Genomic DNA, 230,686 nt, shown 5'->3' on the forward strand with positions numbered 1-230,686 from the left:
AAAAGCAGTTCCTACGGTTTTTGTGTAATCTTGGTGCGCCATTGAGACACCCGCGTATGGAATGAAAACAACCTGCTTATTTTCAAAATGCTGCTTTAGCCAGTCTAAACCATGTTCAAGGTACGTTGGATGGGCGTGATTGCGAGAACTGCTCATAAGCAATAAAGACTTCATAAAAACTCCTTGAAAATCTGATACAAAGTTTTATTTTACACGAGAACATTAGGGTAAACAGGCTCAAGCAAATTTAGTTTTAATGAATGCAAACCAGAACGGAATATAACCATGCTCATCGATTTTTCAGAATACAGTTCTAGTCAGCGATACCACATCATGACACAAACCATTATTCCTCGGCCTATTGCATGGGTGCTCACTCAGCATGAGCAAGGCCATTACAACATTGCCCCGTTTTCTTATTTTACCGCTGTGTCTAGCGATCCTGCGCTTATTGCGTTTTCGGTTGGCAACAAAGACGGTGATGCACCCAAAGATACCAAGGCAAACCTAGTTGAGGGCTCTTTACTTGTGGTTCACATTCCAAATGTTGAGCAGGCGCAGAGTGTTACAGACACAGCAAAGACATTACCCGCAGAACAGTCTGAGCTAGACGTTGCTGAAATAGAGTTAGTCGATTTTGAGGATTTTGCTTTACCTCGCATTGATAAAGCTCCTGTAGCGCTCGCGTGTCGCGTGCATCAAAAAATTCAGATTAAGGGCGCACCGCAAACGTTAATCATGGCTGAAATAGTTAAAGTTTATGTAGACGATGCCGCGTGTAACGTGACGGAGGTTAGTAGAGGCGGAGAAACCAAGGAAAGATTAGAAATCGATGCTCAAGTTATTAACCCTCTAGCTCGATTAGGGGCGGCAAATTACGCTGGGTTAACTGCACCTTTTAAGATAAAAAGACCCGATTAAAACCCTTATCCTGATTGAATTTTATGCTGTTTTCAGTATAATTAGCGCTTTATTACTCAGGGGCAAACAGCTGTTTAAAAGCGTTGTTTAATTCTGATGTGGTCACCATTTTAAATTGCAGCAAACTTGTAGGTAAAGATGTCGAGTTGGTCCCCAAGTAGTTGGCGAAATTTCCCGGTAAAACAACAGCCAGAGTATCCAGATATGGGTGCTCTCGCGAGCGTGGAAAGTCAGTTAAAGTCTTTTCCTCCATTAGTGTTTGCAGAAGAAATTAGACAGCTTCAATCTCACTTAGGACAGGTTTCCCAAGGGAAAGCATTTTTGCTGCAAGGCGGAGACTGTGCGGAATCGTTTTTAGATTTCACCGCACCTAAGATTCGAGATACGTTCAAAGTCATGCTGCAAATGGCTATCGTGCTCACTTTTAGTGGCTCTATGCCAGTAGTTAAAGTAGCTCGAATGGCAGGGCAATACGCGAAGCCTCGTTCGTCTGCTGAAGAGACGTTGAATGGTGAAACATTGCCTATTTACCGTGGTGACATAATTAACGGTGCTGAGTTCGACAGCGAGTTGCGGGTACCAGACCCACAGCGCATGGTTACGGCATATCACCACGCAGCGGCATGTTTGAATTTATTGCGAGCTTTTGCGCAAGGTGGTTTCGCAGACTTACACAAGGTTCATAAGTGGAATATGAGCTTTGTGGAAAGTAATCCACTAAAGGAAAGATACCTCGAGCTTGCGAACAAGATCGAAGACTCTTTGCGGTTTATGGAAGTGCTAGGCATAAACGCTAAAACGCATTCAGCCATCCATGAAACAGAGCTGTTTACTTCCCATGAGGCACTATTATTGCCTTATGAAGAGGCGTTGACTCGATTCGATAGCCTTACCGGACTTCCTTACGATTGCTCTGCTCATATGGTGTGGATTGGCGAAAGAACTCGTCAACTTGACCACGCTCATGTTGAGTTCTTCAAGGGAATTAATAACCCGATTGGCGTTAAGTTAGGGCCAACGTCAACAGCAGAAGACGCTATTCGTTTACTCGATGCGTTGAATCCAGAGAATATTCCGGGTCGTATGACCTTCATTACTCGCATGGGTGCCGACCAACTGGCGGACAATCTGCCTAAGCTCATTCGTGGTGTACAGGCAGAAGGTCGTCATGTGGTGTGGTCTAGTGACCCCATGCATGGCAACACCGTGAAAGCTGAGAATGGCTTAAAAACGCGTAATTTCAACGCCATTGTTCGTGAGCTGCAACAGTTTTTTGCTATTCACCAAGCGGAAGGGTCATATGCTGGTGGTATTCATCTAGAAATGACGGGTGAAGATGTCACTGAATGTACAGGCGGCGCTTACGATATTTCTGAGTCAGATTTAGAGCAACGGTATAAAACACAGTGCGATCCGCGTTTGAATGCAGATCAGGTATTGGAATTAGCATTCCAAGTTTCAGAGTCTTTGTCGGCGGCTAGAGCGGGCAAAGCGTAGGTTTAGGTGTTAATAGGAGTCACCTTTATGAGTCAATTAGTTGAAAATTTCTTTTCGTCCTTGTGGAACGACTATGTAAGTCGTACGCCTTCAGCGGCTAAAGTTCATGAAGTGCTAGGCAAGGGTGCTGAGCTCGTGAACGATCACGTAGCGTTTAGAACATTTAATTTAGAACCGGTTCGTTTAGAAACGTTGGCAAAGCATTTCGAAGATATGGGTTACTTCGCGAATGGCGATTACCATTTCGAGCAAAAGAAGTTGCGTGCGAAACATTACGAGCATGCAGATCCAAATCTGCCTAAGATTTTCATTAGTGAGCTTCTGGTTGAAGAGTTCTCTCCAGAGCTTCAAGCCATGGTTAAAGACATGGTTGCGCAAATTCCCGCAGATCAGGTCGGTAAACCTGAATTTATGTATTCTGGTACACACTGGAATATTGATTATAAAAACTACGAGCAGTTACTTGCGGAAAGTGAGTATGCGGCTTGGATGAGTGCATTTGGCTTTTGTGCGAACCATTTCACTGTATCTGTGAACGCTTTAAACGACTTTGACACGCTAGAGCATGTGAACCAGCAACTTAAAGACGCTGGTTTTACACTTAATACTTCAGGTGGCGAAATTAAAGGTTCTCCAGAAGTTTTATTAGAACAGTCTTCAACCATGGCAGATGAAGTTGACGTGAACTTCAACGGTGAAACAGTACGTATTCCGAGCTGTTTTTACGAGTTTGCTCGCCGTTATAAAAACAACGACGGTGATTACTACACAGGATTTGTAGCAGCGTCTGCTGATAAAATTTTTGAAAGCACCAATAAAAATAGATAACAAAAACGGGCTTAGTGCCCGTTTTTTTATGTCTAAATTTTACGGTTAGCGGTTAGTAACGATGACGTTCCAGTTTTGCGATAGTCATTATTTTCGCCGCTATTTCCTCAACTGAAGCATGGGTTGAGTTTAAAAACGGTATAGCTTCGCGACGGTAGAGTTGCTCAATGTGTTCAATTTCTTTCACACATTGCTCCATAGAAGCATATCTGCTGTTTGCTCTGCGGTTATCTCTTATTTGCTGCAGTCGCTCAGGGTCGATGGTTAAACCGAACAACTTGTGACGATGCATTTTTAAGTCATAAGGCAGCGACAGATCTGTCATGTCCTCTTCTGTAAGAGGGTAGTTAGCCGCTTTAATACCGTATTGAAGGGCCAAGTAGAGGCATGTTGGTGTTTTTCCGGTTCGAGAAGCACCAATTAAGATTATATCCGCTTCGTCGTAATTACGAGTGGTTACGCCGTCGTCGTTGGCAAGTGTGTAATTCACTGCCTCGATTCGGAAAATATAGTCTTGGTGTATACCGTGTGTTCGGTTAGTTCTTGGTTCGGGTGCAACATTAAGTTCTTTTTGTACCGGAGCCGTATAGTGGTCGAGAAAGTCGTAGGAAACGCCTTCGCTTTCAACAATAAGTTTCTTAATTCGACTGTCTATAAAAGTGTGGAAAATTAAAGGTCGTTCACCGTTTTCTTTGAACGCCTGATTAATTTCTTCAACGGTTTGTTGTGCTTTAGTTTCATCGTCAATGAAAGGCAAGGTTCTGTGTCTAAACTTGACAGGAAACAACGACAAAATGGCATGCCCAAAAGTTTCTGAGGTTAATGCTGTGCCGTCTGAAATATAGAATGCTGTGCGCATGAATGTCTCTTTTAGTGATGTTGATTCGCCGAAAATATTAACTTGTTAGGCTCGAATGTGTAAAATGATTGCATACTTTCAGCCTCCAATACTTTAGCTCTGAAAACAAGGAAATTATTGTGCAAGAATACGTGCTTTGGTACCAACACTTAGGAATGAATGACGTTAATCGCGTTGGCGGTAAAAACGCTTCACTCGGCGAAATGATCAGTAATTTAGCGGGTGCTGGTGTAACTGTTCCAGGTGGTTTCGCCACAACCTCAGACGCATTTAACGACTTTTTAGAGCAAAGTGGGCTGAACGCAAAAATTTATGCGCTACTCGACACATTAGACGTTGACGACGTAAAAGCGTTAGCGAATGCAGGTAAAGATATCCGTCAATGGATTATCGACACACCATTTCAGCCTGAATTAGAGCAAGCTATTAAAGAAGCTTATGAAACGCTTTGTGAAGGCAATGAAGAAGCTAGTTTCGCTGTACGTAGTTCAGCCACAGCAGAAGATATGCCAGACGCTTCTTTTGCAGGCCAACAAGAAACCTTTTTAAACGTACGCGGCATCGACTCCGTGATGGAAGCGATTAAACACGTGTTTGCTTCGTTATTTAATGACCGTGCTATTAGTTACCGTGTACACCAGGGCTACGACCACCGTGGTGTTGCATTATCAGCGGGTATTCAGCGCATGGTGCGCAGTGACTTGGCTGCTTCTGGTGTAATGTTCTCTATCGATACAGAGTCTGGATTCGACCAGGTGGTCTTTATTACCTCGTCTTATGGTCTGGGCGAAATGGTTGTTCAAGGGGCGGTGAACCCCGATGAGTTCTTTGTTCACAAACCCACACTTGCTGCAAACCGCCCATCGGTGATACGTCGTAACATGGGTAGTAAGAAAATTGAGATGATCTACTCAAACAGCACCGAGCATGGTAAGCAAGTTCAAGTTCAAGACGTAGATACGGGCAGACAACGCCGTTTCTCGATTACAGACGAAGAAATCCAAGAATTGGCGCGTCAAGCAGTCACGATCGAAAAACACTACGGTCGTCCAATGGATATCGAGTGGGCGAAAGACGGCCATGACGGCAAGTTGTATATTGTTCAAGCGCGTCCTGAAACGGTTCGCTCAAATGAGAAGGGCACTTCAATAGAACGTTTTGCGCTTAAAGAGAAATCTGATGTGCTAGCAACAGGTCGTGCGATTGGTCAGAGAATTGGTCGCGGTGTAGCTCGCGTATTAGACTCGATTGATGACATGGATCAAGTACAGCCTGGTGACGTTCTTGTAACGGACATGACCGACCCTGATTGGGAGCCGATCATGAAACGCGCGTCTGCAATTGTGACAAACCGCGGTGGCCGTACTTGTCACGCTGCTATTATTGCTCGTGAATTAGGCATTCCTGCCGTTGTTGGATGTACCGACGCTACAGACACAGTAGCAGATGGCACTCACGTTACTGTTTCATGTGCAGAAGGTGATACAGGCCTTATTTACCGTGGTTTATTGGACTTCGAAGTTTCTGAGTCTGAAGTGGGTAATATGCCTTCATTACCCCTTAAAATAATGCAAAACGTGGGTAACCCAGACCGTGCATTCGACTTCGCTACCTTACCTCATGAAGGCGTAGGCTTAGCTCGCTTAGAATTTATTATTAACCGTATGATTGGCATTCACCCCAAAGCACTTCTAGAGTTTGATCAACAATCAGAAGAAATGCGTGAAGCGATCAAAGAGCAAATCGTAGGTTACCCAGATCCGGTAGAGTTCTATATTCGTAGACTAGTTGAAGGTATTTCTACCATTGCAGCATCATTCGCACCAGAGCGGGTGATTGTTCGTATGTCTGACTTTAAGTCTAACGAATACGCGAATTTATTAGGTGGAAATCAGTACGAGCCAGACGAGGAAAACCCGATGCTAGGTTTCCGTGGTGCTTCTCGTTACCTTTCACCTGACTTTGAAGCATGCTTTGCTTTAGAGTGCGAAGCGATAAAGCGCGTACGTAATGAAATGGGTCTTACTAACGTTGAGATTATGATTCCTTTCGTGCGTACGTTAGAAGAAGGTCGTGGCGTTATTGAGGTACTGGCTCGCCATGGTTTACGTCAAGGAGAAAACGGATTACGTGTCATTATGATGTGTGAGCTGCCTTCAAATGCGTTACTTGCAGACAAGTTCCTTGATATTTTTGATGGTTTCTCTATCGGTTCGAACGACTTAACTCAACTTAGTTTAGGTTTAGACCGAGACTCGGGGCTTATTGCTCATTTGTTTGATGAGCGAGATGAAGCTGTTAAAGCATTGCTTTCAATGGCGATTAAGACAGCTAAAGCGCGCGGCAAGTACGTGGGTATTTGTGGTCAAGGTCCATCAGATCATCCAGACTTTGCACAATGGTTAGTTGAGCAAGGTATTGACTCTGTATCACTTAACCCAGATACCGTAGTCGACACTTGGTTGTATTTGAACAAGTCATTGAAAGACTAAAGTTAATTAAAAAGGGAAAGTTTTTGCTTTGTTACCCTTATTAAAGAACACTCAGCAGAACAATAGAGCACCGCAATCTGACATTGCGGTGTTTTCTTCTGCATTGAAAGCTGCGGGCTTCATCGGAGACGTAGATATTACCTATAGCGGCCGTCTCATTGCCGCTACGGACAACAGTATTTATCAACAGATACCTCAAGCTGTTATTTATCCCAAAAGCCAGAATGACGTTGCGTGTTTGTTACGTGTAGCAAATCGTGATGAATTCCAACATCTAAAGTTTGCGCCGCGAGGTGGAGGTACTGGCACCAATGGTCAGTCGTTAACACCCAACATTGTTATCGATTTAAGCCGACACTTAACTCGTGTTCTTGAACTTAACGAGAAAGAAGGGTGGGTAAAAGTTGAGTCAGGTATAGTTAAAGACGCTTTAAATGAATTCTTGGCACCTTACGGCTACTTCTTCGCACCTGATACTTCTACAAGTAATCGCTGTACGATTGGCGGAATGATTGCAACCGATGCTTCGGGGCAAGGCTCTATCGTTTATGGCAAGACCAGTGACCATGTCTTAGGGTTAAGAAGTTTCTTGGTGTCTGGAAATGAACTAAATACGCATCCAATTCCTCTCGAGGATGCGAAGAAATTAGCAGAAGACGACTCAGTAGAAGGGCTCATATACCGTCAAGCAATCGCTTCTTGCGTAGATATGAGAGAAGAAGTTGAGGCTAAGTTTCCTCCCTTAAATAGGTTTCTTACCGGCTACGACTTGAAACACACTTGGGATCCAGAAAGTGAAACGATCGACTTATCAAGAGTGATCGCGGGCGCTGAAGGAACCTTGTCTATTGTTACTGAAGCTAAACTAAATATTACGCCAATTCCTAAGCATAAGGTGTTGGTAAACATTCAATACTCAAACTTCGAGTCTGCTTTGCGGCACGCGCCGGAGCTCATGAAAGCAGAAGCAACCTCTGTTGAAACTATCGACTCCAATGTTCTTGAACTTGCACGCAACGACATTATTTGGAACGACGTTGCGGATCTGGTGGATTCAGACACACCAATGAACGGTATAAACATGGTGGAATATACCGCGTTAACTGCCGAAGAGATTGATCATAAATTAGATTGGCTTAAAGCCCATTTGTCGTCAGATAGTTCTGAAAAATTCAATGTATGCGGTTTTAAAGTGTGTAGCGATATAGCTTCCATACAGCGTGTTTATGCTATGCGTAAAAAGGCTGTGGGTTTGTTGGGGGCTATGCCTGGCAAGAAAAAGCCTATCGCCTTTGTTGAAGACACCGCTGTACCCCCTGAGAAGTTAGCGGATTACATATTAGAGTTTAGAGCCTTACTCGATGAAAAGCAGCTTCAGTACGGGATGTTCGGGCATGTTGACGCAGGTGTATTGCACGTAAGACCAGCGTTAGATATGACCGACACTGTACAGGAGAAGTTAGTTCGGGAAATAAGCGATAAAGTGATGGCGCTAACGGCTAAGTATGGCGGGTTAATGTGGGGTGAGCATGGTAAGGGCTACCGCTCCGAATACGGACCGGAATTCTTTGGCGAGAAGCTATTCTTAGAGTTACGAAAAATAAAATCATCTTTTGACCCCAATAATCGATTAAACCCCGGCAAGATTTGTACTCCGGTGGATAGCGACGCAAGCTTAGTGAGTGTTGACGGTCAGAAGCGGGGCGTATTTGACAAAGAAATCCCTGTTGAGGTTCGTGAATCGTATCAGGGTGCTATGGACTGTAACGGTAATGGTCTTTGTTTTAGTTTCGATGTGAATACTCCAATGTGTCCTTCGTATAGAGCTTATGGCAACCGTAAAGAGTCACCGAAAGGCCGGGCTACGCTGATTAAAGAGTGGTTAAGAGTAACCAGTTTAGAAGGATATAAAGCCGACGAGCTTCCGAAACAAAAAGCTTGGCCTATACGCGCAATAAATAGCGTTAACAAGCCCGATGATTTTAATACGGAAATAAAGGAAGCAATGGATAGCTGCCTCGCCTGCAAGGCCTGTTCTACTCAGTGTCCTGTAAAAGTAGATATTCCAACGCAAAGAACGAAGTTCTACAGGCACTATTACAGTCGTTATTTGCGTCCGATGAAAGACATTCTGGTGAAGAATTCTGAAAAGTTATTACCTCGTTTGTCGAAGTTTCCACGGTTAGCAAACGTATTGATGCACAACCCTATAAGTCATTGGGTGCAGCGACATTGGTTAGGCTACATAGATACACCACGATTTGCTTTTCCAACCGCACAGCAACTGCTTGCCACTAGCAAGACTATCTCATGGAATGAGCTTCAAAAGCGCTCGCAAGCTTCTGGCTTCGATGCAACCAAGTATGTTGCTGTTGTACCCGACGTGTTTACTTTGTGTTTTGAACCTGAAGTAATGAAGGCTCTTGTAGATACAGCGACTAAGCTGGGGAAAACACCCGTTTTTCTTCCATTTCAAGAAAACGGTAAAGGCCTGCACGTAAAAGGTTATGTTGAGGAGTTTTATCAAACTGCATTAACGCAAAGCCAATTACTAAATAGCGTAGCTAAGTTGAATGTTGAAATGGTGGGCTTAGACGCAGCAACTACTCTGTGTTACCGCGACGAATATACGGCTGAGTTAGGTAGCGAGCGCGGTGACTTTCAAGTGCAACTTATTCAGGAGTGGCTGGTTCAACAAGACCTTACTGTTTTTAGTTCAGTTTCAAAAGGTGAGGAAGCCTATACGTTGCTCACGCATTGTACCGAACAAACGAAAAGTCCAACGGCGAGTAAAACGTGGCAACAAATTTTTACCGGGGCAGGTATATCGCTCAACACCGCGAACAATGGTTGCTGTGGTATGGCGGGAAGCTATGGGCATGAGTCTGATCGGGTTGAAGCGAGTCGCCGAATATTTGATTTAAGCTGGAAACCTATTCTTGAACAAAATAATGGAAGGGTAGTGGCGACTGGGTTTTCTTGTCGTTGTCAGTCGAGTCGTTTTGGAGCGGCTTCAGTCAAACACCCACTTGTTCTATTCGCAGAGCATTTTAGTTCTTAAGCATTTAAATTTGTATTGTGCAGATACAAAAAAGCTCCGCATTGTGCGGAGCTTTTTTTATAGCGTTAGAAAACTTAACGATTCGCTTTTTCAGCAGCTTTAGCCGCTAAAATTTCACGAGCCATTTCGTCGGCAATCTCACCCGTTGGGCGATCTTCCTCTTTTGCACGCGCGAATATCTTGTCCAAAGTATTGTAGATATTTCTAACACGAGCTGCAGTTTCTTCAGTAGTGAAGCTTGCCGCTTCTGAACAAACGTGAATAACGCCACCAGCATTAATTACATAGTCTGGTGCGTAAAGGATGCCCATGTCTTTAACGATACGATCATGCTCTGGCGTTGCTAACTGGTTGTTAGCACTACCCGCAATTACCTTAGCTTTAATACGCTTGAGGGTTTCATCGTTAATGGTCGCACCAAGAGCACAAGGCGCGTAAATATCTGCGTCTACATCGTAGATTTCATCAATGCTAACCGCTTTTGCGCCAAGCTTGCTTACAGCTTTGTCTACGCTTTCTTGATTAACGTCACAAACAATAAGCTCTGCGCCGTCTTCCGCACAATGCTTAGCGAAGTCGTAGCCAACCGCTCCTAAGCCTTGAACGGCTATTTTAAGGCCTTTCAAGCTTTCATTACCAAAAGCGTGCTTTGCTGCAGCTTTTAGTCCTAGGTAACCACCAAGTGCTGTGTGCGGTGAAGGATCGCCTGCTTTTCCTTCAGTACCGGCTACATAACGGGTTTGTGTAGCAACAATCTCGATATCAGAAGTACGGATGTTTACGTCTTCTGCGGTGATATATTTACCACCAAGAGAGTCTACAAAGCGACCGTAAGCTTTAAATAAAGCATCGCTTTTTTGCGTTTTAGCATCACCGATAATAACGGCTTTACCACCGCCCAAAGGCAGGCCTGCTAATGCACTTTTATATGTCATACCGCGTGAAAGACGCAGTACGTCTGTTAATGCTTCACCTGAAGACGCATAGTTCCACATACGCGTACCACCAAGCGATGGACCCATAGTTGTGTCATGCACTGCAATGATAGCTTTTAGGCCAGTTTCTTTGTCGTTACAAAAAACCACTTCTTCGTGGTTGTCGAACTCTGTGTGCTCAAACAGGGACATGTAAATTACCCTTTTATAGTTGTCAAAAATCGTGGCGTAAACTACCACTTTTAAGGCGCGAAAGCTAGAAATTACAACTTATTTACCCCTGAAAAACGGTAACATTGTGTAAACCTTTAATACCGCCACAGGTCAAACCAGTCTTAGGCTGCAAGCGTATGAAGGGTTCCCGAGGGAAAACATTCTCTAATAGAATTCAACGTGGTAATATTGGGGCATATTAAAACAGTAAATAGCAGTAAAGAAGAAGCTCAAATGACTCAAGAATTAAAGCAACTCACCCAAGAAGAACACGATAACTGGGTAAGAGAACAGTTTCAAAATGCAAACGCTCATTTAGCGGAGCATGGCCTTATTAGCGACCGTGTACTCACACAAGAAAGTCGTTATTTAGCTCCTTTGGTCGCGTTGTGGAAGTTTACGCTTCAAGGTATGGATGAAACGGTGTGGGCAATCTCCGGTGACTTACCTCTTGACCATATTGACTGTGAAAGCGCAAAAACACCTCAGGACGCACTGCGTTACTTCAGTTATCGCTGGCAGATGAAAGCAGACAAGTTACTAGAGGGTGGGGCAGCAGCAAAAAATAATGAAGATTACGAGCATGCCCAAGAGTTAATCAAAGGCGCGGAAAACCTATTTCCACTGACCGAAATGGAAGAGTTATGGAAAGAAGAGGTTTAATCCTCTTCTTCTTCCAAATCATCTTCACAAACGATAAGGCCTTCGTTGTACATCCAAGTCAGGATTGAACTTAATTGTTCTGACGATTCTGCGAGGGCAAAAATCCATTGTGATTCCACGCCTTCTTCCTTCGAAATTCGTTCGAAGAAACTGTGCACTGCTAAATCCGCAGCAAAGCGAGAGCCTTGAATATAAATGTATTCAGGATCATTGTTTTGATCTTGAGGGTCTGTATAAAGCCAGCGCAAACCAGGAGCTGCAAGCCAGCGGGAATCATTGTTCAAAACGCTCAATAGTTGGTCTGACTGAATGCTTTGTTCAGGCCAAAATTGAAGGGGTGGGCGAGGGTTAGTCGACAATAACTTTGAAGCTACCTTTTGTATCAAAGTCTTGTCTTCCAATGCGCTCCGTAAAAGCTCTTGAATTTGATCGACTGCCTGTTGAGGCAATACGTCAGGCTTATTTTTTTGAGCGGCTAGTGACTCTTTTGTATCGGTGTAGCGCTGCTGTAACTGGTCAAACTCAAGCGCATAGTCGGCTAAAGCAGACAAAAACTCGCCTTGGCTGGGGGCACGAAAACCTATCGAGTAATTGAATGAGTCTGTTAAAGACACACCTTTATGAGGAAACCCCGCTGGAATATAAATAACGTCACCTGACTTTAGCACTTCATCTAAAATAGGCTCGAAGCCGGATATTTGCTTTAGGTCAGGGTGGGGCGTCTGCACTGCGTATTCGCCACGAGGCCCTACTGACCAGCGGCGCTCCCCTTTACCTTGAATAATAAATACATCGTACTGGTCGATATGCGCACCTACGCCACCTTCGGGTGTAGAGAAGCTAACCATCAGGTCATCTAAGCGCCATGAAGGCATCCAGCTAAAAGCATTGAGTATTTTTTGTGCTGGTGGGAAATGCTCGTTTACAGCTTGAACGAGTAAGCTCCAGTGGCTATCGCCGAGCGTGTCATAAGCTTCGAACGGACCGTGTATAAGGTTCCATTTACCGTGATCTGATTGCACGATACGAGAGTCTACTCCTGGCTCCAAAGCGAGCCCAGCTAACTCATCGGCACTTAGCGGATCAACAAAGTTTGGAAACATGCCGCGAAATACGGCAGGTTTCTTTTGCCAAATAGACGACTTAAACTCGTCCGAATCGAAGCTTTTGCTTAACACGTTATAGGTTCTCTAAATACTTGTTTACGTCTTTAGCTAAACGTATTGCGTCACCTATGTAATTCGCTGGACTCATCGCTTTTAAGTCTGCTTTTACCTGATCTGGAAGTTCAAGTGTATCGATAAAGTTAGCCATACCTTCAGCAGTTAAACGCTTACCGCGTGTTAAAGCTTTAAGCTTTTCGTAGGGCTTCTCAATGTGATAACGGCGCATTACGGTTTGCACTGGCTCTGCTAGCAGTTCCCAGTTTTGATCGAGTTCATTGCTTAAGTTAGTTGGGTTAATCTCAAGTTTGTTTAACCCCTTAATAGTTGCTTGCCAGCCAATCATGCTGTAGCCAATGCCAACTCCTAGGTTACGCAATACTGTTGAGTCTGTTAGATCACGTTGCCAACGGCTTACTGGTAATTTATTTGCTAAATGGTTAAACACCGCGTTCGCTAGCCCTAAGTTACCTTCAGAATTTTCAAAGTCGATAGGGTTTACTTTATGAGGCATCGTTGAAGAGCCAACTTCGCCTTCTACTGTTTTCTGTTTAAAGTGATTAAGTGCAATGTAACCCCAGATATCACGATCAAGGTCAATAATAATGGTGTTTGCACGTGCAACTGCGTCGAGCCATTCTGCGATATAGTCGTGTGGTTCGATTTGTGTTGTGTATGGGTTCCATTGAAGCCCCAGTGACGTTACGAATTCTTCTGAAACTTTATGCCAGTCAATATTAGGATATGCAGAAAGGTGAGCGTTGTAGTTACCCACAGCACCATTAATTTTCCCTAAAAATTCGATGTCTTTAATTTGTGACAGTTGACGGTCGAGTCGCATGGCAACGTTAGCAAACTCTTTACCGAATGTAGTCGGGGACGCTGGCTGCCCGTGAGTGCGCGCCATCATTGGGATTTCTGCAAACTCTTCAGCGAACGCCGCCAATTGCTTAAGTATGTCTGAAAGGAAAGGCACAACCACTTGCTCTCGGGCATTTTGTAGCATCAAAGCGTGTGAGAGGTTGTTGATGTCTTCTGATGTACAAGCAAAATGAATGAACTCACTTGCCGCGGCAAGTTCAGGAATATCTGCAACCTTTTCTTTAAGGAAGTATTCAACGGCTTTAACGTCGTGATTAGTCGTGCGTTCTATCTCTTTAACGCGCTCTGCGTCTTCTTCAGAAAAGTCGCGAATAATATTGTTTAAAAATTCGTTGGTTTCAGCTGAAAAAGCAGGAACTTCTGCAATTTCTTCGATTGAAGAAAGCTTCTGCAACCATTTTATCTCTACCACAACACGTTGGTGCGTTTGTCCGAATTCACTTGTAAGCGCTCGTAGGTCTTCGGTTTTACTACCATAGCGGCCGTCAATCGGACTGATAGCGGTTAAAGCTGAAAGTTGCATGTTAAAGCTCCAAAAGAAGTTAAAAGTCGAGTTAATCTGTACATTGTTGCAGCAATGAGTTTGCTGCCTTTAAAAGCTGTTGACGCTTAAATATTAAGTGTCTGCGTTTGCCACCAAGTTGGCGCCACAGCACACTGCTTCGCACGCCGCCAAGAAGTAATGCTCTAATATGATGCTGAACGCTCGTATTTCTTAAAATTGCTGGCGAACCCTGTATCTGAATCTTTGGACCCAAAGGACTGATAATGTCTGTATAAACACTCGCCAAAGATTCGTTTAATTTTGCTTGCTCGAACTGTAATTGATCGCGCTGTCTTTGAACTTGGGTTAGCCGTTTACCTAATTCGTTTTGTATAGCGCTCTTCTTGTTTAATAACCGTTCCAAGTGAAGCATGCGCACAACATATTGCGTTTGCTCTACGTCTTTAGGCCGACCGCCAGAAAGTTGATCTATTAAAACCTGTAAACCAACCTTTAAATTGTTCAAACCACCATAAATAGACTCTGCATTTGGGGCGTCGAGGACTAATGAACTATTCACTATGGTTAAACTGGCTTCTTCTGGAACTACCGAGCCGCGCCGAGCGAGTTGTTGCGTACATGCGGCTGCTTGGCAAATAGCGGCAAATGCTAAAACCTGCTTCTCAACATCGGTCACAGACTAACCTCAAAGTCAGTAATTCGTGACTCAATAATTCCGCCACCTAAACATACGTCATCTTGGTAAAACACGGCTGATTGCCCCGGGGTAACTGCAGCCACAGGTTCGTCGAACTCTACCTTAACAGTATTGTTATCTATCGGCGTTACCAAACAAGAAATATCCTGTTGGCGGTATCTAGTTTTAACTACACAGCGGAACGGAGCTGAAACATCTTCTCTGTTTACCCAGTGCAATTGCCCGGCAATTAAACCTGTAGAAAATAGCCTTGGGTGTTTTTTACCTTGCGCAATAATCAATTCGTTTTTGCTGACATTTTTGTCTACCACATACCAAGGTTCGTCGCTTGCATCGGCTAGGCCTCCGATAAGAAGACCTTTGCGTTGACCAATGGTGTGGTACATAAGGCCTTCGTGTTCGCCGAGAACATCACCGTCAACTGTCACAATTGGGCCTGGTTGGGCAGGTAAGTATTGCTGTAGAAAGTCCTTAAACTTTCGTTCGCCGATAAAACAAATACCCGTTGAATCTTTTTTGTCAGCAGTAACCAAGCCTTGCTCTTCGGCAATTTTGCGAACTTCCGGCTTTTCGAGTTCGCCAACAGGGAACAAGGTTTGCGCCACATGTTCATGGCTCAAAGTGTATAAGAAGTAACTTTGGTCTTTATTGTTGTCTAAACCGCGAAGGAGCTGGAATTTACCGTCTTGCTCTGTACGACGGCAGTAGTGCCCAGTTGCAATGTAGTCTGCACCGAGCACTTCGGCTGCGAACTCAAGAAACGCCTTAAACTTAATTTCTTTATTGCACATGATATCTGGGTTTGGAGTACGACCGGCACGGTACTCTTCAAGGAAGTGCTCGAATACACGGTCCCAATATTCTGCTGCAAAATTTACCGTGTGAAGCTCAATACCGAGTTTTTCACATACAGCTTCTGCGTCTTTTAGGTCATCAGCAGCAGCACAATACTCGTCTGTGTCGTCTTCTTCCCAGTTCTTCATGAATAGACCTTCAACTTGGTAACCTTGCTGCATGAGAAGCCAAGCGGAAACAGACGAATCAACACCGCCTGACATGCCTACGATTACGCGTTTTTTGTCTACTGCCATAATGCTCTAAAAATCCTATCGAGAACGGGTTTTGCTGCAATTTTGATGGTGGCGGATTATATCATTTCTTTAGCGCGCTTAGAAGCTTGGGCGGCAGTTCGTCCAAGCTTACGTACCGCCACTCACTAGGACCTAAATTATTGAGGTTAATTGAACCGATACTTGCCCTTATCAACCTTAATGTTGGAAAGCCGATATGCGCAGTCATTCTGCGTACTTGCCTGTTCTTACCTTCGTTAATGGTAAGTTCTAACCAAGTGTCCTGAATAGACTTCCGAATTCTTACTGGCGGATTGCGTGGCCAGAGGTTTTCAGGTTCGTCTATAACCTTTACAAGTGCTGGCTTAGTGCGCCCGTCTTTTAACTCTACGCCAATACGCAACTGAGCAAGCGCGTCAGGTGTGGGCTCGCCTTCAACCAGAACCCAATAGGTTTTAGGTAGCTTAAATTTGGGCTCAGCAATGCGAGCTTGCAGTGGACCATGATTGGTGAGCAGTAATAATCCTTCACTGTCTTTATCTAACCTGCCGGCAGGGTATACATTTGGTATATCGATGTACTCTGCTAAAGTCGTTAGGTGGGGTTCGCCGGTAAATTGGCTTAACACATTGAAGGGCTTATTGAATGCCAATAGAATAGGGGGCGCGTTGTTCTTTTGAACGTTAGGCTTTTTAGAGCGCCTGACTCGTGATGAATTTAGCGGAGCAGATCTATTTTGTGCCGACATAACAACGAGCCTTGCATAATATCTGGGGTGATTTCAGGATATTATAACAAAGTGCGGGATTAAACTTTAACAGGCAATGCAAAGCGCCTGTTTGCAAATGTAACTTCGGATAATGAGAAAATAAGAAAAAGCTATGATGAAACGTATAGGCGGTAGCCCAGAAAAAGCATTGAACAACGACTTCAAATTAGACACTAATGCTTTGTTGCAGCAAGCTTGGAATTTAACCAAGTCGACTATTTTACCTCTACTTGGAGCTTTATTGCTTATTTGGGCGATTAGTCAAGCCGGTGGATATTTGCTGCAGTCATTTTTCGACTTTCAAATGCCCGAAACACCAGAAGAGTTTGAAAGTATGGTGCTGCCGACGGGTTTCGTTTTATCCATGTTAGTGCTTTATTTCTTCCTATTGCTACCGATGCAAGCGGCAATGTATAAAATGGGTATTCGAAACGCAGCAGCCGTGGAAGCGGAATACCCTGAAACCTATAAAAATAAACCGCTAATGGTATTTAACTATTTGTCTAATCCATTTCGTTATGGGGGCGTGGAGTTACTTCGAGGGATCATTCCAGTGGTTGCGCTTGTTATTGGAATAATGATTCATCCTTTCGTTGGCTTTGCGCTGGCTGGGTTTGTCGCTATTTCACTTCAGTTATCTACGCCTTTGGTGGTTCAAGATGGCCTTAATCCTTTTAAAGCGATCGGGGTTTCTTTCCGAGTGATCGCTAAAAACTTTGTACCCTTTCTAGTTATAACTTTCGTAATGATCGTATTGGTATTCTTGAGTGCGTTGTTACTCTTTATTCCTTTATTATGGTTTGTTCCGATGTACTACAACTTAATCGGCTTGGTATACAAGGACGTGTTCGGCATTGAAGTGGAAATCAGCGATCAAGCCGATATAAATACTGTTGTCTAATGCGAGGTATTTTTATGGATTCTCGATTTAAATGGGGTGCTCTTTGCGTGTTAGGTATCGTTGCCTTCATCGCTGTATTCCAAATGAACAAAGAGCAGTCTTCTGAGATAGCTCCTGGCGAGCAAACTCAGAACGATGGGGCACCTCAAAGTCTTGAAGAGCAACCAGCGGAGACCATGGCAACATCACCTGCTGGGGTGCTGCCCGATGTTCGTCGCCCACCGGCAACAGCAACAACTGAGGTTCCGGAATTTGGCGAGATCTTTAATATCAGGGAGAGAAAAGAAGCCTTCTTTTCTTATTTGTTACCTGCAATTAGAGATGAAAACGAACGTATTCGTAGACAGCGACGCGCCTTATTAAGGCTGCAAGCAAAATACCATACAGCAGGTTTGTCTATGCAAGAACAGCGGTGGGTAAGCCAACTTGCGGAATATTACGACTTAGACACCGAAGTAAACGAAGAAACTTTGCCAGAAGTTTTAACAGTGTTGGAGCGGAGAGTTGACGTTATTCCAGAAACGTTAGTTTTAGTACAAGCTGCCAACGAGAGTGGGTGGGGGCGTTCTAGATTCGCTCAATCTGCACGAAACTTTTTTGGCCAATGGTGCTGGAGCCAAGGCTGCGGCATAGTACCAAGCCAGCGTCCGGACGGACAGGTTTATGAAGTAAGGTTATTCGACTCTATGGAAGCCTCTATACGAAGCTATATGCGAAATCTAAATACTCATTATGCGTATCAAGATTTGCGTGGAATTCGTGAGCAAATGAGAGCTGCTGAAGAGCCGATAACGGCAACACCACTTACAGAAGGGCTTACTAGCTATTCTGAAAGAGGCGAAGAATATGTTGAAGAGCTTCAACAAATGATTCGGGTGAACCAGCCTATTATCGAAAATGTTGGCGAAACCCTTTCCGCTGAAGGTTCGTAGTTTCCGCTGAAGGCTCTTCGTCCTCGCTGACGGCTTCTAATCCACCATTTTCACGGCGATGTTCACTATTGGTGTTACATCGCCGCTATTTACATCACCGTCAGTGTTTTCGGTATCTTCAAAGCGCCAAGGCAACGGTTCTTGATCGAATGCTGTGTCGCCGCTTTCGATTTGTTCACCGGTCTTCACGTCTTTAAAGTTATATAAATCTCGATCGGGAAGATGTGAGGGCACCACTTGGGTCATCGCCTTGAACATGCTCTCAATACGTCCGGGATACTGCTTATCCCACGTTTGTAGCATTTCTTTGATCACTTTGCGTTGCAGGTTTTCCTGAGAGCCACACAAGTTGCATGGAATAATAGGATAGTTCATTGCTCTGGCGTATCGCTCAATATCTTTCTCTTTAACATAGGCCAGCGGTCGAATAACGATGTGTTCGCCATTATCACTCACTAACTTCGGTGGCATCGATTTCATCGTGCCTCCGTAAAACATATTCAGCATAAGAGTTTCAATCATGTCATCACGATGGTGACCCAGCGCTATCTTTGTGCAGCCTAAACGTTTCGCTGTTTTATACAAAATACCACGGCGTAACCTAGAACAAAGAGAGCAGGTTGTTTTGCCCTCCGGAATCTTATCTTTAACTATGCTGTACGTGTCTTCTTCAACAATCTCGTAAGGTACGTTCAATTGTTGCAAGTATTCTGGTAACACGTGCTCAGGGAAGCCGGGTTGTTTTTGGTCAAGGTTCACCGCAATGATTTCAAAATGAATAGGTGCGACTTTCTGCAAATACTGCAAACATGACAACAAGGTGTAGCTGTCCTTACCGCCAGACAAACACACCATGATGCGGTCGCCGTCTTCAATCATATTGAAGTCGCCAATTGCTTGCCCAACCACACGGCGTATGCGTTTTTCTAACTTATTTACGTTAGAGCTTTGCTTCGACTTGAGTTCGCCTTCCGGCTGTTCGGGTAAGTTTACGCGCGCGTTGTTCATAAGCAGTGACACTTTTCCTGAGCTATAAGATTAAAATGTTCTCTGTTTTACTGGCGAAGAGAACAGGGCGCGCATTATACGTTGTGTCTGGTAATAGGAGCAAATTAAACTAAGCTAGGGGGCTTTTAAATCCGTCTGGTTTTATCGCCAGTAGGTCACAGTCTAACTGTTCGATGACATGCTCCGCAGTGTTACCCAACAAAGCAGCAGAAATACCTGTTCTACCAATGGTTCCAAGTACAACCAACTCTGCGTCTAATTCTTTAGCGATGGCTGGAATACCGTCGTCGGGAATACCGTCACGGGTGTGGGTACGTTCAATAACAGGCTCAAAATCCGAGATGAGCTCCTGCATTGCCTGCTTATGATGGGCTTCAACATTTTGTTGATATTGAGCTGTGTTAAAGTCAGGTATTTCAACGGCAATAGCGGTTGGAGTGCCAGGGTAGAAGTTGACTAAATGTAACTTTGCTTTGATATTTTTTGCAACAAAAGAGCTGTGAGTAATTAACTTTCTATTGAGGGCTTGGTGTACTTCGGAATCAGAGGCCGCATGCACAGCAGTAAGTATGGTTCCGTTGTCTTGCCAAAGGTGGTCTTTAACAAGTAGCACGGGACAGGGGGCTTTTCTCAGCAGGCTCCAATCGGTTGGTGTGAAGATAACACTCTGAAGTCCTTTGTGTTGGTGGGTACCTTTAATAATGAGATCGTACTTCTGTTCAATCGCATGATGAATAATCGACTCAAAAGGACGGTGATGCCAGACAATATGCATGTCATAAGTGATTCCTGTTAGGTCATAATCTTCCAACAGGTCGCTCACCCATTGTCGCCGATCTTCTATTAAAGAATGACGCATTTGCTCGCGTTCTTCGCCAGAGAGCATTGTAGTCATTTCGTAAGCGAAGTCGTAAATAGAAAGAAAAAGGCTTAAAGAAGCACCTTGTACTTTAGCAAGATGAATCGCTCGAGAAAGTGCTTTTTGCTCTGTGGATTCACCGTCTAATACAACTAGTATATTTTGATACACAACGCATACCTCTGTGTAAGAAACTAATTTAATCTTAGTTCAAGCGGCGCTTTTGTACTAAATATTTTCGTTATTGGGTGTTAGTAGTTGACTGTTTTTAAAGGACAGTTGACCGCTTGCACGCCTGAAATTCGTTTAAGTGAATGTTCATCGAGGATATGTATAAACCGACCTTCAACTTTTAACCATTTCTCTTTTTGAAAGCGGCTAAGAATTCTACTCACGGTCTCAACGGTAATGCCTAAATAATTGCCTATCTCATTGCGTGTCATGCTTAGTCTGAACTCACTTGGACTCAACCCTCGTATCATAAAACGAGACGAAAGCTCGAGAAAGAAGGTTGCTAGTCGCGATTCAGCGCTTTTAGAGTTAACCGCCGACAAGAGATGTTGGTCTTGCTTAATTTCTTCACTCATAAGCTTTAATATTTGCTTGTGAAGTGCAGGTAGTTGGCGACTCAATGACTCTAAGTGATTAAAAGGTATTTCACATACCATGCTGGTTTCTAGCGCTTCCGAATACCCTTGGTATGTTTCATTCGCTATCGACGTGAAACCAATGAGGTCGCCAGGCAAGTGAAAGCTAGTGATCTGTTCATTGCCATTGTTGTCGACATTGAACGTTTTAAATGAACCCGATCTAACAGCAAATAGAGAGTGTAAAGGTTCGCCGTTACTAAATAGCGTGTCGCCTTTTTGATAAGGGCGCTTTCTTTCAATTATAGCGTCAAGACGATTAAGAGAGTTCGTATCAAGTGTGTAGGGTAAGCACAGTTGGCTAATCCCACAATTTTGACAACTAATATGTATAGAACCCGGCTTCTGCGTCATTTCGCTCTCGTAAATTGGTAAGCATTAATGGAGTTGCATAACTCCAACGTAAATTGTTTGTACGCCATATACTGCCAAAACAAACGAGAATGTCCAACGAAAGGTACCGCTTTTCATGAATTGTTGAAGTTTACTGGAGAACACACCCACGGAAATCATGCTAGGTAGTGTGCCCAAGCCAAATAGCAGCATGAATAAAGCGCTATCAATAATAGTTGAGCCGGCAGCAGACCAAGTTAGAGCGCTATAAACTAGACCGCATGGTAGCCATCCCCAAATCATGCCAGACGCAAAAATTGCTAAACCTCCGGGTAAGTTCTTGGTGTGTTTACTCAGGGGCTGAATATAACGCCAAAGGTAACTTCCCATTTTTTCAACCCATAGTAATACTCGAGTAACGCGTAGCAAGTACACTGCAAGCAGCAACATCATGATACCTGCTAATACTCGAAAATATATCAGGGTTTGCTGGTGTACGAGCTCTAAACCAAACGTTAGGGTTCCAACGATAACTCCAGCAAGCATATACGAAATAATGCGACCGAAATTGTAAATGAATAGCTGTTTCAATGATCTTTGAAAACCAACTGCGCCTGCTAAACCGCCGCACATGGCTAAACAATGACCGCTACCAGCAATCCCCATAACAAAAGCAGCTAGAAAGTCGAGAGACATGGTCATTCTTGTTCTGGGCTTTTAGTTTTTTTATCTTTTTTAGGCTTGTCGTCATCCAATAGGAGATTCATACCTTGACGCTCAAGATCGTCAAATTGCCCATTTTTAATAGCCCAAAAGAAAATGATAATGGCGATCACAACCAAGATAATGGCGATAGGAACCATAATATGTAGTGCTTCCATAAACTCCTCAGGTTTCGACTACTTTCGAATGAGACGGAGCGAATTCGTAATGACAATAAGTGAGCTCGCTGACATACCTAGCATAGCAATTAATGGGTCGACAAATCCGAATGCCGCTAACGGTAGAATAATGCCATTGTAACCGAACGCCCAAATGAAGTTTTGGAAAATTACGCGCGCGAGTCTTTTTGAGTATTGAATAAAATAGACTAAAGACGATAGCTTTTGATTTAAAATAACTACATCAGAACTTGCCTGAGCCAACTCACTACCCGCAGAGAATGTCACTGAAACATTTGCGCCTGCCAGCACCGGTCCATCATTAATGCCGTCTCCAACCATTAAAACTGGGGTCGAACGCTGCATTTCTTGAAGCTTCGAAAGTTTGTCTTGTGGGGTTAAACCGGCATGAACCTCTTTTATACCAACTTTATCTGCTATCTCTTGGGCTCTACCGTCATTATCTCCAGTCAGCATTACACAATGATAACCCTGCTGAGATAGTGCGCTGATGGTTGATTTCGCGTCGTTTCGCAATTGATCGTCAACACGCCATGCGGCAACCAGCTCGCCGTTGTATGCCATATATACGTTAGCGCTTGGAAGTGTGCAGGCCATAGGTATTTTGTGTTGTGCGAGAAAAGCATGGCTACCGATAAGGATTTGCTTGGCTTGGTACTCTGCGTACAGACCTTTACCTGGAATATTCTCTACGTTTTGAAGATATGTTTCGGAATCTCGTGCAGTGAATGCTTTAGATATCGGGTGCTCAGACCAAGACTCAAGTTCACATGCTAACGTTAGCCACTTATTTTGATGTTCAGATTCAGCAAACCAACTATCGGTAATTTTAAAGTGACCTTCGGTTAAAGTCCCAGTTTTGTCGAAGCATATTGTTTTTATGGCGTTTACATTGGTACTCGCGTCTGCATTTTTCAAAAGTACGCCTAAACGATTTAATCGACTAACAGCACTACTCACGGCAGTTGGTGATGCCAATGCTAGGGCACAAGGGCAAGTTGCAACGAGTACGGACAACAAAATCCAAAAGGCTCGGTCGGCATCTACCCAAAGCCAAGTGATATAGGTTATCAGGGCAATAATAAGCGTACCCAATACAAGGTTTCGGCCAATTCTGTCTGCAACATCGATGGCTTTAGGCTTTAGGGCTAACGCGTCGTCCTGTAGCTGTATTATTTTTGCCAGTAACGAATCTTGGTAGGGCTTAGTTACAATAAGTTGTAACGGCGTGTCTAGGTTAAGACTACCTGCATACACATTCTCGCCCTTAGCTTTGGGAATTGGATGGCTTTCTCCGGTTAATTGCGCTTCATTTACATAGACTTTTTGTGTTTCGATTTCACCGTCTATGGGAATAACAGAGCCAGGTTTAACACGAACTTTGTCGCCAGCGCTAAGTTGATGAACCGGCTTTGTTTGCCATTGTTCTTCGTGCCAAACTTCAGCAAAGCTTGGCGTCAACTTCATTAAGTTTGCAGCGTCTGTAATTGCCTTATGCTTAGCGAGTAATTCTAGATATCTTCCCGTTAACAGAAAGAACGCAAACATGGTTACACACTCGAAATAAACTTCACCTTGATTAGTAATGGTGGCGTACATACTGGCGAAGAATGCGAAGATAATGGCGATGCTAACAGGTACGTCCATGTTAAGCGTTCGAGTTCGAAGAGCTTTGATTGCATTTGCATAGAATGGCTGGCAGCTGTATACAAATACCGGAGCGGAAAAGAGTAGGGAGACCCACCAAAAATAGAGCCGGGTAGTACTGTCGATATCGTCATAATACAAACCGAATGCAACCATCATGGTTTGCATAGAAGCAATACCGGCTACCCCTAAACGACGAATTAAGCCCTTTCTTCGTTTCTGAAATTGTTCCTCAAGTTCACCTTCTTTAAAGGGACGAGCCCGATAACCGATGTTCTCAATTTCATTCAGAATCGTACTTAATAATAGCTTCTCTTTATTCCACGTAACCCTTAGACGATCGGTGCTGCTATTTACGAAAACTTTCTGAATTCCAGGCTGTTGTTGCAAGTGTTTCTCGATAAGCCAGGCACAGGCTGCGCAGGTCATACCTTCAATCGCTAACCATGCTTCTTGACCATTCGCACTGGAAAAAGAAAACTCAGCTTGTACCTCAGGCTCATCGTAAATTGATAGGTCATCTTTTTGCAGTTCATCGGGAACTAAAGGAAGGATGTTATTGTTTTCTGTTTGCCGAAACTTATAAAAACTTTCTAGATCTTGTTCAACAATAGTCTGTGCCACGGCTTGGCAACCGTAACAACACATAGGCTGACTTTGCCCCATAATATCTACATGAAGGTTCAAGCCCTCTGGCACTGGCTGATGGCAATGAAAACATGCTCTAGTCATGTCGCTGGTCTATACACCATAGTCGAGCGGTCGCAGCTCAATAACACCTGGAGCCGGTAAATGAATGTTTTGGCGTACTTCCCATGCTTGGTCGAATGGTGTTACATCAACCCGCCAATGTCCGCTAATTTCGCGTGGTAGCATTCCACGGTATGCACCGTCTGCTGCTCGAGTTAAACGCATCTGAAAATCTCGTCGCGAAAGTGTAGGGTGGTAGAAGTTGAGTCTAATAGCCGAACCATCATCGACATTGCCACTAATAAAGCGAACCACAACTTGGTCTTCAGAAAACTCTGCAGTTAATACAATGTCTAGTTCTATGGCGCGCTCAACCTTTTCAAGCCGCAAATTTATAGCTCTGCCTTCTTCATAATAATCATCGACAACCATGGAAGTAGGATTGTTGTATATGATCACGCCGGTAACAATACAGGCAATAATTACTGAGGACTTAAGCCCAATTAAAAACCACACCCAGAAAAACTTATACCACGGGCGAGGTTCTTGGTCTGATGTTTGGTTCACTGCCATATTACTTCTCACTGCTAGAAAAAAGCCCCTGAATTAGGGGCTTTCCATGCTCACTTAATTTTCAGTTATTCAGAGGGTTGGTTAAGGCTGTAGATATAGCCAGACAAAATTTTCACTTTGTCTTCACCCAGAATGGATTCCCACTGTGGCATAACGCCGTTACGGCCGTAACGCAAAGTTTCTTCTACCGCACGTTGAGAACCACCATACAACCAAACACTGTCGGTTAGGTTAGGTGCGCCCATCGCTGTGTTGCCTTTACCGTCTTGCCCGTGACAAGCAGCACAAACTACAAAGCGTTGCTCGCCTGCGCGGGCTAAGTCTCTGTCTACTGTACGTCCGCTAAGGCTTAATACGTAGGTTGCAACCTCAGTAATGCCTTGTTCACCGAATTGCTCTAAAAATGCAGGCATTTGAGCTTGGCGACCATCCATAATGGTGGTGTAAATTTGCTCTGGCTCTCCGCCCCAGCTGAATACACCATCAGTAAGGTTAGGGAAGCCTACTGAGCCACGAGCATCTGAACCGTGACACTGTGAACAGTTTTGCAAGAACAAACGCTGACCGACTCTAAGCGCATCTTCGTTGTGCGCAATTTCTTCGATGCTAAGCTGCGCATACTGTTGGAAGATAGGTCCGAACTCGTCTTCTGCACGACGGATTTCACGGTCGTATTGAACGTTTAAACCTTGCTCTCTCGCACGCTCTGTAGCTTCTCTAGACTCTTCTAGCGAGAGTACGTGTTGGTTTGAGCTCTTCCAGCCTAGTAAACCTTGGAAATTACCTAAGCCAGGGTAAAACGCCAAATATAAGAAGCCCCAAACAAAGCAGGCCCAGAACAAAATAGTCCACCATTTTGGTAGTGGGTTATTGAGCTCTTCAATGCCGTCAAATGAATGGCCCATGGACTCACCTTCTTCAACGTCGGTGTAGTTCTTCATGTTCCATCTTAATAAAATCATTAGGGCGATTAACGTACCTAGGGTAAGTACAATAATCCAACCACTCCAGAAGCTACTCATCTTTTTTAGACTCCCGTTTTGGGCTCTTTGAATCTTCTTCAGAAGAGCCCGATTTTTCGTCTTCAATCACAGATTTGGCAATATCATCAAACTTAGATTTATTTCTAGGTAAAAAGGCCCAGACACATACTAATATAATGATGCCGAATACAACGAGTGTGTACCAAGCATTAAACGATGCTCCACTCATTACGACTCCTTACTTCAGCGCTGTGCCAAGTGTTTGCAGATAAGCAATCAATGCTTCCATTTCTGTTTTACCTGCAACTTCGCTACCAGCACCTTCGATATCTTCATCTGTGTATGGCACACCCAAACGTTGGAATGCTCTCATTTTGCGTTCCGTTAGCTCGCCGGTAAGTTCACGCTCTGCCAACCAAGGGAAGCCAGGCATGTTTGACTCAGGAACTACCGCTCTAGGGTCCATTAAATGTACATAATGCCACTCATCTGAATAACGTTCGCCGACACGAGCTAGATCAGGTCCTGTGCGCTTTGAGCCCCAAAGGAATGGAAACTCCCATACAGACTCACCAGCTACCGAGTAGTGACCATAACGCTCTGTTTCATGACGCAGTGGACGAATCATTTGACTGTGGCAACCTACACAACCTTCGCGAATATAAATGTCGCGACCTTCAAGTTGCAGCGGTGTGTAAGGCGTTAGGTTTTGCACTGGCTCGTTAACCTGACGTTGGAATAGTAGGGGAGTAATCTCTACTAAACCACCGATAGAAATTGCCACGATTGCAAATACCGCAAGCCAACCTACGTGCTTTTCAACGAATTCATGTTTGTTCTTACTCATGATTCTATGACTCCTTAAGCTGTTTCTGCTTGCGGCATTGCTTCACCTTTGCGAAGCGCCGTACCACGGCATGTTTTCCATACGTTGTACGCCATGATCAGCATACCCGTAACGATAAACACGCCACCAACAAAACGAATGAAATAGAATGGTTTAGAAGCAACCAAACTTTCGACGAAGCTGTAAGTTAGCGTACCGTCAGTATTTGTTGCATTCCACATCAAGCCTTGAGTTACCCCAGAAATCCACATTGCTACGATGTACAGAACTACACCAATAGTGTGCAACCAGAAGTGGGTATTAATCAGTTTGATGCTGTACATACGTTCGCGATCGAAAAGTACCGGTACAAGGTGGTACATCGCGCCGATGGTAATCATGGCAACCCAACCCAACGCTCCCGAGTGAACGTGGCCGATGGTCCAGTCAGTGTAGTGAGACAACGCGTTCACTGACTTAATTGCCATCATAGGTCCTTCGAAAGTCGACATTCCGTAGAATGACAATGACACGATAAGGAAACGTAGTATTGGGTCGGTACGAAGCTTATGCCATGCACCTGATAGCGTCATAATACCGTTAATCATTCCACCCCATGAAGGAACGAAAAGAATAACTGACATCACCATACCCACGTTTTGCGCCCAGTCTGGTAACGCTGTGTAATGAAGGTGGTGAGGGCCTGCCCATATATAAATGGTAATCAATGCCCAGAAGTGAACAATAGATAAACGGTAAGAGTAAACTGGCCGTTCAGCTTGCTTAGGAACGAAGTAATACATCATACCCAAGAAGCCCGCAGTAAGCAGGAAGCCTACAGCGTTGTGCCCGTACCACCACTGAATCATGGCATCCACTGCACCTGAATAGATAGAGTACGACTTAGTAAAGCTTACTGGAATCGCTAAGTTGTTTGCGATGTGAAGCATAGCAACAGCGAGTATAAAGCCACCGTAGAACCAGTTAGCTACATAAATATGTGAAGTTCGGCGAATAGCGAGTGTACCGAAGAACACAATAATGAACGCAACCCAAACGAGTAGAATGAGTATGGATATTGGCCACTCTAGTTCTGCGTATTCTTTGGTTGTTGTAATCCCCATAGGTAGAGTAATTACCGCAGCAACAATTACTGCTTGCCACCCCCAGAACGTGAACGCCGCCAACTTATCGGAAAATAACCGCGTTTGGCAGGTTTTCTGTGAGATGTAATAGGCCGTCGCAAACAAAGCACTTGAACCAAACGCAAAAATAACCGCATTGGTGTGCAATGGACGTAGCCTTGAATAGGTTAACCACGGCAGGTCGAAGTTTAATGCTGGCCATACGAGTTGGGCGGCTAGAAGCACACCAACGCTCATGCCAATGATGCCCCAGAAAATCGTTGCAATAGTAAATTGCTTCACGACTTTAAGGTTGTAATCAATAGGTTGTGAAATAGTTTGACTCATTACTATTTATATCCGCTTGAGGTTGCGAGACTAGTTTAATCGTTTTCATCGTCAGCGTATCTGCTAACTTGAACGAGTGTATTCTACGAAGTTTAGGTATAAATTGCACGTTTGCAAAACGCATTTTTATGACTTTGATCAACCTTTTGAGTAGTATATTACCTGTTAGCTTAATTAGTAGGCAGATTTCACGCCCTTTAGGAATACCAGAATGAAGCATTTATGGTTGTACGCTGTTTTAATCTCTTGTTCCTTTATTGTTGGATGCAGCCGTACATCAGACATATTACCTTCCCCGTTTTGCGACCTGAATAGTCAACTTCCCGAGTGTACGTACGCTTTAAGTGGCTCTACCGTTACACTGCATGCCTCAGATGTAACTATGCCCGAAGAGCAACCGATTGTTATACAGATCAAGAGTGAACAATTGGTGGGCGTAAAGAATGCCTATTTAGAAGGTATAAATATGTATATGGGTAAAGTCCCAGTCATGTTTAGCCAATCGAGTCCCGACACGCTAGAAGCACATCTTCGCCTGGGGGCATGCGCTGAACCTCAAATGCAGTGGGAGCTCAATATTGAGTTCGACAATCCCGAGCTTTCGACACTGCAAGTGGAATTTAGTGCAAGAGCAAGAAGCAACTAAAACATAGCTGCTCGGAGCAGAATAAAATAATTTAATGAAATGCCTGAGATTTGTTAATCTATCGTTATCGATGTGTTAGATTGCTAGCAAAGAATTATAAGGAGAATGCTGCATGAGCATGGATTTGTCGCAGCAACGAAGTTCCATGAATTCATTACCTGAACTCCCGCTTATGTTGGTTAAAGCGTTACCTACTATTTCGCGTAAGGGCGCCCAGCAAGACGAGATTGAGGACTTGGAACGCACTTATTCTTGTGCGCCTATAAAGCCATCCCATTTAGAAGAATATAAATCAATGTTCCCGGGTTTTGTGAGTGAAGTTCCACTGACTTATTTTTATCTAGTGGCACAGCGTGCTCATTTGGCTCTTATGCTAGACGACAAATTCCCTTGGCCCATCCTGGGCATGGTGCACGTGGCGAATGAAATGGAACTTCATGAGACCGTGCAGGTACATAAACCTTTCGTACTCCATGTATGTATTGAATTCCCGCCAAGAGCTGGTGCGCGAAAAAGAGTTCGGCCGCAATATATCGTTAAATTTTACCAAGACGAAAAATGCGTTGTAACGTGTAAGAGCAGTTATCAAGTAGGTGGCGGCCAGAAAAGCAAGTCTCGCACGAGAGCAGAGAAAGTAGAGCAGGACGGCTGGAGTGTTATTTCTGAATGGCACCTTAAAAGTGACCTTGGTAGAAAGTACGCTAGACTCTCGGGGGACTATAACCCAATTCACCTGCATAGATGGCTATCAAGGTGGTTTGGGTTTGCAAGACCGATTATTCACGGTATGTATTCGGTAGCAAGAATGCAGGCAAGCATCGAAAGCTCTTTGCAGCAAGAAGTAACGCAATTGCAAATAGGCTTTAAACGGCCGGTTATCTTACCGATGGAGTTAAAATGCAGTGCGCATAGCGCAAACGTGCGGGTTACAGACGCAAAACAGGAAAAAGTTTTCGTGGAAGGTGTATACGCAACAGGAGACAGCGAATGACCACCGGTATTATTTGGATTGTAATTGGCATTATTCTGATTATTTCTGAGCTTCTGGCAACAAGTATTGTTGCGGTGTTCCTAGGCGTTGGTGCGCTTGTCACTGGTATCCTTTTTCAACTGGGTGTAATCAGCGCTTTCTCTAGTCAGCTTATTGTTTTTAGTGTGGTAAGTATTGCCACTCTATTGCTCGCAAGAAACAAATTAAAAACTTGGTTTATTGGCTTTACTAAAGACCAAACAGATGCTCAATCAAAGTTCCAAGAAGAGCTGGGTGAGCGTGTTACGGTACATAAAACGTTTGAAGGCGGTGCTGGGCGTGTCGTCTTAAACGGTGTTCAGTGGGACGCACGCTCAGAAGATGAGTTAGAGAAAGGTGATGTTGCTTGGGTAGTTAGCCACGACGGCATTCATTTAACTGTTTCAAAACAAAAAATAAAGTAACTAGGAATCGATAATGGATATTCAATTCGGCTCAGTATTAGCTATAGGCCTCGCACTAGCAGTTATTGTTGTTATTTTAAAAACTGCGCGCATTGTGCCCCAACGTACCAATTTTGTCATTGAACGATTAGGTAAATACCATCGAACTCTTGATTCAGGCTTTCATCTACTCATTCCGTTTATCGACAAAGTTGCTTACGTTCATACGCTGAAAGAAGAAGTTATCGATGTAACGCGTCAAGCCTGTGTAACGAAAGACAATATTCAAGTTGGTATCGACGGTATTCTTTATTTGCAGGTGATAGACGCTCACAGAGCGAGTTACGGTATTAATGACTATCGCTATGCAGCATCTCAGTTAGCGCAAACGACAATGCGTTCTGTTATCGGCCAAACCGACTTGGATAAAACGTTTGAAGAGCGTGCGAAAATTAATGAGGCTGTAGTACAGGCTTTAGACGAAGCCGCATCGCCTTGGGGTGTGAAAGTACTACGTTATGAAATCTCGGATATTGAGCTGCCTGCCAGTATTAAAGACGCCTTAGAGCAGCAAATGAGAGCCGAGCGCGAACGACGCGCGGCAATTGCTAAATCTGAGGGTGAACGTCAAGCAATGATTAATGTTTCAGAAGGTCAAAAACAAGAAGTTATTAACCTTTCAGAAGCAGAAAAACAGAAACAGATTAACGAGGCTGAAGGCCGCGCACAAGAAATCCAACTGGTTGCAGAAGCAACGGCTGAGGGGTTGAAGAAAATTGCTTTGGCAATTAACGAACCAGGCGGAAAAGACGCGGTTAACTTGCGCGTTGCAGAGCAATATGTAAAAGAATTTGGAAATCTAGCCAAAGAAAATAACAGTATGATTATTCCGGCAGAATTAGCTAATGTAGGTGGAGCAGTTGCGGGGATAACCGACATCTTGAGAAGTGTGCAGAAAAAATAAAATTAGACGCATTTAGGGTGTAAATATATGGCGATTGAGCAAAGAAAAGACGCTCTACAAGCTGGGGTAACGCTACATTCGTATCGAATTATCGAGGTTCTCGGGTCCGGAGCCTTCGGTATTACTTATTTAGCAGAACACAACCTATTAAACACCCGTCATGTTATTAAGGAATACCTTCCTGACAGCGCGTTACGAGAACACGAAAGCGCCACAGTTACACCTAAAAGTTCTTCCGATACAGAGCTTTTTAGGTGGGGCTTAGACAGCTTTTTCCAAGAAGCCCGCTTTGTTCATGAGCTCAGTCACCCAAACATTGTAAAAGTTAGTGACTTATTTGAAGCAAATGGCACGGCTTACTTTGTTATGCCTTTTCTAGATGGCATTACACTGCATGAATGGATTAAACAGAACCCTCAGCCTTCGCAAAGTTCGCTATTGGAAATCTTTGTACCAATATTAGAAGGGTTGAAATATATCCATCAGAAGGGCTTATTACACCGCGATATCAAGCCCGAAAACATCTACATTACTGATAACGGCAACCCGGTTCTTATTGACTTTGGCGCAGCACGTCTTGCTATCGGAGAAAAAAGCAGGGCATTAACTCAAGTTCTAACCCCGCATTTTGCTCCTTGGGAACAATATCGCTCTAAGGGTGACTTCACTCCCGCATTAGACTTTTACAGCCTTGCAGCATGTATGTTTCAGGCGATTACAGGTGACATGCCTGAAGAAGCACCAAACCGACTTGAGCACGATCCGGTAGAGCCACTAGCACAACGCGAACATTTAACACAGATATATTCTGTGGCGTTTTTGCAAGCGGTAGATAAGGCATTGTCGGTAAAAGCTCCGGACCGATTCCAAGATGCTTTTTCTTATCAACTAGCGTTAATGGAACACGACGCGCCAAGACCAGAGTCGGCACCTAAAACCATTGCGGCAACACGTGATGAGGCGGATCCTGTAACTCCTGATGGTATCGTTCCAGACGCACCACTTACGTCTCGAGTGTCTTCCAGTAGCGTCGAAAAAGACTCTTCTAAATCTAGTCCGAAGAGGAAGTCTAAACTTCCCGCTTTGTTTTCTATCATTATTCTGTTGGCATTAGCGGGTGGTGGTTATTGGTATTGGGATAGCTATTTAAAAGAGTCTGACACTGAAGTTAGCCTTACCTCAGGTGAAACATCTAATGCTGATGAACAAACGGCAAGCACAGCACAAGATGGCGGTGATGAAGGCACAGAACAAGATACACAGGTGGTTGCGGACATTGAAGCCAATGTAAACAACGAGCGCGAACAACCTGAAGAGCGAGCTGAACAGAGTAATGAAAATACATCTTCAGATTCTGTTGATGATGAAGAAGCTACAACATTAGAAACGGAAACTCAGACCGCACAAGAGTCGGCGCAGCAACAACAGGAAGAAATACAACGCAGACAAAGAGCACAAGACGAAAGCCTTTGGACTACTGCAGTTGAGCAAAACAGTATTAGTGCTTTTAACGACTATGTAGATAACTGCCAACTCTGTGAGCAACAAGAACAAGCCTTACAAAATATCGAAGATCTCCAGGAAGCTGCTGAGCGATCAGCTGCACTCGCAGCTGATCAACGCTTGTGGAACGTGGCAGGTGCGCAGGGAACCATACAAAGTTACCAACAATATATCGATGAGTGCCAAATTTGCGAGCAGCGTGAGGCAGCAAATGCTCAAATTAATCAAATAGAAGCCCAGAGGCTTGCAGAAGCTGATACAGCTTTATGGCGTTCGGCTAACCGCCAGGGCTCAGAAGAGAGTTATGCCCGCTATCTTGAACAATGTGAAGCCTGTAATTACCAACCCGAAGCTCAACGCGAATACAACCGGTTACGTGACCAACGTGTTGCTATGGAGCAAGCATTAGAGCAGGAGATGCGAGAGCAGACTGCGTGGGACTATGCGGCGGGTACAAATACCATAGCGGCTTACGAAGACTACCTAGAAAGCTGCGTAAATTGCGCCAATAAAGAACAAGCAAATCAAGCGATAGATCTACTTTCTCGCCTTGGAGACCGCGTTACCGTTGGTCTAGGGCAAGACTTTGCTTCTATTCAAGAAGCGATAGATGCGGCAGAGCCTGGTGCTACAATTGAAATTTATCCAGGAGAGTATACTGAGTCGGTAAGGCTTTATAAGGACGTGAGTTTAACCGGCGTAACCTCAGGCGAAGACGTAACTATTGTAGGGCAAAGCTCCTACGCGCTACACGTTAGAGCGGATAACGCGAATGTTTCGAACCTAATGATTCGCCAATTAGAAGGACCGAACTCTATTTTTGCTGTTTTAATAGACAACGGCGAACCTGTATTGGATGGATTAGATATCCGTTCTACTTCAGGCGCCGCAGTCGCTATTCGAAGTGGAGCAAACCCAACAATACAGAACAGCGAAGTTCATTCAGGAACGCAGACCGGTATTTTCGTATTCGACGGTGGTAGAGGTGTTATTCGCAATAACAGAATTCATGGTCATGAACTGGCGAATATAGAAATTAGGGATGCGAATTCCGCACCTGTTATTCAAAATAACGAGATCTTTCAGTCGCAGTATAGCGGTGTATACGTGCACAACGGTGCAGGCGGAGAGATCGTAGAGAATGACATCCGCAACAACCGCATGGCGGGCATATATTTAACACGAAGTGAAAATGTTTTGGTTCGCGACAACGCGATTTTTGACAACCAAGAAGAGGGCGTTGTATTCACAGAGAGTGCACAAGGTGAATTACGTTCTAATCGCATATATCAAAATGAAAGAGCCGGAGTCTCTGTGTCCGACGAAGCTAACCCCGTTGTCGCAAATAACGAAATTTATGAGGGTAACTCAAGTGGAGTTTTTGTTTACGACAATGCCACAGGATCTTTCCGTGACAATGTGATTTACGGGCATAGGTTGTCAAACGTAGTCGTAACAACACAAGCGAACCCAACCTTTAGAAACAATCAAATTCATAGTAGTCAACAAGTTGGCGTGTTTGTTTATGAAAATGGTCGTGGTACTTTCATCGGTAACGAAGTTTATGAAAACTCCATTGCCAACAGTGAAATTAAGGGCTCTAGCTCCGTTAACTATAGAAATAATACGTTTAGAGACTCTGAGGTAGGAATTTATTTACACGAAGGTGGCACCGGCGAGTTTTCAGATAATCAGATAATGAACAACACGGTTGTCGGAATAGCTCTAGCAAGTGACGGTAATCCCACTTTCCAGAATAATGAAGTTACGAATAATTTAGACGGTGTTGCTGCGTATCCTCGCTCTCGTGGGGTATTCCGAGGTAACGATGTGCGTCGGAATCAGGGCCGCGATTGGGCTATCGCTCAAGGGGCTAATATTAATCGAAGATAGCTGTTGTATAGAACCGATAAGAAGAAAAGGAAACAGCATGCAAGCAAACTTTTATGACGGTGCAATCGTCGGACAACGAGAAGAGCAACAGGACGATAGAACAAACCTGATTCTAGAGAACGGGTATCGTCTTTATGTATTAGCTGACGGTATGGGAGGCCATAACGCAGGTAACGTTGCCAGTAAATTGGTTTGCTCAGCTTTCCGCGACTTTTTCAGTAATTTAACGACCATTGATGATCGTGAACAGACATTGAAAACAGCTCTCAATCACGCCAATGTAGTTATGCAAGAAAAGCTCACCGAACAGAATGAATTGGTGGGCATGGGCACTACAGTCATAGCTTTGTTATTGCATGAACCAACTGGTGAATACAGCTTTATCAGTGTAGGCGACAGTCCACTATACAAACACTCTAACGGTAAACTTCAACGCATCAATGCCAACCATGCTTTTTTCGAAGACCTTAAAAAATTGGTCGAAGCAGGTGAAATGACACTCGAAGAAGCTAACGCGCATCCAGATCGCCATGCAATAACTTCTGCAGTTATGGGTAAAAGCATTGAAAAGTATGACGTTCAGAGTGGTCAATTCGGGGAAGGCGAGCTTATTGTTTTAGCTAGTGATGGTATTCAAACCTTGTCTGAAGAGGAAGATGGGGAAATAGCCTCAGTTATCAATGAGAACGACGGTGACCCAGAGTTAGCTGTAAAGGGATTATTGCAAGCTGTTGAAAAGAAAGGTTTGAGTCATCAAGACAATACGACCGTCATTATTGTTCGCTCTGAAAGCGAAAACTCAATGTCTCGCCAGAAACCTCAAGAACAAAGCACTCCTAGCACTCCCGAAACACCAGCAACCCAGGTTGAACTTCCTAGTTCTAGGGATAAGTCGGACTCACTTAAACAAGAACCACAAAAGAAGAAAGGAACAAGCAAATTGTTGCTCGGCATTGCCGTGGTAGCAGCGGCTGCAATCATTTTGTGGTTTATTTCACCTGAATTTAAAAGTGCAATTGAAGGGCTTTTAAACCATGCTGAGTAATACCGTAATAAGTAATAAGGAACTCCTGTCGTGTTGATTCGCTCGAGACACGAAGAAACTGCAGACCAACGTGCCGAGTATAACGACACGTTAAGTAATTTAGGTTCGCTATCCGTGATTACCGATCGCGGAGGTAGAAGCGAGAATCAAGATGCATGGGGAGTTTGCACCACAGCGAGCGGTGGTTATTTCTTTATTGTTGCTGACGGTTTAGGCGGTCATAAAGGTGGGCGTATAGCGGCGCAGGCTGCGATAGAAGGCGTTCAACAATATGCTCAGGGAATCGAAGGCTCGATTATCTCAGAGTCGGTTATTCGTGACGCATTCCAACATGCTCAAAACAGTATAAGGCAGCAACAACAAGAGCTGCCTGATCTCGACTCAATGCGGTCGACACTAGTGATACTTGCAATAGAAGACGGTCATGCGATGTGGGGTCATATAGGCGATGTTCGTCTTTACCTTTTTAATCAACAAGGTGTTGAGTTTCAAACTAAAGACCAGAGTGTACCGCAACTTATGGTGGACACCGGGGAAATTCAACTGGAAGAAATTAGAAACCATCCTGATCGCAGCCGGTTATTACAAGCGTTAGGCCGTCCTGATGACTCTTATAAGATTCGAGTAAGCGACGAAATTAAACAACTTAACTCTGAGTGTAGTTTTTTGTTATGTACAGACGGCTTTTGGGAATGGGTGGTCGAGTCGCAAATGCATGAAGCTATTGATAGTGACAATGTGCTGGGAACTATGAATACCTTAGAGCATTTTTTGCGAGAAAAAGCGGAAAAACACGAAGAAGACTTCGATAACTACACATTTTTGTTATTAAAATGTAGTAATTTAGATGCACAAGGCTCAAAATGGTCTGCAACGAGGCTTGTCTCGTCTTTTTTTAAACCAAAAGCAAAGCGTTAACGATGTTGAGTAGAGAGATTTAACATGCCAATGATTATGTGTGCTGCAGGTAAGCACTTTTACAACCCCGACATTCATAGCGAATGCCCATCATGTAAGGAAGACGGGCTAGGCGCTGAAGACTTCTCTGGGCGGCAAGAACCTTCTGTTAAAACTAACGTTCTCGACAACTCATTAGCGGGTACAGACGCAACGCCAAAAACAACGGCATTGCAGGATGAGACAACGGCCAAGACAACTGTTAAGAAAGACGAGGATGAGTTCACGCCGAAAACTACAGTGAAAAGCTTCGACACACCAAAACAAGAAGAAACTCCTGAAGCTCCTGTTGCGCCTGAACCTAATCAACAAGACGATGCCTCATCGCCGTCCCCATCCCAATCGCCTGATAGTGGTGCAAGCTTAAAAACTCGGGTGTTCATGGGCAACGATAACAACTCGAGTAGTGAACACTTCCCGGTAGTAGGCTGGCTTGTGGTGACGAAAGGTAAAGGTTTAGGACATGACTTCCGCCTAATTCAGGGTGAGAATCGGATTGGTCGTGGGGAAGATATGGAAGTGTGCTTAGACTTTGGATTAGACAGTGACGACACGGTCAGTCGCGACGCTCACGCCATTGTCGTTTACGATAGCAATGCACACGAATTCTTTGTTGAACGTGGTAATAGTAGAAACTTACCTATGTTGAATGGAAGTACGATTCGCCGAGACCAAAATTTGTCGTCGGGAGATATTATTCGTTTAGGCGACACAGAACTGCAATTCGTTGCTTTTTGTGGTGAAAATTTTAACTGGTAATGTGAAGTCTGTGTTGAACAAACGGGACAAATATAGAATGGAATTGAAAGGTTATTATGCAGTCTAGTCGTATAGATGCTTTGTCAGAAGGCACAATATTACACGCGTACCGAATCAAAAGTGAATTGGGTTCTGGTGCGTTTGGTATTACCTATTTAGCAGAGCACACACTGCTCAATACACTTCACGTTATAAAAGAATATCTTCCCGAGAGTGCACTAAGAGACCGTGCCACGAGTACGGTAACGCCAAAGAGCCATCAAGAAGAAGATTTGTTTAATTGGGGAATGACGAGCTTTTTCAACGAAGCGCGGATACTCAACCAGTTAAGCCATCCAAACATCGTAAAAGTAAGCGACTTGTTTGAAGCTAATGGTACCGCTTATTTTGTAATGCCTTACCTGAAAGGGATTACTTTGCATGAGTGGATAAAGAGTAATAAGAATCCCAACCAGCAACAGTTAGAGCAACTGTTTGTACCTATTCTTGAGGGTTTAAAATACATTCACGAGCGTAATTTACTGCATCGCGATATTAAGCCAGAAAATATATACATTACCGACAACGGTAATCCTGTGCTTATCGACTTTGGTGCCGCACGTTTAGCGATAGGTAATAAGAGTAAAGCGCTAACTCAAGTGCTAACGCCTCACTTTGCACCATGGGAGCAATATCGATCGAAAGGCGACTTTACTCCAGCTCTCGATCTCTACAGCCTTGCTGGTTGTATGTACCAAGCCATTGCTCAGAAACTTCCAGAAGAAGCGCCCAATCGTTTAGAGGACGACCCACAACCTAAACTTTCGGGTAGCGAGCACGAAGGGCGCTTTGATCATGAATTTCTTACTGCAATAGACACGGCGCTAAGCGTTTGGGCAAAAGATCGTTATCAAAACGCATTCGACTTCCAAAAAGGTTTACTTGGACAAGTTGCCTCAGAAGCACCGGCAGCAGCGCCGTCTGCACAACAGGAAGCTCCTGTCGTCCCGGAGCCAAAAGAAAATAAACCTGAGTCATCTGCAGAGAGCAAAAGCAAAACCCCAGCAATTATTGGTGGTGGTTTAGCGGCTGTAATTGCAGTGGGCGCTGTTCTTTGGTTTACCGTGTTATCGCCGTCTGACGAAGAGCCGGATCAAGGCGATCAAGTCGTGCAAACAAGCGACACTTCAGAATCTGAAACTTCCGACATAGAAACAGCACAAGTTGAAGAAGAGGAAACCGTTGATGAGGCTTGGTTAACCGCACAAGAAGCAGACACCATTGCCGGTTATGAGAACTATTTAAGCGAATGTGCGGAATGCGCACATCAAGGCGACGCAGAGTCACGTTTAGCAGAGTTACGCCAAATAGAAGCTGACCGCATTGCACAAGAACAAGCTGATGCAGCAGAGCGAGAGCGCAGACAACGCGAGCAGCGACAGCGCGACAGCGACGCTCAATTATTCACAACTGCTCGTCAAACAGACAGCATTGAATCTTATCGTGACTATTTAAGTGAATGTCAGCTTTGTGAAGATCGCCGTAATGCGCAAAATCGCATTGGTGAAATAGAGCGTGCTCAACAAACCGCTGAACAACAAGCTGCGGCTGAAGAGGCTGCAAGGCAGGGGCGTCAGCGCGACGCGGTATTATGGTCTTCGTTAGACGGCAGTATAACTGGCTACCAACGGTATCTGAATAGTTGTGAAGTCTGTGAGCAGGAGGATCAGGCAGAGCAGGCAATTGCAGAAATTGAAGCCGAAAGGGCGGCCATGGAGCGAGAAGATGCGCTTTACGCAGCAGTGAATGAAGAAGGTACTGTGGAAGCCATGCAAGCGTATTTAGATAACTGCGTTCGTTGTGTAGCCAAAGAAGATGTAGAAGTTGCACTGCAAATGCGATTAGCGCAGCAAGCTCAGCTTGAAGGTGAGCAAGCGTTGTGGGACGCAGCAATTGCCGCTGACGATGTTTCTAGTTATCAGGAATACCTTACCAATTGCGAGGTTTGTGAGAACCAAGAAACAGCTGAAAGACGTTTGTTAAGACTGAACTCGAGTTCAGATGGTTTAACCGTTGCTCCAAGCGGAGCAGATTTTAGCAACTTGCAAGAAGCAGTAGACTTTGCGTTACCGGGCACCGTTATCCGTGTAATGCCTGGTCAATACGCAGGACCGGTTCGAATAGAAAAAGATGTGTCGCTTGTGGGTCAGGGCGAACGCAGTGAAGTTCAGCTTATTGCTGATGAGCAAGACGCTTTGTACCTTATTGAAACTAACGCACGCATTGAAAACCTTACGGTTCGCACTAATTCTAGACAGCAACTGAGTTACGCAGTGTTTATAGACGGCGGATCGCCCCAACTAATAAATAATGAAATAATCTCAGACTCGGCTTCTGTAATCGCTGTAAACAACAGTGCAACGCCGCGCATTGACGGCAACAATATTCACGGCAGTCGTCAAAGCGGTATCGTCATTTACAACAACAGTGTTGGTGAATACGTGAACAATCTTATTCATGACAACACAGAGTTCGGTCTTCGTTTAGAAACCGCCACTAACCCAACCATTCAGAGCAATCGTATTTACAGCAACCGTCAAGGCGGTGTCATTATTATTGACGGCGGCACAGGCAACTTTGCTGACAATGAGATTTATGACAATGAAATTGCAAATGTTATTGTAACCGCAGACGCACGCCCAACTTTTACTGAGAACTTGATTCGTGGCAGTAACAGTAACGGTATCTTCATTTTCTCTGGGGGCAGCGGTACTTTTAACGATAATGTCATTTCTGGTAACACCGACTTCGGTATTCGTATTGAAAACGACGTGAACCCAACATTTAGCGGTAACACCGTTACCGGAAACCAACGCGGTGGTGTTTTGGTACTAGACAACGCTCGAGGAGAGTTCGAAAACAACACCATCACTCAGAACTTAAGTGCAGGTGTTTTGGTTACAGCATCTGGGAACCCAACATTCTCAGGTAATGTTATTTCAGAAAACGAGCAACACGGCGTTCATATTTTTGACCAAGGCCGCGGCCAGTTTACAAATAATGAAATTTCAAACAATCCGCTTTATGGCGTAGTGATTCGTAACGGTGGCTCCCCTGTCTTTGAGAATAACCGTATTGAGAACAACCGTGAAGGTATTGGCTTCTTAAGCTCTGCAGGCGGTACTGTGAACGACAATGATATTCGCGACAACGAGGTTTACGGTGTGGTTGTAAGAGGAGACTCTGCACCAGAGATCACCAATAACCGTATTCGCAGTAACCAACAGGGCGGTGTAGCGGTTCTTGATAACGGTCGTGGAACATTCAGCAACAATACAATAGCTTCGAACGGCTTTGCTGGATTCTTAGTTACCACTGGTGGTTCGCCAAGCGTAGTCAATAATGAAATAAGCCAGAGTTCAGAAAGTGGCTTGTTTATTCGTGACAATGCAACTGGTGAATACCGAGATAATGATATTCACGATAATGGATTCTCGGGTATTGCCGTGCGAAGTGGGGCAAACCCAACCGTAGTTGGTAATTCAATCTATATGAATCGAGAAGGAATTCGAGTTTACGATTCTGGTCGTGGTACTTATCAGAATAACGAGATCTCTGGAAATATGAACCAGGCATGGGACATCAGTGATGACTCCTCGCCGGTGAGACAATAAAACAAGAGAGGATGTGGCTGTGCTATTAAAAACTCAAAATAATTGGGCCAAAGACATTCACGTACCCGCCGGAACAAGTTTAGTGGGCCGAGCAGGGCGTAACGACATTGTATTGTCGGCAGACTTCGTTTCAGGTACTCATGCAAAAATAGTCAACGAAGGTGGGGTCTTAACGGTTGAAGACATGGGCTCAACCAACGGCACCTATATTAATGGCCAGCGCATTCCTGAAAGTGAGCCTATTCATTTACAACAAGGCATGCACTTATCATTCGGTGACAAAGAAGCTGGGTTTCTCGTTGAAATACCACAACCTCAGTCACAGCCTCAGTCTTCACCACAAGGCTCAGCCAAAACCCAAGTTGCATCCGCTAGCAACGCAGTGGACAGCAACAAAACTCAAGTAGCATCTCCTTCAGCAAAAGCTTCCGCAAGCGCTTCTCCAGCACCAAGCCAAGCGAGTACAGGTGCTCAAGGCACAAAGGTATTTAAGTCGAAGGGAACTTTTACTATCGGTCGTGGCCTTTCTAACGACATAGCAGTGGACTCACCGGTTGTATCGTCTACCCACCTCAAAATTGAAAAAAGTGCAGACGGTAGTTGGATTGCGGTAGATAACGACAGTACCAACGGAACATATTTAAACTCTCCCCATAACCGAATGAATGAGTTCAGAATTGAGCCTGGGCAAACCATTTATTTGGGAAGCTATAAGTTACTTTCAGACCGTATTTTGTCGGTATTAAACGAAGATAGCGTTGAGAAAGTAGGGCGAATAAAGGTTTCTCAAGACAGCGTCGTTGTGGGTCGTAACCCAGAATCTGACGTTTATATTTCTCACCCAAGTGTGTCTTGGCGCCATGCGAAGTTTACTAAGTCTGGTGACCATTATGTGATTGAAGACTTAGGTTCGACAAATGGTACCTATGTAAATGGCGTGCTTATTAAGAACCCGACACAATTACGTAAAAACGACGAGATACTTCTGGGTATATACGCCTTCTCGTTCGACTTCGATAGCGAAGAGAAAATCACCTCGTTGGTGAAGAAAACCACGTTAGATGGACTTACGCTAGAAGCCAAGAATATCACCAAGGTAGTTGGCAAAGACGTTCGTTTATTAGACGACATTAGCCTAACTGTAAACCCTGGTGAGTTTGTCGGTTTAATGGGCCTTTCTGGGGCGGGTAAAACCACATTCCTTAAAGCTTTGAACGGCTACGATAAGCCAACTAAAGGTTCTTCGTACATAAACGGCATGGACATTTATGAGCACTATAACTTGTTCAAAACCATGATTGGTTATGTACCGCAAGACGACATCGTTCACCCAGAACTTACGGTGTATGAAGCATTGGCGTACTATGCAAAATTGCGCCTGCCTTCAGACATGAAGAAAGACGAAGTAAAAACGCTAATCAAAGACACACTCGCGAAACTTGGCCTTTCAGGTGTTGAAAACACTTTAATTGGCTCCCCAGAGACAGAAAAAGGCATTAGTGGTGGTCAGCGTAAACGTGTAAACCTAGCCATGGAATTACTTGCAGATCCTAAGATCATCTTCTTAGACGAGCCAACGTCGGGCTTATCTGCCGTAGATACGAAGATGGTTATGGAACTTCTGCGAAAGCTTGCTGATGAAGGTAAAACGATCATTATTACCATTCACCAACCGAGTTTCGACAACTATAAGATCATGGATAGCCAGATTATTCTAAGCTACGGTAAGCTTGCTTACTATGGTCCCACGTATCCGAACTCTATTAAGTTCTTTAATCCAGGTAACGATGACCCAGGACTGTTGAACAATCCAGACAACGCGTTAATTGGCTTAAATAATGGGGAAACTCAGGCCGGGGAAGATAAGCTGGATCCTAGAAAAGATCGAAACAGTAAAGGTATTTTCTGGAAACAAAAATACTTACAGAGCCCTGAGCATCAAGACTATGTAACGAAACGCCAAGGCCAGGCGAAAAACCTTGAAGGCAACAAGAAGGAGTCTGCTTCAAGTATTAAGCAACTCTTTATACTGGCAGGGCGGTTCTTACGCATTAAGCTTAAAGACCGTGTAAACACCACCATTTTACTTGCACAGGCGCCTCTGATTGCGGTTATGGTAAGCCTACTATTCTCTGAAGAAGCATATATGGGTGACGTGAATCGACCGGGTATGGCGTTTACGCTTATGTTTGTATTGGCAATCGCCGCTGTGTGGTTCGGTAATACCAACGCTTCTAGGGAAATTGTAGCGGAAAAGGCTATTTATGAGCGAGAACGCATGGTGGGTATAAAAATACTGCCTTATGTGTTCTCTAAATTCGTCATACTAGCTCCGCTTTGTGCTATTCAAACCGGTTTGCTGGTGGGTATTACTTATTTCGCGACGCCGTTTGAACTAGGCTTTGAAAACGAAATTTGGTGGATGACTTTACTGGTATTCCTCACCTCTATGGCCGGATTGAGTATCGGTTTATTGGTTTCGGCATTTTCGAAGTCCCAGTCGCAAGCACTAGCGCTTATACCTATAGTATTGCTGCCGATGATCATTTTTGGTGGCGGTATGATGACGGTTAAACAAATGCATGAAAGCGACGGCAAAGTGGCTTATTACATAGCACAAGCCATACCGACACGCTGGTCATTGGAAGAGATGACAGCAATTTACGATGCAGAAACCGATCACGACGCCTTCTGTAAGGAGCGTATTGAAGAGCCTCTGCATGAGTCTGACGTAATGACTCAATGTTTAGAGCTTAGAAACCTTACAGAACGTAACTACGGCGAAGCAAAAACTGACCGTACAACAGTACTTAGTGTGCTAGGTGGGTTCATTGTTATACCGTTATTGTTTGTCATCTTTATATTGAGAAGAAGAGATAATGCGTAAATTCAGCAAACTCGTTATCGCAACCTGTAGCGCTCTTATTCTGAGCGCTACGATTGGCTGCTCAGCGATAAAAGAGAATATAAAAGAGCAGGTTACATATAAGATTCGCAGTGTGGATGCGCAAATAACCACACGAGAGGGCGCTTTTGGCATTCCAGCTCCAGCAATGGACATAGAAATTGCCGTAGAAATACTCAATGACAGTCCCATAAATATCACACTAAACCAAATCGACTACACGGTTTACCTACAAGACAACCAGGTAACTACAGGCAGCAGCAATGAAACCATTGAAATACCGGCAGACGGCGGTACTAATGTGATTCGGTTTACGTCGCACCTAAGTACCTCGGACTTAATAAACTCCGGTCTAAGCGTCGCACGTAACCGTGGATTACCGCCAGTTCGTGTAGAAGGCATAGGTATTATCGAAACACGTTTTGGCACACACGAAGTGCCGTTCACGTTGAATTATAACGAGCAAGATGAATCGGCATAATTCGACTTGGTCTTAAGTTAATTATTAAAAGGGAGCTTCGGCTCCTTTTTTGTAGGGCGATACCTAAAACAATTAAGAGCGAAATAGAGATATGACCTTTACAAAAATAATAATTCCATTTGTGTTGATATTAAGCTTCAGTACCACGGCGGTTTTCGCGAATGCGTCATTAGAAAATGCTGTCGAAAATCGGCAAAACATCCAACCAATAATACATGTCGGCCCGATTTACCCAGAAGAAGCTGTTAATGATCAAATCGAAGGTTATTGTCGTGTTTCTTACGACATTATGTTTGGTACCTTAAGCAGCCCACAGAATATTGAAGTATTGGAATGCTCTCCGGAAGGAGTATTTGAAACGAGTTGCACAGAGTCTATTTCATATTGGGTGTTTTCGATAAACAACTCTGAAGAATCTGAAAAAGGTTTAATCTCAACTTGTCAGTATTCTTTATAGATTACTAAGCGAGGTTAGTGCGAACTCTTGAGGATATCTTCTATAATACTTAATTTAACATAATATATATTATGCGCAGTTATATGTTATGTGCCGCGAAATACAGGCTTGAATTCAATTACATACAATGGTCTTATGTTTCCTTGGTCCTGTGGAAAACCTAAACGGTGATTTCATGTCGAATTGCAATAACGTGCCTCCGTTTCTAAGTTCGTATTCAAACGTAGATATTCGAACTTGGAAACGTCGCGAACACTTTTTGTTTTTTCGTGAATTTGAAGAACCATATTTTGGTCTAACCGTTAATGTCGACTGCAGTAAAACTTATGACGAGTCGAAAGCTACCGGTAAGTCATTCTATTACCTGTACTTACATCGTATTCTTCAGGCTTGTAACGATATACCGGCTTTAAAGCTTCGTATGCCAACAGACAACGAAGTTTGGAGTTTCGACAACATTCATGCGTCCACTACGCAAATGCGCGAAGATCAAACGTTTGCGTACTCTCTCATTCCATACCAAGAATCATTTGAGACATTTATGGCTGCTGCTCAGCGGGAAAATGATTCTGTACAACGCTCTAACGCTTTATTTTCTGAATCTCTAGGCTCTGAACCTAGGTTGGACGTTATCCATTTCTCTGCGCTGCCATGGATTAAATTTACAGGCCTATCTCACGCGCGTTATTTCTCCCGCTTGGACAGCGTGCCTAAGGTTTCGGTCGGGAAATGCGAAAAGTCAGCCAACGGTGCTTACGAAATGCCTATTTCACTGCATTTACACCACGCATTAGCCGACGGTTCAGACGCTGCATTGTTCTTTAATAAGCTAGAAAGCCTAATTTAGAACGAATATGTAACGAAGATAAACGCGCTTTGGTTGGTACTATCGCTCACTAATGGGCTGTTTTTAATGTCCTGGCTCAAGTGCTCTAACTTTATATTAGCAGCTAGCGTCCAGTGTCGATTCACTCGGAAATAACCAGAAAGACCATATTCTACGGTATATGTAGAACCTAACTGGTAAGTGTTTAGGCCCGATATTTCAGTATCTTGCGTGTCTACGCCATATGTATAGTTGGCGTAATCCTTACTTAAATAATTCACGCCAATATACGGTGATAGTTGGAATATGTATGGCTTGTCGCTTAATGGATAAGCATTTTGAAGCGAAACTCGTGCGCCAGTATCAAAGTCCCTTAAGTTTATGGCTGTTTCTGCAGAGAACTTGCCGAGCATCCAATCTTGCTCGTACCTTAGTCCTGAATCAATGCGAAACGGTCGTTCATCTAATGCTCGAAGTTGCGCGTTGCTATTGTCGTCCGGGTCAAAGCTTGCGTTAGAGTATGTAGCGAAGACAACCAAGCCATTTTCTCTTAGTATTTCCGGCCGATACCCGAGCTCAATCCCCCTAAAATACCAATTTTCTGTTTCGTAACTGATAGCAGGAACAACCAAAGTATCTGTTTCCTGACCTAAATATGCTTCAGTTGAACTTATCACCGCAACACCAACCGAAAATCTTGTTTGACTGCGTTCATGAGTGCCTTGCTGCTCTTGGGCAAACGCTGGATTGGAACTAAAAGCTGCGAGCGCAACTAAACTCAATTTAAAATTACATTTTGTAATAGTGCTTTGCATTTATTATTCCCCAAAATATGCGCATATCCATAATATTAAACAGTGCAATCGTTTGTAACTACAGTATCATACGCAAATCAATGAAATTTGGAGCACAGGAAACGCGATGACCAAAATGGTACATGCTGATAACTTAGTAAAGTTACCTACCCATCTACTTACAGCCGACTCTAGCCACTGGCTAAAGGCTATCCTGGATAAAGAGCATCAGCCTAGTGCTTTAGTGGGGCAAAAGCGTGCATTACAAGCTCTACAACAGGCTTTACGTTCAAGGTCGCAATATAGTCATGCCTATATTGCTTTAACACCTGGCCTTATTGCTGAAGATATCCTTAATGAAACGTCTAAGGCATTACCCTTCCCTGATAAAATCCGTTACGACTGGGTATACGTTGCCAACCCAGAAACCGCATATCAGCCCATTTGTATTTGGTTACCCCATGGAAGCGCTGTGGTTTTTGTGGAAAAGCTTTATTACTTCTTAGAGCTAGAGCTCGATAAACGTACTCAAGCGAAAGAAGATTTGATGACTGAATTCCCCTCTTCTGCGCTTAGTGCGTATTTAGAGCTTGTTTTCGACAAAACATTTGATGATCTTCCAGGCAATGAATTAGCGTCAGTACTCGTATCTAATGAAAATGCACGCCCTTTTGAGTATTGTCGCCGAGTCACAGCCGCTAGCCTGTTCGGCTCAATTAAAAGCCAAAGTCTTAATGGCACCATTTCAAGTGAATTACATTTAATTCGAGCAGGTGCAATACATCGCGCCAACGGCGGAACTTTAATTATTGACGCTGCTGAACTTCTTTCAGAACCGCAACTATGGTCTCGCTTAAAACACGCCTTACGAACCGGTGAGGTAGACTGGCCTGATACGCTGGAACAGTCTGCTGCTTTGTTTTACGAACCAGAACCTATGCCATTGGATATCAAAGTACTATTAGCCGGCCCTGCGGAGCTGTTTCATCAACTAGAAGAGTTAGATCCTGATTTCAGTAATTTCTTCCCCTTTATCGCAGACTTTTCCACGGCTTTTCATACCGAGCATGAAAATATTGAAGCGTATGGCAACTACATGGCGTACCTGCAACAGAAAACACGCCACCGCCCTTTTACTGAACAAGGCGTTGCGAGCTTCTTAGAATGGTCTACGGCGCTCTGTGAACACCAAAAGGAACTCAGTCTAGACGCGATTCGGTTAATTCAATTGTTAGAGGAAGTAGACGAGATAGCCGATCAGCATGAAAGCCAGGTGATTGAGCGAGAGCACGTGGAGAAAGCGGCACAACTGCAAAGATATCGTGGTAGCCGTGTTGCCGAAATGAATTGGCGTCAGATTACGGAAAACCAGATTCAAATCGAAACACACGGCCGAGTTGTTGGGCAAATTAACGGGCTTACCGTCGTGACCATGACGGGTATCGAATATGGCGAGCCTTCTCGTATTACTGCCACAGTTCATTATGGTGATGGTGATATTATCGATATCGAACGGAAATCTGAGTTAAGTGGTAGCATTCATACCAAAGGTGTAATGATTCTTACCGCATTTCTAGCCAATCTGTTTGCTCGAAAAGAGCCTATGCCATTATCAGCCACTTTGGTCTTTGAACAGTCTTACCATGAGGTTGACGGCGACTCCGCGTCTCTTGCAGAGCTATGCGCCCTTCTATCCGCATTAAGTGATATACCGGTCATCCAGTCGATCGCAGTTACCGGAGCTATCGATCAATTTGGTAATGTTCAGGCTGTTGGTGGTATCAACGAAAAAATCAGTGGTTATTACGAAATTTGTAAATCACGGGGGTTAGACGGAAACCATGGCGTTATTATCCCTGCCTCAAATCAATGGAACCTGCATTTAAGTGCCGAAATACGCTCAGCTGTAGAACAAGGTTTATTTCACGTCTATACCGCGAGCCACGTGTTTCAAGCGTTAGAGAAGCTTTTAGATACGCCGTTTGGCTCTGATAACGAAGAGCTTGAAAACTCTATATCGAGTCGCGTTAAGTATCGTTTACGCCAGGCGAATCATGAGCATGAAGTTGAAAATAGCCTATGGAGTCGTTTATTTAGTCGAAAATAAACTGTTCGGACTTGTTCAGCGTACACCTGTTCGCTAGTCTATGCGCTTACATTTAACAACAAGGTATTTTTATGCAGTCATCTTATAGCCGTGAAGAGCTTCTCGCATGTGGTCGCGGTGAGTTATTTGGTCCTGAAAACAGCCGTTTACCAGCACCAAACATGTTGATGATGGATCGAGTAACTAAAATGGACCCTGAAGGTGGTACGAAAGGTCTGGGTTATATTGAAGCGGAGCTCGACATTAAACCCGATCTTTGGTTCTTTGACTGTCACTTTAAAGGTGATCCTGTAATGCCAGGTTGTTTAGGCCTTGACGCTATGTGGCAACTACTTGGCTTTTACCTTGCCTGCTCTGGCGGACCTGGCAAAGGTAGAGCTCTAGGTGTGGGTGAAGTGAAGTTCACCGGACAAATATTACCTACCGCTAAAAAGGTAACCTATCGCATAAATATGACACGTTTAATTAAAAGACGTTTATTTATGGGGATTGGTGACGGAGAAGTTGAAGTTGATGGCCGCGTTATTTACACCGCGAAAGATTTAAAAGTTGGTTTGTTTACCGACACTTCGACGTTCTAAGTACGTTCATTCACAAAAAAGCCCAGCTTTTGCTGGGCTTTTTTGTATTGATAGGGTTCTAAAAATCAGGTTATTACCGTTGGTAGAGTCCGTCGTTTCTGGCTTCCATTGCGTCTCGCCAACCTCCTAACCACTCTGAGCGAATATCTCCATTCTGATAAGGGCAATTTTCTTTTGAGCGGCCTCCTACTCCAGCCTTAAACCCTTGTGAATGTGCTCTTTCAAGACGATCTCTTTTTTGTCTTTTCATATTTCGCTTCCTCATAAATGTCTTGCTATCAATGTACATTTTTTAATGTGTACTCTTATTTGATAGTTACAATTTGAAGAAAGTTCAATGACAAAAAAGCGCGAAATCAACTCAATATTTTTAACAAGTTGAGATCACGCTAGTTTTTTATTTAGAACAAAAAGTACTATTTAATTTTTAATTTCTTACGACGTGTAATAAAGGCAAATACACTTACCAACGCTAAAAACCCTAATTGAATTGGCGAAGCAGAGGCGCCTTCACGTTTCTGTAAATCATCACCATCATCACACGGTGTTGCGGTATCACTAGGTCGCAATACTAACGCTTGCACAGAATCACCTTCAAAGTCACGTCCGTCAACAGTGGTCTCATGGTTTGTCATGGCGATAACCAAAATTTCACCCTGTTCGTTAATCGCTTTTGCTTCAATAATTCGATAACCACTGTCACAAGGAAGTACATCGTTCAGGTCAGTAACTACGTCTAACTCGATGTCGTATAGGAAACCACTAGTGCGGCCTTGTGAAGTTTGCTCTTCTGTTTCAGCGCGACCCACAATTTGGTTTTGGTTGTTAATGTCACGTGGAACCCATTCTGAATCTGCGAAGAATCCGTCTGGATAAACAACACCGTCAGCTTGTCCTGCTTCGTCTACTGTCGTGATAAACATTCTAGACGCATAGCCTGTGCCAACAATCAATGAAGACAAACCAGCAATATAACCGTTGTCATTAATTAACAATGCCTGACTTTGACCATAGCCGTCTGCGTCTTCAGGAAAGATTTGCTGTGCCCCGTCTGCAGTATAAATATCTGCGAAATTGCTCAGGTTGTCTCCTTCACGGAAGTCAGTATAACCAACGGCAACGCCATTGTTGTTTATATCTAACGCATGGCTACGCACAAAACCTGTTGAGTCTTCAGGAACTTCAAAAGTAACACCTAACGCCTGCTTTGATAGCACGTTGCCGTTTGCATCTACTTGCCACATGTAGGCTTGTTCGTTATATAGAGGAACACGGTACGAGCCATTATATTCAGCCGCTGCCCAAACACGATAGATACATGCACCTAGTGGAATCTGATCGTTGGGAACAAGATCACCGTTGTTGTTCTCAACTTCCTCAGCAATACAGTCTTCGTAAGCGAGTTGCAATGACGTACGATTGGTTAAACCTGCAAAACCCACAATTTGACCTGAGTCGTTCATTGCAGAAGCTCTAGACACGCCACCAAAAATCAAATCGTCTGCACCAGTTAAATAGGTAATCGATGCACCATTGCTCCAATAACCAGACATTAAACGAGCGGGTGTAAAGTATTCTACTTCGTCACCTTGTGCTGTTTGGCCCAACTGCTGTATGAAAGGAGCTTGAGTTGTTCCAATGGTATTCCCTGAATTATCAATGTTCTGAGGATAGAATGAGTTACTGTAAGACAATGTACCTGTATTTGGCTCAATTTCATCGAAGACATCATTTAACGACATAAAGTTGCCGTCAAAGGTAAAACCCTCAGCAATTCTTATTTTTTGGAATGTAGGGTTATTAATCGCGCCGCCGGTGGTCAACAAATAGTTTCTTAGGAATCTGTACTCACCAGCGGTTAGGTTATTGAAATCTTCGATACCCGCAAAAATGTCTGCCTCGGTATCTAACAAGTCAACGCGTATAGGTTGATTTAGAATATCGTAGCCATAGCCTGTGACTACACCTGAATCGTTAATATCCGTTCCTACGCTTGAGAATGCGGTAGGTAGGGTTCCAACTTCAACTATCTCGTAACCTTGATTTGCATGTGCACTGGCGCTGACCCCAGAAAGAATTGCCGCGATAGCAATGGCTGCAGACTTCTTATTAAATTGCATTATTAACCCTGTAATTGTTCAAGTTCATCCCAACGCTCTATAGCCTCATCGAGTTTTTTCTCAATCTCTGTAATCGAGTCGAGTATAGGCTGCGTTTCACTTGGTTCCTGATTAAAAAAATTCGGTTTACTTACCTGCTCATGGCGTTGTGAAAGCTCTGTTTCCAACTGCTCTATAATCCCAGGTAATTGCTCTAACTCCCGTTGCAGCTTGTATGATAGCTTTTTCCGCGGTTGAGCTAAAGTATCGGTTTTGTCAGACTTTGTATTGTCTGTATTAGTTCCCTTAGCAGGAGTTTCTTTTTCCGTATTCTTGTTATTTTTTGACTTGTGCTCAAGGTACTGTCTAACTTCATGAAAGCCACCCACTATTTCAGTGAGAACTCCGTCACCCTCAAAGAGCACAACTGTCGACACTGTATTATCTATAAACTCTCGGTCGTGGCTTACCACCAGCACGGTACCGTCATAAGACACAACTAGAGACTCTAATAATTCAAGAGTTTCAACATCGAGGTCGTTGGTCGGTTCATCCAATATCAATAGATTGCTGTCAGAGAGCAAGATTTTTGCTAATAAGACCCTATTCCGCTCTCCTCCACTAAACGACTTTAACGGGGCGCGTGCTTGTAGTGGCGTAAATAGGAAGTCTTGTAAGTAGCTATAAATATGACGAGTTCGTCCTTGATGAACAACCTCCTGCTTACCCTCACTGACATTGTCAGCAACCGACATTTCCGGGTCTAACGCCGCTCTATGCTGATCATAGTAAGCAACTTTTATTTTAGTCCCTTGCTCACACTTGCCCTCTGTGGGCTTAATGTTCCCAAGTATTAATTGCAATAAGGTACTTTTCCCAATTCCGTTTGGACCCACTAGAGCAATTTTATCTCCGCGTTGTATGTTCAGTGTTAAGTCATTAATTAAGCGTTTATCTTCAATTTGATAGCCTAAATGTTCGCATTTCCAAACAATTTTGCCTGACTTTTCAGAAGAGCCCGCGCTGAACGCTACCTGCCCTTGTTTACTTCTTCGCTCAGCTCTTTCTTGGCGGAGTTTCTTAAGTGCTCTTACACGGCCTTCGTTTCGTGTACGGCGAGCTTTAATACCTTGGCGCACCCAAGCTTCTTCCTGAGCCAGTTTTTTATCAAACTCAGCGTTTTGGGCTTCTTCTACCTCTAGCTCGTGCTCTTTAGTCGCTAGGTAGGTATCGTAACTACCAGGATAAGAGCGCAATACTCCCCTATCGACATCAATGATTCTGGTGGCTAAAGAGCGAATAAAAGCACGGTCGTGACTGATAAATACAATTGCGCCTTTGAAGTTCTTAATGACCTTTTCTAGCCATTGAACAGTTTCAATATCTAAATGGTTGGTTGGCTCGTCCAATAGCAGCACATCAGGATCGGTAACAAATGCACGAGCCATTGCAACGCGTCTTAACCACCCACCAGAAAGCGCGCTCAATTGCGTATGAGGGTCCAGTTGCAGTTGAGTTAATGTGCTCTCTATTCTCTGTTGTAATTCCCATCCGCCAACAGCATCTAACTTCTCTTGTACGCGAGACAGTTGCTCTAAGAGTTTGGCGTTGTCACTCTCGTTGATGAGACGCTGAGAAAGCTCTTCATACTGTTCTAACAAGGTATAAGCATCAGTAAATGACTCTGCTACATAGGTAAATACAGTCTTATCTGACCTAGCTGGTGGATCTTGGGGCAACATTGCTACTCGGGTGTCGTTTTCCCAATGCAATTGTCCGTCGTCGAGCTGAACTTCTTTATAAATTACTTTGAGCAGAGTCGATTTACCTGCACCGTTTCTACCCACGATACAAAGCCGTTCACCCGACTCTATAACCAATTCAGCATGGTCAAGCAACGGGGCATGACCGAATGCTAATTGAGCGTTTTGCATGCGTACCAAAGCACTCATAAACTTAAAAATTCCTTCAATTCAGTTGGTTCAAATGGCCATTTCATTTCTTGGTCGTCTTTTTCTCGAACCAACACAGGCACAAGCGCACCATATTCCTTAACTAACTCCGGATCGCTATGAATATCGACCATATGCAACGCGATAGGCTCTTCTAGCTCTTGACTATGAATTTGCTGTATCGCTAGCTTGCATAGAGGGCAGTTGTCGCTAATCAGCAGGTAAAAATCATTCATTGAACAAGTACCAACAGTAATGAATAGCGCGCTGTTTCTTAAAGTCGAATGGAATCGAAGCGTCAGTTTTATTCTCTATACGAAAGCCGAGCTCTGAAACGGCCGACTCGTCGAACTTAAACTTTCTCATATTAGTCGAAAAAATAACTATACCTTCAGGGCTTAAGCAGCGTTTCGCAAGCGAAAGCAGGTTGAGGTAATCCGCCTGAACATCGAAATGCCCTTCCATCCGTTTAGAGTTCGAAAACGTCGGCGGGTCTAAAAAAATCAAATCCCAAGTCTCGTCAGACTCTGCGGCCTCTTCTAACCATGCGTTACAGTCTGCATGAATAAAGTCATGCTTATCAATCGTGACATGGTTCAGCCTGAAGTTATCTTTTGCCCAGTTTAAATAGGTTTTAGACAAATCGACCGTAGTGACTTTTTGCGCGCCTCCTAGTGCTGCATGCACAGAAGCAGCGCCAGTATAAGCAAATAAATTTAAAACGCGCTTACCTTCGGCACGCTTCTGAATATCACGCCGCACAACCCGGTGATCGAGGAATAGTCCGGTGTCTAAGTATTGCGTTAAATTCACCCAAAATTGAGCATTATATTCATGACTTACAAAACGAACCGCTTCTTCATCCGTAGATGAAGTATATTGCGCAATACCCTTTTGTCGCTTCCTTTGCTTTAAATAGATCTTCTCAGGATCAACCGGAAGCACATCTAAAACAGTGTCAACCAGGTCCCACCAACGCCCTTCTGCTTTGCCTTCAGGAACAGACTTCGGTGCTTGGTACTCTTGAATAACCCAGTGGTCAGCATAAAAATCGATAGCGGCGTTGTAATCGGGTAAGTCTGCGTCATAGACTCTGAACGCATCTACGCCCTCTTTACCCGCCCACTTTTTCTTAGTCTGCCAGTTCTTTAAAAGGCGGTTAGCTATGTCGCTGTTGCTACGCGACGAAAACTGCTTTTGCCCGGCTAATAAATAAAGACCCAATTTTATGTCGATTGGACCATTCTTAAGGGAGTATTTTTTATGACTAGTGAGCTTAAGCGCCTTAAGTGTCGTGTCGTCTGGCGCTAATATTCCTGCTTTCCAACCTTCAGGAAGTTTTGCTATCTGTGCTCCGAGTCCTGTGAATATCTGTCTCGCTGCGAGAGGCGACTCTAACCGTTCACCATAGGGAGGGTTACAAATTAAAACCCCATTTTCACACTGAGAAACATTCTCATACGTAGAGTCTTTGTTTGCATCTCCAGCGTTGAATTCGAACAAAGACTCTAGACCTAGAGCGTGGATAGCTTGGTCTGCATACCCAAGGACTCTTGGATCAATGTCGTTACCCACGAATCGTGTCTTGCAGTTCGCTAACCCATCGTTAAAACGATTCTGTGCCGCAACCACAACCTCTTGCCACGCAGATTCGTCGTGCGCTAACCAGCCATTCCAACCGTAACTGTCACGAATTATACCGGGTGCACACTGAGTAGCGATCATGGCGCTTTCAATCAGTAGAGTTCCACTGCCGCAAAACGGGTCAAACACAACGTCTAGTTCTGCTAGGTTTACCTGATTCAGTACACGCATGGAAATAGCTGCGGCAAGGTTTTCACGAATTGGAGCAGGCCCTGTGGCAGTTCTATAACCACGCTCATGCATTCCACGGCCGCTTAAGTCGATATAAAAATCCGCTTGAGATTTAGAAAGCGTTACATAAAGCGTTAGTTCAGGGTTGTCTTTGGATACATTCGGTCGAGCTCCGTATTCGCGCCAATAATCTATATATCCGTCTTTAATAATTTGAGCGGAAAATCCTGAATGTCGAAGTTGTTTGCTCGTGCCTTGAAAGCGAACAACAAAGTCAGCGTCCGGCGAAACATACTTTTTCCAATCAACCGACTGCGCGGCTTTTAATAATGAGTTCCGATCATGTACTTCAAATTGTTCTAAGTAGAGATAAATGCGGCTAGCTGTTCTAAGGTGCATCATCATTTGATACATCGCATTGCGCTCAGCTTTTAAATAAACACCACCATGAGTTCTTTTTAAGTCAGAGAAGCTATGTTCGGCAAGCTCCTCGACTAAGAGTTCTTCGAGGCCGTGAGCACAGGATATGTACAAAGAGAGCATAAAAAGCGTTTCCTTAAAAGTTTCGACAAATTATACGCAGAAACACTTTAGCTGTCTGCAAATCGTCTGATTCTTATTGGGTTTGAACAAAAAAACAGCGAACGATACGTTTTTTTGAATCAATGCTTGCCTTATCGATGCCACTCACCTATAGTTCGCATCCTCGGACGCGGGGTGGAGCAGTCTGGTAGCTCGTCGGGCTCATAACCCGAAGGTCGTAGGTTCAAATCCTGCCCCCGCAACCATTTTCCTAAAGTCCGATTCTTTCCCCTTTCTTTATTGCCGAATATCCTAGTAGTCGTTATATTAATTCAAACACTTTACTCTAGGAAAATTTTTGGCTTTCAGCGATTTCGGGCTCTATTTATACTGGCTGTTCATTGCCTCAGTACTGTTACGCGTAGTCTTTAGAAAGCGCTCTAGCGTTAGTTCTTCGTTAGCTTGGATTCTCATTATTGTTCTTGTGCCTCTATTTGGCGTTCTTTTGTATTTGTTTTTTGGTGAAATACAGCTTGGAGCCCGTCGGGCAGAGCGGGCATTAAAAATAAGAGAGCCGTTTTTATCAAACCTTACTTCCCAACTTAAAGGTCACAGCCCTTCGCGCCCTACTTTACCCATCGCCCAAGCGGTATACGACATCATGAGTCGGCACTTGGGCACCGGTGGATTCTGTTACCACGACTTGAAAGTGCTAAGTGAGCCCGAAGAGATTTTTAATATTTGGATTCATGAAATAAACAACGCACAACACAGTATTCGTGCTGCGTTTTATATTTGGTATGCCAAAGGTCGTGTAGTAGAGGTTGCAGACGCACTAATAGCAGCACGAGAGAGAGGCGTAAAAGTCGAACTCTTAATTGACCATGCAGGAAGCTGGCGTTTTTTTATGTGGCATAAAGATTTAAAACGCATGGAAGAAGCTGGGGTTGAGATTATTTCAGCTCTTCCAGTGTCTTTATGGCGGAACATATTTCGTCGAGTCGATTTAAGAATGCATCGGAAGTTACTTATCATCGACAACCATACCGCGTTTAGTGGCTCAATGAATATGGCTGATCCCAAATACTTCAATATAGGCAGACAAGTCGGTCCATGGATTGACATGGTTATTCAGTTTAATGGGGCTGCTGCATTCGGTGTATCAAAAGTATTCTCTTGGGATTGGGAAATAGAAACAGGTGAACGCCGTTTTCCGGTTTTATCTAAAGCGTTAGAGCATACTGACGACTATTTAACGATCGTTCCATCAGGACCTGATATCGGCCGAGATGTGATTAGCCAGGTGTTGCTTGTCACTATCTATCGCGCTAAACAAAATGTCATATTAAGTACGCCCTACTTTGTTCCTTCAGAAGCTATATTCGATGCGCTTTGTCATGCACTTCAACGAGGTGTCAAAGTTACACTCGTTGTGCCGCAAAAGTGTGACTCGCGCTTAGCAGGCTGGGCGAGTCGTTCCTTTTATGAGGAGTTTCTAAAAAATGGTGGGGAAATTCACTTATTCAAAACAGGTTTACTGCATACCAAAGCCATTTTAATCGACGGTGATTTCGCGCTTGTGGGCAGCGTAAACTTGGACGCGAGAAGTTTTCAACTCAACTTTGAGCTCACGTTTGCACTTCATGACGACAAGAGCTGTGCGCAAATAGAATCGTTGTTAAACAACTACCTAGAACAAAGTGAACGTGTTGTTCCTGATCATTGGTACAAACGAAACAAGCTGAACAAAATAGTAGAAAGGCTGTGCTATTTCTTAAGCCCACTGCTTTAAAAGGTAGCGTGAAAATTAAGGGAGTGAATTCTTTAAAGGTAGCGTAAAACGAGCTTATGCAAATTGCTGCCAATGATCGCTTGGCTTTTCTACCGCGTGGTATTCATGGCTTAACAACCGATCTTTTAAGACACGAATAACTTCATAGCGGCGCATTACTTTAGTACTTGCAACTTCAAAACTTGAGTCTACAAGCATACATAATGCTGTGCGGTCGTCCTGGTCGATAATTAGAAAACAACCTTTAGCGAAACCAGAGTTTAACGCACAAAATAAGTGGTCTTCCGGCCAAGGCTCAATCACACCCGTTTGAAAATGCCAACTTTGCGGCATAAGCGCTTTGCCCGCACGTTTTATAGCGGCGCCATGAAGCGCAATTAAAAATTGTTCTGAGGCCGCTAACGGGCTGTGGTCTTCTTGATAGTTTTGAAGCTTAGAGAAAAGTTCCGCATCTTCCATTGAGAAACTTGCTGATTCAGGCATGTCTGGGCGCAAATGCTTACGGCGATATTCTAGGGCTTGTGTAACCCCACCGTCCATTTCTATAGAAAGCTCTTCCTGCTCTTTGTTATAGCGCCAGTGCCAAGACTGCATGAAAACATCTCTTATTGTTGTTTACCAATACTTTACTTGTTTCTGAATCTACAGGCAATCATTTCCCTAAAGAATTGATAATTCTAGGAATCAATGAAGGTCCCTGATATATAAACCCAGTATATAGCTGGATTAGGTTTGCGCCTGCATTGAACTTATCGGCAGCTGTTACTGGATCTTCAATCCCACCCACGCCAATAATCGGAAAATCTTTCCCACAATGTTCGCGCAACCAAGAGATCACATTAACACTTTGCTCTTGCAATGGACGTCCGCTCAAACCACCCGCTTCTTGTGCATGATTCAAGTGTGCGACGGCTGATCGCTCAAGAGTTGTATTGGTTGCTATCACACCATCAATTTTTTCTTCTAAAAGTACGTCAGCTAATGAAAATACCGCTTCTTTTGAAAGATCTGGCGCGATCTTAACAACAACAGGTACGTACTTCTGATGGATATCAGCCTGCTTTGCCTGTTCTGCTTTAACCGTTTTCAGCAAATGAACCAGCTGTTCACCATGCTGCATGTCGCGAAGGCCAGGAGTATTAGGCGAAGAGACATTTACGGTAATGTAACTTGCTTTGCTGTATACACGTTCTAAACAAAGTCGAAAATCTTCCGCACCTTTATTTTCTGGTGTGTCTTTATTCTTACCAATATTAATGCCGAGTACGCCCTTATACTTAGTGCGCTCAAGGTTTGCCATCATGAGATCTAAACCGCCATTGTTAAAGCCCATGCGATTAATAATGGCATGAGCTTCAGGCAGCCTAAACATACGGGGTTTCGGATTACCAAGCTGTGGCCTTGGAGTAACCGTGCCGACTTCTACAAAGCCAAACCCCATTTTTCCAAAGGCATCAACAGCGTTCGCGTTTTTGTCTAAGCCAGCGGCCAAACCTACTGGGTTGGGGAACTTAATTCCCATAAGTTCAACCGGCTTTTGTTCGACGTTTTGCTTCAACATCCATGCGGCATGGGACTGCCCTAACTTGCTCAACCATTTCAATGCGAAATCGTGAGACTCTTCCGCGTCGCGAGTAAATAACCAGCGACGCAAAAGAGGATAAGTAGAACCCAGCATCAGTTATGAACCACAATTATGGCTAAGTAACATGAGTTCGCGAAGTGCCACAGAGAACTTCGCAAATTCATGACTTTTAGTGGTTTTAAAGTCAGCTAGCATCGTTTTCCAACGATCAACATACTGGTCGTTCTTCTCGTACCAAAGTTCAAGCATTTTACTCGGATCTTTAGTCTCGTCAGAAAGCTTCAACACCGTTGTAGCAAGTGAACGTTGTTGCCAATCAAGTTCCTCACGGAATGCAGCTCGTGCAAGCGCCTGCCAGTGGTTAGCTACAGGTTGCCCATTCACTTGTTGCAAGAACCAATGCAGTTGGATGTCTGCACCTAAGCGGAAGTAAATCTCTGAAACAGTTGAGATTTTCTGTGAAGTACTCTCTGCTATTTCCGCTATGTCCATTGCCGAGAAAATAGTACTCAAAAGACCAATCTGCTCTGCGAGCTTTTTCGGAACACCTTTCTCTGTATATCCGTCGATCTCTTTTTGAATCTCTTGCGCTTCTTTGTCGTTTAAGTAAGAAAGTGCGTTCTTTCTTAAGTCATCAAACGCCTTCTTATAAAAATCGATATTTTCCTGAATCGTAGTAAACGCAGGGTTTTTATGACGCAAGAACCAGCGCGTAGTACGACGAACCATTCTTCGTACTTGGAACAGAATTCTGTTCTGCACGTCTGCCGACACTTTATTATCCAAAGCCACTACCTGATCACGTAACTTGTGCGCGTCAAAGACTTCTCTAGAGATAATATAAGCCGCTGCAACTTCCGCTACTGTAGCTCCTGTAGCTTCTTGTTTACGTTGAACAAAGTTAGGACCCATATCGTTCACGATATTATTCGCTAACTTGGTTGCGATTATTTCAGTACGTAGCGGGTGTTCTTCCATGTCTGCCAAGAATTTCTCTCTTAGCTTCTCTGGGAACGCCATCGCTAACTCTTTCGCGTGGAACGGGTCTTTCGCAATATCGTCTATCGCTAATGATTCTTTCAAAACCATTTTGCCATAAGCCGAAATAACAGACAGTTCTGGACGAGTTAAGCCTTTACCTGAAGCAACGCGATCTGCAAGCTCATCATCATCAGGCAAGAACTCTAGAGCTCTGTCGAGTTGACCTTCGCGTTCTAAATGATGAATAAACCGCTGCATTTCCTTCACTTGGTCGGCACCACGCAGCTGCGTCACAGATAGTGAGAGTGTTTGTCTTGCACAGTCTTCTAAAACAATGCGTGAAACATCGTCGGTCATGTCGTACAACAACTGGTCGCGTTGTTTGCGCGTGAGTTTACCTTGGTTAACTAAACCATTAAGTAAAATCTTAATGTTTACTTCATTATCCGAGCAGTCTACGCCACCCACATTATCGATAAAGTCCGTATTCACCCGGCCACCGCGTGAAGCATATTCAATACGACCAAGTTGCGTGAAACCTAAGTTTCCGCCTTCACCAATAATCTTGGTGCGCAGATCTTTACCGTTTACACGAAGCATATCGTTTGCTCTGTCGCCGACTTCAATATCCGTTTCTTTAGTCGACTTCACATAGGTACCGATACCACCGTTCCAAATGAGGTCTACTTCAGCCAGCAGCAATGCACGAATTAACTCGTTAGGCGTCATACTGCGCTTCTGTGTACCCAACAGCTTTTTCATTTCAGTGGTCAATTCAATCGATTTCGCACTGCGATTGAAAATGCCGCCACCTTCACTAATCAAACTTGTGTCGTAATCTGTCCATGAAGAACGCGGCAAGTTAAATAATCTTTCACGTTCTTTATATGACTTCGCCGGATCAGGGTCTGGGTCAATGAAAATATGCATATGGTTGAATGCGCCCACCAATTTGGTGTGCTTCGACGCTAACATACCGTTACCGAACACATCCCCTGCCATGTCACCGATTGCGACACAGGTGAAGTCTGTAGTTTGGCAGTCTATGTCCATTTCTCTAAAGTGGCGTTTAACAGATTCCCACGCACCTTTTGCGGTAATACCCATCTTCTTGTGGTCGTAGCCTACAGAACCACCAGAAGCAAACGCATCACCTAGCCAGAAGTTATATTCTTCCGAGATACCATTGGCGATGTCTGAGAACGTCGCTGTACCTTTATCTGCCGCTACCACAAGGTAATAATCGACTTCGTCATGAGCTACGACGTCGCGAGCAGGAATAACCTCACCTTCAAGAATGTTGTCCGTTATATCCAGTAATCCGCGAATAAAGGTTTTGTAGCAAGCTTGTCCTTCAGCAAACATCTCGTCGCGTTCTTCAGGAAGCTGCTTACAGACAAAACCACCTTTTGCCCCAACAGGAACAATCACGGTATTTTTAACCTGCTGTGCTTTTACCAAGCCTAAAACTTCGGTACGGAAATCTTCACGGCGGTCGGACCAACGCAAACCACCACGCGCAACCTTACCGCCACGCAAGTGAACACCCTCTACGCGCGGCGAATAAACGAAGATCTCGTATTTTGGCAACGGTAACGGCATTTCAGGAATATTCTCTGGTGCAAATTTCACAGAGATATAGTTTTTCTCTATACCTTCTTCCGTTTTCTGGAAGAAGTTAGTGCGCAGCGCGGCCTTAATCAGGTCTACATAACGACCCATAATACGGTCGTCATCTAGGCTCACTACGTTGTCTAATTCAGTTTGAATACGCTGTAAAATAGCGTCGATTTTCTTCTCTACGCCTTTTACACCTGGCTCGAACTTGGTGTAGAACAATTTCACCAAAAGCTTGCCGATTTTAGGGTAACGGGTAAACGCACTTTCAATATAACTTTGGCTGAAGGTAACCCCGATTTGACGCATGTATTTAGCGAACATACGCAAAATAATTACGTGACGCCCTGTCATTCCAGCGCCTAAAACTAAACGGTTAAAGCCATCGTCTTCGTAGTCACCGGTCCAGACACGACCAAAAGCGTCTTGGAAATTATCTCTAGTTTTCTCTAAATCCAGTGGCCCAGACGTATGCACCATAAAGAAGTCGAGGATCCAGAAAACATTACCTTCATGGGTTTTAATTTGGTACGGGCTTTCATTGATAACTCGTAAACCAAAGTTTTCTAGCATCGGCAGTACATCAGACAAGTGAATCGGCTCGTCTTTATGGAAAAGCTTCAACTTCACACGATTCGAATCGTCTTGAACTTCTTGAGCGCGGTAAAATAGCATGCCCAATTTATGTTCGTCGTTTAATGCCTCTAGCTGTGCGATATCCGCTAATGCCACCGAAGGTAAAACATCTTCTTTATATGCGCGTGGAAAACCATGCGCGTAACGCTTCACTATAGAGCGCGCCTTCGCTTCACCGTGAGCTGCAACTAATTGACTCTCTAAGTTGTCTTCCCACGATCGCGATGCTTCAGTTAAATTTTGTTCTAATTCTTTCACGTTAATGTCCTGTCCACTGTCGGTTACGCGAACTGAATACTGCGTGCGCGCCAAAGCTGATTCAGAGAAGTAAGTGGTAAAGTCTACGTCTCCGGTTGCGCCAAGCGTTCTCGCTAAAATTTGTTGTGTTTGTTGTCTTAATGCTGTGTTGTATCGTTCTTTCGGCACGTACACCATTGCCGTAATGAATCGCCCAAAAATATCTCTACGCAAGAATACGCGCGTAATGTCGCGTTCTTGAATTTGTAAAATACCTAGCGCGATGTCGAGCAATTCACTTTCTTTCGACTGAACAATTTCGTCTCTTGGGTAGGTTTGAAGAATATTCAGAAGCGCCTTACTGGCGTGAGACGTAGGCCCATATTTAGACTTATCGAGAATAGACTTAATCTTTTCTCGTACCATTGGAATATCCATGGCGCTGTCGTTATAGAAGCTCGCTGAATAAAGTCCAATAAAACGGTCTTCACCAATTACGTTACCATTCTTGTCGAAACGCTTAATACCGATGTAGTCGGTATATGCCGGACGATGAACCCGCGACTTGGTATTCGTTTTGGTGAGCAATAGAATTTCGTCACTACTTAATGCCGCATGGCGCGCAAGCTTCGGAAGATCGGCTAAGCGTCGAGGTTTATCGGTAACTGTATTACGCATTAAACCTAGACTAGTACCCTCTACTTGGCGTACTTCATAGTCACCCTCTACTGCGTCTACTACATAGCTTCGATAACCCATAAGCGTGAAGTTGTCGTTAGCAAGCCACGTCAAAAATGCTTTCGACTGCTCTAATTCGGTTTTAGAGCCTGGGAAGTTCCGCTCATCTAAACTCTGAGAGATTTCTTTCAGCTTTTTCTTCATGGGCTGCCAGTCAGTAACTGCAGCATACACTTCGCTCATAACCGACGTTAGTTCATCTTTGAGTGCCTTAAGATCTTCGGTCGAAGACTGACGATCGATCTCAATAAGAAAAACTGTGTCAGTTTGCGCGTTTTTATCCGTTTTACCTTCTTCGACAATCGACTCGATATTGCCCTCTTTGTCGCGTTTATGCGCCAGTGGAGCATTCAAGAATAAGTGCGCTTGAATACCGAATCGATTCAATGCCATACGCACAGAATCAACCATGAATGGCATGTCTGTTTGGATAACTTCGATAACTGTGTTGGGCGACTCCCAGCCGTGCTTCGTAACCTCCGGGTTATAAACACGAATTTGAGCTTTCTTGTCTGCGTGGTAGTCGTTAAAGCTATGCCATAAAGATACAACCGCCCCATAAATATTGCTGTGGTCACGACCAATAATCTCGTCGTTTGCAACATTGCGATAAAGTCTTTTTGTAAACTCTTCCACAAGTTCCGCCGTTGTTTTCGGCAACTTGTTTCGAACAACTTCAAAAACTTTCTCAAGGAGGACTGGGGGCTGACTGTTCACCGATGCCATGGTTTGATCCTTGTGTATAAGAAGAAGTGCAAAGTCCTTTTATTCTCGGACTTTATAACGAGAAATGCAACGTAAGAACCGCTGGTGTGACAAGTTATTTTAATTGTCTAATTAAGGATGGAATGAACATTCACTTAATTGCCATTTTTATCGGTAAAAACGACTTAGCCATGAATATAAATGAATTTAAAAATCTCTAATTTTTTCTAGGGAAACAAACTTATGGTTCTGGTCGGTGCAGAGCTTGAAACGACCTCGAATACCGTTACGGGAAATAAACGGAACCATGTGTCGTATAGCAAGTTGTAGGCGTAAACCATTTTCGGCGGTAATCACCACTGAATTACCGCCTTGGCCATAGTAATAATGCTCTACATCTAACGCAGACATAACGATAGAAAAGTAATATTCATGCATGATGAAATTTTCACATATTAAGCGACTATGCGTCCGCTAGGCTCTTCTCTACTTTTTCAAACAAGTCTTTCGACAAATTCTGGTGCTCTTTTAACCGTTCAAGAACGCCTCGCAACTGCTTTGAACGCCCTTCTTCTAATCTACGCCACTTTAACAGCGGTGAAATAAGCCTAGAGGCCACTTGAGGGTTAGAATCGTTCAACCTTGTAATAGCAGCCTCCATTAAGCGATAACCGGCACCATCCGCGCGATGCAATTGGCTTAGGTTATGCGAAAAGGTAGATAGCAACGCATACACTCTATTCGGTTTATTCCAATCAAATAATTCATCGTTCAACAGGCGCTCTACATTTTCAACTGTAGAATCGTGCCCTGTTAACGCCTGCACGGAGAACCACTTGTCCATAACTAGCGTGTTACTTGCCCACTTCGCTCTAAATTCTCGCAGCATTACTTCGGCGTGTGAATGGTTCGCTTGCACTGCGGCACTCAAAGCACCAAACGACAATGTCATGTTTTCTTGCAACGCGAATTGGTGTTGTATTGCGTGTGTGGTTTGTTGCGTATCTAAAAGCGCTAAATATTGCACTAGTACATTGCCGAGCATACGGTGACTAATCGCCAAGCTATCGAAACTTTCTACATCAAACGACAGTTGCGTCCACACCTTTTCCATCTGTTGGCCAAATGTATTACAAATATAAGCTTTCAGTGTTGTTAATGCCTGTTGAATCGACTCTACTGGAATAATGTCAAAGTCGCTTGCGACAGCCTCTTCAGAGGGCAATTGAAGCAACAATGAAGAAATGGACGGGTCTTCAACAGCATGGTTCAAAATACTTTGCATTAAGCTATCAAATTCAGAAAGTTCACCAAAATCTTCAGCTTCGATGTAACGATGAATTAAAGTCAGATAGATTTGCTGCACAGCATCCCAGCGTAAAAATGGATCTTTTGCTAACGCAGCAACGGCAAACGACTGGTTGTCAGAGCTGTCGTATTTTACTTTGATCGGTGCCGAAAAATTCGCGAGTGGAGCGAAGATAAAGCCTTCTGGTACATTTTTAAGTGTCCAAATTTGCTCTTCTGCTTTCAACTCAAACACACCTTCTTCCGGCCAACCTTCGGCATTCAAAGGTGTTCCGTCGTTGCTGAAAATTTCAGATTTTATCGGAATGTGGAAAGGCTGCTTTTCGTTCTGCCCTGGAGTCGCCGGCGTTGTTTGTTTAGCCGTAACCGTCAAGGTTTCGCTGTCTTTGTCATAGTCGGTAGCAATTGAAACTACCGGCGTACCCGCTTGACTATACCAGTGCCTAAACTGCTTTAGATCAATCTTATTTGCATCTTCCATGGCAGATACGAAGTCTTCACAAGTGACAGCTTGCCCATCGTGACGTTCCACGTATAAGCGCATACCTTGTTGAAAACCCTCTTCGCCTAATAAAGTATGCAGCATACGAATAACTTCAGCACCCTTGTTATATACCGTAACCGTGTAGAAATTATTCATTTCCATCACTTGGTCAGGGCGAATAGGATGCGCCATCGGGCTTGCGTCTTCGTCAAACTGATGGGTTCGCATAATACGCGCGTCTTGAATACGATTAACGTCACGCATACCGCGATCAGAGCTAAACTCTTGATCTCTAAATACAGTTAATCCTTCTTTTAAACTAAGCTGGAACCAATCGCGACAGGTAATTCTATTGCCAGTCCAATTATGAAAGTACTCGTGTCCAATTACAGATTCTACGTTGAGGAAGTCTTGGTCTGTGGCGGTGGCTTTGTCAGCTAACACGTATTTCGAATTGAAAATATTTAAGCCTTTATTTTCCATGGCTCCCATGTTGAAAAAGTCCACTGCTACAATCATATAAATGTCTAAGTCGTAAGCTAATCCAAACCTTTTTTCGTCCCATATCATCGCGTTTTTTAGCGACTCCATGGCGAAAGCTGCCCTAGAAAGATTACCTTTATCAACGTACAGCTCTAATTCGACGTCACGACCTTCCATAGTGCGATAGTTGTCACGCAAGCAGTCAAAGTTCCCAGCAACTAAAGCAAACAAGTAACACGGTTTGGGATGCGGATCATGCCACTTCACCCAATGTTTGCCCTCTTCGCTCTCACCTTTATCGATTAAGTTTCCATTTGCCAACAATTGCGGAAACTCATTCTTATCAGCCACAATGGTTGTGGTATACAACGACAGTACATCTGGGCGGTCTAAGAAGTAAGTGATTCGACGGAAACCTTCCGCTTCACACTGTGTGCAATAAGCGTCACCACTTTTGTATAAACCTTCAAAAGCCGTATTTGCCGCTGGGTTGAGAAGCGTAGTAACACGCAGTTCGCCCTGTTGCGGAAAATCAAAAATAGTCAGCTGACCTTCGATAACTTCATAGTCCGTGCCTTCCGCTAACAACTGCCCGTCTAGCTCGACCTTTACTAGCGTTAGGTGTTCCCCATCAAGTTGAAGTTTAGAGTCCTCTCTAAGGCGAAGAATTTGCATAGTGTTAACGACTTGCGTACGCGTTTCATGCAAATTTACCACTAGGTCAACCGCCTCAATAGAAAAGACAGGCGCTTTATAATCTTTTCTATAGCGGGCAACTGGACTTCCTAACTTCATACTGCAAAGCTCCTATTGATGTTCAGGCTCTAAACGTAAAATTTTAAAATTGGTGTAACCATATATGATGGCTAGAAGTGGAACGATCACCAAGAAGAATGCATACGGAGCATAAGCTAACGGATAAACTCCTAGCACTGAGAACATGTACGCTCCGCATGTGTTCCAAGGTATTAATGCTGAAGTAACTGTGCCGCTAGACTCCAATGAACGCGACAGAACACGTGGGTCTAAACCTTGTTTTTTATAAGCGTTTCTAAACATACGCCCTGGCAATACAATCGCCATGTACTGGTCAGCGGTAAGCAAGTTGGTACCAAAACCGGTCAAAATAGTACTTAAAATAAGGTTTCCAGTAGTTTTTACTGACTTCAAAATACCCTCAATAAGCTTTTGTAGCAGGCCTGTAGTTTCCATCACCGCACCAAACGTCATGGCGCTGATAATCAACCAAACGGTATTCACCATGCTTCCCATGCCGCCGCCACTGATCAGTGACGTTAAGTCGTCGTTTGAGGCATTAATTTCAACCCCGGTTGCGAGAGCAAGCCATACAACTTCAAAGCCACCGACTATGCTACTTGAGCCAGACCTAGCCAGTGTTTGAATGAGATCGGGTTGGAAAATAACCGCCCATACGGCACCCACTAAAGCACCAATGAAAATAGTAGGTAAAGCCGGCTTTTTCATAATTGCGAGGGCAAATAATATAAGCAGTGGGAACAGAATAATGGGTGAAATATTAAATATGGTAGCCAGCTCGGTTTGCATAGATTCTAGCTTAGACAAGTCGGCAGCTGACTCTGCGCCGAAACCTAAAATAGTGAAGAGTATGACGGACAAAATAATGGCTGGGAAAGAAGTCCAGCTCATATAACGTATATGAGCAAATAGCTCTGTACCACTTACTGCTGGAGCCAAGTTTGTTGTGTCTGACAACGGTGACATTTTATCACCAAAATACGCCCCTGAAATGATCGCACCTGCAGTAATTTCAACGCTCATACCCATACCCATGGCAACGCCGATAAGAGCTACACCAATTGTTGCTGCTGTAGTCCAAGAACTACCTATAGCAAGAGCAATAATGGCACAGATTACGCAGGAAGCAGCGTAAAACCATGAGGGGTCAAGAATCTCTAACCCATAATAAATCATGGCAGGAACGATACCCGACAAGAGCCATGTACCTATTAACGAACCTACCATAAGAATAATGAGCACGGCACCTAACGCCACAGAAATACCGTCAACAATACCCTGCTCTACTTCTTGCCAGGTATATCCGTTTCTGAAACTAATTAATGCAGCAATGGCAGCAGAACACAGCAATGCAATTTGGTTTCCTCCATAAGAGGAGTCTTCACCAAATAGGTAAACCGAGCTACCCAGCATTAAAATTAATCCGATAAGAGGAATGAGCGCTTGCAAATAATTCGGCGCCTTCTTGTTTTCAGTCATATCTAAAGTCCAGTTTTTCGCGCAAACCTAATGTTTTACGCTGGTTTTCAAAGTTTATAATTATAGAAATGAAAGCAAAATGCCATTCACAAGGGTGAATGGCATTGTTTAAACACTCTAGCTGGCTTTTCAGCTATTCGCTTCTAGTAACCGAATATAATCCCTAACAATAGACACCGTCTCTTGTAGGTATGGGTCGGTTTCGAAATACTGCTCAGGCACGTCATCGATGTCATCAACAGGTTCTAGACCGTCTCTTTGCATGCGCTCATTTGCCCGAGCTAAGCGTCTTTCTTTATTCTCTTCAGTTTCCGCCTGGCGTTCTTCAAGAACAAGGCTGACATAGTTTTGTTCTTCAGCTTCTTTATAACGTTCAATGTCTTCCAGTACGTACACGAATTCAGGATCTTCGTTAATACGACTCTCATGGGCCGACGCTAATTGATTCAAAATTTCCGAGTTAAAGAAATTAAGACGTTGGTATTCTGTAGAGTCAATTTGGTCCCATGGTAACGCGTTGTCAGCTTGGCTTTCACCAAACTCTTCAGGATCTACCGGTGTAGGGAAGGCAATATCAGGAACTACGCCTTTGTGTTGTGTGCTGCCACCATTTACGCGGTAAAACTTAGCAATGGTGTATTGCACGCTCCCCATAGGCTCAGAGTAAAAGTCGAATCGGCGCTGCAGACCACGATGCTGTTGTACTGTGCCCTTACCAAACGTCTGCTCACCAACAATAACTCCACGCCCGTAGTCTTGAATTGCCGCGGCAAATATCTCTGATGCTGACGCACTATAACGGTCTACCATAACTACTAACGGACCGTCGTAAACAATACTAGGATCGGGATCTTCACTTACATCTACCCGGCCCGCGCTGTCTCGAACCTGAACCACAGGTCCAGAGTCAATGAACAAACCGGTAAGGTAAATGGCTTCATTAAGCGCACCACCACCGTTGCCGCGTAGGTCAATAACCAATCCCTCAACGTTGCTTTCGTTAGCTTCGGCAATCAGCTCGCGAACATCACCACTTAAGTTGTTGTAAAAAGCCGGTATTTCGATAACACCTACAGTCGACTGGTTATCATCAGTCTTAATTTCAAGCTTCGCTTCGCGGTCTTCTAGTCGAATTTCTTCGCGTGTTATTTCGACTGTTTTGGGCGTCGCTGCACTACCCTGGCTACCCGACAAAATTTGTAAACGAACTACGCTGCCTTTCGGGCCAGTAATAAGTTCAACTACGTCGTCTAAACGCCAACCGATAACATCGACAAACTCTTGGTCGCCTTGTGCTACCGCAATAATCTTGTCTTCAGGGCTTATTTCGCCAGAACGGTCAGCGGGACCACCCGGAACCAAGCTACGAATAACGGTGTAATCATATTCGGCTTGTAATACGGCACCGATTCCCTCTAATGAGAGATTCATATTTTGCTGGAAGCGCTCAGCGTTGCGCGGTGATAGATAGCTCGTATGGGCGTCTACACTACGTGCAAAAGCATTCATTACCGTTTGAAAAGCATCTTCGCTTTCAGCTTGAACGATACGCTGTAATGCTGTTTGGTAGCGGCGAGTTAAGTTGTCTTTAATCTCTTCTTCACTGCGACCGGCTAACGCAAGGTTAATCGCATCGCTGCGAACACGCTTATCCCAGATTTCATTGAGCTCTTCTTCACTAGTCGCCCAGCTTGCATCTTCACGGTCGTAGTAAAAACGTTCGTCTTCCTGATCAAAACTAAACGTTTCATCTAATAAAGACAACGCGTATTCATAACGCTGCATACGGCGCTCTAAATGCAATTGGTACATTTCAAACGCAACAGCTAACTCACCTTTTTCGACGAATCGGTTAAATTGACTGCGTTGGTCAGAGAATTGCTCTATATCGGTTTGCAAGAGGAACATCTTGTTATAGTCAAGTTGCTCCACATAGCGGTCAAAAATTTGCTCACCCATTTCTTGGGTGAGTTCTGCACGGCCATAGTGATATCGGGTGAAGTACGATGAAATACGCTTGCTTGCTACTTCGTGTTGTGACTCAGGTGCTAACTGAGGAATATCCTCAACACTGTAGTTTGCATCAACGGCATACACGCTTAGCGAAAGCGCGCTAAGACCAATACCTAAAAAGCGAACTAAATTCTTCACCATCACTACTCCTATTTAACTTCGTATAGGTCGCTCACTGAAACCTTTAACGTCATACCCGAGTCTAGTTGAACTTGAGCTTCAGTTTTATCAATTGTCGTTACAGTGGCAAAAACTTGCGACTTACCGAATTTCACTTGAACCTTCTGACCTTGAGTTAATTGACTCAAATCTTTCACGGCTTCAGTTTGGACAACAACTTTTTCCGATGGTTTCGAGCTAAGCTTACGTTTATGTACGTTTGGCTTATTCTTCGGCTTAGGTTTGCGAGTGCCTGGCTTGGCCGCTTTACCTTGGTCTTTTTGTTGTTCTTTGCGCTTGGCGTTCGCCTTTGCCTTCGACGCTTCTAACGTTTCTTTAGCGTGCTCTTCATGGTCGGTTTCTACGGTTCCCGCATTCCCACCGTCTAAGTCCACACGTTCAACGCCTTGTTTCACACAACGAAGGTAGCGCCATGAGTTTGTATACTGACGCAAAGCTACACGCAGTCTGGTTTTACTTACTTTTTCATCTTCCGCAAGACGGCTCGCCAAGTCTTCAAATATACCTATTTTCAGAGGCTTTGCTTCCCCTTCTAGCGTAAAGCACTTAGGGAATTGCTCTGCTAAATAGGCAATAACTTCCTTACTATTTGGAAGCTTTGCCGAGTTTTCTTCTTGTTTTACTTCTTCTTTATTCGTCACCGTCTTGCTCCTGCTCTATGCGGCGTATAACTTGACGTACATAGTCATCGAGTTCATCACTGTCACTTTCAATAAGTGACGGCTCTTGTAACCATGCAGACACTAGCTCAGAAATAAATTCCTCAGCGTTGTCTGCATTCCAAAATTCGCTTTGCGACATCTCATCAGAAGCCGAGAATAACATGCCATTGAGTTGATCGGCAGCGTATTCCGCATCTTCTTCAAAACTTTCCATTTCTCCGGTGGTCACTAAAAACCCCCGAATATCGAACATTTCTATCGCCATACTAGGTTCTCAAGTATAGGTTTCAATAGTTCTAAACCTTGCACATCCACATCAGAGAAACGAGAAAGCTTAGGACTATCGATATCAAGAACAGCAACTACCTGCCCTTCAACCATAATAGGAATAACCACTTCACTCTCGCTCGCTGAGTCACACGCAATGTGACCAGGAAACGCATGAACATCGTCGATATGCTGTGTTTCGTTCTTAGCTGCAGCCGTACCACATACTCCTTTACCCCATGGAATACGAACACACGCTACCTTACCTTGGAATGGACCTAGTACTAGCTCGTTTTGGTCTTTTTCCTTAAGGTAAAAACCAACCCAATTCACGTCGCTCAGGGCGTCGAAAAGAACTGCGCTAATATTTGCTAGGTTAGCTATAAGATTGGGTTCGTCTTGAGTTAGGTATTTGAGTTGCGAGGCTAGCGAACTGTAGTCGTCTAGCGTAGATAGTGAAATGCTGGAGTTCTGTTCAAACACTTAATAACCTACTTCTTTGAAGATTGATTAAATTTTGCAATGGAAAGTTCTTCAGACTGTGCTTTAGCAAGCACTTTATCACGAAGTTCTTGGCGCATGTCGCGTTTCGACTTCACTACAAGCTCTCCGTCTTTATTGATCTGAAAATGGTCTTTTTGGTCGAGGTAATGCTTCTGATACATCATTACAAGCTGCATTGAATTCTCGCGCTGCGCATCTGTAAGCTTCTGCCCGTCAGGCCAACGCCCAGTTTCAACTGCGCTTAACATTCTTTCGTAGATTTCAGGCGTCATCGCCTTTAAAGCTGTTTCATATTGCATGGTTTTAATTACCGCGCTTTATCCAAAATATGCGACCTCTAACTAACAGGTAACATGCCAACGCGGCGCTACCTACTACGAGAGAGATAATACGCATGTGTTGTTGCCAGCCCGTCTGTTGCCACTCTATAGCAACGCCTGCAATACCAGCAATAAAAAACAACATGGCTAGCATTTGATAGCTTACAAGCTTATTTAACCGTTCGTTACGTTGAAAAACCTGTTTTCTTGCCAACGAATCGGCGTCGTGCTCTCCAATGGGAAAACCGCATGAAGCACAAGTTGCAGCTTTATCCGATGTTTTCTTGCTACATCCGGGGCACTTAATAATGGCCATTCAACTTTACCCTAACTTCTCCATATAAGTCGCATGATACCAGTCCAACAGCTATGGATCATCCATTAAAAGCACCATTTAAACATAGAATTTATGCCAGTTAACGCGTGCAACAACACAATAATGCGTAGAGCTTTTAAACTATATATGGCAAAGTTATTGCCTACAAAACAACAAAATCAATCCTTCGGGGGAAATTCATGGAATCTATCGTCAGCTTTATCAATGGAGTTGTCTGGAGCCCAGCACTTATTTTCTTGTGCCTCGGCGCAGGTCTGTTTTATTCAATTTTAACGCGTTTTGCGCAGGTTCGGCACTTCAAAGAAATGATCAAAATTCTTTTCAGTGCCAATAGCTCTAAGCAAGGTATATCTTCTTTCCAAGCACTCGCAGTAACCCTTTCTGGCCGTGTAGGTGTCGGTAATATTGCAGGTGTTGCAGCAGCCATCGGATTCGGTGGACCAGGCGCTGTATTCTGGATGTGGGTTGTAGCCTTTTTGGGAGCCAGCACAGCATACGCCGAATCAACCTTAGGCCAAATTTACAAAGTTGAAGAAGACGGCCAATACCGCGGCGGCCCTGCTTATTACTTCGAAAAAGCACTAGGTCAAAAATGGTTAGGTATCTTATTCGCTATTTCAGCAATTATTGCCTGCGGTATCTTCTTACCGGGCGTACAAGCAAATGCGGTAGGTAACGCGGTTACCCATGTATTTGGCGATGGCAATATGGTGGAAACAGCGTTCGGCGAAGTTGCTCGAACTAAGCTTATCTCACTTGCAATCATTCTTATTGTTTTAGGGTTCATCATTTTTGGTGGTATTAAACGTATCGCAAGCTTCACACAGCTTGTTGTTCCGTTTATGGCACTAGCGTATATCATTATGGCGCTTGTCATTGTGTTCCTAAACCTAAACCTAGTGCCTGGCATTTTAGGTCACATCGTATCAGACGCATTTACTGCACAAGCAGGCTTCGGTGCAGCAATTGGCTGGGGGGTGAAGCGTGGTATCTACTCTAATGAAGCAGGGCAAGGTACTGGTCCTCACGCATCTTCAGCGGCTGAAGTAGACCACCCTGCTCAACAAGGCTTAGTACAAGCATTCTCGGTGTACGTGGATACGCTATTTGTATGTACAGCTACTGCATTGATGATTCTAATTACTATGCAGTACAACATTCAAACTGAAGACTTCAACGCGCTAACCGGCGCAGGCACAATGATTGTTCAAAACGTAGATCCAACCACTGAAGTAGCGTCTCCAGCGTTTACGCAGTTGGCCTTGGAAAACGTATTTGGCGGTTTTGGTGAAGCATTTGTAAGTATCGCGATTTTCTTCTTCGCGTTCACAACTATTCTTGCTTATTACTACATCGCTGAAACCAACGTAGCCTACCTCGCAAAATACTTTAAAGGCGAATCTCCACTATTTTTAGTTAAGGTCGTCATTATGGCTATGGTGGCTTACGGTACGGTAAACAGTTCGGGTTACATCTGGAATTTAGGTGATGTTGGCGTAGGTCTAATGGCATGGATTAACATCGTAGGTATTTTGGCTATTTTCTTTGTAGCTAAGCCTGCAATGATGTGTCTAAGAGATTACGAAGACCAGCTAAAAGCTGGCGGTCCAATTACTTTTGATCCGAAAAAACTAGGCATTAATAACGCCGAGTTTTGGGAAAAGCGTATTGAAAAACAAAGACAGGAAAGCTCTGACTCTTAGTTTTTTCACGCATAAAAAAAGCGCTTGCGAAGTATCTTTGCAAGCGCTTTTCTTTTATCTAGCTAACACTATTTTTAGCGGAGTACATCTACTACGTCGTAAACCGCTTTTAATGCGTCACGGCCAAATTGTTTCGAGCGAATGTCGTTCCAACCCGTATGCAGGTTAGGTACGCCATCGTTGTCCTTAAATGGCATTTCAATAGTATAGGACAAGCATTTAAATAACTCGCCAACCGCTGCACAAGCTACAGTCATATTAGCTTCACCCGGCGCGTCTTTGTCATAACCGACTTCATCTTGGAATTCAGGTGTCGCGGCAGCAAAAGCAGCTTTAAACAACTCTTCCAATGAAGCGTGGCGCTCATCGTACGACGGAATACCTTCACAGCCCGCTACGAAGTTATGAGGTATCGCTTCGTCGCCGTGAACGTCCAAATACATATCCACGCCTACTTCTTTCATTTTGTTTAGTACATGGAAAACTTCAGGGCTTTTCTCTAATGAAGGCGTTGCCCATTCACGGTTAAGGTTAGTACCCACGGCATTAGTTCTTAAGTGTCCTCTTACACTGCCGTCTGGGTTCATGTTCGGAACCACGTAGAACACCGCTTTGTCTAAAATATTTCTGCTAATCGGCTCTTCGTCGTCTAGCAAATGCTCTAACATCCCTTCTACGAACCATTCAGCCATAGACTCGCCCGGATGCTGACGCGCAGTAACCCAAATTTTCTTTTTCTCCGGCGTCGGCTCACCCACAACCAGCATCGTCATGTCGCGGTTGTCTATAGTCGTGCCTAGATGAACTTGCTCAACCCATGCAGACTGTTGTGACCATTGCAGCAAATCTAGGTGGCGCTCCCAACTAAATGGAACGAAATAAGCAAAATACGTGGTTTCTTGTTCTGGAGTGAACTCAATTGTTAATGCTTTACCGTCGTATGACGTAGGAACACGGAACCAATATTCGCGATCGTAACTGGCGAGAGCTTGATACCCTTCCCAACCATCGGGATACGCTGCAGAAGAAGCATTCTCAATGACCATACGGTGTGCTTCCCAAGCCTTAGAGTGGAGCTTGAAGTGAAACCATTGATAAAAGTCTGATTGATGATCTTTGCGAATATTTAAACGAATATTGTCGATTGCTGAATCGTCTACAACTTCAATGTTTCCGCTGTCGAAACTAGAGCTGATGTACATGCGATACTCCTTGAAAAATAAAGGCGCCCGAGGGCGCCTCAAAAATATTCATACGAATGAATAATGCTTACGCTGGTAATGAAGGAACGACCAAGCCTGCCATGTCTTGAACACAACGAAGTACCTGGCAGCTATAACCAAACTCGTTGTCGTACCATACGTAAAGCACAGCACGGTCACCGTCTACGATAGTTGCTTGGCTATCAACAATACCTGCATAGCGGCTACCCACTAAATCAGAAGACACAATTTCAGTAGAAGCTGTGTAGTCGATTTGGTTTTGCAAATCAGAGAACAAAGCTGCTTCACGAAGGAAGTCATTTACACCTTCTTTAGTTGAAGCTTCGTTCATATTTAAGTTCATTATTGCCATTGAGACATTAGGCGTAGGAACTCGAATTGCGTTACCTGTTAGCTTACCCGCAAGCTCTGGAAGCGCTTTAGCTACTGCTTTAGCGGCACCTGTTTCAGTAAGAACCATGTTCAATGGAGCAGAACGACCACGGCGGTCTGCTTTATGGTAATTATCGATCAAGTTTTGATCGTTAGTGTATGCATGAACTGTTTCCACATGACCATTTTTAATACCAAAACGGTCATTCATCGCTTTCAACACTGGAGTAATTGCGTTAGTGGTACAGCTTGCTGCAGACAAAATCTTGTCTTCAGGAAGAATGTCGTCGTGGTTAACACCATGCACAATATTTTTGATGCTGCCTTTCGCTGGCGCAGTGAGAAGTACTTTGCTCGTGCCCTTAGACTTCAAGTGTAAGCCTAGGCCATCTTCGTCTTTCCAGATACCTGTGTTATCAACAATAATTGCGTTGTTAATACCGTAAGCCGTGTAATCCACTTCATCTGGGCTATTCGCGTAAATCACCTGAATGTGCGTACCATTCGCTTTAATCGCTTTAGCTTCGTGATCTACCGTGATAGAGCCATTGAATGGACCATGAACAGAGTCACGGCGCAGCAAGCTAGCACGCTTTTCTAGGTCACCTTCACGGCCACCACGTACTACAATTGCACGCAAGCGCAATTTGTTGTTCCGTCCATTACGCTCAATCAACAAGCGCGCAAGCAAACGTCCGATACGACCAAAACCGTAAAGTACAACGTCTTGAGGTTCTTGGCTGTCAGCACGGCCGACAGCTGAGTCTAGTTTACGTTCTAAATAAGCTTCAACAGACTCTTCGCCTTGGCGCTCACCTTTATGAATATAACCGTACGCTAACTTACCTAAGTCAATACGTGCGCTGCTGATATCCATTTTCGCCATAGCTTCTAAAAATGGGAAGCTCTCTCTCAAGCGAAGCTTTTCACCTTCGTGCTGACGCACTAAACGATGCGCTTTAATAATATCGATTGTAGAACCTTCGATTAAGCTGCGGCCGTAAACTAGTGTTTCTACACCTTTGGTACGGTATAAGCGGCCAATAAGCGGTTGCATAAGCTCAGCAAACTCTTGGCGCTCTTCCCAGCTATGTAATGTGCGATCGCTCTGAACGTCAGACATAAGAAAACCTTTTCAATCAGTAATCAAATATTTCGGCAGTGAATACTACCGGCGGAAAAATCGCCGAGTATTGTACTTAAAAACGGTGCTTTCGGCTAGCAAGAAGCCGATGAAAGTTGTTTTTATAAGTTTTATCACTTGGGTTTAAAGGTCAATGACAACGAGTTCACGCAATATCGTTGCCCCGTAGGCTCGGGTCCGTCTGGAAAAACGTGGCCTAAATGCCCACCACAATGCTTACACACAATTTCTGTGCGCGTCATGCCATGGCTATAGTCTTCTACGTATTCAATATTGTTACCCGCGGCTTCCGCGTAAAAGCTGGGCCAACCGCAACCCGCATCAAACTTCGTATCACTATCGAACAAGTGACTGTCACAGCCTGCACAATGATAGGCTCCTTTGCGGCTTTCATTGAGCAACTCGCCTGTAAAAGGCCTTTCGGTGCCCTTCTCACGGAGAACTTTGAACTGTTCGGGCTGCAGAATCTTACGCCACTCTTCATTCGTTTTATTATGGTTTGTCATAGATTTACCTTCATAAACCTGTCATCGAGTATATTTTAGTATGTTAAACTTATAGCTATACGCAAAATAGTTCTAATCAGAGCTTAATGAGGAATCACATGGCACTTCGTCGTACTAAAATCGTTACAACACTAGGTCCTGCTACCGACAAACCAGAGGTTTTGCGTAAGCTTATCGCCGCTGGTGCGAACGTGATGCGATTAAATTTCTCTCATGGAGAAAAGGAAGACCATTTGAAACGTGCCGAGTCTGCCCGAGCGATAGCAAAAGAACTAGGCGTGTACATTGGTATTCTTGGAGATCTACAAGGCCCAAAAATTCGAATTTCGCGTTTTGCCGAAGGTAAAGTCGTATTGAACGAAGGTGATACATTCGTTTTAGACAGTAATCACCCCGTCGATCAAGGCGATCAAAACGTAGTTGGTTTGGATTATCCAGATCTTCCGAAAGACATTTCCGTTGGCGACACGTTATTACTGGACGATGGCAGACTTCGTTTAGAAGCTACGCAAGTTTCAGAAACTGCGGTAACGACCAAAGTAATCATTGGCGGTAAGCTATCCAATAATAAAGGTATCAACCGCATGGGCGGCGGTTTGAGTGCCAACGCGTTAACCGACAAAGATTTACGCGACATTAAAACAGCTGCAGAAATTGAAGTTGATTATTTAGCTGTTTCTTTCCCTCGCAGTAGTAGCGATCTTCACCAGGCCAGGCAGTTACTTCGCGAAGCAGGTTGCGACGGCGCTATCTGTGCCAAAATAGAACGTGCCGAGACTGTAGCTACCGACGAAGCACTTGACGACATCATTATTGCTTCAGACGCTGTCATGGTTGCGCGCGGCGACCTTGGAGTGGAGATTGGTGACGCCCAACTCGTCGGTAAGCAAAAACGTATTATCGAGCGCGCCCGTGAACTTCAAAAAGCTGTCATTACCGCAACACAGATGATGGAGTCGATGATAGACGCTTCTATGCCGACTCGTGCCGAGGTAATGGATGTGGCAAACGCGGTGTTAGACGGAACCGACGCAGTTATGCTTTCGGCAGAAACAGCTGCGGGTAGCTTCCCAGTAGAAACTGTCGCGGCAATGAGCTCTATTTGTTTAGGCGCTGAAGAATATCCGCAGCAGAAACCAATGCGCAGAGCCAACGTCGACGAAATTGTTTCTGTTTCCGAAGCGAACGCCATGGCTGCAATGTATACAGCAAATAATTTGTCTGGTGTAAAAGCGATAATTGCACTTACAGAGTCTGGGCAAACCGCACGCTTAATGTCTAGAGTAGACACGACGTTACCTATTTTTGCCCTTTCAAGACATCCTAGAACGCTTGCTCGTTCGGCATTACATAGAGGTGTCTATCCGGTCTTTTACGACTCGACCCAGGCACCTACCCATGAAGTGCTAAGAAGAGCTATAGAGATTGTACAAAGCATGGGTTACATCCAACCTGGTGATTACGTCATTGTGACTCATGGCGATATTATGGAAACGGTAGGAGCAAGCAATACCACGAAGATACTTATGGTTTAACTCCATTACTCGCCATAAACCTCTACGAAGTGGTGAAGCTGCTCTTCCCACTTCGTAAGTTGGCGATTGAAAAAAGACGTTTGTCGTTCGGTCATCTCAGTACGAATATCCATAGAAGTCGCAATTCCTTGTGCCCTGCTCTGGTCGACTAAAGCTTGCAATGACTCGGGTTGCAGTGACTCCGGATTGGTCACCAACACCTCTAATTGGCTCGAAAAATCTTCTGAGTGGCGTACAATCAGTGCACTCTCAAAAGCGTCTATCCAGTCTTGTTGATAACGAAACCACTGTTCTTCAAAGTTCGGCGACGTTGCCATTAAGCGGCGCACGATGCGCTGTTGAGAGCGCGTAAGCGGACCGATAAACTTTTCTGCGGCTTCTTCAAATCGGTCACTACGTTCTATTATATTCTCCTGTTCACCGCGTTCCTGCCATTCGCCTTTTTCTTCGTCTAACTCTTCTTGTAATGAAGCTATTAATGCTTCAACTTGCTCATCAGAAAGCGTGGGTAAAATTCGATTTAAAGTAGGGAAAATAACTACACGAATGTGCCTTAAACGCAGTTCTATGCGTTGCGATTGCTGCAACATCCATTCTCGGTCAATATTATTTTGACTGTGTGCGGTTCGGGTGTGAGCTATTTCTTCAAGTAGCGGCGCAGTATCATGTGTAGCGAGGTGATAAAGGAAGTTATCGATTTCTTGTTTAACCGTATCCTTTTGAGAAGGTTCTAAGTCAACGTAGCTCTCAACTTTCCACAAAATAAGCGTATCTAAAAACGGTATAGCGAAACGCTGTGAACAGCTTGCGATAAGTAAACAAGAAAACACCACAATAAAGAGTCGTTTCGCCATGGTCACACCTATTTCGTTAACTCTTTCGTCGGTTTGCTACCGCTAAACTCAACTTTATCGGTTTTTCATCATGAACAGGTGTTGTTAGTTTCCTAACACCAGCTGTTTAATTCGGTCCTTATAAGACCTACTTACTTTCAATTCTTTACCGTTTGACAACACAACATGATATTCACCGTTTTGTCGGCTACATAGCTTCTCAACCTGATCGACATTCACAATTGCAGAGCGGTGAATACGTTGAAAAAGCTTAGGATTTAGCTCTTGCTCGAGCTCTTTCATGGTTTTGCGCAGTATGTGGGTGTCACTACCGGCATGAATACACATATAGTCACCTGCGGCATCAATCCAAGCTATGGAATTCACTGCTACGCGAGTAATTTCGCCGCTGTCTTTAATGGCGATGTGTTCAGGGTAGTCATCGTTTAGCAGAGGTTGCCCTTCAGCTAACTTTTGCAAAATATCTTCGCAGTCTTCACCGGTAATTTCTGAAACCAGCTGCAGTAACTTAGACTGCTGCTCACCTTTCAATTCTACTTGTGAGGCTTCAGTGTCGAAACTGTCTTGAATTCGCGCCAAGGTAGCCATTAACCGATCTTCATCGACAGGTTTGAGTAGGTAGTCAAGTGCTCTGACTTCGAAAGCTTTGATAGCGTATTGGTCATACGCCGTTACGAAAACAACCTTGGGCATCGGAAGTTCGCGCTCTTTGATTTGTTTCAATACATCAAAGCCGTTCCAACCGGGCATCTGAATATCGAGAAATACCAAGTCTGGATGTAGCTCTTCTACCTTAGCCACAGCTTCTTTTCCGCTGCTAGCTTCTGCTACAACATCTATATTGGCGAATTCGTTTAAGCGAACTTGCAGACCTCTTCTTGCCAATGTTTCATCATCGACAATCACTGCTCTGATTGTTTTACTCATGCTTTCTCAGTTGGCTGCCATGGTATTGAAATTGTCACAATACAACCCGACGGTTGATTAGCCTCAAGAGTAAATGAGTATTGTTTTCCATACAAGGCTCGCAAGCGCTCTTCTGTGTTTTTTAAACCTACGCCTTCACGCTTTTTACGTTTTTGATCTGCTGCAGAAAATGGTTCTGGTCCATTGTCTTCGATCTTTATGTTCAACATGCCCGCCTCTACGTAAGCCGAGATATCAATGTTTCCGCCGTCTTCAAGCTTAGCCACAGCATATTTAATCGAGTTTTCAATGAGCGGCTGTAGTAAAAGGCTCGGCACTAAACCTTTTCTAGCTTCTTCGGTGATATCGAGTTGTACGTTAAGGCGGTCAGTAAACCGTGCTTTCTCAATGTCTAAATACAGCATTAAAGCGTCTATTTCTTTGTCTAACGTAATGCGTTTAATCGGTTCGTTATCCAATGAAAACCGCAGAAACTCACTGAGTTTCGACACCATTTGGTTAGCCGATTTATTCTCATTGACCAAAATAAGAGTAGAAATAGCGTTTAGCGTGTTAAATAGGAAATGTGGATTTAACTGGTACCGCAACATTTTTAGTTGCGACTGGTGCGCCATCGACGTTGCAGTTAACGCTTTTTGTTTTTCGTCTTGCAGAAGCTGGTAGTACTTAATCACGAAGTATAAACCGCTCCAGCACAGAATAATGTAGAACTTGGCTACCGAGTGCTGGAAATAAAACAGCCAGTTTCTCGGGCGGTAACCAAACTTATAGATTTCCCAGTGCGTGGCGTTATCTATAACCGCCCACAACGCAGCCGCAGCATAGGAGCCGACAAGAACAACCGCGATAAGAATAATAGGTGACGAGTTCCAAATACGTTGGTAAACGTAACGCAGAGGAATAGTTAACAAGAACCCAGCATAAGCACCGAGAAGAATGATAACTACGAAAATGCTACGCATTTCTTGCACTAAAGAGCCAATGTATTGCACCACTGCAAAACCAGACCACCCGGCTATTTGCAGTGCCCAAAACATTTTATTTCTTTGCTCTAAAAGCGCTCGCCAATTCACAATACTTACCTAAAACAATTTTTTAACAATTTTAACGGATAATTCCGTTCTCACCTAGACCATTAATCTAGCCAGCAGAACATTCTGTCGCAGCTGCTATCGGTAAATGGTCTGTGGTAACCTGCTTACTCTATAAACTTACTCACTCGAGCCTTCTAAAGTGACACGTATGACTGCAACACCTATACATTATAAAGTTGAATTAGCCTCACCTGAGCATCATTATTTTAAGGTTACCCTGCGTATCAACCGCCCTAACCCATCGGGCCAAGCACTTCGCTTGCCTGCATGGATTCCAGGAAGCTATATGATACGAGACTTCGCGAAAAACATAGTCACCTTTGAGGCGAATAGCGACACAAAGACGCTCGGCTACACACGCTCCGATAAAAGTACCTGGCTAATCGAACCATGTGCAGATCCAATAGAGGTTACGTATCTTGTATATGCCTTCGACGCTTCTATTCGGGCAGCCTATTTAGACTTTACCTACGGTTTTGCTAACGGCACCAGCCTGTGTATGGAAGTTCTGGGGCAGTCAAACGAGAATGTTTCACTAGAGGTAACAACGCCTGCAAGTAGCCGACTCGGTAGCTGGGAGGTTGCTACAACTTTACCAACGGTTAATGTTGATCACCGAGGTTTCGGTTTATTCGAAGCTGAAAATTATGACGCGTTAATTGACCACCCTATGTTGTTTGGCGAGCTTACCAAGATTCCTTTTCAAGTGAATGATATCCCACACAGGCTGGTTTTAGTGGGTAAACATTACGCCAATCAAGAAGCATTAGCCAAAGACTTAACAACGATATGCAGCGCACAACATAAATTGTGGGGAGAAAGCCCAGACTTCAGTCGTTATGACTTTCTTACCATTGTTACTGAAAATGGCTTTGGTGGCTTAGAGCACCGTAGTAGCACCGCATTAATGTGCCCTCGCGAAACTCTAGAGTGTGGCAATAAAGATACTCCCAAAGAAAGCTATTTAGATTTTCTAAGCCTTTGTAGCCACGAATACTTTCATAACTGGAATATTAAACGCTTGAAGCCAGAAAGCTTTATTCCTTACCAGCTTGATTCAGAGAGCTACACAAACGAGTTATGGTGGTTTGAGGGCGTTACCTCTTATTTCGACGATTTAATGCTGTACCGTTCTGGCGTTATCGACGTAAATCAATACTTAAAGCTATTAGCGAAAACCCTAAGCCGTGGATTAAAAGGCGTCGGCCATACTCGTCAGTCACTTGAAGAGTCCAGCTTAATGGCTTGGACGACGTTTTATCAGCAGAATGAAAACGCCCCGAATGCCATTAGCAGTTACTATGCTAAAGGCGCTGTTCTTGCGTGCTACCTCGACTTGAAGCTCATGGAAATAGGATTTTCCATTGATCAACTCCTGCAAAACTTATGGGAACAGCACGGTAGAACGGCGAAAGGAACCACTTTCGACAAGATCCTCAACGCTATTGCAGAGCTTGGCTCGAGGGAGCTAGCGGATGAAATTAAATTGTTGGTCACTCAACCAACAACACCGCCAATTCAAGAGTTACTCGAAAAGCATGGCGTTCAGGTTTCGCAAGTAGCTAGTCACCCGCTAACACTGCTACCTACTGCTGAGATGGATAGTGCAACAACCTATTTTGGTGCGGCGCTAAAAGAAACTTCTGCGGGGTTAGAAGTGGTTAGAGTATTAGAAGACAGTCCGGCAGCCAAAGCTGGGGTCAGCGCGAAAGACGTAGTGATTGCCATAGATGGACTGAAAGCCACAGCGAAGCAATGGCAATTAGCGTTACAAAGATTTAGCCCAGGACAGAGCACGCGCATTCATTATTTTCGCGATCACACGTTGCTCAATGCAGAGGTTGAATGGGAAGCACCGCCACAAGACACTTATGTATTGTCGTGTGCGCTCGAGTCAGCCCTTCCTTGGAAAAAACTATAACTTTAGTGGATTAACGGCGTGCAGGCACAAGAAACTCAGGGTCTAAACGCTCATTGCCCCAGTTAATTCGCCAATCTAGATGCGGGCCAGTCGCGCGGCCCGTTTCCCCTATTTCACCTACTTGCGCGCCTTGCTCAACGTAGTCACCGACTTCCACATGAATGTCGTTTAAGTGCAAGAACGAAGAGAAAACACCATGTCCATGGTCAATAATTAAAGTTCCACCGGAAAGCACCATGGTTTTATGCGCTAAAGTTACAACACCATTAGCCGGTGCAACTACAGGCGTACCAGTAGGCGCAGCAACATCAACACCATAATGCGGAGTTCGTGGTTCACCATTGAGCACGCGCTGACTGCCGTAAACGCCTGAAATGGGTCCTTCTGCTGGCCAAATAAAGTTACTGGCAAAATAGGTAAAGTCAGTTCTAGGTTGTCTTGCTTCCCATACTTCAGCACTGTTTTGGCGAATTTCAGCGACAACTTCTGGATCTGGCGTGACGACACGAGAAGGCAATCCATCGATGCGTTGAATATCGAACTCGCGCTCGCTAATCGAGAAAGTTTCTTCCCAACTGTCTCCATTCGCGTAAGTTACAGAAAGCGTTGCTGAGCCGGTTACGTCGCGGCCAAAGCCAAACACAAAGTCGCCATTTCTGCTTACTTTCAAAGGCTCTCCGTCTAGGGTTACCTGAGCCCCTTCCGTGGTTTTCCCTACAATTATCCCACCCTGAGTAAACTCACCCCGCAAAGACGGCTCTGGCACTTCCGCTAAAGCACTTGTACTTACCCATGTGCAGCTCAATAAAGACAACGCAATAAGCAATTTACGCATAACCTATAGCTCCTTTGCCCACGCCTTCAAATGCAACTACCTTAATGTCGGCATTGGGATCCTGTGATTTCAATTCTTTAGCAATATACTCAGCAATGCACTCTACAGTAGAGTCTGTTGGAATAATTTCATTGTGCTTAGTAGGTACAACAAGTTCAAATTTACCTTGCTCTGCAATGTAGCTATAACAAACGTGTACATCAGAAACCTGTTTTTTTGCGGTTTCAGACAATTGCATTTGCTCCGGAGAAACCACATCTTCTTGCGAACCTACGTAAATGTCTTCCCAACGTTTGGCCCACTCATGCTCAAGCCGCGGAGAACGCATACCGTCTACAAAAATTTGAATCGTAGAGCGATGTCCGTGGGCTATTCTCTGGCAATTGCCGTCATGCTTCTTTAATCCATGGGTGTAGTGGTAAAACACACCAGAGATATCCTCATCACGGAGATTGAGAGAAATGGCTTCAACGTTGTTGGGCAGCTCTTTTTTAATCACAGCACGTAAATAATCAATAGCAGACTCTTTCGTTATGGTTTCGTCGTCTACAAACGCGAACGCGTCGGGTGGGCAATACAAATGAATACTGCCCTGTTCTCTTTTGAAGTCTACCCAGTAATGCTCGGAATTCTGATCTGCCGTTACTTCAACCTTATTATTGGCAGCTGGCACAAGTAGTTTGTGGTCGAGTGCGTCATCGACAATACGTTTGATTTGCTTTTTCACGCGCCCAAAATCTAACACCATAGACTGGTCGTTCAAAGAGCCGTCCAAAACGATATCAACAATCCAACTTTCACCAACAATACCGCGCTCCTCACATAAATAAGAGAAGTCCATTACGGTAAGATCATTCACAAATAACTGCATGTGCTATCCCAATTCTAAATTACGGCTAGATTATAACAGCGAATTAAGGTTTTTCGGTGTCGAATTTACAACAATTCTTTGCTTACACCCAAAGCTCGAACAAAAACTTAAGACCTAATAACCCAAGCAATAGCCCCATCAAACGGTCGAACCAATAACCATGTTTTAATAGCCAGAACCTTAACCGTGTTCGCCCAAGTAATACTGAAAGCAAGGCAAACCATGCGAAAGTCGCTAACGCTAAATACATTCCGTAACCCACTTTTACCTGTGTAGGTGTGGTCACAGCAATCACCGAAGTAAATAAAGCTAAGAAAAACATTGTGGCTTTTACATTCAAGCCATTGGTTAAAAACCCAGTCCATAATGCCTTGCGGCGCTTAATCGTTTGGGTAGGTATTTGTGGCTGGGCGCTGTCCTGTGCTGCAACTGGCTCAGGTTTCGACTGCAGTAAATGATAAGCAAGCCACAAGAAATAACCTGCCGCCGCTACATTCAGCAGTTTATATAACCACGGAGTTTCATGAATAATTAAAGACAATCCCAGAATTGAATAAGTGACGTGAACTAAAATGCCAAGTCCTACGCCTAAGCTTACCCAAAATCCAATTCCCGCACCGTAGCGAACTGCATAGCGCGACACCACAGCGAAGTCTGGTCCAGGGCTTGCTACCGCAAGAAAGTGAAGTACCGCAATCGTTAAAAACTCTTGAAAATAAGGCGATTCCCAAAACATTAATTATCTCTACTGTGCTAAGTTTTATACTTGTTTTTATGCAAAAACGAACCTAGTATTAACTTTACAAAAAGTAAACCTAGAATCACTTTTTATAAAATATGGTTTCAGGTCAAAATAAAGGTTAAGCATGAAAAAGAACTTTCCGTCACTGAACGCCCTACGCGTATTTGAAACCGTTTCTCGCACTAAAAGCCTAAAGCGCGCCGCCGCGATATTAGGCGTAACGCAATCGGCAGTAAGCCGACAACTCACCACTCTAGAAGAGCAAGTGGGTGTGAAACTTATTCATCGAGACAATAAAGTTCATGCCCTAACGCCATCAGGTGAAGCCTTAGCACCAGAGCTTAGCCGTATATTCAGACAACTAGAGCGTATTGTCACACATGCTATGCGAGAAGGCGAACAGTCCGAGCGGCAAATTACCGTAGGTATAAGCCACGAACTTTACACCCACTGGTTAGCGCCCCTACTTCCGGAGTTTCAGCAGCTGTTTCCCCACATTACCCTTGCTTTTGCACAGGTGCCTGAATACATGGACAGACAAAACGAAGAGTTCTTCGCACAAAAACTGTTACACAACGAAGTTGACGTAATCCTAGCGTTCGGACAAAGCAGCTTAAAAAGCTTAATCTGCACCACTATCCAAAATGGTCAATTCAACCTAGTACAGCATAACCATGCAGCAACAGACGACACGGAAAGCGATACCGATAACGAGTTGGTACATATAAGCCACCAAACTCTACCCACCGGCCTATATCGCAGCACAGGAGTAACCACAGGCAAACAGAACGTGGCACAAACTACACAAATGGCACAAGCTATTGCCGCACAACAAAACCAGTGCGTGCTTGTTCCTCACGTTTATCAGCTACAGAACAATCAAGAATGCACACAAATACCAATGGAACAGCCATTAGCCGCAATTATACGAAAAGAAGACGAACGAGAGTTCAGCATGGTTGCTGTCATGCAATGGTTGGAGCATAGAGGGAGAAAGGTTAAATAAGTCTGCCTCTGCCTAGTCATTTGTTTATTATTTAACCTATTGACCATTATAAGATGCTTCTATACGGTAAGTTTATTATCAATTAATAGTAAACATGGAGTTGTTATGAAGCTTGGCGGAATTTTAGGGTTAGTCAATCAGGTAGAAAAATCTAAATTTATTAATGTAATTGACAGAATGTGCACTGATGTGATGGCTGATGATAAGGCATTGGCCAGTCGCGTTAACAAGATCGATGGGCAAATTAAGAACGCGTCGAGTGTCGAAATTACACAACTCTTTAATCTTGTCTCGTCTAATTTTGAGAGAGAAATAAAAGAGCAATTAGCCCTTCTTGGAACTCAAGCAACGCTGTTAACAAACATTCTCAGTAGAGATGGAAACTGCATAGCAAGACTTTCATGGATAGAAACCTTATATGATAGAGAGTGGAAGCTCATCAACAAGCACGCCAAAGAATTGGGAACGTCATTAAAAAGTATTGACCAAACCTCTGACATAGACCCACGAGTTAAAGAATATGACATCTATTACTCTTGTGTTAGAGAAGCCTACTTAAACGATCAGCGAAATAATCGCGACGCAAAAATAACAGATGATGAACGCGGCATCTTGAATTTATTAGCCAAAAAGCTCGATATCGGGAGCGATGAACAGGCTGCAATAGAACATCTAATAAACCCAATCCCAAAAAATGGTGTTCAAGATGCACTTAATAATCTTCGTGAGCTTGGCATACTTTTTCTCAGTAGAAAAACTCAAATAGTCTTCGTTCCCGATGAATTAGTACAAATTCTCAATAACATTCAAGGCAAAGACGTATCTACAAAACACTTCCAACGCATTCTCAGGACGTTTTCAGACCCAGAACTTTCTAACATACTTAAGGCCCATGACCGCAAAATTCGAGGTGTAGAGCGTAAAGATAAGATAGATAACATACTCGGAATGGGAGTTTCTCTAAAGCAAATATTATCGGAAGACTTACATGGCGATGACAGTAATTTAACCAATAAAAAAGAAAGACTTAAAACACTAATCGAAGATCTGAATATCGATTTAGACAAAATAGGAACAACTTTGGACGATCGAATTCAATTGATAGTTGACTCTCTTAACAATTCAACAGATCGAGAGTTTAGCGCTCTGAGTGCGTCTGGATACAAAGAAATGTACGCACAACTAGAAACACACTTCAAAGATCTTCCTAAACTTGTTAGAAGTAATTTTGAAGTTGAAGACAATCAAGAAATTGACGTTGAAACATTAAGAGCTCTAAGCATTACTCCTCATGATATCTTGTATATGTTAACTAACGATGAAGTGAAAACTATTATCGAAAGTATGGGAGCGAAAAAACGAGGCAATCTGCGTCAGAATATTTTAGAAGCGTTTGCAAACGCGAATGACAAGCTCATCGACAATTATGAAGCTTTGGCACAACGAGATGTGAACCTCCTTCGAGAACAAAATATTAGTATTACCGAGTCAGAAATCGGTTTGAAATTTGAGGAGGTTACTAAAAGTATCTTTGAACAACTCGGTTTAGACATCGATGAAGATGTAAGACGAAGTATAAATACAGCGAAAGATAAAGCAGACATAATTATTTCACTTAGCGAGGACGACGTAATAATTGGAGAGGCTAAAACCTGCAAAAATGGCGATTTTGCTAAGTACTCAACAACATCGAGACAAGTTAAAGCATATGTTAACCGGTGTGAAAGCTTAGGCAAAAGGGTTGCTCAGGTGCTTATTGTGGCTCCATCTTTCTCTCAGGATTTTGTGGAAGCAGCGGAAATGGATACTGAAGTCAACATATCCCTATTAGAAGCTGGTGGTTTGAAAAAAATCCTAGATGCGTACAAAGCTAGAAGGAATCCTAAATTCTCCGCTAAGTTATTTACTAAAGGTGGTCTATTGAAAGCAAATCTTATAGCCAAAAACATCTAGATGTTGAATTCGTTTTTCCAGAGAGCTAATCACTTCAAATATCTGGTTGGTCAATTAGCAAATTAACTTGATCAACCACCCGCCCTTTAATTAAGCATCTTTTATGAGGAGACCTGTGACACTCTCTGTCGCAGGCCTCTGTTAACGTATTTAAGAGCTTAATAATCTAGAGAAATAAAACAACGCCACAACAACTACAAATAACCGTTACCCCGGAAGCCACGATGAAGTACTTAGAGCAATGTAGGCTTAAATTCGAGGAGGATTGGGAAGAAACGGTAGAACTGACTCAACCCACCCTGCAAATAGAAATGAGCTTGTTTGAACATGAAGTATCATTTGAAGTTGGCTCTAACAACTGGGTGTCTTTGGGAGAAACAAAAATCGAGATGATTGGTACAGACGACGATAACGATAGTGACTGACGCAAGAAGAAATCAGGAGCTTCGTAGAGATTTAGACTTTCAAGTAAATGGTGCCCGGGGCCGGACTTGAACCGGCACGCTGTTACCAGCGAGGGATTTTAAATCCCTTGTGTCTACCAATTCCACCACCCGGGCAAACACAATTTTTTAAGTCTGGAGGCGGGTCCCGGAGTCGAACCGAGATCCACGGATTTGCAATCCGCTGCATAGCCATTCTGCCAACCCGCCAGACTTGAAATGTTGGAGCGAGTAACGAGGTTCGAACTCGTGACCTCAACCTTGGCAAGGTTGCGCTCTACCAGCTGAGCTATACTCGCAACATTTTCAGTTTCTGCGTTGGCGAGTGCCAAACGCGGTGCCATTCTACCTACGGAATAGAATCAGTCAACTATAAATTGCGATTTTGTGACTGTTTGGCTAAAAATTGGCTCAAAGGTATATAATTTAACCTTTATTTGGCGCCAGTAAGGGCTTTCCACGCCTGAACCATGTATTGAACCATAGACCAAAACGTAAAGATAGCGGCTACATATAACGCCACAACGCCAATAAATTTAATAATTTGTACATCCCACAACACGAGCGGCGCGTCCCACAACAAAGCGGTTAACGCAATCATTTGAGCTGTCGTTTTAATTTTACCCAAAGAAGACACCGCAACTATGTCGCGCTTCCCTATTTCAGCCATCCACTCGCGTAGTGCTGAAATAGCAAGTTCGCGGCTAATAATAATCAAAGACGGTATCGTGACCCACAGGGAGTTGTGATACTCAACCACGACGACAAGCGCCGCAGCAACCATAATTTTGTCGGCGACAGGATCAAGAAAAGCGCCAAACTGCGTGTGTTGATCAAGTTTACGTGCAATATAGCCGTCTAGCCCGTCAGTAATCGCCGCTAATACAAAAATAACCGCTGCCCAAAACGTGGCATACGGAATTGGCATATAAAAGACCGCAAGAAATACGGGTATAAGTACAATTCGGAAGCTTGTCAGTATATTTGGCACGTTCCACTGCATGAATGTCTTGTCCTGTAGTAATCGTTTGCGAAACAATTCGTTTATTCGTCGCGCAATGCGTAATAAATGGTTTCAGCTAGTTCCCTGCTAATGCCTGGTACCTTTGCTAACTGCTCTATACTAGCGTTTTTCACTTGCTGAATGCCACCAAGATATTTCAATAAATTTTGTCTGCGTTTAGGGCCTACCGCAGGAATCTCTTCTAAACGCGAGGTTTTCTTCACCTTAGCGCGGCGTTGTCGGTGTCCTGTAATCGCAAAGCGGTGAGACTCGTCTCGAATATATTGGATTAAATGCAGCGCAGGATGGTCTGCCGGCAAATGATGTGTTTCCCGGCTAAATCCAAATATTAAGGTTTCCAACCCAGGTTTACGGCTCTCGCCCTTTGCTATACCAATCAGCAAGGGCGGTTTTGGCCATTCTTCAAAGTATGTTTCAGCCTGAGTTAACTGCCCTTTACCGCCGTCTATGAATACAATATCGGGCACGTTCTCTTGTTCAATGGCATTACGGTAGCGGCGCGTGAGCACTTGCAACATGGCAGCATAATCGTCGCCGGGCGTTATGTCTTTAATGTTGTATCGTCGGTAGTCAGACTTGGCTGGGCCTTCACGATTAAACACGACACAAGACGCAACCGTTTCCTCCCCCATGGTATGGGATATGTCGAAGCACTCCATTCGCTGCACATCAGCTTTGTCGCCCACAAGCTTCTGTAAGGCCTCTACGCGCGTTTGCATAACCGAGGCTTCGCCTAGCTTACTTTGTACCGCATTCATGGCGTTCTTGTTCGCTAAAGCGGCGTATTGCGCTCTGTCACCTCTGCTTTGGGTGCTAAACACAACCTTTTGCTGTAACGCTTCGCTCAATTGTTGTGAAAGTGCTTTCGCATTTTCCTTTGGTAAGTCGATGACCACTTCACTAGGTGCGGTTCTACCCTGCTGCTGGTTCAAATAGAACTGTAGAACAAATGACTCGAGTACTTCGTCTAGCGGCGTGTTTGCAGGCACTTTCGGGAAGTAACTGCGACTTCCTTGCACACCGTTACCACGAATGAACAGCAAATGGATACAAGTAGTTCCACTTTCACGCCAAACCCCTATAACGTCGAGTTCGCTTTGGCCACCACTCACAGCGTTCTTTTCTTGCACAGCACGGAGCGCAATTATTTGATCACGAAGGCTCGCCGCTTTCTCAAAGTTAAGTTCTTCACTGGCACCTTCCATAGACTTCACCAGCTCGTCGATAACCTCTTGGTTCTTACCCCGTAAGAACATACGCGCTAAGTTCACTTGCTCTTGATATTCGTCATCAGTACAAATATTTACACAGGGTGCTAAGCATCGTTTTAACTGATGCTGCAGGCACGGTCTGCTGCGCGCGCGGTAGTAACTATCGTCACATTGGCGCACCGGGAAAATTTTTTGAATCAGTTTTAAGCTTTCTCTAACCGCATGGCCATTAGGAAACGGGCCAAAGTAGTCGCCCTTTTCTCTTCGCGCACCACGATGAAATGCAATACGAGGATGCTGGTGAGCTGAAACAAAAATATAGGGATAAGACTTATCGTCACGTAGTAACACGTTGTACTTCGGGCGATATTTCTTAATAAAACTATTCTCGAGAATAAGCGCTTCAGACTCGGTGTTTGTAACCGTAACGTCCATGGCGCATATATTCTTCACTAATGCTTGGGTTTTAACAGAATCGACCTGCTTTCTAAAATAGCTAGACACCCTTTTCTTCAGACTTTTTGCCTTACCTACATAAATTACTTCTTGGTTGGCATCATACATCCGGTACACGCCCGGTTGATGCGTTAAAGAGGCAAGAAACTTTTGAGAATCAAAGTTCTCTGACATGAAAAGCGACACTCAATCTTTGTTAAAACTGAGCTATAGCTTACCAAAAGCAAGAAAGAGTGTCGTGGTTTTATGCGGTTAATATTGGGGCTCAATTAGCCCCTGTTTTATGGCTAAGTGCGCTAATTGAACGTCGCTTTTTAAATTAAGCTTCTCAAATAATCGATAACGGAATGTATTGACCGTTTTCCGAGAAATCACGAGACGTTCCGCTATTTCTGCGACTGTAATACCCCCGGTAATCATTTGAAAGATTTGAATTTCACGAATGCTTAAGCCTGCGTATATTTGTGAGTCGTCTTTGTAGTTTCGGTAACGCTTAAAAGCTTTGGTTAAATACGGTGAGGCAAAACGTTGCCCTAGCGCCACAATTTGGCAGCCGCGCAATAGCTCCTGAGTTTCTACCGTTCGGTAGTAATAACCGACAATTGCGGGGTGGCGATATTTGAAGTCTAACGCAGAGGCTAAAGAAAACGTCCACAAAATAAGATTCGCTCTAGGATGTAGGCGATAAATTGTTCTCATTAAGCTATGTAACGTAGCGTTTTCGAATCGCTCACTTAAAATGACAACAGCTTTAGGCGCTGTTTTAAGCGCGTCGAGCAATTGCTGTCGGCAGGAAGCCACACATAGAATATTCCAACGGTGCTCTGTTAACTGCGCCACAACGCCAGAGCTATTCACACCTTTGGGTAAGGCTAAAATTATATCTCGCATATTACGTCCTTGTAGTTAGTTAGATAGCGGTTTAAACAACAACCGTTTAAATAGTAACAACTCCTTAACAATATATTACAGTTTTATGAAATTCAAATAGACGTCATGTCTAGTTCACATTTCTTTCATTACAGTGTGCAAGCTTTCTTGAAACTTAGTTCGCCAAGCATTGTATTTATCACGCACTAACCGCAACTCAAGGTCTTCCTTTGACCAGTTCAAGTTGCGCTTTAATGTACGATAACTGCCGCTAAGCGGGGACAGATCCAGCTGTTGATCAAACTCGATCTCTACGGATTGTTGCGCCGCTAATCCACGCTTCTGCAGTGCATTTATTAGCAACATTGCGCGTGTTGTAATAATTTCCAGAACGGCTTTATCTACCGTAAACAGCTGTTTTCCAGCTATTTTTGCCTTGACTCTCTCACCAAATGCCCCAGCACTCTCGTACGCTACACCTAGCGCACCACCAATAAGTGTACCCAGACCTAAGCTTAAGCCGCCCGTCATTACGTCTATGCTTAGTCCGACTGCACCACCGGTTGCTGTCGTGGCAGCTACGCTTTTACCAAACTTGCTCCATGTACTTGGGTCAAATACATTGTCGTCCCAGTGACCTTTCATCATGGGTAATGCAGCTAGCCGTGCGTCACTCGCCGTAAAGCCAAAGATGTCTAAGATTTTAAGCGTATATTTAGATTCGAAAGATTGAACCTGCTTTTCAAGTTCAGTTTGAATCGATGACTGCTTATTTTTTTCAGCGATTTCGTACAACGTTCCTACTTCAGCGATTAAGTCAGCAACATGTAGCAAAGACTCGGAAACACGACTCACTTGCGCCTGCCTTCGGTATTCAAGGTGAGCTTTGAAATCTTCTTTAAACTTAGGTAACACACTTGCCAATTGTTCAAACAATTCCTCTTCAGCCGACGGAGGCGTGCGAACAGTATCGAAGACGACAAAGTTATGAATACTCATCTTCCGTAAAGCCTCTTCCCAACGCTTAACGTCATCTTTTATCGTTGAGAAATTCAATACAGGTATAAGCGGAATACCACTGAGTTTTAAAATGGATAGTTCGTCTAGTAGCTTTTCCAACACGGATGAACGTGTGTCGATAACCACGAGAGCAGCGTGGCTTTGCATTAACTGTTTCAGTACCTTACTTTCCTGAGAGAAACGTGTGACGAGCTTTTCTTGTTGTAAAAAATAGTTCACCTGCCCTGGCCCGTCATGCTTTAAATCCTCAGGTGTTCCATTACGCATGACATCGTACAATTCTCTACTTTCTTCCAAGCCCGGAGTGTCGTGCCATTTCAGCGTCTTAGCACTGGGTGCCTTAGTTTCAGTACCTACAACGTCTCTTGTCGTGCTTGGCATAGCGGCCACAACACCAAAGTCTTTTTGCCGAAGTAGCGTTCGCAGCAAACTCGTTTTACCTGCGTTTGTATGACCAACGACACAAATATCCACGGTGTTAAATTCCATGAGTTTGTTCCTTTAAACCCGCAAGCGATTCGCGGTTTTCAATGCAGCTGCGCCAAACTTCTGCATAATGCTCTTGCTGCGGTACAAGTTGAAATTCTACCGATTTAGCATGACCGCAGACTTCTTCCAAAATCGCTAAATTGCCGCGATCAGGAGAAAGCTGGCTAGGTATGAAAACCAAGACATCCGCCCAAGGAGCATTATGTTCATCTGCAACCTGTTGAAGTTGAGATCGTGAGCTAATCACCCCGAGGTCTTGCATATCATCAGGAGCCAAACTTGATACTTTATCTTCTAAAGCAAAACAAACACTGCCCTCGCCTACTTTTGAAAACTGGCTAACTTTATGTTGGGTAGCTAACTCAGTATCTAAGTCGGTTACTCTGCTGTTCTGCAGATGATACTGGTTAAACAAAACATAACTTGGTTTGTCTGAACTCCAAAGGAACTTCGCTGATAATTTCATTTTCCGAACGACAAAGACCAAAGACAGCGCAATAACCCGAGGCAACAGCCCATAAAACATAATCGCGCTGAGCAGCCAAACCGCGGCAAACTGGTGCTCCATGCGGTTACCACCTACTTCTAACGCCGTTAAATCTGTATGTTGAAACCAGAACATTCCAGCTCCCACGATATGCTGTAGTGTTTGTAGTTGTTGTTGGTTCAGCAGTGTGGTTTCCCAAACAAACCAGTATTCGCCAAATAACATGTGAAAGAATATGGCCAGTAAAATGCCGACAAGGTAAGCACTCCATAAGGTATGCGTAATGACGGCAAAAGTGAGCTTCGCAAGCTTAAGTTCCGTTAACGTAGATAAATACTGACTACCCACCCCCGCTAACAATTGCGACTTTTTACCGAACTTACTCACTAGGAAGGGTATTTTGGCCATAAGCCAGCCACCTAGTCCTCGGCCTCTACTCGCGGACATAAAGTAACTGACTAGCCAAACTACACATAAGATTGTGTTCACGCCAATGGTGGTGACCAACAGCGCCGGAACATTCAATACGTCTTGCGAGCCTGAAAGAACACTGTTTACCAATGCAATTCCCGAAATAAAGAATAAGACCGCAAATACAAGAATTATAGACTTAGCAAACTTCTCGACCTGATGCTGTGCGTTTCTAATGTCTTGAAGAGCCGTATTGTGCTCTAACCAATATTCACAGTGCGCAGCCTGATTGTCTTGAGTCGTAGTTTCGCTCTCGCGCGACGGTATTTGGAATGGCTTTTTAATGGCATCTTTTCTCAATGCGTAAACGGCATTAAGTAGCCAGTGATGTGAAAATGAGAGGTTTTGCTTCGGCATGCGTGCTTAAGGTTGTTTGTTTGCTTTAAAGCTAACACACAGGGGATTGGAGAGCTATATCACCAAGTCCCTTTCTCGAACGCCAATAAAGAAAAAGCCCCGAGTAAACCTTTAGCTATACGGGAGGGATTCATTCGCGCCGTCCTGGCGGGAACCCTTCGGGCGTTAATTCCTTCGGAAATTAACGTGCAAAACGGCTGTCCTGCTCCGCTGTAGAGTTAACCATACGGGAGGGATTCATTCACGCCGTCCTGGCGCGAACCCTTCGGGCGTTATTTCCTTCGGAAATTAACGTGCAAAACGGCTGTCCTGCCGTTTTGTCGAACCGTGGTTAGAACCAAGTCCCTTTCTTTTTCCTACAAATACAAAAAGACCGCCATATAGGCGGTCTCTTTTGTATTTGGCGGAGAGGGAGGGATTCGAACCCCCGGTAGGGATGAACCTACGCCTGATTTCAAGTCAGGTGCATTAAACCGAGCTCTGCCACCTCTCCGAATTGTTGTCTTCGTGTTGTTCGTTGAAGACGGCGTGAATAATAATGAGCCACAGAGGGCTTGTAAAGGAAAAATTGAAGAAAAATGACTATTTGCTTACAAATTATACGAAGAATCCGTTTTTGAACAATCATTAAGCAAATTTTAACGTGTTCTTTTGATTCTCAGCCGGTTCTGACTTTGTTCCTCCCAATACCTTTAAAAGTAGAAGTATTGCCCCCACTTTATTTACACAAAATAATTTTTAGTCCATACCCAAGATTCGGGAACTTCTGATACTATGAAGTCTCTAATTTTGAGTAATAGAAGTAAATAACACTTTAAGGAGTGCGACTCATGAACAATCCAACAGTGCAAACGGCAGGCCGCGAATCTACCCTGGCCGTCAATAAAGTACTGCGGAACACATATACCCTGCTAGCGCTGTCATTGGCTTTCAGTGCTGTTGTAGCCGGTATTAGCGGCATGATGAACCTACCGTATCCTGGGTTCCTTATTACGATTGTTGGCTTTTATGGCTTGCTATTTGCCATTCATAAAACAGCCAATAGTGGCGCAGGTATTGCGTTTGTATTCGCACTCACAGGCTTCATGGGTTACACCATTGGACCAATATTGAACATGGTTGTAGCTAATGGTGGTGCCGACATCGTTATGGTTGCTATGGGTGGTACTGCACTTATATTCTTTGCGCTTTCAGGCTACATTCTTACTACTAAGAAAGATATGAGTTTTCTTGGCGGTATGATGGTTGCCGGCTTCTTTGTACTACTGATCGGTATTGTAGCGAATATATTTCTGCAGCTTCCAGCACTTAGCTTGGCACTGAGCTGCCTATTTATACTGTTCTCGTCTGGTGCAATTTTAATGCAAACCAGCGAAATAGTTCGCGGTGGTGAAAGAAACTACATTCTCGCAACCACGACGTTGTTCGTATCTATTTATAACATCTTCGTGAGTTTGCTGAGCTTACTGTCAGCATTCGGCGGCGACGATTAAACGCTAGATTAAGTCCTTTAAAAACGCCCTTCGGGGCGTTTTTTTATGCCTTCGAAAGCAGTAAACTAAGTTCATTATTTATTTAAGAGCGTGTTATGGCATCTTATATTTTATTGGTGAAGTCGGCTCCAAGTGAGCAAGAGCAAATGCAACAGGCACTTAAGCGCGTGCACGAAATCACATCGAATCAAGACTCGCTAGTTCAGGTGTTTTTTTATGGTCCAAGTACAGTTATTGCTCGAAACGATCACATCGATGGAGCAATTCAGGCACTTCAACAACAATGGTTAAACTTGAAAGCTCCCCTTGTTGCCTGTGCAACAGTGGGCGCTCATTATGGTTTGGTAGCTCCACCAGAGCTTAACGCAAACCTAGCACAAGGCTTTGAAGCCGGTGGATTAACAGAGTTTATGAGCCGTTTAGTGGAGGCTGATCATGTCGAACAATTTTAAATACACCGTATTGTTCACGATTCGCTCTGGCGCTGATACATCGAGTGCTAGAGAAGCCGTCGACATGATCATTGCTGCGTTGAGTATGGACATTGCTGTGGCTGTAGTATTTGAACCGTCAGCTGTAAAAATTCTCGATCTAAAGTCCGAGTACAGCGATCGTTATAAGAAATTACCAATGCTTGAGGACATCTTTGATTTAGATACGGCGTTCCTTTTGAATCTGCAGCCACCGGAAGAAACTGCCCTCGAGGATATTAAAACCATTACAGATCACGAACTAGACCAGTTACACTCTAATTCTAAGCATCACATTTGTTTTTAACTGAGCATTAAATTGGGCATTGTTTTTAACTGGGAAAGAAAAGGAAAGCAGCAAAGTGTTTGAAGTCAATGGCAGCACCTATGAAACCGACAAACATGAATACCTACTTCATTTTGAGCAGTGGAATGAAACGCTTGCTGAACACATCGCTACTTTAGAAAACATTGAGCTTTCACCAGAGCACTGGGAAGTGGTTAACTTTGTCCGTGAATTTTACCAAGAATACGATACTAGCCCGGCTATGCGGGTGCTTGTTAAAGCCGTAGCGAAGAAGCTAGGCGAAGATAAAGGGAACAGCCGCTATTTATACAGTTTGTTCCCTAAAGGTCCAGCAAAGCAAGCCACACGAATTGCGGGTTTACCCAAACCCGCAAAGTGTATTTAAGGCTACTTTTATAACTATTCTGGTTTTATTTGTTCAATGCCACCCATGTAAGGCCTTAATACCTCAGGAATAACAACCGAACCGTCGGCTTGCTGGTAGTTTTCAAGTACTGCAACCAGTGTACGCCCTACTGCTAAGCCAGAACCATTCAAGGTGTGTAAAAGTTCTGGTTTCTTTGCGCCTTTACGTCTAAAACGAGCCTGCATACGACGAGCTTGGAAATCACCCATGTTAGAACACGAACTTATCTCACGGTACGCATTCTGTGCGGGTAACCATACCTCAAGGTCATATGTTTTTGTTGCGCCAAAGCCCATATCGCCTGTACATAACAGTACTTTACGATAAGGTAAGTTTAGCGCCTGCAAAATACCTTCAGCATGCGACGTTAAAGCCTCTAAAGCATCCATAGACTCTTCTGGCTTAACTACTTGCACTAGCTCTACTTTGTCAAACTGGTGCTGACGAATTAAACCACGCGTGTCGCGACCATGAGAACCAGCTTCACTACGGAAACATGGTGTATGCGCTGTAAACCTCAAAGGTAATTGCTCTTCGTCAACAATTTCGTCGCGTACGAAGTTGGTTAGCGGCACTTCAGCAGTAGGAATAAGTGACATTGCAACACGATCTTGGCTTTCACCGTCTACATGAAACAAGTCTTCACCGAACTTAGGAAGCTGCCCTGTACCCATTAATGAGTCGTGATTCACAATATAAGGCACGTAGGCTTCTGTATAACCATTGTCTTCGGTATGAGTGTTGAGCATGAACTGAGCTAAAGCACGGTGTAAACGGGCTACTGCGCCGCGCATAACAACAAATCGAGCACCTGTAAGCTTAGTTGCGGTTTCAAAGTCTAAACCGTTTGCAAGCTTAGCCGCCACGTCTACATGGTCTGCCACTTCAAAATCAAATGATGGAACTTCACCGAAAGTCGCAATTTCTTTATTTTCACTTTCGTCTGCACCATCGGGCACGCTCTCGTCCGGAAGGTTTGGCACACCCGCTATAATGTCTTGTATCGCAGCTTGTACTTCACTGAGTTGAGCTTTGGCTGCGTCTAATTGGTCGCCAAGGTCGCCTACTTCTGCCAGCAAAGGTGCAATGTCTTCCCCTTGCGCTTTCGCCTTACCAATCATTTTAGAGCGGCTATTACGCTCACTTTGCAGGGTTTCGGTTTTAACCTGTATGGACTTACGTTCTGCTTCTAAGCCTTTCAGTTTTTCCACGTCGAGAGTGAATCCTCGGCGCGCTAATTTTTTCGCAGTTTCTTCTATTCCTTCACGGAAATGACTGGCGTCCAACATATAAGAGTTCCTAACTTTACTACTTCAATTATTCCAAGCGTTTGCCTACGTGCAAACCTAACAAAAAGCCCGCTGTGCATAATAACAGCGTGGCTGCTAACCAAAACCCAATATAAACGTATTCCTGTTGCTGCCCATAAACCATAAGTTCATAGACAAAACCCGCGAATGTAGTCGTTCCGCCAGCAATACCTGCAACATGGAATTGAAACCAATGCGAGGACAATTTATTTGTGCGGCAAAACTGCACTATTGTTCCTGCGTAGCCACAACCCAATATGTTAACGAGGAGCAGCATAAAAGGGAAATATTCTGTCTCAAAAGTAAGAAAAAGAATACGTAGCAAGCTTCCGATTATAGCTCCAGCAAATACAAAACCGAGAGACTTCATGTACGTCGTCATTGCATAGCTCCTACTGTAAGCCTGTATGAAGCCATGAAAACCCGTAAAACCCTGCTGAATATGCAACTAAACCAGTAGCAACAGACACAAAGATAAAGCGAAATATTGCACTACGACCTTGTACCAAGAGCTTTTGCCCATCGATAAACAAGCCCGACAGCGTTGTTAAACCCGCGATAGCCCCCAACCAGAAAAACTGTGCAGCAGTGAGGTTATTAAGATCAAAATCTAAAAAATTAAGGAACAGCCCCAAAGAAAAACAACCGAGTATATTTGCAGCGAGATTCCCCAACCAAAAAAGCCGAGAGAGCCGAGAGAAGCTATAAACGCTGGTATAGCGGCACAAAGCGCCTAGCCCGCCACCAAGCGTTCCCCATAGTAGTAACGTTCCATTAATCGTCATCATGCAAAGGCCTATGCCATTCGCTTTGTTGATCTAGCCCTTTCAACCACTCCAATTTTTCTTTTATTTTCGCCTCGAGACCGCGGTCAGAAGGCTGGTAGAACGCCTGTTCAGCCATCGCGCCTGGCAAATACCGCTCACCTGGAACGTACGCATGCTGTTCATTATGCGCATAGCGGTAAGACTGCCCGTAACCTTCAGCTTCATGTACTTTCGTTGGAGCATTCCGCAAATGTGGTGGTACCGGGTAGTCAGGCCCTTCCTTCACTTTTGCCATCATGGTGTTAAATGCCTGGTACACAGCATTGCTTTTTGCTGCAACTGCGCAATAAATTGTTGCCTGAGCAATTGCCCTCTCGCCTTCAGCAGGCCCCACTCGATGAAACGTATCCCAAGCATTCATGGCGAGCTGCATCGCTCTTGGGTCCGCATTACCTATATCTTCTGAGACGATAGCGAGTAACCTTCTTGCTATGACTAGTGGCTCACCACCGGCAGCTAAAAATCGACAATACCAATATAAAGCGCCGTCTGGAGAAGAGCCGCGAACCGACTTATGAAAGGCGGAAAGAAGGTCGTAATAAGCGTCGCCACCATTGTCAAAAGCAATAGCACGCTCGCCACTCACTTCTTCAATAAGCGCCTTAGTTATTACACCCGCATCGCCTTCAATAAAGTCTGAAGCTATTTCTAGGTAATTCAGCGACTTTCGCGCATCGCCCGCTGTAATACGCAGAAGGAATTCAACCGCATCGTTATCAATCGATAAATTTTTGTCGCCAAGGCCGCGCTCTGTGTCAGTTAAAGCTCGGCGAATAAGGTTTTCGATGTCTGTTTCATCAAGAGCTTTTAAACGATACACACGCGCCCGTGAAAGGAGTGCGTTATTTAATGCAAAACCAGGGTTTTCGGTGGTAGCCCCGACAAAAACGACCGTTCCGTCTTCGATGTGCGGTAAGAAGGCATCTTGTTGGCTTTTATTAAACCTGTGAACTTCATCTACAAACAGCATGGTTTGATATTGTCCACGAACACTTTTAGCTTGCTCAATCGCAGCACGAATATCTTTGACACCGGAAGTAACCGCAGAAATTTTTACAACGTGCGCATCTGCTTGGCTAGCCATCATTTCAGCTAACGTGGTTTTCCCGGTTCCTGGCGGGCCCCAAAATATCATGGAGTGGAGTTTGCCGGAGGCAATCGCTTTGTGAAGCGGTTTGCCCTCACCGACTAAATGCCGTTGCCCTACGTAGTCATTTAAACTCGTTGGGCGCATACGTGCGGCTAGCGGTTGGTAGGCATCCTGGCTGTCGTCTGCGAAAGACATCTGTTTAACCATCGCACTAACCTTTGGTTTATCTTTGGTCGTCTACCATAACCCCTTCCGGGATTTGAAACTCGAAAATGTTGGAATCTACGCTGTCATTCACTTGAAGGTTAGTGAAGGTGATGACACTAAATTGATTCATTCCTGTCTGAATATGCAGTCCCTGCAAGACACCATCAGGTGAAAAGTTCATGCGTAAAGACTGAGATTCATCTTCACCTTGAATACTCCACTCTAAGTTATCTCGCGTAACCCTCATTCCCTCAAGTTCTGCACTTGTTTCAAGGAGTACGAGCAATGCATTAGACTCGGTCATTTGTTGTTGGTCAAACAAAGACACTTGCTCTATAAAGGGGTCGTAGTACCACAAAGTTTCACCATCAGCGACCAATGTGGAAGGTTCCGGTGACAGGGTTTCCCAACGTAACAGTGAGTCTCTAGCCAACACGAAGTTGCCCGACAAGCTTTGCAGTACTTCGTTATTTTCGTAAACCGTTTGCTCGAAATCTCCCGCAAGCGTTTCAATTTGGTCTAAATTCGCTTTTAAACTTGTCAGAGCTTCACTCTGTTCTTGTTGCGCTTGCACTGAAAGCACCGTGAGTGCGCAACCTACTGTAATAAGGATTACAAACCTTTTGAAGTACTGCATATGTAGCCTCTACATCCGTTAAAAGTCACGCGGAGCACGAGGGGCTAATACTTCCCGCGCACCGCCTGGGCCTGCTGATGATACGACACCACTAACTTCCATTTGTTCAACAATGCGCGCCGCCCGATTGTAACCAATTCTAAATTGGCGCTGCACCGATGACACCGAAACCCGTCCTTTTTCCGTTACAAAAGCGACAGCTTCGTCGTATAACGGATCAGACTCTGCGTCTTCGTCACTGCTTTCACCAGGTAGTAACGTATCTTCATTCGCATCACCGCTAAGAATTTCTTCTAGGTAATTCGGTTTACCTCGTGCTTTCCAGTCACCTACTACGGCATGTACTTCATGATCGTCAACAAATGCCCCATGAACACGAGTAGGAACACCAGAACCTGGCGGTAAGTAAAGCATGTCACCCTGCCCCAACAATTGTTCTGCGCCCGGTTGGTCGAGTATCGTTCTCGAGTCTACTTTTGACGACACTTGGAAAGCCATACGGGTAGGTATATTGGCCTTAATTAAGCCCGTAATAACGTCTACTGAAGGTCTTTGCGTAGCCAACACTAAGTGAATACCCGCAGCTCGCGCTTTTTGAGCGATACGCGCGATGAGCTCTTCAACTTTCTTCCCTACAATCATCATCATGTCAGCGAACTCGTCTACAACCACGACAATGTAAGGCAGTTTTTCTAGCTCTGGCGCTTCAACGTCCATAGAGTCTGTAGGCTTCCAGAGTGGATCTTTTATAGGTTGACCTTGCTCTTTGGCGTCCAAAACTTTGGCGTTATAGCCTTTGAGGTTTCGAACACCCAGCGCCGACATTAACTTATAACGACGCTCCATTTCTCCAACACACCAACGCAGCGCATTAGCTGCATCTTTCATGTCGGTAACCACTTCAGCAAGTAAGTGTGGAATACCTTCGTATACAGACAACTCAAGCATTTTAGGGTCGATCATAATAAGGCGCACGTCTTCTGGCTGTGACTTATACAGCAAGCTAAGAATCATGACGTTAACACCAACCGACTTACCTGAGCCGGTTGTACCCGCAACGAGTAAATGTGGCATTTTGGCAAGATCAACCACAACCGGTTTCCCGGAGATATCCTTACCTAATACCATGGTGAGTGGCGAGGCTGAGTTTTGGAATGCGTCACATGACAAAACTTCGTGTAGCTGCACAATCTCTCGGTGTTTGTTCGGCAATTCCAACCCTACATAGGACTTACCAGGAATTACCTCAACTACACGCACAGCGATAGCCGACAAACTGCGAGCTATATCTTTTGCAAGATTAGATATTTTGGAAACTTTTACCCCTGGCGCCAAGTCGAGCTCAAATCGAGTTATAACAGGCCCAGGTTGAACACCTGCAACGTGAACGTCTACACCAAAGTCTTTCAATACCGACTCTACAGTACGACTTATTTGATCTAGCTCTTCTTGTGAAAGTGGATTTTCCTGTTGGTTTGGTCTGTCTAGTAAGGCAAGTGACGGTAATGGATCAACATATCGGCTTGGCTCTTCAGTAGCCTCTTCTTGGTCAGCTTCATCGCTTTCATCGTCATTCTGTTCAGGCGCTACCGTATCGTCTTCGAAGTCGCAGCTATCCCCGGTATCGACGTCAGCTTCTTCGTAGTCTTCATCAAAATCATCGGTGTCATTTTCATGGTGCGCAATGTTGCCAACGCGACGCTCGAGTTCATCATCATCGATCTCTGGTGCTGACGTAGTGATCGACGGAATATCTTCATCAATGGCAGGCTCTACGCGTCCATCGTTCCATGGTACGTCGTCGCTTTCCTCTTGTACGCTTTCTACCTTATCTTGCTTTTCACCCTTACGATTCCAAAACGCGAGTTTACTTGCCAACGCTTGTATTCTTAATAACCAAACAGAGGGTTCTTTTGGAGCTTTTTGCGGTGCAGGCTCTGCCGAGCTTTGGCTAAAGCGGTTATAAATCCACAAACCTGCAGTAATGGTTCCTTGTCCGATGGCATCGACAACTTTCAGCCAAGAAAGTCCGGTCATCAGCGTAATTCCAGTGAGCACAAAAGTAAGCAGCAATAATAACGTGCCTGGCACATTGAAGTACGGCACCATGGCGCTTACCAGTACATCACCAAATATGCCACCTGCAGAAAACGAGAACACGGGTCCCACATGAATGCTAAATATGCCAGTGGCACCTGCAACCACAAGAACCACACCAATTAAACGGAGGCCGAGTGTTAAAAAATCGATTTCAGTCACTTCACGGGGACGGTAAAAAATAAAATAACCGGCAAGCATAAGCAGGAATGGCATGGCGTAAGCCATAATTCCGAATACGAATAACAAAACATCAGCAAACCAAGCGCCTATTGGCCCGGCAGCATTCTGTATTTCTTGGGTATAACCTGCCTGTGTCCAACCGGGATCAGCGGGGTGAAACGTAAGTAACGAAGTGAGAAGAAAGATACTTAATGCGCTAACAAGTATTAAACCGGCTTCTAATAGTCTTTGTATGCCTGTCATGTAGTTTTTATTCCTTTAGAACACAACCTACTTTATAATTTTTATATGCTGCAATCACTATACAGCATAAGAATAGCGAGGTGGATGCCTCATAAAAATTAATTACGAATCACCACTTTGTTACCCTGCTTCACCGCCTCCATAACCACGTAGGTTCGCGACTCATTTACACCTGGCATATTCAAAATGGTTTCCCCAAGTAACTTTCTGTACGCAGCCATATCGGCAACACGAGCTTTGAGTAAAAAGTCGAAATCACCAGACACTAAATGACACTCTAACACCTCATCTGTTTTTTGTGCGGCTTCGCTGAAGTCAGCGAAAGAGTCGGTCGAGGTTCTACTTAAGGTTATTTCTACAAAAACCAATAAAGGTGAGCCTAGCTTGTCAGGATTTATTTTGGCGGTATAACCTTCAATAACACCAAGCTTTTCAAGCTTTTTAACCCTTTCAAGACAAGGCGTAGGACTTAATCCCACCGCTTTCGCTAAAGCCGTATTGGTGATTCTTCCGTCATCTTGCAGAATGCGCAATATTTTACGGTCTATGCGATCGATGGTTATTTTATCTTCAAATTCAGACACAGTTGGTTATTTCCACTATTTTTAAAATAATTAACAGCATTTTAGTCTTTTTAGAGCATAAACAAAAGTGAGTCACACTACACATGGCTAGGCTATACTTTGCGCAAATTTTTCTTGGCCTTTTACTAGCCCTAATTAAAGAAGGACTACCTCATGTTAGTTGGTGTACCTAAAGAGATAAAAAACCACGAATACCGTATTGGCTTGTCTCCTGCTGCTGTGCGCGAATATGTAGCTCACGGTCACGAAGTTATCGTAGAGCGCGACGGTGGTCTTGCGATTGGTTTTACCAATGAAGACTATGAGCAAGCTGGTGCAAAAATTATTGACACGCCAGAGGAAATTTTCGCGACTGCAGAAATGATCGTGAAAGTTAAAGAGCCACAGCCAAACGAATGTAAACAACTACGTGAAGGCCAAATTCTTTACACCTACCTACATTTAGCACCAGACCCAGAGCAAACACGTTTGTTGGCAGAAGCTGGTGTAACAGCGATTGCTTACGAAACAGTAACCGACAGCCGTGGTGGCTTGCCTCTATTGGCGCCAATGAGCGAAGTTGCTGGTCGCATGTCTATTCAAGCTGGTGCACACCACTTGGAAAAAGCACAAGGTGGTAGCGGTACATTGCTTGGTGGTGTTCCTGGTGTAGCACCTGCGCAAGTGCTTATCATTGGTGGCGGTGTTGTAGGTACGAACGCTGCGAAAATGGCCATTGGTATGGGCGCAGACGTAACTATATTAGATCGTTCACTAACCCGTATGCGTGAACTAGACGACATCTTTGATGGCCGTGTGAAAACCATCTTCTCTACTGTTGACGCTATCGACCACTTCTCTCGTCAAGCAGACCTTGTTGTAGGTGCAGTACTTATTCCAGGTGCGGCAGCTCCAAAATTGCTTACTCGTGAGCACATTAAACAAATGAAGCCTGGTTCTGTATTGGTTGACGTTGCTATAGACCAAGGCGGTTGCTTTGAAACTTCTAAAGCAACAACGCACCAAGACCCAACTTATATTGTTGATGACGTTGTACATTACTGCGTGGCTAACATGCCAGGTGGCGTAGCAAGAACTTCAACTATTGCGTTGAACAATGCGACATTGCCACATGGTATTGCTATCGCAAACGACGGCTTGGTTGCCCTTGAGCGTGATAAAAATCTTCTAAACGGCTTGAATATGCACCGTGGTGACATTACCTATAAAGCAGTGCATGACGATTTAGGTGAAGAACTTGGTTTAAACTACAAAGATCCGCTAGAAGCAATTCGCGAATCGTAAAGTTTACACCCTACAAAGCACTCGGTTACTCCGGGTGCTTTACCTCTTCCCTGCTCTTGCCTAGAATACCGAATCATTTTATTTAACAGAACGCCCTACGGAGCATCTGAATGTCTGAAGTAAAGCATTGTAAACTATTAATTTTAGGGTCTGGACCTGCTGGTTATACAGCTGCTGTTTATGCAGCTCGCGCGAACTTAAACCCGGTACTCGTAACGGGTATGCAACAAGGCGGTCAGTTAACCACCACAACTGAAGTAGAGAACTGGCCAGGCGATCCAGAAGGCTTAACTGGACCTGACTTAATGGTTCGTATGCAACAGCACGCAGAGCGCTTCAACACAGAGATCATTTTCGATCACATTAACGAAGTAGCGCTTACAGAGCGTCCTTTCCGTTTGAAAGGTGACAGTGGTGAATACACTTGCGACGCGTTAATCATTGCTACTGGTGCTTCAGCTAAATACTTAGGCTTACCCTCAGAAACTGCATTCCAAGGCCGTGGAGTGAGTGCATGTGCTACTTGTGACGGTTTCTTCTACCGCGGACAAGAGGTTTGTGTTGTAGGTGGCGGAAACACTGCTGTTGAAGAAGCACTATACCTTTCAAATATTGCTGAAACTGTTCATGTCATTCACCGTCGCGACAGCTTCCGTTCAGAGAAAATTCTTGCTGATCGCCTCATGGCAAAAGCGAAGAATGGCAATATCAAGCTTCATCTAAACAAAACCTTAGAAGAAGTTGTAGGTGATGACGCAGGTGTGACTGGCGTTAAATTACGCGACACACAAAATGACGAAATCAGTGATTTGTCGGTACACGGCGTATTTATCGCCATTGGCCACCAGCCAAACACACAAATGTTTGAAGGCCAACTGAATATGGAAAATGGCTACATTAAAGTTCATTCAGGCACCGACGGCAACGCTACCCAAACAAGTATTCCGGGTGTTTTCGCTGCGGGTGACGTGAGCGACCATATTTATCGTCAAGCAATAACTTCAGCCGGTACAGGCTGTATGGCGGCTCTCGACGCAGAGCGCTACCTTGACGCGCTAGATAAGTAATATGGAGAAGCCCGAACTTAGGTTTGGGCTTTTTTTCGTGCTTAGTCAACTCTCCCCTCTTTCACTTGATTTTCCTCCTGTAGAAAATTCACTCGTCGATCCAAATGGCTTGCTGGCGTTTGGCGGCGACTTATCTACGCCTAGACTAATAGCTGCCTATGAGCACGGGATCTTTCCTTGGTTTTGCGATGGCGAACCCATCATGTGGTGGTCTCCTAATCCACGAACTGTTTTTCTACCAGGGCAACTGCACGTCAGTAGAAGTCTTAAAAAGTTTGTTCGCAAGACAACCTTTTCTTACTCGATCAACCAAGCGTTTGAGGAAGTTATTCAGGCTTGTGCAGAAGTTCATGAAGAGAAAACAGGCACATGGATTACGGAAGAAATGATAAATGCTTACGTAGAGCTTCACCAATTAGGAAAAGCCCACTCTGTTGAAGTTTGGCAGGATAACGAATTGGTCGGCGGATTATATGGTGTTTTAGTGGGTAGTACATTTTGTGGGGAAAGCATGTTCCATAAAGCTACAAACGCTTCAAAATGTGCGCTTTTAGCATTAGAGACACACTTAAGTCCAGCCGGGTTAAAACTTATCGACTGCCAGGTACCCAATGAGCATTTGTATTCATTGGGCGCAATTGATCTACCTAGACACCAATACATTCAACAACTCAATTTGGGTAAAGCCACACAAATTTTAAACCGGTTTCTTGCACCACAAGCCATAATGATGAACGAGTTGGCAATTTCGACAGAAACGCGCTAAAATCCCCCGCGTTTGAAAATCAGCCAGAATGTACAGATAAATATCCGAGGAATGAATGGCGAAAGAAGATAGTATTGAAATGCAGGGAGTTATCCTTGAAACACTCCCAAACACCATGTTCCGTGTTGAGCTAGAAAACGGTCACGTGGTGACTGCGCACATCTCTGGAAAAATGCGTAAGAACTACATTCGAATTCTTACTGGTGACAAAGTTACCGTACAATTAACGCCTTACGACTTAACTAAAGGTCGTATCGTTTTCAGAACACGTTAATTATTCAACGCATAGCGCTTTTTTGCGTTGTGAGCACATTATAAAAAAGCCCGACTTCAATAAGTCGGGCTTTTTCGTATCAACAGCTTTCAACCTTTTTGAAAAACCACTTATGAAGCGCTAACCGCTTCGCTCTCGTTATCATAAATAAATCGCAACTGCTCCGTTATATCCGTCGCCTCTTCATTCACAGTAACGCGTACGTTACCGCCTTGGCTCAATTTGCCAAATAGAATCTCATTGGCAAGCGGCTTTTTCAGGTGCTCTTGAATGATACGCTCCATTGGCCTTGCTCCCATAGCTTTGTCGTAGCCATTTTCAGCAAGCCATTTTCTTGCAGCACTATCCATTTCTAGAGAAACGCCTTTACGGTCTAGTTGCGCTTGTAACTCACAAATAAACTTGTCGACAACCTGAAGAATAACTTCCTCATCTAAGTGGTTGAACCAAATAATGCCATCAAGACGGTTTCTGAACTCTGGGGTAAACACCTTATTGATTTCAGACATCGCGTCGAAACTGTGGTCTTGTTGCTTAAAGCCAATAGACTTGCGCACTGTTTCACGAACACCAGCATTGGTTGTCATCACCAGCACAACGTTTCTAAAATCAGCTTTTCTACCGTTGTTGTCGGTTAATGATCCGTTATCCATAACTTGCAGCAGCACGTTATAAATATCGCTATGCGCTTTTTCTATTTCATCTAGCAACACTACGCAGTACGGGTTTTTAATCACCGCTTCAGTAAGTAAGCCACCTTGTTCATAGCCAACATATCCTGGAGGTGCACCAATTAAACGACTAACCGCATGACGCTCCATGTACTCCGACATATCAAAACGCAGGCACTCAACCCCCATAACCTTCGCTAATTGCTGCGTAACCTCTGTTTTACCCACACCGGTTGGGCCCGCAAATAAGAAAGAGCCCACAGGTTTATGTTCACTACCTAAACCAGAACGAGACAAACGAATCGCAGAGGTTAAATTGTCGATGGCTTCGTCTTGCCCAAATACCACCATTTTTAAGTTGCGATCCAATTGCGACAACATACTTTGATCGGTTCTAGACACCGACTGTGCTGGAATTCGAGCAATGCGAGCAATAATCGACTCGATGTCGCCCACGCCAATCGTTTTCTTGCGCTTTGAAGGAGGCAGCAAACGTTGGCTCGCCCCTGCTTCGTCTAAAACATCAATAGCTTTATCCGGCAAATGGCGCTCATTAATATACTTCGCTGAAAGCTCAGCCGCCGCACGAATCGCTGGTTGCGTGTAACGTATACCGTGGTGTTCTTCGTATCGGTCGCGCAATCCCATCAAAATTCGGGTTGTGTCATCTACCGACGGCTCTACCACGTCTATTTTTTGGAACCGACGCACCAACGCCCGGTCTTTCTCAAAGATATTCTTAAATTCTTGATAGGTGGTAGAGCCAATACATTTGAGCTCACCACTGCTCAGCATAGGTTTTAACAGGTTAGAAGCGTCCATTACGCCTCCCGATGCAGCACCTGCTCCTACTATGGTGTGAATTTCATCAATGAATAGAACTGCACCGTCGTTTTTGCTGAGTTCTTTGAGTAACACTTTAAAGCGCTTTTCAAAGTCGCCACGATACTTAGTACCCGCTAATAAAGCGCCCATGTCTAAACTGTAGATAGTCGCGTTACCGATAACGTCTGGAACATCACCATGAACAATCCGGTAAGCTAAACCTTCTGCGATGGCCGTTTTACCTACACCAGCTTCACCGACTAAAAGTGGATTGTTCTTTCTACGACGACACAATACTTGAACGGTACGTTCTAATTCGGCGTCACGACCGATTAACGGGTCGATACGCCCTTCTAGCGCTCGAACGTTAAGATTGGTACAAAAGCGCGCTAAATAACTCGGTTCTTTGCTATTTGCACCCTCTTCCTCAACGGCTTCTTCAGGCTCTTGCCCTTGTTCTTCGTCTAATCGAGAAATGCCATGAGAAATAAAGTTCACAACGTCTAGTCGTGTTACATCATGCTTGTTTAACAAGTAAACGGCCTGTGACTCTTGCTCACTGAAAATCGCCACCAACACATTCGCACCACTCACCTCGGAGTTACCCGAAGATTGAACATGGAATACTGCACGTTGGAGTACGCGTTGAAAACCAAGTGTAGGTTGCGTGTCTTCTTGGTCATCACCAAGTTTTGGAGTAGCTCGTTCAATATAATTTAAGAGTTCATCGCGCAGTGAATCAAAGTTCACCTCGCATGAGCGCAACGCTTCAGCTGCCTCTGGGTTGTCTAGGAGGGCTAAAAGTAGATGCTCAACGGTCATAAGCTCATGACGACGGTCACGCGCAATTTTGAAAGCATCGTTTAATGTAAGTTCCAGCGCTTTGTTCAGCATAAATGCCTCCTTACTTCATTGATTAGGCTTGCTCCATGGTACAGAGCAGAGGATGCTGATTTTCTCGAGCATACTGATTCACCTGTACTACCTTTGTTTCGGCAATTTCCGCAGAATATACACCACAAACTGCTTTTCCTTGATAATGCACCTTTAACATAACATCAGTTGCGGCTTCCTGATCAAGCTTAAAAAACCGCATTAAAACTTCAATGACAAAGTCCATTGGTGTGTAATCGTCATTGTTCAACATCACTTGGTACTGCGAGGGAGGTGTTATACCTACTACCGTCTCTTCTTCTAAGTGGTGCTCTGGTATTGAATCACTAAACTTGCTCATATCTCTTACTATAGCTGTTTCCTGACCATTTCACGCGAAATCATCAAAAAATAAATGTTAACTTTTTGTGCAAAAAGACGATAAATGCCTTGACTAATAAATAACCTACTCTAGAGTTAGAGATGGTGTCAGTTGTTATAAAAAACAACCTCCATAGGTTTATTCATAAGAAAACAAAGACATCTTTATTATAACGAAATGTTTCAACAACAGGTAAATTAGTTCGTACGACATAAGAAGGAAGTAGATGTATGGCTACCGGCAAGGTGAAATGGTTCAATAACTCCAAAGGTTTCGGTTTTATTGAAAGCGAAGATCGTAGTGGTGACATATTCGCACACTATTCCACAATTCAAATGGATGGATACAGAACGCTCAAGGCAGGTCAAGAAGTTGAATTCGAACTTCAAGAAGGTCCTAAAGGTTTGCACGCCGTCCAAATCGTTCCAAGCTCCGGTGACAATTAATACCCAATTCGTTGCAGTGAACGTTAGCGAAAAAAAATGCCAGCTATTTAGCTGGCATTTTTATTAGTCGTTTTGACCGTAAAACCGTTTTAATTGCTCTCTTAAATTCGGAGGCGTACCAGTTATGGTTAATGTATCGGTAGCAGGATCATACTGGACTCTCTCGCCGAGCATTTTCTGTTCGAACGCTACACTAAGCCCTCCGCCTTGGCCTTGGAACTTCACCAGACCACGCAGCGCGGTTTTGTCAGCTGGAAACTCCTGCGGCAATGTTACGTCTTTAGTTTGAGTATATTCTTTTAATGAAGGCGCACCGTGGTTACCAAAGCGTTCTTCGATATCGTCTACCTTTACCTTCTCGCCCTGTTGCCATTGCTCACCACAATAATCGAACACGTCCTTTTGCAAGGTTACGCCTAACTCTCTGGGCAGCTCATTATCAGAAACATAAGACTGTACTGTTTTCACCAAGCTCTCGGTGGTTTTCTTCGCGTTAAGTTGTTCTGCGCACCCCAAGAAATCCAAAAAGAAATCAGCAACTTTTCTGCCTGCTCTACCGCGAATAAAGGAGATATAGTCCATGCCGTCAACATTGGCAGCAAGTTCTGTAAGGTTAATACGTGCGGCTAGCTGTAGTTTATTCACATCCAATTGCGCACTGCGGTCTACCGATAAGTCTGGTTGCACCATTACCCCTTCGCGCACAGGAATAAAGCTAACGAGCAAGTAGCGGTCTGCTGTTTGTTCGTAGTCGGCCATCAATAAGAAGCCACTTTCAAACACTCCATAATCAGCAATTTCGTTTTTAAGCAAGCGCGCCGCCTCCTGCGAAAAATCTAAGAAGTTAGTTTCTTCTGCTAACCAGGAATCGACTAAGGTTTGGAAAGGTAATTTTTGTTCAGCGCTTGTTTCACTAGACACGGGAATATTGTCTTCGCTTTCACTATCCTCTGAAGGCTTTTCTATAAAGCGTGCGTATCCTTTTGCCGGCTTCGCGTTATACACCCGAGTAAGCTCTTCTAGTAATCCCAGAACATCACCCGTTTCTTCTAATAATTGCGGCGACAATCGCAAACCGAATTGTCCGTCGTTGTCTTGAAAAAGGTGGTGAACCACACTGGAAGTGATACTTAGTTTCATGCGCCCTCTCGCTATGCAAGCTTTCAATTTGTGTTAAACTCATTTCAATTCTAACACGGAGCGACTAGGAACCTCATGCCTGTTCAATCAAAATATTCTGCACAGCAACAAGAAGAACTTTTCGAGAATCTTTTGAATACGTTAACAGAAGAACGCGTGCCTAGAGATCTCGCACTCATGACATTGGGTAATCTGGTTACTCACGTTATTCAACAAGAAAATTCAGCACAAAGAAAAGCACAATTAGCCGAACAGTTCGGGGCAATTCTGAAGCAGTCTGTTTCTCAAAACTAAAATTACATTACAAGTTGAGAGCGAATGTCTAAACAACAGCACCGAGATCGCATAGCAAGAAGTATAAGTTGGGGCCATTGGTTTACCCTGGGCAACATCATTATTGCTTTGTTAATTGGTACGCTTTATTTAGATTCCGCCGAGCCAGCCCATGGAGCCCTAGCAACCACTTATTTGTTGGTAAGTTGGATTGGTCATTTCGCGTTTTTGCCTTTTGTTTTCTTTATTATTTTCATTTTCCCGTTCTGTTTGTTCTTCCCTTATTCGCGATTTTTAAGGGCTATAGCTACAGTGCTGTCCTCTGTGGCGATATTCATTCTACTCATCGACGCCCTCTTTTTTCAAAGCTACAGTTTTCACCTGAATTCAAATGCGCTTACGCAACTTACGAGTGACGCAGAGCAATGGTTTACGGGCGGCAGCTTTATTCTGCTCTTAGGCTTTATCTTGGTGTTCTTGCTTATTGTGCTTGTTGAGTTAATTTTAGCGAATGTCACCTGGAAAAAGCTTGATGATTTGAAAGCAATGCGTTCATTTAAACCCTTGCCTGGCATTTTCATCGTATGCTTTTTTGCTAGCCATAGCATGCATATATGGGCTGACGCCACGCTCTATCGTCCAATCACACAACAAGACGACTTATTCCCGGCATCTTACCCAACGACCGCCAAATCGTTGATGACACGACAGGGTTGGATATCCATGTCTACCTACGAGTCACAACGCAGTGAACTCGAAATAGAACAAGACATTAGGTTGCGCTACCCTATTCAAACTTTGCTTTGTGCCAGAAAGCCACAAACTCAACGAAGTGTTTTAGTTGCTTTTGATAACATCTCGCTGTCCTCTCGCATGCTTATCGAGAGTTCCTTGGAAGTAAGTACATTTCAGGGTAATCATATTGCCCATCCTGATTTAGCAGCAGCGGTTTTCCAAGTATCTTATGGACTGCCAGATCGGTTGTTGTCTGCCGTGAACCGTGATCGTGTTAGCCCTGCTTACCAAGAAACGCTAGCCAACAACGGTTACAGCTTCGCATGGCTGCAAACCGAGAACTGGGAAACAAGGCTACTACCCGAACAATTACAAACAGTGGCTCAAACCGTAACTAACGCGAATGAAGCAACTAGCCATATTAATGTTATTTTCGCGTCAGAAAACGATATACGCGCAACCATACAGCTTATTCAAGAGCTTCAAGCCACACAGCCTGAAACCAAGCTTATCATTACAGGTTTAACTCCCTCAGAAACGCAATCGAACTCAATTTCAGACAGGCTCAGTGCCCCTCTTTGGTACGCCAATATTGAACCAAGGGAAGATAGAGTTTTAACTAAACACGAAGACTTATTGGCGAGCTTCTTCAGCCAGTATCTCTCATGTGCAGAAAGCTTTGCCACCTTTACTAACGGCATTCCCCTGCAGCGTATAAGTAGCAGTTACCCGCGTTATACCAGCATATCGCCAGCTATCTATATTTTTGAAAGCGAGAAAACCAGCTTGCTTCATGCCAATGGCGACGTAAATGTGTATGACCACGAAGGAAACAGGTTAATGCAGGAAGAACCAAGCCCGGTTGCGGTTATTGATGCACTCAAAGCCTTACAAAGATTTACCGAGAAGCCTGACTAACTGCGCAATTTTTCATCTGTTGTAGTGCTATTCGTGAATAGCGCTTGCGATTCACATTTTAATCCGTAAGATACCCTTTCTGCGGTCGGCGTGTGGCGCAGCCTGGTAGCGCACTGTCATGGGGTGTCAGGGGTCGGAGGTTCAAATCCTCTCACGCCGACCAATTTTCCTTTCTAAACTTTCCGTAAGCAATTATTTCAATCTCACACTCTCGACTTATAAGCTGATACACTCAAACCATAGCAATGTGTTTCAGGGAACTTATGAACAAAGCATTTTTTCGCAGACAATTCGAGCATATGCAAAGTCGCTTTAACCAAGCGAAGCAACGCGGTGTGTTTGCCCGTATATTTGCTTGGCTTATGCTGGGAGTTTTGTTGGTCGTAGGGTTGGCGCTGTTTGTCTTTTTCTTATTGTTAAGTTGGCTGCTTATTCCTATCCATTTATGGCGTCAAAGAAAGCAGTTTCAACAGCGCCCACAGAGTAATGGTCAAACTATCGAAGGTGATGTGGTAGATAAGCGTGAAGATTAACGATCACGCAACCCATCTATCTCACTTTTTACCCGGTAACTTTGATCAGTCACAATCGTTTCTAGTGTTTTGATACGCTCTTTAAGGTGTTGAACTTCTTCTTTCAAACCATTCATGTCTTCTAATTGTCCGTCGTGTCGAGTGTTGCGGTGCGTTTTATATGCGCCAGCAGAAATAGCAGCAACAACAATGATCGCTACCATAGTAAATGGGTCCATAATCTACTCCTTAGAGATAAAAGTAGGAGTGTTCGTTACCGAACACTCCAAGTTTGATCATTAGAACGTAAATGCAAGCTGTAAACCAGCACCAAAGTCACTGTCGTCTGTATATATACCGGTTAAGTTCAAGTGCACTCGCCCAAAAGGTGACAAGCCTAAGCCAGCAGTTAAAGCGTCGTCGTATGTTCCTTCAAGGTCGTGGCGTATACCTAAACGTAACTGCGCATTTCTAAACGCATCAAACTCAACACCAGCACGAACGAACTGTGTTTTTACTGCCTCGCCAAATAATAGCTGTTGGCTGCTGTCGCTAAGTTGTAGATAGTTATTCGCTGTTAGGTCTACGTCTAACGATAGAGCCATGAAGCGCGCATTATAGCCAAAGCCTAAAACGGCACTTGGAGCAAATTCATACGTTAAGAATTGAGGACTCAAAAAGTTCGGTAATTGAAACGAAACCGAATCAATCTCGTGTTCAATTAAATTACGAGCCGCGAGGCCAATACTCCAAGAACTGTTGGAGTAAGTAACGCCGATATCCACATTACTCACGCTTTCGTCTGTTGAATACGACTCGGCATCATAATCGTCTTCGTCGAAGCTATTAATTGTTGCGGCATAAGCAAATGTATCGACACGCTGTAGCTTTGGCGTAATACCCACAGCTAATTCGTTTCCACCAACTTCAAAGCGTTTGGCAAGCACTAGTCCTATATCCGAAACTGCATTACCTAAAACTAATGCAGAGCTCTCTAATTGGTCGAGAGCATCGATGTCGGTGGCCGTATTAATCAAGTTTATGTCTGAACCTGACAAACGTGGCCCTGTTAGGATATTTAAGTCGGTATTAAAATAAATTGCGGCAGACACAAAACTTGTAGGAATAGCTAATTTCGCATACGCCCCACCACCTACAGAAACGTTACCTTCAACCTCGCTAAAAGATTGCACCAGGTTAGAACGGGCAGCTTGAATAGCACCTGCATCATTGCCATTTAACGCAACCTCTAATTGCTCATAATCGTTTTGGAACTGATCAATTTTATCAATGAGGTCGTCACGATCGGCTGCTTCAAGGTTCAAAGAAGGAAACACGATTCCAATGTGGTCACGATCTTCATATCGTGCCATAAGCGCAGGGTTCAAATAGCCTGCTTGAATGTAGCTACCATTGGCAACACCCGCCCCGCCCATACTCAGTGAACGAGTTTCCGCCTGTGCGTTACCTACAACGCCCAATAAAATTGCAGTTGCTAGCAAAGAACGTTTCATTATGTTTCCCCTATTTACAGTGCTTATCACTCATCTGAGTATAGCTTAACCATGATTTAGTTTTGCTTTTTGATGATCACGCCAAAGCGTAACCACTATGCTTGTTAAATTCGAAATATTAAATAGAACACCAAATACACTGCCTACCAGAGCCGCATAAATAAGCCCTAACGACTCAGCTAATATAAACCACTGCCTAATTCTCGTAGCGCTTTGTAAAACAATAGTTCCAACCGTGAAAATAAGCGCTGACGCATAGGCTATAAATAAAATTGCCGAACTTTGCAGTACTAACCATTCCCACAAGCAGAAACCAATGTTGATCAGAACAAAAATATAAAGCACTGGCTTTTGGGTATATCTTAAAGAAACAATATTACGAATACTGCCAATACCCAAGGCGATGCCACCAGCAAGAGCACCTTGTAGGAAGAAATGAGCACTCAGAAACCCTAGCGCAAACGCAGCAATAATACGGTAACGGTTTGCTGACGCTGCGCGATAAGCAATAAAATTAGTAACGAGCGCAAGCCCACCTAAGATGTATATCCAAACATCGATATTCATGCATGCTTCTCTATTTAAAATGATGTATTTCGAATGGTGTTAATCAGGAATCTCTTGAGACTGGAAGTTGTAGTCAACCAAAATACCTTGAGGGTTAAACACCACATTTAGCGTAGCTAGCGAAGCTTTGCCCTCTCCTCGCGTTTTGGGTACCCGACTGTCTAAGTAGTTCCAATACGTAAAGTCACCACTTTGGCTAATGCCGAGAGGTTGCCCAAAACGAGCTGCGACTTGGTTTTGATGGGTAACACCTCGTTGCAGGTATCGGCTCATTTCAGACTCGCTATAAGCGAATAAACGCTTGTCAGACTGAATAGTTTGAGCCGTAGACCGAGTTTGGTCGCTTGTATTTGCACAACTCATAAGGAATGCGGAGAGTGAAGCAACTATAATGAAACGCCATTTAGTCATTACATACTCCTCGACTAACTGTGGCTCCAACCTGAATACCCAGTCGTGCGAATTCTCCAGAAGCCATTTCTAGCGCTTGCGCAACCGGAACGTCTGACTCAAACGCAGGACAATAGTTGTTCTCGCATGGCTCCATGTGCCCTACCTGAACTATACGGTTTTGGCTATTTATATAGGCGATATCCAGCGCAACAAGCGTATTTAACATCCAGAACCCTAAAACTCGAGGGCGTTCATATATGAACAACATGCCCTGACCTAATGGAACGTTTTCTCTGTACATCAAACCCCTAGCGCGTTGTGATTGCGTAATCGCTAGTTCAACTTGAATGGGCACATTCCCATTGCCTGTTTCGACACAGAAGTCGTAAAGCTGACCAGAGTGTACATCAGGGCGGGAATCCGTAACCTGGGCGCACGCCGACAACGTGACAAGGCCGAGTACCCAAGGCGCAATGAATTTGAGAAGGTTTGATCTTGTCATTTAATTTTCGATTCCGTACCTGTAATCTAATTACCTTAGCGGTACAATACTATACAAAAGCAATAATGAATGGCAGGTAGCGAGCATGTTTTCGGGGCAAAAAAATATTTTTAATCTTTTTCGCATGGCATTTATCCGTGTTGTGGGCGTTTCGTTAATACCACTTTCACTCGTTGCATGTGTAAGCACCGAGCCAGAACAGCGCGCACCCATCGCAGATTTGCGCCCTACGGTTGCAATCATTGGTGCCGAGAATCCGCCAGAGCAAGTCAATATTTATGTGAATAACCTTTTGTTCGGAGCCCTTTCCGACTACACAGAGCCGCAACAGCCTTTAAGGTTACTCTCAGGCGTACAAGTATTAGAAATAAAACACCAAGGCACGTCTTTGTATAAACAGTCACTGCAGCTTTCACCAGGCGAGCATCGCATCATTAATTTGGGGCCTGTAGACATTTTAGAGAGCATAGAGAGCGAAACAGCTGAGGCTGACTCGCCGCTATATTAAGTGTTCTTCATTATTTCCTACGATGCCTTGTAACCGTTCAATAATGCCCGCCAGCTTTTCTCATTAAAGTGGAAAGGCTTGTTCTCACTTGCAGCTATTTGCGATTCTTTGTTAAAAGAGCGAAGTAAACGGTCAAGTTGTGCTTGCTGCCACTGTGCATCGGGTGTTCTAAAAGCACAGCGGTCAAAGTCGATAAGCCACGCTTTCTCATTACTGCTCTGCCATAAAATATTTTTGCAGTTCAAATCTACATGGCTTAAGCCTTCCTCATGAAAGCTGGCAATCATTCGGCCAATGGCTTCCCACGCTGTGTCGGGTAAGTTTTTTTCTAAAAGAATACGACCCACATCTTGGCTATCTTTCACGCGCTCAACAATAATGTTGGAACGATAAGTAACACCCGCTCGTGCAACATGTGCAGCAATTACTCGCGGCACAGGCAAACCCTTCGCTCGTAAAGCTTGTAATAAACGGTATTCACGCACCGCACGCGTACGTTCGTAGCCACTAAATAGGAACTGATCTTTAATTAATTTTCCGGGTAAGCCACCGCGATAATAATGCCGCAATACCCATTGCTGGTCTTCATCAAACAAACTAGAAATAAAATAAACGGTATTTCGACCGCCGGAAGCGCCTAAAACAAGGTCCTCGTCTTGCCAGAAATGAGGGTAAAAATGGCGAGACTCTAGATTGGGATGCTCCGACAAAATGTGATGATAAACAAACATATTCACTGTTACCTGTTTATTTCTTGCCAACGCATTGGTGAAGCGCGGCATGAGTTCTTGCCGTAGCGCCACGATGCAATGCAAACAAGCTCTTCGCTTGCTCGCCAATCGTTCGGGCTGTTTCAGGCGCTGTTAATAGCCCGAGTAGCGTGTCATGTAATGAATTCTCGTCAGAAACCCAACGTATCGCTTGTCGTTGATCGAGCTGAGCGTAGACTTCTTCAAAGTTAAACACATGACGCCCGGACAATAGCGGTACACCAAAAGTCATTGCCTCAAGTGGATTATGACCTCCACGCTCAATAAGACTGCCTCCAATGAACGCAATCGTAGACACGCCGTACCACGTCAAAAGCTCTCCCATGCAGTCAACTAACAATACTTGAGTAGAGTTTGTTACCGGGCGCCCACTTGTTCTGGTTACACATTCAAGTTGGCAAGTTTTAATGAGCTCTGCAACCTCGGCAAAACGTTCTTTGTGCCGTGGAGCCAGTATAAGCAACGCTTTAGGTTTTGTTTTTAAAAGCTTTGTAAATGCCTTCAGCAAAATCTCTTCTTCGCCTTGGTGGGTGCTGCCGCCAATAAAAATTTGTCGCTCGTTTAATAGCGCTTTATGGGCTTCAATATCTTTCTCTACTTGCGGTGGAATAAACACGTCGAACTTTAAATTGCCGAGCACTTGAATATGGCTACTCAATACACCCAAAGCTTCAAAACGTTGACCGTAGTTTTCATTTTGTACCGCACACAGGTCCAACTGGCTCCAAGTTGGTGCAAATATACCTTTAACTTTGGAATAACCGCGAAATGAGCTCTCCGACATTCGCGCATTAATCAAAGCGACAGGCGTCGAGCGCTTTTGAGCATTTGCAATGAGGTTCGGCCAAACTTCAGTTTCCATAAGAACAATCAGCTTAGGCTGTACGCGATTTAAAAACCGTTTCATAACCCAAGGTAAGTCGGTGGGTAAATAAGAGTGCTCTATCTTTTCGCCAAACGTTGACTGGATAAGATCAGAGGCAGTAGGCGTAGTACAGGTTACCCATATTGGAGTGTTTTCCTCAACTAAGCGTGAAATCAAAGGCTTAGCAGCTATGAATTCACCTACTGAGGCACAATGAATTAAATACGGACGATGTTTAGATAGAGTTACATAACCAAACCGTTCACGCCATCTTGAACGATAGTCTGGGTTGTTTGCTCCTTGGCGCCACATATTAAAAATAGCCACGGGAACATACAAAAGGAAAATAAAAGAATAAAGAAGGCGTACTAACCTGTCGCGCATGCTTACCCCTCTGGAACATTGAAGTGCGCATTTTGCCAAAGTTTGCCTTTAATAGCCATGCTCTAACATAAGCTATACTTGGCGAGACCAATCATCGATTGGTATAGTCGATGTATAAGAACATAATAATACGGAGGCATCGTTCGTGGTGTCACTTACAGAGCAATCACAAGCTAGCCAGTATTTAAGCCAACTTTCACGAATTACCGCGGTTGGGGGCGGCCATGGTTTAGGTCGATTGATGTCGACACTGAGCTTTATGAAACGGCGCCTAGTGGGTGTAGTTACAACTACCGACAATGGCGGTTCTACTGGAAAACTCCGCGACAGCCACCAGTGCATAGCTTGGGGCGACATACGTAACTGCCTGTCACAGTTAGCACGGCAACCGTTAGCTTCCGATCTACTTGACTACCGATTCAGTACAGACTCGGACTTATCTGGGCACAACTTTGGCAATCTCCTGCTTTATACATTAGATGAGCTTTCAGCAAGACCGATAGACGGCATTCAACTTCTCAGCAGGTTACTTAAAGTCGACAACCGCGTGCTGCCCATGTCGGAGCAACCAACCGACCTTGTTGCAGAAACAGAGCAAAACATGACCTGCTTCGGAGAAATTCGTATCGACGCGTTATGCCAAATGCCAAAGCGAATGAACTTAAGCCCAACAGTCAGCGCAACACCCGAGGTTATAGAGCATATACAAGCAAGTGATCTTGTTATTCTGGGCCCTGGTAGTCTGCTCACTTCTGTTGTACCACCGCTATTAGTCGACGATATACGACACGCAATCGCACAAACACAAGCGAAAGTCATTTTTGTTGATAACCTCGTTGATGAAAATAGCCCCGCAGGAAAATTATCTTGCGATGAGCGGGTGAAGTGGGTTGAGCAAATCATTGGTCCTGACAGTATTGATGCAGTGATATCGAAACACGGAAAAACAATAACTCACATTCCTGTGATTACCGATGTTGAAGGAGACCAGGAAGCGCCCCACAGACATCAGCAAAGCAGTTTACTTTCAGCTATCGCTGCGGCTCACCAATCTATCGATTCGTCCAATGTGCATTGGCTATCGGAGCAACGAGGACTTGCATGAAAAAGAATATAATCGCACTTGCATTAACGTCACTAGGTATAGCGTCTCTGGCAAACGCACCGCAATTGAGTGCTTCTCAGTTTGAGCAAGCGTACAACCAACCACCCATATGGCTCGACGCTGAAGCGGAACGTTCTGACGTTGCGTCAATTGAGTCGGTCTTAGGTTACTCTGCAGGCAGTAGAATTTCCTCTCCAGAAGCTATTTATCAATATTTTCAAACCTTAGCGCGTGAGTATCCCGAACGCGTTGTGGTTCGTGAATATGCCAGGAGCTGGGAAGGTCGCCCTCTTATTTCTGTAGCGATAAGTAGTGAAAGTAATATTAGCGAGCTACAAAATATTGAATCGAAAATGCGTCAGCTCGCTGACCCACGTGCCACCTCGGAACGTGAAGCTGCGAACTTAATGAATGAATTGCCGTCTAGTATTTGGATTGCAAGTTCAGTGCATGGTAACGAAATTTCTCCAGCCGAATCAGCTATGGTTACGGCTTACCATTTGCTGTCAGACCAAAGTGAAAGCACGCAAGCACTACTCGACAATACCATCGTTTACTTTGACCCGATGCAAAACCCCGACGGGCGTGCCCGTTTTGTATCACGTTACTATGCCACTGTCGGATTAGAGGCCTCCGCAGACCGCATAAGTGCTGAACATAATGAACCATGGCCGAATGGGCGCACCAACCATTATTTGTTTGATATGAACCGAGATTGGATAGCCCTAACCCAACCTGAAACTCAAGGCCGTATTGCAGCCCACTTGCAATCTTACCCCCTTATTTTCGTGGACTCACATGAAATGGGTGGAGATCTTGGTTACTACTTCACGCCAGAAGCACGCCCGTTCAACCCGTTTATTACAGGGCCGCAACGAGAAGGGTTAAATTGGGTTGGTGAACATAATGCGGAAAGGTTCGACCAATACGGCTTTCATTATTTCACCCGTGAAATATTTGATGCGTTTTATCCAGGGTATGGAGCCAGCTGGCCGCTCTATCATGGCTCTTTAGCGATGACTTATGAAGTTGGCTCAGCACGTGGGCATCACTTCACCACCTCGGACGGTGACGTAAAAACTTATGCTAATACCGTACAGCAAAACTTTGTCGCTTATATGGCCACAATCGAAACCGCAAGTGAGAAGCGAGAAGAGTTATTGCAGCGTTTTTACGATTATCGTCAGACAGCCATTGAGGCAGGTAACGAAGGTAACGTGAGAAGCTTTATTTTCCCACACAATAGAGACACTGCGGGACACCAAAAATTAATGAGCTTGCTTGTTGAGCAAGGAATAGAAGTACAACAGGTCACAGAGAGCTTCCGAGCTTGTGGTGAGCGTTATGAAGCTGGCGCTTATATGGTTGATGCGGGACAGCCTAGTTACCGACTGATTCGCACCCTTTTAGACGACCACGTTCCCATGGCCGAAGACTTCTTGCAAGAACAAGAAAGGCTGCGGGCCAATAACTTGCCAGACCAAATTTATGACGTTACAGCATGGTCTTTACCGTTGCTCTTTAACCTTGAAGTAGACAGTTGCAACCGAGTTCCAAGAGTAGAAAGTGTAGCCGTGGAACAAGGAAGAATTGCACCAGGGCAACTGACCGCCACAACAGACGGTTTTGGTTATGTTGTATCTTGGGGTGACATGAACGGCGTGCGTTTCCTTACAGCTGCACTTCGCGAAGGTCTAGAAGTGCGAAGCAGTGACCTAAGCTTTACGACCCGTGATGGTAAAACCTACCCAGCCGGCAGCGTAGTTATTCCAAGAGCTGACAACGGTGACAATTTAGAAGAAACTCTTGCGGATATAGCACGTAGCTCCGGAGCTACCATTGAGCCGATGGATTCCAGTTGGACACAGTCTGGGCCGAACACTGGTTCTGCGAATATGCAAACTCATCATGCACCTAATATTGCGTTGCTATGGGACGAGCCCACAAATGTATTAAGTGCAGGTTCTACGCGATTTATTATTGAGCGTGAGTTTAATTACCCAGTTACTGCAATTCGCTCAGAACAAATGCGTTCTGCTAATCTTGCTAACTACCAACTGATTATTTTACCAAGTACATGGCGTGGTTATGAGCAAGCCTTAGGAAACTCTGGGCGTGAAAACCTTCGCGATTGGGTTCAACAAGGGGGCGTATTACTCACCTTAGGTAATGCAACTAGATTTGCCACGGGCGGAGAACAACCGCTGCTCTCTTCAGTGCTCGAGAATAAAGCGCAAACTGAGGATATTGAGCCAACTGCAGACGGGAGTACTGTTGACGGTGCCATTATTGAAGATACCGACGAACATCAACGTTACATTCGCAACCCTAACGCAAATCCTGACTGGGTCTCTGGCGTAATCGTTCGCGCTAACGTAGACCAAGAGCATTGGCTGAGTGCAGGCGTACCTGAAACGGTGAACAGTATGTTCATTGGCGGAGATATTTATCGCCCTCTTCGCATTAATAACGGTAGAAATGTGGTTAGCTTTGCGGAGCAGAAAGACGTACTGGCAAGTGGCTACCTATGGCAGGAAAACAAAGAGCAAATCCCATTTAAACCGCTTGTTATGGTTGAGCCTACAGGGCGTGGAATGGTTATTAGCTTTACGCAAGAGCCGAACTACCGCGCTTACGTTGATGGCTTAAATGTGCTGTTTGCAAATGCTATTTTTAGAGCTTCAGCACACGCAAGACCTCTGCGCTAAACAAAGCTACTTGAAAGATTAAAAAAGGCTTCCTGAGTAAATTCAGGAAGCCTTTTTCTTTAGAAGTTTGATTACTTATCGTCACCACCAATACGGCTCGCTGTTGCACCGCGTTGGTCTTTGTACTTCGCATCCACCCTTTTACTATAGGGCTTCTCGCAAGGCTCGCTTAACATTTCAAAGCTAAGAGCGCCTATTTTCATCATCGGCCGTAACGCCAAAGGTAATTTTCCACCATTATAAAACTCGAGGACAATTTGTCCTGACCAGCCTGGATCAATTCGGTGTGCCGTAACGTGCACCATCAAACCTAAACGGGCCAATGACGAGCGACCGTCTAACCAACCGACTAAATCAGCTGGCAAGGTCACCGACTCGTGCGTTACCGCTAACGCAAACTCACCAGGGTGAATAAAGAACGGTTCATCGTCCTTTAAAATAATTTCGTCACTCATGACATGTTGAATAGCTTTATCTATTTCTTCACGCGGGCCACTTAGGTCAATATAAGGTGCCGCGTGGTCTTGAATCACCCGAAAACTATTCCCCAAATGGATATCTACGGTTACACCTGAAATATCCTTCTCCGCTGGCTGAGGAATAATAGAAATACGCTCCTCTGTTAAGTAACGTACAATTTGCCTGTCGGTTAAACGCATTAAAGCTTTTCCTTATTTTTAACGAGCAGCATGGGGCGAGGTTAAATACCACGCGTTCGCAACGAGGCGTGCCGCCGACTCTCGATAATACTGACACAACGGGTGTTCTGGCTGTTCGACCAATAGTGGTCGGCCAAGATCAAACTGCTCTCTCAACAATCCATTTAAAGGCCACTGGCCTAATAACGGAGCTTGAACTTGTTGAGCTAGCTCAACTCCGCCATTTTTACCGAAAATATAGTCTTTGTCACCACAACCATTACACTGATAAAAACTCATATTTTCGACGAGCCCTACGACTGGTACATCTACCTTACTAAACATCGATACAGCCTTTCTAGCGTCGGCTAATGCTATTTCCTGTGGCGTAGTGACAATGACCGCACCTGTCACCGGTAATTTTTGTGACAAAGTCAGTTGAATATCACCCGTGCCCGGTGGCATGTCTACCAATAGGTAATCTAAATTCCCCCATTGGGTGTCGAAACAAAGTTGCTCAACACCACGACTTGCCATTGGACCTCGCCACACCGTCGCATCACCGGGTTCAACAAGGTAACCCAACGAATTAACTTGCAGGTTATACCGCTCTATCGGCAGCATTTTTTGCTGTGCGGTAAACTCCAACTTCGTTTGCGTATTACCAAGCATGGTTGGCACAGAAGGCCCAAATACATCGGCGTCCAGAACCCCTACTCTCGCTCCAGTTTCGGCAAGTGCCAGAGCAAGGTTTAGGGTAACTGCACTTTTCCCTACACCACCCTTGCCCGACGCTACAGCGATCATATTTTTCGCACTAATGGCTTTTCTAGAACTATCTCTGGGTAAAGCTTCAGTTTTAACCTCGTAGCGCCACTGATAAGTGGACAACTGCGGCTCTTCCTCAACCAACTTTTGTGCCTGAGGTATAGCGGGAAATGGCAATGTAAGCGTGACATTATTACCAGAAACATTAAGCCATTCTGGGTAAAAGCCTTCGGGGAATAAATCACCACGAAGTTGCTGGCATCGGTTTAAAATTTCACCTGACATAAATCTCCAAAATAAAGCGCTTAAGAAATCAACATATACATTGCCATCACTAAATGTTTTGTACTGATTTTCAATGTTATGGGTAATGAAAAAACTTGTTTTTTCAGCTACTATGGAGCGCTTGTAAAAACGTTGCTGAATTTAAGAAAGTGAAGCGATAGAAACGCTGTATTTTATACGCAACGTAGCACTAAAACACAACATAGCAATTTGCCATGCTTCGACTAGTTAATTCGGTGCAAATAGGAATAAATGAGACTCTCGATGACGGATAGCAAACGAAACATATTAGTAACCAATGCACTTCCATACGCTAACGGGCCTATTCATATTGGGCACTTGCTAGGTTACATTCAAGCAGACATTTGGGTTCGATTTCAACGCTTAAGAGGCCACGCGTGCCATTATGTCTGTGCAGACGATGCCCATGGCACCCCTATTATGCTAAAGGCTCGAGAGCTGGGTACAACGCCTGAAGAAATGATTGCAGAAATGAACGCTGCGCATCAGGCTGATTTTAAAGAATTCGGCGTCTCATTCGACTTCTACCATTCAACCCATAGCGATGAAAACAAAGAGCTCGCTGAACTTATATATACACGACTACGCGATAACGGTTACATTCAAACTCGCGTCATTGAGCAATTATACGACCCTGAACGGGAAATGTTTTTGCCTGATCGATTCGTTAAAGGTACTTGCCCCGAGTGTAAGGCAGAAGATCAGTACGGTGATAACTGCGACGTATGTGGCGCAACATACGCCCCAACAGATCTTATTCAGCCGCGCTCAGCTGTTTCTGGCGCCACCCCAATAATTAAAGAATCAGAGCATTATTTCTTTGACTTACCTGCGTTTGAAGACATGCTGAAGTCGTGGACACGCTCGGGTTCATTACAACCAGAAATGGCCAACAAGCTCAATGAATGGTTCGAACAAGGTCTACAGCAATGGGACATTAGCCGCGACGCTCCGTATTTCGGATTCGAAATTCCAGACGCTCCGGGTAAATATTTTTATGTTTGGCTAGACGCTCCTATCGGTTACATGGGTTCTTTCAAAGCCTTTACTAAAACTAATGACGTTGATTTTGACCAGTTCTGGAAAGAAGATAGCGACGCAGAGGTTTACCATTTTATTGGCAAGGACATCATCTATTTCCATAGCCTGTTCTGGCCAGCCATGCTGAAAGGCGCAGAATTCAGACAACCTACCAATGTATGGGCTCACGGTTTTATTACCGTCAATGGTACGAAAATGTCGAAGTCTAAGGGTACGTTCATTATGGCGCGTACTTTCTTAGAGCACTTAGACCCTGAAGCGCTGCGTTATTACTTCGCGGCAAAGCTTAGTAGCCGCATTGACGACCTAGACCTAAATTTAGGTGACTTTGTTCAGCGTGTGAACTCCGACTTAGTAGGAAAAGTGGTAAACATTGCTAGCCGTTGTGCTGGTTTTATTACTAAGAAATTTGACGGAAAATTGTCAGAAAACATTTCGGAGCCAGCCCTATTAGAGGAATTCCAACAAGCAGCCACGCTCATTGCTGATGCTTATGAGGCGAGAGACTTCGGCAAAGCGATGCGCGAGATAATGCGTCTTGCTGACCGAGCCAACGAATACATCGCTGTAAAAGAGCCTTGGCAATTAGCTAAAGACGAGGCCAAAAGCCAAGAAGTGCAAGACATCTGCTCGATGGGTATCCACCTGTTCCGCATTCTTATGATTTACCTTAAGCCTGTAGTACCAGAGCTTGCTAAGTCGGCTGAATCGTTCCTAAACGACGAGTTTACATGGAGCTCTATACAGGAAGACTTACGTGGGAAATCTATTAATAAATTTAAAGCGCTTATGCAGCGTATCGATATGAAAAACGTTGATGCAATGCTTGAAGCCTCGAAGTCTGCAACGCCAAAAGCAGAGGAGAAGAAAACCTTGAAAGACCCTATCGCACCTGAAATCGAGTTTGACGACTTTGCTAAAGTAGACCTTCGCGTTGCAAAAATTGTAAATGCAGAGCACGTAGAAGGTGCAGACAAGCTACTTAAGCTTACTTTGGATATCGGCGACACAAACACCAGACAGGTGTTTGCTGGAATTAAAGCTGCGTACTCTCCGGAAGATTTAATCGGTCAACATACCGTGATGGTTGCTAACCTTAAACCGCGTAAAATGCGTTTTGGATTGTCTGAAGGAATGGTATTAGCGGCAGGCCCGGGCGGTAAGGATTTATACATTATGAATCCACATGAAGGTGCTGAACCAGGAATGCAGGTGAAATAACACCTCACGAAGCCCTACAAATATTTTGTGGGGCTTTTTTATAATATCTCGATAATTTGTCCACCGAGTTCAAAGAACTCTGTTTCATTGTCGTAATCACTTCGAACGACACTAATTTTGGCCGTTAATGGCGGCAGTTGCCCCCCTGCTGATATAATCACAATCACCTCAGCACCCTTCTCAATTTCGGTTTTAGTAGCAAACGCTAAACCGGTGGCACTTAAGTCTCTACAAATGCCCTGAACTACAGGCTCACCGTCTTCATGCAGCAGCGTAATTTCGATAGGCACTTCGACCTGCATCCGACGGAAGTCTCTATTATCGTCTTGTGTAATCATCGTTACCCCCGATCACTTCACGGAAAGAGAACCGCTTATAAAGCTTTTCTGTGTTCTAGTTATATCGAAGCTAAGTTGCTGCTGTCAAAATTTCAATTAAATGCGAAAAGAGGTCAAGAACTCTCAAGTAAAGCCGATACAAAAATTGCACAGGAAAATGACGAAAGGAGAGCATTATGGTGCGAGCCAAATTTGCAATTGGCCAAGTAGTGACGCACAGCCTTTATGGGTACCGTGGAGTAATCATTGACGCTGATCCTAAGTTTTCACTCTCTGAGGAATGGTACAACCGTATGGCGCATACCCGTCCAGACACGGAACAGCCTTGGTATCACATATTGGTAAGCAACTCGACGATACAAACTTATGTCGCAGAACAAAGTTTAGTTGCTGAATACAAACATTCAGACATACAACACCCAGAAATAGAAAGTCATTTTCGAAGTGTAGAAAAAGGTACTTATACCGCACAAATGGCGCTCAATTAAGAGCGCCTTTTCGTATTTATTCCCAAGCATGTTTTTCTACCTTGAGATCATAGAACAATCTTCTTAGTATGAAGGCTCTTTCACCCATCGGACTAGGCGAGCCTTTTATGAGTCAAGACACTCTTTTTACCAAAATTATTAATCGTGAAATTCCCGCGGATATCGTTTACGAAGACGAGCTTTCCTTGGCATTTAAAGATATTAATCCGCAAGCGCCGACACACTTATTGATTATTCCGAAAGAACCTATTGCTACGGTGAATGATATTTCTGAGCAACACAAAGAAGTTGTGGGTCATTTATATTGGGTTGCTGGTCAAATAGCTAGAGAGCAAGGTTTCGCGGAAGATGGCTACCGAACAGTGATGAACTGTAATGAGCATGGTGGACAAACGGTGTATCACATTCATGTGCACTTATTGGCAGGCAAACCATTGGGCTGGCCGCCTTACCAAGAAACATTAAAACAATAAGACTAATACGGCGAATCAAGTACGCGTTCTAGTCGCCACTCACCTTCTTGGTCGATCATCACGACTTCGCGTACTTCATCGTATCGGTCCGTTCCGTTATACCCCGTAAATGCGACTTGCAAACGAACTGTATTGTCACGATTCATATATACAATACCGGTTGGACGCTCTGCGGTTATATCTACTTGGTCGAAACTCATGTTGTACATGTAGCGACCAATACTTACTGTGTTTCCGTAGTGCTCGACCAGTTCACGATTACGCAAACTAGAAAGCTCCATCACTTTTTCTAGGTCTCTCTCGTTATACAAAGCTTCAAAGTAAGCAATCGCCACTTCATGAGGGCCTCTTTTACTTATTTGGGTAGCCGTGTCACAAGCAGCCAAACTAAGCACTAAAATTAAAATATAGATGAATCTCATAATCCAATAGCCTTACCCTCTCTACGAGGATCAACACCGCTTTCCAAGCGTTGATCAGGTCGCAGATATATACCATGTATACCACTATTTAAACCGCGAACTTGGACATCATGTCCCCGCTCTTGCAACGCTCTCAGCCAACTTTGTGGCGCTAGGTCTTCTTCAACGGCGGTCGAACCATTAAGGTTCGTAATGTGCGGCATTTCAATGGCTTGTTGTAGTGATTTATCCCAATCGGATAAACCCAAAATAACTTGTGTGACGTAGTTGATAATACGTTGCCCACCTGGAGAGCCTAGAGCATAAACAGGTTGTTGATCCACTCCGAACATGATTACAGGCGTCATAGAGCTACGTGGTCGCTTTCCGGCTTCCACTCTATTTGCTACCGGCACCCCGTTACGTTCAGGAACAATAGAAAAGTCAGTTAATTGGTTATTCAATAGAAAACCACCCGCCATAACCGTAGAACCAAACCCCATCTCAATACTGGTGGTCATCGACACGACATTACCCGCTGCATCGACAATCGAAAAGTGCGAGGTGTTTGGTTGCTCCATCATTACTGCGTTGGCGTAAACTGGAGCATCAACAGGTGTGCCTGGTTGTGCTTTACCGATATCCGAATCACCAATGAGTTGCGCACGTTGTTCAAGGTACTCCGCATTCAACATTCCCTCAACAGGCACATCGACAAAGTCACCATCAGCTAAATATAGATTACGGTCCGCAAACGCTAAACGAGATGCTTGCGTGAAATAATGAAGACCTTCTTCAATGTCCATTGCCCCCATGTCGAACGTGTTCAACATACCCAATGTTTGCAGCATGGTAATACCACCTGAACTCGGTAAACCCATGCTGCATACCTGATACTCACGATAAGGTCCACAAACCGGCTCGCGCCACTTAGCTTGATAATTCGCTAGATCACTTAAGTTTAATAAACCAGGCGCGATTGGGGAGTTTTGCACCGCATGGACAATTTCTTCTGCTAATTCTCCAGTATAAAAGCCATCTGCGCCCTGCTCAGCGATAAGCGAGAGCGAATTTGCGAGCGCTTGATTGATCAGTAAATCGCCTTCAGCTAACGGCACTCCGTTAGGATAAAAGTAATCTGCAGCTACCGGCATACGCTTAAGTCCAGGATTCATTTCCATGGCGACTAGTTTTGCTAACCGTGGAGAAACCTCAAACCCTTGTTCAGCAAGCTCAATTGCATCTTCAAACAAAGTATTCCATGGCAACGCTCCAAAGCTTTGATGCGCCATTTCTAATCCTCGAACAACGCCGGGAGCACCAACAGAGCGACCTCCAACAACTGCGTCTATCCAACTTGGTGGCTCACCATTTTCATTCAGGAATAATTCAGGTGTAGCTTCAGATGGAGCGGTTTCACGCGCGTCCAGCGCATACAGTTTTTGTTCCTCGGCGTGGTAATAAAGCATAAATGCACCACCACCAATACCCGAGGACTGAGGTTCAACTAACGTAAGCATAGCTTGTACCGCTACCGCAGCATCAATAGCACTGCCCCCTGCAGACAAAATATTCGCCCCAGCTTCTGCGGCATGAGGATTTGCCGCAACGACCATATAGTTATCAGCGACAACAACACCATGCTCAATGAAGCCGGTGGCCGCTTCAGGGTCGGCAGAACTTGGTTCTGTTGATGTTTGTGGCTCGCTACAAGCCAACAAAGAGAATGCAATTAAGATATAAAGAGAAACGCGCATAGCAACAATAATTTTGATTTTAACAAGGACAAAACTTTATCATACTGCCCTTACAACAAGAACAATAAAGCAAGGAAATCAGTATGCTCTATCTAAAGTCCTATCTCACGGCACTGTCTATTAGCCTAATTTGCACACTTTTGTTCTTTAACAGTGCATGGAACGACTTTCTTGTGATCAACGAAGCTGAAACAAGTTCGCAACCCTGGCGTCTGCTCACTACCCACCTTGTTCATCTTAATGGCAAACATCTTCTATTTAATGTTGCGGCAATTTTGCTACTGAACTTCGCCTTCAAACAATACCTATCAAACAGATTACTTTTAAATGTGGTCGTTATTGCGGGTTTGTTCGCTAGCGCGTTTCCACTGCTTATGGGCGCTGATCAAACATTTGTTGGGTTTTCTGGTGTGGCTTACGGTATTTACGTCTATTGCGCTGTAAACACGTTAAAGAATGAGCCTAAATTTGGTGCCGCTTTGTTGGCGTTATTAATTATAAAACTTATTTGGGACTTATATAGCGCAGGCACTCCTGTAGAGTGGCTAGACGGAGCTACTATCGCTTATTGGTCGCATATTGGCGGTTCTATGGGCGGTGCATTAGCCGTTCCGTTATTACGCAATACGGCCTCTCGCATATTAAAGAAATAGACGTAAAAAAACGCCCTTTGCGAAACACAAAGGGCGCTTATCACTTAATTATCTCTAGTACTTAGTCAGTCTCATGAAGGTTGTCTTCGAACAGCTTCAAAATTCTTCTGTATTGATTCAACCAGCTTGATGGCTGAACAAACCCATGGGGCTCTACAGGGAAGATAGCCGTTTCAAAGTCTTGTTTCTCAAGCTCAATAAGACGTTGAACAAGTCGCACGGAGTCTTGGAAAAACACGTTATCGTCGACCATTGGAGCGCTAATCAGAAGCGAGTCTTCCAAGCCTTCAGCAAAGTAAATAGGAGAACTACGACGATAAGCGATCGTATCTTCTTGCGGTAAGTTCAAAATATTCGACGTATAGCCTGTGTTATACGTAGCCCAGTCAGAAACTAACCGTAACGCCGCCCCTGCTTGGAACACGCCAGGTTCTTTAAACAACGCCATCAAAGTTAAGAAACCGCCGTAAGAGCCACCATAAGTACCTACGCGCTCAGCGTCTACGTTAAGCTCTGCGCTCATGTAGTTCACTACATCAACCAAGTCTTCTACTTCTGGCGTACCCATTTGGCGATATATTGCTGTACGCCAATCTCTGCCATAACCACGTGACCCACGGTAATCGAGGTCAAGAACCACATAACCCTTTTGAGTTAAAAGGTTATGGAACATGTATTCGCGGAAATAGTTAGACCAGCCAGCATGAGCGTTTTGTAAATAACCGGCACCGTGAATAAACACCACTGCTGGATATTGTTCTGCTTTTTCAGCATCAAAGTTGTCTGGGTAGTAAACGCGGCTATAAATAGGATGCTCGCCATGACTTGATGGTACAGCAACGATTTCAGGCGCTTGCCATGCGATTTCTGCGAAATCTTCAGATACAGTCTCGGTAATTTGTCGTGCCTGCGCACCAACACTGTTGTCCTGAACAAAAAGCTCGGTTGGACGCGTCGCTTGGGAGTTAGAAATAAGCAGTTGTGACTCGTCTGGACTCAGCACAAAGGTACTAATACCACCGAGGTTAGTAAGTTGCTCTAAATCTCCCCCATTCACAGAAACACGATAGATTTCATACACACCAGGATGAGGCTTATTCGCATGGAAATAGAAGTAGTCTTCATTTTCACTCAATACAACTTCGTCCACAATAAAGCTGCCTGAAGTAAGCGCCGTTACATCACCACTCGCCATGTCTTTACGATACAAATGACCATAGCCAGACTCTTCAGAGCTGTACCAAAGCGTTTCACCGTCATCTAACCAACCTAGGTCATTAAAAGCGCGATTATTGGTCCATGCTTCATCATGTAAACGATGCTCAGATACCAATTCGCTACTTTCGAAGTTTACAGTAGCAATCCAACGGTCTTTGTTATCCCAGCTACGCAGCAATACCGCTACTTGCTCACCGTTTGCAGTCCACTCAATGTTGTCCTGGCCTGCCGCCCAACCTGGTAATACTTCGATATTTCTTGGTTTGCGTTCGCTTTCATAAACTTCGCCTCGTGCCGCGTAGTTCTCTTCACGAACTGCTTGTAAAACATCTTCATCGAAGCCCGGAAGTGTTTCATAGCTTAGTGGCTGAACTTCACCTGTATTAAGGTCAACCCAGTGTAGGTCATGATGAGAAGGCTTCGCATCCGCCACTCGACGACGTACATTCTGCATTTCAATACGTCCAGACTCGGTTACGTAGCGTGGCATTAAATCGCCTTCACCACGCCACCCTTGTGGTTTTTCAGTCGCAATAATTAAACGATCACCACTTGGCGCTAGGCTAACCTCTGCAATTTGAACACCACTACCCAAATAAATAGGTTCTGGCGCTGTCATGCTATTTTCAGCCACCAAATCGTTTTGATAGTCAGCACGTTGTTGACGCTCTTGTCGCTGAACTCGGTTATATTCGATTAAATCAAGCTCTTCACGTGCTAAGTAATCACTAGGCTCACTCACTGCAACGGGTTTGTCTTGAGTAACAAAAGAAACTAGTAAACGTTGTTGACCCGTTACAGGATCTAGCGTGTAAAACTCATTTCCTGAACGAAACGCAATCTGGCCATTATTTAAAAATTGTACGTCGGTCTTGCGGGCGCGATCCTGTGTAAGTTGGTTATACGTTTGGTTTTCCAAATCGTAAACAAATACATTTCCCTCAAAAGTATAAGCAGCTAGCGTTCTTTCGCTGTTGTATACAGCGTTCGCATGAGCATGTCGATGAAGGTGCGCTAAAGGCACCGTCATATGGTGGTGTGATTCGTTCAAACCAATATGCTGTAAACGACGAACAGGGCTACCCTGCTCTTTTTGCGTGTACAGCACCATTTCACCGTTGAAAGACCAAAATGGATTCTCTGGAGCATTCCCAATCCAATCAGGATGCGCCATGATTTGCTCTAACGTGAGCTCATGTGGGTTTGTCTGAGAATGCGTCGCTTGCTCGGTTTGGTAACTTTGAACGACTGGAGCGGAATTGGTTTGAGGCTCGGTCACACTTGCGCAAGAAACAGTAAATAGCGCAGCTGCAACAGCCAGTGAAAGAGATTTTTTCATACTGCTATTCCAGTTGATAAATAATGAAAGGACATTAAAGCAAAAGCGCTCGCAAACTGCGAGCGCTGTTGCGGTTAATTGCTTTTACTGCGCGTCAGGTTGTGCTTCTGGTCGCGCCTGTTGGAAAGCTGGAAGTGAACAAACATAATCGTTCACCGCCATTAACTTAGGATATGCAGAAAGGTCTACACCGAAGCGTTGAGCATTGTACACTTGTGGAACTAAGCAAATATCCGCAAGTGTTACTTGGTCCCCAAAACAACAACGACCGGCTGTTTTTTGAAGACGCGCTTCAAAAGCCGTGAACGCCCTTTCAACCCAATGGTGAATCCACGCTACTTTTCCTTCGTCACCAGCATCAAGCTCACCCGCTACATACTGCAAAATTCGCAAGTTGGTAATGGGTTGTAAATCAGCCGCCATGTCTAACGCTAACATGCGTACTATGGCGGCTTCTTTTGGGTCTTCAGGAATAAGTCGATGTTCTGGGTAAACCTGATCAAGATACTCAATGATAGCGAGTGACTGATTAAGCTTCACGTCACCATCTATGAAAGTTGGCACCAGTTGCGCTGGATTTAACTCTTTATAGGCGGGAAGCTTTTGCTCCCCACCATCTTTAACCAAGTGAACCGAGAAGCTTTCGTATGAAAGCTCTTTCAATGCCAAAGCAATTCTTACACGATAACTGGCTGATGAACGCCAATAGCCGTATAGCTTCATGCGTTAGGACCTGCGTACTTCACCATTTTCTGGTCGATCGCACCGAAAATAGACTGTTCTTTGTCATCGAACATTTCGATACGAATACGGTCACCAAAAGACATAAATGGTGTTGTTGGTTTGCCATCACGAATCGTTTCAATCATGCGAATCTCAGCGATACAACTATAACCCACACCACCTTCTTCAACGGCAGAGCCATGGTCCGTACCCTGTTTATTCGACACGGTTCCAGAACCGATAATGGTGCCAGCTGAAAGAGGACGAGACTTTGCTGCATGCGCTATAAGCTGACCGAAATTAAAGGTCATATCTTGTCCTGCATTCGGCTTGCCAAAGAGCTTGTCGTTATACGTAGAAATCAACGGTAGGTGAACCTTCGCATCTTCCCATTTGTCACCTAACTCGTCTGGAGTTACTGCAACCGGAGAAAACACAGAAGAAGGTTTAGACTGATAAAACCCAAAGCCCTTCGCTAACTCTCCGGGAATTAAGCCACGCAAAGAAACGTCGTTCACCAACATTAATAATTTAATGTGATTCTGCGCATGAGTTGGTTCGATACCCATCGGCACATCGTCTGTAATTACCGCAACTTCACCTTCAAAATCGATGCCCCAATCATCACTTGGAAGCGGCACATCTTCACGAGGGCCAATAAATGCGTCTGAACCACCCTGATACATTAATGGGTCTTCCCAAAAACTTGGGGGCATTTCCGCACCACGAGCTTTACGTACTAGCTCAACGTGATTCACATACGCACTGCCGTCTGCCCAATGAAAGGCGCGAGGTAAAGGCGACTCGCACTTCGCTTCTTCAAACGCAAAGTCATCATTTAACTTGCCATTATTCAAAGCGATATAAACTTCTTTCAATTTGCTCTCAAGCGAATCCCATTGGTCAATCGCCTGCTGCATAGTCGCGGCAATTTCAGGAACAGCTACTGCGCGTTTAAGGTCTCTACTGACAACAACAAGGTGTCCGTCACGCGTGCCGTCGCGATATGTCGCTAATTTCATTATTTCTTCTCCTGCCAACTGTTCACGTACTCGCGGAACTCCACTGTGTTGGCAACTTCGCCAACCTCAAGTGAATCTCGGGTATCTAGCATAACCGCGACTTCGTCTGTGAATTTCTTTTTATGCTCCAAGCCAGCTTTAAAGGCTTTTGGATGTGGCCCATGGGTAAAACCAGCTGGGTGGAACGTAACCATTCCGCGTTCAATGTTGTCTCGGCTGAAAAAGTCCCCAGCGTGGTAAAACAACACTTCATCGTAGTCATCATTATTGTGATAAAAAGGTACCTTTAACGCCCCAGGGTCACTCTCAATAGGACGAGGAACAAAAGTACATACCACAAACCGATCTGCAACAAAGGTCGTGTGCGCAGACGGAGGTAAATGATAACGGTGACTCATTAGCGGTCTAAAGTCTCGCCAATTCACACGTACTGGCGCTAAGTCACCATGCCAACCCACAGCGTCGAGCGGATTGAAGGGGAAAGTGATCACGGAAACTTCACCATGACGCTTAACCTCAACCTGCCAACTTTCTTCGCTGTATTGAGCCTGAAACGCTTCATCAATTTCAGGAACGTCTAAACATGCGGGGTCAAAAATCGCATGGTTACCTACCAAACCTTTGTCGGGTAGCTGATACGCTCCATTCGTTGCTTCAATCATGACAATCCGCATCTTCTCATTCGGCTCAATACGCCAATTCGTAGAGCGCGGAATAACAATGTAGTCACCATCACGAATCGTTAAGTGACCATAGTCACAAAACAGCTCTCCACCACCCTCATGTACAAACAATAACTCGTCGCCGTCCGCGTTTCGGGCAAGCTTTTTCATGGGTTCAAATAAATCCCATAGGCGGAATTTACAGCTCGCGTTGAATAGTAGATTAGGTACTTTCCAAGGCGAAGACACGTCTAAACCACCGAGCTCGTGGAAATTGAAAGCTCGAGGTCTCAACGGCCCTTCCCAATCACTCCACCCTGTAGGTGCATGTGTGTGGTGAAAATGACTCGCAGGGCCGAAGAAACCACTTCGGCCCGTTTCACGTTCATAAATCGCTTCTTCCGGAAAGTCAGCATGCGCTTGTTTCGACGCACGCCCGACTTTCTTCGGAAAACTGATCCATTTACGCATCGCTTAACACTCCACGGCGTATTTGGTCTTCTTCAATAGACTCGAACAATGCTTTGAAGTTACCTTCACCGAAACCTTCGTTACCTTTACGTTGGATAATCTCGAAGAACACTGGCCCGATAACGGTCTTTGTAAAGATTTGAAGTAAAATACCGTCTTTCATTGGAGCGCCGTCAATAAGAATACGCAAGTCGCGCAAGTCATCAACGTTCTCAGTGTGCCCTTCAACACGCTCGTCAATTTTCTCGTAATACGTATCTGGCGTTGGCATAAATTCCATACCACCTTCACGTAACCCACGAACGGTGTCGTAAATGTTGTTTGTGCTCATGGCAATATGCTGAATGCCTTCACCGTTGTATTCACGCAAGTACTCTTCGATTTGCGACTTGTCGTCGTGAGATTCGTTAATTGGAATACGAATCTTGCCACAAGGTGAGGTCATAGCACGGCTAAGAAGACCTGTCAGCTTACCTTCGATATCGAAATAGCGAACTTCACGGAAGTTACCAATACGCTCGTAGAAGCCAGCCCAAAGGTCCATATTGCCGCGGAAAACGTTGTGAGTAAGGTGGTCAACGTAATCCATACCTACTTGGTTTTCAGTCATCTGAGATTCCCAGTTTTCATAAAACTCGAAATCGATGTCATAAATGGTTTTCTGACCGTAACGGTCAACAAAATACAACGCACTTTCGCCAATACCGTAAACCGCTGGAATGTTGATTTCCATCATGCCTACGTCAGACTTAAATTCTTTCGCACCATTCGCGATAGCGTGTTGGAATGCGTGCTCTGCATCTTTTACACGAAACGCCATACCACATACGCTAGCCCCGTGAGCAGACGCAAAGTTCTCTGCTTGAGAACTAGGCTGTGCGTTTACAATGAAGTTAATATCATTTTGTTTATACAACCAAACTTGCTTACGGCGGTGCTTCGCAACTTCAGTGAAGCCGAGTAACTTAAACAGGTCTTTAAGGTCGTTAATGCCCTTTTCGTCAGGCGCTGTGTACTCAACAAATTCAAAACCGTCTGTTCCAAGCGGGTTAATGCCGTGATCACTCATATTTCTTCACTCCTATTTGTTACTTTTAGCACCGTCTCGCCATCGGTTATGGTCAACGACAGTGTGCTTCGGTTGTTTTATATCGTGCTCTTTGTAACGTGCCTACTGCCATTTGACTAGCTTTAGACACAACACCGAAAATGGGGGTTAACCACTCTAATTGTAAACTATATAAAACACTGGCTAGACATCAGCCTAAAACCGACTATTTTTGTAAATAAATAGTTACAACAACCATCAAAGTGTAACTCATTGTTTACAGTTAACTCTTCGTTTTTCTTTGCTTTCCAATTCCGTAATCACGCAGTTTGTTCGCAATTGCGGTATGACTTAATCCTAGCTTTTGCGCCAACTGGCGAGTACTTGGGTAACTCGGATACAAACGCTTTAACAATGAAGCTTCAAATCGTTTAACCGCAGTTTCAAGTGATTCATCCTCTAAAGAGATAGCCAGCGAATCCTCCGCGGCAGAAGCTTCTGGAAGTCTTATATGATGAGGTTCAAGAATATTACCTTCTAGCATCGATACGGCCCGATAGAGTGAGTTCTCCAACTGCCTCACATTTCCTGGCCAATGATATTGATTAAGATAATCCGCGCATCGTTTCGATAGTTTGGCGAGCGGACGCTGTAATTGTTGGCAAAATCGATACAGGAAATGTTCGGCTAACAAGCCCACGTCACCTTTACGTTCGCGCAATGGCGGCAAATACAGGCTTAGCACATTAAGCCTGTAATAAAGGTCTTCCCTAAACGCACCTTGCTCTACCCGTTCTAGTAATTCCCCTCGCGCCAAGCAAATAAGTCGTACATTAACCTCAACCACTTGCTCTTCTCCGATACGGCGAAATTCGCCATTCTCTAAAAAGCGTAATAGTTTCGCTTGTAGTTCCCTAGACATGTCTCCAACAGAGTCCAGCAACACAGTACCGCCATTCGCTTGCTCAAATATCCCCTTCTTTCCTTCAGGATGATGAGAAAAAATGCCCGCTCCATAACCAAAAAGCTCACCTTCCGCTACGTTGTCGGGTAAAGCTCCACAATTCACCGCTAAAAACGGCTCTTCCCATCGGCTACTCGACTGGTGGCAAGCCTTAGCAATTAATTCTTTACCGACACCCGTTTCGCCCTCTATTAATAACGGAGCGTCTAGCTGTGCCATGCGCATGGCATCACGAATCACGCGTTTCACTCCGCTATGCTGAGTTAAAACCTGGTCGAAAGGACTTTTGGTTACACCAGCTTGGCGCTCGGTAAGCATAGGCTCTGCTTGACCATGAATCACCGCTCCCGCAAATGCAGGCTCTCCGTCAGCGTCTTTGACCCAAACCGGGAGAAGTTGGGACAGAAACCATTGGCCGCCAATTTTTAAAGGCTCTTGCTGAGGCTCTGTCGGGCTTTTCTCCAGCCATCTTTGCGGCAAGCCTTGCACCATGTCACGAACATCCGCGTTTTTTAACGAGGCTTTATCAGCTCCTAACAAAGCTTCTGCAGCGCTGTTGGTGATATCGATGCGCCCTTTGTCATCAACACTAATCACTGGGTTAGGCAGTGTGCTCAACAACAAATCGAATTCAAAATGCTCTCGTTCGAAAGGTAAGTACGGAATGGTCTTTACGTCAGAAACATTGGGTATTCTTCGTATCTTCGGCATTAATGTTTGAAACTGACTAAACTCTAAAGAAGGAAAGCTTAGGTATATTTTACCAATCGGATCCACTTCAATGCCGCGCAAGTCGATTTCGTCTTCTTTTAAAATCGTAAGTACGTCTTGGCAGATACCAAGCCTGTCCGTACATGTAATTTCCAAACGCATATAAATTAACGCCTAATAACAAACTGTAAATAAAATTATACAGATATATTGCTTTAAAATCAGGATGAAATCCGTAATATCGTTCGCGTTCCTTTAGCCACAAAAAAACGCCGTATGTTTCAACACATACGGCGTTTTAGCATCTTAGGGTCAAACTAAGCTTAGTTGTCCAATAAAGCGTCTGTCTTTGCAGCCATAATAAAGTCGTTTTTATGGAGACCCTGGATAGCATGCGTCCACCAAGTCACGGTTAACTTCCCCCATTCCAACGTTAGTGTTGGGTGGTGAAACTCGTCTTCCGCCATCTCTGCAACCTTATTGCAAAATGCCCAAGCCAGCTTAAAGTTCTTAAACTTATACTCGCGCTCTAATTGCATAACGCCGTCACGCGCTACAGGAACCCAATCTGGAATTTCTTTCATCAACACCGGCAACTCTTCGTCAGAAACCTGTGGTGCACCAGCTTGGCATGCTTCACATTCTTGATTCTTTAAATCACTCATCGCTTATTCGCTTCTTAAGTTAAAAGTAAAATATTTAAAATATGTACGTAGGGCTATTTATTTACGCAGCATCTTTTGATTTCGGCGGGAACTTAGGTTCAAACAAACCTAGCTCCATAGCCTCGTGAACGAGCGCCATTATATCCATGTCCGATATCTCAAATAATTGGTTTACGTCTTTTAGCGTATAGTAAACCGGTTGCATAATATCGATACGGTATGGCGTGCGCAGCGCATCCAACGGCGCTAAGCGATGACGCTCTGGCTTGTCGCTCTCTACTGAGTAAACGGTCTCGCCTGGTGAAGAAAGAATACCGCCACCGTAGATACGTAAGCCTTTTTCGGTTTCCAACAACCCAAATTCCACGGTAAACCAATACAAGCGCGCTAAGTAAACTCTTTCCTTCGGCGTAGCAGCGTAGCCTAAACGACCATACTGATGTGTAAAGTGCGCGAAAGCTGGGTTTGTTAATAATGGGCAATGGCCAAATATTTCGTGAAAAATATCAGGTTCTTGCAGGTAATCAAACTCTTCCCGCGTACGAATAAAGGTCGCTACTGGAAATTGTTTGTTCGCTAACAAGCGGAAAAACTCGTCGAAAGGAATTAGCGCAGGTACACGAGCAACTTGCCAGCCCGTAGTTTCCCCAAGAACTTTATTGATTTCGCTAAGCTGAGGAATTCTGTCTTTTGGCAGGTCAATCAGCTCGAGCCCTTTCATGTACTCGTCACATGCTTTACCTGGAATAATCTCTAATTGACGCTCAACTAGGTCGTGCCATACTTGGTTTTCTTCATCTGTCCAATGAATTACACCGTTCTCGTCTGGCGACTTTGAAACGTATTGGCTCTCTTTTTTAGCCATACTTCACTCCTCATTACCTTGTTTTGCATTGCTTTAACTGCAATTTATTCTTTAAGCTTACTAAAACCTCGACAGGACTTGCGAATATCCTTGCCGAGGAAATGTTTCTCTTGTGTAAACCAATCTTTACTTAAGGTCTGAAAACGCCTGTTCGAGATCGGCAATAATATCTTGTGGATGCTCTAAACCAATAGATATTCGCACCAAGCCATCACCTATCCCAGCTTGTGCACGAGCCTCTGGAGTTAACGGAGAATGAGTCATTGAAGCTGGGTGCTGAATAAGGGTTTCCGCGTCTCCAAGGCTTACCGCAAGCTTAATCATATTGAGACTGTTCAGCATTTTTACAGCAGCTTGATAACCGCCAGCCATATCGAAAGCAATAACAGCGCCTGCGGATTTCATTTGCTTATCTTCACCGATCAAAGCGCCTTCTTTTTCTGAGTGTAAACCCGGAAAATACACATGACTAACCTGAGATAAAGTCTGTAAATAGTCCACAACCTCAAGTGCCGACTGACAATGCCGTTGCATACGTATAGGTAACGTTTTTAAACCTCTTAAAATTAGCCAAGCGTCGTGTGGTGACATGGTTGCGCCCATGTCTTTTAGCGTCGTCAGCTTAATTAACTCTATATCCTCTGCACTACCCGCAACAATGCCTGCAACAACGTCACCGTGACCATTTAGATATTTGGTTGCGCTGTGAATGATAAGATCAGCGCCGAATTCACGCGGGCTCTGCATAAGAGGTGTCATAAAAGTATTGTCCACGACAAACTTCAAGCTGTGCTTTTGGCAAACTTTACCCACCGGAGCGAGATCAATAACTTTTAAGTGTGGATTCGCAGGTGTTTCCAAAAACACCATTTTAGTCTTTTCTGTAATCGCACTCTCTATGTTCTCCGCATCACTCATGTCTACAAAAGACACCTCAATGCCAAACTTTTTAAAAAGGTGCGAAAATAACGCAAAACTACAGCCATAAATGCAGTCAGACGCAACAACATGGTCTCCCGATTCTAAAAAAGCCATCGTTGAGGCTGCTACCGCTCCCATTCCGGTCGCTGAAGCTGCAGCATCTTCCATACCCTCTAGGGCAGCAACGCGCTGTTCGAGCTGCCGTACCGTAGGATTCCCCAAACGAGAATAAACATAGCCAGACGTTTCACCAGCAAAACGTTCTCCGCCTGTTTCAGCGTTAGGGAAAACAAACGTCGAGGTTTGATACATGGGCGCTACCAGCGCACCCTGAGGATCGTCGACTTCAGCACCACCGTGAATGGCGATGGAGTCTGCGTGAAGATTATTATGGGTTGGCTTAGACATTGTGCGTCCTATTGTTATTTTTATAATGCGCACGCAGCTTAAATTGAGTCTTTAAAAGCAGCAATGGCCAGAGAGATCTCTGACCACTTGCTCTTTGTAACGATTTTTTGCCAAACACTGAATAAGATTAATTCAGAGGTTAGGTACCGTAAGTGTTACAGGCGGTTTATTTCCTGCTTAACACGATACTCGCTAGAAGTGACATAACCTTCCATCTGGCCGACATCCACTTCTAACTCTCGAAATTCCTTTTCTATGTCTGATAACGCATATTTAGGTGCTTTACCGGCTTCCCAAACACGAGTTTTCACTTCAATAGCTGAGCCGTCTTGGCTCCGCTCATATCGAGTTTCCTCTCGATAGCCACCACTTTCGTGGGTGCCGATTCCTGGCTTCTTCTTGTCGATAACAAACCAAGAAATCACGTACGCAACAAAGGTTACTTGCGGTAGGAAGATCAGAGCAGTTAAAGCAATGATACGAACTATCCATAGTTCCCAACCGAAGTAGTCCGCTAAACCCGCACATACACCCGCGATCTTTCCTTTCTCTGGGTCTCGGTACATCTGTTTCTTGCGAATCACCATGTCGAACTCCTTAGCCGTTTCGACGCCAGTTCGGATTTTCTTGGTCTAACAGTTTCTCCAAAGTCCGAACTCTATCTCTTAATATTTCTGCCTTGTCAGCAAGCTCTCGAATACGAGCAGAGTCTTCCACACTCAAACCTTCACTGATCTTCTTCTTACTGCGGTAGTGAAGGATGAGCCAAATAGGTGCTACAAGTATTAGAAATAACATGAGGGGCACGGTAAATGCCCACACCATTCCTTCGCTCATCACTTAGCTCCTTACGCATCTTTTTTGTCGGTTTTAGTAGCTTTTTTCTCAGAAGCCTTTTTGTCACCGCCAACGCGTGCTTTCAAAGCTTCCAGTTCGTCATCTACTTTAGACTCATTTTCTAGCGCACGGAACTCATCCGCTAAAGTTTTCTTACCTAAGTCGTAAGCGTCAACCTGAGACTCTAGGTCATCAATCTTCGCTTCGTAGCGATCAAACTTTTGCAAAGCGTCATCAATTTTAGAGCTGTCGAGTGTACGTTTTACATTTAAACGTGAACTCACAGTCCGTTCGCGCATTAAAATAGACTTCTGGCGAGCTTTCGCGTCAGTTAACTTTTCTTGTAACTGTGAAATTTCGCCCGAAAGACGCTCAATATGGTCGTCTGTGCGCGCAATGTCCTCATTTAAACTTTCAACCGTGTCTTCAATTTTGCGTTTCTCTAAAAGAGCAGAACGTGCAAGGTCGTCACGGCCTTTGCTGATAGCAAGTTCAGCACGTTGTTCCCATTCAACCACTTCTTCTTCAAGACGAGTTAATTGGCGCGTAAGTTCTTTTTTCTCAGCAAGCGTTTTTGCTGATACTGAACGAACTTCAACAAGCGTGTCTTCCATTTCTTGAATAATCAGACGAACCATTTTTTGCGGATCTTCTGCTTTATCCAATAATGCATTCAAGTTTGCATTTACGATGTCTGAAAAGCGTGAAAAAATACCCATCTTAAGTTACCTCATAATCAGTTTCAGATGTCCTGGCACAGAGATATAAACAAGATGCGTGCCACATTTCAAAAACACTCTAACTACATGATTTTAATTAATTTAAAATAAATTACAGAAAACAGGTGCAGAAAGCACTTTAAAGAAATAGACTAATAATTAGCAAAATTAACCAACAAGTTGATGAAAAAAGAGACTCGGCTATGAACCGTTTCCGCGACAACGAAAATCTTATTGGTGAATCCAATAGCTTTCTTTCTATATTAGAGCACGTTTCACAAGCGGCTCCGCTCGACAAACCTGTGCTAATTATTGGTGAACGGGGAACGGGTAAAGAGCTAATAGCGCAGCGTCTTCACTACCTCTCGAAGCGTTGGGACCAGCCTTACCTTAAACTGAACTGCGCGGCGTTGAATGACAACTTACTCGAAAGTGAGTTATTTGGTCACGAGGCAGGCGCTTTTACAGGAGCGAGTAAGAAACACGAAGGACGCTTTGAGCGTGCCGACGGTGGTACCCTATTTCTCGATGAACTCGCTAATACTTCAGCGCTAGTGCAGGAAAAGCTTCTTCGCGTTATCGAGTATGGTGAATTTGAACGCGTCGGTGGTAGTAAAACCGTTAAAGTAGATGTTCGCCTTGTTGCTGCAACAAATGAAGACCTTCCAAGCCTTGCCGAACGAAACAAGTTCAGAGCAGACTTACTCGACCGTTTAGCATTCGACGTTATTACATTACCTCCGCTTAGAGAGCGCCCTGAAGATATATTGATACTTGCTGAACACTTTGCCATTCAAATGGCACGCGAACTCAAGCTAGAGTGTTTTGCGGGTTTCACAACGAAGGCCAAGCAAACGCTTCAAGAGTACGAATGGCCTGGTAACATACGTGAATTAAAGAATGTTGTGGAACGCAGCGTTTATAAATTAAATAACGACCAGCTTCCCGTACATGAGATTGTCATTGATCCATTTTTAAGTCCCTGGCGTCCTAAACAGTCGATTAAGTTTGCGGCTGAACCGGTTGCTGCTCCACAACCCACTAATGGCGCATCTCATGAGGGAAATATTCAAAATATCCCTGTGGAGAATGCACCCGCTTCCCCATCTTTTGACTTCAAGCAAGGTGTGGATTTCAAAGCACTGAGCCAAGACTTCGAAGTTGAGCTTCTCGAAAAGGCATTGGCAGAATTTCAATTTAATCAGAAAAAGACAGCAGAGGCGCTTAGTCTGACCTATCATCAACTGCGTGGCTATCTTAAGAAATATCAATTACTAGAGGGAATTCAACGTGACGACTAAGCATTTTCTGTGCTCAGTTTCACTTATTGTTGTAGGTTTAGTTACTGGTTGTAACCGAGCGTTGCCGCCAGAAGCCGAGGGCGTGCTGTATTGTGCGGAAGGAAACCCAGAGGCGTTTAACCCACAACTCGTTACTTCGGGCACAACGCTCGACATGACCTCGTCACAATTATTCGACCGACTCATAGAATATAATGAAAGCTCGAGAGAATTCGAATCGTCCCTTGCAGAACATTGGAGTGTAAGTGAAGACAACCTTCGGTATCGGTTTAAATTAAGAGAAGACGTACCATTTCATAGCACCGATTTTTTCCACCCCACCAGAAATCTAAATGCACAAGACGTGGTATTTACTTTCAACCGTTGGTTAAAACCAGAGCACCCCTATCACGAAATCAGTGGCGGACAGTACCCTTTTTTTACAGCTACGCGCCTTGATCAGCTGATTCGTGAGGTCTCAGCAACATCTAGCCATGAAGTTGAGATTACCCTACGTGAACCAGACAGCTCTTTGCTCTCCATATTAGCGTCCAGCTTTGCAGTAATTATGTCAGCAGAATATGGCCAACAACTTCTCAACCAAGGTGAGCCACAGCAATTCGATCTAGAACCGATCGGTACTGGCCCTTTCAAATTTAGCCACTTCCGGAAAGATGTCGCACTTAACTATGTACGGCACGATGAATACTGGAAAGGCCCAGCTGCTTCAGAAAACTTAGTTTTTAGGATTGCCCCAAACGACCACAAGCGTATGTTGATGTTACTTACTCAGGATTGCGATATAAGCCCGTATCCGCCTGCTAGAGATATTGCTTGGCTAGACGAACGGGAAGACATACATTTGCAAACATCAATGAGCCCCAACACGGCGTTTTGGGCTTTCAATACAGACAAAGCCCCTTTTAACGACATAAAAGTGCGACAGGCTCTTGCTCACGCAATAGACAGAGACGCTCTGATTAGCGCGGTCTACTTTGACCATGCAGTGCGTGCAGATTCGATATTACCCAATACAAGCTGGGCACATAGTCCAACACCAGAAGCCTTTAGGTACGATCCGCAGAGGGCTCGTGAGTTACTTGACGAAGCGGGCTATGGCTCAGGGTTTACCATGGACGTATGGGCCCTGCCGGTGCAGCGCGCGTATAACCCCAATGCGAGGCTAATGGCGGAGCTTATTCAATCGAACCTGAATGACATCGGCGTAAACGTAAACATTGTGTCTTATGAGTGGAGCTCTTTTAGGAGAAGCCTTGCAGAAGGGGCGCATGATTCGGTGCTTATCGGATGGTCTGCTGATCATGCAGATCCGGATAACTTCTTTCGGCCATTACTCACCTGTGCAGCTAAAGCTTCTGGGAACAACCGTGCAATGTGGTGTAATGAAATCTTCGACAACTTAGTCACCAATGCTATTCGAAGTATTGATCGCCCCACACGAGAATCTTTTTACCACCAAGCTCAAGATATTTTAGCTCAGGAAGTACCTGTAGTGCCCTTAGCGCACTCCATTCGATTCCAAGCATCACGAGACTATATTCAAGGCCTACAGCCGCCAGCTTACGGCGGAATTAACCTTCGTTCCGTTTCCAAAGTCGCAGAGATAGAACGAGGTGAGCCATGAGTCGAGTTATTATTAGGCAGCTCAGCTTACTTTTAATTACTCTATTTCTTATCTCGTTGCTGTCGTTTTCAATGAGTTACTGGTTTCCCGGAGACCCCGTCACCAATGCTTCGGGTATTCCGATTGATCACCCCCGCTATGAAGAGGTATTTGAGAAAAGAGGCTTCGATAGCAACATTGCGCACCAGTACATATCGTACCTTCGCAGCCTGTTTGAAGGAGATTGGGGGCAATCGATGCAAGATAACAGCGAGATATGGGACGAACTTAGTTTGCGCTTGCCCGCCACGCTGGAACTTACTGTTATTGCGCTCGCTATAGCACTTTGTATAGGTCCACCTTTAGGTATTATAGCCGCAAAATACTACCGTAAACCGATAGACCAAGTTATAGCTTTTATTAGCTTGGCGGGCTATTCCGTGCCTGTTTTTTGGTTGGCTCAGGTTACTATACTTATCTTCGCTGTGGTGCTAGACGTGGTACCCATTGCAGGCCAAATCAATCCGCTATTCGACGTTCCTGCAGTTTCTGGTTCCATTCTTATAGATATTGCACTAAGCGACATAGACCACAAGTGGATAGCCTTTCAAAATGCATTTTTACACATTGTCTTACCTGCCATAGTACTGGCAACGGCACCATGCGTTTTGCTTGTTCGTTTCACAAGAGCCTCGGCGATTCATGTGTTACAACAAAAATTTGTGAAAGGTGCCTACGCTAGAGGCTTGTCTACAGCAGAAGTTATGTTTAAGCATGCCATTCCAAATACTATGCAACCGGTAACACGCCAGCTCAGTACAGCATTTAGTGTTTTGGTCACGAATGTACTCATTACCGAGGTTATTTTTTCATGGCCAGGGTTAGGCAACTGGTTAGTCCGCAGTATTTACGAACGAGACTTTCCCGTAATACAACATGGCTTATTGGTACTCGCTTCAATTATTCTTACGGTTAACGTATTTGCTAATATTTTGCAGGCGTGGCGTTATCCGCAGGTAAGGCAGGAATTTTATGCTAGATAAAAACCTGTATTACGAAGTTAAAAACCCTTCTCCGCTGCAACTTGTTTGGCAAGACTTGCGAGCCAACCCTATTTCTACGGCAACACTTTATATACTGGGCGCCCTACTCATTATTAGTATATTTGGTCCATTGCTTGCGCCATACGGTAGTAACGAACAATTTATCGATGCTGTTTCGTTGCCACCTGCATGGTCAGATCAAGGCGATATGCGATTCCTTTTGGGCACCGACGCATTGGGCAGAGATATGGTTTCTCGACTTATGCATGGAGCAAGATATACGTTTGGCTTACCTATGCTTGCTGTAATCATTGCGGCACTCGTGGGATGTTCTCTTGGCGCTATATCCGCTGTTAATGTTGGGGTAAAAAGCTCGACGGTAAAACATCTACTCGATGTTCTGTTGTCTATTCCGTCATTGCTGCTCGCGCTTGTTATTATTGCGGTTATCGGCCCTGGCTTGTCTAACGCGATACTCGCAATAGCCTTGGTATTCATCCCTCAGTTTTTACACATTACCAAAAACGCAATTGCGGACGAGCAAAAGCAACCTTACGTACTCGCAAGCAGGCTAAACGGTGTGGATAACCGTTATTTGTTCTTCTCTGTGCTTCTGCCCAACATCATAAAAGCCATTGTGATGCATTTAACCATAGCCCTGTCGGCAGCTATTTTAGATATTGCAGCGCTTGGCTTTTTGGGATTAGGTGCTCAGGCTCCAGCTCCAGAATGGGGAGCGATGTTAGCGCAAAGCTTAGAAGTTGCATATAACTCGCCGTGGGTGATGGCTTTGCCCGGCTTGGCTCTTTTTGTAACGTTAATCAGCGTGAATATATTGGGCGAGTCCATTCGTTCCGCACTCGACAAACGTTTGGGAAGTTAAATGCTTATAGATATACGGAATTTATCGATTTTTGCCGATACTCCACAAGGAGAGGTTCGGGTACTCGACCGTGTTTCCCTGCAAATTGCTGAAGGCGAAATTCACACTTTAGTCGGCGAGTCTGGGTCAGGAAAGAGCTTGGTCGCAAGAGCTATTATGGGCTTTGTGAATCCAAACTGGCGTATACAAGCAGACCGACTTTGGTTTAAAGGTACAGATTTACTGAATCTTACAGCAAAACAACGCCGAGAAATTATCGGTGTAGACATTGCTATGATTTTCCAAGACGCTGCCCGTTATCTAGATCCCAACACCACGATTCGCGAGCAATTGAAAGAAGCTATTCTAGACGAAGACGTAAAGGCGACATTTTGGACGCGCTCAAAAGCTAAAGATGAATATGCCCGTAACCTTCTGCTAAAAATGGGCGTAAAAAACTACGAGCAAGTTCTTGCGTCTTATCCTTTCGAACTCTCTGACGGCGCAGCACAAAAAGTCATGATAGCTACTGCTATCGCGCACCGCCCCCATTTGCTTATTGCAGACGAACCGACTACAGCCATGGAGCCGCTAACTCGTGCGCAAATTTATCGCTTGCTAGCGCAGTTGCATCAACGTTTTAAAATGTCGATTCTGGTGATTACACAAGACCTTAATACCATCATGCAGGAGACTGACCGCATTACGACTATTTATTGTGGTCAAATTATGGAAACAGGTCATAAGAACACCATGCTGACCAAACCACTGCATCCGTATACTGACGCATTGAATTACACGTCTCTCGTACAAACGGAAAATCTAAAGCCTCGTGATAGGTTAAAAACCTTACCCGGGATAGAGCCTACATTACAAAATATGCCTAAAGGATGCCGGCTCGGTCCCCGCTGTCGTTACGCTAGACAGAACTGTATCATGCGGCCGGAAATAACTAACCTGAAAGAACATTCTTACTATTGCCACCACCCGATTAGGGAATTTGAAAACTCTAAAAATAAAGGGGAAAACTCATGAGCGCAGTGCTTCGCACAGAGAATTTAAGCAGAGTTTTTCACCATCGTATTGGCTGGTTTAGGACGAATCCGCAATTCGCAGTAAAAGACGTGAGTTTTGAGCTTAAAGCAGGTAAAACGCTTGCAGTCATGGGGTCTAATGGTTCGGGCAAGTCCACCTTAGCGGCTTTAGTGGGAGGTGCTCTTGAGCCAACGAGTGGACATATATATTTAGATGGCTCTGTATTGGCCTACAACGACATGCGCCGCCGCGCGCAGTCCATTCGAATGATATTCCAAGATGCGGAAGGTTCATTGAATCCTAACCTCACCATCGGTAAACAACTTCATGAAGTGTTGCGGTTCAATACAAAGCTTACCGAGAAACAGTGCGATGACACGATTTCCAAAACACTGAAACGGGTTGGTTTGCTTAATGAACATCGTACCTTTTATCCATACATGCTTACCAACGGACAAAAGCAAAGAGCCTGCATTGCCCGAGCAATTATTTTAAATCCTAAGGTGTTGGTGTCAGACGAAGCTTTGGCAACACTAGACACGTCTGTACGAGCTCAAATTCTCAACCTTTTAATCGATTTACAAAGAGAGCTACATATTTCTTATATATTTATCACTCATAGCCCTGAAATTGCGCAACATATGGCCGATGAAGTGCTAGTAATGAAAGACGGAAAGGTTATTGAGTATGGGGAAACACAACACGTGTTAAATAACCCACAGGAGAGGTACACAAGGAAGCTTCTTAATGCAGGCCCCGACCTCTCCACTTGAGAATAACCTTTACTTTTGTTAATTTGAAAAGCCTTTCGATAACAATCATATAAATATTCATTTAATTTTCTTTTAATTCAGTACACAACAGGAGCCTAATTTTGGAAACTGGTACGCTGATTTCTCTCGCAATTTACTTCATCGCAATGCTTGCCATTGGTATTTATGGCTACGTTAAGTCGACAAGTGACCTCTCCGACTACATGCTCGGCGGACGTCGTCTCGGCCCAGGTGTTACAGCATTGTCCGCTGGTGCTTCAGACATGAGTGGTTGGATGCTCATGGGTCTGCCAGGCGCATTCTTCGTAGCTGGCTTCTCGGAAGTATGGCTCTCTGTAGGTCTTGTAGTAGGTGCCTATATCAACTATCGAGTTGTTGCGCCAAGACTACGGGTATATACCGAAGTTGCAAAAGACTCTATTACCATTCCTGACTACTTTGAAAACCGTTTTCAGGATAAAAGCAGAGCTTTGCGTCTTATTTCAGCAGTAGTGATCATTATTTTCTTCACTCTTTACACTGCTTCAGGCGTATTCGCAGGCGGTACTTTATTTGAAAATGCGTTCGGCATGGACTTCCATACGGGTCTAATTGTGACCGCAGCAGTGGTTGTAGCCTACACATTGTTAGGTGGCTTCCTTGCTGTGAGCATGACGGACTTCGTACAGGGCTGCATTATGTTTGTCGCGCTAGTACTTGTACCCGTCGTAGCATTTACAGACATGGGCGGTATTGCACCGGTCACAGCAGAGGCCCGAGAACTAGGTCCTGATATGCTCAACCCGTTCTACGGGATGACTTTCTTCGGCACTATATCACTACTCGCATGGGGCTTCGGTTATTTCGGACAGCCACATATCATCGTGCGCTTCATGGCTATTAAGTCGGTAAAAGACTTTAAAGCTGCTCGCCGTATTGGTATGACTTGGATGACCGTCGCAATCATTGGCGCCATGTTAACGGGTCTAGCGGGTGCAGCTTATATGTCGATTAACGCTGCTGACGTAACCGTTGGTGATTATGTGAATAATGGTACGCTAGATAATTCAGAAACCATCTTTATCGTGATGTCTCAAATTCTGTTTCATCCATTAATTGGTGGATTCTTGTTAGCAGCCATTTTAGCAGCGATCATGAGTACAATTTCTTCACAGCTACTCGTAACTTCGAGTGCTCTTACTCAAGACTTCTATAAGAGTTTCTTGAACAAGAACGCAAGCGATAAGTTACAAGTATTGGTGGGTCGTATCTCGGTATTCCTCGTTTCTATCGTTGCAATTGCGCTTGTATGGAATCCAGAAGGTACTATTCTCGACCAAGTAGGTAATGCTTGGGCAGGATTTGGTGCTGCATTTGGTCCATTAATTATTATGAGCTTGTATTGGAAACGAATGACTCGCCAAGGTGCACTAGCGGGAATGATCGTGGGTGCGGTAACTGTATTGTTCTGGATTTACGTACCGGTATTGCCTGAAGGTGAATCACTAAGCTCTATCGTGTATGAAATGGTTCCAGGCGTTATTCTCTCAGCACTAGCCATTTACTTTGTAAGTAAAGCAACTGAAGCTCCTTCAGACGCTATCGACAAAGAATTTGACGATATGGAAGCGGTGCTTAGTAAAGAAGCCGAATAAATTAAAGCTAATAAAAAAGCGCAATGGTTTTAGCCATTGCGCTTTTTTTGTTTATTATTTAAGACTTTGGTCTCGGGGCTTCATCAATTCTCATATTTAAATGATGTAACTCTTCCAATATTTGCTCTTTCATGGCCATAGTCGTTTTATAACCAATATCAATTGCATGCTTTCCAAGCTCGAACTCCAATAACCCAATATCCCCCACTTTCGGCTGAAGTAACACGTCAGGGGGATCGCCCGCCATACGGGCTTTAGTAATCCGCTCTTGCATAATATCGATAGACCCCGCCATTACACCAAATACGCCGGGAGAAGACGGCTGACGAGAAAATTTCTCCTTTATTTGATCGATGTATGATTGGCTACGCGACAAAAAATTATGGAATAGGTTTTTATCTTTTTCCGTAGCTTTTCCTTCCTTACGTTCTACATCCTTTGCAGGCTGCTCCGACTTGGTGTTAGGCGCCTGTTCATTAGCTTGTTCTAACTCATCGTCTATGTGAATTTGCGAATTCAAATTTACAGCTATAACAAAGTCAGCTTCTAGCGCTCGAGCTAAAGATACAGGAACGGGATTAACCAATGCGCCGTCCACTAACCATCTTCCGTCAAACATCTTTGGAGCTAACAATCCAGGCATCGCACAGGAAGCACGTGCAACTTTGAATAAATTACCCTCTTTTAACCAAACTTCTCTGCCGGTATATAAATCAGTAGCTACAGCTGCAAAGGGTTTGTCTAGATTTTCCACAAGTATGTCGCCAAAACGTTCTTGCGCATGATTAAAAACTTTCTCACCAGAAATTACACCACCGCTAGACAAACCAAAATCGAGTAAATTAAACACTTTCCAACGATCCATGTCTCTAACCCACTCTTCAATTTCATCAAGCTTTCCGGCCGCGTAGGCCCCGCCAACCAAGCTTCCTATTGAAGTACCGGTTATAACATCAGGCTCAATTCCCATATCTTGCAGCGCTCTAATTACACCAATGTGAGCCCAGCCACGCGCCGCGCCAGAACCCAAAGCTAATCCAATTTTAATACGGTTCATCCGAAACCCCTTTGTTTCGCATTGCGTTAGTGAGTTGTTAGTAATATTATCTCTCTTTAATCTTAAATTAAGATATTAAACCCAAACTTCTATGTTTTTTTACATTGCGCGCCAACCAATCCTAGACAGAAACAAAGCGTTATTTGCGTACGAGTTATTGTTCCGTAATGGAACAGACAACGCTTTTCCGGATATATCAGCAGAAGTAGCAACGGCTAGCTTAATAGAAAACAGTCAACTTCAACATAGCGTCAATGAAATTACAGACCAACATTTAGCGTTTATTAACTTTTCTGAGAATGGAATTTTACAAGACCTTCCGGGGTTTCTCCCCAATCAACACGTCGTTGTCGAAGTCTTAGAAACCGTTACCCCTAGCCAGGAAGTCTTTGAAGCAATTAAGAGCTTAAAGTCACGGGGCTACAAAGTTGCGCTGGATGATTACGATTTTAACCCTGAGTGGGACTCAATACTCCAGTTTATCGACATTATTAAAGTCGACTTAATGGCGAGTAGCCGGCGCCAAATTGAAGACCTACTAGCATTAGCCAAAACATCAAACTTTAAATTATTGGCCGAGAAGGTTGAGACTCAAAAAGAGTTTGAAACCTGTATGAAAGACGGTTTTGAATATTTCCAAGGCTACTTTTTTGCCAGGCCAGAAATAGTTCAAAAACGCTCATTAACACCCAACCAGCTCATTTACACCCAGCTTTTGCAAGCATGCGCCCAACCGGAACTTGATTTCGACTCAATTAATCAATTAATGTCTCGCGACGTGGGTATAACCTACAAACTGCTTCGTTATGTAAACGCCCCCGTTCACGGTATTTCCAAGCCTATAGAGTCCTTGCGTCAAGCGATAGTCTACCTAGGCGAGCAACAAATAAAGAAATTTACAGCGGTTATTGCAGCTGCACAGCTTGGGGAGAGTAAGCCTTCAGAGCTCGTTCGCTTATCAATTGTGCGCGCACACATGTGCGAGCAAATAGCCGTTGCATGTAAGGTTCAAATTGATCCAGAGAAAGCATTCCTTACAGGTATGTTTTCTTTGTTAGAAGCTTTATTAGACGAACCGCTGCAAACTATTATGTCTAGAATTGAGCTTGGCACAGAAATAAGAACAGCCCTTCTCGATAAAAAAGGGCCTTTGGCATTCTGTTTAGGCTTGGTTTGTTTCTATGAAAAAGCAAATTGGGCCAAAGTAAAAACCGTTGCAGAACGACTCCACGTTTCTGAAGACGAACTACCCAGCTTTTATCTTAATGCTTTAAATTGGGCTAATGCACTGTCTAACGCAGATTAAGACTTTTCCTCCGCTATCCAGCGTATTATTTGCTGCTCTAAAATCGCAAGTGGTAATGAACCATTTCTTAGCACTTCATAGTGAAAGTCTCTAAGGGAAAAACTCTCTCCCAGTTCCTCTTCCGCCAAAGCTCTTAACTCAGCTATTTTTAACTGCCCAATTTTATAGGCTGTTGCCTGACCTGGCAGAGCCATAAATCGTTCGGCTTCTGAAACAGCACGAGCTTCGGCTACAGGCGCGTTAGCGTACATATAGTCCAACACTTCTTGTCTAGACCAGCCAAATTGATGTATTCCTGTATCCACAACCAAACGTATAGAACGCCACAGTTCTGCGATAAGCTGCCCGTAACTGTCATACGGTCCATAAATACCTAACTCGTCCCCTAGTGTTTCAGAATAGAGCCCCCACCCCTCTGCATAAGCTACGGCAATACTAAACCGCCTAAAACGAGGCAATTCTGTTAATTCACGTTGTAACGCAAGTTGATAATGATGCCCCGGAATAGCCTCATGCAACGTAAGTGCACCTTTTGCCCATGTAGGTCGGGCTTCAAGACCATAGGTATTCAAATAGAATATCCCCGGGCGAGAACCATCCTCCGAGGGAACTGAATAGCTACCAGAGCTAGCAGATTGCTCTCGAAAAGCTTCTACTCTGCGTATTTCATAACCTGCATTGGGAAGTAACTCTGGGTCAAAAATAAGGTGAGCACGCTCTTCAATAAGCGCGGCAAAGGCTCGGTAGTCTGCCAGCATTGCCTCTGGTGACTCATAATGAAATTGAGGATCGTCACGCGTGAAAACGAAAAACTCTTCTAAAGTACCTTCAAAACCAACTTCAGACATAATCGCACGTATTTCGTCATGAATACGGCTCACTTCATTCAAGCCAATATTATGAATTTCACTTGGCGTTAATGCAGTTGTTGTTTGTCGTGAAACCTCAAATGCATACCACTCTTCCCCGCCAGGTAGCGCGCTTAGGCCATAGCTATCAGTTCTTGAAGCAGGTAAATATGTCTCCACAAGGTAGTCGTGTAATTTTTGGTACGCAGGCAGTACCTCATCGGTAATCACTTGCTCATACGCGACCGAAAGCTCGACCTGGAGATCAGGTGAAATATTCTCCGGAAAATCATTCAATGGACGGTAGAACAAGCTCTCCTGCACTGTATCAACCAAATGCGCAGAAACTTGAGCTATAACTCGTTCAGTCAAAACACGTGGCTGTACAATCTGTTGCTCAATGCCGGTATTCATGTTTTCTATTAACTGATCAAATACATTGGGTATTTGTTGCATGCGGCTCAGCCAATGGCGGTAATCTTCTTCGTCTTGGAATGGTTGGAAAGAACCTCCAGCACCAAGTTGAGCATACTGGTTTGTCACGTTGTACATTTGATTCAATGGAATTAAATGTGTCGGATGCTCTAATCGCGCCAACGACATCTCACGATTGTACTTAAAGATGTCGTAACTTAGCTGGTCTTCTTCATTTAATAATTCGCGCTCGACCATATTAAGCGCAATGAGAAACTCCTCTTCTAATAGTGCAGAACGCTCTCTGTATTCAGCTGTATATGGATTGCCTAATTCTGAGTCGTAAGTGTCAATACCAATTGAAGTAGCTTCTAACGGATTGAGTTCTAAATTCGCTGCGAAATAGTCATCAAATATTCGGTGTAGCGTTGTCGACGTTTCGGCCTGTTGTTGCTGTTGCTCCTGCTCTGAAACAGGTGTACAAGCAACTACTCCAAATACAAAAACCAGACTCAGAAAACGAGATTTCATGCATTACCCTCTGTGTCATTCTTCTCATAGTAGAAATCATAACCCAGATTAGGCACAAACTCACAGATATTAAAAAAATGAGGGTCAGTTATGCAACTGACCCTCATTCATTATTGATATGTATTCCTGCAGGCTTTGATTACTCGGCTGGAGGAACTTCTGCATCAAGTACTTCGTCTTCAGACTCAGTAGGTTTCAACAGCAACATATCGCGAAGCTTTTTCTCAATTTCTTGCGAAATATCTACATTCTCAGCAAGGAATTTCATAGAGTTAGCCTTACCTTGACCGATCTTATCGCCTTTATAAGAATACCAAGCACCCGCTTTCTCAATTAACTTATGCTTCACGCCTAAATCAATTAACTCACCCTCTTTAGAAATACCTGCTCCGTACATGATCTGGAACAACGCTTCTTTAAATGGCGGAGCTACTTTATTCTTAACGACTTTAACTCGAGTTTCGTTACCTACAACTTCATCGCCCTCTTTCAAAGAGCCAATGCGACGAATATCTAAACGTACTGACGAATAGAATTTTAATGCATTACCACCCGTTGTAGTTTCAGGGCTACCAAACATCACACCAATTTTCATACGAATTTGGTTGATGAAAATACACATTGTATTCGACTTTTTAATGTTCGCAGTTAGTTTACGTAACGCCTGAGACATAAGTCGGGCTTGCAAGCCAACATGACTATCACCCATTTCACCTTCAATTTCAGCTTTAGGTGTTAGAGCCGCCACAGAGTCCACAATGATGACATCTACAGCCCCAGAGCGTACCAACATATCGCAAATTTCAAGCGCTTGTTCGCCAGTGTCTGGTTGTGACACAAGCAATTCGTCAACATTTACGCCTAGTCGTTCAGCATAAACAGGATCCAAAGCATGTTCGGCATCAACGAAAGCACAAGTTTTACCTTTACGCTGTGCTTCAGCGATAACTTGCAAAGTAAGCGTTGTTTTACCACTTGATTCTGGGCCGTAGATTTCAACAACACGACCACAAGGTAAACCACCAATTCCAAGTGCTATGTCCAAACTTAATGAACCTGTGGATACAGACTCAATATCCATCGCACGGTTGTCACCCAACTTCATAATTGCGCCTTTACCAAATTGACGTTCAATTTGACCTAACGCAGCTGTTAATGCCTTTTGCTTATTGTCGTTCATGCTGTGGCTCCAATTTCTTATTCGTGAATGGCTCTTAGTATACTGTCTATCTATACAGTATCAAGCATGTTCAGAGATATTCATGAGATATTATTCTAACGCCTTGTTTATTATTGTTTTTAATTTATCTAAAAAAAGCGAACTGATGTTTTATACAGTAATTAACCATGGTGTTGTAACAAGCTAGCAAGCTTTGCTAATGCATACGTTGCGGCTTGCTCGCGAATAGCTTCCCGGTTACCCGAAAACTGTTTCGTTTCTTGAAATAACTGATCTTTTAATGCCCACCCAAAGCACACTGTGCCAACAGGCTTTTGGGCACTACCTCCTTCTGGACCCGCAATACCTGATACACTCAGGGTAACTTCACAGTTCAACGAAAATTGTGTTCCTCGTGCCATTTCAGCAACACACTGCTCTGAAACGGCACCAAATTCTTCTAGAGTTTCACGCTTCACGTTCAGTAAGTTTTCTTTCATGGCGTTACTGTAACTAACAATCCCGCCCTCAAACCAACGCGAACTTCCAGGCAAGCTCGTGCAAATTCCTGCGATCATACCACCAGTGCACGACTCAGCCGTTCCAAATCGCCATTTTTTATGGAGTAGCTGCTCAGCGATTTGCGCTACTCTTATTTTATCGCTTGTAGCCATCCTCAATCACTCCTGTGTTAAGATTGTTTAGGCCTTGTGTTTGCTTCTTATGGCGAACATGACATCATCACTAAAACGTGATCACTACAACATAAAATAAAACGATAAGAAACGATAAACATGACGTCTGCAGATTTATCATCTCACACCCCTATGATGCGCCAATACCTTAAAATTAAAGCTGAGCATCAGGATATTTTACTTTTTTACCGAATGGGTGACTTTTACGAACTTTTTTATCAAGACGCCGTAAAAGCAGCAGAGCTACTCGACATTTCACTCACTCACCGCGGTAAGTCTGCAGGTACACCAATTCCTATGGCGGGCGTTCCTTATCACGCGGTCGACAATTATTTAGCCCGTCTTATACGCATGGGACAGTCCATTGCAATTTGTGAGCAAATAGGCGATCCGGCAACCTCTAAAGGCCCAGTAGAACGAAAAGTTGTGCGTGTACTGACGCCTGGAACCGTCAGTGATGAGTCGTTTCTGAACGCATCACAAAGCAACACCTTAATTGCGCTAACTAAGCTACAAAATGGCTACTCTTTAGCCAGTATCGAAATAAGCACGGCACAGTTTAAGGTCTATGAAATAGAAGCTGAACATCAGTTGCTGAGTGAAATTGAACGTTTACAGCCAGCAGAAATACTTTACCCTGAAGGCGAGTCTTTATTACCTGCTATTGCTACGCATTCAGGTTTACGTAAACGCCCCGTCTGGGACTTTGATGCAGACAGTGCAACACAAGCATTGTGTCGCCAATTTAATGTCAAAGACCTATTAGGGTTTGGTATACCGTCAGAACACCGTGGTTTACCCGCTGCCGGTTGTATCTTGCAATACGTGAAAGAGACACAGCGCAGCGCGTTGCCCCATTTAACAGCCCTACTTCCAGAACATGAAGACGACTATATCGCTTTAGATAAAGCTACTCGTAAAAACTTAGAGCTTACACAAAACCTTTCAGGCGGGCAGTCACATACTTTGCTCTCAGTTCTTAACCGCACACAAACGGCAATGGGAAGTCGTCTACTTCACGAATGGTTACATAAACCTTTACGCCGTATACCTCAAATAGAAAGCAGACTGGACGCTATTACAAATTGCTTAACCAACTCAGTCTACGTAGAACTTCGTGAGTCACTATCCAGAGTTGGCGATATAGAGCGTATATTAGCCCGAATAGCGCTAGGCACGGCGAGACCGCGAGACCTTTCAAGACTTCGAGACAGCCTGAAAGAAGTAGCTATATTAAGACAACACTTTAGCGATGCGGATATACACCCGCTCGTAGATAATCCGCCTGAAATAGATGAAGTCATCCAGCTTCTGAAACGCGCGATTATCGAGAACCCTCCCGTCATTATTCGTGATGGTGGCGTAATTGCTAAGGGATACGACACAGAACTAGACGAGTTAAGAGCGTTAGCCCAAGGTGGCGTTGCCGAACTTGAACAGCTGGAGCAGCAAGAACGTGAGCGCACCGGGATTCAGCAGCTCAAGATAGGCTACAACAAGGTTCATGGTTATTACATTGAAACCAGCAAGGCCGCCGCAGAACTCGTACCTGCTGAGTATCAAAGACGACAAACGTTAAAGAATGTAGAGCGTTATATTATTCCTGAGTTGCAGAGCTTTGAAGAGAAAGTACTCGCCAGTCAGTCACAAGCACTAGCGAGAGAGAAAAGCTTATATATGCAGCTTATCGAAAGCTTATTAGAGCCCTTAGTAGTGTTACAACAGATAGGACAGCAAATTGCTCGCCTTGACGTCTTTGCCAACTTTGCGGAGCGTAGCGAGTCGCTTAACCTGTCTCGCCCTAAATTCGTTAACGGCCCAACTTTGGAAATTAACGAAGGACGCCATATCGTTGTGGAAAACTCTCAGGATGAGCCTTTTATTCCTAACGACGTGTCTTTTAAACAAAGCGGAAAGCTTCAAGTTATCACCGGGCCCAATATGGGGGGTAAATCAACATTTATGCGCCAAACCGCGCTCATTGTTTTAATGGCACATATGGGTTGCTTTATCCCTGCCAGCTCAGCTCTTATTGGCCCCATCGACAAAATATTTACGCGTGTCGGTGCCGCAGACGAATTAGCCTCTGGCCGTTCAACGTTCATGGTTGAGATGACAGAAACCGCCAACATTTTGCACCACGCAACGGCTAATAGTTTAGTTCTCATGGACGAAATAGGCCGTGGTACGTCAACCTATGACGGACTTTCTTTAGCCTGGGCCACAGCACACCAGTTAGCTAAGTTAGGCTCTTATACGTTATTTGCGACACATTACTTTGAGCTTACGGAACTCACAAAAGATATCGATGGCGTTCTCAACCTACATTTAGACGCAGTAGAACAAGGCGATTCAATTGCGTTTAAACACAAGGTTGAACCTGGTGCAGCAAGCAAAAGCTTTGGTATTCAAGTGGCTAAACTAGCGGGTGTACCCGGGCCTGTTCTTGAACATGCAAGAAAGAAGCTTCACCAACTTGAATTACAAAATAAAGACAATGAAAGTCCGAAGGAATCAGTTGAGCAACCCACGTTGTTTGATCAAGTAGATACTCCAGATCCTCGAATTAAGCGAATAGAAGAACTCAACGTGGACGATTTGAGTCCGCGTCAAGCTCTAGCATTTCTATATGAGTTAAAAGAGAAACTTTAATTCAGAGAGAATATGGCTTCTAAGCTTAAGCCTTGTTGCTGCAATATGTCTTTAAGGCGGCGCAAGGCTTCCACTTGAATTTGGCGTACTCTCTCACGAGTGAGCCCAATCTCTCGCCCGACATCCTCTAGAGTGGACGGTTCGTAACCAATTAATCCGAAACGACGTGCCAACACTTCTTTTTGTTTCGGGTTCAGTTCGTCCAACCAATCTACGATACGATCATGCATATCGTCATCTTGTAAAATCGACTCGGGACCACCAGCCTTTTCATCAGCAATAATGTCTAACAGCCCTTTTTCGCTATCACCAGCGATTGGTGTGTCTACAGAAGAGATGCGTTCATTGAGTCGCAGCATTTTGTTTACGTCAGCAACAGGCTTTTCCAGGCTACGTGCTATATCTTCAGCAGTAGGTTCGTGATCGAGTTTATGGGCAAGTTCGCGAGCCGCGCGCAGGTATACGTTCAACTCTTTGACAACATGAATCGGTAGCCTGATCGTGCGAGTTTGATTCATGATCGCCCGTTCAATAGTTTGACGGATCCACCAAGTGGCATAGGTTGAAAAACGAAAGCCCCGCTCAGGGTCAAACTTTTCTACCGCACGAATTAAGCCGAGATTACCCTCTTCGATTAGGTCTAATAAGGCCAAACCTCGATTGTTATAACGGCGTGCAATTTTAACTACCAAACGTAAGTTACTCTCAATCATACGTTGACGAGACTTCACGCAGCCTTTTAAAGCCTTGCGTGCAAAGTAAACTTCTTCTTCGGCAGTTAATAAAGGTGAGAAACCGATTTCACCCAAGTACATTTGAGTGGCATCGAGTTTTTTCTGGTATTTGTTTTGGCTTGCTAGAGCTTCCTCTAGTTCTTCGTCAATCTCGTTACGAGCATCATCTTCGTTGAGAACTTCTTGCTCTTGGTTCAGCTCTTCATAGTTATCTTCCGACGCTTTCGAAGCATCTTGTGTACCAGCCATACGTCCTCCTAGGTTTCAACCTAGTGTTATCGTGAGCGTGGCAAATAGTTCTCTGGGTTAACTGAATTGCCTCGAAACCTCATTTCAAACCTAAGTCGAACATCACTTCTACCGCTACTACCCATCGTCGCTATTTGCTCGCCGGCCTCAACCCACTGTTGTTCCTCAACTAGGATTTCGTCATTGTGGCCGTAAGCTGTTATATAATCATCGTTATGTTTCATTATGATTAAGCGACCATAACCTCTTAATGCAGTTCCGGTATAAACGACCTTGCCAGCTTCTGCAGCAACCACTGCATCTCCCCGTTGACCGCTAAATTCCATGCCATTGTTCGCTGGGGCTTGCGTTGAAAAGCGCCTAGAAACATTGCCAGTTGAAGGCCATCTCCAACGCAGATCAGCATTTCGAACTTGTCGCTCTCGACGTTGAACCCTTTCAGTAATCGGCTGAATTTCTGGTTCTTTTTCTGTGGTTACATTTTCACCATACTCCGCTTGGCTAGCGGTGGCAACTGGCTCGGTTAGATCATTTCGTTGGGAAATGTCTGAGTTATTATTACTATTTTGACTAACTGTACTTCTTGTAGAGTTTGGAACTGAAGGAGAATTCGAGCCTCCACGAAGCTGCAATACTTGTCCCGGATATATAGTGAATGGCTCTTGTAGTTGGTTTATACGGGTAATCTCTCGCATATCCATATTGGCACGAAAGGCAATAGAATACAGTGTATCACCCGGTCTCACTTCGTAGGTGTCCGCACTCCATGAGGCTTGTTGATAGTCGTGGTAAGTCGCACCGCGGTAAACTTGCTCTACTGGTGCTGGCGTATGTGGAGACGCACAAGACAACAACAGGAAAGAACCCACCCCATAAGCAACTATCTTCAGCGATTGTATTGTTCTCATGAGGTACGTTTCCCTTCCTAAGTTAACTTTCCTTGCACTAATGGCACGAAGCGCACTTCGCCTAGCGCTTGTATTTTGTATTCGTCACCTTGGCGTTCAATAACACGTAACTCCTGCACATCTTCACCCACAGGAATAACCATTCGTCCACCGTCTTCACTAAGCTGCTCTAACAATGCTTGAGGTACTTCAGATGCAGCAGCAGTAACCAAAATACCGTCAAATGGTCCTTTGCTATTCCAACCTAGCCATCCATCGCCATGTTTCATATTAATGTTGTGAAGATCCAAGGCTTTTAAACGACGTTTCGCTTGATACTGCAAAGGGCTAATTCGCTCTACTGAGAAAACTCGATCTACTAATTGAGCGAGAATAGCTGTCTGATATCCAGAACCCGTGCCTATCTCAAGAACCTTTTCCATCGGGCGCTCAGCATCTAACAACAGCGCTGTCATTTTCGCAACAATAAAAGGTTGTGAAATAGTTTGCCCGTTACCAATAGGTAAAGCTGTATTCTCATAAGCTTTATGAGCCAGAGACTCAGGCATAAAAGCATGGCGAGGTGTGCGCTCTACCACTTGTAAAACTTGCGTATTTTTAACATCTAGGCTTTTTAATAATTCAACTAATTTACGAGCCTGTCCCTGAAAATTCTTAAGCATAATTGTTAAGCCACTTCTCCATTAATTCCCAATCTCTATGTGCTGTCATGTCTACAGTAATAGGTGTAACCGAAACATAGCCCTCATGCACTGCTGCAAAATCAGTACCTGGGCCATCGTCTCGCTTATGCCCAACTGGGCCATACCAATAAATATCGTTTCCCCGAGGATCCTTTTGATGAATCATACCCTCAGCTTTGTGTCGGCTACCCAATCTCGTTAACCGTAAGCCTTTCAAACTGTCGTATGGAACATTAGGAACATTCACATTCAATACAAAGTCAGCAGAGAGCGGCTCACCTTGAAGCCTTTTAACTAAATCTGCTACAACACGGGCTGCAGTTTCATAATGTTCATGGCCGTAACTTCCCATCGAGACCGCAATAGCCGGAAACCCCATGTGACGCCCCTCTGTCGCTGCCGCAACCGTGCCAGAATAAATAACGTCATCGCCCATGTTTGGAGCATCATTAATACCCGATACAACTAAATCAGGTGTGTCGCTTAGCGGAGAGTTAGTACCAATGTGAACGCAGTCTGTTGGTGTACCGTTTACAGAATAAAAACCGTTCTCAAGTTTCTCAACACGCAAGGGACTATGTAGAGTTAACGAGTTACTGGCTCCGCTACAGTTACGGTCAGGCGCGATAACTCTCACCTCTGCTATGTCACATAAAGCTTCATTCAAGGCTTTTAAGCCCGGAGCTCTAACACCATCATCATTGCTTAAAAGAATTTTCATGCTTAACCTTGAACGTCTACCAATTCACGAATTACTGCGGTCGCAAAAGCGCCTGTTTCTAAAGTAAATGATAGGACGAGTTCATTTTCAGAAAGCTCCCATTCAAATGCTTCAGGCTTCAACCAAATCGGTCGTCTTGAGGCTTCTAAACCAATTTTAATAAGGTTATCCTGCCAATCTCTAAACTGTTCGACAACCGAATCTTCAAAGACTTTCGCGTCGCTAGAAACAAGTTCTTTACCCCGCCCAACTAACGGCCCAGTAATACGTACATCTCCCGCAGCTAACCTCTCTGTCAGCTCATCTAAGTTATCATCTTCTGAACTTGCAAACACCGAGTTGGAGCCTGAGAGCTGCATAACATCGCCTTTTAAAATATGGCTTGCACCATATTGTTTTAGACGTTTACTAACGTAGTGATTAAAAATCCAAGAACGGGCCGCAGAAAGCGCCATACTTCTCGCTTGTCTATTTTTGACCTTTTTACCTGAAAATATAGATTCAGCTATCGCTAAATTATGCTGATCTCGCCCAAACCGTTGCTCTCCAAAATAATTAGGAACGCCATCGTTTTGTATATGGACTAAGCGCTGCTCTAGCTGCTTCACATTGCCTTGCAGGTTTTTCACACGTATCACAAACCGATTAAACTTGTGTGTACCTCGGCGTAGCTTTCTCGTCGACTGAACAACTTGCAATACACGCGTATTGTCTAATTCAAATTGCGCCCAGTCCACTTCACTTAATGCGTTAAGTTCAACTGAAAACCATTGGCGTGTGACAGCATTTCTATCTTTTAGGCCAGAGTAACTTACGGAACTAGGAGGAACCTCCGCAAACTTAGCTAGCGCTCTCGCCACGTAGTCGGTGTTGTTATCGATTTTCTCAACGTCTAGCCAAAAGTGTTGCCCTCGTTCGTTAGCCTCGGGTTCAAAACCTAAAACCTCTACCACTTGGAAGTCCTGTGGCGTATCACGAAGTGTTCCGGTCACTTCTGGCTTTTGTGTTTCGTAACTCCAATCCATTAACTTTGTCCAACCAAAAGTACGGTAGCCATTGCTGCAATACCCTCTTTTCTGCCGGTAAATCCGAGCTTTTCAGTGGTCGTTGCTTTCACATTGACCAGGCTCGTAGAAATACCTAGGATCTCAGCAATACGATTCTTCATTGCTTCTCGGTATGGGTTAACCTTTGGGGCTTCACAAATTAAAGTAACGTCCAAATTTCCTACGTTATAACCTAAGTCTAAAACCCGCTTAAAAACAGCCTGCAATAACACACTGCTATCTGCGCCTTTATATTGAGGGTCGTTATCAGGAAACCAAACACCAATATCACCTTCACCTATAGCTCCCAAAAAGGCATCAGCAAGTGCATGAAGTCCAACATCACCATCTGAATGCGCTAGCAAGCCTTGCTCTGAAGGAACTTTTACACCCAACAGCGTAACCGGTCCTTCACCACCAAACTTGTGAACATCAAAGCCTTGACCTATTCGCATTTCATTAACCTTTGTCTTCGGAGGCCTGCTCTAACAGAGCTCGAACCATAATTAAGTCTTCTCTACACGTTATTTTGCGCAAACTCGCATTGCCCTCGACAACTGCAGGCGTAAGCCCAGCCCACTCCATTGCCGAAGACTCATCAGTCACCGCAACACCACTCTCTAATGCATTACATAGATGAGCTTGCAGGCTTTTTAATTCAAATATCTGTGGAGTTAACGCATGGTAGATGTGTTCTCGATTTAATGTTTTATTCACTAAACCATTCGATACACTTTTCATTGTATCGGTAGCCTTTACACAAACAACCGTACCGTTCTGCGGATCTTGCTCGGCTACCTGGACAGCCTTTAAAATCAACTGAGGCGTAATACCCGGACGAGCTGCGTCATGCACTACAACCAGCGTATTTGTTTCATATTTTTCTGCTACCGCCGCTAACGCATTCAGTACCGATTCCGCTCTAGTTTCACCACCGGTAACTCGCGTTATTCTCGTCTTATCGTCGAACTGAAGCTCATGAAAATATTGGTCATTTTGACTGATAGCAATATAAACACGCTCAATACATTCAGTACCTAGAAGTTGATTCACCGTATGTTCAAGAATAGTGGTATCGAAAAGTGGCAAGTACTGCTTCGGTCGGTCGGCACCCATGCGCGAGCCAACTCCAGCAGCAGGAACTACAGCAACAACACTCACAATGGTGATTCACTCTCTTCGGTAGTTTCGTGTTCACGGGGAATCATACGGAAAAATGTTTCATTCTCACGAATTAAACCGAGCTCGTTGCGAGCACGTTCTTCAACCGCTTCGTGTGCATTCCTTAGGTCTTCAATATCGGCGTACATAAGTTGGTTCCGCTGAGCAACCGTTGCGTTAGCCTCTTGTTGCCTTAAAACCTCTTGTTTAAGCTCACGAATATCACGCGCACCATACTCGCCAAACCAAACGCGATATTGTAAGGCGAGTACAATGAGAACCATAACCAACGTGAGAATACGCATTCCAACATGCCTTTCTTATTATTTGAGTTTATTATGACCTTATTAAACTCAAGAAAAAAGCCCTGCAAGTGGTCCTGTGTTCTGACGGACGCTTTGAAAGTTCGGCCAGTCTAGAAGCGTACTCAGTAACAGCTCTCGCAAAGACAGAGCTACAGGTGGCAATTTACCTTGATGATTCCAACAATGACCGGCAGCAGCTGCTCCCATAATAGTCTTAGTCGGTTTTAATACTGTACAGGTAGCGTCTTCCTCTTGTAGCTGCTCGCCATTAAAGTGGAACCACCCCCAACGATTCAAATGGAACCGCTTTTGTTCATAGTCTATACGGTCGACGGAATCTAGCTTTACAGTAACAACGTCGTTTTGAGATACCCACACAGGAAGTGGTAAACCTGGCGCTACATGCTTATCTATCCAAGTCGCTAATGCTGAACTAGTGGTTTTTTTAGGAGGTTTATTCGACTGCTTCGCCTGCCAGCTGGCGTTTTGAATATCCAGTTTCAACTCGCTAGAGCTATAAATAAGTCCCCAGGCAGCTTTTTGAATATAGAACGGTAAGCTTTTCAATCGACTTTTTATTCTTGCCGGATCAAATGAGCTATAACCTAGGGTTGTAACCTCACGCTCATAAAGCGCACAACACAGCTCGGCAAAAACCTCACTGTGTTGTGTTTGTGAAAAGATATCCGTCTGCATCGTTTGCATCAATATCCGCGAAGGAGTTAACTCGCTGCGCTCACTTCAGCTAAACCACGATACACAGGGCTTTCTAATTCCTGCTCGATACGCAGCAATTGGTTATATTTCGCTACGCGATCAGAGCGGCACAAACTACCTGTTTTAATTTGACCTGCAGCTGTACCTACCGCTAAGTCAGCAATCGTGGCATCCTCAGTTTCACCTGAACGGTGTGAAATAACCGCAGTAAAACCAGCTTCATGCGCCATGCGAATAGCTTCTAATGTTTCCGTTAAACTGCCTATTTGATTAAATTTAATCAAAATAGAGTTGCCTATCTTCTCGTCAATACCGCGTTTTAAAATCTTGGTATTGGTTACAAATAAGTCATCACCCACTAATTGAACGTCTTTACCAAGGCGCTCAGTAAGGTATTTCCATCCGTCCCAATCACTCTCGTCTAAGCCGTCTTCAATTGAAACAATAGGATAACGAGCACACAAACCAGCTAAGTATTCAGAAAACTCTTCAGCGGTGAACGACTTCCCTTCCCCACTTAAGTGGTATTTACCGTCACGGTAAAACTCAGACGCAGCACAATCAAGCGCTAACGTAACGTCTTCACCTAATTGGTAACCTGCATTACTTACAGCTTCAGCAATAACCGCTAGTGCTTCTTCATTTGAAGATAAGTTTGGCGCAAATCCACCTTCGTCACCCACCGCAGTGCTTAAACCACGATTTCTTAAAACTGCTTTTAAGGCATGGAAAATTTCAGCACCTACACGTAAGCCTTCAGTGAAAGACGAAGCACCAACCGGTTGAATCATAAACTCCTGAATATCCACGTTATTGTCCGCATGCTCACCACCGTTCAAAATGTTCATCATAGGCAATGGCATACTGAACTTACCGGCTGTTCCGTTTAAGTCTGAAATATGCTGATACAGAGGCACACCCGCAGAAGATGCTGCAGCTTTAGCCACCGCTAAAGACACCGCTAAAATCGCATTAGCGCCCAGCTTTTCTTTGTTTTCCGTACCGTCAAGCTTCAACATAACTTCGTCGATAGCTTGTTGGTTCATAGCGTCTAAACCCGTTAAAGCAGAAGCTATGGCACCATTAATATTCTCTACCGCATGAAGTACACCTTTGCCTAAATAGCGGCCTGCGTCTTTGTCGCGCAATTCTAATGCTTCACGACTTCCTGTAGACGCACCACTAGGTGCAGCTGCGCGACCAAAACTACCGTCTTCTAACCATACATCAGCTTCAACAGTTGGATTTCCGCGCGAGTCCATAATTTCGCGCCCAACAATCTTTTTAATTTGGCTCATTTTAATCCTCGGTATCTTACTTTTGATTGCGCTTCTGGTATTCGCCAGCAGCTTCAATAAAACTTAAAAACAATGGATGTCCGTCACGCGGCGTTGACGTGAATTCCGGGTGGAACTGTACGGCAACAAACCATGGATGATCAGGAATTTCCAACCCTTCCACGAGTTCTTTATCTGCCGACAATGCTGAGAATCTCAGGCCGTGAGACTCTAGTTGCTCACGGAAATTATTGTTTACTTCGTAACGGTGGCGATGACGTTCATAAATCGAAGGCTTACCGTATATTTCAGCAGCTTGAGAACCTTCCACCAAGTGACATTGCTGAGCACCCAAACGCATAGTTCCACCTAAGTCCGACAATTCGTCTCGACGCTCTTTCACGCCTGACTCGTCCATCCACTCAGTGATCAAGCCAACTACTGGGAACGCAGTCTTGTCATCAAACTCAGTACTATTCGCGCCTTTCATGCCCGCAACATTTCGTGCGTACTCGATAAGCGCCACTTGCATACCTAAACAAATACCTAAATAAGGTATTCCGTTCTCACGTGCATATTGCGCTGCAATAAGCTTACCCTGCACACCTCGGTGTCCAAAGCCGCCGGGTACTAAAATAGCGTCTACGTCTGCTAGTTTCTCAGTACCTTTTGACTCCAAGTCTTGTGCGTCAATATAACGAATATTCACAGTTAGGCGGTTATGCAAACCAGCATGCCCTAACGCTTCATTCACTGATTTATAGGCGTCAGCAAGTTCAATGTATTTACCCACAAAACCAACGGTTACTTCACCGTTAGGATTTGATTCAAGGTATAAAACCTTTTCCCACTCCGTAAGGTCTGCTTCTTCGCAATCAATACCAAAGCGCTGAACAACTAATTCGTCTAAGCCTTGCGACTTCAGAATAGATGGAATTTTATAAATGCTATCTACGTCTTTCAGCGAGATTACTGCGCGCTCTGGAACGTTTGTAAATAACGCAATTTTGGCACGTTCGTTCGCTGGAATTTGGCGATCAGAACGACAAATAAGAATGTCTGGCTGAATACCAATCGAGCGCAACTCTTTAACGGAGTGTTGCGTAGGCTTGGTTTTAACCTCACCCGCAGCTCCTAAGAAAGGTACCAAGGTTAAGTGCAAAAATAACGTGCGTTCACGACCTATTTCAGTCGCAAGCTGACGAATAGCTTCTAGGAAAGGTTGTGATTCAATATCACCAACAGTGCCACCAATTTCAATCAAAGCTACGTCAGAGCCTTCCGACCCTTCAATAATTCTGCGCTTAATTTCATTAGTGATATGAGGAATAACCTGAATGGTCGCACCCAAGAATTCGCCACGTCGTTCGCGTTTAATAATGTCCTCGTAAACACGACCAGTCGTGAAGTTGTTTTTCTTGGTCATGCGCGTTCGAATGAAACGCTCGTAGTGTCCTAGGTCCAAGTCTGTCTCAGCACCATCTTCGGTGACAAACACTTCACCGTGCTGAATAGGACTCATGGTGCCTGGGTCTACGTTAATGTAAGGATCTAGTTTCAAAATGGTGACTTTTAAACCACGTGCTTCAAGAATTGAAGCGAGGGAAGCCGCCGCAATACCTTTCCCTAGCGATGAAACCACGCCGCCAGTTACAAAAATATATTTAGTCGCCATGCATTACCTGCTGCGTCAGGGTGAATGTTAAAACGGAAAAGTAATTTAAGACGGGAAAATAGTATACCCGAGCAAGGCGCTCGCAACAATCTTTATCAGTCGCTTTTCAGCTTTCGTTTCGCTTCTTGCCAGAATTCTTCGAGTTGCTCGAGAGAATACTTAGAAATATCACCCTCTTCCCTGCGCACCGCTTTTTCGACATATTGAAAGCGGTTCATAAATTTCTGATTCGCCAGTTGCAAAGCAGTTTCAGGGTTAACTTTAAGATGACGAGTCAAATTAACTACCGCAAACAGCAGGTCACCTAACTCTTCTTGCAGACGTTCGTGATTTTCAAACGACTCGGTTTGCTCAACGACTTCACGAACTTCTTCAACTTCCTCTAGAATTTTCCCCATCACCGGTTCTGTGCTATCCCAGTCAAAGCCTACTGAAGCGCATCGCTTTTGTATTTTCAGTGCCCTTAACATAGCAGGAAGATTGTTAGGAATATCCGCAAATACACTGGCGTCTTGTTCCTTATTGGCGCGCTCTTGCCGCTTCAAAGCTTCCCACTGCCCTTTAATTTCATCAACTGTGGTTGCTTTGCTCTCCAAAGAGGAACTCTGAGAAAACACATGCGGATGACGGTAAATTAATTTGTCTGCAGCTCTTGCCGCAATGTCGTCAAAGTTATACCAGTTCTTTTCTTGTGTAATTTGGGCATAGAAAATCACTTGGAATAACAAGTCACCGAGCTCTCCCTGAATATCATTTTCGTCGCCTTCAGCAATAGCTGCTGCAACCTCATAAGCTTCCTCGATGGTGTAAGGGATAAGAGATTGCATAGACTGTTGCGTATCCCATGGACACCCTAAATCAGGCGTGCGTAAACAAGACATCACCGCCTTTAAACGGTCAATACCGCGTACGCTAGCGTCTTCCGCTATATTTTTATGAGCCTGAAACTCAGTGTGTTTGGCGTTGAACTTTGAGGACATGTGATACCTGTTGGATTTTTCCGATCAAACGCTGTACATCGTCTTGATGTCGAACTGAAATCATTAGGGTGACAAACACCTGTCCGTCATCGTTATGGTCCGTTGAAACACTGTCTACATTAAGTTTTTCGTGACTTAAGATGCTGGTGATGTCATGCAATAAACCTGGGCGATCCAGCGCTTGAATATTCAAAGCAACAGAGAACGATTGATGGCTTTTACCTACCCATTCAACGTCAATACCTCGACCAGGGTGCTTATCGAGCAACTGCATGAGCTGCTCACAATCTTTGCGATGCACCGAAACACCGCGCCCTTGCGTAATAAAGCCCTCTATAGGCTCCCCAGGCAAGGGTTGGCAACACTTCGCAAAGTTCATCATTAAGTTACCAATACCCGCGACTTGAACACCTTCTTTCGATTTCTTTTTACTCGGTGCACGCTTTTTCTGCGTAAGCTTATTAAGAGCCTCTTCTTCATCTTCTGGGTCTTGGGTTAAGAAGTTCACAACTTGATAAAGTCGAACGTCGCCCGCCCCTACGGCTACGAGTAAATCGTCAAGCGTTGTCATATTAAAACGGGCTACAGCCTCATTGACATCGGATAGGGTTTTGTTGTGTTTCGCTAATGCTTGCTCTAATAACTCTCGCCCCTGGGCAAGATATTGTTCTCTATCGTGTTTTTTGAAGTAGGTATGAACTTTACTTCTCGCGCGGCTAGAAGCTAGATAACCTAATGCAGGGTTCATCCAGTCACGCTTAGGCTGAGGCTCCTTTTGAGTTAGAATCTCAACTCTTTCAGCATTTTGTAGTTGGTACGTAAAAGGCACAATTCTGCCATCTACTTTTGCCCCAATGCAGCGGTGTCCTACTTGGCTATGGATATAATAAGCAAAGTCGAGCGGCGTTGATCCCGCTGGCATGTCAATGACGTCGCCTTTTGGCGTGAATACATAAACCCGGTCTTCAAACACTTGGCTGCGAATTTCTTGTACTAACTCTTCGTTCTCAGCCATATCTTCATGCCAAGCGAGAAGCTTACGCAGCCATGCTATTTTCTCTTCATAGCCATGAGCTTTACCGGTTACCTGACCTTCCTTATACATCCAATGCGCGGCTACACCTAACTCCGCATCGTCATGCATTTCGTGGCTACGAATTTGAATCTCAACTACTTTCTGTTCAGGACCAACAACTACGGTGTGAATCGACTGATACCCATTCGCTTTAGGTGTTGCTACGTAGTCGTCAAATTCACTCGCTAGGTGACGCCACTTGGTATGCACCACACCTAATGCAGCGTAACAATCTTTTAAACTGTTGGTTATGATACGAACTGCACGAATGTCGAATAATTCGTCAAACTCGAGCTTCTTCTTCTGCATTTTCTTGTAAATACTAAAGATATGCTTAGGGCGACCATATACCTGAGCATCTACATCGTGTTTTTTTAACGCCTCTTGTAGGTCGTCAACAAACTGAGTGATATAGGTTTCTCGTTGTGTTCGCTTTTCATCGAGTTGTTTGGCAATTTGCTTATATACGTCAGGGTGCAAAAAACGGAACGCTAAATCTTCCAGTTCCCATTTAAGCTGACCTATTCCTAAGCGGTTAGCTAACGGAGCATAAATTTCGCTACATTCTTTTGCGGTAAGCACCCGTTCTTCTTCGTCCGCATTTTTAACTACGCGAAGCTGACAAATACGTTCTGCGAGTTTAATAAGTACTGCGCGTACATCTTCCACCATCGCCAACAGCATGCGGCGAACAACATCAATCTGAGTGTCGCTAGGCTTACCGCGTCTAAAATGCTGTAACTCGGAAATGCTCTGCATTTGGTGCACGGTGCTTGCTAGTTTAGCTACATCGGATGGACAGAGCTTCAATAACTGCTCTTCGGTGATAACACCTTGGTCGTAATAAGGGACACAAAGGGCCGCTAACAAACCTTGGCGCTCTAAATTGAGTTCAGCAAGAATAACCACCATCTCTCTTGCTTTAAATGTGAGCGAGGTATTTTTATTGGCGTAAGGGGAAAGTACGCTGTCGAGCTTTGCTAGGTCTTCTCTTACAGACTTGTCTTCTATCGAGGCGAGCCAATCGACGTTTTTATCTAGTAATTTATCGACGTGCAGTTCTCTAACTTGCACCATGGCTAAACCTCACTACAACTTTTTACGCTTGCTCCGCAATTACAAATGCAACTGCAAAATCTGTCTCATCACTAATACTCAAATGAAACTGTGTTGCTTGCAAGTCTTTTGCTCGAATTTCTGCCTGCCCCGTCAATTTTATGAGGGGCTGGCCCTCTTTAGTATGGGATATGGTAATGTCCTGCCACGACATTCCTTTTGCTAATCCGGTTCCGAGCGCTTTAAGGCATGCCTCCTTCGCCGCAAACCTTTTAGCAATGAAACGTTCCGGGTCACGTACCTCAGTCATTTCCTCAAGTTCGTGAGGCGTTAAAATACGTTCAGCAAAAGATGACTGACGCTCATACGCCGACTTAATTCTGGCTACTGCAACAATATCAGTTCCAACACCTTTAACGCTCACACTTTCCTCGCTTCAATGAGTAGGTCTTTCATTTCGCGAACTGCTCCGGCTAAACCGCTAAATACTGACTTGGCAATAATCGCGTGTCCAATATTAAGCTCGTAAAGTTCTGGAATTTGCGCGATAGCACGGGTGTTATGGTAATGAAGGCCGTGTCCAGCATTAACTACTAAACCAAGCTGATGCGCGTCTCTGGCGCCAGTTTGAATACGGCGAAGTTCTTTTTGTTGCTCCTCGCCCGAGGTTTCCGCGTAATGGCCTGTATGCAACTCGATATACGGTGCATTCACTTCTTTCGCAGCTTCAATTTGACGCTTATCGGCATCAATAAACAGCGACACCAGAATACCCGCTTCCGACAAGCGAGCGACTACGTCACGTGTACGCTCTAGTTGTCCATATACGTCTAAACCACCTTCAGTTGTTAATTCTTCCCGCTTTTCAGGAACTAAACACACAAAAGCAGGCTTGGTTTTACAGGCGATATCAACCATTTCATCGGTCATTGCCATTTCCAGATTCATTCTGGTTTGAATGGTTTCAGCTAGAAGTACTACGTCTCTATCTTTAATATGTCGGCGATCTTCACGTAAATGAATAGTAATACCGTCAGCACCATTCTGCTCTGCAATAGCAGCCGCATAAACAGGATCAGGGTATGCAACACCACGCGCATTACGCAACGTTGCTATATGGTCGATGTTCACGCCTAATTTAACTTCTTCCATTACGCTCCACTCTTAATTTTGTGGTTTAAATAGGTTTCGGCTATGTAGCGGCTTGCTACCCAAATAAGGTTGCAATGCCCAACGCATAAGCTGTTTATATCTACGCAATTGATTCTCATCACTAAATTCAAATTTAGCCAACGCCTGAATTTCCTCACCGGAAAAGTCATTTGCATCTGTAGCACCCATAATTTCGACGAAGCCAACTTCGGGTACAAACCTGTAATAACCGCTGGGCTTAATAGGCTCTTGTGTTTCCGCATCCGATTGCCAAGAGAAATCTAAGTCTAAGTGTTCTAGCACACACCATTCAAATTTGCGCAGAACTACTTCTAACATGACTTGCTCATGCAGAAGTTGCAACGTTGAAAGGTAATCTTGGAACAGTGTTTCTTGAACATATTGCTCTGGCAATAACCTTTGCAATAGTTCATTTAAATAGAAACCACTATATAGGTACGTGCCACTTAGCTTAAAGTTCTTCGAAATTTCAGCACGCGTTAAGGTTTTAAGTTCGCCTCGCCCAGTAAGGTCGAAGTCGAGCACTTGGAATGGTTCCAATACACCACGCCAAGGAGACTTAGGGCGCTTAGCGCCCTTTGCTACAGCACGAACCTTGCCAAGAGTATCGGAGAAAATTTCAACAATGAAGCCAGTTTCTTGAAACGGCCAACGGTGCAAAATAACACCTCGAGGCATTATTCCTCTCCATACCCCAAACTACGCAGTGCTCGCTCGTCGTCGGCCCAACCAGATTTAACCTTCACCCATAATTGCAGGTTCACTTGGTTCTGTAGCAAGCGCTCTATATCTCTGCGCGCGTCCTGACCAACCATCTTTAATTTACTGCCTTTATTACCAATAACCATGCGTTTTTGGCCTTCGCGTTCCACCAAAATTAGTGCATGGATTAAAATAACGCCCGACGCTTGTTCATTAAACTTTTCGATTTCTACCGTTGTTGAGTATGGTAATTCATCACCGGTGTAGCGCATCAACTTCTCACGAACGGTTTCTGCCACCATAAAACGAACAGAACGGTCTGTTACGTAATCTTCCGGGAAGAAGTGCATACCTTCGCGAAGGAACCTTCTTACAATCGCTTTCAACTGAGGAATATGATCTGGCGTTTTCGCACTCATCGGCAAAATATCAACAAAGTCAAAACGCTTGCTCAGTGCTGCAATATGAGGAAGTAACTCATCCTTTTTCTTAATTTGATCAATTTTATTGATAATTAGGGCAACAGGACGTTTTGCTTGCTGTAACTTTTCAAGCACCATTTCGTCATCGCTAGTCCACTTCGTGCCTTCAACCACAAACAATGCAAGCTCTACGTCGCCAATAGAACTACTGGCAGCTCTGTTCATTAATCGGTTTATAGCGCGTTTCTCGTCCTGATGTAATCCAGGCGTGTCTACATAAACGGTTTGGTAAGGCCCTTCCGTGTCGATACCGATAATTCGGTGACGGGTAGTCTGCGCTTTCTTAGAGGTAATACTGATTTTCTGACCAAGCAATTGGTTTAGTAATGTTGATTTACCTACATTAGGGCGACCAACAATCGCTATAAACCCATTGTATGTTTTTTCTTGTTCGGTCATTTCAGCTCTCCGTTCGCGATTTTCGCTTCAATTGCCGCATAAGCTTTAGACGCTGCGTCTTGCTCTGCTTTTCTTCTCGACGTACCTTGGCCTACAAGCTTGTTCTCAATAGGTTGAATAGAGCAAGAAACGGTAAATTTTTGATTGTGGGCCTTGCCACTTGTCGACTCAATCACATAGTCAGGTAAGTCAAACTGTCTCGACTGCAGCCACTCTTGCAGTCTAGTTTTTGGATCTTTATGGCTCTGACCTGGCTGAATTTTCTCGAGGCGCTCACGGTACCAAGACAAAACAATCGATTTACAAACGTCCAAACCACTGTCTAAATACATGCCGCCGATTAAGGCTTCCACCACATCTGACAATGTCGACTCTCTGCGGAAGCCGCCGCTTTTTAATTCCCCAGGGCCAAGGTTGAGGTATTCACTAAGATTAAATTCCTTAGCTATCTTCGCCAGCATCGGACCACAAACGAGCGACGCTCGCATACGGCTTAAGTCGCCCTCGTCTGTTTTCGGAAACTTCTGGTACAACGCCTCAGCAATAAAAAAGCCTAATAACGAGTCACCTAAAAACTCTAGTCTTTCGTAATGCACTGGGCCTGCGCTTCTGTGCGTTAAAGCCTCGTACAATAAATCTTTATTCTTAAAGGTATAGCCGATTGCGCTAGAAAGTACATTCAACTGGATGGTTGAGAGCTTCAATCGATTCTCCCCAAACGTTCAAAACGAATGCCGGTAGGAACCCAACCCGGCAACTTAGAGTCTGGCGCGTGATCAAATTCTAAACTCAACCACACAAACACCGCTCGGCCCACTAAGTTTTCTTGTGGCACGAATCCCCAAAAGCGGCTATCTCTAGAGTTGTCTCTGTTGTCACCAATGGCGAAATAATGCCCTTCTGGCACAATCCATTCGCCTCGGCGTGTACCTGGTTGGTTATAAAAGCCGCCTAACTGCGAACCTGCGGCAGGGTTAAGAAGCACGTTGTAATCTGCATCACCATGCGACTCATTAAAGGTTCGTAACGGTACGCGGCCTTGAAAATACTCACCTTCAGCGACAAAGTTTTGCTCTATTTCTACCTGATTCTCGCCTAAACACTCGGGAGCACACGCCTTCTCCACGTAAAACTTCTTGTCACGGTAAACAATCTTGTCTCCCGGCAAACCAATAATACGCTTTATATAATCGATATCCGGCTCTAAAGGGTATTTAAATACGGCTACGTCGCCATGCTCTGGAAGCCCGGTAGAGAAGATTTCATGACGGGTTAATGGCTCTCGAACACCGTAGCGGAATTTCTCCACCAGAATAAAGTCACCTACCAATAAAGTAGGCATCATAGAACCTGACGGAATTCTAAAAGGCTCATACACGAACGAGCGCATAATAAGAATAAACGCGATAATTGGAAAAGCAGAACGTGAAAACTCTACGATGCCCGGCTCAGGCGCCACAGCTCTGGCGTCGTCTTCTGAAAGTTTATGTCCGGTTTGCTCTTCAACGTTAGCAACTGCTTGTTGTCTTTTAGGCTTCAAAAAATAGTGGTCGAATAGCCACACAAGCCCGGTCAAAGCAGTCACTAAAACAAGGATCAGAGAAAAATAAAAAGTCGTCATTCAACAGGCTCCCTTGCCCTACTTTCCGGTTTTAAGTACAGCAAGAAATGCTTCTTGAGGAACTTCAACATTCCCTAACTGCTTCATGCGCTTCTTACCTTCTTTCTGTTTCTGTAATAGTTTTTTCTTACGGCTTACGTCACCACCATAACACTTTGCGGTTACGTTTTTACGCAATTGTTTTACCGTGCTTCGCGCAATAATGTGGTTACCAATTGCCGCTTGAATTGCGATATCAAACATTTGGCGCGGAATAAGCTCTCGCATTTTCTCCACCACCTCACGACCGCGCGACTGGCTAATGCTACGGTGACAAATCATGGCTAAGGCATCTACACGTTCACCGTTAATCATTATATCGACCCTAACCATGTCTGATGGTTCAAATCGTTTGAAATGATAATCAAGTGACGCATAACCTCTACTGGTCGACTTCAAACGGTCAAAGAAGTCCATCACAACTTCAGCCATGGGTAGGTCGTAGGTTAAAGCCACTTGCTTACCGTGATAGCCCATGTCTTTTTGCACACCACGTTTCTCTACACAAAGTGTAATAACGTTACCCACGTGCTCTTGTGGCACTAAAATATTAGCTTCAACAATAGGTTCATAGATTTCTTCGATGTCGTTTACCGGCGGTAAATATGCAGGGTTATCCACCTTAAGTTCTTTACCGTCAGTAGTTTGCACTTTATAAACTACTGTTGGTGCGGTAGTGATAAGGTCAATGTCATATTCACGCTCTAATCGTTCTTGAATAATTTCCATGTGCAACATACCCAAGAAGCCACAACGGAAACCAAAACCCAAAGCACTTGAATTTTCAGGTTCAAAGAACAACGACGCATCGTTCAGGCTTAACTTATCAAGTGCATCGCGGAAGTTCTCGTAATCATCAGAGCTTATCGGGAACATACCCGCGTACACCTGAGGTTTAACCTTCTGAAAGCCTGGCAACGGCTTTTCAGCTGGAACTTTGGCGTGGGTTAACGTATCGCCTACTGGCGCACCATGAATGTCTTTTATACCGGAAATGACATAGCCCACTTCACCAGCACGAAGTACACCCGTTTCAGTTTGTTTTGGTGTGAAAATACCCACTTTATCCACTAAGTGCGCCTGGCCCGTCGACATAACCTTCATCTTTTCGCCAACGCGAAGTACGCCTTTTTTGATACGCACTAAGGAGACAACGCCTTGATAATTGTCGAACCAAGAATCGATGATTAGAGCTTGCAGTGGCTCTTCGTCTACTGCATCGTCTTTCGGTGAAGGAATTTGTTTTACAATGCGCTCAAGCACTTCTTTAATTCCGATACCGGTTTTCGCTGAACACTGAACCGCGTCAACTGCTTCTATACCTACAATATCTTCAATTTCTTGCGCGATAGCCATCGGATCGGCTTGTGGAAGGTCAATTTTGTTCAGTACAGGAACGACTTCAAGGTCCATGTCTATTGCGGTGTAGCAGTTCGCTAGAGTTTGCGCTTCCACACCCTGCGCGGCATCAACAACCAATAGCGCACCCTCACAACCAGCAAGGCTACGAGACACTTCGTACGAGAAGTCAACGTGACCCGGCGTATCGATAAAGTTAAGTTGATAGCGTTCACCGTCGTCCGCATCATAATAAAGCGTCACACTTTGCGCTTTGATAGTAATTCCACGCTCACGTTCAATATCCATCGAGTCTAAAACTTGCTCGGCCATCTCACGATCCGTTAACCCGCCACAAAAATGAATAAGACGATCGGAAAGCGTCGACTTACCGTGGTCGATATGGGCAATAATAGAAAAGTTACGGATATTCTCTTTAGCGATGCCTTGTTGGCTCATGCATACCTCAATCACGATGAAAACACGGTTTAGAATGAAACCGTTTCAATTTCTTAGGCGGGAATTTTACTGACTTTTGCAAGTTACCACAATCAAAGCCGACGCTAATCGACAGCTTTTATGGAAAGGGACTTTTGAATCCGAATATCACGGCGTCTGAAATAGGCTTTCAGCAGCCCAAAAGTTAATCCGCTACCCAACAGTCCCAGCAAAATACTTGTGAGCTCTTCCTGTGGTTGCAGCCAGTATCCTAATGATGCTCCTACAACGAGTCCGACAAGCGGCAACCCGTACATAAGAAAAGAAAAAACCATCATATCTTGCTCGGGTATCAATAGCTCAACACTGTCACCAATTTGCAATGGCTCCGTTGAATACACCGACACTATACCCTCTCTGTGCGGCATAGCTTTACTCAATAAACCGGTACCACAATGGCTTTGGTGTGAGCACCCTGAACAGCCTGACTTGATCTGAGTTTTAACTTCAATGTGTTGACCTTGAATGCTAGAAACTATTCCAAGTTCTCTAATCATTGACCGTTAACCCTCTCAACAGACCGGGCAACTCGCTCTGCCAATGGAATAGGAATTTTGCCGACAACGGTTACCGTAAAGGGTCCTTTATCCACCGAAACCACGGAATATAGGCTTTGTACACGCACCGGCGCGGGTCGCTCTTCACCAGAGTTCACATAAACAGAAAACTGGGTCATGCCATCAGAAAACAGCATATGGTCGGCTAGAGAGGTAAAGGGTGAAAGCTCTACCATTTGCTGCCTCACTAGCTGAAAACCAATAGGCTTACCTTCAACCACCCAACTTTGGGTTGAATCCGATTCGCGCCCTGTACTTAGCATTCTAGGCATTTGAACCTCAGAAACTGAGCGCTCTAAATCTTCAATCGGGTGTTGTTGATATTCAAAGTGGCTAAGTAAAACTTGGCTGAGCAACTCTCCCTGAGGCGCAAACGTTTTCGCACCAAGTAACATGCCAGTGTTACGGTCAATATAAAACGAATAATTGTAGCGCTCCGCATCTTTTGGAAGTAATCGAACATGAATCGCTTGGGTATCTAAAACACGCACCCCACCCGCAAGGACGATGTCGTACGACGAGGAAAGACGAGAAACGGGAGTGTGAATACCTTCAGGCCATGGACCTATAATGTGCGACCCCTCGGTCGAATATGAATCTCCCACAGACTGAAAGTAAGACAAGCGATTATTAACGCGAATTATGGGTTGAGGTGGACCGTCAAGCTGCTCCAGCACTTCTACTTCACCATTTTCCGCATTAACCGAGTGCAGCCAACGGTACATCTGCATTCCAAACGGGTCTATGGCTACAAATTTTGCTGAAAAATTTAGTGTTCTCAGGGCTTCTTGCATGCGTGAAAACCAGGCTTCCCCGGCTTCACGTGCATCTAAACGTTGTGGCGGGTCTTGTTGCGGCAATTCGTCTTCAGATTGCGCAAATGCTGTTGGTTGCAGCAGCATAACCACACCAACAACAGTGAATAAAAAGCAACTTATTCGACTACGCATCAAAAACTAAAACCTCATACCCTAGCTAAAACTATGGATTGTTCTGCTCTTCTTCAAGCTCTGAAGTTTCAGGCTCAGAAACCTGCTGAGACTGAACTTGCATATAGTGGTTTTGCAGATAAGACTGAATTTGCATACGCATACGCATACGCTCTATATCTTGTTCTGAATACTGGCTTTGCTGTGGTACCACTGCGTCATAACTTACTGGGTTTATCGTTCCCCCAAGCGGCATAGTTTGCAGCACAGGAGTTGCGGCTTGGTTTGTAACCTCAGCGCTACCCGTTGTTCCCAGTGTTGAACCATCGTCAATACGTTGATACTGCATTACGCCAACAACCGTAATAAGTGCCACGCTCGCGGCAACAGCAACGTTGGCTGCTGGCTTCAGCCATTGTTTAAAATTAACAACGGCTTTGCGACCAGAGTTAGGGGCCAAAATTGGAGGCTCCTGCTCTACCACGCTGGCTACAGCTGCAGAAATATCAACAGGTCCACCATGGTACTCTCCGCGAATCGCCGAGCGTAATACATGGTAGCGCGCCCATGTTTCTCGCTGTTCACTACTTTCGACTAGCGCATCAACACTTTCAGACGTAACTTCAAAGTCGTCCGTTAAGCCTGAAAGATGCTCATGTTGATGTTTGGTCATATTCAAGATCCTCAAATCGTTTACTCTTGATCTAACAAGGGCCGAATGCGTTCATCAATGGCTTCACGCGCTCGAAATATCCTTGAACGAACGGTCCCAATAGGACAGTCCATAGTTTGTGCGATCTCTTCGTACCCCAGCCCATCAAGCTCTCTCAGAGTAATCGCTTGTTTTAAGTCATCTGGTAAATCGTCTATCGCCTTCATCACAGTCTGCTTTAGCTGATCAGACATCATTAAGCTTTCCGGCGTTGCGATTTCCTTTAATGCCTGTCCTTGCTCCATAAATTCAACGTCTTCAATATCAACGTCTGAACCGACAGGTTTACGACTCCTTGAAACTAAATAATTTTTCGATGTATTCACCGCAATACGATACAGCCAGGTATAAAACGCACTTTCACCTCTAAAATTAGGGAGTGCACGATACGCTTTTATAAATGTTTCTTGCGCCACGTCGGCTACGTCACCAGGTTGTTTTACGTACCTAGACACAAGACTCATTATTTTGTGCTGATACTTCTTTACCAACACATCAAACGCACGTTGATCACCTCGCTGTACTCGCTCAACCAGCTTTTGATCAATTTCTTGTTCGCTCATCAGAGCCCACTCTCTCCTCGACTGAACTTCCTAGTTTTCCATGCTTTGAAGCAGGCTCTTACATCGTTATGTAACATCTAGACACACACTACTTCGAAAAGTTCGCATTTTTTTTCTAATGAAGGGTAAAATTAGTAATTAAACATACAATATCTTATCAAGGTTCTTTGCGCTATGTACTCATGCGATGTGCTCATCATTGGAAGTGGAGCAGCCGGTTTGTCTTTGGCTTTACAAAAAGCTAAGACCGCAGATGTCATTGTTTTGTCGAAAGGGCCATTAAAAGAAGGCTCTACTTATTACGCTCAGGGCGGCATTGCTGCGGTATTCGACGAAAATGACAGTATTGAGTCCCATGTAGAGGACACCTTACGTGCCGGCGCAGGTATTTGTAATCGCGAAGTTGTTGAATATACAGCTTCACACGCTAAAGAAAGCCTCCAATGGCTCATCGAGTTGGGAGTAGCTTTCGACCAAGAAAAATCCGACGACGGTAGCGCAAAGTTTCACCTTACACGCGAAGGTGGTCATAGCCATCGAAGAATTTTGCATGCTGCGGACGCGACAGGAAAGGCAGTACAAACAACTTTGGTTGAACAAGCGTTGGCTCACCCAAGAATTCAAGTCCTCGAAAACTACAATGCGGTAGACCTAATTTTAGCTACGGTGAATGAGCAAAGACGTTGTGTGGGTGCATATGTTTGGGACCGCGAAAGCGAATGTGTTCATACGATTAGCGCTAAATTCACTGCACTTTGCACTGGCGGCGCCAGTAAGGTTTACCAATACACATCAAACCCCGATGTTGCGAGTGGCGATGGTATTGCCATGGCCTGGCGAGCCGGTTGTCGTGTGGCGAATATGGAATTTAATCAGTTTCACCCCACTTGTTTGTACCACTCGCAAGCCCAAAACTTTTTGTTGACCGAGGCATTACGTGGCGAAGGCGCGTATTTAAAACGCCCTGACGGAACACGGTTTATGCCTGACTTTCACGAAGCAGCAGAACTAGCGCCCAGAGACGTAGTTGCACGCGCGATTGATTTCGAGATGAAGCGTCTAGGTGCTGATTGCATGTATTTAGACATCTCACACAAAGAACCAGAATTTATTCGTCAGCATTTCCCTAATATCTATGAAAAGTGCAAGAGCCTAGATATTGATATTACTCGCGAACCCATGCCAGTTGTTCCTGCAGCCCACTACACTTGTGGCGGCGTAATGACAGACCTAAACGCACAAACCGACATAGAGTGCTTGTATGCTATTGGTGAAGTGGCATATACGGGACTTCATGGTGCGAATCGTATGGCGAGTAACTCACTTCTCGAGTGCGTAGTATTTGCCCGTGCAGCGGCAAAGCATATGCTGGAGAATATGGCTGAAATAGCGATACCCACAAATCTTCCTGAATGGGACGAAAGCCAAGTTACAGACTCTGACGAAGAAGTCATTATTCAGCATAACTGGCACGAATTACGTTTGTTTATGTGGGACTACGTGGGCATTGTGCGCTCAAATAAGCGCTTAGAGCGCGCGGCTCGCCGCGTAGAGTTACTTCAGCATGAAATTCACGACTACTATTCAAACTTCAAAGTTCGAAATAACTTGTTAGAACTGAGGAATCTAGCCCAAGTTGCTGAACTTATAATAAAAAGTGCACAGCAACGGAAAGAAAGTCGTGGTTTACATTACACACTGGATCATCCTGAAACTCATTCGACTTCAGAGCCTACGGTACTGATACCTTCTAAGGGCAATTTACCCCGTTAATACACTTCTAGTAGTTAATATCATTGGCGACGCGGCGTAACCGTCGCCAATCTCTCATTGCGTACTGATCTCGCCAGAGTAATATCCACTGCGGTGTTTGTCGGCGATAGCGCACATGCAACCAAATACAAATGGGCGTAATTAGCGCCGGCCTTAAAATTATAAAGTGTGTGTCCGCTGAGTCATTCATTCCTACTCCTTCAGCCGAAACAAAGAATGTCGGTGAAATACAGGTTGCTTTTAAATAGCTTCTTAAAAGCAGCTTGGAGGAAAGGACTCCAAGTAGGGAAAGTGAGGGAGAAATAATAAGAAAAACGGCAGATACCATACAAAGAACTAAACAGAGGTCTGCGAACTTAAGAGCAAACGCAGACCGCTGTGAAGCAAATAACCAGTATTTACGCGTCAAAGATTAAACTTTTACCCTTTTCAGCATCAACTCAACCATGCCCGCCAGCTCTGGATCAGGACATTTCTGATGCCCCATAAACCAGGCAAATAAGTCGGGGTCGTCACAGGTAATTAAGCGTCTGAAAACGGCTTGTTGCTCATTGCTAAGTGCATCGTAAGCTTCGTCGACAAAGGGTTCAAACAACACGTCTAGCTCTAACATGCCTCTGCGACACGCCCAACGCAATCGGCGTTTATCTTTTAGCTTTTCTTCTGATTGACGAACTAAATCCATGCCCTACCTCAAATGGTCAATTCAGTGATGACATAAAGTTTATCAAAATTAATCGCTTCGAGCTTTATTTTCATTGTAATTCATCAGCTAAATCCCATATTAACCATTAGTCTTACAATTTATGTTCGTTATCAAAGAAGTTACACTGACGGAAATTATTTGAGAGGTACCAGCAATGGATTTGAGTCCCCACCTTCCCCAAGAAACGATTAAGTTTCCTGTTTCAAGCTTAAATTTACTTAAAGTATCAGGTGCCGACGCGGTAACTTATCTACAAGGCCAACTTACGTGCAACGTGAAAACTTTAGAAAATGGTCACTGGATTCCAGGGGGCTATTGCACAGTACAAGGAAAATTACTAAGTGCATTTCGTGTGGGCAAATTTAACGACGAGTTCTTAATTATTCTCCCCGCTGATAACGCAGAGTTGGTTTTAACTAATCTAAAAAAGTTTGGAGTATTTAGCAAAGTTGAGATTACCGATGAAACCCACCGCTTTATATTTAGTGCTGCATGGTCAAGCAACTCGTCAAATAATTCGGGAACTCTTGAATACAGTGAAGAAAGCTTAATTTGGAATATAGCTCCGAGTATTACTCTAACTGTTGAAGAAAGTGATAAAGCACAATCAGAGGATAGCGATAATGTTTGGCAACAAGCCATGTTCGCTACCAATTGGATAGATGTTCCAAGCACAATGCTGGGGGAACAACTTCCACAAGCGTTTAACCTTGACGTTAACGACGGTATCAACTTTAAAAAAGGTTGTTACTTGGGACAAGAAGCGGTAGCTAGAATGCACTATCGTGGCCAAACAAAGCGTCGCGCTAGCCGCTTTTTAGGGAACGCGGACGTATTACCTAGACCTGGCGAAACACTTCAAACAAAAGTTGGGGAAAACTGGCGCCGTGCGGGTGCGATTCTTAGCGCAGTACGTTATCATGACGGGGTCGTCGCGCTTGTTGCGCTGGTGTCTGTCGATTTAGAAGCATCAGCACAATGTCGCGTAGAGGGACAGGACGACAGTCAATTCACCCGCTGTCCCTAATAAACGGAAAAGATTTCATGAGTGATACAATCAGCCAAGATAAAGCCGTTACAATTCATTATGCCGTAAAGAGCCCTAATGGAGACGTGTTAGACCAATCTTCTGAAGAACGTCCACTAGCGTTCATCTTTGGTCGTGGCATGCTCATTCCAGGACTTGAGAAGGCTCTAGAAGGCAAGACAACTGGCGACGAGCTTAGCACTGTTGTAGCAGCCGCTGAAGCATACGGCGAGCGCCACGATGGTCTGATTCAAACCGTTCCTAAAAACTTGTTCGGCGAACAAGAAGTAACGCCTGGCATGCAGTTTCGTGCAACAACCGACAATGGCGAACAGTCTGTAGTTGTTGTTGAAGTTAACGAATCTGAAGTTACTGTAGACGGTAACCATCCGCTAGCGGGAATGGACTTATCATTCGACGTTAAAGTTGTAGACGTACGCGACGCAACTGCGGAAGAGCTTGACCACGGTCATATTCATGGCCCAGGTGGCGTTGAACATTAATTTCAACGTTCTCCAATAAAAAACGGCGTAGCTTAAAAGCTTACGCCGTTTTTTTATGTCTTTAGTAGCTAAAAGAGCTACCGCAAGCTTAGCTTGCGGCAGGTTCAACTTCAGAGTCCGATGGTGTTCTGTCTTTCGCCAACACCATGTAGATAGCCGGTACTACGAATAATGTAAACAAAGTACCAATTGTCATACCCGATGCGATGATCAGACCCATTGCGAATCTTGAGGCAGCACCAGGGCCACTAGCTACCAACAGTGGAAGCATCGCAAGTACAGTGGCCGCGGTCGTCATCAGAATCGGACGTAGACGAATTGATGCAGACATTTCTATAGCTTCACGCTTAGACTTGCCCTCTTCTTGCAACTGGTTAGCAAATTCCACAATCAAGATACCGTGTTTAGCAATCAAGCCAATCAGCGTAACCAAGCCTACCTGAGTATAAATATTCAAACTGGTAAAGCCTAAGCTTACAAAGATTAAAGCACCACAAATACTCATGGGTACCGTCACAAGTACAATAATCGAGTCTTTGAATGATTCAAATTGCGCAGCTAGAACCAAGAAGATAATCACCAACGCAAAGAAGAAAGTTACAACAAGCTGCTGCCCTTCTGTCTTAAATTGACGCGATTGCCCTGCATAGTCGACGACAACACCGTCTGGCATTATTTCCGCAGCTGAAGTCTCTAAAATATTCAGAGCTTCACCCAGAGAAACGCCTGGTCTCGGAATACCTGATATCTTCACCGCATTTAGCTGCTGGAAGCGGTTCAATTGTCTTGGTTGAACAGAGCTTTCTAAAGACACCAAAGTATCTAAAGGAATAAGCTCGCCCTGCTGGTTCCTTGTATAGAAGTTCTTCAAGCTCTCAGCGGTAAGTCGTTCACCACGTTGCACTTGAGGAATAACTCTGTACGAACGGTTTTCCAGCGCAAACCTTCCCGCATAGGCCCCTGCCATTAACGAGCCAACGTCTGCAGACAGTTGCGCCATGTCCACACCCATCAAGGAAGCTTTTTCCCGATCAATAAGGATTGTTTCGCGCGGACGGTCGATGCTCAAGTCAGTATCGAGCATAATAAAGCGCCCCTGGCTCATCGCATCTTGCATGATTTCATTAGCGACCTCTTGCAAGGTTTCAAGAGGCTGCGTTGAACTCACCACAAACTCGACAGGTAAACCACCACCTGGACTTGGAAGTGAAGGAGGAACAATCGCAAATACCTGTAAACCTGGAATTTGGTCTACAAAAGGTTGAATGTCTTCATTTAACACTTCTTGAGTTGAACGCTCACGCTCACTCCATGCTTGCAAGCCCAAACCTGTACCAGCGGTGTTCGACCCCATCATGCCGTTAATAACAAACGCCATTTCAATTTCTTCGACGTCTTGTTGTAGAGCAGCAAACTGGTCTGTGTTTTGTTCTACATAATCTAGTGTTGCATAACTGTCTGCTTCACTGATCATGAAAACAAAGCCTAAGTCTTCTTGCGGTTCAAGCTCAGAACTACTGCTCGCAAACAAGAAGTAGCATGAAATAAGAATCAAGATACCAAACAGAACCAGCACCGACTTAGTTTCTAAAGCACCATGAAGTGTGCGTTTATAACGTCCATTCAGGTTATTAAAACGCGTGTCTAGCCACTGTTCGAATTTAGGTTTCTGCGACCCGTCACGATGAGAGCGCAACATGCGCGAGCACATCATAGGTGACAAGGTTAGTGCAACAACACCAGAAAGAATTACGGTAGCCGCAAGGGTAAACGCAAACTCAACGAACAGCGTACCAGTTAATCCACCGATAAACCCAATCGGAACGAATACGGCAACTAACGTAGTGGACATTACGATAATTGGGCCTGCTAACTGACGCGCACCTTTAATAGATGCCTCCATTCGCGACATGCCCTCTTCTAAATGACGCTGAATGTTTTCCAACATAATAATCGCGTCATCCACCACGATACCTATGGCGAGAACCATAGCGAGGAGCGTTAGCAAGTTAATCGAGAAGCCCAGCAGCAACATGAGGAAGAACGTGCCTACTAGCGAAAGCGGTACAGCAACAGCAGGAATAATTACCGAACGTAAAGAACCTAAGAAAGCGTAAATCACGGCAAGTACGATAACTAAAGCAAGCACAATGGTCATAACCACTTCGTCAATTGCATTTTCAATATACTCAGTAGAGTCGTATGAAATACTTGCGTGCAAGCCTTCTGGCAATTGAGTAATAATCTCGCTGTTCCACACCTCACGCACTTGCGCAATCACTTCAAGCGCGTTGGCATCAGGTGAAATTTCAATACCGATAAAAGTAGCTTTTTGGCCATTGTATCGAGCCGATGCGTTATAGCTTTCCGCACCCAGTTCAATTTCTGCAATATCAGCAAGTCTAACTACCGCATCGTCGTCGGAACGCACAATCAGTGCTTCAAAGTCTTCTACTGAACGTAGGTCTGTGTCTGCATTCACGTCTACAGCTACACGTTGGCCTTTGGTACGTCCAACGGCTGAAAGTACATTATTGCGACCAAGTGCACCCATAACTTCCGAGCCGGTAACGTTCATTGCAGCCATACGCGCTGAATCTAGCCAGATCCGCATTGCGAACGTTTCGCCACCCAAAATTTGAGCACGTTGTACACCAGGAATCGTTGCCAGCTTCGGTTCCACTACCCGTACAAGGTAGTCTGTAATCTGGTTCCCTTCGAGAATGTCGCTGAAAAACGACAAGTACATTGCGGCGGTGTCTTGGCCCACGCTTAAGTTAACAACCGGCTCTTGCGCGTCTTCAGGTAAATCACTGCGCATTTTGTTCACTTGCGCAGCAATTTGCGTTAAGGCGTCATTTGGATCGTAATCCAACCGCAAGAAAGCCTGAATTGTACTCATACCGGCTGAAGACGACGATGTTATGTAATCGATACCTTCAGCTGCTGCAATTTCACGCTCGAGAGGTGTTGTAATAAAGCCCTGTACTAAGTCAGCATCGGCGCCAATGTAGGCTGTAGTAACAGTTACAGCAGCATTTTGAATTTCTGGAAACTGACGTACATTCAAGTCAAGCATGGCACGCAAGCCGACGAGGAACATCAGCAAGCTTATAACCGTTGCAAGGACCGGCTTACGAATAAATATGTCGGTAAATTTCATAGTCTACTAACCGTTCCTTGTTACTCGTTGTCAGGAGTTGGAGCTGTCTCTTCTGGTGGCTGGTACGCTGGGTTATCGTTTATTTGCACTGGAACGCCGTTTCTCAACTTAAGCAACCCAGACGTAGCCACACGTTCGCCTAGCTCTAAACCTTCAATAACCTCTACCATATCGCCACGCTCTTGACCTGTTCTGATCAGGCGTTGCTGCACTGACAATCCAGAGCTCGACTCCTCTGATTCGCTAATGACGTATACAACGTTACCGTAAGGGTTAAACTGTATAGCAGTACGAGGAATCATCTTCACCGAGCGAGGCTCACCTTGCGTCAGTTCAACTCGGCCAAACAAACCAGAACGTAGTTTGTTCTCTGGGTTGTCTACAGTCGCCTGCACTTCAAAAGTACGAGTTGCACTATTTACACGTGGTTCAAGCGCACTAATAGTTCCCACAAACGTTTGGTCGTTATAAGCGTCGGCGACAATCGAAACAGAATCACCTTCGTTCACCGTGCCCAAAAAACGCTCAGAAAGAGTGAAATTCAAGTAAATAGGATTAAAAGACTCAAGGTAAACTAAGCTTTGGCCTGCATTTACAAATTGCCCAAGGTGTACGCGGCGAATCCCCACTAAACCACTGAAAGGTGCGCGTATTGTTTTGCGATCAATTAAGGTTTGCTGAGCCTTAACTGCAGCCTGAGCTTGCTGTAACTGACTCTGTGCGCGCTGAATCTCTTGTTGCGACACGTTACCTTCGCCCACAAGAGGTTGTAGTCTGCGAACATCACGCTGCGCAATGTCTTCTGCCGCAAGTAAACGAGCTAGTTCAGCTTCGTCTATTTCGGTATCTAGTTGGAAAAGAACTTGACCGGCTTCAACCTGAACACCACTTTCAAATTCAATTGATTCAATAACGCCTGGGTACTGTGACGATACTTCAGTACCGTTCACTGGGTAGAATGTACCCACAGCCGTTAACGTACGAGACCAAGTGTCTTCTTTTACCTCGGTAGCCGTTGTTGTAACTGTAGGAATAGGCATATTGTCAAAGTAGTCATTCATGAAGTAACTGCCCACGGCTTTGTAGCCAAAGATTAGGCCGAATACTACTGCGGTAAGGACCAGCATGATGGTCATGCGTTTTGCTAACATTTACATTACTCCATGTAATATCGTTCGATTCTTTACGACCTCCATCATAACACAGCGGCTGTTACAGAATGAGTTCCCAAACGTTTAAAAAAAGTAATAAAAAAGCCCTAATGCACAGTTTGCATTAGGGCTTAATCAGGATAAAAACTTACTCACATTCTATACAACGAACGTAAGCTCCTCTTGGATCATTAAACTGATTGAAGATTAAATATGCTTCGCGCATTTGTCCCATTACTTCTGGCATTGCAGCGTGTGACTGTCCCAAACCTAAGTCAGCGAATAACTGCTGCATAAACGAAGGTTCATAGCTTGGCCATTTAGCTTTTGGTGATTCTAGCCCCGCTAACTCACCAGCACGAGCAACAGCGTCTGCAAGTGTACCAAGCGTATCTACCAAGCCTAGCTCTAACGCTCTTTCGCCAGACCAAACCTGACCTTGAGCAACGGCATGCACTTCATCACGAGTCATACCACGAGCTTCACCAACAAGGTCTAAGAAGTCATCGTAAATCGCATCAATACTCGCCTGTACAACTGCGCCTAGCTCTGGAGTAATCGGTTGTGTTTGAGAAAATGCTGGGTAATTCGTGGTGCTAACACCATCAAAGTTGATGCCAACCTCTGCAAGCGTCTCATCTATGGTTGGAATCAAACCGAAAACGCCAATTGAGCCAGTAATGGTGCTTGGCGCAGCAATAATTTCGTCTGCACCTGCAGAAATCCAATAGCCACCTGAAGCAGCTACTGAGCTCATTGACGCAATAACAGGTTTACCGGCTTCGCGAAGGTTCAGTAACTCCTGACGAATAACCTCAGACGCGAATGCACTTCCGCCTGGGCTATCAACACGTAACACTACAGCTTTTACGTTGTCGTCAAAACGCGCATCACGAAGTTCGCTAGCTAAACGATCGCCACCAACTTCTGTAGGAAGGCCAGAACCGTCTACAATAGTACCTTTTGCAAAAATGATAGCTACTTGTTGATCACTACCGTTGCTTTCGAAGTTTTGGTTCGTTACTGAGTCTGGCAAAGTTTGCCAATACGTGCGGTGAGAAATCTGCACAAAAGAGTGATGCTCGTCGTCACGACCTGCTACTTCAATGATACGCTCGCGCATTTCTTCGCGGTGTAAAAGTTCATCCACCATACCGGTATTCAAAGCAGCCATAGCCATATCCATATCTGCCGCTTCAAGCTCAGCTAGAAAATCTTCAAAGTTACCTGAAACCATACGGTCAGAAATTTCACGAGCATCTTGTACCGTTACAAGATATTGCTGCCATTGCTCATTTAACCAACCACTCAAGTTTTCACGAGCTTCGTCAGACATTTCGCTAAGTAAGTACGGTTCAACCGCAGATTTATAATCGCCCACACGGAATACGTTTACTTTTACTTTCAGCTTCTCTAAAAGCTCTGCAAAATAAGGACGCTCAGAACGGAAACCTTCCAGCATTGCTCCGCCAAGTGGATTCAAAAACACATGGTCAGCTTGGCTAGCCAATAGGTATTGCGATTGGCTGTAGTTACTACCCATCGCATAAACAGGCTTACCACTTGCCTTAAATTCTTGAATTGCCTCAGCAAGCAACGTTACTTTGTTTAGCCCAGCACCCGAGAATTGACTGAGTTCAAGTACTAACCCTGAAATTCTGTCGTCTTGGCTTGCCTGCTCTAATGTGGTGATCAGTTCATACAACGACTCTGCAGGAGGCGCCGCGTTACCGAGCGCTTCTTCTATAGCCTTTTGAATCGGGTCTTCAGATACCCGAAATTCAACTAAGGTTCCTTTAGGGGCGAGTACCAACATTGCACCCTCTGGAACTTCCGGCTCTTCACTCGGTGAAAATATCGCTGAAACAACGAAGATAATAACCAATACCGTCAAGATATGCGCAACATAGCGACGTAAATTCGAAAGTATGGTTCCTAATTTCCCAAAAATGGAAGCTAAAAATTTCATAAATTGCTCCTCATGAGCATTAGTGGTTTATTGTTATTCTATCCAAGATTGCACAAGGGTTAACCAATAGAGTGTAACAACTCATTACAACTAGCTGTTGTGCCCAGGACACTCACCAATATCTTCATTCCAGATATCAGGGCGGCGCTCGATAAAGTCGGCCATAAGTTCAATACAACGTTCATCATTAAGCTCGATAACGTTAACACCGGCTTCTCGCAACCACTCTAAATGGCCAGAGAAGTTTCTAGACTCACCTACAACCACCGTACCTATATTGAATTGGCGAATTAAACCAGAGCAATACCAGCACGGGGCCAAGGTCGTCACCAAGGTTTTATTGCGATAGTTAGTTTGTCTACCTGCCTTGCGAAAAGCATCTGTTTCACCATGTACAGAAGGGTCGTTGTCTTGAACACGACGATTTCGCCCTTTCCCCAAAAGTGAACCGTCTTCATCAAAAAGTGCAGCGCCTACCGGTACGCCCCCCTCTTCATAGCCACGCCGAGCTTCCTTCAACGCTACATCTAACATGTCTTGTTCTGTCATAACTGCATTCCCATATGAATCTCAATAAAAACATTACCCTTGTCTTAGCAAGCTGACAATAGAACAAATAACAAAAAAGCCCATCGTTCACACGATGGGCTTTTAGAAGTTCGACTAGATACTTTAATCGATTATAAGGCAGCTAGTGCTTCATTAAGCTTCTGGCAAGGGCGCATAGCTTTTGACACAAGCTCACTGTTTGGCTGATAGTAACCACCAATTTCTACAGCTACACCTTGAACTTGGTTTAGTTCATCAATGATAGCTTGCTCATTTTCAGTAAGGTTTTGCGCTAAAGGCTTAAAGCGTTCCTGCAGTTCGGTGTCCGTTGACTGGTTTGCAAGAGCCTCTGCCCAATACATTGCTAAGTAGAAGTGGCTACCACGGTTGTCGATTTCACCCGCTTTACGCGAAGGCGACTTGTTATTTTCTAGAAACTTCGCAGTTGCAGCGTCTAGCGTGTCCGCAAGAACCTGTGCTCTAGCGTTTCCAGTCACCCGACTTAAATGTTCGAAAGAAGCTGCCAATGCTAAGAACTCACCTAGCGAGTCCCAGCGTAAGTGGTTTTCTTCAACAAATTGCTGAACATGTTTCGGAGCAGAACCACCAGCACCTGTTTCAAACAAACCACCACCATTCATAAGTGGAACAATAGACAGCATTTTCGCTGACGTATTCAACTCAAGAATAGGGAATAAGTCAGTAAGGTAATCACGTAATACGTTACCCGTTACTGAAATGGTGTCTTTACCGTCTTTCATGCGCTGCAATGAATGGCGTGTTGCTTCAACAGGACTAAGAATTTGAATATCTAAACCAGTCGTGTCGTGCTCTTGCAGATACGCTTCAACTTTCGCGATCAACTCTCGGTCGTGTGCGCGTTCGCTGTCTAACCAAAATACTGCTGGCATGCCACTTTGCGAAGAACGTGTAACCGCAAGCTTAACCCAGTCGCGAATTGGTGCGTCTTTTACCTGGCACATGCGCCAGATATCACCCTGCTCAACACTATGAGAGAAAACAATCTCACCGTCTTCGTTCAATACTTTGACTGTACCGTTAGAAGGAATTTCAAAAGTTTTGTCGTGTGAACCGTACTCTTCAGCTTTTTGAGCCATCAAACCAACGTTAGGTACTGTACCCATAGTCGCAGGGTCAAACGCACCATTTTCTTTACAGAAATTAATGGTTTCTTGATAAACGCCTGCATAACAACGATCTGGAATCATTGCTTTGGTATCAGCCTGAGTATTGTCTGGAGTCCACATTTTACCTGAGTCACGAATCATAGCAGGCATTGACGCGTCAATGATGATGTCACTTGGTACGTGCAGGTTAGTAATACCCTTGTCAGAGTTAACCATAGCTAGTGCTGGGTTCGTGTTATAAACCGCAAGTAAGTCTTCGCGAATTGCGTCCGCTTTGTCGGCTGGTAGCTTCTCTAACTTCGCGTACAAGTCTCCAATACCGTTAGTCGCGTCAAAACCTACAGCTTTTACATCGTCAGCATATTTAGCCAATACGTCTTTGTAGTAAACACGCACAGCATGACCGAACATGATAGGGTCAGAAACCTTCATCATGGTCGCTTTAAGGTGAAGTGAAAGTAAAACGTCTTCTTGCTTTGCTGCAGCTGTTTCTTTCTCATAGAACTCAACTAGCTTTTGCTTGTTCATTACGGCTGCGTCAACAACTTCACCTTCTTGCACTTTTACGCCGTCTTTCAAAACTGTCTCAGAGCCGTTGCTCTCAAGTACAATTTTCAAAGAGCCAGCTGCAGGCATAGTTGCAGATTGTTCGCTGCTATAGAAGTCACCGTCTTGCATATGAGCTACGTGAGTTTTTGAATCTGACGTCCAAGCCCCCATTTTGTGCGGATGCTTTTTCACGTAGTTCTTTACAGAGCTTGGTGCACGACGGTCCGAGTTACCTTCACGAAGCACTGGGTTAACCGCACTTCCTTTTACTTTGTCGTAACGCGCTTTAATATCTTTTTCTTCGTCGTTTTGCGGCTCAAAAGGATAGTCTGGTAGCGCATACCCTTGGTTTTGAAGCTCTTTAATCGTTGCAGTTAGCTGAGGGATAGACGCAGAAATGTTTGGAAGCTTAATAATGTTTGCTTCAGGGGTTTTCGCAAGCTCCCCTAGCTCAGTTAACGCGTCAGCAATACGCTGATCTTCGTTCAAGTATTCTGGAAATACAGCCAATACGCGACCGGCTAGTGAGATATCACGGGTTTCAACTGAAACACCTGCTGCTTTTGCAAAGCTTTGGATAATCGGCAGCAAAGAATACGTAGCTAAACGTGGCGCTTCGTCTGTTTCAGTATAAATAATCGTAGATTTATTCGTTGACATAGTCATTCCTATTCGTGAAATCACCCTTCAGTAAGCGGTGTTATAGGCCAGATACGGGGCGCATATTATCGCACCATGGCGTAAAATTTTCAATTTCCTCAAACGCTTCTAGAGCGCTGTCTCGAATTCTTATATTGAGTCTTCCTAGACCGATTTCAAGAACACGCTCAATATCAATGCATGTTGCTCATAAACCTGAACAAAACAGCGTCTTTTAGCCTGTTTACATACTTGACTAAATTAGTCGGATTATGGGATTCTAACACTGTTATATGACCCCATGGTTAACGTGCAGTTAGTGAGAAAATTATGAGACTAACATCTAAAGGACGATACGCTGTTACCGCTATGTTAGACGTAGCACTTCATGGCAACGAAGCACCCGTTCCTCTCTCAGACATAGCTTTAAGGCAAGGCATTTCCTTGTCATATCTAGAGCAGTTGTTTGCAAAGTTACGTAGAGCCTCAATAGTCCAAAGCATTCGTGGACCTGGTGGTGGGTACAAGCTTCTAAAAGATCCTGAAGAAGTGTCTGTAGGTCATATAATTCAAGCGGTAAATGAGTCTGTAGACGCAACCAAGTGTCACGGTAAAAGCAATTGCCACGCTGGCGAACAATGTATCACCCACCATTTGTGGACAGATTTAAGTGATCGCATAGCAGACTTTCTTGATGAAATTTCCCTCGCAAGCCTGATGACGCGCTCTCAGCAGGAACAAGCGGCAGTTATTACGGATAAACAACGTATTCCGGTTCAGCCTGCCTAACGGGAACTTGGGTTAAACTTTTGCGCTGGCTAACGATTTAATTTGTCCGACTATCGCGCGCAATCCGTTTCCACGCGTTGGTGAAATGTGGTTTTCTAAATCTAACGATTGGAAATACGCATCAATATCGAAGGCTAAAATATCTTCAGGTTTTTTCTCATTGTACGCGGCAAGTACAAGCGCTAATAAACCACGAACAATAAGCGCGTCGCTGTCTGTCCGAAAGGCTAAAACATCACCTTTGGTCTCATCGATCAACCACACATCGCTTTGACAACCTTTAACTTTATACTCAGGTTGCCTTTCACTCTCGTCTAATTTCGGTAAAGCCTTACCCAAATCAATAATGTATTGGTAACGGGATTCCCAGTCGTCGAGAAACTCAATATCTTCAACGATGTCGTTTGGCGACGGTAGCTTCATGTTCTGTCAATTTCCGTTTTTATTACGCTTTAAAAGAATAAACCGGCTTCGAGCTGCGCTTCTTCGCTCATTTTATCTCTAGACCAAGGAGGATCGAACACTAAGTTGACCTTCACAGCGTCAACATTAGGAACCATACCAACACGGTACTCTACGTCACCTACAAGCACGGGGCCCATGCCACAACCTGGTGCAGTTAGAGTCATATCGATATCAACCGCTTTGCTCTCTTGATCAATGCTCACTTTGTAAATCAACCCCAGTGACACAAGGTTGATGGGTATTTCTGGGTCATAAACCGTTTCTAACGCATCCCAAACCTGTTGCTCAACAATCTCATCTTGTTCAGGCTCATCAAAAGACAACGTTAATGCTTTTCGACCAATAGCGTCTGCATCGGTACCGTCTATACGCAGCATGTTACCACGCCATGTCACGGTATAATTACCACCCAAGTCTTGGGTTATATTAACGAACTCCCCTGCCGGAATAGTTTCTTTCTGGCCAGAGGGTACTCGTCTTGCTTCAACACTGCGCGTAACCGAAACAATTTTATGCATGTTAATTCACACTAAAGCTTTCGCCACAACCACACTCGTCGATCACGTTAGGGTTGTTAAATTTAAGCACGCCATTCACACCTTCAAATACGTAATCAATCTCCGTATTTTTCAGCATCGGTATAGCGTCTTGAGCCACTGCTACGGTAACTTTGTCCGATACCTCGAGAACAATGTCATCTTCTTCGGCATGTTCTGCATAGTCAACGACATACGCAAAACCTGTGCAACCACTAGGTTTTGTGGAAAAACGAATAATTTGCTCAATACCCGCTTTAGCTAATTTCGACTCAAAATGACGAACAGCTTCCGGTGTAACAGTAATTACCGCTGAGTCAGGTACAAAAGTTTCAACAGACATTTAATACTCCCTACTTCTACAATGCATTTAGCATTACATCAGCATCGTTTGGGCTTTTTTCAACGCGTTAAAGAACACGTCAATTTCTTGCTTAGTATTGTATAAAGTAAATGAAGCGCGCGCGGTTCCTGGAACACCTAGGCGAGCCATTAACGGTTGTGCACAGTGGTCGCCAGTTCGAATAGCAACCCCTTGACGGTCTAAAATAAAACCAATATCTGCTGGGTGCACACCTTCAATCACAAAACTAAACACACCAATTTTGTTCGGCGAATTACCTACTAATCGTAATCCTTCTATTTCACTTGCTTTGGCAACCGCATAACTCATAAGTTCAGCTTCATAAGCTTTCACGGCTTGGCTATCAAATTGGCTAAACCATTCCAAAGCGGCCGCTAAACCAATCGCACCGGCTATGTTTGGCGTACCAGCCTCTAAGCGATTAGGCAACTTACCCCAAGTAGCGTCTTGGTAGGTCACTGTGGCGATCATTTCACCACCGGTTAACCATACAGGCCAATTTTCTAAAACTTCATAACGTCCCCATAGCACGCCTATGCCGGTAGGTCCGAACACTTTATGGCCTGAAAATGCGTAGAAGTCACAGCCAATAGCTTGCACATCAACGTCACCGTGGGCAACCCCCTGTGCTCCATCTATTAACACCAGAGCTTTTGGCGCCACCTGACGTACAGCTTTTACCATATCGATGACAGGGTTAACGGTTCCCAACGCATTAGAAATATGCGGAAAAGACGTAAAACGAGTATTTTCCGACAACTGCGCCTTAAAAGCCTCTAGCGTCAGTTCGCCTGAGTCTTCTATACTTGCTACTTTTAACGTCGCGCCAGATTTCTTACATGCCTGCTGCCAAGTCACTAGATTCGCATGATGTTCAAGTTCAGTAACAACAACTTCGTCACCAGCTTGTAACTGTTCAGCCATAGCTTTAGCAACAATATTAATGCCTTCGGTGGTACCGCTAGTCCAAATAATCTCTTCGACTCTTGCTGCACCAATAAATTTCTGAACAGTGCTTCTGGCATTCTCAAATTGGCGTGTCGCTTCATCCGACAAGAAATGCGCACCTCTGTGAACATTACTGTTGGTATTCGAGTAATAGTTTACCAATGCATCAATAACAACCTGTGGCTTTTGCGTGGTTGCCGCATTGTCTAAATACACCAAAGGATTGTTATGCACTTCACGAGCAAGAATTGGGAACTGCTTACGAATTGCTTCGATATCTAAGCTCATTGGCGCCCCATTTCTTCAAAACGTGCGCGCAGTTGCGGTTGTAACCAGTTCGCTAACGCTTTATTTGGCATTTGGTTGACCAATTCTTGAATAAAGCCAAAGTTCAGCATAACTAACGCTTTTGACTTGTTAATGCCGCGCGATAGCATGTAATACAACGCTTCGTCTGAGATTTCTGCAACGGTTGCACCATGCGCACATTGTACATCGTCTGCATAAATTTCAAGCTCAGGCTTAGTATTAATTTGTCCACCCCGAGAAAGCAGCAGATTACGGTTATTAAGTTCCGCTAGTGTTTTCTGAGCGTCGCGATGAATGTGGATACGACCATTAAACGTTGCACGAGCTTTGTCACCTACAATTCCTCTGGCGTTTTCTTCAGAAGTACCATTGGGCATCGTGTGTTCAATATTAGTGTGTAGGTCGAAATGCTCTTTGTAACCCAGCAAATAGACAGCATTCATTTTCGCATGTGCGTGTTCTGCGGCATGAATAATGTCTACATCTAAGCGGCTTAGCTCACTGCCATAACCCACAACAGTGCTATTTAGCTTAGATTCATTATGCAATTTGAAATGACATCCACCCACATGAATAGCTTGGCCACCATGCAACGCGAAACGATAGTGTTCTAGTTCGGCTTTGTCACCAATAACATATTCAGAGAACACGGTATTTAAGCTTTGCTCACTGCCGGTCCCATGTTCAATAACAGAGCACTTTGCGCCTTCACCAAGTTGCACGAAAACACGACTATGCGCTTCTACGCCATCGAGTGTGTAGTTCACTACTCGAATCGGCTGCTCCACAACAGTACCTGCATCGACTTCAATAAACAGGCCGCTATTCGCCAAAACATCGTTCACCAACCCAAATAAATGATGACTGGGTTTCGCCGAGTTCAACTTCGCTGCTGCGCCTGCTTCTAATTCATTCAAAGCACAAATCGACACGCCGTTAGGTAATTTAAGATCAGCAATAGAGGTTTGCAGTGAACCGTTAACCATAACGATGTCGATACTATTTAGGTCATCAACTTCGGGTGCGTCGAACTGTTCAGAGACCTCTGCATTGGTTTTTAGCGACAACTTCTCAACCGGGTGCAAAGATGTGTAACGCCATGCTTCAGTACGGCGAGTAGGCCACGATATGTCCTTTAACTTTGCAAGAGAAGCCTCTCGCAATGACGACAACGTTCCTGCGTCAGCTGAGCTACGTTCTAAAACATTGGCAAGCCACTGACTCATGCAGTTGCCTCCTCACCTTTTTCTAGCCAAGCATAACCACTTGCTTCAACTTCTTTCGCAAGCTCTGGACCACCACTTTTAACAATTTTGCCGTCAGCAAGAATGTGTACAAAGTCAGGTTCAATGAAATCAAGTAAACGCTGGTAATGCGTCACGACAATGAAGCTACGCTTACCGTCACGTTGGCTATTTACACCTTCAGCTACAACCTTCAATGCATCGATATCTAAACCAGAGTCCGACTCGTCTAGAATAGCTAGTTTAGGTTGCAACAAAATAAGTTGCATGATTTCGTTACGCTTTTTCTCACCACCCGAGAAGCCTTCATTCACGCCGCGTTTTAGGAAGTCGAGAGGTAAATTCACGTGCTTACATGCTTCTTTCGCCAGCTTTAAAAACTCAGCTGCTGTATAAGCCTCTTCACCACGTGCTTCACGAACAGCATTAACCGACTCTTTCATAAATTCCATATTGCTCACGCCTGGAATTTCCACCGGATATTGAAATGCTAGAAACAAACCTGCTTGTGCGCGCTCGTCTACTTCAAGATCTAATAAGTCACGCTCTGCAAATACAACGTTTCCAGACGTTGCTTCATAACCTTCACGGCCAGATAATAAGTAACCTAAGGTACTTTTGCCGGCGCCATTCGGCCCCATGATCGCGTGAACTTCGCCTTCACTAATTTCTAGGTTCAGTCCTTTTAGAATCTCTTTGTCTTCAACACTTACGTGTAAATTTTTAATCGATAACATGCTTACCCCACTGAACCTTCAAGACTAATTTCTAATAACTTGCCAGCTTCTACTGCGAATTCCATCGGTAGCTCTTTGAATACTTCTTTACAGAAGCCGTTCACTATCATCGAGACCGCTTTCTCAGCGTCTAAGCCACGTTGCTGACATAAAAACAATTGATCATCGCTAACTTTCGAGGTGGTAGCCTCATGTTCAACGATCGCAGACGGATTAGAACTTTCTATATACGGGAATGTATGCGCAGCACACGTATCACCGATAAGCAGAGAGTCACACTCAGTAAAGTTTCTCGCACCGTCTGAGTTTGGCCCCATTTTCACTAAGCCGCGGTATGCATTACTGCTGTTACCCGCGGAAATCCCCTTGGAAATAATGGTCGACTTGGTGTTCTTACCCAAGTGAATCATTTTTGTACCGGTATCCGCTTGTTGTCGCCCTCGCGTGAGCGCCACAGAATAGAATTCACCTACACTGTTGTCTCCACGAAGTACGCAGCTAGGATACTTCCAAGTAATTGCCGAGCCAGTTTCTACCTGTGTCCACGAAATCTTCGCATTGCGCTCGCACACACCGCGCTTGGTCACAAAGTTGTAAATACCGCCCTTGCCGTTTTCATCACCTGGGTACCAGTTTTGAACCGTGCTGTACTTAATTTCCGCATCATCCAACGCCACCAGCTCTACCACAGCTGCGTGCAACTGGTTCTCATCTCGTTGTGGTGCGGTACAGCCCTCTAGGTAGCTCACGTGGCTTCCTTCATCAGCCACAATAAGCGTTCTTTCGAACTGTCCAGTATTTAACTCGTTAATACGAAAATAAGTAGACAGCTCCATCGGGCAACGCACACCTTTTGGAATATAAACAAATGAACCGTCTGTAAATACTGCGCTGTTTAGCGCTGCAAAGAAGTTATCCCCACGAGGAACAACGCTTCCAATATACTTTTTAACTAGGTCAGGGTACTTCTCAATAGCTTCCGAAATCGGGCAGAAGATAACACCTGCCTCTTCTAGTTTTTCGCGAAACGTAGTGACCACTGAAACCGAATCAAAAACAGCGTCTACCGCAACACCGGCAAGCATTTCTTGCTCGTGTAGCGGAATACCTAGCTTTTCGTATGTGCGGAGCAATTCCGGATCAACCTCGTCTAACGACTTCGGCTTATCTTTCATGCTTTTAGGAGCTGAATAGTAAGAAATAGCTTGATAATCAACGGGATCGTAGCCCAAGTGTGCCCAATCTGGCTCTTTCATTTTTTGCCAGCTACGAAATGCCTGGAGGCGCCACTCTAGCATCCACTCAGGTTCATTTTTCATCGCTGAAATACCGCGAATAACGTCTTCATCTAGGCCAGCAGGAAAAGTATCAGATTCCACTTCTGATACAAATCCGGCGTCATATTTCCGTAATATGGCCTGTTCGATTTGTTCGCTCATTATAAATCCTCGTGACGGGTCGGTCAGATTGGCGCATATTATACCTTTCCCGACTATTTCACTCAACTATTCTAACAAGCGAAAATCTCTATTCTATTAAGCGAATATCTCTATCGGTCTGGCATAATCACAATAAGTTGGGTATCTGGTCCGCAATGAACGTGTTCATGCGTTTCTGGGTTCAGTTGCACACGTAAACCGTCGGGGTTTACACCGATGAGCACGCCCCCCTCTGCAATCACATATTGCTGTAACTCCGCGACCGCCATAGGCCGATACATAGACTCTGGCAGATAGCGCACTGAAAGATGTGCGCCAGCACTCGAAAGTAGATGGTCATACACCGAACGAATGGGCGGATACAATGCCACCTGCGCTAACACATGACTGATAACAACAGAACTTACAATAACGTCACTGTTGGCATGGTTCACATAAACTTCATTACTCTGGTCATGTAATTCAATTAACACATGCGGACGTTTTTCTTCTAAATTCTGCTGAGTTAAAAGAAAGTCCAACACCATTAGCCCCACTACTGTTCTAGCGTCAGCTTCTTCACCTGTACCTAAGCGGTCACTACTTAGCAACATAACATTGTCGAAAGACGCCAAAGGCAGGGCTTGCAGAGTATTCATGTCGGTGTAATCCGCTTCAATGAACTCGAACGTGCCCGGCCATTTGTCGCCCACTATTTTGTTTATTTTGCTCTTACGTTCTGCGGCTGAAGCAGTACTAATCAGGGTTATTTCGTATCTGCAATCTTGCTCCATCCCTAACTCTTTGATCAGCAGCGGAACACTCTGATTCCATCCTAAAATTAGAATTTTACGTCTTTTAGGTGCCGGTGGCGTTAATAAACGTTCGGTATGCTTGGACGGTATATAGCGCCGAGACTTCGAGAGCGGTGCTTTGTTGTCACTTTGCGAGGCAATAATCAGGATTTGGTCATGTTCTTGGATAACTTCACTGGCTGCTGGAGCCAGAATGGTCTGATTACGGCCTTCGTAACGACGCACGATGCCGCATGGTGTAACTTCTTCGAAGTAGCCAAAGACCTCCTGCCACTTACAACCAATAAATTGAGGAAAGTGCACGGGGATAATCTGTGACTGCTCGCTATCTAACAATATGGCATTCACCGTACTAGCCAAGCCCGGATAAAGAGCGCTTCGAGCCAAGATTCGAGCTACCATCAAGTCACCCGGAACCACCTGTAACGGGCCATTAAACGCATGAATAGCCACCGGTATTTTGGCAGCATCGCTAAGCTCTGCTACTACCGCAGGTTTGTTTGCACTATGAGCTGTTTGTGCATCAAGTGAAACCAGCATTTTAATGACATTTGCGTCGTTGGAAATTGAACTTTCACCGTCGTTTCGGCGCGACGGAATAATCACAGTTTTCGCATTCGATACTGCTACACGGTGCAGGTGTTCAGGGTTTAAAACAGAGCCCGAACGGAGCACAACACGGCGTTGTGTCCAAGTGCCCCAACGTTCAGATAGAACTTCATTAACCGGCCCACTAGTGATGTCTTCTGCAAGCGCCGCTATTCGGCTGCCGCTGCCTCGTTTAGGGCTGAAAGTGAGTAGTTCTCGAATCACTGGAATTGAGCGAGAATTCCACCCTAAAATAACGTGGTGGCCATTTAACGTAACTGGGGTTTGCCCCTGTTCTAGGTTGCGCATATTGCGGTATAACCATTGGGTCATAATCGCAACCAAGGTACCCATAAACAACACATAGCCAAATAGTGTCAACGCAGTGGAGATAACCCTACGCCACAGCCCCTCGTCATCACCAAGGTACCCAGGGTCAGTTAGACGAAGAAACGACCACCATACCTCTTCTCCAAGCTTGTACTCTGTCGGTACAAAAAAATAAGCCAGTAAACCACCGGAAACGGCAACAGCCAATACCACCAAGGCCACAAACAGTAATTGCGCTATTGCGCCACCACCAAGCATGCGCTCTGCATAATATTTTAAACGGTCGATCATCCTTAATTTGAATATCATAATTATTTTCTCACTCGTTACCGTTTAATAACTGTTGATTAGATATAGCTTCTTCGTTTCCCTGAGCAGCAGCTTCCGCAAACCAGTAGGTCGCCAGTTCGTTCGACTGCTCCACACCTGTGCCGTTTAAATACAGTAAACCCAGTATATTTTGTGCTACGTCATTTCCGCTTTCAGCCGCTTGAGTATACAGCGCAACGGCTTGCTCCATATTTTGTTCAACACCTCGACCACTTTCATACAACGCGCCAAGGTTGGTTGCCGCATTGGAATTCCCCTGTTCCGCAGCAAGCTGGTACCAGTGCGCAGCTTGTTGGGAGTCCTCTGACACACCTAAACCATTGTCGTACATGTACCCAAGGTTCATTTGCGCCAGCTCATTGCCTTGCTCTGCGGCTTGCCGATACCAACGTACAGCTTCTTCATCGCTTTGCCGTACACCATTACCAGCACGGTACAGTAATCCTAAGTTAGCTTGGGCCGCAGCGTTGCCCTGCTCAGCCGCTTGCATATACCAATCTGCAGCCTGCTCGTATGACTGAGTTACACCGTTACCACCCTCGTGCAGTAATCCCAATGCGTTTTGCGACCACAAGTCTCCTTGCTCCGCAGCCATTAAATACCAGCGCGCAGCTTCTTGATAGTCTTGCGTCACACCATCGCCCAACTCATACAACTCGCCAAGACTGCCTTGTGCGTCCACATTACCGGCGTTTGCTGCTTGCACAAGCCAATTCGCAGCTTCACCACCGTCACGCTCAACGCCTTTCCCTTGGCGATACAGCAGGCCAACATTATATTGTGCACTCGCGTGGCCTTGTTGGGCCGCTTGTAAATAATACTGAAACGCAACTTCGTGATTTTCATCAACACCTAAACCATGCTCATACATGTACGCAAGGCTTGCTTGAGCATTTGCGTTCCCTAGGTCCGCCGCTTGTTGATACCATAGTGCAGCTTCCTCCTGAGACGGTTCCACACCGCGACCAAACTGATAGAGCACACCCAAATTATTCATCGCCGGTGCGAACTCAAGCCTTGCTGCTCGGTTATACCAACGAATTGCTTGCTCGTACGACTGCTCTACCCCTAACCCTTCTTCGTACAAAGTCGCTAGTAAATTTTGGGCACTCGGATTATCGGCGTCCGCTGCTTGTCGGTAATAATGTGCCGCTTGCGTGTAGTCTTGGCTTACACCGTTTCCTTCTTGATACATTGACGCCAGGTTGACTTGGGCTACTGCGTCACCTTGTTCCGCCGCTCGGCTCAGCCATTGAAAAGCTTGCTCTACGTTAGGAATTACGCCTTCAGTAGAAAGTAGCATTTGACCTAAATTAGCTTGTGCTCTCACATAACCTTGCTGTGCAGACATTTCTATCCACATCATTGCCGACTCCACCGAGGGCGCTGTACCTAATCCATGAAGGTACAACTCACCTAATCGGTTTTGCGCCACCGGGTGCCCTTCTTCTGCGGCCAACTTATACCAACGAAAAGCTTCACGTTTTGACTCTTCAACACCTAACCCATAGTCATATAGTCGCGCTAAGTTAAATTTCCCATCGGTATTGCCCTGCCGTGCTGCATCTCTATATAAGAACTGGGCCTGCTCCAGGTCTTTTTCTGTTCCTCGGCCGTTTTCAAACATAAAGCCAAGATTCACCTGAGAAGCCGCCATCCCCTGCTGCGCTGCTTGCATATAGTATTCAAAAGCCCGCTCATCTGACTGCTCTACTCCACGCCCAAACTCATACATCGAAGCTAAATTATGTTGTGACCATGCATTACCCTGCTGTGCAGCCGAAAGGTACCATTGTGCAGCGAGTTCATCAGAGCGCTGAACACCTCGACCAGCTCGATATAAATACCCTAAAGTAGCTTGCGAGTTCACATCGCCCTGTTCTGCCGCCTGTTGTAACCAATGAGCGGCTTGTTGGTCTGATTGCTCAACACCACTACCATTTAAATAAAGTTGACCTAAATTAGCTTGTGCGGCGGATATACCTTGCTCCGCTGCCATTTGGTAATACCGAGCTGCTTCAGTGGTATTTTCAGCTACACCCATGCCGTACTCATACAAAACCCCCAGGTTCACTTGCGCATAGGCGTAACCTTGCTGCGCAGCGAGCTCATACCAATGAGCTGCTTGCGTGTAATCTTGAGATACTCGCGTGCCATTTTGGAAATTTACAGCTAAGTAATATTGAGCATGGACATTGCCGCTTTGTGCAACTTCAGTAACTTCTTCAATGGTTAAATCGTCGAACGCAAAAACAGTTGATGTACATAGCATGAGCAGCCCAACCCCCAAGAGGCGAAAACCGGAACGTAAAGCTGAACTCATAGAAAAATGCATAGCAACAATAGCCTTTAATTGAAAGAAAATGGTTTTATAGAGGTAACTATAGCGTTAAGTGACTGCGAAGTGATGATATAAGTGATTTAATTATTCATTGTCATTCGTATACATAATGTATTGCCCTTTCCCGGACTCTTTGGCTTGGTATAACGCTTTATCTGCCCTTCGCGCCACTTCATCAATACTACTGCCATGACTAGGCCACCATGCAGCCCCCACACTAACACCTACGTGGGCTTCTTGACCTTCACCTACATTTACCGACTTTGAAAGTTTTTTTATAACGCGATCAGCTATTCTGGCTAGTAATGTTTCAACTTCTTCAGCGTTGGCCTTAATCGCCATAACAAACTCATCACCACCTACACGCGCAATAATGTCTTCCTCGCGCACTATGTGTTTAAGTCGCTTTGCTAACTTTTGCAGCAGTACATCGCCAGCGTGGTGCCCCATATTATCATTCACATCTTTAAATTCGTCCAAATCGATGTACATTAGGGCAAGGCAACCCTGATTGCGCTTACTTTCTGCCAGAGCATGCCCAAGGTACTCATTCAAGAATGTTCGATTATGAAGTCCAGTTAACGGATCGGTATGAACAATGTCTTCCAAATCATCTATTTCTTCCCGTTGACTTTTTAGGCGACCAATTAAACTATTCAAAGACTGAGAGAGCCCCATCAGCTCTGGGGAGGCATGCTCTTCTGGAATCGTAATCTCGTCTTGAAGTGACTTAATTTTGTCTGCTGCAGCAGACAACCGAAGTAATGGTGCAGAAAACCTTGCGGTAAAAAACCACCCAATGCCCGCAAATAAAACTGTTAACCCTAAACCAAAAATAGCAATCCTGTTTTGCAATATATGCAGCGGTTCAAAGGCGTTTACTGTTGGAACGCGAGCTACCACTTTCCACCCTAGGCCAGGGTAATTGCCGGCACCTTCTGTTTTCGCAAAGCCGGTAAGAAAAGAGCCATCTTGCCATGTTTGAATGCGCCAGCTTGCTCCTTCAAGGCCGGCAGGCAACGTGTCGGTTGTTAAGCTTTGTAAATCCGCACCTATGGTGTTTTCTGGCCCCATAAGCACTGTGTTATTCGCGGCTACAACAAAGTATTCGATCGGGAAAGCATCGCTACTTGTAGTTTGAAACATAGACTGCATAACATGCTCAGCCCACTCCCAACTCAAATGCATAGCCAATACACCACGCAGTGTTCCATCGGAATTGCGTAGTGGAGCAGCGACGTCTACGAATTTAATAGGTTCGCCACTAGGGTTGGGGAGTAAATCAGACAGCAATAACGCTTCATGAACATCGCCGACCCAAAGGCTTTGGCTGCCATACTCAAAAACGGGGCGATGAGAAATGTTGGCGCCTTCGAGGATACTTCCTGTCGCAACTTGCACTCGACCATTAGAGTCTAACAACCCTATCCATGACGAGACAGTATGCTGTTGTTGAATTTGTTCGAGCTGCTCACGAAGTTGGTTTGAATTGAGACTATCGTTTGCCTCGTACAAGCTGGTAAGTAGCTCCACTTCCTGCACGCGCGCACTCATATTTTGATCGAGTCTTTCAACCATATTAACCGCGCGTTCTGAAATAGAACGACCGATAGACTCGGTGATATAAGTGGATGTGAGGTTGTAAACTAGCGCCCCGAGCAATACTATTGCCCCCAGTACAACGGCTATTATGAGTAGCGTAAATCGTGTTTTTAGGGATAGGCTGCTAGCCATACGTAATCCTCATTGGTAATACTCTATTGTGTATCTAAAATTACATATCAAAAGGTAAGAAAGTTCATTGTAGCCTGACATCGAAGATAACTTCATACAACTTAATTGTATGATTAAACCTATAGTTAAGGGAGTATAACAATGAAGTTAGCCATTTTAGGGGCAACCGGTGTTGTTGGCTATTCTGTTCTGCAATCCGCATTACAAAAGGACAAGTTTTCAGCGATTGTAGCGCCAAGCCGATTGCCTTTGTCATGTGGTGACTCAGATCAAAAGTTAAAAAACCCAACCCACATGGACTTGCGCCTTGCATGCGATTCGATTCAAGTAGACGCAGCAATCTGTGCATTAGGGACTACTTTGAAACAAGCGGGTTCTAAAGAAAAGTTTCAAGAAATCGATAAAGACTTAGTCATACAACTGGCTTACATACTCAAAAATAGCGGTTGCAAGCATTTTGCTTATGTTTCATCGTTAGGAGCAACGCCGGGCAGGAATTTCTACTTAAACTCAAAATATGAAACGGAACAGGCGTTGAAAGCCATTGGTTTTGAATCACTAACTATTGTTCGCCCATCACTAATTAACCACATTCGTTCAACGTCACGTCCAGCAGAGAAAATTGGTGTTTACGCGGCTAGATTTTTAGCGCCAATTATCCCGCGCAAATACAAAGCAGTTAAACCAGAGCAAATCGCTTTGAGTTTGATTCAGAGCATAGAAAACCCCAAAGACGGAATACATATCGTAGAATCTAACAAGCTTTAGGGATCGCTCTTGTGATCTGAGAGCTTCTTAATGTAGAGCTCCCTTTCCTCACGTTCCATGTCCGACAAGTTTTTTGTAGTTTGATAGGCATCGCTAAATGCTGCGGCCATAATGCCTGTGGGCATAGCTATCATTCCAATGCCCGCTATGGCGGTAACCCCCGCAAAGAATTTTCCTAAGCCTGTAATAGGCGTTACGTCTCCGTATCCTACCGTTGTTAAGGTAGCCACCGACCACCATAAAGCACGGGGAATGCTACCAAACTCCTCAGGCTGATATGGTGCTTCAATAGCGTATAAAATAGCGCTAGAAAAAAGTAACAACGCAAATGCAAAAATAACGCTTAATACAAACTCGTAGCGCCGCTGAGCTATCGCATTAAAGAATGCTTGCATAGCTAAACTAAAGCGACCTAAGCGGGCCAGCCGAAATATACGAATAACCCTTAAAATACGCATAAAAAATGCGTTGTAGTTTCCGAACCACAGTAAATAAGGTAGTAATGCGATAAGGTCGATAAGCGCCCAAAAAGAGAATATATAACGGATCCTTCCCCAAAAGCCTCGATACCTTAACTCTTCCCCAGCTGCATATACGCGTGCCACATACTCCACAGCGAAAATAATGAAAAATACGGTTTCAAAAACAAAGAAAAGGTTGTGGTGCGCGTCAGCTAACGGCTTTTCGGTTTCAATGATCGCTAAGCAAGAAGCAATGACAATACATATAGATACGACAATATTGGTTGGAGACATTCCCCTTTCGAGCCATGCCGAAGGCTCGAGGTGACGATATAGTTTTTCTTTTAACATGCCAAATTGCTAATTCGTTGCCGCAGTCATTATTTATCTAACCACTGCGGCACGAATCAAGCAAGCTCAAACACAGGGCAAACCTAATTTTCAGATATACCGTCTGTATCTGTAGTTATACTGTATGAGAAAGAGCACTCACTAATTCAGGGCTTTCCGTAGTGATGTCTGGTCGAAAACGAGCAACAACTTCGCCTTCTTTGTCGACCAAAAATTTCTCGAAGTTCCACATCACATCAGTGCCCGGCTCTTCAATAAGTCCTTTCTCTGTCAACAGGGACTCGAGTTTTCCGTGTTCAGTTTGAATTGCAACAGGCTGCTTTTCTATCAAGTGCTTGTAAAGTGGGTGCCGGCTTGAACCATTCACATCAAGCTTACTGAACATCGGAAACTTCACACCAAAGGTAGATCGGCAAAAGTCTTTAATTTCCGACTCCGAGCCTGGTTCCTGCCCTGCAAACTGATTACAAGGAAACCCTAAAACAACTAAACCATCGTCTTTTTTGTCCTCATACAATGCTTCTAGCTGCTCATACTGTGGCGTTAAACCACATTTAGACGCTACATTCACAATCAACATGGCTTTTCCTTTATAGTCCGCCAAAGTTGTTTCATTACCATCTATAGTGGTTACCGGAATGCTGTAAATATCTGACATTTCAAATCCTTCTTTATCAATTATGGGTGTATCCAACTTACGTGAGTTTTTCACTTTTGGATGTAATCCTGTGAACTTAAGTGTAGCAATTATTGCAAGTAAAACACGGCATGTACTGTCGCACTATATTCTATCGACGCCTCTAAGTATCGTCCCGCTTCCGGCGCTACTCTCGAGCCAGAAACAGCAATCCTATCGCTTGCATACCGGCCATACCGAGACTGATGTTGCGGTCCTTGTATATTAATACTGTAAACATCACCTAGTTCACCGCCAAATTGCTCGGCAACTGTTCTTGCTTGCATCATTGCGTTTTCTATCGCCTTATTTTGTGCTTGTAACTCCACTTCATTCACATTTGAAACGCCTAATTGCACCGACTGTATCTCCGGAATTCCAGCAGCCAATACATAGTCCATAAACTCACTCATACGCGCTATGTCACCTAGGGTCACCGTAATGTTTCGTATCGCGCTGTAACCGACCTGCTCACGTTCACCGCCCGGTCTATATTCATAAACCGAACGCGTTGTAATTTGCGAAGCTGAAACATCGTCTTCTTCTACATCAAAGTTCGCTAAGCCTGAAAGCAGGTTATTCACACGTTGATCAACGTCTTGTTTCGCTTCTAACGCAGTTCCACGCTGTGCGTTTACTGAGAAACTAAAGTCGACTTGGTCTGGTTCCACCTGAATTCGACCCTCTCCAGTTACCTGAATATGTGGCGTTTTAGGGACACTAGCTATAGCGTTATTAGTGCCTATAAGTGCCAATCCCAATAAAATACTCACACTCGCTTGTTTTATTGTCTGCTGAATCGTCATCGTTTTAATCCTTATGTGGCTTTTGCAAATCACTTCGCATTCTTCTGCATTCAAAGCTAACATAAGAAAAATAAGTTAAATGTTTATTAATGTCAGATTTATGCAAAATTCCCGTAATCAGCAAAATGTTCCTGCCGACTGGATTGAAGTCTATCTTGCCGCCAACCCAGTAGAAGCCAACCTATTAGTCGGGTTGCTCAATGCGGAGGGTATTCCTGCTGGAGTCAAAGGCATTGGGGTCGCTGGAGGCATTGGTGAACTCCCGGTAGATGCGTTGCAAATGCCTATATACGCACCCGAAGCTAAGAAAGCTAGCGCCAGAGCGGTGTTAAAAGATTACGAGCGAAATGGTCAATTGAAGCACGCACAATCGGACTGGACCTGCAGCGAGTGTGAGGAAGTTAACGGTAGTGCTTTCGAGATTTGCTGGTCTTGTGGCTACTCGCCCATAGGCTGCCAAAGTTGAATAGGATTTCCTTCCGGATCTTCTAATCGTGCAAATCGACCATTTGGGTATGTTTTTGGATCAACGACAACCTCTATACCCGCTTCACGCAGTTGAGCCACTATTGCATTCAAATCATCCACACGGAAATTTATCATCCATGATTGCTCGGGTTCACCGAAGTATTCAGTGTTTTGGGAAAAGATGCCGAATACCGTAGAGCCCGCTTCTTGTTGCCACGGCTGTACTTCATAAGTACGAGGTGTTTGATCCACGCCTAAATGCTCCTCATACCATGTAGCAAGCATTTGTGGGTTTTCGGCCTTAAAAAAGAACCCCCCAATTCCTGTCACTTGCTCTTTTGCAAGGCTAGCAACTGAAACCGACAAACAAAACAATATGGCTGAGGCAGTTATTCCAATTTTCAAGTTCATTTCTTTGTTCCTTTTCTTTATGCACTTCATGCATTCTTGGTGTTAAGCTAGCAACAATATAGCCAATGTAGAAGCCCAGTATGCAACACCAAATTACACCACCACATAACGACAAACATCGCTCTCATCGTGCAGGCTGGTTACGCGCCGCTGTCTTAGGTGCTAACGACGGCATTGTTTCTACTTCAAGCTTAATTCTTGGTGTGGCAGCAGCAGGTGCCAACAAGCCCGATATAATGCTTGCTGCGTTCGCAGGTTGGGCCGCTGGCGCGATGTCTATGGCGGCAGGTGAATATGTTTCTGTAAAGTCGCAAGAAGATGTAGAAAAGGCTGATTTAGATATTGAGCGCCGCTCGTTAGAGGAAAACCCTGAAGAGGAACGTAAAGAGCTTAGCCTTATTTACCAACAAAGGGGCTTGTCGCAACCACTAGCGGATCAAGTCGCACAAGAACTAACACAGCATGACGCTCTTGCAGCTCATGCACGTGACGACATTGGCTTAACAGAAATATCCACCGCTAAACCGATTCAAGCCGCAATTACTTCTGCGTTACTCTTTAGCTTAGGGGCTTGGCTACCCATTTTGTTTCTGTGGCTTTCAGAGCCAAAACTCGTTATTCCATTAGTTTCACTCGCAACAGCTTTCGGCCTTGTTGTTCTCGGTGGGGTTGCAGGCAGGCTTGGCGGCGCCTCAATTGTTCGAGGCGCACTTCGTGTTTTGTTCTGGGGCGTATTAGCTATGGTAGTTACAGCCGTAATCGGAAGCCTTGTCGGTGTTGCCGTGTAGCTATGTATTTTAGAGCTGATTAATAGGCAGCTTTAAATACACATTCCCCTTGTCATCAGCAGGTGGCATATTCCCCGCGCGAATATTCACTTGAATGGACGGCAAAATCAGGCGTGGCATCGCAAGTGTTGCGTCTCTCGCTTCCCGCTTCTCAACAAATTGTTCCTCACTAACCCCATTACCTACGTGAATATTATGCTTCGCCTGCTCTTTTACAGTAGTGACGCATTGATGGTCTCGCCCTTCTGTGGGGTAGTCGTGACAAACATATATCGATGTTGCTTCAGGCAAAGCGAGAATTTTCTGAATAGAGTGATACAGCGTTTTCGCACTTCCTCCAGGGAAGTCACAACGTGCAGTTCCAACGTCGGGTAAGAATAGAGTATCCCCCACAAAAGCTGCTTCGTCGTTAACTATATAAACCAAGTCTGCTGGCGTATGACCCGGCGTATGCATGACTTTAAATGTAAGCTCACCGACTGTTAGTACTTCACCGTTTTCGAACAAACGGTCAAACTGCGCACCATTGGGTAAGAATTCCTTCTCTAAATTAAAAACATCTTTAAATATCTTTTGGACCTGTTTAATTTCAGCGCCTATACCTACTTTTGCGCCGAGTTTCTCGCGAAAAAATGGAGCCGCAGATAAATGGTCTGCGTGCGCGTGCGTTTCTAATACCCACTCTACTTTCAGATTTTCGCGTTCAATATATTCCAGAATTTTTTTAGCGCCGGTTGTCTCTGTGCGACCAGACTTATTATCGAAATCTAGTACAGGGTCTATGATCACCGCACTCTGGCTTGCGCAGTCTGAAACTACATAACTCCAAGTTTCACTATCTTGGTCTAAAAACGATTCGACTTGGTAAGTTTTACTCATCTTTACTCCCTAGCATTGAAAACCCGTGTCGATGGTTTTCGCCACCTAAATATTAGACACTCGTTATATTTGCGATCCTAACGCCTTTCAATTAATAATCAAACTAAATTCAAAAACGAATTTGACCTAACTCAATTTTTTTCAATAGATCCGCGTCTAGTCGCTGATAGCCTTTGCTTTTGTCGACCAAAACGTAAATTGGCTCGTTGTCATGGGCTGGTTGGAACCCTTGAAGTTTTAGGTGACTTTTCATCACTTTATAAGTCGCTGTTTTTTCTACCTGAGAACAGAGACGCACAAATAAAGGCAATGCATAATCAGGTAACCATTGCTTTATCGTGTGGTAAAACTCAGTTGGATTGAACTGCTGAGCTTTGTCGATCACGATAGACGCCATACCCGCTCGCCCCTCTGCGTGCGGTACTTTCACACCATAAACTACGGCTTCTAATATACCCTGCGCTTTTTGTAAGTAAGCTTCCACTTCAGTAGTCGCTACATTTTCAGACTTCCAACGAAACGTATCTCCAACACGGTCTATAAAAGCCACATGTTTAAATCCCTGGTGCAGCACAAGATCACCCGAGTTAAACCATCGGTCACCACGCTTAAAAGCATTTTTTATAATTTTTGCCTCGTTTGCCTTCGGGTTGTGGGTATAACCGTCGAAAGGCGACTTGGGCGAAATTTCGGCTAAGAGCAGTCCAACCTCACCTTTGCTTACCTCTTGTAATCGCCCTTGCGCATTCACCACAGGCCTTTCAGAGCGGGTATCAAAGCGTACGACTTTATAACGCAACGGAGAAAATCCAACGGTACGCTTTAAATTAAATACGTTCACGAAACCGATATTTCCTTCACTTGCACCATATAGCTCACAAACTTGGCGTATAGAAAAACGTGACTCAAATGCATCCCAAAGCTCAGCCCTTAAACCGTTACCGATAACCGCGCGCACATTATGGTTTGCTTCCAAAGGACTTACCGGCTGATTGAGTAAATAGCGGCAGAGCTCTCCGATATAAGTGAAGCATGTCGCTTGGTGCTGATGTATTTCTTGCCAAAATTGACTGGCGCTGAACTTACGACCGATAGCTAGCGTAGCTCCCGCAATTAAACAGGAACTCAATGCAATAGAAAGTGCGGTGTTGTGGTAAAAAGGCAAGCAACAATATTGGGTGTCAGAACGCTTTAAGCCTAGAGCCATTTTGCCAAATGCTAAACCAGCCTTGTACCAGCGTAAATGAGTCATAGCCGCTGCTTTGGGTAGCCCAGTCGTCCCCGACGTCATGACATAAAAACACTCGTCTCCTAATTTAACTTGGTGCGTTTCTGCCAAGTTAGTGTCCGGATATTTTTCAGCCGCTTTCAGAAGGTTTGTGAATTGTTGTGGTTTAGAGTGCCGAATGCTTCTATTCCAGGCATCTTCAGGAAGCCAATATATAGGGAAATTTCCGTAAGCTTCATCTATTTCCAACAGCGGTAAAACCGTTTCAAATCCTGTTATACAATTTTCACCAACAATTACCGACTGTGCTTTGACCGTATCTAAACTGTGTTTGAGTATTTCTCCACGCTGGTTGTAATTCATGAGCGCGGCAATTGCACCTAGCTTATTTAACGCGAAAATAGTGGTGACTAATTCCGGCGTGTTCTCGAACATAACCGCTACGGTATCGCCTTTGCTTATTCCTTGCGCCTTTAAATAATGAGCAATATTGTTCGAGCGCCTGTTCACTTCTTCATAGCTATGAGCTTGGTCTTCAAACCTTAAAAAAACATCACTGGGCTTAGCGAGTGCTCTTTGTTCAAGTAACTGACCAGTAGAGCCTAAATGATGTTTGCGCTTGCTGAGCAGTTGTATATTCGCCACCACGAAGCGAGGCACACGAGGTAAAAACTTGAGCCAAGCTTTTAGCATTTCAGGTAAACGAAAAGCGCGCGCAACTGAATTACTCATCGCGGCAGCTCTCTTCTGTGGTTTCAATTTCAATCGTTGTGTGCGCAAGCTGAAAGCCTTTTAGGGCAGTACTTACCTTCTGTTTAATCTCTGTATAATGAGCCATAGAAGTTACTTGCGCGACTAAATGAGCGGTAAATACGTGCTGCTCACCATCTAACGACCATAAATGAAGATGATGTTTGTCAGTAACCTCTTCAATCTTGTCGATCGCACTTTCAATGTCACCCATTAGTTGTTTGTCTGGGCTACCTTGAAAGAAAAGGTGTAGCGTTTGCTTTAAATATTTAAGTACATTAAAGAGAATAAACAGCGTGAAACAAATCGAAAGAACAGGGTCTAGAAACCACCAGTCGGTAAAATACATCACTACCGCAATAATCAACACAGCAACCCAACCGAGAACATCTTCAAGTAAGTGCCAATTCAGCACTTTCTCATTCAAACTTGTACCTTCATGTAATTTCCATGCGGCCAAGCCATTCACCGCTACACCTAACACTCCCAAAATAATCATACCTGGGGCGCTCGGCATGAGGGGCTCTGAAAAACGAGGGATAGCCTGAAATAAAACCCATACCGAACCAACAATTAAAATAACGCCATTCAATAACGCGCCGAATAAACTTAAACGCTTATAGCCATAGGTAAACTTTCTAGTGGGATTCTTCTTCCCTAACTTATGTAATACCCAGGCACTACCTATCGATAGGCTATCACCAAGATCATGAACCGCATCGGCCATAATAGCCGTGCTTTGAGTAATCACACCGCCGATAAACTCAATAATGGTGAAACCCAAATTGAGGAAAAACGCCCAGCCCATTCGAACTAATGCTTTGTCGTCATCTGCTTTTATATCGTGATGATGGTGGTGTCCCATATCTTGCCCTAATTAGCTCTTATTCGAACCACTATAACTATTATCCACTATACCTAACCGCCATATTTCGCTACATTATCAATTATAAAGCTAACAAATCGTCAGTAAGGATCGGCTGTGAAGCGCATAATTCTATTTTTCGCATTATTTGTAACCTTTGTAAATCCAACATCTACGGCTCAAGCACAGAGTGTTAATTACGATATCGACGAACTCTCTCGTGCTGCAGTTCAAGTATTAGTAGGTGACGGTTCAGGTTCTGGCACACTCATTGTGCTTCATAACGAGGCCCTAGTGGTTACCAATCGACATGTCGTCGAAAACTTTTCAGAAGCAAACATAGGTATTCTGGTAGACGTTACAGAAACAGCGCAACCTCTATTTCGTGCCGAACTTCGTGGCTTTTCAATGGAGTACGACTTTGCCTACCTCGAGCTTACGCACGAACTAAATCCTGACGATTTAGAAGCAGATGTCTCTACATTACAGCCTTTCAATATTCAAAAGTTACGCGCTGGTGACTATGGGTTTAACTTACCCTCTGTCATTTTAGACCCTAACGCAGAGCTAAGTCGTGGTGCTGAAATCGCTATTTTTGGTTATCCAGGTATTGGCGACAATGAATTGGTTTACACCAACGGAAGTATCGCTTCCCTTCAGTACGGGGAGCTGAATGGCATGCGTTTACCTATGTGGTATAGAACAAGTGCGGAAATGTCGCCAGGCAACAGCGGTGGTTTAGCAGTAGACACTGACGGCAACTTCATTGGTATTCCTACTAGCGTTGTTCAAGAGTACGAAACAGGCGGACGCCTAGGTAATTTGCTTGCCCTACCTTTTGCTCTTGCACTCATGAACGACGAAGAGCAAATGGAAACCGACTGGGTTACATACCGTGAAGAGAATGAGCTCGCGTTAGATCATACCGCAGAGCCCGGATTTGGAAGCGTATCGTTAACTCCAATGCAAGTTACAGCAGTACATACCGCAGGCATAACTTCTGGCGGTGAAGCCAATGCCAACTATTTGGGTGAATCATGCGTTGGCTATGCAGCAACAGCGCCTGATTACCGCTTTACACTTACCTCGCCTATGGAGCTTGTAAAAGTTGCATTCCAATCAAGTGGAGGTCAAGAGTCAGACCCTACCATGATTATTCGTGCTCCAGACGGAAACTGGCATTGTAACGACGACGACTCAGGGTTTGATCCGGCTGTTTATTTCACTAATGCAGCAGACGGTGAATACAACGTGTGGGTAGGAAGCTTTAGCGAAGGCGACTTCCACCCAGGTCAAATCGTGATTAGCAACGATGGTCAGCACAACGGCGGGATCCCAGTACCTGCGACCGGAGACCTAGACTTTAGTGCCGAGCCAACATTTGGCACAGTCACATTAGAAGAAGGCTTTTTACCCGACCCTCATACAGTAGCTGTCACTGCTGGCGGGTCTGTTGACGTATCAAGTCAAAACATTGGGAATTGCTATGGTTATGCAGCCACAGCACCAGACGTAAGATTGTTCTGGACAGGTGGTTCTAGTGATTTATTCCTGTCATTCATTGCAGACAATACCAGTGACGACACAACCATTGTGATAAATGATCCTAATGGCAACTGGCATTGCAACGATGACTTGAATGGCTTGAACCCTGGTGTAAATATTCAGTCGGCGCCGTCTGGGCAGTATGACATTTGGGTTGCTACGTACTCCTCTGGTAACTACTTCAATGGCCAGCTAAATATTAGTGAGAACGTGAGCTCTACTTCATCAGGTGCTCAATTAGACTTCAGCGCAGACCCTTACTTCGGCGAAGAAAGCCTGAGCGCTGGTTTTCAACCCAACCCCCACTCTGTATCGATAACTGCTGGCGGCTCTGTCGACCTAAGCACGCAAGATATCGGTAGCTGTTATGGGCACGCTGCTGAAGCACCTGACTTTCGCCTACAGTGGTCAGGAAGCTCTAATTTACGCATTGCATTTACTGCAAGTAGCACCGGCGACGACACTGTCATAGTGGTCAATGACCCTAACGGAAACTGGCACTGTAATGATGATTTAGAGGGCTTAAATCCGGGCTTAACCTTCAATAGCGCTGCTTCTGGTCAATACGATGTCTGGGTTGGCTCTTATTCTGAAGGCGAGTATATCGAAGGTAATCTGACTATTCGTGACATGTCGTCAAATGCGAATAGCAAATTGGCAATGATGGAGCGTAACAACAACATTGCCCCACAATTAAGTGTGCTCCAAAGATACAATGATTTAGAAGGCATTGGACCTACTCACCTGCAGCTTCAACCAGGTTTCCTGCCCGACCCGCACGTAGTACAAGTTCCTGCGGGTGGCCCTGTAGACGTATCTAGCCAAAATATTGGAAGCTGTTTCGGCTACGTAATGTCTTCACCGCAAGCTTACTTGAATTGGCAAGGAAACGGCGGAGCACTAAATTTCGCATATGAAGCAAATAGCGGTGATGCAGTCATGGTCATCAACGACGGCAACGGAAACTGGCATTGTAACGACGATTTCAATGGCATAGACCCTGGTATTTCCTTCTCATCAGCACCTTCAGGGGTTTACCAAATTTGGGTAGGCAGTTTGTATCAAGGGCAAGATATTCAAGGCCAGTTAAAAGTTTCTGAAATTAATTAAGGTTGAGAGTCATTCAACTAAGAAAAAAGGCTTCAACTGAAGCCTTTTTTATTGGCGCAACGCACATCCGTCTAAAAAGTACTTAAACCCGTCGCTTCCATAACGCGATACAAAAGTTGATTAAGCTTTGAATCGTCGGCATACACGGCATATTCAATACTATATTGGTGTCCATCTAAATTGAACCAACGTTGTTCAAACCATTGATGTGCGGAATCTAATGCGGGTTGCTCGCTATCGCCACGAAGAACCACACTCGTTTCTAGGTTTAGATTATGCATGTTGCGGCGAGTGAAGTTCGTTGAACCCAATACCATAGTTGCATGCCCTTCCCGTGTGCGGTGCATCAACCATTTCGAATGACACTGTTCACCCTGAGTATTACACCAGCGCACAGCGATTCCCTCGCTCACTAGTTCGTGCGCTACAGGCCGGTTTGGAATGCCATTTTTTTCACGGCCAAAGGCGTCTTTATTTGGGTCAAGCAAAACACGGATATTCACACCTCTTTGCGAAGCTTCTATAAGCGCTTCAATCACATGACGATCCGACATGTAAAACACCGCCAAGTCCAACCATTCGTCGCGTTCAGCGTTGCCTATAATTTCTAGCAGTGCACGTTCAACCGCCCCTTCTGTCAAAACCTGCACGGTAGTATCCGAGTTACTCGTCGACGATTCTGGGCGCTCGGGAACTGGCAGGTGCAACATCGGAATAAATGCATTCGACATATCCAACACCGCCATTTCACTTTGTAGTAAATCATGCGCCGCAGCGCCACTAAATTGCAGTGCTACATTGCCATGCGCGCTACTGCCGTCATGAGGATTTGCCGACGTAACCAAGGCGACCAAAGTATCTTCATGATCACTTAATACGACCTTACGGTGATTCGCTTTAAAGTTCAGCAAGGCAAGGTAACTACGAATAGAAACTCCACCCTCTCCAAACGGGTTGGGGACTGTATTTGCTTCTTTATTGCCAAAAGGAGAAACAAATGGGGCCCAGAAAGTTGTGTATATGGGGTTGCTCGAGCGTAGTCGTGTTAAGTCTGTAACAGTCACTTGGATGCCGGCTTCTCGTAACTGGTCAAAATGCTCGGAGCGCGCTCCGCCGTATACAGTGTTTATGGGATCCGAAATAACCGAGATATGAAGATTTGGATACCTTTGTTTTTGCGCAACTAACGCAGCTGTTAGTTCAGACGACAACGCACGGTAAGGCTCTTCCTCTAGCGCACCTAAATAGTCATTAAACAAGAACATATCGACAACGATGATACTTCTTGCTTGGCGAATCATATTTAGAACTTCGTCAAAAATTTCTTGCTGGATTTCGCGTTCACCGCGCGCATTCACAAACGTACGATCAGCTAAAAATCGGACATTTTCTACTTCCTGCTCTTCACCTTTAAAATTTAACCCTTCAGGCAAGGGCTTAAAAACATTAACAATTCCAAAGCCAATAACTAAAGCAAGTATGATGCGAATAATTCTTTTCATTTAAGGCGTTTACCTAAATTAAAACCAACCGTGGTTAAACCACATCCATAGTGCCATAGCCATCATCATTAAGTTCTCGGTTAGCGACACAAAACCAAGAGGCACTTTATTAGCACCGCCCACACAGGCGCATTTAAGCTCTCGTTTATCTATATACACGGCTTTAAACACAGAAAATGCACCAACAGTACCAATAAACAGCGCTATAGGAATAGACAACCAGTTCAGTAGCCCTCCAACCATAAGTACGCCTGCGAGCCCCTCTGCGTAGGGGTAAATATAGCTATACGGTACCCATTTACGTGCAACTAGGTCATAGTTCACAAACATATTTGAAAAGCTTTCCACGTCTTGGAGCTTCAACAACGCCAACACCACCATAGAAAGCGCGATAAACCACTCTACAGCTTGCATCGAAATCCAACTGTCGTTAAAGCCATAGTTAAGCGTGAAAGCCGACAACGCTGTCATCGCGAATAAAGCTGCTACGGGCCGGTAGCTAGTGGCATTCGGGTCTTTTAAGGGTTTACCCAAGTAGTTACGCACATCCTCATAACCACCTATACGTTTCTCATTTACGAACGTTTGCGGTGTTGTTTTTACATCGTGCTGCTTCTTGAAAGCATCAATTTCTTCACGACTCGCCAAATGATGGTCTTCAACTTCATAACCCGAACGTCGGAGTAGATCTAAGGTCTTCAAGCCAAAAGGACATTGATGATCAGGCGTCATCATACGGTAAAGCACTGCTTTCTTAGTTTCTGAAGTCATATTCCCTCCCATTCAGAGTTTAGGCGCAGGGTATCAACTAACCTATTGAGTATTCAAAGTCGTAAAAGTGTTCTCCCGCTTCAATACGTATTTCCATGCTGCCGATTAGTCCTGTTAATTGGTCAGTACCACTGCACGGCACCACTTCCAGAATTAACTTATCTTCACCACCGTTCATAGTGCCAAAATGCTGCAACACAAAACTTCCCTGCTTGCCTGCCAACTCCCCTATCACCTGCTCTATCGCTACATAGCCAGCAGCCCCTTTTACTGGGGACATGGCACTAAGCATCTCGCCTTTGCTCGTGGCAGAAAGCTCACCATGAAAGGTTTTCTCTATCGACATGCGTCCTAATGTATTGCCTTCAACCCCCTCAGCAAAACTATCCAGCGGGTTAAGGTTTACTTCAAACTTCCCTGATATTTTCATACCGATTCCTCTATTCTTTCTGTCTTGCTTAAGTTCAATCTAAGTCTCTAAAAGTTTATAAATACACAGCAGATAAAGGCGCTTCAGACCATATTTTCCAAATGCCCTTTTCTTTCTTAAAAACCCAAAGAGAAGAATACTCATTATCCTGGAATGCAGGTCCACTTATTTTCTGAACTCGATAAGTCACGCGAGCATAACTGTATTCAGCTTCTTCAGCTACAAATACAAAATCAATCAGGTCGTACTGCAAATCAAATGTCGCAAATATGTTGTTTAAAATTTCCCGTGTTGATAAGTAATTCGGGGATTGAGTATGAACATGACCTAAAGCTCCCTCCACGTCTTCAGCTTGAGAACTCCTAATATTTGAATTAACGACATTCTCAAGTTCATCGGCTGTATTAGCAATCGCGACGCATGGGAACGCCATTATTAATGCAAAATAAATGACTTTCATAAATAGTCCTTTCAACGTTGTCTTCATTCATCAAAGCTTAGTCCCTGAATAAGGCAAAGCCGTGCTAAGTAATTAAATTAGGGAGATAAGCTTTAATTAACCCCATACCCAGGCGCAATCGCCAAATTACTGGTGTTCATTAAGCTGACTCGGTTTCTAAGCCATAACTGATACTCAGCACCCACTAGACTACCCTCTTCGGTGCAGTCCACATTCCAACGTCGCAGCAGGTAGCCAGCCATAGCGGCGCGAACTTCAATGTTTAACACACCTTTTTGCATACCATAGTCCATTTCTATGGCTTTACTGTGCTTTACATTGTACGGGTGCGGTACTAACTGCAATGGGATCATGCGCTGCCACTCATGGTCGGAATCTTGCTCTTCATAGTCGGCTGATTCAGCATTCATGTTTTCGTGAATGTGAACGCTGTGAATACGGGTAAGTACGAAGTCGCGGAAGCTCTCGCTTTTGCGGTCATACGCACGAAGGTGCCAGCGCAAACCATTGTCTACAATAGAGTGCGGTACGAGTTCACGCTCGCCTTTGCCGCTGCTCAACGAGGTGTAATGCACGCTAACAGCCTTTCTTGCCAATATTGCTTGTACCAACTTGGCAATAATGAAGATATTCGGAACATTAAGATTCGAAGGTGACGCAACAGGAAAGTGAACGTCGCCAATAGCGTCAAAGCCGTCGGAGATGTCATGAGCTAGCTTAACCAGCGTGCGCTTCGCGTCGTGTTCAAATAGCGGTTCAAAATGTTCGGTTTGAAAGTAACGCTTCTCTGCAGTGTCGTATTCTAAATTCTGCGGCGCCAATGACTTATACAAACTAAAGTCGCGTGAACCAGCAGACAAGCCTACACCAAACCGCTCAATAAGGTCATTGCGGTAAATAGAACCTTTAAATAGCAAACAAAAGTCGATATACGCCAAGCGTTGTTTACGGGGATAAGAAATAGTGTCTAGCATTTTGCCCTTCGTTTTAGTTGTTATTGCAGCAAAGAGCTAGTGTGGTTTATTTTGAATCGGCTGTAAAGTACGGGCGCTAAGTTTAAAAGTGGTTGTCCGGTTAGCGAACCAAGCGCTTTAAAGCAATACCTGCAACATCGTAACGCGCGAATACATTTGCACCGTCCCAATCGTCGGGCATGCTCTTTACCAAGCCTAACGCTCTCAATTGGTCGTCTTCCTCTGGGGTAATAAGCGCCATGGTGCTGTATTTTGAAACAAGGCTTACTGCGCTTTCCAAAGTGAGTGGCGAAAGGTTCTCAAACTCTCTTAACGCAAGGCTGACTGGAACAATGTGCTCTGCAATTAATTTCGCTTTTTCATCTTGTTTGAATACATCTCTTGCGCGCTCGGAAATATAAGAGCAATTATGCCTATTAACATTGCCTTTATAATTTTTCTTAGATTTATTAATAGCCTCCCTAAGTACGGTTCGAATAGCGAACTTAGTTGCGGCGTTTTCAGGCATGGTGAGTCTTAGGTGAACCGCAACTTCACACAAATTGGCAATACCTTGCTGATTGTTCACGCGCATAATGCTTTCCATAGTTGATAGCGGGAAGACGTCTATCTTTGAATAGATATACGTTAACTTCAAGTAAAGGAAATTGAGAGAAAATTGGTGCGTCCGAGTAGACTCGAACTACCGACCCCCACCATGTCAAGGTGGTGCTCTAACCAACTGAGCTACGGACGCAACACATTTAGACAAGAATACGCTACTGAAGAGCGGCGGCTATAGTAAGAATTTAGACGCATTCTCGCAAGTTCTTTTTCTAAAAATTCTAGAAAAAAGGGCCGAATGGACAAAATTCGACCCTACTCACAATACAGTTACCGACGGTAATTACAGCAAGTTTTGCGCATGGAACCGCAAGTGCTGCTCAATAAACGTGGAAATAAAGTAATAGCTGTGATCGTAGCCAGCCTGATATTGAATATCTGCGGCTACACTATTTGCTTTGCACGCTTCAATCAGATTGTCAGTTTTTAACTGCTCTTCAAGGAAATTATCTGCATCACCTTGGTCAACTTTGATTGGCGGTACATTTTTACCTTGCTTCTGATTTAACAAGCAAACAGCATCATAGGCTTCCCAGTCATTACGATTGTTGCCTAAATAATGGCTAAACGCTTTCTCACCCCATGGGCATTGCGTTGGATTAACGATCGGACTGAACGCTGAAATCGACGTGTAAAGTTCACTGTTTCGCAAACCAATCACTAATGCACCATGGCCGCCCATAGAGTGGCCCGAAAGCGCTCGCTTGTCGTTAATAGGCAGCTCAGCTTCAACCAACGACGGTAGCTCTTCCACAATGTAATCATACATATGGTAGTGCTCGCTCCAAGGTGATTGCGTTGCATTTACATAAAAGCCTGCACCTAAACCGAAGTCATAAGCCCCGTCTGGGTCATCTTGTACGCCTTCACCGCGCGGGCTAGTATCGGGAATAACTAACGCGATACCCAAACTAGCAGCGACGCGCTGTGCGCCTGCTTTACTCGAGAAGTTCTCGTCTGTACAGGTTAAACCTGACAGCCAATAAAGCGCAGGCACTTCCTGCGATTCTGCCTGCGGAGGTAAAAACACCGAGAACTGCATCGTACAGTTCAAGGTATTTGAATTGTGTTCGAAGCGTATTTGGCGGCCACCAAATACGCGTTTTTCGTCAACGATTTGCATAAACAATCCGTTCTAGTAGTGAATTACGCTACGAATCGACTTACCTTCATGCATTAAGTCGAACGCTTCATTAATGTCTTCTAGTTTCATTGTATGAGTAATAAATGTGTCTAGCGAGTACTCACCGTTCATATAACGCTGAACATAATCTGGAAGCTGCGAGCGACCTTTAACGCCACCAAATGCACTGCCACGCCAAACGCGACCTGTAACCAACTGGAATGGGCGGGTGCTAATTTCTTCGCCCGCACCAGCAACACCTATGATCACAGACTCGCCCCAACCTTTGTGACAACATTCTAGAGCAGAGCGCATAACTTTCACGTTACCAATACACTCAAACGAGTAATCTACACCGCCGTCAGTCATCTCTACGATAACTTCTTGAATAGGCTTGTCGTAGTCATTTGGGTTGATGCATTCAGTTGCACCTAGCTGTTTGGCTATTTCGAACTTAGAGTCATTAATGTCGATAGCAATGATGCGAGAAGCTTTTGCCATTACTGCACCAATGATTACCGACAAACCGATACCACCCAGGCCAAAGATAGCAACCGTATCGCCCTCTTCAACCTTTGCGGTGTTCTTTACAGCACCCATACCTGTGGTTACACCACAACCAAGTAAGCATACCTTTTCCAAGGGAGCGTCTTTACTAATTTTTGCCAAAGCAATTTCAGGAACGACAGTGTGTTCAGCAAATGTAGAAGTACCCATGTAGTGGTAAATAGGCTGGCCGTCTATAGAAAAGCGAGTCGTGCCGTCGGGCATTAAACCTTGACCTTGAGTGGTTCGAATAGCTTGGCAAAGGTTGGTTTTTCCTGATGTGCAGAACTTACACTCGCCACATTCCGGTGTATAAAGTGGAATTACATGGTCACCCACTTCAACGCTAGTTACACCCTCACCTACAGCCTCAACAATACCAGCACCTTCGTGACCTAGGATTGAAGGGAAGATACCTTCTGGATCAGAGCCCGAAAGCGTGTAAGCGTCAGTGTGACAAACACCGGTCGCTACGATGCGAACTAAAACCTCACCTTTTTGAGGAGGTTGCAAATCAACTTCTTCAATCTTTAACGGTTCGCCAGGTCCCCAAGCAACTGCTGCTTTTGTCTTTATTGTTTCCATAATACTTACCCTTTTCATTCATACCCTAGGTTCAACTAGGTTATTTAGTGTAGCTCTATTTTAATTATTTCCATCTAGAATATAATGCCAGTTATTAAAATTCACTTTTGCATATTTGAAATAAAAGACAAAGGTAACCTATGAAGTCTTGGACGGGTATAGAGGAGCTTGTGGCAGTATCCGAGTACGGTTCATTTACGCGCGCAGCAAAAGCTTTAGGGGTTTCTATTGCGCAAGTTTCTCGACATATAGCTGAGCTAGAGCAAAGCCTTAATCTCAAGCTTTTATATCGCACCACACGCTCTGTAAGTTTTACTGAAGAGGGTCAAGTTTATTTACAACACTGCCGCCATCTTGTAGACAGTCTTGAAGAGGCCAATCGTGCTATTTCTTCGTTCCAGCTTACACCTAGAGGACAACTTAAAATTACCGCTCCTGTGTACTATGGAGAAACCAGAATAGCACCGTTACTTTTCAAGTTTATGCGACAGTTCCCAGAAGTTAGCCTTGACTTAAACTTAACGAACGAACAGCTCGATCTTGTGCAAGGAGGTTACGACCTTGCAATACGCTTAGGCACGCTTGCAAGCTCGTCGCTTATCGCTAAAAAACTGACCACTCGCAAGCAATACATAGTCGGCTCGCCAGCATATTTAGAACAGTACGGAACACCGTTGAGCGTAAAAGACTTGGAGCAACATTCTTGCTTGCATGGTAGCTTGGGATATTGGCGTGTCAGCAGTAAACAACACAATCAAATACAAGTGAAAGGTAAGCAAAACATACGCTGCAACAGCGGTATCGCGCTCGTTGAAGCAGCGCTTGAGGGCATGGGGTTAGCTCAGTTGCCTGATTATTACGTAGAGCAGCACATAAAGAGTGGAAAGCTTGTTCCATTATTAGAGGAAAACCGCGTCGCTGAGGACGGTATCTGGGCGGTTTACCCACAAAACCGTCACCTTTCAGCCAAAGTTAGGCAATTAGTAGACTTTTTAAGCGATGAACTATGATAAAACAATTTCATTAAGCAGATGAGAAGAGGTCTTATGAAAAAGCTCATTTATACAACAGCAATAGTAGCTGTTCTCACAGGTTTATACTTGCCATTACCCAGCGTAGCAGAGGTTAAATCCTCTTCTGAAAGCGGCTTTCATCTTGAAATCAACCAAGCCATTGATACAACCCCCGAAGTAGCCTATCACCATTTTGTGAACGACATTGCCCAGTGGTGGTTGAGTAGCCACACGTGGTTCGGGAACTCCGAAAACTTGTCCATAGAAGCTCGCGCTGGAGGTTGTTTTTGCGAATTAAACGGTGATCAGCAAGCTGAACACATGATGGTTAGCTTCGTCGATCCTAGTCATAAAATCATGTTTACGGGTGGTCTCGGGCCGTTAAAAGGTATGGGTTTAAACGGAGCACTTACTTTTGAGTTTCGCACACAAACGGTGAAGGTGACATATATCGCAGACGGCTACCCAACAACGAATATGCAAGAATTTGCGCCTTTAGTCGATAACGTATTAACAGAGCAAATGAATTCATTTTCAGCGTATTTGAACGAACTGTACTGAAATATCGATTAAAAGTTCGTACAAACAAGAATTTAATGCTTTACTCTATACTTAAACGGTTA

212 protein-coding genes, 7 tRNA genes and 2 pseudogenes (1 of these 221 only partly in view) are annotated in these 230,686 nt (G+C 44.5%); 70 read left to right on the forward strand and 151 right to left on the reverse strand.

What is annotated here, in order from left to right:
* Positions 1-174: the beginning of a dipeptidase PepE gene (gene pepE / locus EYQ95_RS02880; RefSeq protein WP_111914204.1), read on the reverse strand. The gene continues 528 nt to the left of window position 1, outside the view; the window shows 174 of its 702 coding nt (coding positions 1-174); the start codon lies at positions 172-174; its stop codon lies beyond the left edge, outside the window.
* A gap of 111 nt (positions 175-285) precedes the next feature.
* Here pepE and EYQ95_RS02885 point away from each other — a divergent pair, with 111 nt between their 5' ends.
* The 3 genes from EYQ95_RS02885 to EYQ95_RS02895 all read left to right on the forward strand — a co-directional run bounded on the left by EYQ95_RS02885 (position 286) and on the right by EYQ95_RS02895 (position 3,246).
* Complete coding sequence (locus EYQ95_RS02885; RefSeq protein WP_111914203.1) at positions 286-921, forward strand: flavin reductase family protein; 636 nt, start codon at positions 286-288, stop codon at positions 919-921.
* A gap of 138 nt (positions 922-1,059) precedes the next feature.
* Entirely contained in the window at positions 1,060-2,418 is a 1,359-nt protein-coding gene (locus tag EYQ95_RS02890) for a class II 3-deoxy-7-phosphoheptulonate synthase (protein ID WP_111914202.1), read from the forward strand.
* Positions 2,419-2,445: 27 nt separating this feature from the next.
* Positions 2,446-3,246 (forward strand): DUF1338 domain-containing protein, encoded by an 801-nt coding sequence (locus EYQ95_RS02895; RefSeq protein WP_111914201.1) that lies wholly within the window; start codon positions 2,446-2,448, stop codon positions 3,244-3,246.
* A 52-nt stretch (positions 3,247-3,298) separates the two neighbouring features.
* Here the strand turns inward: EYQ95_RS02895 and EYQ95_RS02900 are convergent, their stop codons facing one another.
* Positions 3,299-4,105, reverse strand: a complete 807-nt coding sequence (locus EYQ95_RS02900; protein ID WP_111914200.1) for a pyruvate, water dikinase regulatory protein — start codon at positions 4,103-4,105, stop codon at positions 3,299-3,301.
* Between the two features lie 119 nt (positions 4,106-4,224).
* Between EYQ95_RS02900 and ppsA the strand changes: the two genes are divergently transcribed.
* Both ppsA and EYQ95_RS02910 read left to right on the forward strand, forming a co-directional pair.
* Positions 4,225-6,597, forward strand: coding sequence for a phosphoenolpyruvate synthase (gene ppsA, locus EYQ95_RS02905; protein ID WP_111914199.1), 2,373 nt, complete (start codon positions 4,225-4,227; stop codon positions 6,595-6,597).
* A gap of 28 nt (positions 6,598-6,625) precedes the next feature.
* A complete protein-coding gene (locus EYQ95_RS02910) occupies positions 6,626-9,658 on the forward strand; it encodes an FAD-binding and (Fe-S)-binding domain-containing protein (protein WP_207916206.1) in 3,033 nt (1,010 codons plus the stop codon).
* Positions 9,659-9,732: 74 nt separating this feature from the next.
* Here the strand turns inward: EYQ95_RS02910 and EYQ95_RS02915 are convergent, their stop codons facing one another.
* The gene (locus tag EYQ95_RS02915) at positions 9,733-10,785 is read right to left on the reverse strand and encodes a Glu/Leu/Phe/Val dehydrogenase (protein WP_111914198.1); all 1,053 of its coding nucleotides are present in this window, start codon (positions 10,783-10,785) and stop codon (positions 9,733-9,735) included.
* Positions 10,786-11,040: 255 nt separating this feature from the next.
* Between EYQ95_RS02915 and EYQ95_RS02920 the strand changes: the two genes are divergently transcribed.
* Positions 11,041-11,469 carry a DUF4826 family protein gene (locus tag EYQ95_RS02920; protein WP_126266328.1) on the forward strand — a complete coding sequence of 143 codons (429 nt, stop codon included), beginning with the start codon at positions 11,041-11,043 and terminating at the stop codon, positions 11,467-11,469.
* On the opposite strand, the gene EYQ95_RS02925 is transcribed toward EYQ95_RS02920, so the two are convergent.
* The 5 genes from EYQ95_RS02925 to EYQ95_RS02945 form a co-directional block, all read right to left on the reverse strand.
* The gene (locus tag EYQ95_RS02925) at positions 11,466-12,647 is read right to left on the reverse strand and encodes a cupin domain-containing protein (protein WP_111914196.1); all 1,182 of its coding nucleotides are present in this window, start codon (positions 12,645-12,647) and stop codon (positions 11,466-11,468) included. The two genes, EYQ95_RS02920 and EYQ95_RS02925, sit on opposite strands and share 4 nt — an antisense overlap.
* 1 nt (position 12,648) lies before the next feature.
* Complete coding sequence (gene purB, locus EYQ95_RS02930) at positions 12,649-14,037, reverse strand: adenylosuccinate lyase (RefSeq protein ID WP_111914195.1); 1,389 nt, start codon at positions 14,035-14,037, stop codon at positions 12,649-12,651.
* 31 nt (positions 14,038-14,068) lie between these two features.
* Positions 14,069-14,695 carry a high frequency lysogenization protein HflD gene (gene hflD / locus EYQ95_RS02935; RefSeq protein WP_111914194.1) on the reverse strand — a complete coding sequence of 209 codons (627 nt, stop codon included), beginning with the start codon at positions 14,693-14,695 and terminating at the stop codon, positions 14,069-14,071.
* Positions 14,692-15,807 (reverse strand): tRNA 2-thiouridine(34) synthase MnmA, encoded by a 1,116-nt coding sequence (gene mnmA, locus EYQ95_RS02940; protein ID WP_111914193.1) that lies wholly within the window; start codon positions 15,805-15,807, stop codon positions 14,692-14,694. The genes hflD and mnmA overlap by 4 nt, the downstream gene beginning before the upstream one ends.
* Positions 15,808-15,868: 61 nt before the next feature.
* A complete protein-coding gene (locus EYQ95_RS02945) occupies positions 15,869-16,444 on the reverse strand; it encodes a pseudouridine synthase (RefSeq protein ID WP_207916228.1) in 576 nt (191 codons plus the stop codon).
* A gap of 223 nt (positions 16,445-16,667) precedes the next feature.
* Here EYQ95_RS02945 and EYQ95_RS02950 point away from each other — a divergent pair, with 223 nt between their 5' ends.
* Positions 16,668-17,456 carry a hypothetical protein gene (locus EYQ95_RS02950; RefSeq protein ID WP_111914191.1) on the forward strand — a complete coding sequence of 263 codons (789 nt, stop codon included), beginning with the start codon at positions 16,668-16,670 and terminating at the stop codon, positions 17,454-17,456.
* A 14-nt stretch (positions 17,457-17,470) separates the two neighbouring features.
* Positions 17,471-18,388, forward strand: a complete 918-nt coding sequence (locus EYQ95_RS02955; protein ID WP_165831921.1) for a glucosaminidase domain-containing protein — start codon at positions 17,471-17,473, stop codon at positions 18,386-18,388.
* Positions 18,389-18,424: 36 nt separating this feature from the next.
* On the opposite strand, the gene ttcA is transcribed toward EYQ95_RS02955, so the two are convergent.
* From ttcA to ccoN, 11 genes are all read right to left on the reverse strand, one after another.
* Positions 18,425-19,396, reverse strand: coding sequence for a tRNA 2-thiocytidine(32) synthetase TtcA (gene ttcA, locus EYQ95_RS02960; protein ID WP_111914189.1), 972 nt, complete (start codon positions 19,394-19,396; stop codon positions 18,425-18,427).
* A 109-nt stretch (positions 19,397-19,505) separates the two neighbouring features.
* Positions 19,506-20,426 carry a universal stress protein UspE gene (gene uspE, locus EYQ95_RS02965; protein ID WP_111914188.1) on the reverse strand — a complete coding sequence of 307 codons (921 nt, stop codon included), beginning with the start codon at positions 20,424-20,426 and terminating at the stop codon, positions 19,506-19,508.
* 80 nt (positions 20,427-20,506) lie between these two features.
* Positions 20,507-21,256: a fumarate/nitrate reduction transcriptional regulator Fnr gene (gene fnr, locus EYQ95_RS02970; protein WP_111914187.1), complete on the reverse strand. Its 750-nt coding sequence runs from the start codon at positions 21,254-21,256 to the stop codon at positions 20,507-20,509.
* Between the two features lie 24 nt (positions 21,257-21,280).
* Positions 21,281-21,937, reverse strand: a complete 657-nt coding sequence (locus EYQ95_RS02975; RefSeq protein WP_111914186.1) for a sulfite exporter TauE/SafE family protein — start codon at positions 21,935-21,937, stop codon at positions 21,281-21,283.
* Positions 21,934-22,116, reverse strand: a complete 183-nt coding sequence (gene ccoS, locus EYQ95_RS02980) for a cbb3-type cytochrome oxidase assembly protein CcoS (RefSeq protein ID WP_111914185.1) — start codon at positions 22,114-22,116, stop codon at positions 21,934-21,936. The genes EYQ95_RS02975 and ccoS overlap by 4 nt, the downstream gene beginning before the upstream one ends.
* Before the next feature lie 18 nt (positions 22,117-22,134).
* On the reverse strand, positions 22,135-24,516 hold the full coding sequence (locus tag EYQ95_RS02985; protein ID WP_111914184.1) for a heavy metal translocating P-type ATPase: 2,382 nt from the start codon (positions 24,514-24,516) through the stop codon (positions 22,135-22,137).
* A 9-nt stretch (positions 24,517-24,525) separates the two neighbouring features.
* Entirely contained in the window at positions 24,526-25,047 is a 522-nt protein-coding gene (locus EYQ95_RS02990; RefSeq protein WP_111914183.1) for a FixH family protein, read from the reverse strand.
* 65 nt (positions 25,048-25,112) lie between these two features.
* Positions 25,113-26,069, reverse strand: coding sequence for a cytochrome-c oxidase, cbb3-type subunit III (gene ccoP / locus EYQ95_RS02995; RefSeq protein ID WP_111914182.1), 957 nt, complete (start codon positions 26,067-26,069; stop codon positions 25,113-25,115).
* Entirely contained in the window at positions 26,062-26,259 is a 198-nt protein-coding gene (locus EYQ95_RS03000) for a cbb3-type cytochrome c oxidase subunit 3 (RefSeq protein ID WP_111914181.1), read from the reverse strand. Before EYQ95_RS03000 ends, ccoP begins: the two co-directional genes overlap by 8 nt.
* Before the next feature lie 9 nt (positions 26,260-26,268).
* A complete protein-coding gene (gene ccoO / locus EYQ95_RS03005) occupies positions 26,269-26,877 on the reverse strand; it encodes a cytochrome-c oxidase, cbb3-type subunit II (RefSeq protein ID WP_111914180.1) in 609 nt (202 codons plus the stop codon).
* Positions 26,878-26,891: 14 nt separating this feature from the next.
* Entirely contained in the window at positions 26,892-28,328 is a 1,437-nt protein-coding gene (gene ccoN, locus EYQ95_RS03010) for a cytochrome-c oxidase, cbb3-type subunit I (protein WP_111914179.1), read from the reverse strand.
* A gap of 211 nt (positions 28,329-28,539) precedes the next feature.
* Here ccoN and EYQ95_RS03015 point away from each other — a divergent pair, with 211 nt between their 5' ends.
* The 13 genes from EYQ95_RS03015 (at position 28,540) to EYQ95_RS03075 (ending at position 45,851) form a co-directional block, all read left to right on the forward strand.
* Positions 28,540-28,974 (forward strand): hypothetical protein, encoded by a 435-nt coding sequence (locus tag EYQ95_RS03015; protein WP_126266327.1) that lies wholly within the window; start codon positions 28,540-28,542, stop codon positions 28,972-28,974.
* A 112-nt stretch (positions 28,975-29,086) separates the two neighbouring features.
* Positions 29,087-29,965, forward strand: a complete 879-nt coding sequence (locus EYQ95_RS03020; protein ID WP_111914176.1) for a MaoC/PaaZ C-terminal domain-containing protein — start codon at positions 29,087-29,089, stop codon at positions 29,963-29,965.
* Positions 29,962-30,408, forward strand: a complete 447-nt coding sequence (locus tag EYQ95_RS03025) for an NfeD family protein (RefSeq protein WP_111914175.1) — start codon at positions 29,962-29,964, stop codon at positions 30,406-30,408. Before EYQ95_RS03020 ends, EYQ95_RS03025 begins: the two co-directional genes overlap by 4 nt.
* Positions 30,409-30,421: 13 nt before the next feature.
* Positions 30,422-31,351: an SPFH domain-containing protein gene (locus EYQ95_RS03030; RefSeq protein WP_111914174.1), complete on the forward strand. Its 930-nt coding sequence runs from the start codon at positions 30,422-30,424 to the stop codon at positions 31,349-31,351.
* A gap of 27 nt (positions 31,352-31,378) precedes the next feature.
* Positions 31,379-34,747, forward strand: coding sequence for a right-handed parallel beta-helix repeat-containing protein (locus tag EYQ95_RS26330; protein ID WP_111914173.1), 3,369 nt, complete (start codon positions 31,379-31,381; stop codon positions 34,745-34,747).
* A 37-nt stretch (positions 34,748-34,784) separates the two neighbouring features.
* Positions 34,785-35,792: a PP2C family serine/threonine-protein phosphatase gene (locus tag EYQ95_RS03040; RefSeq protein ID WP_165831920.1), complete on the forward strand. Its 1,008-nt coding sequence runs from the start codon at positions 34,785-34,787 to the stop codon at positions 35,790-35,792.
* A 30-nt stretch (positions 35,793-35,822) separates the two neighbouring features.
* On the forward strand, positions 35,823-36,710 hold the full coding sequence (locus EYQ95_RS03045) for a PP2C family serine/threonine-protein phosphatase (RefSeq protein ID WP_111914171.1): 888 nt from the start codon (positions 35,823-35,825) through the stop codon (positions 36,708-36,710).
* Positions 36,711-36,734: 24 nt separating this feature from the next.
* Positions 36,735-37,508 carry an FHA domain-containing protein gene (locus tag EYQ95_RS26585; RefSeq protein WP_207801074.1) on the forward strand — a complete coding sequence of 258 codons (774 nt, stop codon included), beginning with the start codon at positions 36,735-36,737 and terminating at the stop codon, positions 37,506-37,508.
* Between the two features lie 56 nt (positions 37,509-37,564).
* Complete coding sequence (locus EYQ95_RS03055) at positions 37,565-41,161, forward strand: right-handed parallel beta-helix repeat-containing protein (protein WP_111914170.1); 3,597 nt, start codon at positions 37,565-37,567, stop codon at positions 41,159-41,161.
* Positions 41,162-41,174: 13 nt separating this feature from the next.
* Positions 41,175-44,048 (forward strand): FHA domain-containing protein, encoded by a 2,874-nt coding sequence (locus EYQ95_RS03060; protein ID WP_111914169.1) that lies wholly within the window; start codon positions 41,175-41,177, stop codon positions 44,046-44,048.
* Complete coding sequence (locus tag EYQ95_RS03065; protein WP_111914168.1) at positions 44,041-44,547, forward strand: LEA type 2 family protein; 507 nt, start codon at positions 44,041-44,043, stop codon at positions 44,545-44,547. The genes EYQ95_RS03060 and EYQ95_RS03065 overlap by 8 nt, the downstream gene beginning before the upstream one ends.
* A 91-nt stretch (positions 44,548-44,638) precedes the next feature.
* Positions 44,639-45,004: an energy transducer TonB gene (locus EYQ95_RS03070; RefSeq protein ID WP_111914167.1), complete on the forward strand. Its 366-nt coding sequence runs from the start codon at positions 44,639-44,641 to the stop codon at positions 45,002-45,004.
* Between the two features lie 175 nt (positions 45,005-45,179).
* Positions 45,180-45,851, forward strand: a complete 672-nt coding sequence (locus EYQ95_RS03075) for a CatA-like O-acetyltransferase (protein WP_165831919.1) — start codon at positions 45,180-45,182, stop codon at positions 45,849-45,851.
* Here EYQ95_RS03075 and EYQ95_RS03080 read toward each other — a convergent pair.
* A complete protein-coding gene (locus tag EYQ95_RS03080; RefSeq protein WP_111914165.1) occupies positions 45,848-46,645 on the reverse strand; it encodes a MipA/OmpV family protein in 798 nt (265 codons plus the stop codon). The two genes, EYQ95_RS03075 and EYQ95_RS03080, sit on opposite strands and share 4 nt — an antisense overlap.
* Before the next feature lie 106 nt (positions 46,646-46,751).
* On the opposite strand from EYQ95_RS03080, the gene EYQ95_RS03085 reads away from it, so the two are divergent.
* Positions 46,752-48,731, forward strand: coding sequence for a Lon protease family protein (locus EYQ95_RS03085; RefSeq protein ID WP_111914164.1), 1,980 nt, complete (start codon positions 46,752-46,754; stop codon positions 48,729-48,731).
* Positions 48,732-48,796: 65 nt separating this feature from the next.
* Positions 48,797-49,312: a 3-hydroxyacyl-[acyl-carrier-protein] dehydratase FabA gene (gene fabA / locus EYQ95_RS03090; RefSeq protein WP_243699864.1), complete on the forward strand. Its 516-nt coding sequence runs from the start codon at positions 48,797-48,799 to the stop codon at positions 49,310-49,312.
* A 73-nt stretch (positions 49,313-49,385) separates the two neighbouring features.
* Here fabA and rmf read toward each other — a convergent pair whose 3' ends face one another.
* From rmf to rlmKL, 5 genes are all read right to left on the reverse strand, one after another.
* A complete protein-coding gene (gene rmf / locus EYQ95_RS03095; RefSeq protein WP_111914162.1) occupies positions 49,386-49,562 on the reverse strand; it encodes a ribosome modulation factor in 177 nt (58 codons plus the stop codon).
* 166 nt (positions 49,563-49,728) lie between these two features.
* Positions 49,729-51,432, reverse strand: a complete 1,704-nt coding sequence (locus tag EYQ95_RS03100; RefSeq protein ID WP_111914161.1) for a DUF3466 family protein — start codon at positions 51,430-51,432, stop codon at positions 49,729-49,731.
* Positions 51,433-51,434: 2 nt separating this feature from the next.
* Positions 51,435-53,363 carry an ATP-binding cassette domain-containing protein gene (locus EYQ95_RS03105; protein ID WP_111914160.1) on the reverse strand — a complete coding sequence of 643 codons (1,929 nt, stop codon included), beginning with the start codon at positions 53,361-53,363 and terminating at the stop codon, positions 51,435-51,437.
* Positions 53,360-53,599, reverse strand: coding sequence for a glutaredoxin family protein (locus EYQ95_RS03110; RefSeq protein ID WP_111914159.1), 240 nt, complete (start codon positions 53,597-53,599; stop codon positions 53,360-53,362). The genes EYQ95_RS03105 and EYQ95_RS03110 overlap by 4 nt, the downstream gene beginning before the upstream one ends.
* Positions 53,592-55,721 (reverse strand): bifunctional 23S rRNA (guanine(2069)-N(7))-methyltransferase RlmK/23S rRNA (guanine(2445)-N(2))-methyltransferase RlmL, encoded by a 2,130-nt coding sequence (gene rlmKL / locus EYQ95_RS03115; RefSeq protein WP_111914158.1) that lies wholly within the window; start codon positions 55,719-55,721, stop codon positions 53,592-53,594. The genes EYQ95_RS03110 and rlmKL overlap by 8 nt, the downstream gene beginning before the upstream one ends.
* 168 nt (positions 55,722-55,889) lie before the next feature.
* Here rlmKL and EYQ95_RS03120 point away from each other — a divergent pair.
* Positions 55,890-55,966: transfer RNA gene (locus EYQ95_RS03120), tRNA-Met, on the forward strand.
* A 92-nt stretch (positions 55,967-56,058) separates the two neighbouring features.
* Complete coding sequence (cls, locus tag EYQ95_RS03125; RefSeq protein WP_111914157.1) at positions 56,059-57,492, forward strand: cardiolipin synthase; 1,434 nt, start codon at positions 56,059-56,061, stop codon at positions 57,490-57,492.
* A 54-nt stretch (positions 57,493-57,546) separates the two neighbouring features.
* Here the strand turns inward: cls and EYQ95_RS03130 are convergent, their stop codons facing one another.
* The 12 genes from EYQ95_RS03130 to EYQ95_RS03185 all read right to left on the reverse strand — a co-directional run bounded on the left by EYQ95_RS03130 (position 57,547) and on the right by EYQ95_RS03185 (position 72,784).
* A complete protein-coding gene (locus EYQ95_RS03130; RefSeq protein WP_111914156.1) occupies positions 57,547-58,086 on the reverse strand; it encodes a cell division protein ZapC domain-containing protein in 540 nt (179 codons plus the stop codon).
* Between the two features lie 58 nt (positions 58,087-58,144).
* A complete protein-coding gene (locus tag EYQ95_RS03135; protein WP_111914155.1) occupies positions 58,145-59,170 on the reverse strand; it encodes a quinone-dependent dihydroorotate dehydrogenase in 1,026 nt (341 codons plus the stop codon).
* Between the two features lie 3 nt (positions 59,171-59,173).
* Positions 59,174-64,012, reverse strand: a complete 4,839-nt coding sequence (locus tag EYQ95_RS03140; protein ID WP_111914154.1) for an NAD-glutamate dehydrogenase — start codon at positions 64,010-64,012, stop codon at positions 59,174-59,176.
* Between the two features lie 186 nt (positions 64,013-64,198).
* The gene (locus EYQ95_RS03145) at positions 64,199-64,429 is read right to left on the reverse strand and encodes a DUF2835 family protein (RefSeq protein ID WP_111914153.1); all 231 of its coding nucleotides are present in this window, start codon (positions 64,427-64,429) and stop codon (positions 64,199-64,201) included.
* A gap of 25 nt (positions 64,430-64,454) precedes the next feature.
* Positions 64,455-67,061, reverse strand: coding sequence for an aminopeptidase N (gene pepN / locus EYQ95_RS03150; RefSeq protein WP_111914152.1), 2,607 nt, complete (start codon positions 67,059-67,061; stop codon positions 64,455-64,457).
* 12 nt (positions 67,062-67,073) lie between these two features.
* Positions 67,074-68,522 carry a Na+/H+ antiporter NhaC gene (gene nhaC / locus EYQ95_RS03155; protein WP_111914151.1) on the reverse strand — a complete coding sequence of 483 codons (1,449 nt, stop codon included), beginning with the start codon at positions 68,520-68,522 and terminating at the stop codon, positions 67,074-67,076.
* Positions 68,523-68,651: 129 nt separating this feature from the next.
* Positions 68,652-70,676: a carboxy terminal-processing peptidase gene (prc, locus tag EYQ95_RS03160; protein ID WP_111914150.1), complete on the reverse strand. Its 2,025-nt coding sequence runs from the start codon at positions 70,674-70,676 to the stop codon at positions 68,652-68,654.
* Between the two features lie 8 nt (positions 70,677-70,684).
* The gene (gene proQ, locus EYQ95_RS03165) at positions 70,685-71,356 is read right to left on the reverse strand and encodes an RNA chaperone ProQ (RefSeq protein WP_111914149.1); all 672 of its coding nucleotides are present in this window, start codon (positions 71,354-71,356) and stop codon (positions 70,685-70,687) included.
* Positions 71,346-71,642 carry a hypothetical protein gene (locus EYQ95_RS03170; protein ID WP_126266326.1) on the reverse strand — a complete coding sequence of 99 codons (297 nt, stop codon included), beginning with the start codon at positions 71,640-71,642 and terminating at the stop codon, positions 71,346-71,348. Before EYQ95_RS03170 ends, proQ begins: the two co-directional genes overlap by 11 nt.
* Positions 71,633-72,127 carry a GAF domain-containing protein gene (locus EYQ95_RS03175; RefSeq protein ID WP_111914147.1) on the reverse strand — a complete coding sequence of 165 codons (495 nt, stop codon included), beginning with the start codon at positions 72,125-72,127 and terminating at the stop codon, positions 71,633-71,635. The genes EYQ95_RS03170 and EYQ95_RS03175 overlap by 10 nt, the downstream gene beginning before the upstream one ends.
* An 8-nt stretch (positions 72,128-72,135) precedes the next feature.
* Positions 72,136-72,447, reverse strand: a complete 312-nt coding sequence (locus EYQ95_RS03180) for a YeaC family protein (protein WP_111914146.1) — start codon at positions 72,445-72,447, stop codon at positions 72,136-72,138.
* Positions 72,448-72,451: 4 nt separating this feature from the next.
* Positions 72,452-72,784: a hypothetical protein gene (locus EYQ95_RS03185; protein WP_111914145.1), complete on the reverse strand. Its 333-nt coding sequence runs from the start codon at positions 72,782-72,784 to the stop codon at positions 72,452-72,454.
* A 200-nt stretch (positions 72,785-72,984) separates the two neighbouring features.
* Here EYQ95_RS03185 and EYQ95_RS03190 point away from each other — a divergent pair, with 200 nt between their 5' ends.
* A complete protein-coding gene (locus EYQ95_RS03190; RefSeq protein WP_111914144.1) occupies positions 72,985-74,508 on the forward strand; it encodes a sodium:alanine symporter family protein in 1,524 nt (507 codons plus the stop codon).
* Positions 74,509-74,582: 74 nt separating this feature from the next.
* Here EYQ95_RS03190 and EYQ95_RS03195 read toward each other — a convergent pair whose 3' ends face one another.
* The 3 genes from EYQ95_RS03195 to msrB form a co-directional block, all read right to left on the reverse strand.
* Positions 74,583-75,710 (reverse strand): M14-type cytosolic carboxypeptidase, encoded by a 1,128-nt coding sequence (locus EYQ95_RS03195; RefSeq protein ID WP_111914143.1) that lies wholly within the window; start codon positions 75,708-75,710, stop codon positions 74,583-74,585.
* 67 nt (positions 75,711-75,777) lie between these two features.
* Positions 75,778-77,226: a glyceraldehyde-3-phosphate dehydrogenase gene (locus tag EYQ95_RS03200; RefSeq protein WP_111914142.1), complete on the reverse strand. Its 1,449-nt coding sequence runs from the start codon at positions 77,224-77,226 to the stop codon at positions 75,778-75,780.
* Between the two features lie 134 nt (positions 77,227-77,360).
* Positions 77,361-77,753 (reverse strand): peptide-methionine (R)-S-oxide reductase MsrB, encoded by a 393-nt coding sequence (msrB, locus tag EYQ95_RS03205; RefSeq protein ID WP_111914141.1) that lies wholly within the window; start codon positions 77,751-77,753, stop codon positions 77,361-77,363.
* 98 nt (positions 77,754-77,851) lie between these two features.
* Between msrB and pyk the strand changes: the two genes are divergently transcribed.
* On the forward strand, positions 77,852-79,288 hold the full coding sequence (pyk, locus tag EYQ95_RS03210; protein WP_207916207.1) for a pyruvate kinase: 1,437 nt from the start codon (positions 77,852-77,854) through the stop codon (positions 79,286-79,288).
* Between the two features lie 5 nt (positions 79,289-79,293).
* Here the strand turns inward: pyk and EYQ95_RS03215 are convergent, their stop codons facing one another.
* From EYQ95_RS03215 to EYQ95_RS03225, 3 genes are all read right to left on the reverse strand, one after another.
* Positions 79,294-80,142 carry a DUF6279 family lipoprotein gene (locus EYQ95_RS03215; protein ID WP_111914139.1) on the reverse strand — a complete coding sequence of 283 codons (849 nt, stop codon included), beginning with the start codon at positions 80,140-80,142 and terminating at the stop codon, positions 79,294-79,296.
* An 84-nt stretch (positions 80,143-80,226) separates the two neighbouring features.
* A complete protein-coding gene (locus EYQ95_RS03220; RefSeq protein WP_111914138.1) occupies positions 80,227-81,069 on the reverse strand; it encodes a LytTR family DNA-binding domain-containing protein in 843 nt (280 codons plus the stop codon).
* Entirely contained in the window at positions 81,066-82,142 is a 1,077-nt protein-coding gene (locus EYQ95_RS03225; protein ID WP_207801073.1) for a sensor histidine kinase, read from the reverse strand. The genes EYQ95_RS03220 and EYQ95_RS03225 overlap by 4 nt, the downstream gene beginning before the upstream one ends.
* A gap of 169 nt (positions 82,143-82,311) precedes the next feature.
* Here EYQ95_RS03225 and EYQ95_RS03230 point away from each other — a divergent pair, with 169 nt between their 5' ends.
* The gene (locus tag EYQ95_RS03230; RefSeq protein ID WP_111914137.1) at positions 82,312-84,084 is read left to right on the forward strand and encodes a M61 family metallopeptidase; all 1,773 of its coding nucleotides are present in this window, start codon (positions 82,312-82,314) and stop codon (positions 84,082-84,084) included.
* A 10-nt stretch (positions 84,085-84,094) separates the two neighbouring features.
* Here the strand turns inward: EYQ95_RS03230 and EYQ95_RS03235 are convergent, their stop codons facing one another.
* The 3 genes from EYQ95_RS03235 to EYQ95_RS03245 form a co-directional block, all read right to left on the reverse strand.
* Positions 84,095-84,919, reverse strand: a complete 825-nt coding sequence (locus tag EYQ95_RS03235) for a M23 family metallopeptidase (protein ID WP_111914136.1) — start codon at positions 84,917-84,919, stop codon at positions 84,095-84,097.
* Positions 84,912-85,790, reverse strand: coding sequence for a 6-carboxytetrahydropterin synthase (locus EYQ95_RS03240; protein ID WP_111914135.1), 879 nt, complete (start codon positions 85,788-85,790; stop codon positions 84,912-84,914). Before EYQ95_RS03240 ends, EYQ95_RS03235 begins: the two co-directional genes overlap by 8 nt.
* A gap of 82 nt (positions 85,791-85,872) precedes the next feature.
* On the reverse strand, positions 85,873-86,526 hold the full coding sequence (locus EYQ95_RS03245; RefSeq protein WP_111914134.1) for a LysE family translocator: 654 nt from the start codon (positions 86,524-86,526) through the stop codon (positions 85,873-85,875).
* Between the two features lie 130 nt (positions 86,527-86,656).
* Between EYQ95_RS03245 and EYQ95_RS03250 the strand changes: the two genes are divergently transcribed.
* The 3 genes from EYQ95_RS03250 to EYQ95_RS03260 all read left to right on the forward strand — a co-directional run bounded on the left by EYQ95_RS03250 (position 86,657) and on the right by EYQ95_RS03260 (position 89,916).
* The gene (locus tag EYQ95_RS03250) at positions 86,657-87,538 is read left to right on the forward strand and encodes a LysR family transcriptional regulator (RefSeq protein ID WP_111914133.1); all 882 of its coding nucleotides are present in this window, start codon (positions 86,657-86,659) and stop codon (positions 87,536-87,538) included.
* 105 nt (positions 87,539-87,643) lie between these two features.
* The gene (locus EYQ95_RS03255; protein ID WP_111914132.1) at positions 87,644-89,491 is read left to right on the forward strand and encodes a hypothetical protein; all 1,848 of its coding nucleotides are present in this window, start codon (positions 87,644-87,646) and stop codon (positions 89,489-89,491) included.
* Positions 89,492-89,715: 224 nt separating this feature from the next.
* On the forward strand, positions 89,716-89,916 hold the full coding sequence (locus tag EYQ95_RS03260; RefSeq protein WP_111914131.1) for a hypothetical protein: 201 nt from the start codon (positions 89,716-89,718) through the stop codon (positions 89,914-89,916).
* A 48-nt stretch (positions 89,917-89,964) separates the two neighbouring features.
* Here EYQ95_RS03260 and EYQ95_RS03265 read toward each other — a convergent pair.
* The 9 genes from EYQ95_RS03265 to EYQ95_RS03305 all read right to left on the reverse strand — a co-directional run bounded on the left by EYQ95_RS03265 (position 89,965) and on the right by EYQ95_RS03305 (position 96,812).
* A tRNA-Leu gene (locus tag EYQ95_RS03265) sits at positions 89,965-90,051 on the reverse strand.
* Between the two features lie 19 nt (positions 90,052-90,070).
* Positions 90,071-90,144 (reverse strand) — tRNA-Cys (locus EYQ95_RS03270).
* A gap of 13 nt (positions 90,145-90,157) precedes the next feature.
* A tRNA-Gly gene (locus EYQ95_RS03275) sits at positions 90,158-90,233 on the reverse strand.
* Positions 90,234-90,367: 134 nt separating this feature from the next.
* Positions 90,368-90,937, reverse strand: a complete 570-nt coding sequence (gene pgsA / locus EYQ95_RS03280) for a CDP-diacylglycerol--glycerol-3-phosphate 3-phosphatidyltransferase (RefSeq protein WP_111914130.1) — start codon at positions 90,935-90,937, stop codon at positions 90,368-90,370.
* Between the two features lie 41 nt (positions 90,938-90,978).
* Complete coding sequence (gene uvrC / locus EYQ95_RS03285; protein ID WP_111914129.1) at positions 90,979-92,799, reverse strand: excinuclease ABC subunit UvrC; 1,821 nt, start codon at positions 92,797-92,799, stop codon at positions 90,979-90,981.
* Between the two features lie 78 nt (positions 92,800-92,877).
* Positions 92,878-93,516, reverse strand: coding sequence for a LuxR C-terminal-related transcriptional regulator (locus EYQ95_RS03290; protein WP_111914128.1), 639 nt, complete (start codon positions 93,514-93,516; stop codon positions 92,878-92,880).
* Positions 93,517-93,630: 114 nt separating this feature from the next.
* On the reverse strand, positions 93,631-95,004 hold the full coding sequence (locus EYQ95_RS03295; protein WP_111914127.1) for a DUF3482 domain-containing protein: 1,374 nt from the start codon (positions 95,002-95,004) through the stop codon (positions 93,631-93,633).
* Complete coding sequence (locus EYQ95_RS03300; RefSeq protein ID WP_111914126.1) at positions 94,994-96,319, reverse strand: DUF2868 domain-containing protein; 1,326 nt, start codon at positions 96,317-96,319, stop codon at positions 94,994-94,996. The genes EYQ95_RS03295 and EYQ95_RS03300 overlap by 11 nt, the downstream gene beginning before the upstream one ends.
* Before the next feature lie 401 nt (positions 96,320-96,720).
* Positions 96,721-96,812 (reverse strand) — tRNA-Ser (locus tag EYQ95_RS03305).
* Between the two features lie 337 nt (positions 96,813-97,149).
* On the opposite strand from EYQ95_RS03305, the gene EYQ95_RS03310 reads away from it, so the two are divergent.
* The 4 genes from EYQ95_RS03310 to EYQ95_RS03325 all read left to right on the forward strand — a co-directional run bounded on the left by EYQ95_RS03310 (position 97,150) and on the right by EYQ95_RS03325 (position 98,974).
* A complete protein-coding gene (locus EYQ95_RS03310) occupies positions 97,150-97,812 on the forward strand; it encodes a Bax inhibitor-1/YccA family protein (RefSeq protein WP_111914125.1) in 663 nt (220 codons plus the stop codon).
* 95 nt (positions 97,813-97,907) lie between these two features.
* Entirely contained in the window at positions 97,908-98,264 is a 357-nt protein-coding gene (locus tag EYQ95_RS03315) for a DsrE family protein (RefSeq protein WP_111914124.1), read from the forward strand.
* Positions 98,248-98,589, forward strand: coding sequence for a hypothetical protein (locus EYQ95_RS03320; RefSeq protein ID WP_111914123.1), 342 nt, complete (start codon positions 98,248-98,250; stop codon positions 98,587-98,589). The genes EYQ95_RS03315 and EYQ95_RS03320 overlap by 17 nt, the downstream gene beginning before the upstream one ends.
* 55 nt (positions 98,590-98,644) lie before the next feature.
* Positions 98,645-98,974, forward strand: a complete 330-nt coding sequence (locus EYQ95_RS03325) for a TusE/DsrC/DsvC family sulfur relay protein (RefSeq protein ID WP_111914122.1) — start codon at positions 98,645-98,647, stop codon at positions 98,972-98,974.
* Positions 98,975-98,988: 14 nt separating this feature from the next.
* On the opposite strand, the gene serS is transcribed toward EYQ95_RS03325, so the two are convergent.
* From serS to lrp, 8 genes and pseudogenes are all read right to left on the reverse strand, one after another.
* The gene (gene serS, locus EYQ95_RS03330; RefSeq protein ID WP_111914121.1) at positions 98,989-100,284 is read right to left on the reverse strand and encodes a serine--tRNA ligase; all 1,296 of its coding nucleotides are present in this window, start codon (positions 100,282-100,284) and stop codon (positions 98,989-98,991) included.
* A gap of 28 nt (positions 100,285-100,312) precedes the next feature.
* A complete protein-coding gene (locus EYQ95_RS03335; protein ID WP_111914120.1) occupies positions 100,313-100,687 on the reverse strand; it encodes a CrcB family protein in 375 nt (124 codons plus the stop codon).
* 10 nt (positions 100,688-100,697) lie between these two features.
* Positions 100,698-101,093 (reverse strand): CrcB family protein, encoded by a 396-nt coding sequence (locus tag EYQ95_RS03340; RefSeq protein ID WP_111914119.1) that lies wholly within the window; start codon positions 101,091-101,093, stop codon positions 100,698-100,700.
* Positions 101,080-102,429 (reverse strand): replication-associated recombination protein A, encoded by a 1,350-nt coding sequence (locus tag EYQ95_RS03345; RefSeq protein ID WP_207916208.1) that lies wholly within the window; start codon positions 102,427-102,429, stop codon positions 101,080-101,082. The genes EYQ95_RS03340 and EYQ95_RS03345 overlap by 14 nt, the downstream gene beginning before the upstream one ends.
* A 16-nt stretch (positions 102,430-102,445) precedes the next feature.
* Positions 102,446-103,066 carry an outer membrane lipoprotein chaperone LolA gene (gene lolA, locus EYQ95_RS03350; RefSeq protein ID WP_111914118.1) on the reverse strand — a complete coding sequence of 207 codons (621 nt, stop codon included), beginning with the start codon at positions 103,064-103,066 and terminating at the stop codon, positions 102,446-102,448.
* 18 nt (positions 103,067-103,084) lie between these two features.
* Positions 103,085-104,572, reverse strand: a pseudogene (locus EYQ95_RS03355) (DNA translocase FtsK); the annotation flags it as partial.
* Positions 104,573-105,073: 501 nt separating this feature from the next.
* Positions 105,074-105,589: pseudogene (locus EYQ95_RS26715) on the reverse strand (DNA translocase FtsK 4TM domain-containing protein); the annotation flags it as partial.
* A gap of 98 nt (positions 105,590-105,687) precedes the next feature.
* Positions 105,688-106,173 carry a leucine-responsive transcriptional regulator Lrp gene (gene lrp, locus EYQ95_RS03360; RefSeq protein ID WP_111914116.1) on the reverse strand — a complete coding sequence of 162 codons (486 nt, stop codon included), beginning with the start codon at positions 106,171-106,173 and terminating at the stop codon, positions 105,688-105,690.
* 153 nt (positions 106,174-106,326) lie between these two features.
* Here lrp and ald point away from each other — a divergent pair, with 153 nt between their 5' ends.
* The 4 genes from ald (at position 106,327) to infA (ending at position 109,564) form a co-directional block, all read left to right on the forward strand.
* Complete coding sequence (ald, locus tag EYQ95_RS03365; RefSeq protein WP_111914115.1) at positions 106,327-107,457, forward strand: alanine dehydrogenase; 1,131 nt, start codon at positions 106,327-106,329, stop codon at positions 107,455-107,457.
* Positions 107,458-107,567: 110 nt separating this feature from the next.
* Positions 107,568-108,524 carry a thioredoxin-disulfide reductase gene (trxB, locus tag EYQ95_RS03370; RefSeq protein ID WP_111914114.1) on the forward strand — a complete coding sequence of 319 codons (957 nt, stop codon included), beginning with the start codon at positions 107,568-107,570 and terminating at the stop codon, positions 108,522-108,524.
* 1 nt (position 108,525) lies between these two features.
* On the forward strand, positions 108,526-109,290 hold the full coding sequence (gene aat / locus EYQ95_RS03375) for a leucyl/phenylalanyl-tRNA--protein transferase (protein ID WP_111914113.1): 765 nt from the start codon (positions 108,526-108,528) through the stop codon (positions 109,288-109,290).
* Between the two features lie 55 nt (positions 109,291-109,345).
* On the forward strand, positions 109,346-109,564 hold the full coding sequence (gene infA / locus EYQ95_RS03380) for a translation initiation factor IF-1 (RefSeq protein WP_111914112.1): 219 nt from the start codon (positions 109,346-109,348) through the stop codon (positions 109,562-109,564).
* Between the two features lie 110 nt (positions 109,565-109,674).
* On the opposite strand, the gene clpA is transcribed toward infA, so the two are convergent.
* Together clpA and clpS are read right to left on the reverse strand one after the other, a co-directional pair.
* Positions 109,675-111,954, reverse strand: a complete 2,280-nt coding sequence (gene clpA, locus EYQ95_RS03385) for an ATP-dependent Clp protease ATP-binding subunit ClpA (RefSeq protein WP_111914111.1) — start codon at positions 111,952-111,954, stop codon at positions 109,675-109,677.
* A 22-nt stretch (positions 111,955-111,976) separates the two neighbouring features.
* Positions 111,977-112,294 carry an ATP-dependent Clp protease adapter ClpS gene (clpS, locus tag EYQ95_RS03390; RefSeq protein WP_111914110.1) on the reverse strand — a complete coding sequence of 106 codons (318 nt, stop codon included), beginning with the start codon at positions 112,292-112,294 and terminating at the stop codon, positions 111,977-111,979.
* Positions 112,295-112,545: 251 nt separating this feature from the next.
* Here clpS and cspD point away from each other — a divergent pair, with 251 nt between their 5' ends.
* Positions 112,546-112,761, forward strand: coding sequence for a cold shock domain-containing protein CspD (cspD, locus tag EYQ95_RS03395; RefSeq protein ID WP_111914109.1), 216 nt, complete (start codon positions 112,546-112,548; stop codon positions 112,759-112,761).
* 63 nt (positions 112,762-112,824) lie between these two features.
* On the opposite strand, the gene yejK is transcribed toward cspD, so the two are convergent.
* Positions 112,825-113,901, reverse strand: a complete 1,077-nt coding sequence (gene yejK / locus EYQ95_RS03400) for a nucleoid-associated protein YejK (RefSeq protein ID WP_111914108.1) — start codon at positions 113,899-113,901, stop codon at positions 112,825-112,827.
* Between the two features lie 75 nt (positions 113,902-113,976).
* Here yejK and EYQ95_RS03405 point away from each other — a divergent pair, with 75 nt between their 5' ends.
* The 4 genes from EYQ95_RS03405 to EYQ95_RS03420 all read left to right on the forward strand — a co-directional run bounded on the left by EYQ95_RS03405 (position 113,977) and on the right by EYQ95_RS03420 (position 116,360).
* Positions 113,977-114,195: a DUF1414 domain-containing protein gene (locus tag EYQ95_RS03405; RefSeq protein ID WP_111914107.1), complete on the forward strand. Its 219-nt coding sequence runs from the start codon at positions 113,977-113,979 to the stop codon at positions 114,193-114,195.
* Positions 114,196-114,219: 24 nt separating this feature from the next.
* Positions 114,220-115,827 (forward strand): DUF3413 domain-containing protein, encoded by a 1,608-nt coding sequence (locus tag EYQ95_RS03410; RefSeq protein ID WP_111914106.1) that lies wholly within the window; start codon positions 114,220-114,222, stop codon positions 115,825-115,827.
* Between the two features lie 86 nt (positions 115,828-115,913).
* Positions 115,914-115,990, forward strand: a tRNA-Pro gene (locus EYQ95_RS03415).
* Positions 115,991-116,090: 100 nt separating this feature from the next.
* Positions 116,091-116,360 carry a hypothetical protein gene (locus EYQ95_RS03420; RefSeq protein ID WP_111914105.1) on the forward strand — a complete coding sequence of 90 codons (270 nt, stop codon included), beginning with the start codon at positions 116,091-116,093 and terminating at the stop codon, positions 116,358-116,360.
* Here EYQ95_RS03420 and EYQ95_RS03425 read toward each other — a convergent pair.
* Genes EYQ95_RS03425 through EYQ95_RS27135 form a run of 5 tightly spaced genes read right to left on the reverse strand, consistent with a single transcriptional unit; the run spans position 116,357 to position 119,315 of the window.
* Positions 116,357-116,578: a hypothetical protein gene (locus tag EYQ95_RS03425; RefSeq protein WP_111914104.1), complete on the reverse strand. Its 222-nt coding sequence runs from the start codon at positions 116,576-116,578 to the stop codon at positions 116,357-116,359. The genes EYQ95_RS03420 and EYQ95_RS03425 overlap by 4 nt on opposite strands.
* Before the next feature lie 60 nt (positions 116,579-116,638).
* Positions 116,639-117,853, reverse strand: coding sequence for a conjugal transfer protein TraF (gene traF, locus EYQ95_RS03430; protein WP_111914103.1), 1,215 nt, complete (start codon positions 117,851-117,853; stop codon positions 116,639-116,641).
* A 45-nt stretch (positions 117,854-117,898) separates the two neighbouring features.
* Positions 117,899-118,420, reverse strand: a complete 522-nt coding sequence (locus EYQ95_RS03435) for a YgjV family protein (RefSeq protein WP_165831918.1) — start codon at positions 118,418-118,420, stop codon at positions 117,899-117,901.
* A gap of 39 nt (positions 118,421-118,459) precedes the next feature.
* Positions 118,460-118,831: a hypothetical protein gene (locus EYQ95_RS03440; RefSeq protein ID WP_111914102.1), complete on the reverse strand. Its 372-nt coding sequence runs from the start codon at positions 118,829-118,831 to the stop codon at positions 118,460-118,462.
* The gene (locus EYQ95_RS27135) at positions 118,824-119,315 is read right to left on the reverse strand and encodes a DUF192 domain-containing protein (protein WP_111914101.1); all 492 of its coding nucleotides are present in this window, start codon (positions 119,313-119,315) and stop codon (positions 118,824-118,826) included. Before EYQ95_RS27135 ends, EYQ95_RS03440 begins: the two co-directional genes overlap by 8 nt.
* 85 nt (positions 119,316-119,400) lie before the next feature.
* Between EYQ95_RS27135 and EYQ95_RS03450 the strand changes: the two genes are divergently transcribed.
* The gene (locus EYQ95_RS03450; RefSeq protein ID WP_111914100.1) at positions 119,401-119,823 is read left to right on the forward strand and encodes a hypothetical protein; all 423 of its coding nucleotides are present in this window, start codon (positions 119,401-119,403) and stop codon (positions 119,821-119,823) included.
* A 17-nt stretch (positions 119,824-119,840) separates the two neighbouring features.
* Here EYQ95_RS03450 and EYQ95_RS03455 read toward each other — a convergent pair whose 3' ends face one another.
* Positions 119,841-120,605: a 3-deoxy-D-manno-octulosonic acid kinase gene (locus EYQ95_RS03455; RefSeq protein ID WP_111914099.1), complete on the reverse strand. Its 765-nt coding sequence runs from the start codon at positions 120,603-120,605 to the stop codon at positions 119,841-119,843.
* A complete protein-coding gene (gene waaA / locus EYQ95_RS03460; RefSeq protein ID WP_111914098.1) occupies positions 120,571-121,842 on the reverse strand; it encodes a lipid IV(A) 3-deoxy-D-manno-octulosonic acid transferase in 1,272 nt (423 codons plus the stop codon). Before waaA ends, EYQ95_RS03455 begins: the two co-directional genes overlap by 35 nt.
* A gap of 145 nt (positions 121,843-121,987) precedes the next feature.
* Here waaA and yvcK point away from each other — a divergent pair, with 145 nt between their 5' ends.
* A complete protein-coding gene (gene yvcK, locus EYQ95_RS03465; protein ID WP_207916210.1) occupies positions 121,988-122,947 on the forward strand; it encodes a uridine diphosphate-N-acetylglucosamine-binding protein YvcK in 960 nt (319 codons plus the stop codon).
* Positions 122,944-125,655, forward strand: coding sequence for a M14 family zinc carboxypeptidase (locus EYQ95_RS03470; RefSeq protein WP_207801071.1), 2,712 nt, complete (start codon positions 122,944-122,946; stop codon positions 125,653-125,655). Before yvcK ends, EYQ95_RS03470 begins: the two co-directional genes overlap by 4 nt.
* Before the next feature lie 71 nt (positions 125,656-125,726).
* On the opposite strand, the gene dcd is transcribed toward EYQ95_RS03470, so the two are convergent.
* Positions 125,727-126,314 (reverse strand): dCTP deaminase, encoded by a 588-nt coding sequence (gene dcd, locus EYQ95_RS03475; RefSeq protein ID WP_111914097.1) that lies wholly within the window; start codon positions 126,312-126,314, stop codon positions 125,727-125,729.
* 18 nt (positions 126,315-126,332) lie between these two features.
* Entirely contained in the window at positions 126,333-127,346 is a 1,014-nt protein-coding gene (gene apbC, locus EYQ95_RS03480) for an iron-sulfur cluster carrier protein ApbC (protein WP_111914096.1), read from the reverse strand.
* Positions 127,347-127,610: 264 nt separating this feature from the next.
* Between apbC and metG the strand changes: the two genes are divergently transcribed.
* Positions 127,611-129,629 (forward strand): methionine--tRNA ligase, encoded by a 2,019-nt coding sequence (gene metG / locus EYQ95_RS03485; protein ID WP_111914095.1) that lies wholly within the window; start codon positions 127,611-127,613, stop codon positions 129,627-129,629.
* Positions 129,630-129,667: 38 nt separating this feature from the next.
* Here the strand turns inward: metG and EYQ95_RS03490 are convergent, their stop codons facing one another.
* A complete protein-coding gene (locus EYQ95_RS03490; RefSeq protein WP_111914094.1) occupies positions 129,668-129,967 on the reverse strand; it encodes a PilZ domain-containing protein in 300 nt (99 codons plus the stop codon).
* 176 nt (positions 129,968-130,143) lie between these two features.
* On the opposite strand from EYQ95_RS03490, the gene hspQ reads away from it, so the two are divergent.
* Both hspQ and EYQ95_RS03500 read left to right on the forward strand, forming a co-directional pair.
* Entirely contained in the window at positions 130,144-130,455 is a 312-nt protein-coding gene (hspQ, locus tag EYQ95_RS03495; RefSeq protein ID WP_111914093.1) for a heat shock protein HspQ, read from the forward strand.
* A gap of 107 nt (positions 130,456-130,562) precedes the next feature.
* On the forward strand, positions 130,563-130,928 hold the full coding sequence (locus EYQ95_RS03500) for a histidine triad nucleotide-binding protein (protein ID WP_111914092.1): 366 nt from the start codon (positions 130,563-130,565) through the stop codon (positions 130,926-130,928).
* A gap of 2 nt (positions 130,929-130,930) precedes the next feature.
* Here EYQ95_RS03500 and EYQ95_RS03505 read toward each other — a convergent pair whose 3' ends face one another.
* Both EYQ95_RS03505 and ggt read right to left on the reverse strand, forming a co-directional pair.
* Complete coding sequence (locus tag EYQ95_RS03505; protein WP_111914091.1) at positions 130,931-131,350, reverse strand: hypothetical protein; 420 nt, start codon at positions 131,348-131,350, stop codon at positions 130,931-130,933.
* Positions 131,347-133,086 carry a gamma-glutamyltransferase gene (gene ggt, locus EYQ95_RS03510; RefSeq protein WP_111914090.1) on the reverse strand — a complete coding sequence of 580 codons (1,740 nt, stop codon included), beginning with the start codon at positions 133,084-133,086 and terminating at the stop codon, positions 131,347-131,349. The genes EYQ95_RS03505 and ggt overlap by 4 nt, the downstream gene beginning before the upstream one ends.
* Before the next feature lie 83 nt (positions 133,087-133,169).
* On the opposite strand from ggt, the gene rrtA reads away from it, so the two are divergent.
* On the forward strand, positions 133,170-133,739 hold the full coding sequence (gene rrtA, locus EYQ95_RS03515) for a rhombosortase (protein ID WP_111914089.1): 570 nt from the start codon (positions 133,170-133,172) through the stop codon (positions 133,737-133,739).
* 61 nt (positions 133,740-133,800) lie between these two features.
* On the opposite strand, the gene EYQ95_RS03520 is transcribed toward rrtA, so the two are convergent.
* From EYQ95_RS03520 to pspA, 12 genes are all read right to left on the reverse strand, one after another.
* Positions 133,801-136,296 carry a prolyl oligopeptidase family serine peptidase gene (locus EYQ95_RS03520; RefSeq protein ID WP_111914088.1) on the reverse strand — a complete coding sequence of 832 codons (2,496 nt, stop codon included), beginning with the start codon at positions 136,294-136,296 and terminating at the stop codon, positions 133,801-133,803.
* An 84-nt stretch (positions 136,297-136,380) separates the two neighbouring features.
* Positions 136,381-137,019, reverse strand: coding sequence for a maleylacetoacetate isomerase (maiA, locus tag EYQ95_RS03525; RefSeq protein ID WP_111914087.1), 639 nt, complete (start codon positions 137,017-137,019; stop codon positions 136,381-136,383).
* Positions 137,016-138,041 carry a fumarylacetoacetate hydrolase family protein gene (locus EYQ95_RS03530; RefSeq protein ID WP_111914086.1) on the reverse strand — a complete coding sequence of 342 codons (1,026 nt, stop codon included), beginning with the start codon at positions 138,039-138,041 and terminating at the stop codon, positions 137,016-137,018. Before EYQ95_RS03530 ends, maiA begins: the two co-directional genes overlap by 4 nt.
* Positions 138,041-139,174: a homogentisate 1,2-dioxygenase gene (locus EYQ95_RS03535; protein ID WP_111914085.1), complete on the reverse strand. Its 1,134-nt coding sequence runs from the start codon at positions 139,172-139,174 to the stop codon at positions 138,041-138,043. Before EYQ95_RS03535 ends, EYQ95_RS03530 begins: the two co-directional genes overlap by 1 nt.
* Positions 139,167-140,243 carry a 4-hydroxyphenylpyruvate dioxygenase gene (gene hppD / locus EYQ95_RS03540; RefSeq protein WP_111914084.1) on the reverse strand — a complete coding sequence of 359 codons (1,077 nt, stop codon included), beginning with the start codon at positions 140,241-140,243 and terminating at the stop codon, positions 139,167-139,169. The genes EYQ95_RS03535 and hppD overlap by 8 nt, the downstream gene beginning before the upstream one ends.
* A gap of 262 nt (positions 140,244-140,505) precedes the next feature.
* A complete protein-coding gene (gene tyrR, locus EYQ95_RS03545) occupies positions 140,506-142,059 on the reverse strand; it encodes a transcriptional regulator TyrR (protein WP_111914083.1) in 1,554 nt (517 codons plus the stop codon).
* Between the two features lie 161 nt (positions 142,060-142,220).
* A complete protein-coding gene (locus EYQ95_RS03550; protein ID WP_111914082.1) occupies positions 142,221-142,562 on the reverse strand; it encodes a 4a-hydroxytetrahydrobiopterin dehydratase in 342 nt (113 codons plus the stop codon).
* 61 nt (positions 142,563-142,623) lie between these two features.
* Positions 142,624-143,427, reverse strand: coding sequence for a phenylalanine 4-monooxygenase (gene phhA / locus EYQ95_RS03555; protein WP_111914081.1), 804 nt, complete (start codon positions 143,425-143,427; stop codon positions 142,624-142,626).
* A gap of 126 nt (positions 143,428-143,553) precedes the next feature.
* Entirely contained in the window at positions 143,554-144,756 is a 1,203-nt protein-coding gene (locus EYQ95_RS03560; RefSeq protein WP_111914080.1) for a PLP-dependent aspartate aminotransferase family protein, read from the reverse strand.
* A 155-nt stretch (positions 144,757-144,911) separates the two neighbouring features.
* Positions 144,912-145,343, reverse strand: coding sequence for an envelope stress response membrane protein PspC (gene pspC, locus EYQ95_RS03565; RefSeq protein ID WP_111914079.1), 432 nt, complete (start codon positions 145,341-145,343; stop codon positions 144,912-144,914).
* 10 nt (positions 145,344-145,353) lie between these two features.
* Positions 145,354-145,593: an envelope stress response membrane protein PspB gene (gene pspB, locus EYQ95_RS03570; RefSeq protein ID WP_111914078.1), complete on the reverse strand. Its 240-nt coding sequence runs from the start codon at positions 145,591-145,593 to the stop codon at positions 145,354-145,356.
* A gap of 11 nt (positions 145,594-145,604) precedes the next feature.
* On the reverse strand, positions 145,605-146,312 hold the full coding sequence (gene pspA, locus EYQ95_RS03575; RefSeq protein WP_111914077.1) for a phage shock protein PspA: 708 nt from the start codon (positions 146,310-146,312) through the stop codon (positions 145,605-145,607).
* A gap of 203 nt (positions 146,313-146,515) precedes the next feature.
* On the opposite strand from pspA, the gene pspF reads away from it, so the two are divergent.
* From pspF to putP, 7 genes are all read left to right on the forward strand, one after another.
* On the forward strand, positions 146,516-147,613 hold the full coding sequence (pspF, locus tag EYQ95_RS03580) for a phage shock protein operon transcriptional activator (protein ID WP_111914076.1): 1,098 nt from the start codon (positions 146,516-146,518) through the stop codon (positions 147,611-147,613).
* Positions 147,603-149,237: an ABC transporter substrate-binding protein gene (locus EYQ95_RS03585; RefSeq protein WP_111914075.1), complete on the forward strand. Its 1,635-nt coding sequence runs from the start codon at positions 147,603-147,605 to the stop codon at positions 149,235-149,237. Before pspF ends, EYQ95_RS03585 begins: the two co-directional genes overlap by 11 nt.
* Positions 149,234-150,259 (forward strand): ABC transporter permease, encoded by a 1,026-nt coding sequence (locus EYQ95_RS03590; protein WP_111914074.1) that lies wholly within the window; start codon positions 149,234-149,236, stop codon positions 150,257-150,259. Before EYQ95_RS03585 ends, EYQ95_RS03590 begins: the two co-directional genes overlap by 4 nt.
* Positions 150,249-151,142 carry an ABC transporter permease subunit gene (locus tag EYQ95_RS03595; protein ID WP_111914073.1) on the forward strand — a complete coding sequence of 298 codons (894 nt, stop codon included), beginning with the start codon at positions 150,249-150,251 and terminating at the stop codon, positions 151,140-151,142. The genes EYQ95_RS03590 and EYQ95_RS03595 overlap by 11 nt, the downstream gene beginning before the upstream one ends.
* A complete protein-coding gene (locus tag EYQ95_RS03600) occupies positions 151,143-152,156 on the forward strand; it encodes an oligopeptide/dipeptide ABC transporter ATP-binding protein (protein ID WP_111914072.1) in 1,014 nt (337 codons plus the stop codon).
* Positions 152,153-152,929: an ATP-binding cassette domain-containing protein gene (locus EYQ95_RS03605; protein ID WP_111914071.1), complete on the forward strand. Its 777-nt coding sequence runs from the start codon at positions 152,153-152,155 to the stop codon at positions 152,927-152,929. Before EYQ95_RS03600 ends, EYQ95_RS03605 begins: the two co-directional genes overlap by 4 nt.
* Before the next feature lie 101 nt (positions 152,930-153,030).
* Entirely contained in the window at positions 153,031-154,563 is a 1,533-nt protein-coding gene (putP, locus tag EYQ95_RS03610) for a sodium/proline symporter PutP (RefSeq protein ID WP_111914070.1), read from the forward strand.
* A gap of 58 nt (positions 154,564-154,621) precedes the next feature.
* Here putP and rssA read toward each other — a convergent pair whose 3' ends face one another.
* Positions 154,622-155,620, reverse strand: a complete 999-nt coding sequence (gene rssA / locus EYQ95_RS03615) for a patatin-like phospholipase RssA (protein ID WP_111914069.1) — start codon at positions 155,618-155,620, stop codon at positions 154,622-154,624.
* Positions 155,621-155,711: 91 nt separating this feature from the next.
* Between rssA and EYQ95_RS03620 the strand changes: the two genes are divergently transcribed.
* On the forward strand, positions 155,712-156,926 hold the full coding sequence (locus tag EYQ95_RS03620) for an EAL and HDOD domain-containing protein (protein WP_111914068.1): 1,215 nt from the start codon (positions 155,712-155,714) through the stop codon (positions 156,924-156,926).
* Here the strand turns inward: EYQ95_RS03620 and EYQ95_RS03625 are convergent.
* The 3 genes from EYQ95_RS03625 to EYQ95_RS03635 form a co-directional block, all read right to left on the reverse strand.
* Entirely contained in the window at positions 156,923-158,719 is a 1,797-nt protein-coding gene (locus tag EYQ95_RS03625) for a DUF885 family protein (protein ID WP_111914067.1), read from the reverse strand. The genes EYQ95_RS03620 and EYQ95_RS03625 overlap by 4 nt on opposite strands.
* A 139-nt stretch (positions 158,720-158,858) precedes the next feature.
* Positions 158,859-159,899 carry a recombinase RecA gene (recA, locus tag EYQ95_RS03630; RefSeq protein WP_111914066.1) on the reverse strand — a complete coding sequence of 347 codons (1,041 nt, stop codon included), beginning with the start codon at positions 159,897-159,899 and terminating at the stop codon, positions 158,859-158,861.
* Positions 159,900-160,060: 161 nt separating this feature from the next.
* A complete protein-coding gene (locus EYQ95_RS03635; RefSeq protein WP_111914065.1) occupies positions 160,061-160,552 on the reverse strand; it encodes a CinA family protein in 492 nt (163 codons plus the stop codon).
* Positions 160,553-160,672: 120 nt separating this feature from the next.
* Between EYQ95_RS03635 and mutS the strand changes: the two genes are divergently transcribed.
* Complete coding sequence (gene mutS, locus EYQ95_RS03640; RefSeq protein WP_165831916.1) at positions 160,673-163,225, forward strand: DNA mismatch repair protein MutS; 2,553 nt, start codon at positions 160,673-160,675, stop codon at positions 163,223-163,225.
* Here the strand turns inward: mutS and rpoS are convergent.
* The 24 genes from rpoS to rpoE form a co-directional block, all read right to left on the reverse strand.
* Positions 163,222-164,208: an RNA polymerase sigma factor RpoS gene (rpoS, locus tag EYQ95_RS03645; RefSeq protein WP_111914064.1), complete on the reverse strand. Its 987-nt coding sequence runs from the start codon at positions 164,206-164,208 to the stop codon at positions 163,222-163,224. The genes mutS and rpoS overlap by 4 nt on opposite strands.
* Before the next feature lie 26 nt (positions 164,209-164,234).
* Positions 164,235-165,116 (reverse strand): peptidoglycan DD-metalloendopeptidase family protein, encoded by an 882-nt coding sequence (locus tag EYQ95_RS03650; protein ID WP_111914063.1) that lies wholly within the window; start codon positions 165,114-165,116, stop codon positions 164,235-164,237.
* A 17-nt stretch (positions 165,117-165,133) separates the two neighbouring features.
* Positions 165,134-165,778, reverse strand: a complete 645-nt coding sequence (locus EYQ95_RS03655; protein ID WP_111914062.1) for a protein-L-isoaspartate(D-aspartate) O-methyltransferase — start codon at positions 165,776-165,778, stop codon at positions 165,134-165,136.
* The gene (gene surE / locus EYQ95_RS03660) at positions 165,771-166,520 is read right to left on the reverse strand and encodes a 5'/3'-nucleotidase SurE (protein ID WP_111914061.1); all 750 of its coding nucleotides are present in this window, start codon (positions 166,518-166,520) and stop codon (positions 165,771-165,773) included. Before surE ends, EYQ95_RS03655 begins: the two co-directional genes overlap by 8 nt.
* A gap of 2 nt (positions 166,521-166,522) precedes the next feature.
* Positions 166,523-167,545 (reverse strand): tRNA pseudouridine(13) synthase TruD, encoded by a 1,023-nt coding sequence (truD, locus tag EYQ95_RS03665; RefSeq protein WP_111914060.1) that lies wholly within the window; start codon positions 167,543-167,545, stop codon positions 166,523-166,525.
* Positions 167,545-168,021, reverse strand: a complete 477-nt coding sequence (gene ispF / locus EYQ95_RS03670) for a 2-C-methyl-D-erythritol 2,4-cyclodiphosphate synthase (RefSeq protein ID WP_111914059.1) — start codon at positions 168,019-168,021, stop codon at positions 167,545-167,547. Before ispF ends, truD begins: the two co-directional genes overlap by 1 nt.
* Positions 168,022-168,025: 4 nt before the next feature.
* Positions 168,026-168,727 (reverse strand): 2-C-methyl-D-erythritol 4-phosphate cytidylyltransferase, encoded by a 702-nt coding sequence (gene ispD, locus EYQ95_RS03675; protein ID WP_111914058.1) that lies wholly within the window; start codon positions 168,725-168,727, stop codon positions 168,026-168,028.
* Positions 168,724-169,032 carry a cell division protein FtsB gene (gene ftsB / locus EYQ95_RS03680; RefSeq protein ID WP_111914057.1) on the reverse strand — a complete coding sequence of 103 codons (309 nt, stop codon included), beginning with the start codon at positions 169,030-169,032 and terminating at the stop codon, positions 168,724-168,726. Before ftsB ends, ispD begins: the two co-directional genes overlap by 4 nt.
* Positions 169,033-169,080: 48 nt before the next feature.
* A complete protein-coding gene (locus EYQ95_RS03685; protein WP_111914056.1) occupies positions 169,081-169,737 on the reverse strand; it encodes a hypothetical protein in 657 nt (218 codons plus the stop codon).
* Between the two features lie 17 nt (positions 169,738-169,754).
* Positions 169,755-171,047, reverse strand: coding sequence for a phosphopyruvate hydratase (gene eno / locus EYQ95_RS03690; protein ID WP_111914055.1), 1,293 nt, complete (start codon positions 171,045-171,047; stop codon positions 169,755-169,757).
* Positions 171,048-171,063: 16 nt separating this feature from the next.
* On the reverse strand, positions 171,064-172,701 hold the full coding sequence (locus EYQ95_RS03695) for a CTP synthase (RefSeq protein WP_111914054.1): 1,638 nt from the start codon (positions 172,699-172,701) through the stop codon (positions 171,064-171,066).
* Positions 172,702-172,796: 95 nt separating this feature from the next.
* A complete protein-coding gene (gene mazG / locus EYQ95_RS03700) occupies positions 172,797-173,681 on the reverse strand; it encodes a nucleoside triphosphate pyrophosphohydrolase (protein WP_111914053.1) in 885 nt (294 codons plus the stop codon).
* Positions 173,650-175,833, reverse strand: a complete 2,184-nt coding sequence (gene relA, locus EYQ95_RS03705; protein WP_111914052.1) for a GTP diphosphokinase — start codon at positions 175,831-175,833, stop codon at positions 173,650-173,652. Before relA ends, mazG begins: the two co-directional genes overlap by 32 nt.
* 22 nt (positions 175,834-175,855) lie before the next feature.
* Positions 175,856-176,236 carry a holo-ACP synthase gene (gene acpS, locus EYQ95_RS03710; RefSeq protein ID WP_111914051.1) on the reverse strand — a complete coding sequence of 127 codons (381 nt, stop codon included), beginning with the start codon at positions 176,234-176,236 and terminating at the stop codon, positions 175,856-175,858.
* Positions 176,233-176,964, reverse strand: coding sequence for a pyridoxine 5'-phosphate synthase (gene pdxJ / locus EYQ95_RS03715; RefSeq protein ID WP_111914050.1), 732 nt, complete (start codon positions 176,962-176,964; stop codon positions 176,233-176,235). The genes acpS and pdxJ overlap by 4 nt, the downstream gene beginning before the upstream one ends.
* A 12-nt stretch (positions 176,965-176,976) precedes the next feature.
* Positions 176,977-177,663 (reverse strand): DNA repair protein RecO, encoded by a 687-nt coding sequence (gene recO, locus EYQ95_RS03720; RefSeq protein ID WP_111914049.1) that lies wholly within the window; start codon positions 177,661-177,663, stop codon positions 176,977-176,979.
* Positions 177,663-178,568 carry a GTPase Era gene (gene era, locus EYQ95_RS03725; protein ID WP_111914048.1) on the reverse strand — a complete coding sequence of 302 codons (906 nt, stop codon included), beginning with the start codon at positions 178,566-178,568 and terminating at the stop codon, positions 177,663-177,665. The genes recO and era overlap by 1 nt, the downstream gene beginning before the upstream one ends.
* Positions 178,565-179,272 carry a ribonuclease III gene (rnc, locus tag EYQ95_RS03730; RefSeq protein ID WP_207801070.1) on the reverse strand — a complete coding sequence of 236 codons (708 nt, stop codon included), beginning with the start codon at positions 179,270-179,272 and terminating at the stop codon, positions 178,565-178,567. The genes era and rnc overlap by 4 nt, the downstream gene beginning before the upstream one ends.
* Entirely contained in the window at positions 179,269-180,189 is a 921-nt protein-coding gene (gene lepB / locus EYQ95_RS03735) for a signal peptidase I (protein ID WP_111914047.1), read from the reverse strand. The genes rnc and lepB overlap by 4 nt, the downstream gene beginning before the upstream one ends.
* A gap of 18 nt (positions 180,190-180,207) precedes the next feature.
* On the reverse strand, positions 180,208-182,025 hold the full coding sequence (gene lepA, locus EYQ95_RS03740) for a translation elongation factor 4 (protein ID WP_111914046.1): 1,818 nt from the start codon (positions 182,023-182,025) through the stop codon (positions 180,208-180,210).
* Between the two features lie 104 nt (positions 182,026-182,129).
* Positions 182,130-182,561 (reverse strand): SoxR reducing system RseC family protein, encoded by a 432-nt coding sequence (locus EYQ95_RS03745; protein WP_111914045.1) that lies wholly within the window; start codon positions 182,559-182,561, stop codon positions 182,130-182,132.
* Entirely contained in the window at positions 182,558-183,523 is a 966-nt protein-coding gene (locus EYQ95_RS03750; RefSeq protein ID WP_165924687.1) for a MucB/RseB C-terminal domain-containing protein, read from the reverse strand. The genes EYQ95_RS03745 and EYQ95_RS03750 overlap by 4 nt, the downstream gene beginning before the upstream one ends.
* Positions 183,524-183,602: 79 nt before the next feature.
* Positions 183,603-184,223 (reverse strand): sigma-E factor negative regulatory protein, encoded by a 621-nt coding sequence (locus tag EYQ95_RS03755; RefSeq protein WP_111914043.1) that lies wholly within the window; start codon positions 184,221-184,223, stop codon positions 183,603-183,605.
* 20 nt (positions 184,224-184,243) lie between these two features.
* Positions 184,244-184,825: an RNA polymerase sigma factor RpoE gene (gene rpoE / locus EYQ95_RS03760; RefSeq protein WP_111914042.1), complete on the reverse strand. Its 582-nt coding sequence runs from the start codon at positions 184,823-184,825 to the stop codon at positions 184,244-184,246.
* A gap of 174 nt (positions 184,826-184,999) precedes the next feature.
* Between rpoE and nadB the strand changes: the two genes are divergently transcribed.
* Positions 185,000-186,598 carry an L-aspartate oxidase gene (gene nadB / locus EYQ95_RS03765; protein WP_111914041.1) on the forward strand — a complete coding sequence of 533 codons (1,599 nt, stop codon included), beginning with the start codon at positions 185,000-185,002 and terminating at the stop codon, positions 186,596-186,598.
* A 7-nt stretch (positions 186,599-186,605) separates the two neighbouring features.
* Here nadB and EYQ95_RS27140 read toward each other — a convergent pair whose 3' ends face one another.
* Positions 186,606-187,007: a protein YgfX gene (locus EYQ95_RS27140; protein ID WP_368665638.1), complete on the reverse strand. Its 402-nt coding sequence runs from the start codon at positions 187,005-187,007 to the stop codon at positions 186,606-186,608.
* Positions 187,008-187,010: 3 nt separating this feature from the next.
* Positions 187,011-187,283, reverse strand: a complete 273-nt coding sequence (locus tag EYQ95_RS03770; RefSeq protein ID WP_111914040.1) for a succinate dehydrogenase assembly factor 2 — start codon at positions 187,281-187,283, stop codon at positions 187,011-187,013.
* A gap of 175 nt (positions 187,284-187,458) precedes the next feature.
* On the opposite strand from EYQ95_RS03770, the gene EYQ95_RS03775 reads away from it, so the two are divergent.
* A complete protein-coding gene (locus EYQ95_RS03775) occupies positions 187,459-188,331 on the forward strand; it encodes a folate-binding protein YgfZ (protein ID WP_111914039.1) in 873 nt (290 codons plus the stop codon).
* A gap of 17 nt (positions 188,332-188,348) precedes the next feature.
* Complete coding sequence (locus EYQ95_RS03780; protein WP_111914038.1) at positions 188,349-188,834, forward strand: peptidylprolyl isomerase; 486 nt, start codon at positions 188,349-188,351, stop codon at positions 188,832-188,834.
* A gap of 88 nt (positions 188,835-188,922) precedes the next feature.
* On the opposite strand, the gene EYQ95_RS03785 is transcribed toward EYQ95_RS03780, so the two are convergent.
* From EYQ95_RS03785 to EYQ95_RS03805, 5 genes are all read right to left on the reverse strand, one after another.
* A complete protein-coding gene (locus EYQ95_RS03785) occupies positions 188,923-191,997 on the reverse strand; it encodes an efflux RND transporter permease subunit (protein ID WP_111914037.1) in 3,075 nt (1,024 codons plus the stop codon).
* A gap of 20 nt (positions 191,998-192,017) precedes the next feature.
* Positions 192,018-193,133 (reverse strand): efflux RND transporter periplasmic adaptor subunit, encoded by a 1,116-nt coding sequence (locus tag EYQ95_RS03790; RefSeq protein WP_207916211.1) that lies wholly within the window; start codon positions 193,131-193,133, stop codon positions 192,018-192,020.
* 163 nt (positions 193,134-193,296) lie between these two features.
* Positions 193,297-195,117, reverse strand: coding sequence for a signal peptide peptidase SppA (sppA, locus tag EYQ95_RS03795; RefSeq protein WP_111914035.1), 1,821 nt, complete (start codon positions 195,115-195,117; stop codon positions 193,297-193,299).
* A 90-nt stretch (positions 195,118-195,207) separates the two neighbouring features.
* On the reverse strand, positions 195,208-195,666 hold the full coding sequence (locus EYQ95_RS03800) for a nucleoside deaminase (protein ID WP_111914034.1): 459 nt from the start codon (positions 195,664-195,666) through the stop codon (positions 195,208-195,210).
* Positions 195,667-195,797: 131 nt separating this feature from the next.
* The gene (locus EYQ95_RS03805; protein WP_111914033.1) at positions 195,798-198,023 is read right to left on the reverse strand and encodes an NADP-dependent isocitrate dehydrogenase; all 2,226 of its coding nucleotides are present in this window, start codon (positions 198,021-198,023) and stop codon (positions 195,798-195,800) included.
* A gap of 309 nt (positions 198,024-198,332) precedes the next feature.
* On the opposite strand from EYQ95_RS03805, the gene iscR reads away from it, so the two are divergent.
* On the forward strand, positions 198,333-198,791 hold the full coding sequence (gene iscR / locus EYQ95_RS03810) for a Fe-S cluster assembly transcriptional regulator IscR (protein WP_111914032.1): 459 nt from the start codon (positions 198,333-198,335) through the stop codon (positions 198,789-198,791).
* A gap of 12 nt (positions 198,792-198,803) precedes the next feature.
* On the opposite strand, the gene EYQ95_RS03815 is transcribed toward iscR, so the two are convergent.
* The 10 genes from EYQ95_RS03815 to EYQ95_RS03860 all read right to left on the reverse strand — a co-directional run bounded on the left by EYQ95_RS03815 (position 198,804) and on the right by EYQ95_RS03860 (position 210,950).
* Positions 198,804-199,214 carry a SufE family protein gene (locus EYQ95_RS03815; RefSeq protein ID WP_111914031.1) on the reverse strand — a complete coding sequence of 137 codons (411 nt, stop codon included), beginning with the start codon at positions 199,212-199,214 and terminating at the stop codon, positions 198,804-198,806.
* 29 nt (positions 199,215-199,243) lie between these two features.
* Positions 199,244-199,774, reverse strand: coding sequence for a putative Fe-S cluster assembly protein SufT (gene sufT, locus EYQ95_RS03820; RefSeq protein WP_111914030.1), 531 nt, complete (start codon positions 199,772-199,774; stop codon positions 199,244-199,246).
* A gap of 1 nt (position 199,775) precedes the next feature.
* A complete protein-coding gene (locus EYQ95_RS03825) occupies positions 199,776-200,135 on the reverse strand; it encodes an iron-sulfur cluster assembly accessory protein (RefSeq protein WP_111914029.1) in 360 nt (119 codons plus the stop codon).
* A gap of 33 nt (positions 200,136-200,168) precedes the next feature.
* Positions 200,169-201,392: an aminotransferase class V-fold PLP-dependent enzyme gene (locus EYQ95_RS03830; protein ID WP_111914028.1), complete on the reverse strand. Its 1,224-nt coding sequence runs from the start codon at positions 201,390-201,392 to the stop codon at positions 200,169-200,171.
* Positions 201,389-202,639, reverse strand: a complete 1,251-nt coding sequence (sufD, locus tag EYQ95_RS03835; RefSeq protein ID WP_111914027.1) for a Fe-S cluster assembly protein SufD — start codon at positions 202,637-202,639, stop codon at positions 201,389-201,391. Before sufD ends, EYQ95_RS03830 begins: the two co-directional genes overlap by 4 nt.
* Positions 202,636-203,394, reverse strand: a complete 759-nt coding sequence (sufC, locus tag EYQ95_RS03840; protein ID WP_111914026.1) for a Fe-S cluster assembly ATPase SufC — start codon at positions 203,392-203,394, stop codon at positions 202,636-202,638. The genes sufD and sufC overlap by 4 nt, the downstream gene beginning before the upstream one ends.
* Positions 203,395-203,396: 2 nt before the next feature.
* A complete protein-coding gene (sufB, locus tag EYQ95_RS03845) occupies positions 203,397-204,833 on the reverse strand; it encodes a Fe-S cluster assembly protein SufB (RefSeq protein WP_111914025.1) in 1,437 nt (478 codons plus the stop codon).
* A 110-nt stretch (positions 204,834-204,943) separates the two neighbouring features.
* Positions 204,944-206,854: a hypothetical protein gene (locus EYQ95_RS03850; RefSeq protein WP_111914024.1), complete on the reverse strand. Its 1,911-nt coding sequence runs from the start codon at positions 206,852-206,854 to the stop codon at positions 204,944-204,946.
* A 10-nt stretch (positions 206,855-206,864) separates the two neighbouring features.
* Positions 206,865-209,198 carry an SEL1-like repeat protein gene (locus tag EYQ95_RS03855; protein WP_165924688.1) on the reverse strand — a complete coding sequence of 778 codons (2,334 nt, stop codon included), beginning with the start codon at positions 209,196-209,198 and terminating at the stop codon, positions 206,865-206,867.
* Between the two features lie 102 nt (positions 209,199-209,300).
* Positions 209,301-210,950 carry a diguanylate cyclase domain-containing protein gene (locus EYQ95_RS03860; protein ID WP_111914022.1) on the reverse strand — a complete coding sequence of 550 codons (1,650 nt, stop codon included), beginning with the start codon at positions 210,948-210,950 and terminating at the stop codon, positions 209,301-209,303.
* A gap of 141 nt (positions 210,951-211,091) precedes the next feature.
* On the opposite strand from EYQ95_RS03860, the gene EYQ95_RS03865 reads away from it, so the two are divergent.
* The gene (locus tag EYQ95_RS03865; protein WP_111914021.1) at positions 211,092-211,718 is read left to right on the forward strand and encodes an NAD(P)H-binding protein; all 627 of its coding nucleotides are present in this window, start codon (positions 211,092-211,094) and stop codon (positions 211,716-211,718) included.
* Here EYQ95_RS03865 and EYQ95_RS03870 read toward each other — a convergent pair.
* The 3 genes from EYQ95_RS03870 to EYQ95_RS03880 form a co-directional block, all read right to left on the reverse strand.
* Positions 211,715-212,530, reverse strand: coding sequence for an ion transporter (locus tag EYQ95_RS03870; protein ID WP_111914020.1), 816 nt, complete (start codon positions 212,528-212,530; stop codon positions 211,715-211,717). The genes EYQ95_RS03865 and EYQ95_RS03870 overlap by 4 nt on opposite strands.
* 115 nt (positions 212,531-212,645) lie before the next feature.
* On the reverse strand, positions 212,646-213,188 hold the full coding sequence (locus EYQ95_RS03875; RefSeq protein WP_111914019.1) for a glutathione peroxidase: 543 nt from the start codon (positions 213,186-213,188) through the stop codon (positions 212,646-212,648).
* 89 nt (positions 213,189-213,277) lie between these two features.
* Positions 213,278-214,012, reverse strand: coding sequence for an SIMPL domain-containing protein (locus EYQ95_RS03880; RefSeq protein ID WP_165831914.1), 735 nt, complete (start codon positions 214,010-214,012; stop codon positions 213,278-213,280).
* Positions 214,013-214,091: 79 nt separating this feature from the next.
* Here EYQ95_RS03880 and EYQ95_RS03885 point away from each other — a divergent pair, with 79 nt between their 5' ends.
* Positions 214,092-214,478 carry a DUF2007 domain-containing protein gene (locus EYQ95_RS03885; RefSeq protein ID WP_111914017.1) on the forward strand — a complete coding sequence of 129 codons (387 nt, stop codon included), beginning with the start codon at positions 214,092-214,094 and terminating at the stop codon, positions 214,476-214,478.
* On the opposite strand, the gene EYQ95_RS03890 is transcribed toward EYQ95_RS03885, so the two are convergent.
* On the reverse strand, positions 214,451-214,891 hold the full coding sequence (locus tag EYQ95_RS03890) for a VOC family protein (RefSeq protein ID WP_111914016.1): 441 nt from the start codon (positions 214,889-214,891) through the stop codon (positions 214,451-214,453). The two genes, EYQ95_RS03885 and EYQ95_RS03890, sit on opposite strands and share 28 nt — an antisense overlap.
* 92 nt (positions 214,892-214,983) lie before the next feature.
* Between EYQ95_RS03890 and EYQ95_RS03895 the strand changes: the two genes are divergently transcribed.
* The gene (locus EYQ95_RS03895) at positions 214,984-215,679 is read left to right on the forward strand and encodes a VIT family protein (RefSeq protein WP_207916232.1); all 696 of its coding nucleotides are present in this window, start codon (positions 214,984-214,986) and stop codon (positions 215,677-215,679) included.
* A 9-nt stretch (positions 215,680-215,688) separates the two neighbouring features.
* Here EYQ95_RS03895 and EYQ95_RS03900 read toward each other — a convergent pair whose 3' ends face one another.
* The 3 genes from EYQ95_RS03900 to EYQ95_RS03910 form a co-directional block, all read right to left on the reverse strand.
* Positions 215,689-216,558 (reverse strand): MBL fold metallo-hydrolase, encoded by an 870-nt coding sequence (locus tag EYQ95_RS03900; RefSeq protein WP_111914014.1) that lies wholly within the window; start codon positions 216,556-216,558, stop codon positions 215,689-215,691.
* A gap of 109 nt (positions 216,559-216,667) precedes the next feature.
* Positions 216,668-218,518, reverse strand: coding sequence for a long-chain-acyl-CoA synthetase (locus EYQ95_RS03905; RefSeq protein ID WP_111914013.1), 1,851 nt, complete (start codon positions 218,516-218,518; stop codon positions 216,668-216,670).
* A complete protein-coding gene (locus EYQ95_RS03910; RefSeq protein ID WP_111914012.1) occupies positions 218,511-219,401 on the reverse strand; it encodes a cation diffusion facilitator family transporter in 891 nt (296 codons plus the stop codon). The genes EYQ95_RS03905 and EYQ95_RS03910 overlap by 8 nt, the downstream gene beginning before the upstream one ends.
* 117 nt (positions 219,402-219,518) lie before the next feature.
* On the opposite strand from EYQ95_RS03910, the gene EYQ95_RS03915 reads away from it, so the two are divergent.
* Positions 219,519-222,056, forward strand: coding sequence for a serine protease (locus EYQ95_RS03915; RefSeq protein WP_111914011.1), 2,538 nt, complete (start codon positions 219,519-219,521; stop codon positions 222,054-222,056).
* A 71-nt stretch (positions 222,057-222,127) separates the two neighbouring features.
* On the opposite strand, the gene EYQ95_RS03920 is transcribed toward EYQ95_RS03915, so the two are convergent.
* The 9 genes from EYQ95_RS03920 to EYQ95_RS03960 form a co-directional block, all read right to left on the reverse strand.
* Positions 222,128-223,558, reverse strand: coding sequence for a phospholipase D-like domain-containing protein (locus tag EYQ95_RS03920; protein WP_111914010.1), 1,431 nt, complete (start codon positions 223,556-223,558; stop codon positions 222,128-222,130).
* An 18-nt stretch (positions 223,559-223,576) separates the two neighbouring features.
* Entirely contained in the window at positions 223,577-224,329 is a 753-nt protein-coding gene (locus EYQ95_RS03925; RefSeq protein ID WP_111914009.1) for a MauE/DoxX family redox-associated membrane protein, read from the reverse strand.
* Between the two features lie 37 nt (positions 224,330-224,366).
* Entirely contained in the window at positions 224,367-224,759 is a 393-nt protein-coding gene (locus EYQ95_RS03930; RefSeq protein ID WP_111914008.1) for a DUF3224 domain-containing protein, read from the reverse strand.
* Positions 224,760-224,814: 55 nt separating this feature from the next.
* Positions 224,815-225,219 carry a hypothetical protein gene (locus EYQ95_RS03935; protein WP_111914007.1) on the reverse strand — a complete coding sequence of 135 codons (405 nt, stop codon included), beginning with the start codon at positions 225,217-225,219 and terminating at the stop codon, positions 224,815-224,817.
* A 92-nt stretch (positions 225,220-225,311) separates the two neighbouring features.
* Positions 225,312-226,193 (reverse strand): WYL domain-containing protein, encoded by an 882-nt coding sequence (locus tag EYQ95_RS03940; RefSeq protein WP_111914006.1) that lies wholly within the window; start codon positions 226,191-226,193, stop codon positions 225,312-225,314.
* Between the two features lie 100 nt (positions 226,194-226,293).
* Entirely contained in the window at positions 226,294-226,767 is a 474-nt protein-coding gene (locus EYQ95_RS03945; protein WP_111914005.1) for a hypothetical protein, read from the reverse strand.
* Between the two features lie 85 nt (positions 226,768-226,852).
* Positions 226,853-226,929: transfer RNA gene (locus EYQ95_RS03950), tRNA-Val, on the reverse strand.
* Positions 226,930-227,079: 150 nt separating this feature from the next.
* Positions 227,080-227,919: an S-formylglutathione hydrolase gene (gene fghA / locus EYQ95_RS03955; RefSeq protein WP_111914004.1), complete on the reverse strand. Its 840-nt coding sequence runs from the start codon at positions 227,917-227,919 to the stop codon at positions 227,080-227,082.
* Positions 227,920-227,931: 12 nt separating this feature from the next.
* Positions 227,932-229,041, reverse strand: a complete 1,110-nt coding sequence (locus tag EYQ95_RS03960; protein ID WP_343142071.1) for an S-(hydroxymethyl)glutathione dehydrogenase/class III alcohol dehydrogenase — start codon at positions 229,039-229,041, stop codon at positions 227,932-227,934.
* A gap of 149 nt (positions 229,042-229,190) precedes the next feature.
* Here EYQ95_RS03960 and EYQ95_RS03965 point away from each other — a divergent pair, with 149 nt between their 5' ends.
* Both EYQ95_RS03965 and EYQ95_RS03970 read left to right on the forward strand, forming a co-directional pair.
* Complete coding sequence (locus EYQ95_RS03965) at positions 229,191-230,060, forward strand: LysR substrate-binding domain-containing protein (protein WP_111914002.1); 870 nt, start codon at positions 229,191-229,193, stop codon at positions 230,058-230,060.
* 36 nt (positions 230,061-230,096) lie between these two features.
* Positions 230,097-230,624, forward strand: a complete 528-nt coding sequence (locus EYQ95_RS03970; protein ID WP_111914001.1) for an SRPBCC domain-containing protein — start codon at positions 230,097-230,099, stop codon at positions 230,622-230,624.
* Positions 230,625-230,686: the final 62 nt, after the last annotated feature.

It is taken from the genome of Lysobacter sp. N42 (genome assembly GCF_004344885.1).

Excerpts from the sequence above, each read along its gene's own strand:
- EYQ95_RS02885 (WP_111914203.1), top strand. The coding sequence starts at position 286 with ATGCTCATCGATTTTTCAGAATACAGTTCTAGTCAGCGATACCACATC.
- EYQ95_RS02890 (WP_111914202.1), top strand. The coding sequence starts at position 1,060 with ATGTCGAGTTGGTCCCCAAGTAGTTGGCGAAATTTCCCGGTAAAACAA.
- EYQ95_RS02895 (WP_111914201.1), top strand. The coding sequence starts at position 2,446 with ATGAGTCAATTAGTTGAAAATTTCTTTTCGTCCTTGTGGAACGACTAT.
- EYQ95_RS02900 (WP_111914200.1), bottom strand. The coding sequence starts at position 4,105 with ATGCGCACAGCATTCTATATTTCAGACGGCACAGCATTAACCTCAGAA.
- EYQ95_RS02915 (WP_111914198.1), bottom strand. The coding sequence starts at position 10,785 with ATGTCCCTGTTTGAGCACACAGAGTTCGACAACCACGAAGAAGTGGTT.
- EYQ95_RS02920 (WP_126266328.1), top strand. The coding sequence starts at position 11,041 with ATGACTCAAGAATTAAAGCAACTCACCCAAGAAGAACACGATAACTGG.
- purB (WP_111914195.1), bottom strand. The coding sequence starts at position 14,037 with ATGCAACTTTCAGCTTTAACCGCTATCAGTCCGATTGACGGCCGCTAT.
- mnmA (WP_111914193.1), bottom strand. The coding sequence starts at position 15,807 with ATGGCAGTAGACAAAAAACGCGTAATCGTAGGCATGTCAGGCGGTGTT.
- EYQ95_RS02950 (WP_111914191.1), top strand. The coding sequence starts at position 16,668 with ATGATGAAACGTATAGGCGGTAGCCCAGAAAAAGCATTGAACAACGAC.
- EYQ95_RS02955 (WP_165831921.1), top strand. The coding sequence starts at position 17,471 with ATGGATTCTCGATTTAAATGGGGTGCTCTTTGCGTGTTAGGTATCGTT.
- ttcA (WP_111914189.1), bottom strand. The coding sequence starts at position 19,396 with ATGAACAACGCGCGCGTAAACTTACCCGAACAGCCGGAAGGCGAACTC.
- fnr (WP_111914187.1), bottom strand. The coding sequence starts at position 21,256 with ATGACGCAGAAGCCGGGTTCTATACATATTAGTTGTCAAAATTGTGGG.
- EYQ95_RS02975 (WP_111914186.1), bottom strand. The coding sequence starts at position 21,937 with ATGACCATGTCTCTCGACTTTCTAGCTGCTTTTGTTATGGGGATTGCT.
- ccoS (WP_111914185.1), bottom strand. The coding sequence starts at position 22,116 with ATGGAAGCACTACATATTATGGTTCCTATCGCCATTATCTTGGTTGTG.
- EYQ95_RS02985 (WP_111914184.1), bottom strand. The coding sequence starts at position 24,516 with ATGACTAGAGCATGTTTTCATTGCCATCAGCCAGTGCCAGAGGGCTTG.
- EYQ95_RS02990 (WP_111914183.1), bottom strand. The coding sequence starts at position 25,047 with ATGGCAGTGAACCAAACATCAGACCAAGAACCTCGCCCGTGGTATAAG.
- ccoP (WP_111914182.1), bottom strand. The coding sequence starts at position 26,069 with ATGAGTAGCTTCTGGAGTGGTTGGATTATTGTACTTACCCTAGGTACG.
- EYQ95_RS03000 (WP_111914181.1), bottom strand. The coding sequence starts at position 26,259 with ATGAGTGGAGCATCGTTTAATGCTTGGTACACACTCGTTGTATTCGGC.
- ccoO (WP_111914180.1), bottom strand. The coding sequence starts at position 26,877 with ATGAGTAAGAACAAACATGAATTCGTTGAAAAGCACGTAGGTTGGCTT.
- ccoN (WP_111914179.1), bottom strand. The coding sequence starts at position 28,328 with ATGAGTCAAACTATTTCACAACCTATTGATTACAACCTTAAAGTCGTG.
- EYQ95_RS03015 (WP_126266327.1), top strand. The coding sequence starts at position 28,540 with ATGAAGCATTTATGGTTGTACGCTGTTTTAATCTCTTGTTCCTTTATT.
- EYQ95_RS03020 (WP_111914176.1), top strand. The coding sequence starts at position 29,087 with ATGAGCATGGATTTGTCGCAGCAACGAAGTTCCATGAATTCATTACCT.
- EYQ95_RS03025 (WP_111914175.1), top strand. The coding sequence starts at position 29,962 with ATGACCACCGGTATTATTTGGATTGTAATTGGCATTATTCTGATTATT.
- EYQ95_RS03030 (WP_111914174.1), top strand. The coding sequence starts at position 30,422 with ATGGATATTCAATTCGGCTCAGTATTAGCTATAGGCCTCGCACTAGCA.
- EYQ95_RS26330 (WP_111914173.1), top strand. The coding sequence starts at position 31,379 with ATGGCGATTGAGCAAAGAAAAGACGCTCTACAAGCTGGGGTAACGCTA.
- EYQ95_RS03040 (WP_165831920.1), top strand. The coding sequence starts at position 34,785 with ATGCAAGCAAACTTTTATGACGGTGCAATCGTCGGACAACGAGAAGAG.
- EYQ95_RS26585 (WP_207801074.1), top strand. The coding sequence starts at position 36,735 with ATGCCAATGATTATGTGTGCTGCAGGTAAGCACTTTTACAACCCCGAC.
- EYQ95_RS03055 (WP_111914170.1), top strand. The coding sequence starts at position 37,565 with ATGCAGTCTAGTCGTATAGATGCTTTGTCAGAAGGCACAATATTACAC.
- EYQ95_RS03065 (WP_111914168.1), top strand. The coding sequence starts at position 44,041 with ATGCGTAAATTCAGCAAACTCGTTATCGCAACCTGTAGCGCTCTTATT.
- EYQ95_RS03070 (WP_111914167.1), top strand. The coding sequence starts at position 44,639 with ATGACCTTTACAAAAATAATAATTCCATTTGTGTTGATATTAAGCTTC.
- EYQ95_RS03075 (WP_165831919.1), top strand. The coding sequence starts at position 45,180 with ATGTCGAATTGCAATAACGTGCCTCCGTTTCTAAGTTCGTATTCAAAC.
- EYQ95_RS03080 (WP_111914165.1), bottom strand. The coding sequence starts at position 46,645 with ATGCAAAGCACTATTACAAAATGTAATTTTAAATTGAGTTTAGTTGCG.
- EYQ95_RS03085 (WP_111914164.1), top strand. The coding sequence starts at position 46,752 with ATGACCAAAATGGTACATGCTGATAACTTAGTAAAGTTACCTACCCAT.
- rmf (WP_111914162.1), bottom strand. The coding sequence starts at position 49,562 with ATGAAAAGACAAAAAAGAGATCGTCTTGAAAGAGCACATTCACAAGGG.
- EYQ95_RS03100 (WP_111914161.1), bottom strand. The coding sequence starts at position 51,432 with ATGCAATTTAATAAGAAGTCTGCAGCCATTGCTATCGCGGCAATTCTT.
- EYQ95_RS03105 (WP_111914160.1), bottom strand. The coding sequence starts at position 53,363 with ATGAGTGCTTTGGTACGCATGCAAAACGCTCAATTAGCATTCGGTCAT.
- EYQ95_RS03110 (WP_111914159.1), bottom strand. The coding sequence starts at position 53,599 with ATGAATGATTTTTACCTGCTGATTAGCGACAACTGCCCTCTATGCAAG.
- rlmKL (WP_111914158.1), bottom strand. The coding sequence starts at position 55,721 with ATGCTCTCTTTGTACATATCCTGTGCTCACGGCCTCGAAGAACTCTTA.
- EYQ95_RS03130 (WP_111914156.1), bottom strand. The coding sequence starts at position 58,086 with ATGCAGTCTTGGCACTGGCGCTATAACAAAGAGCAGGAAGAGCTTTCT.
- EYQ95_RS03135 (WP_111914155.1), bottom strand. The coding sequence starts at position 59,170 with ATGCTGGGTTCTACTTATCCTCTTTTGCGTCGCTGGTTATTTACTCGC.
- EYQ95_RS03140 (WP_111914154.1), bottom strand. The coding sequence starts at position 64,012 with ATGGCATCGGTGAACAGTCAGCCCCCAGTCCTCCTTGAGAAAGTTTTT.
- EYQ95_RS03145 (WP_111914153.1), bottom strand. The coding sequence starts at position 64,429 with ATGCATGAATATTACTTTTCTATCGTTATGTCTGCGTTAGATGTAGAG.
- pepN (WP_111914152.1), bottom strand. The coding sequence starts at position 67,061 with ATGAAGTTAGGAAGTCCAGTTGCCCGCTATAGAAAAGATTATAAAGCG.
- nhaC (WP_111914151.1), bottom strand. The coding sequence starts at position 68,522 with ATGACTGAAAACAAGAAGGCGCCGAATTATTTGCAAGCGCTCATTCCT.
- prc (WP_111914150.1), bottom strand. The coding sequence starts at position 70,676 with ATGGTGAAGAATTTAGTTCGCTTTTTAGGTATTGGTCTTAGCGCGCTT.
- EYQ95_RS03170 (WP_126266326.1), bottom strand. The coding sequence starts at position 71,642 with ATGGCGATAGAAATGTTCGATATTCGGGGGTTTTTAGTGACCACCGGA.
- EYQ95_RS03180 (WP_111914146.1), bottom strand. The coding sequence starts at position 72,447 with ATGCAATATGAAACAGCTTTAAAGGCGATGACGCCTGAAATCTACGAA.
- EYQ95_RS03185 (WP_111914145.1), bottom strand. The coding sequence starts at position 72,784 with ATGGCCATTATTAAGTGCCCCGGATGTAGCAAGAAAACATCGGATAAA.
- EYQ95_RS03190 (WP_111914144.1), top strand. The coding sequence starts at position 72,985 with ATGGAATCTATCGTCAGCTTTATCAATGGAGTTGTCTGGAGCCCAGCA.
- EYQ95_RS03195 (WP_111914143.1), bottom strand. The coding sequence starts at position 75,710 with ATGTACATCAGCTCTAGTTTCGACAGCGGAAACATTGAAGTTGTAGAC.
- EYQ95_RS03200 (WP_111914142.1), bottom strand. The coding sequence starts at position 77,226 with ATGTCTGACGTTCAGAGCGATCGCACATTACATAGCTGGGAAGAGCGC.
- msrB (WP_111914141.1), bottom strand. The coding sequence starts at position 77,753 with ATGACAAACCATAATAAAACGAATGAAGAGTGGCGTAAGATTCTGCAG.
- pyk (WP_207916207.1), top strand. The coding sequence starts at position 77,852 with ATGGCACTTCGTCGTACTAAAATCGTTACAACACTAGGTCCTGCTACC.
- EYQ95_RS03215 (WP_111914139.1), bottom strand. The coding sequence starts at position 80,142 with ATGGCGAAACGACTCTTTATTGTGGTGTTTTCTTGTTTACTTATCGCA.
- EYQ95_RS03220 (WP_111914138.1), bottom strand. The coding sequence starts at position 81,069 with ATGAGTAAAACAATCAGAGCAGTGATTGTCGATGATGAAACATTGGCA.
- EYQ95_RS03230 (WP_111914137.1), top strand. The coding sequence starts at position 82,312 with ATGACTGCAACACCTATACATTATAAAGTTGAATTAGCCTCACCTGAG.
- EYQ95_RS03235 (WP_111914136.1), bottom strand. The coding sequence starts at position 84,919 with ATGCGTAAATTGCTTATTGCGTTGTCTTTATTGAGCTGCACATGGGTA.
- EYQ95_RS03240 (WP_111914135.1), bottom strand. The coding sequence starts at position 85,790 with ATGCAGTTATTTGTGAATGATCTTACCGTAATGGACTTCTCTTATTTA.
- EYQ95_RS03245 (WP_111914134.1), bottom strand. The coding sequence starts at position 86,526 with ATGTTTTGGGAATCGCCTTATTTTCAAGAGTTTTTAACGATTGCGGTA.
- EYQ95_RS03250 (WP_111914133.1), top strand. The coding sequence starts at position 86,657 with ATGAAAAAGAACTTTCCGTCACTGAACGCCCTACGCGTATTTGAAACC.
- EYQ95_RS03255 (WP_111914132.1), top strand. The coding sequence starts at position 87,644 with ATGAAGCTTGGCGGAATTTTAGGGTTAGTCAATCAGGTAGAAAAATCT.
- EYQ95_RS03260 (WP_111914131.1), top strand. The coding sequence starts at position 89,716 with ATGAAGTACTTAGAGCAATGTAGGCTTAAATTCGAGGAGGATTGGGAA.
- pgsA (WP_111914130.1), bottom strand. The coding sequence starts at position 90,937 with ATGCAGTGGAACGTGCCAAATATACTGACAAGCTTCCGAATTGTACTT.
- uvrC (WP_111914129.1), bottom strand. The coding sequence starts at position 92,799 with ATGTCAGAGAACTTTGATTCTCAAAAGTTTCTTGCCTCTTTAACGCAT.
- EYQ95_RS03290 (WP_111914128.1), bottom strand. The coding sequence starts at position 93,516 with ATGCGAGATATAATTTTAGCCTTACCCAAAGGTGTGAATAGCTCTGGC.
- EYQ95_RS03295 (WP_111914127.1), bottom strand. The coding sequence starts at position 95,004 with ATGGAATTTAACACCGTGGATATTTGTGTCGTTGGTCATACAAACGCA.
- EYQ95_RS03300 (WP_111914126.1), bottom strand. The coding sequence starts at position 96,319 with ATGCCGAAGCAAAACCTCTCATTTTCACATCACTGGCTACTTAATGCC.
- EYQ95_RS03310 (WP_111914125.1), top strand. The coding sequence starts at position 97,150 with ATGAACAATCCAACAGTGCAAACGGCAGGCCGCGAATCTACCCTGGCC.
- EYQ95_RS03315 (WP_111914124.1), top strand. The coding sequence starts at position 97,908 with ATGGCATCTTATATTTTATTGGTGAAGTCGGCTCCAAGTGAGCAAGAG.
- EYQ95_RS03320 (WP_111914123.1), top strand. The coding sequence starts at position 98,248 with ATGTCGAACAATTTTAAATACACCGTATTGTTCACGATTCGCTCTGGC.
- serS (WP_111914121.1), bottom strand. The coding sequence starts at position 100,284 with ATGTTGGACGCCAGTCATTTCCGTGAAGGAATAGAAGAAACTGCGAAA.
- EYQ95_RS03335 (WP_111914120.1), bottom strand. The coding sequence starts at position 100,687 with ATGACGACGTACATGAAGTCTCTCGGTTTTGTATTTGCTGGAGCTATA.
- EYQ95_RS03340 (WP_111914119.1), bottom strand. The coding sequence starts at position 101,093 with ATGATGACGATTAATGGAACGTTACTACTATGGGGAACGCTTGGTGGC.
- EYQ95_RS03345 (WP_207916208.1), bottom strand. The coding sequence starts at position 102,429 with ATGGTTAAACAGATGTCTTTCGCAGACGACAGCCAGGATGCCTACCAA.
- lolA (WP_111914118.1), bottom strand. The coding sequence starts at position 103,066 with ATGCAGTACTTCAAAAGGTTTGTAATCCTTATTACAGTAGGTTGCGCA.
- ald (WP_111914115.1), top strand. The coding sequence starts at position 106,327 with ATGTTAGTTGGTGTACCTAAAGAGATAAAAAACCACGAATACCGTATT.
- trxB (WP_111914114.1), top strand. The coding sequence starts at position 107,568 with ATGTCTGAAGTAAAGCATTGTAAACTATTAATTTTAGGGTCTGGACCT.
- aat (WP_111914113.1), top strand. The coding sequence starts at position 108,526 with ATGGAGAAGCCCGAACTTAGGTTTGGGCTTTTTTTCGTGCTTAGTCAA.
- infA (WP_111914112.1), top strand. The coding sequence starts at position 109,346 with ATGGCGAAAGAAGATAGTATTGAAATGCAGGGAGTTATCCTTGAAACA.
- clpA (WP_111914111.1), bottom strand. The coding sequence starts at position 111,954 with ATGCTGAACAAAGCGCTGGAACTTACATTAAACGATGCTTTCAAAATT.
- clpS (WP_111914110.1), bottom strand. The coding sequence starts at position 112,294 with ATGAGCAAGTTTAGTGATTCAATACCAGAGCACCACTTAGAAGAAGAG.
- cspD (WP_111914109.1), top strand. The coding sequence starts at position 112,546 with ATGGCTACCGGCAAGGTGAAATGGTTCAATAACTCCAAAGGTTTCGGT.
- yejK (WP_111914108.1), bottom strand. The coding sequence starts at position 113,901 with ATGAAACTAAGTATCACTTCCAGTGTGGTTCACCACCTTTTTCAAGAC.
- EYQ95_RS03405 (WP_111914107.1), top strand. The coding sequence starts at position 113,977 with ATGCCTGTTCAATCAAAATATTCTGCACAGCAACAAGAAGAACTTTTC.
- EYQ95_RS03410 (WP_111914106.1), top strand. The coding sequence starts at position 114,220 with ATGTCTAAACAACAGCACCGAGATCGCATAGCAAGAAGTATAAGTTGG.
- EYQ95_RS03420 (WP_111914105.1), top strand. The coding sequence starts at position 116,091 with ATGAACAAAGCATTTTTTCGCAGACAATTCGAGCATATGCAAAGTCGC.
- EYQ95_RS03425 (WP_111914104.1), bottom strand. The coding sequence starts at position 116,578 with ATGGACCCATTTACTATGGTAGCGATCATTGTTGTTGCTGCTATTTCT.
- traF (WP_111914103.1), bottom strand. The coding sequence starts at position 117,853 with ATGAAACGTTCTTTGCTAGCAACTGCAATTTTATTGGGCGTTGTAGGT.
- EYQ95_RS03435 (WP_165831918.1), bottom strand. The coding sequence starts at position 118,420 with ATGAATATCGATGTTTGGATATACATCTTAGGTGGGCTTGCGCTCGTT.
- EYQ95_RS03440 (WP_111914102.1), bottom strand. The coding sequence starts at position 118,831 with ATGACTAAATGGCGTTTCATTATAGTTGCTTCACTCTCCGCATTCCTT.
- EYQ95_RS27135 (WP_111914101.1), bottom strand. The coding sequence starts at position 119,315 with ATGACAAGATCAAACCTTCTCAAATTCATTGCGCCTTGGGTACTCGGC.
- EYQ95_RS03450 (WP_111914100.1), top strand. The coding sequence starts at position 119,401 with ATGTTTTCGGGGCAAAAAAATATTTTTAATCTTTTTCGCATGGCATTT.
- EYQ95_RS03455 (WP_111914099.1), bottom strand. The coding sequence starts at position 120,605 with ATGCCGCGCTTCACCAATGCGTTGGCAAGAAATAAACAGGTAACAGTG.
- waaA (WP_111914098.1), bottom strand. The coding sequence starts at position 121,842 with ATGCGCGACAGGTTAGTACGCCTTCTTTATTCTTTTATTTTCCTTTTG.
- EYQ95_RS03470 (WP_207801071.1), top strand. The coding sequence starts at position 122,944 with ATGAAAAAGAATATAATCGCACTTGCATTAACGTCACTAGGTATAGCG.
- dcd (WP_111914097.1), bottom strand. The coding sequence starts at position 126,314 with ATGCGTTTAACCGACAGGCAAATTGTACGTTACTTAACAGAGGAGCGT.
- apbC (WP_111914096.1), bottom strand. The coding sequence starts at position 127,346 with ATGTCAGGTGAAATTTTAAACCGATGCCAGCAACTTCGTGGTGATTTA.
- metG (WP_111914095.1), top strand. The coding sequence starts at position 127,611 with ATGACGGATAGCAAACGAAACATATTAGTAACCAATGCACTTCCATAC.
- EYQ95_RS03490 (WP_111914094.1), bottom strand. The coding sequence starts at position 129,967 with ATGATTACACAAGACGATAATAGAGACTTCCGTCGGATGCAGGTCGAA.
- hspQ (WP_111914093.1), top strand. The coding sequence starts at position 130,144 with ATGGTGCGAGCCAAATTTGCAATTGGCCAAGTAGTGACGCACAGCCTT.
- EYQ95_RS03500 (WP_111914092.1), top strand. The coding sequence starts at position 130,563 with ATGAGTCAAGACACTCTTTTTACCAAAATTATTAATCGTGAAATTCCC.
- EYQ95_RS03505 (WP_111914091.1), bottom strand. The coding sequence starts at position 131,350 with ATGAGATTCATCTATATTTTAATTTTAGTGCTTAGTTTGGCTGCTTGT.
- ggt (WP_111914090.1), bottom strand. The coding sequence starts at position 133,086 with ATGCGCGTTTCTCTTTATATCTTAATTGCATTCTCTTTGTTGGCTTGT.
- rrtA (WP_111914089.1), top strand. The coding sequence starts at position 133,170 with ATGCTCTATCTAAAGTCCTATCTCACGGCACTGTCTATTAGCCTAATT.
- EYQ95_RS03520 (WP_111914088.1), bottom strand. The coding sequence starts at position 136,296 with ATGAAAAAATCTCTTTCACTGGCTGTTGCAGCTGCGCTATTTACTGTT.
- maiA (WP_111914087.1), bottom strand. The coding sequence starts at position 137,019 with ATGAAGCTATACGGCTATTGGCGTTCATCAGCCAGTTATCGTGTAAGA.
- EYQ95_RS03530 (WP_111914086.1), bottom strand. The coding sequence starts at position 138,041 with ATGAAATTAGCGACATATCGCGACGGCACGCGTGACGGACACCTTGTT.
- EYQ95_RS03535 (WP_111914085.1), bottom strand. The coding sequence starts at position 139,174 with ATGCGTAAATGGATCAGTTTTCCGAAGAAAGTCGGGCGTGCGTCGAAA.
- hppD (WP_111914084.1), bottom strand. The coding sequence starts at position 140,243 with ATGAGTGATCACGGCATTAACCCGCTTGGAACAGACGGTTTTGAATTT.
- tyrR (WP_111914083.1), bottom strand. The coding sequence starts at position 142,059 with ATGCGTTTGGAAATTACATGTACGGACAGGCTTGGTATCTGCCAAGAC.
- EYQ95_RS03550 (WP_111914082.1), bottom strand. The coding sequence starts at position 142,562 with ATGAGTGATTTAAAGAATCAAGAATGTGAAGCATGCCAAGCTGGTGCA.
- phhA (WP_111914081.1), bottom strand. The coding sequence starts at position 143,427 with ATGGCTAAAAAAGAGAGCCAATACGTTTCAAAGTCGCCAGACGAGAAC.
- EYQ95_RS03560 (WP_111914080.1), bottom strand. The coding sequence starts at position 144,756 with ATGTCTAAGCCAACCCATAATAATCTTCACGCAGACTCCATCGCCATT.
- pspC (WP_111914079.1), bottom strand. The coding sequence starts at position 145,343 with ATGGTGATTCGCAAGAAACAGATGTACCGAGACCCAGAGAAAGGAAAG.
- pspB (WP_111914078.1), bottom strand. The coding sequence starts at position 145,593 with ATGAGCGAAGGAATGGTGTGGGCATTTACCGTGCCCCTCATGTTATTT.
- pspA (WP_111914077.1), bottom strand. The coding sequence starts at position 146,312 with ATGGGTATTTTTTCACGCTTTTCAGACATCGTAAATGCAAACTTGAAT.
- pspF (WP_111914076.1), top strand. The coding sequence starts at position 146,516 with ATGAACCGTTTCCGCGACAACGAAAATCTTATTGGTGAATCCAATAGC.
- EYQ95_RS03590 (WP_111914074.1), top strand. The coding sequence starts at position 149,234 with ATGAGTCGAGTTATTATTAGGCAGCTCAGCTTACTTTTAATTACTCTA.
- EYQ95_RS03595 (WP_111914073.1), top strand. The coding sequence starts at position 150,249 with ATGCTAGATAAAAACCTGTATTACGAAGTTAAAAACCCTTCTCCGCTG.
- EYQ95_RS03600 (WP_111914072.1), top strand. The coding sequence starts at position 151,143 with ATGCTTATAGATATACGGAATTTATCGATTTTTGCCGATACTCCACAA.
- EYQ95_RS03605 (WP_111914071.1), top strand. The coding sequence starts at position 152,153 with ATGAGCGCAGTGCTTCGCACAGAGAATTTAAGCAGAGTTTTTCACCAT.
- rssA (WP_111914069.1), bottom strand. The coding sequence starts at position 155,620 with ATGAACCGTATTAAAATTGGATTAGCTTTGGGTTCTGGCGCGGCGCGT.
- EYQ95_RS03620 (WP_111914068.1), top strand. The coding sequence starts at position 155,712 with ATGTTTTTTTACATTGCGCGCCAACCAATCCTAGACAGAAACAAAGCG.
- EYQ95_RS03625 (WP_111914067.1), bottom strand. The coding sequence starts at position 158,719 with ATGAAATCTCGTTTTCTGAGTCTGGTTTTTGTATTTGGAGTAGTTGCT.
- recA (WP_111914066.1), bottom strand. The coding sequence starts at position 159,899 with ATGAACGACAATAAGCAAAAGGCATTAACAGCTGCGTTAGGTCAAATT.
- EYQ95_RS03635 (WP_111914065.1), bottom strand. The coding sequence starts at position 160,552 with ATGGCTACAAGCGATAAAATAAGAGTAGCGCAAATCGCTGAGCAGCTA.
- mutS (WP_165831916.1), top strand. The coding sequence starts at position 160,673 with ATGACGTCTGCAGATTTATCATCTCACACCCCTATGATGCGCCAATAC.
- rpoS (WP_111914064.1), bottom strand. The coding sequence starts at position 164,208 with ATGGCTGGTACACAAGATGCTTCGAAAGCGTCGGAAGATAACTATGAA.
- EYQ95_RS03650 (WP_111914063.1), bottom strand. The coding sequence starts at position 165,116 with ATGAGAACAATACAATCGCTGAAGATAGTTGCTTATGGGGTGGGTTCT.
- EYQ95_RS03655 (WP_111914062.1), bottom strand. The coding sequence starts at position 165,778 with ATGCTTAAGAATTTTCAGGGACAGGCTCGTAAATTAGTTGAATTATTA.
- surE (WP_111914061.1), bottom strand. The coding sequence starts at position 166,520 with ATGAAAATTCTTTTAAGCAATGATGATGGTGTTAGAGCTCCGGGCTTA.
- truD (WP_111914060.1), bottom strand. The coding sequence starts at position 167,545 with ATGGATTGGAGTTACGAAACACAAAAGCCAGAAGTGACCGGAACACTT.
- ispF (WP_111914059.1), bottom strand. The coding sequence starts at position 168,021 with ATGCGAATAGGTCAAGGCTTTGATGTTCACAAGTTTGGTGGTGAAGGA.
- ftsB (WP_111914057.1), bottom strand. The coding sequence starts at position 169,032 with ATGCGTATTCTCACGTTGGTTATGGTTCTCATTGTACTCGCCTTACAA.
- EYQ95_RS03685 (WP_111914056.1), bottom strand. The coding sequence starts at position 169,737 with ATGCAAACGATGCAGACGGATATCTTTTCACAAACACAACACAGTGAG.
- eno (WP_111914055.1), bottom strand. The coding sequence starts at position 171,047 with ATGAGCCAAATTAAAAAGATTGTTGGGCGCGAAATTATGGACTCGCGC.
- EYQ95_RS03695 (WP_111914054.1), bottom strand. The coding sequence starts at position 172,701 with ATGGCGACTAAATATATTTTTGTAACTGGCGGCGTGGTTTCATCGCTA.
- mazG (WP_111914053.1), bottom strand. The coding sequence starts at position 173,681 with ATGTCCTCAAAGTTCAACGCCAAACACACTGAGTTTCAGGCTCATAAA.
- relA (WP_111914052.1), bottom strand. The coding sequence starts at position 175,833 with ATGGTGCAAGTTAGAGAACTGCACGTCGATAAATTACTAGATAAAAAC.
- pdxJ (WP_111914050.1), bottom strand. The coding sequence starts at position 176,964 with ATGGAAGAAGTTAAATTAGGCGTGAACATCGACCATATAGCAACGTTG.
- recO (WP_111914049.1), bottom strand. The coding sequence starts at position 177,663 with ATGCCTCGAGGTGTTATTTTGCACCGTTGGCCGTTTCAAGAAACTGGC.
- era (WP_111914048.1), bottom strand. The coding sequence starts at position 178,568 with ATGACCGAACAAGAAAAAACATACAATGGGTTTATAGCGATTGTTGGT.
- lepB (WP_111914047.1), bottom strand. The coding sequence starts at position 180,189 with ATGACGACTTTTTATTTTTCTCTGATCCTTGTTTTAGTGACTGCTTTG.
- lepA (WP_111914046.1), bottom strand. The coding sequence starts at position 182,025 with ATGAGCCAACAAGGCATCGCTAAAGAGAATATCCGTAACTTTTCTATT.
- EYQ95_RS03745 (WP_111914045.1), bottom strand. The coding sequence starts at position 182,561 with ATGATTAGAGAACTTGGAATAGTTTCTAGCATTCAAGGTCAACACATT.
- EYQ95_RS03750 (WP_165924687.1), bottom strand. The coding sequence starts at position 183,523 with ATGCTGCTGCAACCAACAGCATTTGCGCAATCTGAAGACGAATTGCCG.
- EYQ95_RS03755 (WP_111914043.1), bottom strand. The coding sequence starts at position 184,223 with ATGACCAAACATCAACATGAGCATCTTTCAGGCTTAACGGACGACTTT.
- rpoE (WP_111914042.1), bottom strand. The coding sequence starts at position 184,825 with ATGAGCGAACAAGAAATTGATCAAAAGCTGGTTGAGCGAGTACAGCGA.
- nadB (WP_111914041.1), top strand. The coding sequence starts at position 185,000 with ATGTACTCATGCGATGTGCTCATCATTGGAAGTGGAGCAGCCGGTTTG.
- EYQ95_RS03770 (WP_111914040.1), bottom strand. The coding sequence starts at position 187,283 with ATGGATTTAGTTCGTCAATCAGAAGAAAAGCTAAAAGATAAACGCCGA.
- EYQ95_RS03775 (WP_111914039.1), top strand. The coding sequence starts at position 187,459 with ATGGATTTGAGTCCCCACCTTCCCCAAGAAACGATTAAGTTTCCTGTT.
- EYQ95_RS03780 (WP_111914038.1), top strand. The coding sequence starts at position 188,349 with ATGAGTGATACAATCAGCCAAGATAAAGCCGTTACAATTCATTATGCC.
- EYQ95_RS03785 (WP_111914037.1), bottom strand. The coding sequence starts at position 191,997 with ATGAAATTTACCGACATATTTATTCGTAAGCCGGTCCTTGCAACGGTT.
- EYQ95_RS03790 (WP_207916211.1), bottom strand. The coding sequence starts at position 193,133 with ATGACCATCATGCTGGTCCTTACCGCAGTAGTATTCGGCCTAATCTTT.
- sppA (WP_111914035.1), bottom strand. The coding sequence starts at position 195,117 with ATGAAATTTTTAGCTTCCATTTTTGGGAAATTAGGAACCATACTTTCG.
- EYQ95_RS03800 (WP_111914034.1), bottom strand. The coding sequence starts at position 195,666 with ATGACAGAACAAGACATGTTAGATGTAGCGTTGAAGGAAGCTCGGCGT.
- EYQ95_RS03805 (WP_111914033.1), bottom strand. The coding sequence starts at position 198,023 with ATGTCAACGAATAAATCTACGATTATTTATACTGAAACAGACGAAGCG.
- iscR (WP_111914032.1), top strand. The coding sequence starts at position 198,333 with ATGAGACTAACATCTAAAGGACGATACGCTGTTACCGCTATGTTAGAC.
- EYQ95_RS03815 (WP_111914031.1), bottom strand. The coding sequence starts at position 199,214 with ATGAAGCTACCGTCGCCAAACGACATCGTTGAAGATATTGAGTTTCTC.
- sufT (WP_111914030.1), bottom strand. The coding sequence starts at position 199,774 with ATGCATAAAATTGTTTCGGTTACGCGCAGTGTTGAAGCAAGACGAGTA.
- EYQ95_RS03825 (WP_111914029.1), bottom strand. The coding sequence starts at position 200,135 with ATGTCTGTTGAAACTTTTGTACCTGACTCAGCGGTAATTACTGTTACA.
- EYQ95_RS03830 (WP_111914028.1), bottom strand. The coding sequence starts at position 201,392 with ATGAGCTTAGATATCGAAGCAATTCGTAAGCAGTTCCCAATTCTTGCT.
- sufD (WP_111914027.1), bottom strand. The coding sequence starts at position 202,639 with ATGAGTCAGTGGCTTGCCAATGTTTTAGAACGTAGCTCAGCTGACGCA.
- sufC (WP_111914026.1), bottom strand. The coding sequence starts at position 203,394 with ATGTTATCGATTAAAAATTTACACGTAAGTGTTGAAGACAAAGAGATT.
- sufB (WP_111914025.1), bottom strand. The coding sequence starts at position 204,833 with ATGAGCGAACAAATCGAACAGGCCATATTACGGAAATATGACGCCGGA.
- EYQ95_RS03850 (WP_111914024.1), bottom strand. The coding sequence starts at position 206,854 with ATGATATTCAAATTAAGGATGATCGACCGTTTAAAATATTATGCAGAG.
- EYQ95_RS03855 (WP_165924688.1), bottom strand. The coding sequence starts at position 209,198 with ATGAGTTCAGCTTTACGTTCCGGTTTTCGCCTCTTGGGGGTTGGGCTG.
- EYQ95_RS03860 (WP_111914022.1), bottom strand. The coding sequence starts at position 210,950 with ATGGCTAGCAGCCTATCCCTAAAAACACGATTTACGCTACTCATAATA.
- EYQ95_RS03865 (WP_111914021.1), top strand. The coding sequence starts at position 211,092 with ATGAAGTTAGCCATTTTAGGGGCAACCGGTGTTGTTGGCTATTCTGTT.
- EYQ95_RS03870 (WP_111914020.1), bottom strand. The coding sequence starts at position 212,530 with ATGTTAAAAGAAAAACTATATCGTCACCTCGAGCCTTCGGCATGGCTC.
- EYQ95_RS03875 (WP_111914019.1), bottom strand. The coding sequence starts at position 213,188 with ATGTCAGATATTTACAGCATTCCGGTAACCACTATAGATGGTAATGAA.
- EYQ95_RS03880 (WP_165831914.1), bottom strand. The coding sequence starts at position 214,012 with ATGACGATTCAGCAGACAATAAAACAAGCGAGTGTGAGTATTTTATTG.
- EYQ95_RS03885 (WP_111914017.1), top strand. The coding sequence starts at position 214,092 with ATGTTTATTAATGTCAGATTTATGCAAAATTCCCGTAATCAGCAAAAT.
- EYQ95_RS03890 (WP_111914016.1), bottom strand. The coding sequence starts at position 214,891 with ATGAACTTGAAAATTGGAATAACTGCCTCAGCCATATTGTTTTGTTTG.
- EYQ95_RS03900 (WP_111914014.1), bottom strand. The coding sequence starts at position 216,558 with ATGAGTAAAACTTACCAAGTCGAATCGTTTTTAGACCAAGATAGTGAA.
- EYQ95_RS03905 (WP_111914013.1), bottom strand. The coding sequence starts at position 218,518 with ATGAGTAATTCAGTTGCGCGCGCTTTTCGTTTACCTGAAATGCTAAAA.
- EYQ95_RS03910 (WP_111914012.1), bottom strand. The coding sequence starts at position 219,401 with ATGGGACACCACCATCATCACGATATAAAAGCAGATGACGACAAAGCA.
- EYQ95_RS03920 (WP_111914010.1), bottom strand. The coding sequence starts at position 223,558 with ATGAAAAGAATTATTCGCATCATACTTGCTTTAGTTATTGGCTTTGGA.
- EYQ95_RS03925 (WP_111914009.1), bottom strand. The coding sequence starts at position 224,329 with ATGACTTCAGAAACTAAGAAAGCAGTGCTTTACCGTATGATGACGCCT.
- EYQ95_RS03930 (WP_111914008.1), bottom strand. The coding sequence starts at position 224,759 with ATGAAAATATCAGGGAAGTTTGAAGTAAACCTTAACCCGCTGGATAGT.
- EYQ95_RS03935 (WP_111914007.1), bottom strand. The coding sequence starts at position 225,219 with ATGAAAGTCATTTATTTTGCATTAATAATGGCGTTCCCATGCGTCGCG.
- EYQ95_RS03940 (WP_111914006.1), bottom strand. The coding sequence starts at position 226,193 with ATGCTAGACACTATTTCTTATCCCCGTAAACAACGCTTGGCGTATATC.
- EYQ95_RS03945 (WP_111914005.1), bottom strand. The coding sequence starts at position 226,767 with ATGCGCGTGAACAATCAGCAAGGTATTGCCAATTTGTGTGAAGTTGCG.
- fghA (WP_111914004.1), bottom strand. The coding sequence starts at position 227,919 with ATGCAAATCGTTGACGAAAAACGCGTATTTGGTGGCCGCCAAATACGC.
- EYQ95_RS03965 (WP_111914002.1), top strand. The coding sequence starts at position 229,191 with ATGAAGTCTTGGACGGGTATAGAGGAGCTTGTGGCAGTATCCGAGTAC.
- EYQ95_RS03970 (WP_111914001.1), top strand. The coding sequence starts at position 230,097 with ATGAAAAAGCTCATTTATACAACAGCAATAGTAGCTGTTCTCACAGGT.